The sequence below is a fragment of the Bacillus sp. MMSF_3353 genome, from assembly GCF_030733445.1.
Taxonomy (GTDB): domain Bacteria; phylum Bacillota; class Bacilli; order Bacillales; family Bacillaceae_G; genus Bacillus_A; species Bacillus_A wiedmannii.
In genome coordinates this window covers 173,015-403,700 of record NZ_JASHJA010000001.1, presented here as the reverse complement: position 1 = coordinate 403,700, position 230,686 = coordinate 173,015, and the positions used below count along the sequence as shown (strand labels likewise).

General features: G+C 36.5%; 235 protein-coding genes, 3 tRNA genes, 1 pseudogene and 6 other annotated features (1 of these 245 only partly in view). Of the genes and pseudogenes, 44 read left to right on the top strand and 195 right to left on the bottom strand.

Annotated features, from left to right (window positions below; all coding sequences use genetic code 11):
- The 3 genes from metC to RBB48_RS02105 form a co-directional block, all read left to right on the top strand.
- On the top strand, positions 1 to 1,076 hold the 3' portion of the coding sequence (gene metC / locus RBB48_RS02115; protein WP_088064412.1) for a cystathionine beta-lyase. 88 nt of this gene lie to the left of the window's left edge; the window shows 1,076 of its 1,164 coding nt (coding positions 89-1,164); its start codon lies off the left edge, out of view; the stop codon is at positions 1,074 to 1,076.
- 161 nt (positions 1,077 to 1,237) lie between these two features.
- The gene (locus RBB48_RS02110) at positions 1,238 to 1,750 is read left to right on the top strand and encodes a cysteine hydrolase family protein (RefSeq protein WP_088064413.1); all 513 of its coding nucleotides are present in this window, start codon (positions 1,238 to 1,240) and stop codon (positions 1,748 to 1,750) included.
- Between the two features lie 433 nt (positions 1,751 to 2,183).
- A complete protein-coding gene (locus RBB48_RS02105) occupies positions 2,184 to 2,474 on the top strand; it encodes an ArsR/SmtB family transcription factor (protein ID WP_000894375.1) in 291 nt (96 codons plus the stop codon).
- Positions 2,475 to 2,625: 151 nt separating this feature from the next.
- Here RBB48_RS02105 and RBB48_RS02100 read toward each other — a convergent pair whose 3' ends face one another.
- Positions 2,626 to 3,738 carry a class I SAM-dependent methyltransferase gene (locus RBB48_RS02100; protein ID WP_088064414.1) on the bottom strand — a complete coding sequence of 371 codons (1,113 nt, stop codon included), beginning with the start codon at positions 3,736 to 3,738 and terminating at the stop codon, positions 2,626 to 2,628.
- A gap of 9 nt (positions 3,739 to 3,747) precedes the next feature.
- Positions 3,748 to 4,377: an MBL fold metallo-hydrolase gene (locus RBB48_RS02095; RefSeq protein WP_000871244.1), complete on the bottom strand. Its 630-nt coding sequence runs from the start codon at positions 4,375 to 4,377 to the stop codon at positions 3,748 to 3,750.
- A gap of 170 nt (positions 4,378 to 4,547) precedes the next feature.
- Between RBB48_RS02095 and RBB48_RS02090 the strand changes: the two genes are divergently transcribed.
- The gene (locus RBB48_RS02090) at positions 4,548 to 4,721 is read left to right on the top strand and encodes a DUF2759 domain-containing protein (RefSeq protein WP_000524847.1); all 174 of its coding nucleotides are present in this window, start codon (positions 4,548 to 4,550) and stop codon (positions 4,719 to 4,721) included.
- A gap of 80 nt (positions 4,722 to 4,801) precedes the next feature.
- On the opposite strand, the gene glcK is transcribed toward RBB48_RS02090, so the two are convergent.
- The 14 genes from glcK to RBB48_RS02020 form a co-directional block, all read right to left on the bottom strand.
- Complete coding sequence (glcK, locus tag RBB48_RS02085) at positions 4,802 to 5,785, bottom strand: glucokinase (RefSeq protein ID WP_306007349.1); 984 nt, start codon at positions 5,783 to 5,785, stop codon at positions 4,802 to 4,804.
- 19 nt (positions 5,786 to 5,804) lie between these two features.
- Entirely contained in the window at positions 5,805 to 6,005 is a 201-nt protein-coding gene (locus RBB48_RS02080; protein WP_000253699.1) for a YqgQ family protein, read from the bottom strand.
- Between the two features lie 103 nt (positions 6,006 to 6,108).
- A complete protein-coding gene (locus tag RBB48_RS02075; protein WP_088064416.1) occupies positions 6,109 to 6,687 on the bottom strand; it encodes a 5-formyltetrahydrofolate cyclo-ligase in 579 nt (192 codons plus the stop codon).
- A gap of 104 nt (positions 6,688 to 6,791) precedes the next feature.
- Positions 6,792 to 6,941, bottom strand: a complete 150-nt coding sequence (gene rpmG, locus RBB48_RS02070; RefSeq protein WP_001265616.1) for a 50S ribosomal protein L33 — start codon at positions 6,939 to 6,941, stop codon at positions 6,792 to 6,794.
- A gap of 68 nt (positions 6,942 to 7,009) precedes the next feature.
- Complete coding sequence (locus RBB48_RS02065) at positions 7,010 to 9,364, bottom strand: sugar phosphate nucleotidyltransferase (protein ID WP_087985250.1); 2,355 nt, start codon at positions 9,362 to 9,364, stop codon at positions 7,010 to 7,012.
- Positions 9,365 to 9,748: 384 nt separating this feature from the next.
- Positions 9,749 to 10,405: a phosphate signaling complex protein PhoU gene (gene phoU, locus RBB48_RS02060; RefSeq protein WP_033657724.1), complete on the bottom strand. Its 657-nt coding sequence runs from the start codon at positions 10,403 to 10,405 to the stop codon at positions 9,749 to 9,751.
- A 165-nt stretch (positions 10,406 to 10,570) separates the two neighbouring features.
- A complete protein-coding gene (gene pstB, locus RBB48_RS02055; protein ID WP_000226689.1) occupies positions 10,571 to 11,386 on the bottom strand; it encodes a phosphate ABC transporter ATP-binding protein in 816 nt (271 codons plus the stop codon).
- 28 nt (positions 11,387 to 11,414) lie between these two features.
- Positions 11,415 to 12,281: a phosphate ABC transporter permease PstA gene (gene pstA / locus RBB48_RS02050; RefSeq protein ID WP_088064417.1), complete on the bottom strand. Its 867-nt coding sequence runs from the start codon at positions 12,279 to 12,281 to the stop codon at positions 11,415 to 11,417.
- Position 12,282: 1 nt separating this feature from the next.
- Positions 12,283 to 13,233 (bottom strand): phosphate ABC transporter permease subunit PstC, encoded by a 951-nt coding sequence (pstC, locus tag RBB48_RS02045; RefSeq protein ID WP_088064418.1) that lies wholly within the window; start codon positions 13,231 to 13,233, stop codon positions 12,283 to 12,285.
- A 27-nt stretch (positions 13,234 to 13,260) separates the two neighbouring features.
- On the bottom strand, positions 13,261 to 14,178 hold the full coding sequence (phoX, locus tag RBB48_RS02040) for a phosphate ABC transporter substrate-binding protein PhoX (RefSeq protein ID WP_088064419.1): 918 nt from the start codon (positions 14,176 to 14,178) through the stop codon (positions 13,261 to 13,263).
- Between the two features lie 331 nt (positions 14,179 to 14,509).
- Positions 14,510 to 16,642, bottom strand: coding sequence for a peptidoglycan D,D-transpeptidase FtsI family protein (locus RBB48_RS02035; protein WP_088064420.1), 2,133 nt, complete (start codon positions 16,640 to 16,642; stop codon positions 14,510 to 14,512).
- Positions 16,643 to 16,751: 109 nt separating this feature from the next.
- Positions 16,752 to 18,029 (bottom strand): MFS transporter, encoded by a 1,278-nt coding sequence (locus tag RBB48_RS02030; RefSeq protein ID WP_088064421.1) that lies wholly within the window; start codon positions 18,027 to 18,029, stop codon positions 16,752 to 16,754.
- 115 nt (positions 18,030 to 18,144) lie between these two features.
- The gene (gene sodA, locus RBB48_RS02025) at positions 18,145 to 18,756 is read right to left on the bottom strand and encodes a superoxide dismutase [Mn] (RefSeq protein WP_001052034.1); all 612 of its coding nucleotides are present in this window, start codon (positions 18,754 to 18,756) and stop codon (positions 18,145 to 18,147) included.
- Positions 18,757 to 18,977: 221 nt separating this feature from the next.
- Positions 18,978 to 19,051, bottom strand: a tRNA-Ile gene (locus RBB48_RS02020).
- Between the two features lie 242 nt (positions 19,052 to 19,293).
- On the opposite strand from RBB48_RS02020, the gene RBB48_RS02015 reads away from it, so the two are divergent.
- The 3 genes from RBB48_RS02015 (at position 19,294) to ispG (ending at position 21,757) form a co-directional block, all read left to right on the top strand.
- Positions 19,294 to 20,052: a DUF1189 domain-containing protein gene (locus RBB48_RS02015; RefSeq protein ID WP_000021902.1), complete on the top strand. Its 759-nt coding sequence runs from the start codon at positions 19,294 to 19,296 to the stop codon at positions 20,050 to 20,052.
- Positions 20,053 to 20,123: 71 nt separating this feature from the next.
- On the top strand, positions 20,124 to 20,489 hold the full coding sequence (locus RBB48_RS02010) for a hypothetical protein (protein ID WP_306007348.1): 366 nt from the start codon (positions 20,124 to 20,126) through the stop codon (positions 20,487 to 20,489).
- Positions 20,490 to 20,653: 164 nt separating this feature from the next.
- Complete coding sequence (ispG, locus tag RBB48_RS02005; RefSeq protein WP_075308387.1) at positions 20,654 to 21,757, top strand: flavodoxin-dependent (E)-4-hydroxy-3-methylbut-2-enyl-diphosphate synthase; 1,104 nt, start codon at positions 20,654 to 20,656, stop codon at positions 21,755 to 21,757.
- Positions 21,758 to 21,836: 79 nt separating this feature from the next.
- Here ispG and RBB48_RS02000 read toward each other — a convergent pair whose 3' ends face one another.
- From RBB48_RS02000 to RBB48_RS01985, 4 genes are all read right to left on the bottom strand, one after another.
- The gene (locus RBB48_RS02000; RefSeq protein ID WP_001054512.1) at positions 21,837 to 22,250 is read right to left on the bottom strand and encodes a Fur family transcriptional regulator; all 414 of its coding nucleotides are present in this window, start codon (positions 22,248 to 22,250) and stop codon (positions 21,837 to 21,839) included.
- Between the two features lie 13 nt (positions 22,251 to 22,263).
- Positions 22,264 to 23,097, bottom strand: coding sequence for a metal ABC transporter permease (locus tag RBB48_RS01995; RefSeq protein ID WP_000613823.1), 834 nt, complete (start codon positions 23,095 to 23,097; stop codon positions 22,264 to 22,266).
- Positions 23,097 to 23,867, bottom strand: coding sequence for a metal ABC transporter ATP-binding protein (locus RBB48_RS01990; protein WP_001059648.1), 771 nt, complete (start codon positions 23,865 to 23,867; stop codon positions 23,097 to 23,099). The genes RBB48_RS01995 and RBB48_RS01990 overlap by 1 nt, the downstream gene beginning before the upstream one ends.
- 241 nt (positions 23,868 to 24,108) lie before the next feature.
- The gene (locus RBB48_RS01985) at positions 24,109 to 24,987 is read right to left on the bottom strand and encodes a YitT family protein (RefSeq protein WP_000435955.1); all 879 of its coding nucleotides are present in this window, start codon (positions 24,985 to 24,987) and stop codon (positions 24,109 to 24,111) included.
- 149 nt (positions 24,988 to 25,136) lie between these two features.
- Between RBB48_RS01985 and RBB48_RS01980 the strand changes: the two genes are divergently transcribed.
- A complete protein-coding gene (locus tag RBB48_RS01980) occupies positions 25,137 to 25,391 on the top strand; it encodes a DUF2624 domain-containing protein (RefSeq protein ID WP_001048965.1) in 255 nt (84 codons plus the stop codon).
- Between the two features lie 26 nt (positions 25,392 to 25,417).
- Here the strand turns inward: RBB48_RS01980 and RBB48_RS01975 are convergent, their stop codons facing one another.
- Both RBB48_RS01975 and RBB48_RS01970 read right to left on the bottom strand, forming a co-directional pair.
- Positions 25,418 to 26,314, bottom strand: a complete 897-nt coding sequence (locus tag RBB48_RS01975) for a deoxyribonuclease IV (protein ID WP_088064422.1) — start codon at positions 26,312 to 26,314, stop codon at positions 25,418 to 25,420.
- Between the two features lie 190 nt (positions 26,315 to 26,504).
- Positions 26,505 to 27,815 carry a DEAD/DEAH box helicase gene (locus RBB48_RS01970; RefSeq protein WP_000194012.1) on the bottom strand — a complete coding sequence of 437 codons (1,311 nt, stop codon included), beginning with the start codon at positions 27,813 to 27,815 and terminating at the stop codon, positions 26,505 to 26,507.
- Positions 27,816 to 27,995: 180 nt separating this feature from the next.
- Here RBB48_RS01970 and vrrA point away from each other — a divergent pair, with 180 nt between their 5' ends.
- Both vrrA and RBB48_RS01960 read left to right on the top strand, forming a co-directional pair.
- Entirely contained in the window at positions 27,996 to 28,730 is a 735-nt protein-coding gene (gene vrrA, locus RBB48_RS01965) for a VrrA/YqfQ family protein (RefSeq protein WP_097907663.1), read from the top strand.
- Positions 28,731 to 28,819: 89 nt separating this feature from the next.
- Positions 28,820 to 29,770: a 4-hydroxy-3-methylbut-2-enyl diphosphate reductase gene (locus tag RBB48_RS01960; protein WP_087985254.1), complete on the top strand. Its 951-nt coding sequence runs from the start codon at positions 28,820 to 28,822 to the stop codon at positions 29,768 to 29,770.
- A gap of 38 nt (positions 29,771 to 29,808) precedes the next feature.
- On the opposite strand, the gene RBB48_RS01955 is transcribed toward RBB48_RS01960, so the two are convergent.
- The 32 genes from RBB48_RS01955 to gpr all read right to left on the bottom strand — a co-directional run bounded on the left by RBB48_RS01955 (position 29,809) and on the right by gpr (position 60,900).
- Positions 29,809 to 30,930, bottom strand: coding sequence for a Nif3-like dinuclear metal center hexameric protein (locus RBB48_RS01955; RefSeq protein WP_088608155.1), 1,122 nt, complete (start codon positions 30,928 to 30,930; stop codon positions 29,809 to 29,811).
- On the bottom strand, positions 30,927 to 31,634 hold the full coding sequence (locus RBB48_RS01950) for a tRNA (adenine(22)-N(1))-methyltransferase (RefSeq protein ID WP_088608156.1): 708 nt from the start codon (positions 31,632 to 31,634) through the stop codon (positions 30,927 to 30,929). The genes RBB48_RS01955 and RBB48_RS01950 overlap by 4 nt, the downstream gene beginning before the upstream one ends.
- A 165-nt stretch (positions 31,635 to 31,799) precedes the next feature.
- Positions 31,800 to 32,156 carry a cytochrome c550 gene (cccA, locus tag RBB48_RS01945; protein WP_000828141.1) on the bottom strand — a complete coding sequence of 119 codons (357 nt, stop codon included), beginning with the start codon at positions 32,154 to 32,156 and terminating at the stop codon, positions 31,800 to 31,802.
- Positions 32,157 to 32,541: 385 nt separating this feature from the next.
- Positions 32,542 to 33,669, bottom strand: coding sequence for an RNA polymerase sigma factor RpoD (gene rpoD, locus RBB48_RS01940; RefSeq protein WP_000764061.1), 1,128 nt, complete (start codon positions 33,667 to 33,669; stop codon positions 32,542 to 32,544).
- Between the two features lie 59 nt (positions 33,670 to 33,728).
- On the bottom strand, positions 33,729 to 35,525 hold the full coding sequence (dnaG, locus tag RBB48_RS01935; protein WP_000528234.1) for a DNA primase: 1,797 nt from the start codon (positions 35,523 to 35,525) through the stop codon (positions 33,729 to 33,731).
- Positions 35,526 to 35,607: 82 nt separating this feature from the next.
- Positions 35,608 to 35,778, bottom strand: coding sequence for a DUF188 domain-containing protein (locus RBB48_RS01930; protein ID WP_179862445.1), 171 nt, complete (start codon positions 35,776 to 35,778; stop codon positions 35,608 to 35,610).
- Positions 35,779 to 36,376: 598 nt separating this feature from the next.
- Positions 36,377 to 37,189: a pyruvate, water dikinase regulatory protein gene (locus RBB48_RS01925; protein ID WP_000368941.1), complete on the bottom strand. Its 813-nt coding sequence runs from the start codon at positions 37,187 to 37,189 to the stop codon at positions 36,377 to 36,379.
- Between the two features lie 29 nt (positions 37,190 to 37,218).
- Complete coding sequence (gene ccpN, locus RBB48_RS01920; protein ID WP_002077328.1) at positions 37,219 to 37,851, bottom strand: transcriptional regulator CcpN; 633 nt, start codon at positions 37,849 to 37,851, stop codon at positions 37,219 to 37,221.
- Between the two features lie 107 nt (positions 37,852 to 37,958).
- The gene (recO, locus tag RBB48_RS01915) at positions 37,959 to 38,705 is read right to left on the bottom strand and encodes a DNA repair protein RecO (protein ID WP_000487012.1); all 747 of its coding nucleotides are present in this window, start codon (positions 38,703 to 38,705) and stop codon (positions 37,959 to 37,961) included.
- 33 nt (positions 38,706 to 38,738) lie between these two features.
- A complete protein-coding gene (locus RBB48_RS01910; RefSeq protein WP_000883924.1) occupies positions 38,739 to 38,882 on the bottom strand; it encodes a YqzL family protein in 144 nt (47 codons plus the stop codon).
- A 176-nt stretch (positions 38,883 to 39,058) separates the two neighbouring features.
- Positions 39,059 to 39,964, bottom strand: coding sequence for a GTPase Era (gene era, locus RBB48_RS01905; protein WP_001080239.1), 906 nt, complete (start codon positions 39,962 to 39,964; stop codon positions 39,059 to 39,061).
- Positions 39,957 to 40,355, bottom strand: coding sequence for a cytidine deaminase (locus tag RBB48_RS01900; protein ID WP_001086294.1), 399 nt, complete (start codon positions 40,353 to 40,355; stop codon positions 39,957 to 39,959). Before RBB48_RS01900 ends, era begins: the two co-directional genes overlap by 8 nt.
- A 99-nt stretch (positions 40,356 to 40,454) precedes the next feature.
- Positions 40,455 to 40,808: a diacylglycerol kinase family protein gene (locus RBB48_RS01895; RefSeq protein ID WP_000715485.1), complete on the bottom strand. Its 354-nt coding sequence runs from the start codon at positions 40,806 to 40,808 to the stop codon at positions 40,455 to 40,457.
- The gene (gene ybeY / locus RBB48_RS01890) at positions 40,805 to 41,275 is read right to left on the bottom strand and encodes an rRNA maturation RNase YbeY (RefSeq protein WP_000054689.1); all 471 of its coding nucleotides are present in this window, start codon (positions 41,273 to 41,275) and stop codon (positions 40,805 to 40,807) included. The genes RBB48_RS01895 and ybeY overlap by 4 nt, the downstream gene beginning before the upstream one ends.
- On the bottom strand, positions 41,272 to 43,416 hold the full coding sequence (locus tag RBB48_RS01885; protein ID WP_048541521.1) for an HD family phosphohydrolase: 2,145 nt from the start codon (positions 43,414 to 43,416) through the stop codon (positions 41,272 to 41,274). The genes ybeY and RBB48_RS01885 overlap by 4 nt, the downstream gene beginning before the upstream one ends.
- Before the next feature lie 193 nt (positions 43,417 to 43,609).
- Positions 43,610 to 44,569 carry a PhoH family protein gene (locus RBB48_RS01880; protein WP_000840500.1) on the bottom strand — a complete coding sequence of 320 codons (960 nt, stop codon included), beginning with the start codon at positions 44,567 to 44,569 and terminating at the stop codon, positions 43,610 to 43,612.
- Positions 44,570 to 44,572: 3 nt separating this feature from the next.
- Complete coding sequence (gene yqfD, locus RBB48_RS01875) at positions 44,573 to 45,772, bottom strand: sporulation protein YqfD (protein WP_000792473.1); 1,200 nt, start codon at positions 45,770 to 45,772, stop codon at positions 44,573 to 44,575.
- Positions 45,773 to 45,950: 178 nt separating this feature from the next.
- Positions 45,951 to 46,244, bottom strand: a complete 294-nt coding sequence (gene yqfC / locus RBB48_RS01870) for a sporulation protein YqfC (RefSeq protein WP_000732264.1) — start codon at positions 46,242 to 46,244, stop codon at positions 45,951 to 45,953.
- A gap of 108 nt (positions 46,245 to 46,352) precedes the next feature.
- Positions 46,353 to 46,796: a GatB/YqeY domain-containing protein gene (locus tag RBB48_RS01865; RefSeq protein WP_000054579.1), complete on the bottom strand. Its 444-nt coding sequence runs from the start codon at positions 46,794 to 46,796 to the stop codon at positions 46,353 to 46,355.
- Between the two features lie 15 nt (positions 46,797 to 46,811).
- The gene (gene rpsU / locus RBB48_RS01860) at positions 46,812 to 46,985 is read right to left on the bottom strand and encodes a 30S ribosomal protein S21 (protein WP_000048061.1); all 174 of its coding nucleotides are present in this window, start codon (positions 46,983 to 46,985) and stop codon (positions 46,812 to 46,814) included.
- 466 nt (positions 46,986 to 47,451) lie between these two features.
- Positions 47,452 to 48,804 (bottom strand): tRNA (N(6)-L-threonylcarbamoyladenosine(37)-C(2))-methylthiotransferase MtaB, encoded by a 1,353-nt coding sequence (mtaB, locus tag RBB48_RS01855; RefSeq protein ID WP_000108688.1) that lies wholly within the window; start codon positions 48,802 to 48,804, stop codon positions 47,452 to 47,454.
- A gap of 6 nt (positions 48,805 to 48,810) precedes the next feature.
- Entirely contained in the window at positions 48,811 to 49,560 is a 750-nt protein-coding gene (locus RBB48_RS01850; RefSeq protein ID WP_306007347.1) for a 16S rRNA (uracil(1498)-N(3))-methyltransferase, read from the bottom strand.
- 145 nt (positions 49,561 to 49,705) lie between these two features.
- Positions 49,706 to 50,644 (bottom strand): 50S ribosomal protein L11 methyltransferase, encoded by a 939-nt coding sequence (gene prmA, locus RBB48_RS01845; protein ID WP_000872122.1) that lies wholly within the window; start codon positions 50,642 to 50,644, stop codon positions 49,706 to 49,708.
- Positions 50,645 to 50,672: 28 nt separating this feature from the next.
- The gene (dnaJ, locus tag RBB48_RS01840) at positions 50,673 to 51,788 is read right to left on the bottom strand and encodes a chaperone protein DnaJ (protein WP_000043954.1); all 1,116 of its coding nucleotides are present in this window, start codon (positions 51,786 to 51,788) and stop codon (positions 50,673 to 50,675) included.
- Between the two features lie 193 nt (positions 51,789 to 51,981).
- Entirely contained in the window at positions 51,982 to 53,817 is a 1,836-nt protein-coding gene (dnaK, locus tag RBB48_RS01835; RefSeq protein WP_306007346.1) for a chaperone protein DnaK, read from the bottom strand.
- 26 nt (positions 53,818 to 53,843) lie between these two features.
- Complete coding sequence (gene grpE, locus RBB48_RS01830) at positions 53,844 to 54,410, bottom strand: nucleotide exchange factor GrpE (RefSeq protein ID WP_000392716.1); 567 nt, start codon at positions 54,408 to 54,410, stop codon at positions 53,844 to 53,846.
- Between the two features lie 114 nt (positions 54,411 to 54,524).
- Positions 54,525 to 55,541 carry a heat-inducible transcriptional repressor HrcA gene (gene hrcA, locus RBB48_RS01825; protein WP_306007345.1) on the bottom strand — a complete coding sequence of 339 codons (1,017 nt, stop codon included), beginning with the start codon at positions 55,539 to 55,541 and terminating at the stop codon, positions 54,525 to 54,527.
- A 133-nt stretch (positions 55,542 to 55,674) separates the two neighbouring features.
- On the bottom strand, positions 55,675 to 56,814 hold the full coding sequence (hemW, locus tag RBB48_RS01820; RefSeq protein WP_000249446.1) for a radical SAM family heme chaperone HemW: 1,140 nt from the start codon (positions 56,812 to 56,814) through the stop codon (positions 55,675 to 55,677).
- 51 nt (positions 56,815 to 56,865) lie between these two features.
- A complete protein-coding gene (locus RBB48_RS01815) occupies positions 56,866 to 57,240 on the bottom strand; it encodes a winged helix-turn-helix transcriptional regulator (protein WP_001293536.1) in 375 nt (124 codons plus the stop codon).
- A gap of 160 nt (positions 57,241 to 57,400) precedes the next feature.
- Positions 57,401 to 59,224, bottom strand: coding sequence for an elongation factor 4 (gene lepA, locus RBB48_RS01810; RefSeq protein ID WP_001030960.1), 1,824 nt, complete (start codon positions 59,222 to 59,224; stop codon positions 57,401 to 57,403).
- 210 nt (positions 59,225 to 59,434) lie between these two features.
- Entirely contained in the window at positions 59,435 to 59,800 is a 366-nt protein-coding gene (locus RBB48_RS01805; protein ID WP_002107663.1) for a YqxA family protein, read from the bottom strand.
- Positions 59,797 to 60,900 (bottom strand): GPR endopeptidase, encoded by a 1,104-nt coding sequence (gene gpr / locus RBB48_RS01800; RefSeq protein WP_306007344.1) that lies wholly within the window; start codon positions 60,898 to 60,900, stop codon positions 59,797 to 59,799. The genes RBB48_RS01805 and gpr overlap by 4 nt, the downstream gene beginning before the upstream one ends.
- A 181-nt stretch (positions 60,901 to 61,081) precedes the next feature.
- Here gpr and rpsT point away from each other — a divergent pair, with 181 nt between their 5' ends.
- Positions 61,082 to 61,339 carry a 30S ribosomal protein S20 gene (gene rpsT / locus RBB48_RS01795; protein WP_001274014.1) on the top strand — a complete coding sequence of 86 codons (258 nt, stop codon included), beginning with the start codon at positions 61,082 to 61,084 and terminating at the stop codon, positions 61,337 to 61,339.
- Positions 61,340 to 61,420: 81 nt separating this feature from the next.
- Here rpsT and holA read toward each other — a convergent pair whose 3' ends face one another.
- Positions 61,421 to 62,431, bottom strand: a complete 1,011-nt coding sequence (gene holA / locus RBB48_RS01790; RefSeq protein WP_001279932.1) for a DNA polymerase III subunit delta — start codon at positions 62,429 to 62,431, stop codon at positions 61,421 to 61,423.
- Positions 62,432 to 62,776: 345 nt separating this feature from the next.
- Here holA and RBB48_RS01785 point away from each other — a divergent pair, with 345 nt between their 5' ends.
- Positions 62,777 to 62,911: a YqzM family protein gene (locus RBB48_RS01785; RefSeq protein WP_000997609.1), complete on the top strand. Its 135-nt coding sequence runs from the start codon at positions 62,777 to 62,779 to the stop codon at positions 62,909 to 62,911.
- Positions 62,912 to 62,940: 29 nt separating this feature from the next.
- Here the strand turns inward: RBB48_RS01785 and RBB48_RS01780 are convergent, their stop codons facing one another.
- From RBB48_RS01780 to RBB48_RS01770, 3 genes are all read right to left on the bottom strand, one after another.
- Positions 62,941 to 65,262: a DNA internalization-related competence protein ComEC/Rec2 gene (locus tag RBB48_RS01780; RefSeq protein WP_306007343.1), complete on the bottom strand. Its 2,322-nt coding sequence runs from the start codon at positions 65,260 to 65,262 to the stop codon at positions 62,941 to 62,943.
- Between the two features lie 13 nt (positions 65,263 to 65,275).
- Positions 65,276 to 65,833, bottom strand: coding sequence for a ComE operon protein 2 (locus RBB48_RS01775; RefSeq protein ID WP_000439786.1), 558 nt, complete (start codon positions 65,831 to 65,833; stop codon positions 65,276 to 65,278).
- A gap of 63 nt (positions 65,834 to 65,896) precedes the next feature.
- Positions 65,897 to 66,496 carry a helix-hairpin-helix domain-containing protein gene (locus RBB48_RS01770; RefSeq protein ID WP_088064432.1) on the bottom strand — a complete coding sequence of 200 codons (600 nt, stop codon included), beginning with the start codon at positions 66,494 to 66,496 and terminating at the stop codon, positions 65,897 to 65,899.
- Between the two features lie 77 nt (positions 66,497 to 66,573).
- On the opposite strand from RBB48_RS01770, the gene comER reads away from it, so the two are divergent.
- Entirely contained in the window at positions 66,574 to 67,401 is an 828-nt protein-coding gene (gene comER, locus RBB48_RS01765) for a late competence protein ComER (RefSeq protein ID WP_088064433.1), read from the top strand.
- A 171-nt stretch (positions 67,402 to 67,572) separates the two neighbouring features.
- Here comER and RBB48_RS01760 read toward each other — a convergent pair whose 3' ends face one another.
- The 8 genes from RBB48_RS01760 to RBB48_RS01725 form a co-directional block, all read right to left on the bottom strand.
- Positions 67,573 to 68,322, bottom strand: coding sequence for a class I SAM-dependent methyltransferase (locus RBB48_RS01760; RefSeq protein WP_306007342.1), 750 nt, complete (start codon positions 68,320 to 68,322; stop codon positions 67,573 to 67,575).
- Positions 68,319 to 68,675 carry a ribosome silencing factor gene (gene rsfS / locus RBB48_RS01755; protein WP_000653210.1) on the bottom strand — a complete coding sequence of 119 codons (357 nt, stop codon included), beginning with the start codon at positions 68,673 to 68,675 and terminating at the stop codon, positions 68,319 to 68,321. The genes RBB48_RS01760 and rsfS overlap by 4 nt, the downstream gene beginning before the upstream one ends.
- Positions 68,672 to 69,241, bottom strand: a complete 570-nt coding sequence (gene yqeK / locus RBB48_RS01750; protein ID WP_001078363.1) for a bis(5'-nucleosyl)-tetraphosphatase (symmetrical) YqeK — start codon at positions 69,239 to 69,241, stop codon at positions 68,672 to 68,674. Before yqeK ends, rsfS begins: the two co-directional genes overlap by 4 nt.
- A complete protein-coding gene (gene nadD, locus RBB48_RS01745) occupies positions 69,231 to 69,800 on the bottom strand; it encodes a nicotinate-nucleotide adenylyltransferase (protein ID WP_060488253.1) in 570 nt (189 codons plus the stop codon). The genes yqeK and nadD overlap by 11 nt, the downstream gene beginning before the upstream one ends.
- Positions 69,801 to 69,930: 130 nt before the next feature.
- Positions 69,931 to 70,233: a ribosome assembly RNA-binding protein YhbY gene (gene yhbY / locus RBB48_RS01740; protein WP_000955225.1), complete on the bottom strand. Its 303-nt coding sequence runs from the start codon at positions 70,231 to 70,233 to the stop codon at positions 69,931 to 69,933.
- A gap of 5 nt (positions 70,234 to 70,238) precedes the next feature.
- Complete coding sequence (aroE, locus tag RBB48_RS01735; RefSeq protein ID WP_000812092.1) at positions 70,239 to 71,072, bottom strand: shikimate dehydrogenase; 834 nt, start codon at positions 71,070 to 71,072, stop codon at positions 70,239 to 70,241.
- 15 nt (positions 71,073 to 71,087) lie between these two features.
- Positions 71,088 to 72,194, bottom strand: a complete 1,107-nt coding sequence (gene yqeH / locus RBB48_RS01730; protein WP_048541493.1) for a ribosome biogenesis GTPase YqeH — start codon at positions 72,192 to 72,194, stop codon at positions 71,088 to 71,090.
- Positions 72,195 to 72,197: 3 nt separating this feature from the next.
- Positions 72,198 to 72,710 carry a YqeG family HAD IIIA-type phosphatase gene (locus tag RBB48_RS01725; protein ID WP_000765310.1) on the bottom strand — a complete coding sequence of 171 codons (513 nt, stop codon included), beginning with the start codon at positions 72,708 to 72,710 and terminating at the stop codon, positions 72,198 to 72,200.
- A gap of 247 nt (positions 72,711 to 72,957) precedes the next feature.
- Between RBB48_RS01725 and sda the strand changes: the two genes are divergently transcribed.
- Positions 72,958 to 73,113 carry a sporulation histidine kinase inhibitor Sda gene (gene sda / locus RBB48_RS01720; RefSeq protein WP_000853283.1) on the top strand — a complete coding sequence of 52 codons (156 nt, stop codon included), beginning with the start codon at positions 72,958 to 72,960 and terminating at the stop codon, positions 73,111 to 73,113.
- 148 nt (positions 73,114 to 73,261) lie between these two features.
- Here the strand turns inward: sda and RBB48_RS01715 are convergent, their stop codons facing one another.
- Complete coding sequence (locus RBB48_RS01715) at positions 73,262 to 74,050, bottom strand: phosphatidylserine decarboxylase (RefSeq protein WP_001255007.1); 789 nt, start codon at positions 74,048 to 74,050, stop codon at positions 73,262 to 73,264.
- A gap of 290 nt (positions 74,051 to 74,340) precedes the next feature.
- On the bottom strand, positions 74,341 to 75,054 hold the full coding sequence (gene sigK / locus RBB48_RS01710) for an RNA polymerase sporulation sigma factor SigK (protein WP_000051382.1): 714 nt from the start codon (positions 75,052 to 75,054) through the stop codon (positions 74,341 to 74,343).
- 185 nt (positions 75,055 to 75,239) lie between these two features.
- Here sigK and RBB48_RS01705 point away from each other — a divergent pair, with 185 nt between their 5' ends.
- Positions 75,240 to 76,106 carry a hypothetical protein gene (locus RBB48_RS01705; protein ID WP_306007341.1) on the top strand — a complete coding sequence of 289 codons (867 nt, stop codon included), beginning with the start codon at positions 75,240 to 75,242 and terminating at the stop codon, positions 76,104 to 76,106.
- Between the two features lie 58 nt (positions 76,107 to 76,164).
- On the opposite strand, the gene RBB48_RS01700 is transcribed toward RBB48_RS01705, so the two are convergent.
- Positions 76,165 to 77,664: a YcdB/YcdC domain-containing protein gene (locus RBB48_RS01700; RefSeq protein ID WP_088064438.1), complete on the bottom strand. Its 1,500-nt coding sequence runs from the start codon at positions 77,662 to 77,664 to the stop codon at positions 76,165 to 76,167.
- A 90-nt stretch (positions 77,665 to 77,754) separates the two neighbouring features.
- Positions 77,755 to 77,904 carry a 50S ribosomal protein L33 gene (rpmG, locus tag RBB48_RS01695; protein ID WP_001265617.1) on the bottom strand — a complete coding sequence of 50 codons (150 nt, stop codon included), beginning with the start codon at positions 77,902 to 77,904 and terminating at the stop codon, positions 77,755 to 77,757.
- Between the two features lie 338 nt (positions 77,905 to 78,242).
- On the opposite strand from rpmG (RBB48_RS01695), the gene RBB48_RS01690 reads away from it, so the two are divergent.
- Complete coding sequence (locus tag RBB48_RS01690) at positions 78,243 to 78,893, top strand: GTP pyrophosphokinase (RefSeq protein ID WP_000456212.1); 651 nt, start codon at positions 78,243 to 78,245, stop codon at positions 78,891 to 78,893.
- Positions 78,894 to 78,968: 75 nt separating this feature from the next.
- Here the strand turns inward: RBB48_RS01690 and RBB48_RS01685 are convergent, their stop codons facing one another.
- Complete coding sequence (locus tag RBB48_RS01685) at positions 78,969 to 79,436, bottom strand: hypothetical protein (RefSeq protein ID WP_088123422.1); 468 nt, start codon at positions 79,434 to 79,436, stop codon at positions 78,969 to 78,971.
- A gap of 55 nt (positions 79,437 to 79,491) precedes the next feature.
- A complete protein-coding gene (locus tag RBB48_RS01680; protein WP_306007340.1) occupies positions 79,492 to 80,877 on the bottom strand; it encodes an alkaline phosphatase in 1,386 nt (461 codons plus the stop codon).
- A 261-nt stretch (positions 80,878 to 81,138) separates the two neighbouring features.
- Between RBB48_RS01680 and RBB48_RS01675 the strand changes: the two genes are divergently transcribed.
- Complete coding sequence (locus RBB48_RS01675; protein ID WP_306007339.1) at positions 81,139 to 81,972, top strand: GNAT family N-acetyltransferase; 834 nt, start codon at positions 81,139 to 81,141, stop codon at positions 81,970 to 81,972.
- A gap of 15 nt (positions 81,973 to 81,987) precedes the next feature.
- Positions 81,988 to 82,866, top strand: a complete 879-nt coding sequence (locus tag RBB48_RS01670; RefSeq protein ID WP_088064441.1) for an alpha/beta fold hydrolase — start codon at positions 81,988 to 81,990, stop codon at positions 82,864 to 82,866.
- 41 nt (positions 82,867 to 82,907) lie between these two features.
- Here RBB48_RS01670 and RBB48_RS01665 read toward each other — a convergent pair whose 3' ends face one another.
- The 3 genes from RBB48_RS01665 to RBB48_RS01655 form a co-directional block, all read right to left on the bottom strand.
- Complete coding sequence (locus RBB48_RS01665) at positions 82,908 to 83,408, bottom strand: DoxX family protein (RefSeq protein WP_000236605.1); 501 nt, start codon at positions 83,406 to 83,408, stop codon at positions 82,908 to 82,910.
- 259 nt (positions 83,409 to 83,667) lie between these two features.
- The gene (locus RBB48_RS01660; protein WP_088064443.1) at positions 83,668 to 84,204 is read right to left on the bottom strand and encodes a delta-aminolevulinic acid dehydratase; all 537 of its coding nucleotides are present in this window, start codon (positions 84,202 to 84,204) and stop codon (positions 83,668 to 83,670) included.
- A gap of 18 nt (positions 84,205 to 84,222) precedes the next feature.
- Complete coding sequence (locus tag RBB48_RS01655) at positions 84,223 to 84,825, bottom strand: histidine phosphatase family protein (RefSeq protein WP_097906801.1); 603 nt, start codon at positions 84,823 to 84,825, stop codon at positions 84,223 to 84,225.
- Positions 84,826 to 84,996: 171 nt separating this feature from the next.
- Between RBB48_RS01655 and RBB48_RS01650 the strand changes: the two genes are divergently transcribed.
- Positions 84,997 to 85,335, top strand: coding sequence for a hypothetical protein (locus RBB48_RS01650; RefSeq protein WP_000871130.1), 339 nt, complete (start codon positions 84,997 to 84,999; stop codon positions 85,333 to 85,335).
- 69 nt (positions 85,336 to 85,404) lie between these two features.
- A complete protein-coding gene (locus RBB48_RS01645) occupies positions 85,405 to 85,527 on the top strand; it encodes a DUF4023 domain-containing protein (RefSeq protein WP_000071861.1) in 123 nt (40 codons plus the stop codon).
- A gap of 42 nt (positions 85,528 to 85,569) precedes the next feature.
- Here RBB48_RS01645 and RBB48_RS01640 read toward each other — a convergent pair whose 3' ends face one another.
- Complete coding sequence (locus tag RBB48_RS01640) at positions 85,570 to 86,808, bottom strand: TolB family protein (protein WP_097906799.1); 1,239 nt, start codon at positions 86,806 to 86,808, stop codon at positions 85,570 to 85,572.
- A 298-nt stretch (positions 86,809 to 87,106) separates the two neighbouring features.
- Between RBB48_RS01640 and RBB48_RS01635 the strand changes: the two genes are divergently transcribed.
- The 3 genes from RBB48_RS01635 (at position 87,107) to RBB48_RS01625 (ending at position 92,763) form a co-directional block, all read left to right on the top strand.
- Positions 87,107 to 89,854 (top strand): S8 family serine peptidase, encoded by a 2,748-nt coding sequence (locus RBB48_RS01635; protein WP_306007338.1) that lies wholly within the window; start codon positions 87,107 to 87,109, stop codon positions 89,852 to 89,854.
- A 188-nt stretch (positions 89,855 to 90,042) separates the two neighbouring features.
- Positions 90,043 to 90,272, top strand: a binding site (T-box leader).
- A 51-nt stretch (positions 90,273 to 90,323) separates the two neighbouring features.
- Positions 90,324 to 90,551, top strand: a binding site (T-box leader).
- A gap of 162 nt (positions 90,552 to 90,713) precedes the next feature.
- A complete protein-coding gene (locus RBB48_RS01630) occupies positions 90,714 to 92,468 on the top strand; it encodes an aromatic amino acid hydroxylase (RefSeq protein WP_088064447.1) in 1,755 nt (584 codons plus the stop codon).
- The gene (locus tag RBB48_RS01625) at positions 92,449 to 92,763 is read left to right on the top strand and encodes a 4a-hydroxytetrahydrobiopterin dehydratase (protein WP_087985280.1); all 315 of its coding nucleotides are present in this window, start codon (positions 92,449 to 92,451) and stop codon (positions 92,761 to 92,763) included. Before RBB48_RS01630 ends, RBB48_RS01625 begins: the two co-directional genes overlap by 20 nt.
- 17 nt (positions 92,764 to 92,780) lie before the next feature.
- On the opposite strand, the gene RBB48_RS01620 is transcribed toward RBB48_RS01625, so the two are convergent.
- Both RBB48_RS01620 and RBB48_RS01615 read right to left on the bottom strand, forming a co-directional pair.
- Positions 92,781 to 93,638, bottom strand: coding sequence for a VOC family protein (locus tag RBB48_RS01620; protein ID WP_306007337.1), 858 nt, complete (start codon positions 93,636 to 93,638; stop codon positions 92,781 to 92,783).
- A gap of 22 nt (positions 93,639 to 93,660) precedes the next feature.
- Positions 93,661 to 94,065 carry a DoxX family protein gene (locus tag RBB48_RS01615; RefSeq protein WP_001071550.1) on the bottom strand — a complete coding sequence of 135 codons (405 nt, stop codon included), beginning with the start codon at positions 94,063 to 94,065 and terminating at the stop codon, positions 93,661 to 93,663.
- Positions 94,066 to 94,221: 156 nt separating this feature from the next.
- Between RBB48_RS01615 and RBB48_RS01610 the strand changes: the two genes are divergently transcribed.
- Complete coding sequence (locus RBB48_RS01610; RefSeq protein ID WP_001020697.1) at positions 94,222 to 94,767, top strand: helix-turn-helix domain-containing protein; 546 nt, start codon at positions 94,222 to 94,224, stop codon at positions 94,765 to 94,767.
- 33 nt (positions 94,768 to 94,800) lie between these two features.
- Here RBB48_RS01610 and RBB48_RS01605 read toward each other — a convergent pair whose 3' ends face one another.
- From RBB48_RS01605 to RBB48_RS01545, 13 genes are all read right to left on the bottom strand, one after another.
- Complete coding sequence (locus tag RBB48_RS01605) at positions 94,801 to 95,178, bottom strand: hotdog family protein (protein WP_001101451.1); 378 nt, start codon at positions 95,176 to 95,178, stop codon at positions 94,801 to 94,803.
- A gap of 107 nt (positions 95,179 to 95,285) precedes the next feature.
- The gene (locus RBB48_RS01600; RefSeq protein ID WP_087985282.1) at positions 95,286 to 95,744 is read right to left on the bottom strand and encodes a GNAT family N-acetyltransferase; all 459 of its coding nucleotides are present in this window, start codon (positions 95,742 to 95,744) and stop codon (positions 95,286 to 95,288) included.
- A 56-nt stretch (positions 95,745 to 95,800) separates the two neighbouring features.
- Positions 95,801 to 96,379 (bottom strand): GNAT family N-acetyltransferase, encoded by a 579-nt coding sequence (locus tag RBB48_RS01595; RefSeq protein WP_223270625.1) that lies wholly within the window; start codon positions 96,377 to 96,379, stop codon positions 95,801 to 95,803.
- A gap of 255 nt (positions 96,380 to 96,634) precedes the next feature.
- A complete protein-coding gene (locus RBB48_RS01590) occupies positions 96,635 to 97,012 on the bottom strand; it encodes an ankyrin repeat domain-containing protein (RefSeq protein WP_306007336.1) in 378 nt (125 codons plus the stop codon).
- On the bottom strand, positions 96,979 to 97,797 hold the full coding sequence (locus RBB48_RS01585) for an ABC transporter ATP-binding protein (protein ID WP_088064451.1): 819 nt from the start codon (positions 97,795 to 97,797) through the stop codon (positions 96,979 to 96,981). Before RBB48_RS01585 ends, RBB48_RS01590 begins: the two co-directional genes overlap by 34 nt.
- Positions 97,784 to 98,812: a FecCD family ABC transporter permease gene (locus tag RBB48_RS01580; RefSeq protein WP_142310805.1), complete on the bottom strand. Its 1,029-nt coding sequence runs from the start codon at positions 98,810 to 98,812 to the stop codon at positions 97,784 to 97,786. Before RBB48_RS01580 ends, RBB48_RS01585 begins: the two co-directional genes overlap by 14 nt.
- A gap of 5 nt (positions 98,813 to 98,817) precedes the next feature.
- Complete coding sequence (locus RBB48_RS01575) at positions 98,818 to 99,765, bottom strand: ABC transporter substrate-binding protein (protein WP_098133947.1); 948 nt, start codon at positions 99,763 to 99,765, stop codon at positions 98,818 to 98,820.
- 155 nt (positions 99,766 to 99,920) lie between these two features.
- On the bottom strand, positions 99,921 to 100,148 hold the full coding sequence (locus RBB48_RS01570) for a YrhC family protein (protein WP_098133948.1): 228 nt from the start codon (positions 100,146 to 100,148) through the stop codon (positions 99,921 to 99,923).
- 126 nt (positions 100,149 to 100,274) lie between these two features.
- Positions 100,275 to 102,878: a bifunctional acetaldehyde-CoA/alcohol dehydrogenase gene (gene adhE / locus RBB48_RS01565; protein ID WP_098133949.1), complete on the bottom strand. Its 2,604-nt coding sequence runs from the start codon at positions 102,876 to 102,878 to the stop codon at positions 100,275 to 100,277.
- A 259-nt stretch (positions 102,879 to 103,137) separates the two neighbouring features.
- The gene (locus RBB48_RS01560) at positions 103,138 to 104,271 is read right to left on the bottom strand and encodes a bifunctional cystathionine gamma-lyase/homocysteine desulfhydrase (RefSeq protein WP_098133950.1); all 1,134 of its coding nucleotides are present in this window, start codon (positions 104,269 to 104,271) and stop codon (positions 103,138 to 103,140) included.
- Between the two features lie 3 nt (positions 104,272 to 104,274).
- On the bottom strand, positions 104,275 to 105,198 hold the full coding sequence (locus RBB48_RS01555; protein WP_097906792.1) for an O-acetylserine dependent cystathionine beta-synthase: 924 nt from the start codon (positions 105,196 to 105,198) through the stop codon (positions 104,275 to 104,277).
- An 82-nt stretch (positions 105,199 to 105,280) separates the two neighbouring features.
- Positions 105,281 to 105,976 carry a 5'-methylthioadenosine/S-adenosylhomocysteine nucleosidase gene (gene mtnN, locus RBB48_RS01550; RefSeq protein WP_048531328.1) on the bottom strand — a complete coding sequence of 232 codons (696 nt, stop codon included), beginning with the start codon at positions 105,974 to 105,976 and terminating at the stop codon, positions 105,281 to 105,283.
- Positions 105,977 to 105,990: 14 nt separating this feature from the next.
- Positions 105,991 to 106,629 (bottom strand): class I SAM-dependent DNA methyltransferase, encoded by a 639-nt coding sequence (locus tag RBB48_RS01545; RefSeq protein ID WP_098133951.1) that lies wholly within the window; start codon positions 106,627 to 106,629, stop codon positions 105,991 to 105,993.
- A 136-nt stretch (positions 106,630 to 106,765) separates the two neighbouring features.
- Between RBB48_RS01545 and RBB48_RS01540 the strand changes: the two genes are divergently transcribed.
- Positions 106,766 to 106,981 carry a YrzA family protein gene (locus RBB48_RS01540; protein WP_000010984.1) on the top strand — a complete coding sequence of 72 codons (216 nt, stop codon included), beginning with the start codon at positions 106,766 to 106,768 and terminating at the stop codon, positions 106,979 to 106,981.
- Positions 106,982 to 107,015: 34 nt separating this feature from the next.
- Here RBB48_RS01540 and RBB48_RS01535 read toward each other — a convergent pair whose 3' ends face one another.
- The 12 genes from RBB48_RS01535 to alaS all read right to left on the bottom strand — a co-directional run bounded on the left by RBB48_RS01535 (position 107,016) and on the right by alaS (position 119,104).
- Positions 107,016 to 107,663: a YrrS family protein gene (locus tag RBB48_RS01535; RefSeq protein WP_060488236.1), complete on the bottom strand. Its 648-nt coding sequence runs from the start codon at positions 107,661 to 107,663 to the stop codon at positions 107,016 to 107,018.
- A gap of 116 nt (positions 107,664 to 107,779) precedes the next feature.
- Positions 107,780 to 109,534: a peptidoglycan D,D-transpeptidase FtsI family protein gene (locus RBB48_RS01530; protein WP_088064456.1), complete on the bottom strand. Its 1,755-nt coding sequence runs from the start codon at positions 109,532 to 109,534 to the stop codon at positions 107,780 to 107,782.
- Between the two features lie 92 nt (positions 109,535 to 109,626).
- Positions 109,627 to 110,103, bottom strand: a complete 477-nt coding sequence (greA, locus tag RBB48_RS01525; protein WP_000179964.1) for a transcription elongation factor GreA — start codon at positions 110,101 to 110,103, stop codon at positions 109,627 to 109,629.
- A gap of 279 nt (positions 110,104 to 110,382) precedes the next feature.
- A complete protein-coding gene (udk, locus tag RBB48_RS01520) occupies positions 110,383 to 111,021 on the bottom strand; it encodes a uridine kinase (RefSeq protein WP_000537082.1) in 639 nt (212 codons plus the stop codon).
- Positions 111,022 to 111,039: 18 nt separating this feature from the next.
- On the bottom strand, positions 111,040 to 112,320 hold the full coding sequence (locus RBB48_RS01515; RefSeq protein WP_306007335.1) for a peptidase U32 family protein: 1,281 nt from the start codon (positions 112,318 to 112,320) through the stop codon (positions 111,040 to 111,042).
- A gap of 18 nt (positions 112,321 to 112,338) precedes the next feature.
- Positions 112,339 to 113,268, bottom strand: coding sequence for a peptidase U32 family protein (locus tag RBB48_RS01510; protein WP_000742789.1), 930 nt, complete (start codon positions 113,266 to 113,268; stop codon positions 112,339 to 112,341).
- Positions 113,269 to 113,275: 7 nt separating this feature from the next.
- Entirely contained in the window at positions 113,276 to 113,917 is a 642-nt protein-coding gene (locus tag RBB48_RS01505; RefSeq protein WP_046956307.1) for an O-methyltransferase, read from the bottom strand.
- Positions 113,918 to 114,119: 202 nt separating this feature from the next.
- Complete coding sequence (gene mltG / locus RBB48_RS01500) at positions 114,120 to 115,190, bottom strand: endolytic transglycosylase MltG (RefSeq protein WP_097860387.1); 1,071 nt, start codon at positions 115,188 to 115,190, stop codon at positions 114,120 to 114,122.
- A gap of 220 nt (positions 115,191 to 115,410) precedes the next feature.
- On the bottom strand, positions 115,411 to 115,689 hold the full coding sequence (locus tag RBB48_RS01495; RefSeq protein ID WP_000392245.1) for a DUF1292 domain-containing protein: 279 nt from the start codon (positions 115,687 to 115,689) through the stop codon (positions 115,411 to 115,413).
- A gap of 12 nt (positions 115,690 to 115,701) precedes the next feature.
- On the bottom strand, positions 115,702 to 116,115 hold the full coding sequence (ruvX, locus tag RBB48_RS01490; protein WP_001221204.1) for a Holliday junction resolvase RuvX: 414 nt from the start codon (positions 116,113 to 116,115) through the stop codon (positions 115,702 to 115,704).
- Positions 116,116 to 116,118: 3 nt separating this feature from the next.
- Entirely contained in the window at positions 116,119 to 116,385 is a 267-nt protein-coding gene (locus tag RBB48_RS01485; RefSeq protein WP_000348590.1) for an IreB family regulatory phosphoprotein, read from the bottom strand.
- Between the two features lie 76 nt (positions 116,386 to 116,461).
- Entirely contained in the window at positions 116,462 to 119,104 is a 2,643-nt protein-coding gene (gene alaS, locus RBB48_RS01480) for an alanine--tRNA ligase (protein WP_048541432.1), read from the bottom strand.
- 40 nt (positions 119,105 to 119,144) lie between these two features.
- Positions 119,145 to 119,364 (bottom strand) — a binding site (T-box leader).
- A gap of 211 nt (positions 119,365 to 119,575) precedes the next feature.
- Between alaS and RBB48_RS01475 the strand changes: the two genes are divergently transcribed.
- Entirely contained in the window at positions 119,576 to 119,920 is a 345-nt protein-coding gene (locus tag RBB48_RS01475) for a PH domain-containing protein (RefSeq protein WP_060488234.1), read from the top strand.
- Positions 119,921 to 119,958: 38 nt separating this feature from the next.
- Here RBB48_RS01475 and RBB48_RS01470 read toward each other — a convergent pair whose 3' ends face one another.
- On the bottom strand, positions 119,959 to 121,026 hold the full coding sequence (locus RBB48_RS01470) for an AI-2E family transporter (RefSeq protein ID WP_048541428.1): 1,068 nt from the start codon (positions 121,024 to 121,026) through the stop codon (positions 119,959 to 119,961).
- 176 nt (positions 121,027 to 121,202) lie between these two features.
- Here RBB48_RS01470 and RBB48_RS01465 point away from each other — a divergent pair, with 176 nt between their 5' ends.
- The gene (locus RBB48_RS01465; RefSeq protein WP_088093514.1) at positions 121,203 to 121,415 is read left to right on the top strand and encodes a hypothetical protein; all 213 of its coding nucleotides are present in this window, start codon (positions 121,203 to 121,205) and stop codon (positions 121,413 to 121,415) included.
- A 35-nt stretch (positions 121,416 to 121,450) separates the two neighbouring features.
- On the opposite strand, the gene RBB48_RS01460 is transcribed toward RBB48_RS01465, so the two are convergent.
- The 7 genes from RBB48_RS01460 to cymR form a co-directional block, all read right to left on the bottom strand.
- A complete protein-coding gene (locus RBB48_RS01460; RefSeq protein WP_001053553.1) occupies positions 121,451 to 121,579 on the bottom strand; it encodes a YrzQ family protein in 129 nt (42 codons plus the stop codon).
- 18 nt (positions 121,580 to 121,597) lie between these two features.
- On the bottom strand, positions 121,598 to 121,786 hold the full coding sequence (locus RBB48_RS01455) for a hypothetical protein (RefSeq protein ID WP_000469281.1): 189 nt from the start codon (positions 121,784 to 121,786) through the stop codon (positions 121,598 to 121,600).
- Positions 121,787 to 121,913: 127 nt separating this feature from the next.
- Positions 121,914 to 124,250, bottom strand: a complete 2,337-nt coding sequence (gene recD2, locus RBB48_RS01450) for an SF1B family DNA helicase RecD2 (protein WP_046958828.1) — start codon at positions 124,248 to 124,250, stop codon at positions 121,914 to 121,916.
- A gap of 96 nt (positions 124,251 to 124,346) precedes the next feature.
- Positions 124,347 to 125,006, bottom strand: coding sequence for a tetratricopeptide repeat protein (locus RBB48_RS01445; RefSeq protein ID WP_000066396.1), 660 nt, complete (start codon positions 125,004 to 125,006; stop codon positions 124,347 to 124,349).
- A 110-nt stretch (positions 125,007 to 125,116) separates the two neighbouring features.
- Positions 125,117 to 126,232 (bottom strand): tRNA 2-thiouridine(34) synthase MnmA, encoded by a 1,116-nt coding sequence (mnmA, locus tag RBB48_RS01440; RefSeq protein WP_001038022.1) that lies wholly within the window; start codon positions 126,230 to 126,232, stop codon positions 125,117 to 125,119.
- A 16-nt stretch (positions 126,233 to 126,248) separates the two neighbouring features.
- On the bottom strand, positions 126,249 to 127,394 hold the full coding sequence (locus tag RBB48_RS01435) for a cysteine desulfurase family protein (protein ID WP_000439914.1): 1,146 nt from the start codon (positions 127,392 to 127,394) through the stop codon (positions 126,249 to 126,251).
- Between the two features lie 35 nt (positions 127,395 to 127,429).
- Positions 127,430 to 127,846 (bottom strand): cysteine metabolism transcriptional regulator CymR, encoded by a 417-nt coding sequence (cymR, locus tag RBB48_RS01430; protein ID WP_000704116.1) that lies wholly within the window; start codon positions 127,844 to 127,846, stop codon positions 127,430 to 127,432.
- A 292-nt stretch (positions 127,847 to 128,138) separates the two neighbouring features.
- Here cymR and RBB48_RS01425 point away from each other — a divergent pair, with 292 nt between their 5' ends.
- Together RBB48_RS01425 and RBB48_RS01420 are read left to right on the top strand one after the other, a co-directional pair.
- On the top strand, positions 128,139 to 129,425 hold the full coding sequence (locus tag RBB48_RS01425) for a replication-associated recombination protein A (protein ID WP_098133953.1): 1,287 nt from the start codon (positions 128,139 to 128,141) through the stop codon (positions 129,423 to 129,425).
- Positions 129,426 to 129,462: 37 nt separating this feature from the next.
- Positions 129,463 to 130,104 carry an RsfA family transcriptional regulator gene (locus RBB48_RS01420; protein ID WP_048541421.1) on the top strand — a complete coding sequence of 214 codons (642 nt, stop codon included), beginning with the start codon at positions 129,463 to 129,465 and terminating at the stop codon, positions 130,102 to 130,104.
- 429 nt (positions 130,105 to 130,533) lie between these two features.
- Here RBB48_RS01420 and RBB48_RS01415 read toward each other — a convergent pair whose 3' ends face one another.
- From RBB48_RS01415 to RBB48_RS01365, 11 genes are all read right to left on the bottom strand, one after another.
- Entirely contained in the window at positions 130,534 to 131,301 is a 768-nt protein-coding gene (locus RBB48_RS01415; protein ID WP_000903181.1) for a tRNA threonylcarbamoyladenosine dehydratase, read from the bottom strand.
- A gap of 346 nt (positions 131,302 to 131,647) precedes the next feature.
- A complete protein-coding gene (gene aspS, locus RBB48_RS01410) occupies positions 131,648 to 133,423 on the bottom strand; it encodes an aspartate--tRNA ligase (protein ID WP_046958824.1) in 1,776 nt (591 codons plus the stop codon).
- A 12-nt stretch (positions 133,424 to 133,435) separates the two neighbouring features.
- Complete coding sequence (gene hisS, locus RBB48_RS01405; RefSeq protein ID WP_033656406.1) at positions 133,436 to 134,707, bottom strand: histidine--tRNA ligase; 1,272 nt, start codon at positions 134,705 to 134,707, stop codon at positions 133,436 to 133,438.
- Between the two features lie 69 nt (positions 134,708 to 134,776).
- Positions 134,777 to 135,007, bottom strand: a binding site (T-box leader).
- A gap of 54 nt (positions 135,008 to 135,061) precedes the next feature.
- Positions 135,062 to 135,238 (bottom strand): hypothetical protein, encoded by a 177-nt coding sequence (locus tag RBB48_RS01400; RefSeq protein WP_001242605.1) that lies wholly within the window; start codon positions 135,236 to 135,238, stop codon positions 135,062 to 135,064.
- 269 nt (positions 135,239 to 135,507) lie between these two features.
- Positions 135,508 to 135,948 carry a D-tyrosyl-tRNA(Tyr) deacylase gene (locus RBB48_RS01395; protein WP_001266955.1) on the bottom strand — a complete coding sequence of 147 codons (441 nt, stop codon included), beginning with the start codon at positions 135,946 to 135,948 and terminating at the stop codon, positions 135,508 to 135,510.
- A gap of 17 nt (positions 135,949 to 135,965) precedes the next feature.
- Positions 135,966 to 138,149, bottom strand: coding sequence for a GTP diphosphokinase (gene relA / locus RBB48_RS01390; RefSeq protein ID WP_306007334.1), 2,184 nt, complete (start codon positions 138,147 to 138,149; stop codon positions 135,966 to 135,968).
- A 210-nt stretch (positions 138,150 to 138,359) separates the two neighbouring features.
- The gene (locus RBB48_RS01385) at positions 138,360 to 138,872 is read right to left on the bottom strand and encodes an adenine phosphoribosyltransferase (RefSeq protein ID WP_000346221.1); all 513 of its coding nucleotides are present in this window, start codon (positions 138,870 to 138,872) and stop codon (positions 138,360 to 138,362) included.
- Positions 138,873 to 138,919: 47 nt separating this feature from the next.
- Positions 138,920 to 141,259: a single-stranded-DNA-specific exonuclease RecJ gene (gene recJ, locus RBB48_RS01380; protein WP_098117638.1), complete on the bottom strand. Its 2,340-nt coding sequence runs from the start codon at positions 141,257 to 141,259 to the stop codon at positions 138,920 to 138,922.
- A gap of 101 nt (positions 141,260 to 141,360) precedes the next feature.
- Complete coding sequence (locus RBB48_RS01375; RefSeq protein ID WP_306007333.1) at positions 141,361 to 142,254, bottom strand: cation diffusion facilitator family transporter; 894 nt, start codon at positions 142,252 to 142,254, stop codon at positions 141,361 to 141,363.
- Between the two features lie 156 nt (positions 142,255 to 142,410).
- On the bottom strand, positions 142,411 to 144,675 hold the full coding sequence (gene secDF, locus RBB48_RS01370) for a protein translocase subunit SecDF (RefSeq protein ID WP_088064462.1): 2,265 nt from the start codon (positions 144,673 to 144,675) through the stop codon (positions 142,411 to 142,413).
- A gap of 270 nt (positions 144,676 to 144,945) precedes the next feature.
- On the bottom strand, positions 144,946 to 145,230 hold the full coding sequence (locus tag RBB48_RS01365; RefSeq protein WP_000890214.1) for a post-transcriptional regulator: 285 nt from the start codon (positions 145,228 to 145,230) through the stop codon (positions 144,946 to 144,948).
- Positions 145,231 to 145,416: 186 nt separating this feature from the next.
- Here RBB48_RS01365 and spoVB point away from each other — a divergent pair, with 186 nt between their 5' ends.
- Complete coding sequence (spoVB, locus tag RBB48_RS01360; RefSeq protein WP_306007332.1) at positions 145,417 to 146,976, top strand: stage V sporulation protein B; 1,560 nt, start codon at positions 145,417 to 145,419, stop codon at positions 146,974 to 146,976.
- Between the two features lie 29 nt (positions 146,977 to 147,005).
- Here the strand turns inward: spoVB and RBB48_RS01355 are convergent, their stop codons facing one another.
- Complete coding sequence (locus RBB48_RS01355; RefSeq protein ID WP_097889249.1) at positions 147,006 to 147,653, bottom strand: DUF421 domain-containing protein; 648 nt, start codon at positions 147,651 to 147,653, stop codon at positions 147,006 to 147,008.
- Between the two features lie 103 nt (positions 147,654 to 147,756).
- On the opposite strand from RBB48_RS01355, the gene RBB48_RS01350 reads away from it, so the two are divergent.
- Positions 147,757 to 148,140 (top strand): TIGR04086 family membrane protein, encoded by a 384-nt coding sequence (locus RBB48_RS01350; protein ID WP_097889248.1) that lies wholly within the window; start codon positions 147,757 to 147,759, stop codon positions 148,138 to 148,140.
- A 36-nt stretch (positions 148,141 to 148,176) separates the two neighbouring features.
- Here RBB48_RS01350 and yajC read toward each other — a convergent pair whose 3' ends face one another.
- Genes yajC through ruvA form a run of 6 tightly spaced genes read right to left on the bottom strand, consistent with a single transcriptional unit; the run spans position 148,177 to position 152,510 of the window.
- On the bottom strand, positions 148,177 to 148,437 hold the full coding sequence (gene yajC / locus RBB48_RS01345; protein WP_001068064.1) for a preprotein translocase subunit YajC: 261 nt from the start codon (positions 148,435 to 148,437) through the stop codon (positions 148,177 to 148,179).
- 27 nt (positions 148,438 to 148,464) lie between these two features.
- Positions 148,465 to 149,604, bottom strand: a complete 1,140-nt coding sequence (tgt, locus tag RBB48_RS01340; protein WP_000125362.1) for a tRNA guanosine(34) transglycosylase Tgt — start codon at positions 149,602 to 149,604, stop codon at positions 148,465 to 148,467.
- A gap of 12 nt (positions 149,605 to 149,616) precedes the next feature.
- Positions 149,617 to 150,669, bottom strand: a complete 1,053-nt coding sequence (queA, locus tag RBB48_RS01335; RefSeq protein ID WP_048541404.1) for a tRNA preQ1(34) S-adenosylmethionine ribosyltransferase-isomerase QueA — start codon at positions 150,667 to 150,669, stop codon at positions 149,617 to 149,619.
- A 19-nt stretch (positions 150,670 to 150,688) separates the two neighbouring features.
- Positions 150,689 to 150,889: a DUF2905 domain-containing protein gene (locus RBB48_RS01330; protein WP_000138162.1), complete on the bottom strand. Its 201-nt coding sequence runs from the start codon at positions 150,887 to 150,889 to the stop codon at positions 150,689 to 150,691.
- A complete protein-coding gene (gene ruvB / locus RBB48_RS01325; RefSeq protein WP_088064463.1) occupies positions 150,886 to 151,887 on the bottom strand; it encodes a Holliday junction branch migration DNA helicase RuvB in 1,002 nt (333 codons plus the stop codon). Before ruvB ends, RBB48_RS01330 begins: the two co-directional genes overlap by 4 nt.
- A gap of 5 nt (positions 151,888 to 151,892) precedes the next feature.
- Positions 151,893 to 152,510 (bottom strand): Holliday junction DNA helicase RuvA, encoded by a 618-nt coding sequence (ruvA, locus tag RBB48_RS01320; protein WP_088064464.1) that lies wholly within the window; start codon positions 152,508 to 152,510, stop codon positions 151,893 to 151,895.
- A 188-nt stretch (positions 152,511 to 152,698) separates the two neighbouring features.
- On the opposite strand from ruvA, the gene RBB48_RS01315 reads away from it, so the two are divergent.
- Positions 152,699 to 153,643, top strand: coding sequence for an iron-hydroxamate ABC transporter substrate-binding protein (locus tag RBB48_RS01315; protein WP_306007331.1), 945 nt, complete (start codon positions 152,699 to 152,701; stop codon positions 153,641 to 153,643).
- A 10-nt stretch (positions 153,644 to 153,653) separates the two neighbouring features.
- Here RBB48_RS01315 and RBB48_RS01310 read toward each other — a convergent pair whose 3' ends face one another.
- Entirely contained in the window at positions 153,654 to 154,184 is a 531-nt protein-coding gene (locus RBB48_RS01310) for a BofC C-terminal domain-containing protein (protein WP_087985316.1), read from the bottom strand.
- Positions 154,185 to 154,617: 433 nt separating this feature from the next.
- Between RBB48_RS01310 and RBB48_RS01305 the strand changes: the two genes are divergently transcribed.
- Positions 154,618 to 155,061 (top strand): branched-chain amino acid ABC transporter substrate-binding protein, encoded by a 444-nt coding sequence (locus RBB48_RS01305; protein WP_149213001.1) that lies wholly within the window; start codon positions 154,618 to 154,620, stop codon positions 155,059 to 155,061.
- Positions 155,062 to 155,094: 33 nt separating this feature from the next.
- On the opposite strand, the gene RBB48_RS01300 is transcribed toward RBB48_RS01305, so the two are convergent.
- From RBB48_RS01300 to nadB, 5 genes and pseudogenes are all read right to left on the bottom strand, one after another.
- Positions 155,095 to 155,742 (bottom strand): YhcN/YlaJ family sporulation lipoprotein, encoded by a 648-nt coding sequence (locus RBB48_RS01300; protein WP_001093539.1) that lies wholly within the window; start codon positions 155,740 to 155,742, stop codon positions 155,095 to 155,097.
- A gap of 1,639 nt (positions 155,743 to 157,381) precedes the next feature.
- Positions 157,382 to 157,538, bottom strand: a pseudogene (gene safA / locus RBB48_RS31605) (SafA/ExsA family spore coat assembly protein); the annotation flags it as partial.
- Between the two features lie 226 nt (positions 157,539 to 157,764).
- A complete protein-coding gene (gene nadA, locus RBB48_RS01290) occupies positions 157,765 to 158,871 on the bottom strand; it encodes a quinolinate synthase NadA (protein WP_149213786.1) in 1,107 nt (368 codons plus the stop codon).
- Between the two features lie 30 nt (positions 158,872 to 158,901).
- Positions 158,902 to 159,735 (bottom strand): carboxylating nicotinate-nucleotide diphosphorylase, encoded by an 834-nt coding sequence (gene nadC, locus RBB48_RS01285; protein ID WP_088064469.1) that lies wholly within the window; start codon positions 159,733 to 159,735, stop codon positions 158,902 to 158,904.
- 19 nt (positions 159,736 to 159,754) lie between these two features.
- A complete protein-coding gene (gene nadB, locus RBB48_RS01280) occupies positions 159,755 to 161,284 on the bottom strand; it encodes an L-aspartate oxidase (RefSeq protein WP_149213785.1) in 1,530 nt (509 codons plus the stop codon).
- Between the two features lie 152 nt (positions 161,285 to 161,436).
- Here nadB and RBB48_RS01275 point away from each other — a divergent pair, with 152 nt between their 5' ends.
- The 3 genes from RBB48_RS01275 (at position 161,437) to RBB48_RS01265 (ending at position 163,852) form a co-directional block, all read left to right on the top strand.
- Positions 161,437 to 162,579: an IscS subfamily cysteine desulfurase gene (locus tag RBB48_RS01275; RefSeq protein WP_088064471.1), complete on the top strand. Its 1,143-nt coding sequence runs from the start codon at positions 161,437 to 161,439 to the stop codon at positions 162,577 to 162,579.
- The gene (locus RBB48_RS01270; RefSeq protein WP_000812272.1) at positions 162,579 to 163,121 is read left to right on the top strand and encodes a transcription repressor NadR; all 543 of its coding nucleotides are present in this window, start codon (positions 162,579 to 162,581) and stop codon (positions 163,119 to 163,121) included. Before RBB48_RS01275 ends, RBB48_RS01270 begins: the two co-directional genes overlap by 1 nt.
- An 83-nt stretch (positions 163,122 to 163,204) precedes the next feature.
- Entirely contained in the window at positions 163,205 to 163,852 is a 648-nt protein-coding gene (locus tag RBB48_RS01265; protein ID WP_149213784.1) for an MOSC domain-containing protein, read from the top strand.
- Between the two features lie 112 nt (positions 163,853 to 163,964).
- On the opposite strand, the gene pheA is transcribed toward RBB48_RS01265, so the two are convergent.
- The 32 genes from pheA to hemA form a co-directional block, all read right to left on the bottom strand.
- Complete coding sequence (pheA, locus tag RBB48_RS01260) at positions 163,965 to 164,816, bottom strand: prephenate dehydratase (RefSeq protein ID WP_098089336.1); 852 nt, start codon at positions 164,814 to 164,816, stop codon at positions 163,965 to 163,967.
- A 96-nt stretch (positions 164,817 to 164,912) separates the two neighbouring features.
- On the bottom strand, positions 164,913 to 166,817 hold the full coding sequence (locus tag RBB48_RS01255) for an ABC transporter permease (RefSeq protein ID WP_306007328.1): 1,905 nt from the start codon (positions 166,815 to 166,817) through the stop codon (positions 164,913 to 164,915).
- Between the two features lie 49 nt (positions 166,818 to 166,866).
- Positions 166,867 to 168,789 (bottom strand): ABC transporter permease, encoded by a 1,923-nt coding sequence (locus RBB48_RS01250; RefSeq protein WP_097889241.1) that lies wholly within the window; start codon positions 168,787 to 168,789, stop codon positions 166,867 to 166,869.
- A complete protein-coding gene (locus RBB48_RS01245; protein WP_097889240.1) occupies positions 168,764 to 169,540 on the bottom strand; it encodes an ABC transporter ATP-binding protein in 777 nt (258 codons plus the stop codon). Before RBB48_RS01245 ends, RBB48_RS01250 begins: the two co-directional genes overlap by 26 nt.
- 93 nt (positions 169,541 to 169,633) lie before the next feature.
- A complete protein-coding gene (locus RBB48_RS01240) occupies positions 169,634 to 170,716 on the bottom strand; it encodes a HAMP domain-containing histidine kinase (protein ID WP_046956287.1) in 1,083 nt (360 codons plus the stop codon).
- Positions 170,706 to 171,413, bottom strand: coding sequence for a response regulator transcription factor (locus RBB48_RS01235; RefSeq protein WP_000276710.1), 708 nt, complete (start codon positions 171,411 to 171,413; stop codon positions 170,706 to 170,708). The genes RBB48_RS01240 and RBB48_RS01235 overlap by 11 nt, the downstream gene beginning before the upstream one ends.
- Before the next feature lie 137 nt (positions 171,414 to 171,550).
- Complete coding sequence (obgE, locus tag RBB48_RS01230) at positions 171,551 to 172,834, bottom strand: GTPase ObgE (RefSeq protein WP_000497119.1); 1,284 nt, start codon at positions 172,832 to 172,834, stop codon at positions 171,551 to 171,553.
- Positions 172,834 to 173,382, bottom strand: coding sequence for a sporulation initiation phosphotransferase B (locus RBB48_RS01225; protein WP_149213782.1), 549 nt, complete (start codon positions 173,380 to 173,382; stop codon positions 172,834 to 172,836). Before RBB48_RS01225 ends, obgE begins: the two co-directional genes overlap by 1 nt.
- 63 nt (positions 173,383 to 173,445) lie before the next feature.
- Positions 173,446 to 173,736, bottom strand: a complete 291-nt coding sequence (gene rpmA, locus RBB48_RS01220; protein WP_000944957.1) for a 50S ribosomal protein L27 — start codon at positions 173,734 to 173,736, stop codon at positions 173,446 to 173,448.
- Positions 173,737 to 173,739: 3 nt separating this feature from the next.
- The gene (locus RBB48_RS01215) at positions 173,740 to 174,084 is read right to left on the bottom strand and encodes a ribosomal-processing cysteine protease Prp (RefSeq protein WP_001973720.1); all 345 of its coding nucleotides are present in this window, start codon (positions 174,082 to 174,084) and stop codon (positions 173,740 to 173,742) included.
- Positions 174,085 to 174,095: 11 nt separating this feature from the next.
- Positions 174,096 to 174,404, bottom strand: coding sequence for a 50S ribosomal protein L21 (rplU, locus tag RBB48_RS01210; RefSeq protein WP_000270907.1), 309 nt, complete (start codon positions 174,402 to 174,404; stop codon positions 174,096 to 174,098).
- A gap of 14 nt (positions 174,405 to 174,418) precedes the next feature.
- Positions 174,419 to 174,496 (bottom strand) — a sequence feature (ribosomal protein L21 leader region).
- 77 nt (positions 174,497 to 174,573) lie between these two features.
- Positions 174,574 to 175,962 carry an Rne/Rng family ribonuclease gene (locus tag RBB48_RS01205; protein WP_098230317.1) on the bottom strand — a complete coding sequence of 463 codons (1,389 nt, stop codon included), beginning with the start codon at positions 175,960 to 175,962 and terminating at the stop codon, positions 174,574 to 174,576.
- Between the two features lie 67 nt (positions 175,963 to 176,029).
- Positions 176,030 to 176,890 (bottom strand): stage IV sporulation intramembrane metalloprotease SpoIVFB, encoded by an 861-nt coding sequence (gene spoIVFB / locus RBB48_RS01200; RefSeq protein WP_000599080.1) that lies wholly within the window; start codon positions 176,888 to 176,890, stop codon positions 176,030 to 176,032.
- A complete protein-coding gene (gene spoIVFA, locus RBB48_RS01195) occupies positions 176,883 to 177,629 on the bottom strand; it encodes a stage IV sporulation protein SpoIVFA (protein WP_097889237.1) in 747 nt (248 codons plus the stop codon). Before spoIVFA ends, spoIVFB begins: the two co-directional genes overlap by 8 nt.
- 133 nt (positions 177,630 to 177,762) lie before the next feature.
- A complete protein-coding gene (minD, locus tag RBB48_RS01190; RefSeq protein ID WP_000503312.1) occupies positions 177,763 to 178,560 on the bottom strand; it encodes a septum site-determining protein MinD in 798 nt (265 codons plus the stop codon).
- A 2-nt stretch (positions 178,561 to 178,562) separates the two neighbouring features.
- Positions 178,563 to 179,249 carry a septum site-determining protein MinC gene (gene minC / locus RBB48_RS01185; protein ID WP_000391511.1) on the bottom strand — a complete coding sequence of 229 codons (687 nt, stop codon included), beginning with the start codon at positions 179,247 to 179,249 and terminating at the stop codon, positions 178,563 to 178,565.
- Positions 179,250 to 179,284: 35 nt separating this feature from the next.
- The gene (gene mreD / locus RBB48_RS01180; protein ID WP_000975757.1) at positions 179,285 to 179,830 is read right to left on the bottom strand and encodes a rod shape-determining protein MreD; all 546 of its coding nucleotides are present in this window, start codon (positions 179,828 to 179,830) and stop codon (positions 179,285 to 179,287) included.
- 14 nt (positions 179,831 to 179,844) lie between these two features.
- Positions 179,845 to 180,696: a rod shape-determining protein MreC gene (gene mreC / locus RBB48_RS01175; RefSeq protein ID WP_088064479.1), complete on the bottom strand. Its 852-nt coding sequence runs from the start codon at positions 180,694 to 180,696 to the stop codon at positions 179,845 to 179,847.
- Between the two features lie 41 nt (positions 180,697 to 180,737).
- The gene (gene mreB, locus RBB48_RS01170; RefSeq protein ID WP_000466737.1) at positions 180,738 to 181,757 is read right to left on the bottom strand and encodes a cell shape-determining protein MreB; all 1,020 of its coding nucleotides are present in this window, start codon (positions 181,755 to 181,757) and stop codon (positions 180,738 to 180,740) included.
- A 157-nt stretch (positions 181,758 to 181,914) separates the two neighbouring features.
- Positions 181,915 to 182,592 carry a DNA repair protein RadC gene (gene radC, locus RBB48_RS01165; protein ID WP_087957065.1) on the bottom strand — a complete coding sequence of 226 codons (678 nt, stop codon included), beginning with the start codon at positions 182,590 to 182,592 and terminating at the stop codon, positions 181,915 to 181,917.
- 47 nt (positions 182,593 to 182,639) lie between these two features.
- Complete coding sequence (locus RBB48_RS01160) at positions 182,640 to 183,215, bottom strand: Maf family protein (RefSeq protein WP_097889236.1); 576 nt, start codon at positions 183,213 to 183,215, stop codon at positions 182,640 to 182,642.
- Positions 183,216 to 183,436: 221 nt separating this feature from the next.
- On the bottom strand, positions 183,437 to 184,399 hold the full coding sequence (locus tag RBB48_RS01155; protein WP_306007324.1) for a stage II sporulation protein B: 963 nt from the start codon (positions 184,397 to 184,399) through the stop codon (positions 183,437 to 183,439).
- Between the two features lie 165 nt (positions 184,400 to 184,564).
- A complete protein-coding gene (locus RBB48_RS01150; RefSeq protein WP_088609688.1) occupies positions 184,565 to 185,866 on the bottom strand; it encodes a bifunctional folylpolyglutamate synthase/dihydrofolate synthase in 1,302 nt (433 codons plus the stop codon).
- A 92-nt stretch (positions 185,867 to 185,958) separates the two neighbouring features.
- Positions 185,959 to 188,604, bottom strand: coding sequence for a valine--tRNA ligase (locus RBB48_RS01145; protein ID WP_000072220.1), 2,646 nt, complete (start codon positions 188,602 to 188,604; stop codon positions 185,959 to 185,961).
- Between the two features lie 38 nt (positions 188,605 to 188,642).
- Positions 188,643 to 188,875: a binding site (T-box leader), on the bottom strand.
- A 158-nt stretch (positions 188,876 to 189,033) separates the two neighbouring features.
- Complete coding sequence (ysxE, locus tag RBB48_RS01140; protein WP_088064510.1) at positions 189,034 to 190,059, bottom strand: spore coat protein YsxE; 1,026 nt, start codon at positions 190,057 to 190,059, stop codon at positions 189,034 to 189,036.
- A 62-nt stretch (positions 190,060 to 190,121) separates the two neighbouring features.
- On the bottom strand, positions 190,122 to 191,099 hold the full coding sequence (gene spoVID / locus RBB48_RS01135) for a stage VI sporulation protein D (protein ID WP_098135092.1): 978 nt from the start codon (positions 191,097 to 191,099) through the stop codon (positions 190,122 to 190,124).
- A 109-nt stretch (positions 191,100 to 191,208) separates the two neighbouring features.
- The gene (gene hemL / locus RBB48_RS01130; protein ID WP_088609690.1) at positions 191,209 to 192,498 is read right to left on the bottom strand and encodes a glutamate-1-semialdehyde 2,1-aminomutase; all 1,290 of its coding nucleotides are present in this window, start codon (positions 192,496 to 192,498) and stop codon (positions 191,209 to 191,211) included.
- Positions 192,498 to 193,487, bottom strand: a complete 990-nt coding sequence (gene hemB / locus RBB48_RS01125) for a porphobilinogen synthase (protein WP_088064512.1) — start codon at positions 193,485 to 193,487, stop codon at positions 192,498 to 192,500. Before hemB ends, hemL begins: the two co-directional genes overlap by 1 nt.
- A gap of 20 nt (positions 193,488 to 193,507) precedes the next feature.
- On the bottom strand, positions 193,508 to 194,260 hold the full coding sequence (gene hemD / locus RBB48_RS01120) for a uroporphyrinogen-III synthase (protein WP_088064513.1): 753 nt from the start codon (positions 194,258 to 194,260) through the stop codon (positions 193,508 to 193,510).
- Positions 194,261 to 194,262: 2 nt separating this feature from the next.
- A complete protein-coding gene (gene hemC, locus RBB48_RS01115) occupies positions 194,263 to 195,192 on the bottom strand; it encodes a hydroxymethylbilane synthase (protein WP_088609691.1) in 930 nt (309 codons plus the stop codon).
- A gap of 15 nt (positions 195,193 to 195,207) precedes the next feature.
- Positions 195,208 to 196,041 carry a cytochrome c biogenesis protein gene (locus tag RBB48_RS01110; RefSeq protein WP_097889234.1) on the bottom strand — a complete coding sequence of 278 codons (834 nt, stop codon included), beginning with the start codon at positions 196,039 to 196,041 and terminating at the stop codon, positions 195,208 to 195,210.
- A gap of 17 nt (positions 196,042 to 196,058) precedes the next feature.
- Complete coding sequence (hemA, locus tag RBB48_RS01105; RefSeq protein WP_098135089.1) at positions 196,059 to 197,393, bottom strand: glutamyl-tRNA reductase; 1,335 nt, start codon at positions 197,391 to 197,393, stop codon at positions 196,059 to 196,061.
- A gap of 415 nt (positions 197,394 to 197,808) precedes the next feature.
- On the opposite strand from hemA, the gene RBB48_RS01100 reads away from it, so the two are divergent.
- Entirely contained in the window at positions 197,809 to 198,261 is a 453-nt protein-coding gene (locus RBB48_RS01100) for a MarR family winged helix-turn-helix transcriptional regulator (RefSeq protein WP_098135087.1), read from the top strand.
- A 2-nt stretch (positions 198,262 to 198,263) separates the two neighbouring features.
- Positions 198,264 to 198,680 (top strand): organic hydroperoxide resistance protein, encoded by a 417-nt coding sequence (locus RBB48_RS01095; RefSeq protein ID WP_048541345.1) that lies wholly within the window; start codon positions 198,264 to 198,266, stop codon positions 198,678 to 198,680.
- Between the two features lie 36 nt (positions 198,681 to 198,716).
- Here the strand turns inward: RBB48_RS01095 and ysxC are convergent, their stop codons facing one another.
- The 7 genes from ysxC to RBB48_RS01060 form a co-directional block, all read right to left on the bottom strand.
- Positions 198,717 to 199,313, bottom strand: coding sequence for a ribosome biogenesis GTP-binding protein YsxC (ysxC, locus tag RBB48_RS01090; RefSeq protein WP_000869124.1), 597 nt, complete (start codon positions 199,311 to 199,313; stop codon positions 198,717 to 198,719).
- Entirely contained in the window at positions 199,310 to 201,640 is a 2,331-nt protein-coding gene (lon, locus tag RBB48_RS01085) for an endopeptidase La (RefSeq protein ID WP_306007323.1), read from the bottom strand. Before lon ends, ysxC begins: the two co-directional genes overlap by 4 nt.
- A gap of 184 nt (positions 201,641 to 201,824) precedes the next feature.
- A complete protein-coding gene (gene lonB / locus RBB48_RS01080) occupies positions 201,825 to 203,495 on the bottom strand; it encodes an ATP-dependent protease LonB (protein ID WP_000119166.1) in 1,671 nt (556 codons plus the stop codon).
- A 106-nt stretch (positions 203,496 to 203,601) separates the two neighbouring features.
- Positions 203,602 to 204,861, bottom strand: a complete 1,260-nt coding sequence (clpX, locus tag RBB48_RS01075) for an ATP-dependent protease ATP-binding subunit ClpX (RefSeq protein WP_000472285.1) — start codon at positions 204,859 to 204,861, stop codon at positions 203,602 to 203,604.
- Between the two features lie 264 nt (positions 204,862 to 205,125).
- On the bottom strand, positions 205,126 to 206,403 hold the full coding sequence (gene tig, locus RBB48_RS01070) for a trigger factor (protein ID WP_000729261.1): 1,278 nt from the start codon (positions 206,401 to 206,403) through the stop codon (positions 205,126 to 205,128).
- 309 nt (positions 206,404 to 206,712) lie between these two features.
- The gene (locus tag RBB48_RS01065; protein WP_046956273.1) at positions 206,713 to 207,711 is read right to left on the bottom strand and encodes a hypothetical protein; all 999 of its coding nucleotides are present in this window, start codon (positions 207,709 to 207,711) and stop codon (positions 206,713 to 206,715) included.
- 197 nt (positions 207,712 to 207,908) lie between these two features.
- A complete protein-coding gene (locus RBB48_RS01060; RefSeq protein ID WP_001983650.1) occupies positions 207,909 to 208,157 on the bottom strand; it encodes a hypothetical protein in 249 nt (82 codons plus the stop codon).
- A 518-nt stretch (positions 208,158 to 208,675) separates the two neighbouring features.
- Between RBB48_RS01060 and RBB48_RS01055 the strand changes: the two genes are divergently transcribed.
- Positions 208,676 to 209,290, top strand: a complete 615-nt coding sequence (locus tag RBB48_RS01055) for a PH domain-containing protein (RefSeq protein ID WP_306007322.1) — start codon at positions 208,676 to 208,678, stop codon at positions 209,288 to 209,290.
- 85 nt (positions 209,291 to 209,375) lie between these two features.
- Here the strand turns inward: RBB48_RS01055 and RBB48_RS01050 are convergent, their stop codons facing one another.
- The 9 genes from RBB48_RS01050 to RBB48_RS01010 all read right to left on the bottom strand — a co-directional run bounded on the left by RBB48_RS01050 (position 209,376) and on the right by RBB48_RS01010 (position 215,775).
- Positions 209,376 to 209,576: a hypothetical protein gene (locus RBB48_RS01050; RefSeq protein WP_000124458.1), complete on the bottom strand. Its 201-nt coding sequence runs from the start codon at positions 209,574 to 209,576 to the stop codon at positions 209,376 to 209,378.
- Positions 209,577 to 209,988: 412 nt separating this feature from the next.
- Positions 209,989 to 210,062, bottom strand: a tRNA-Arg gene (locus RBB48_RS01045).
- A 1-nt stretch (position 210,063) separates the two neighbouring features.
- Positions 210,064 to 210,137, bottom strand: a tRNA-Gly gene (locus RBB48_RS01040).
- A gap of 109 nt (positions 210,138 to 210,246) precedes the next feature.
- Complete coding sequence (locus RBB48_RS01035; protein WP_097908276.1) at positions 210,247 to 210,750, bottom strand: metallophosphoesterase; 504 nt, start codon at positions 210,748 to 210,750, stop codon at positions 210,247 to 210,249.
- A 13-nt stretch (positions 210,751 to 210,763) separates the two neighbouring features.
- On the bottom strand, positions 210,764 to 211,372 hold the full coding sequence (locus RBB48_RS01030; protein ID WP_142310503.1) for an XTP/dITP diphosphatase: 609 nt from the start codon (positions 211,370 to 211,372) through the stop codon (positions 210,764 to 210,766).
- 11 nt (positions 211,373 to 211,383) lie between these two features.
- Positions 211,384 to 212,121: a ribonuclease PH gene (gene rph / locus RBB48_RS01025; RefSeq protein WP_098344616.1), complete on the bottom strand. Its 738-nt coding sequence runs from the start codon at positions 212,119 to 212,121 to the stop codon at positions 211,384 to 211,386.
- A gap of 128 nt (positions 212,122 to 212,249) precedes the next feature.
- Positions 212,250 to 213,299 carry a spore germination protein GerM gene (gene gerM, locus RBB48_RS01020; protein WP_097908278.1) on the bottom strand — a complete coding sequence of 350 codons (1,050 nt, stop codon included), beginning with the start codon at positions 213,297 to 213,299 and terminating at the stop codon, positions 212,250 to 212,252.
- Positions 213,300 to 213,430: 131 nt separating this feature from the next.
- Positions 213,431 to 214,240, bottom strand: coding sequence for a glutamate racemase (racE, locus tag RBB48_RS01015; RefSeq protein ID WP_000774000.1), 810 nt, complete (start codon positions 214,238 to 214,240; stop codon positions 213,431 to 213,433).
- A gap of 209 nt (positions 214,241 to 214,449) precedes the next feature.
- Positions 214,450 to 215,775: an MFS transporter gene (locus RBB48_RS01010; protein ID WP_306007321.1), complete on the bottom strand. Its 1,326-nt coding sequence runs from the start codon at positions 215,773 to 215,775 to the stop codon at positions 214,450 to 214,452.
- A gap of 369 nt (positions 215,776 to 216,144) precedes the next feature.
- Here RBB48_RS01010 and RBB48_RS01005 point away from each other — a divergent pair, with 369 nt between their 5' ends.
- On the top strand, positions 216,145 to 216,828 hold the full coding sequence (locus RBB48_RS01005) for a type 1 glutamine amidotransferase domain-containing protein (RefSeq protein ID WP_088610030.1): 684 nt from the start codon (positions 216,145 to 216,147) through the stop codon (positions 216,826 to 216,828).
- Between the two features lie 49 nt (positions 216,829 to 216,877).
- On the opposite strand, the gene RBB48_RS01000 is transcribed toward RBB48_RS01005, so the two are convergent.
- The 6 genes from RBB48_RS01000 to RBB48_RS00975 all read right to left on the bottom strand — a co-directional run bounded on the left by RBB48_RS01000 (position 216,878) and on the right by RBB48_RS00975 (position 221,995).
- Entirely contained in the window at positions 216,878 to 217,516 is a 639-nt protein-coding gene (locus RBB48_RS01000) for a TetR/AcrR family transcriptional regulator (protein WP_097908280.1), read from the bottom strand.
- Positions 217,517 to 217,675: 159 nt separating this feature from the next.
- Positions 217,676 to 218,338, bottom strand: a complete 663-nt coding sequence (locus RBB48_RS00995; RefSeq protein WP_097908281.1) for a type 1 glutamine amidotransferase domain-containing protein — start codon at positions 218,336 to 218,338, stop codon at positions 217,676 to 217,678.
- Positions 218,339 to 218,495: 157 nt separating this feature from the next.
- Entirely contained in the window at positions 218,496 to 218,783 is a 288-nt protein-coding gene (locus tag RBB48_RS00990) for a hypothetical protein (protein WP_048541328.1), read from the bottom strand.
- Positions 218,784 to 218,969: 186 nt separating this feature from the next.
- A complete protein-coding gene (gene gerE / locus RBB48_RS00985; protein WP_000659484.1) occupies positions 218,970 to 219,194 on the bottom strand; it encodes a spore germination transcription factor GerE in 225 nt (74 codons plus the stop codon).
- 165 nt (positions 219,195 to 219,359) lie between these two features.
- Complete coding sequence (locus tag RBB48_RS00980; RefSeq protein WP_306007320.1) at positions 219,360 to 220,655, bottom strand: purine/pyrimidine permease; 1,296 nt, start codon at positions 220,653 to 220,655, stop codon at positions 219,360 to 219,362.
- A gap of 98 nt (positions 220,656 to 220,753) precedes the next feature.
- Entirely contained in the window at positions 220,754 to 221,995 is a 1,242-nt protein-coding gene (locus RBB48_RS00975) for an amidohydrolase family protein (protein ID WP_075312488.1), read from the bottom strand.
- Positions 221,996 to 222,328: 333 nt separating this feature from the next.
- Between RBB48_RS00975 and RBB48_RS00970 the strand changes: the two genes are divergently transcribed.
- Positions 222,329 to 222,514 (top strand): PspC domain-containing protein, encoded by a 186-nt coding sequence (locus RBB48_RS00970; RefSeq protein WP_000044335.1) that lies wholly within the window; start codon positions 222,329 to 222,331, stop codon positions 222,512 to 222,514.
- A 65-nt stretch (positions 222,515 to 222,579) separates the two neighbouring features.
- Here RBB48_RS00970 and RBB48_RS00965 read toward each other — a convergent pair whose 3' ends face one another.
- Positions 222,580 to 223,152: a helix-turn-helix domain-containing protein gene (locus RBB48_RS00965; protein ID WP_097908282.1), complete on the bottom strand. Its 573-nt coding sequence runs from the start codon at positions 223,150 to 223,152 to the stop codon at positions 222,580 to 222,582.
- A 100-nt stretch (positions 223,153 to 223,252) separates the two neighbouring features.
- Here RBB48_RS00965 and RBB48_RS00960 point away from each other — a divergent pair, with 100 nt between their 5' ends.
- Both RBB48_RS00960 and RBB48_RS00955 read left to right on the top strand, forming a co-directional pair.
- Positions 223,253 to 224,218 (top strand): DMT family transporter, encoded by a 966-nt coding sequence (locus RBB48_RS00960; RefSeq protein WP_087985341.1) that lies wholly within the window; start codon positions 223,253 to 223,255, stop codon positions 224,216 to 224,218.
- Between the two features lie 143 nt (positions 224,219 to 224,361).
- Positions 224,362 to 225,027 carry an MIP/aquaporin family protein gene (locus RBB48_RS00955; RefSeq protein WP_000913204.1) on the top strand — a complete coding sequence of 222 codons (666 nt, stop codon included), beginning with the start codon at positions 224,362 to 224,364 and terminating at the stop codon, positions 225,025 to 225,027.
- Between the two features lie 59 nt (positions 225,028 to 225,086).
- Here the strand turns inward: RBB48_RS00955 and RBB48_RS00950 are convergent, their stop codons facing one another.
- From RBB48_RS00950 to RBB48_RS00940, 3 genes are all read right to left on the bottom strand, one after another.
- Positions 225,087 to 225,518, bottom strand: a complete 432-nt coding sequence (locus RBB48_RS00950; protein ID WP_000512998.1) for an Rrf2 family transcriptional regulator — start codon at positions 225,516 to 225,518, stop codon at positions 225,087 to 225,089.
- Between the two features lie 118 nt (positions 225,519 to 225,636).
- On the bottom strand, positions 225,637 to 226,860 hold the full coding sequence (locus RBB48_RS00945) for an ABC transporter permease (RefSeq protein ID WP_097908284.1): 1,224 nt from the start codon (positions 226,858 to 226,860) through the stop codon (positions 225,637 to 225,639).
- 2 nt (positions 226,861 to 226,862) lie between these two features.
- Positions 226,863 to 227,747 carry an ABC transporter ATP-binding protein gene (locus tag RBB48_RS00940; protein WP_142310504.1) on the bottom strand — a complete coding sequence of 295 codons (885 nt, stop codon included), beginning with the start codon at positions 227,745 to 227,747 and terminating at the stop codon, positions 226,863 to 226,865.
- Positions 227,748 to 228,090: 343 nt separating this feature from the next.
- Between RBB48_RS00940 and RBB48_RS00935 the strand changes: the two genes are divergently transcribed.
- Positions 228,091 to 228,918: a 5'-nucleotidase, lipoprotein e(P4) family gene (locus RBB48_RS00935; RefSeq protein WP_306007319.1), complete on the top strand. Its 828-nt coding sequence runs from the start codon at positions 228,091 to 228,093 to the stop codon at positions 228,916 to 228,918.
- 24 nt (positions 228,919 to 228,942) lie between these two features.
- Here RBB48_RS00935 and motB read toward each other — a convergent pair whose 3' ends face one another.
- Together motB and motA are read right to left on the bottom strand one after the other, a co-directional pair.
- Positions 228,943 to 229,731 (bottom strand): flagellar motor protein MotB, encoded by a 789-nt coding sequence (gene motB, locus RBB48_RS00930; protein ID WP_001256743.1) that lies wholly within the window; start codon positions 229,729 to 229,731, stop codon positions 228,943 to 228,945.
- Positions 229,721 to 230,515, bottom strand: coding sequence for a flagellar motor stator protein MotA (gene motA, locus RBB48_RS00925; RefSeq protein WP_060488187.1), 795 nt, complete (start codon positions 230,513 to 230,515; stop codon positions 229,721 to 229,723). Before motA ends, motB begins: the two co-directional genes overlap by 11 nt.
- Positions 230,516 to 230,686 lie beyond the last annotated feature (171 nt).

Genomic DNA, 230,686 nt, shown 5'->3' with positions numbered 1-230,686 from the left:
CATCAACATTCCACCAGTTTGATGTAGATACGTTCGGAAAATATGACTATAGTCGCTCTGGTAATCCAACTCGTGAAGCTCTTGAAGATATCATTGCTTTATTAGAAGGAGGAACAAAGGGATTTGCCTTCGCATCAGGAATTGCAGCGATTTCTACTGCATTCCTCCTTCTTTCACAAGGCGATCACGTACTCATTTCAGAAGACGTATATGGAGGAACTTACCGAATTATAACTGAAGTGCTCTCCCGTTACGGTGTGTCACATACATTTGTTGATATGACAAATGTAGAAGAAATAAAGCAAAACATTAAGCCAAACACAAAACTCTTTTATGTGGAAACACCCTCTAATCCACTTTTAAAAGTGACAGATATTTGTGCTGTTTCTAAACTTGCAAAATCTATTGACGCCCTTACTTTTGTTGATAATACATTTTTGACACCACTATTCCAGAAACCACTTGATCTTGGTGCCGATGTCGTTCTTCATAGTGCCACAAAATTCATTGCCGGTCATAGTGATGTTACTGCCGGATTAGCGGTTGTAAAAGATGCCGAACTCGCTCAAAAACTTGGATTTTTACAAAATGCATTCGGCGCTATTTTAGGTCCTCAAGATTGTTCTCTAGTACTTCGCGGTCTAAAAACATTGCATGTACGTCTTGAGCATTCAGCTGCAAACGCCAATAAAATTGCACATTATTTACAAGAGCACACTAAAGTTAAAAATGTCTATTATCCTGGCTTACAAACACATCTTGGATTTGATATTCAACAATCTCAAGCTACATCAGCCGGAGCTGTCCTATCTTTCACTTTACAATCAGAAGACGCACTCCGCCAATTTTTATCAAAAGTAAAATTACCTGTCTTTGCAGTGAGTTTAGGAGCTGTCGAATCGATTCTTTCCTACCCAGCTAAAATGTCACATGCAGCACTGTCGCAAGAAGCTCGTGATGAAAGAGGGATTTCTAATTCATTACTTCGGTTATCTGTCGGCCTTGAAAATGTTGACGATTTAATATCCGATTTTGAAAATGCCCTTTCTTATGTAGAAGAACCTGTCAATGCATAGAACGAACAGAAGATATGAAATTAATTTTTCATATCTTCTGTTTTATGCCATTAAGTATATTTTTTACTTTTCGTATAGTTCATAAAAAAACGAAAGAGCACCATCTATTTCTAAATAATGAATTAATTGATATATTAAGAAGTAAAAAAGGGGCAAAAATAATGGATACTTGTGCAGATGTTTTAATCGTTATCGATTTACAAAATGGAGTATGTTATAGCGAAGAGCATTTATTCGATTTACAAAATTTACTTACAAAAGTAAATAAAAGAATTTCTTCATACAGAAAATCAAATAAACCAATCATTTTTATTCAACATTGTGATGATGATTTAGTACCCGAAAAAGAACTTTGGGCTATTCATGCTGATCTAGATGTTCAGGAACAAGATTTTTTTGTAAGAAAAACACATGCCAATTCATTTTATAAAACAAACTTGAAAGAGATTTTAGAACAATTATCTGTACACCGTATTGAATTTTGTGGTGCCCAAACAGAGTACTGTATGGATGCTACGATTAAATTTTCCCATGGACTAGAATACGAAAACTTCATGGTACAGAAAGCAACCTCTACGTTAAATAATCCATTTATGTCCGCAAAAGAGACAATTGATTTTTATGAAAATATATGGAACTGCAGATTTTTAAAGCTGATAAAAGATGAAATCTAGAATATATAACTAATGTCTTGGTAATTCTAAAATTTATCAGCTATACTCAAATATTTTGTTATCACCATAAAGAAGCTGACTACATTCAGCTTCTTTTCTTTTAACCTGTTTTATATTCTATATATAACATTATAATTCCTTTTTCTTATTATTTTAAAAATTTTGTATATTCATTTGAAAGAATAAGAAAATCATGATAAAATTGTGTTACAAATATATCTATATCTTTCAATTTTTAAAACGCATTAAAATTTTCACCCAAAAATGTCATTTTACAAAACCATGCAAATTTATCTACTTTATTTACATCAGGGTCTCTTTTCTTACAATTTCTTTACTTTAGGACTTTTTTTCTGCAACAACTGTTTTCTTTTCTTTAATTTTTTGGTATGTATAGTATGGTATAACAGCTCACACGGAGGTGGAAAAGAACATGTTAGAAACCTTTCAAAAAGAAATAGAACTATATGAAAGCAATGCAGAATTATTGAAAGTACTTGCTCATCCTGTTCGCTTATGTATTGTAAAAGGATTAATTGAACGTGGTCCAAGCAACGTTTCTACAATGTACACTGGCTTAAATATGCCACAATCTACAATTTCACAGCATTTAGCAAAATTAAAAAGTGCTAAAATCGTTTCCAGTGAAAGAAAAGGATTAGAAATTTATTACAAAGTAGAAAACGAGACAATCATTCAACTCGTTCGCGTATTATTAGGTTAAGAGCTCATAAACAGAGAAAAAGGGCGTATTTTATATTTTTCATCTCATATCTTTAATATAAATATATATCATGAGAGAAAATATATGATGCTACATAATTAAAAAGTCGTATTAAAAAACAAGACACAGAAATATGCTGTGTCTTGTTTTTTTATATTTTTAAATACTGATCCAAGTGTAACTGTTGCATATGTTTCGTATGTATCACAACATCAAATGCACTCCCTAATCCTCCGCTCAAAATCATAGAACGAACTGCACGATTTTGTTTTTGAGTTTCAGAAAAAGGATTTCGATCTTGGTGACCCGTAAGCTGATCTAATATTCCTGCTGCTAACAAAAACTCAGATTGCTTCTTATGCCATACTATATTCATGCCTTGCAGGCTAAACATCTCTTTCAGCTCGTCCCAATGAATATGAGTAGTAAGATCCATTTCACCTGGATGCGCTAAAGGATTACGGATTAACTTATGCTCGTAATATCCTCGTAAACTTCCTTCTTGATGTGCAGGATGCATCCATTCTTCTTTTGTGTATCCATAATCAACGGTAATACATACACCTCGTTGAAACCATTTCGCAATTTCTTCTATATATTCTTCCATCGCAAGTGGCACTTCAAAACGCTGACCTTCAGCAAGATGAATATTATATTTCAATAAGTATCGACCAATACTTTTCTGTAGCGGTCTACATACTTCTGCGAGTTTCCCTTCCTCTGTGTACGTAACACGTACTTCATACAATATTCCATTTCTCTTCTCAATTACTTCAACAGGAAATGCATCAAATAACTCATTCGAAAAAAGAATCCCTTCGAACGATTCTCCCATTTCACTATGCGACGTATAATACGACACATTAGAAAACGAACAAAGATTTTTCTGCTGTAAGTTTCTATGAAAAGGGCTCATTTCAATCATTGAATAGTTTAAATCAATAAAGGTTTCTGGAGATACTTGCTTCCACTCTTGTAAAACATCATAGGCAAACCTTCCTGTTCCCCCACCAATCTCACAAATATTCGGAGCAACTTCACCATTTTCAACAAGACGAATAAAAAATTTAACAAATGTTTTTGCAAAAACAGAGGATACGTTGCTACTTGTAAAAAAATCCCCTTGTCTTCCAATTTTTTCACGTTCCTTCATATAATAGCCATGTCCCTCTGTGTACAATACGAGGTTCATATACGTACTATATGAAATTGAATAATCCTTCTCTTTCTCCATCCATTCTTTTAAAATGAGCTCCATCTCCATACTAGCTCCTTACTGTAAAAATGGATTATTTTCTTTTTCAAAACCAATGCTTGTTTCTGGACCATGTCCACATAGCACCGCTGTTTCATCTGGTAATACAAATAATTTTTCTTCAATACTTCCAATCAATTCAGCAAAACTTCCACCGGGTAAATCTGTTCTTCCGATGCTCATTTGGAACAATACATCACCAGAAAATACAGCATTCGCCTCTTTACAATAATAAGAAATACTGCCTGGAGAATGTCCTGGCGTCTCAAAAATCTCAAAATTAAATGAACCAATTGCTAATGCACCTTCTGCATCAATAATATGATCTGCTGGTTTTGCTGTAATACTGCGATTCATCATAAAAATTTGAGAGCCATTTACAGTTGCATCGCCTAACCAATCTGCTTCTTCTTTATGTACGTACACAGGAATATGAAAAGCGTCTCTTACCGCGTCAACAGCACCAATATGATCAAAGTGAGCATGTGTTAATAAAACAGCAAGTGGCTTTAATTGTTCTTCTTGTAAATATGTAACGAGCTTCTCTCCTTCGTGACCAGGATCAAAGATAATACACTCATTTTGATCATTCGTTAAAATATAAGCATTCGTTTGTAATGGGCCTAACGGCATTTGTATCCATTTCATATGAAAATCTCCTCCAATTATTAAACTTACTTTCAATGATACAACATTTTTTTCTCTTAGGAAAAGAAAGGATGCTATCTCGACAATCATTTTTAAAACATGTACAATATAAAAGAGTTAATATTCTAAAAACTCATATTGAGGAATGGGTAGACAGAGGAGGATATTGTATGGGCCTTGTTATTATTTTTGCGCTAGTCACTCTGTTAGCTGTATTCGCTACGCTTAGAACTCTTCGCGAAAAAAACTTATTCGCGGGCGGCTTTGCAATTGCAACTGTACTCGTTTTCGGATGGTTTACGATCATGACTGTTCTATATAACGGGTACCCACCAGCAGCTTAATTCATTTACATGTTATTCTTCATCAAGATTTCACACAAAAAGAGGAAGGGTTTCCCCTTCCTCTTTTCATATTTCACAACTTATACCATCTTCGCTTCGTATTTGTGCTTTTTTACAAGCCAAGCTCCTCCGATAACACCTGCATCATTACCAAGTATTGCAATCGCTAACTTTGTGCTCTTTACAGCACGTGAGAAAGCATATTGCTCGAAATAACGTTGAGTTGGCTCTAATAGTGCATCTCCAGCTTTAGACACGCCCCCGCCAATAACAATTTTCTCTGGGTTCAACGTACTAGCAAGGTTCGCTACAGCTAACCCTAAATAAGAAGCTACTTTTTCTACTACTTCGCCTGCTAGCTCGTCACCTTGTCCAAGTGCTTCAAACACATCTTTTGATGTAATACGCCCTTCTTCTGCTAACATAGAACGTAGAACACTCTCTTTATTAGTCTCTTGTATTTTTTGCATAGCAACACGCACAATACCCGTTGCAGATGCTACAGTTTCTAAGCAACCAGACTTCCCGCAATTACATGGGAAAGCATTCTCTGTAACTACTGTAATATGTCCAATCTCACCAGCAGCTCCGCTTACGCCGTGTACAATCTCACCATTGGCGATTACACCACCACCAACACCAGTGCCAAGTGTCATACAGATTAAATCTTTTGCTCCTTCACCAGCACCTTTCCACATTTCACCAAGTGCTGCTAAGTTTGCATCATTATCAATAACAACAGGTAATCCTGTTTCTACTTCTAATAAATCTTTTAACGGATAGTTTTTCCATCCTAAATTGACCGCTTCATAAATCATTCCAGACGCCACGTGTACAGGACCAGGAGCTCCCATACCAATACCGATTAACTTGCTTTTCAATTCACCTAACTCTTCTAACTTTTTATCAATAGCTTTCGCTACATCAAGCGTAATATGTTTTCCTTGCTCATTTGTATTCGTAGGGATTTCCCACTTATGTAAAATTTCACCGTACACATTAATAAATGCTAATTTAATTGTTGTACCACCAAGGTCAACCCCAACTAACCATTTCTCTTCCATGTTGCTTACCTACCTTTATCTAATTCTTATTTAGCTCTTTTTGAATTTCTTGCTTCAATAAAAATAAAGCTGTTTGATAGTCTTGTGGATCGATTAACTGTGATTGATTTAATTCACGCAATTCATCTTGCATTAATTGTAAATCTGCAATTCGATCACCCGTATAAATAATCGTACCAAATTTCTTTAGCAATTGCTGAATATCATAAATAGATACCATTTTATCACCCTCTATGCTCACTTACTATAAAAAATTATAATAAGAAAACGTTCACATATTTTATTATAATCAAGAAGAAAAAGTCTCGTCAATTTTTATTTGTCTATACAAGCCCATTTTTAACCACTGTTCCTTTTTCTGTAATAATTTTTTCTACGTTTTTATCAAACGGCTCTACTGGAATATGTTCTACTATTTGAAAACTATAAGCTAATGATAGCGTTTTCCCTTTATAATGCACGAGATAACGATCATAATACCCACCGCCATATCCAATCCGTTCTCCTCGCTCTGTATAAGCTACGCCTGGCACGATTTGAAGATCAATGTCATCTGCATTCACTTCTTCCGTACGCGCTGGAATTGGTTCACGTAAATTCATATACACTATTTCTAATTGATCAAAATTACTAATTTGCCGGAAAGACATTGTTCGTGTTCCTTTGTTACACTTTGGAACAACAACTTTCTTTCCTTCTTCCCAAGCTTTTTCGATAATAGCATATGTATTCACTTCATTTTCCATTGAGAGAGTGATTCCAATTGTTTTAGCTTCAGCCCACTCTTTTTGCGCATACAACGAAAATGCAATTTGCTCTGATAAAGTTGTATACCGTTCTTCTGATAAAGAATTCATGTGCTCTATTATTTGTTTACGTAAACGTACTTTCTCTTCTCTCACACACTTTCCCCCTCACAGTGATACTTTGCTCTACGATGATAGTGTATCACTTTTAACAGAGGAATCGAATAAAAAAAGAAACAGTAGGAAAATATTCCTACTGCTTACTTTGTTTCACGGTGTAACGTAGACTTCTTGTCACGCTTGCAATACTTTTTAAGCTCGATACGCTCAGCGTTGTTACGTTTGTTTTTCTTTGAGATATAGTTACGATCTCCGCATTCTGTACATGCTAGAGTAATATTCACACGCATTCTTATTCCCTCCAGTACTAATAACTTAAATCAGACTATACTATAATACCACTTTTAAAATAAAAATTCTACACCTTTTGATATTGTCTAATTTTTTCTATAAGATTTTTCATGTTTTCCCTTGCTATTACTGGGTTTCTGGCATGCGAATACACTAAAAATTTCGGTTGTTTTGTGTCAGAAACGATATAAGACCACTCTTTTTCGGTATATTTGAACTGTACTCCTTCAAATATACCTTCTTCCTTTCTTTCCATATCAGCCAATAATTTCCTCATTACTTTTCCTTTTTCATTCCATGAACATACAACTTCATCACAAAGTAGATAGAGCGGCGGTGATTGCTCTACTATGCTGAGAAATGTTTTCCCCTGCAATGCTATTAACTCGAATAATTTTCCAATTCGATATAAAATATCTCGCTTCCATCTCGCTTGAAACGACTTTTTTTCATCCTGCGTATAAAATAGAAGGTAACATTCTCCTAATTTCAAAGACATCGGGTAAATATTTCCTGCCGATTCAAGTAATAAATCTGGAATATCCACCTCTTCAAAATCTGTTCCTTGGTAAATATTACTATGATTATCATATAACTCGAAATAATTTCCTTGCTCTGAAAACATAAGTGCCATATTTGCTTTACTTGATTTCATCAAAGCTTTCACATGATCCTTTTGTTCGCCCGCATAAATCCATGTAACTGTGCATCCGAGCCTTTGTAAAAAGAGCATCAATAAATGTTGTAACATATCATTCCTCTTATTAATAAGAAGATGAAACTTTTGTTTTTGTATTTTCTCAATATCAACGCGCTCTAATACAGCCTCTATATAATCATGTAAAGAAACGTGGACTAGCTTATTCCGTCCCATTTCTTTCTCACATACGTAATAAAACGACTCAGACATATATACTTGTTCTATCGCTTTTTGCTGCTTATACGTTAATTGTACCCCATCCTTACCATATAACTTTATAACAACCTCTTTTTCATTTTCTACTTGAATGAAAACCCCACCAGCACATTGTAAATCCTGAATGCTATACTGAAAAAGCGATTCGTTCATTTCTTTGCATTCCATCGTATGAACCCCGATACCATGAATCGCATGAAGAAAGAGATTTTTATAAGAAGTCGTTTCTATATGTTCTTGACTCCCAATTAATATACTTTCTCCTTTGGCAAAAAGAGATCCATACGCCATCGCAACCTTCACAATAAATTGAGGAGTGATTTCAACATTACCTCTTCCTACAATGCGGCTTTTTTGCAACCATCCTGCACTCTTTTCACTTTCTTGAACACCAGCCGATCCTACTACTGAATAGCTGTCAATTGCCTTATATGGCCATAGTTTTCCCTTTTGCTTAATTACCGTACTTTTCCCTATATGACAATGATCCGCTACAATGCTTTTTTGAAACAGTGTAACGTCATCTTCCACCATTGTATGCTCTCCTATGGTCGTTTCTAATAGCTCGCAATACTGACCAATGTGCGCATTTGCAAAAACAATACTTTTTTGAAGATGAGAATAACTTGAAACAACACTATTTTTCCCGATAATAGAGTATGGCTCAATTACAGCTCCAACACCAATCTTTGCTCCTTCTCCAATAAAAGAAGGACCGTGAATTTTCGTTCCTTTTCCAATCGTCACACCTTCCCCCATCCATACCATCGGCAATACTTCCGTGTAAGGAATAGGTACTTGCAATTTTTTCGTTAACAAATCAAATTGTGCTTGTCGATATTGATCAAATGTACCGATATCTAACCAATAACCTTCTGACAAATATGCAAATAACGCGTTCTTATTTGCCAAGAGCGGAAACACATCTTGACTGAAATCAAAAAACTCTCGGGGCGGTATGTAAGAAAAAATTTCTGGCTCCATAATATATATACCTGTATTCACAATATTAGAGACTACTTCATTCCAGCTCGGTTTTTCTATATATCGTGTAACCTCTTGTTCTTTGTTCATTACAACTAAACCGAATGAGAGTGGGTTTTCTACTTCCTTTACAAACATAGTTACCATTCTTTTCTTTTGTTCATGAAACGTAATTCCTTCTGATAATTGAAAATCAGTTAACGCATCCCCGCTTATCACAACAAACGTTTCATCTAAAAATGTTTCCGCTTGTTTAATACTCCCTGCGGTTCCAAGCGGGGGAGAATCTTCAAAGTAGTACAAGTTAACTCCCCATTTGCTACCGTCTCCAAAATATTGCTTAATGGCCGTACTCATATACTGAACAGTAATTGCAATTTCACGAATCCCATGCTGACGTAATAATTCAATATTGTATTCCAAAACTGGCTTTTCTAATAACGGTAACATCGGCTTTGGAGTATTACATGTTAATGGTCTAAGGCGTCGTCCTTTTCCTCCAGCTAAAATAACCCCCTTCATATACTTCAGCCTCCACTTATATAATGATCAGTAACTTCATATACGATATGTATATTATCTCCCCCGCATTAACTAGCAGTATAAAATGAAACTTTAATTAGTAGGGATTTTGTGCATCTCCCACTGATTATTAGCCTTGACCACTCGACTCGGGCTTTTACAGGCAGTAAAACTCCCTATATACATGTACCTTTTCAACACCACAAAAGAAAGCGCTTACCATTAACTTAGTAAAATATCCCTTAATAAGTGAACAACATATATGTCCTATTTTTTCCATTATATTATGATACATCTTATCATCATAAACTAAAGGAAACAACGAGCTTTTTTTGTCATGTTTTGACTAAAAAAAGCAGGTGATGTTTCACCTGCCTTTTTTCTTTATTCATTTAATAAGTAATGCTTTCCTTTTACTAAATAAAAAACATTTTCAGCAATATTTGTAATATGATCTGCTACACGCTCGATATATCTCGCCACAAAGGATAATTGTGTAATTTGTGTAATTGCTTCTGGTTGTTCTGGAACTGAAGATATAAATTCACGAATCGCTTTCCCATATATTTCATCAACTGAATCATCCATTTCGGCAATTTGTTTCGCAAAAGTTAAATTTTCTTGCTCATATGCTTCTAGCGCTAACTGTAGCATCTTATTTGCAATTGCAAACATTTCATCAAGATTGTGCAAACTAACAACCACCTCTTTTTCCCCAAGACGAATTGTTGATTTCGCAATATTAACAGCATGATCTGCAATACGCTCTAAATCTGTCGCTGTTTTAATTGAAATGAAAATCCTTCTTAAATCACTTGCTACAGGTTGCTGCTTCGTAATAAGCATAAGCGCAAGATCATTTATTTCCTCTTCTAAATTATCCATACGATAATCACCATCTATTACCTCTAACGCTTTCTCTACATCCCTTTTATGAAGACCTTCCATAGCAAGCAATAAAGCTTCCCTCGCTAGCTCTCCAAGCTCAATCACCTTTTGCTGTAACATTTTTAAATCACATTGAAACTGTTCTCTTACCATTGTTTCTTCCCCCTCAATATTATGTGCCATTATATATAGATCTCCTACCTAGCCTACTTGTAATAAGCCTTAAGATAGGAGAAGTATTACTTCTCTAATTAAATGAGGTAAAAATAAGAAATACCCTCTGTTAAGAGGGTATTTGCTCTTAGCCTTGCAACGATATCAACCGAATCGGCCTGTAATATAATCTTCTGTACGCTTATCTGAAGGTGTCGTAAATAATTTATTTGTATCTGTATACTCCACAACTTCTCCACTTAAGAAGAAAGCAGTTTTATCTGAAATACGTGCCGCTTGTTGCATGTTATGCGTTACGATCACAATACTAAAGTCTTTCTTTAACTCTTGAATTAATTCTTCTACTTTTAATGTTGAAATTGGATCTAGTGCCGATGTTGGCTCATCCATTAAAATAACGTCTGGTTCAATTGCTAAACAACGTGCGATACATAGACGCTGTTGCTGTCCACCAGATAAACCGTATGCATTATCATGCAAACGATCTTTTAACTCATCCCAAATCGCTGCTCCACGTAAACTTTTTTCAACAATTTCATCCAATGTTTTTTTATCACGAATACCATGGATTTTCGGGCCATATGCTACATTTTCATAAATAGATTTCGGAAATGGGTTTGGCTTTTGGAACACCATTCCCACATGAGTTCTTAATTCTTCAACTGGGTATGATTTTTCAAATATATTGCGCTCTCTATATTCAATTACACCTGTAGTTCGCACGATTGGTACTAACTCTACCATACGATTTAATGTTTTTAAGTACGTTGATTTACCACAACCACTTGGCCCGATAATTGCTGTAACTTCATTCTCATGAATGCTTAAGTTAATATCTTTTAAAGCATGGTCTTCTCCGTACCATAAATTTAAGTTTTTCGTATCAAATACTACTTTCTTTGGTGCAGTCTCGATTTTCTCCTCGTTTTTCACCTGTACATTTACTACTGTTGCTACCATTTGAATTCCCCTTTCATCCATTTCCAACTTATTTTCGATTTCGTAACCATAAGACAAATATATTGATAAAGAGTAATAAACCTAACAAAACAATCATCCCAGCAGCTGCTACATACTGAAATTCTTCTTGCGGTCTACTCATCCAATTAAAAATTTGAATTGGTAAAACTGTAAATCTATCAAACATACTAAATGGAACATAATTTGCAAATGCAAGTGCCCCGATAACTAATAGCGGTGCCGCTTCTCCAATCGCCCTTGATATCGCTAACGTACAACCCGTTATAATTCCTGGGAAAGCAGATGGCAATACAATTTGATACATCGTTTGCCACTTCGTAGCACCTAATCCGTAAGAGGCTTCTAATAATGAACTTGGTACAGATCGTATCGCTTCTTGACTCGCTACAACAACTGTCGGTAAAACGAGTAAACTCATCGTCAGTGCCGCCGCAATAATACTCTCTCCTAAATGAAGAGCATATACAAAAATAGTTAAGCCGAGTAATCCAAATACAACGGAAGGTACTCCTGCTAACGTTTGATTATTAATTTCTATTACCTTTTTAAATATAGATTCCTTCGCATATTGCTCCAAATAAAGAGCAGTTCCAACTCCAAATATAAAGGAGACTGGTATAACAATACTCATAAATAATATTGTTCCTGACAAAGCTGCAGCAATCCCAGCTTCTTTCGGATTACGCGAAGCGAAGTTTGTAAAGAAATCTAACGAAAGGTAACTTATACCTTTTTCAAAAATTTGAAAAAGCAAAATAAGCAGTATTACTATTGAAAACAAAATTGCTATATAAAATAACAACTTGTAAACTCGGTCTTTAAAAAAACGTGATGCCATATTTTCTTGTATTTTTTTATGATTCAACATTCGCATATTATGTCACCCTCCTAAAGCGGCGCATAATAGAGTGTGAAATGATGTTCATTATAAGAGTAAACAAGAATAACGTTGCGCCTACAGCATACATGCTGTAATACGTAATTGTTCCATGCGGAGCATCACCTAAGCTCACTTGCACAATATAGGCTGTTAGCGTTTGAATAGAGTGTGTCGGATCGAGCGATACATTCGGCGTGGATCCCGCTGCAATTACAACTATCATCGTTTCGCCAATTGCTCTGGAAGCAGCTAATAGGATTGCTGCCATAATCCCTGTAAAAGCCGAAGGAAACACGACTTGTTTTACCATCTCAAACCGAGTTGCTCCAAGTGCTAACGAAGCTTCTTTCGTTCCTTTCGCTACAGCTCTCATCGCGTCTTCAGATAGAGATGCAATTGTAGGTATCATCATAAAGCCAATAACAATACCTGGACTAATCGCATTAAAAAACTGTAAATCTGGTATAATCCGTTGTAAAAGTGGTGTGACAACTGTTAATGCAAAAAAACCATATACAATTGTCGGGATACCTGCTAATAGTTCTAACATCGGTTTTAATACTTTCCTTGCACTGCTTGAAGCATATTCGCTTAAAAATACGGCACACGCTAAACCGATAGGAATTGCTACGAACATGGCAATTGCTGTTACAAGGAACGTTCCACATATAAGTGGTAATATACCGAATTTAGGATTTTCAAAAAAAGGTAACCATTCTTTTCCCGTCAAAAAGGAGTGTAATGGTATTTTTTGAAAAAACATCATTGTTTCATTTGCCAATGTAAAAATAATTCCAAGTGTCGTTACAATAGACACGCTAGCAATTATTTTTAGTAATAACGGAACTATTCGATTGATTCGCTGCGTTTTTTTTCTTTGTTTTGTATTTCTTTCAATCAAATTTTGTACAGAAAATGTAATTTGACTTTTGTCATTATGAGCCAAAGATGAAAACCCCTTTCCACCCTGACATTACCTTTTTATTTCTGTTAACATCCGCAGCTGTTCATTATATTTTTCTTTTGGTAATTTTACATATCCAACCTCTTCAGCGAGATTACCAACATGCTGAATCATAAACTCAATATAATTTGCTACATTCATTTTATTTCGGATAGATGCATCATTCACATAAGCAAATAGTGGCCTAGATAATGGCTTATACTTACCTGATTGAATGGTATCTTTCGTCGGAAGTACACCATTCACTTTTATTGCTCTCACCTTATCTCGATTGGCCATATAATAAGCATATCCTACAAAAGCAATGGCATTTTTATCATTCATTACCCCTTGCATAATAACTTGATCATCTTCAGACAAAGAGACTTTTTTTACAATGCGACTATTTTGTAAGATGACATTTTGAAAATAATCATACGTACCAGAGTCTACACCTGGCGCATAAAACTTCACCTGTTCACGTGGCCATGAAGAATGAATTTGTGACCATCGCTTTTCGTTTCCATCTTCACTCCATAATAGACGTAACTCGTCTACCTTCATATTGTTTACCCAAGTATTTTGGCGACTCACAACGATCGTAAGACCATCGTAAGCGACTTCAAACGGTGTAAACTGAATAGAGTTTTTCTTCATTTCATTTTCTTCCACTTGTTTCATTGCTCTCGAAGCATTATTTATATCTACTTCTCCTTTACTGAAACGATTAAATCCTCCTCCTGTTCCAGAAACACTGATAGAAATTTTCACGTTTGGATGCGCCTTTGTATATTCCTCCGCTACTGCTTCTATAATAGGGAAAACTGTTGAGGATCCATCAACTCTCACTTCTCCCATTTCATTCACAGCAAATACAGTAGACGTGCCAACATAAAGAAAACATGTCGACAGCATGAAAACTTTAATCGATGCACTTATCCATTTCACGTGTTCTTCCTCCTAGAAGTAACCGGAAATAACAGGATTACAGATATAAGAATACTGCTAAACTATTAATTCGGTTTTAATTGTTTGTAAAAGTTTTGTAAAGTTCCACAAGAATCAACATAAGGGGAAACTTGAATCCGTAGCCACCGTTCATCTTCACTGATGATTGGTCTATAAAACCGTTCTCCTTCAGAGGAGATACATACATATCATTTGTGAGATTCCTCAATTTTCCGATATGATATGCTTGTCCATTTTATTAAAACGTATGCATGAACCATAAAAAAAAGCACACTATCTTTTCAGATAGTGTGCTTTTTTTACAACTTTTTTATTCGTCATCTTGATCTTGATTTTTCTTTTTCTTTTTATTATCTATTTCCTCTTTTGAAGCTTCGCCATTTTCTATTTTTTTCAAATCAAAGTACGCGTCCATAATATCACGACTAATATATCCGTTAATACCTGATTTATCATCCACCCAAGGTACAACAACAGAAAATGCTACTTCAGGGTCTTCAAGTGGCGCATAACCTACTAACGTTAAGTTATATGTTTCTTTACGCTCACCGTTTGCCTTTCTACCTATCTCTTTATCTCCGCCATACACAGTTTGAGCTGTACCTGTTTTACCAGCAGCTTTATATGGTGCACCTGTAAAGTATTTCGTAGCTGTACCACCAGAATCGTTAAATACTTGTCTAAATCCTTCTTGAACACGTTTAATTTGTGATTCAGGCATATCAATACGATTTAGTACTTTCGGTTCCATTGAATGAACCACTTTTCCAACTTCGTCTGGTTTCACTGCCGGTTGACGAATTTCTTTCACAACTTGCGGCTGCATACGGTAACCACCATTTGCAATTGTTGAAACATATTGCGCTAATTGAAGTGGTGTATACGTATCATACTGTCCAATTGATAAATCTAATAAGAAACCTGGCTGAATTCCTTTACCTGTTTGGCCCGCTGATTCATTCGGTAAATCAATACCTGTTTTCACACCAAGTCCAAACTGTCCGAAATAATAACGCATCGTATCAAATGCTTTTTGTGGTATATCTAACGTACCACCTCTCACATATTGAACACCTGCGAGATTCATCGCCGTTTTAAACATATAAACGTTAGAAGACATTTTTAATGCTGTCAAATCATTAATAGATCCCATCGTCTTCCAAGAAGATTTTTTCGGCGTTCCTTTCAATACGATTGGTTCATCAAGTTGGTAGGAACCTGGTTGAATGGCATTTGTTTGATATCCTGTAAGTACCGTCGCACCTTTTACAGTTGATCCCATCGGATAAGAGCTTGTCATCGTTCCTAATGCGAAATCTTGCACTTTCGTTTCGCCATTTTCTTCCACTAACTGTTTCCCTGCCATAGATAAAACTTCACCATTTTTCGGATTCATCATTACAACAAATGCACGATCTAAAAGAGGTTGTCCCCCTTTATATCTCAATAAATTTTTAGTGATAATTTCTTCTACACGCTTTTGTAATTCCATATCAATTGTTAAATTCAGATTGTTACCACTTTGCCCTTTTGATACATTAATCGTTTCTAAAATATTACCGTTTTTATCTGTAATATTTCTCACTTCCGCTTTATTACCGTGCAAACTATCTTCATATTGCTGCTCAAGATAACTTTTCCCTACGCGGTCATTTCGATTATAATCACGAACAAGATAGTAATCTAGTCTTTCTCTCGGTAAACCTTCATCAGACGTTGACACCCCGCCAAGTACACTTCGGAATAAATCATCATAAATATACTTTCGATCCCAATCAACATTTGTATCTACACCCGGTAATGTTGCTAGATTTTCACTAATAATCGCGTATTCTTTTTCTGTAGCATCCTTTTTAATGACTTGTGGCGTCATCGCATATCCGCCGTCCATTTTGCTTTTAATCGCTAGCACTTCTAAATCTTTTGCGGATAATTGATTCACTTCTTCTTCTGTCACGCGATTTCGTTGACGCTCATCTACTTCTTTATCGTCAATTTTTTTATCTTTTAACTCTTGACGATCTTTATTCGTAATTTTTTCTTTAGCTTCCTCTTTGTGCGTAGCAAGCCAATAGTCTTTTTTATCGCGATCTGTTAATTTATCTGTCGGGACTTCAATCAAATCTGCTAACTTTTCCGCTGTTTCTAAGCGAGCCTCTGCAGTTGACCCTTTCATTTTTGTAAATGTAATCGTACGTACAGCTGCATTATCTACTACAGCTCGCCCATAACGGTCAAATATTTTCCCACGTGGTACAGGATTACTTATCGTCGAGTTCTCTTTCCTCTCCACTTCATTCTTATATTCCTCACCGCGAACAATTTGTACATATCCAAGCCTTACAATAACCGCGGAGAACATTAAAAACACGCAGAAAAACAGCACGTTTAACCGAAAAGGAACGTGAGTCTTTTTCTTTTGTTGTTTCTGCTTCTTGCTCATACAAACCCCCTCTACCAACAGCTATGTAATGTGAAAGGGACACCTTCATACAGGTGTCCTCACTGCTGTCTTACATCTTTTTCTATTCTAGCATAAAACAACCGAGAAGTTAACCTTCTGGTTCTGTTTGATTCTGCGCAGTCCCTTGCCTTACAACACTTGTTTTACTTGCATTTCCCTCATCATATTTGACATTTTTAACTGCAAAATAAATAAGGAAATGTCCTGCACCTAAAATACATAATAAGTAAGGTAAACTTTTTTCAGGCGGAAAGAATAATACAGCACATAAAAAACTTAAAATCGAACAAATTCTTCCTGCATTTAACCATAATTCCCGGACAACTACATACTCTACACGCCACTCTCTCGCATTTTTCGCTCTGCCAATTACATCATATGTCATGGACCCGTACGGAACGAGCAAAATAGGGTATGCAACCGCAATACACGCTGCATAAATAAGTAATTTTGCGTATGTAACGTCGAATATAACTAAAAATACGACAGCATATAAAATAATGCCTCCAAGCAAAATTGCTTTTTTCCGCCACTCTTTCTTTAACATACGAGTGACTAAGTAGTAACATACAAATGATACAGCAGAATTTACTAAGCTATATTTTCCTAAGGCGAGTTCGCTATCCGTCGCTAAATACACGTACACGGAAATCACAAAAATAAACGTTCCCTCTCTCAACCCTTGGAAAAAATGAGCACGTGTAATTCTTCCCCAATTTTTATCAATCTGCCGCTCTTTCAATACTTGTACAATTTCATACCGTCCTTCACATTCTCTCTTAGATACAAAAAAGCTTAAAATAACAGCAATTGCAAATAACACTAACGAAAGAAAGAATATGACCGTATAGCCGCTCCATTTTTCCATACGTGAAATTGTGTATCCAGCTGCTATCGGTCCAATCATGCCAGAGAAGGATGTAAGAAGTCCAAGAAACCCATTAAAGAAATCTCTTGTTTCTGGTTCTGTAATCTCAAATGTTAATAAGTTAAACGCGAGCCAGTAAAAACCATATCCGACTCCTAAAAGAGCCCCCATTAATAAAATATAGTGAGAAGCGCTTTTTCCCGCTACTAAAACAACGATAAAAAAAATAGCTAACGTGCCTACGCCTATTCGTAACAAGATTGAGCGATCAATACGCTTCGCTAATTTCCCACCTATAAGAAATGTGAGAGGCTGTAATACAACGCTGGCCAAATTATACAAGCCAAGATTCACATAATTTTGTGTTTGTTTCCATAAATAAATGTTAACAAACGTATTCGATAAAGAAATTGCGAGCGTGTATAAACCTCCAATAAGGAGCAACAACACTAAATCCCGATTCACTTCAACGTCACCAATTATATGTTTCCACTTCATACACAACTCTCCTTTACTTCATGTTCTAGTCTTCCAAAGACAAGCCCAATTATGTAAAAGGAAGCATAGAAAAAAGCTAGGAGCATTCTCCTAGCTTTTTCTATCGTTATTACAATTATTTTGCTTCTTGGTAACGTTTTTCAGCAGCGTTCCAATCTACAACGTTCCAGAATGCACCGATGTAGTCAGGACGACGGTTTTGGTAATTTAGGTAGTAAGCATGTTCCCAAACATCTAAACCTACAACTGGAGTTTTACCTTCAGTTAGAGGAGAATCTTGGTTTGGCGTGCTTGTTACTTCTAGCTCACCATTGTTTACTACTAACCAAGCCCAACCAGAACCGAAACGAGTTGCGCCAGCTTTTGCGAATTCTTCTTTGAATGCATCGAAGCTACCGAATTTCGCTTCAATTGCAGTTGCAAGTTCGCCTACTGGTTGTCCGCCGCCGTTTGGAGATAAGATTGTCCAGAAGAATGTATGGTTAGCATGTCCGCCACCATTGTTACGTACTGCTGTACGGATTGCTTCTGGTACTTCGTTTAAGTTTGCAACTAATTCTTCTACGCTTTTGTCAGCTAATTCTGCATGACCTTCTAAAGCAGCGTTTAAGTTTGTAATGTAAGTGTTATGATGTTTTGTATGATGGATGTTCATTGTTTCTTTGTCAAAGTGAGGCTCTAAAGCATCATACGCATAAGGTAAATTTGGTAATTCGTGTTTTGCCATTGTTATATTCCTCCCAGTTTATGTATTGCCACTTAAGTGACATACAACTTCATTCTACCCTAATTGCCATAGGGTGCAAACAAATAAATCACATTGTCTTGCTATCATTAACGTAGCAAAAATCCCACTTCTTTTCAATTAAAATGCTCATATATTCCGTAAAAAAAGCTCCCTTCTACAAGGAAGCTTCCCACTGACATAATAAACATGCGAAATGGATATGGACCCTGTAGGACTCGAACCTACGACCGGACGGTTATGAGCCGTCTGCTCTAACCAGCTGAGCTAAGGGTCCACAATTATGTATGTAACAACATATCAAATAAAGGAATTCCTATCGGATATATCCTTTAAGAAATGTAAGATAAATTTACCATATGGCAAAGAAAAGTGTCAATTGTATTTTTCTCATATAAAAGAAGAAAATTAATAAAAAGAAATTTAGTTATCTCCACTATATGTAAATATAATATATCTTGAGATTCTCTAGATTCCTACGTTACAATGATTTTATACATACATAAAGGAAGTGAATCTATGTCCATATTTACCCAATTAGCAAAAAGCGTATATTCGCCTAAAGATATGGCGTTATTCCGTTTTCAAAAAATCGGAAAAACCATTTTGTATATTATGCTACTTTGTCTAATCACTACTATTCCAAGAACATTCTTTTACGGCAGCTTTATTCAAGATAGTGTTACCATGGTAAATCAAGCAATTGAAAAAGATTTACCTGATTTTAAAATCGAAAACGGTGAACTAAAAGCAGATATTGAACAACCTATTCTAAAGGAAGAAGGAGATGCTCTTTTCGTATTTGATCCCAATACAACAGATATAGAAACATATCAAAACAAAACTGGTTTATTTATTTTAAAAGATAAAGTAGTTTCTATAGGAAATGGTCAAACACAAACATACTCCTATAATGATTTATTAGGGACATCTCTTGAGAAGAAAGACTTGCAAGATTTCATTTCTGTATTCGATAGTATTTATCCAATTTTACTAGCTGTTATCGGCGTGTTAGTATATCTATTCCAATTGTTTATTACTTTCTTAGGAATTACTTTACTTGCGTTTATAGGTTCTGCTATGAGCGGTCAACGTAAATTATCTTATAAGCAAGTATGGACGTTAACTGCATACAGCTACACAATTCCAACAATCTTCTTTATGATTATGGATCTATTCAAAATTGTTGTACCTGGTTCAACATTCATTTATATCGCAGTTGTTTTAATTGTTCTTTACTTAACGATTAAAGAAGTTCCAAAACCGAAAGAAAAATAAAAACGAAAAAATGCCTAAATAGGCATTTTTTTTTTGGACAAGCATATATTCCTAGCAAAGGAGTGAAGAATATGAAAAGATTAGGTATATTCTTATTCGTGCTTGTTCTTGGTTATATATTTTATTACGATATAAAAATCGGCACTTTACCGATGTTAAGTTCATATAAAAAAACAACCGCTGCCCAAATGATAAAGCAAGAAAATACAGATACAAAACAAAAGAAAGAGAACAAAGCAGAAAAAGAAACAGATGTAACTTATAAAACAATCGAAGTCAAAACAGGTGAGACAGTTCTTTCTATTACCGAACAAATCAATAAGAAAAAAATCCCTTCCATTGAAAAGGTAATTGATGACTTTAAACAACTAAACAAAAGTACATCTGCTACAAAAATACAAATTGGAAAGTCTTATAAATTCCCGTTATATCAATGAGCAATCACTTAATCCTTGTCAATTACATAAAGGCGCTGATACAATAGTAAAAGTGAAACCGAGCACTTCGGTTTCTATAGCCCTGTATCACGTATACTTTCATTGATATGAGGGACTAAATAAGAAACTTCTTTTATAAGGAGAGCGATCTATTCGTGAATGAAATGACTCATCGTACAAAAACACGTCCAGTTAAAGTCGGTAATTTAACAATTGGCGGTAATAATGAATTAATTATACAAAGTATGACAACAACAAAAACACATGATGTTGAAGCAACAGTTGCTGAAATTAAACGTTTAGAAGAAGCTGGCTGTCAAGTCGTCCGTGTTGCTGTTCCAGACGAACGCGCAGCAAATGCTATTGCTGATATTAAAAAACAAATCAACATTCCACTTGTTGCTGATATTCATTTTGATTATCGTCTTGCTTTAAAAGCAATTGAAGGTGGCATTGATAAAGTACGTATCAATCCAGGTAACATTGGTCGTCGCCATAAAGTAGAAGCTGTTGTAAATGCAGCAAAAGAACGCGGTATTCCAATCCGTATCGGTGTAAACGCAGGTTCATTAGAACGTCACATTTTAGAAAAGTACGGATACCCAACTGCAGATGGTATGGTCGAGAGCGCCCTACATCACATTAAAATTTTAGAGGATTTAGATTTCCACGATATTATCGTATCTATGAAAGCCTCTGATGTTAACTTAGCAATTGAAGCATATGAAAAAGCTGCTCGTGCTTTTGATTACCCATTACATTTAGGTATTACAGAATCCGGAACATTATTTGCCGGAACTGTAAAAAGTGCCGCTGGTCTTGGCGCAATCTTAAATAAAGGCATCGGAAATACACTACGCATTTCATTAAGTGCTGACCCAGTTGAAGAAGTAAAAGTTGCGCGTGAACTATTAAAGTCATTCGGTCTTGCATCTAATGCAGCAACACTTATTTCTTGTCCAACTTGTGGTCGTATTGAAATTGATTTAATTAGCATCGCTAACGAGGTGGAAGAATACATCTCTACACTAAAAGTACCAATTAAAGTTGCAGTACTTGGTTGCGCTGTAAACGGTCCTGGTGAAGCTCGTGAAGCTGATATCGGTATTGCCGGTGCACGTGGAGAAGGATTATTATTCCGTAAAGGGCAAGTTGTTCGTAAAGTACCAGAAGAAATAATGGTAGAAGAACTGAAAAAAGAAATTGATGTAATTGCTGCTGAAATGGCTGCTGAACGAGAAAAAGAAAAAGAAACACAAGAACAATAAAAAGAAGGTTGCCACAATATTTGTGGGCAACCTTCTTTTTTACGTAAAAAAGCTCGTCAGTTATGTAACCGACGAGTTCTTATTTTGCACATTTTGGACAACGGCCATATATTTCAAACTTATGACCGGTTACTTCATAACCGTTAAAATCTTTATTCATAAAATCCATCGGGCAGGAAGTAATCTCTTTCGTTCCCCCGCAATCTAAACAAATAAAATGATGATGATGTTCCATAATAGAACATGTAAAACGAAAATGTTTTTCACCATTTAATTCCGTTTGTTCTAAAACACCGATTTCAGCAAACACCGTTAAGTTACGATAAATCGTATCAAAGCTAAGACCTGGATAATCATCCTTCATATGCTCTAAAACGTCTTTCGCCGTTAAATAACGATTGTGAGCTGCAAATAACCTGAGCATTTCTTCCCTTTTCCCCGTATGTTTGTATCCTTTATCTTTCATTAGGCGTAAAGCTTCTGTTAGATTCATATCTATCCCTACTTTATGCAGTTTTTTTCTTTTTCCATAAAATCGCACCAATTAAAATAAGAACTGCTATCATAACAATTGTACCACCTGGTGCTAGATCAAGTTGATATGAAGCAAACATTCCACCAATTACTGCAATTTCACCAAATAAAATGGAAAAGAAAATTGTTTGTTTAAATCCATTCGCAATACGAATACTTGCTGCAACTGGTAACGTCATTAATGATGATACGAGAAGAACCCCTACTACACGCATTGATACTGCAATAACAAGAGCAACCAATATAATGAAAATAAAGTGAATCCACTTTGCACTCAAACCGGTTGATACAGCATATTCCTCATCAAACGATAGTAAAAATAACTCTTTGTATAATAAAGTGATCGTTACAATAACAACAATTGCTACAATGCCGATGATTATTAAATCCGTACTTGTTACAGCACTTACACTCCCAAATAAATAACTAAATAAATCAGTGTTAAATCCATTTGCAAGTGATATAAAAATAACCCCAATCCCCATTCCTGCTGAAAGAATAATCGGAATTGCTAATTCTTGATAATGTTTATATACAGTACGTAATTTTTCAATTAGTAACGCCCCACCAATAGAAAAAATCATTCCCATATATAACGGATTTAAAAATCCTCCTGTGAAAATTGTTTTTTCTAGTAGTAAACTTGCAGCAATACCCGATAATGTCACGTGACTTAAAGCATCCGCAATAAGCGACATTCGGCGAATGACAACAAATACACCGATAAGCGGCGCAACAAGTCCTATTAAAATCCCTGCATATAAAGAGTTCCGTAAAAAGTCATATTGTAAAAAATCTTGTATCATTATATCCTCCCGTGATGCTCATGCTCGTGTTCTAAACGATGAACATGATGTCCATATAAGACGGACATTTCTGCATCTTCTAACTCTCGGAACTTCTCTACATTTCCATGGAAATGTAGATGTTGGTTTAAGCATGCAACATGTGTTACCTTCTCTGTAACAGCTCCCATATCATGAGTAACGAGAATTAATGTGATTCCTAACCTTTTGTTTAAATCCTCTAATATCTCATAAAAACTTTCTACATTCTTCACATCGATTCCAACAGTGGGCTCGTCCAAAATAAGTAATTCAGGATCACTAACGAGCGCACGAGCAATAAATACACGCTGTTGTTGTCCACCAGAAAGTTCTCCGATATTGCGCCCTTGAAACGCACTCATCCCTACATCAGCAATCGCTTTTTCTACCTTTTCCTTATCGTTTTTCGTGAAAAAGCGAAACAGCCCTTTTTTCGAAACGAGTCCCATTGATACAACTTCAAAAACAGTGGCCGGAAAACCAGAATTAAAGCTATTTGCCTTTTGCGACACATAACCAACTTTGTTCCATTCTTTAAACTTCTTACTGTCAACACCAAACAAACGAATACTTCCCTGTTTTGGCTTTAAAACGCCTAATAAACATTTTAGCAAAGTAGATTTCCCAGAACCATTTGGCCCAACTAAACCTAAAAAAGCTCCCTTCGGAACTTGCAAATTAATATCTTCTAACACATTTCGATCTTCATATCGAAATGACAATCCTTCTATTTCTAATATATTATTCATAGCATCTCACCTATTTTAATTCAGAATGATTCCGATTTATATCTATTTGAATTATAGTACAGCTTATTATAGTTGTAAACCAATCTGCCTAAAATATATCAATTTTTTCAAGAAACCTTACTATTATAACAAAAAGCAGAGAAAAATTCTCTGCTTCCGAAAAATATTCCTATAAAATGAAACCTTAATCAGATGAGACCATCCCCTAACGATTGGCGAGGGTTTTTACTGGATAAATTTTCTAGTGGATAGCCGATTTAAACTTACCACCATTTGTCTCTTGTGTATTCATAATCGTAACAAACGCATTCGCATCAATTTCATACACAATTGATTTTAACTTCGTCACTTCCAGACGCGTTACAACTGCATAAATAACTTCTTTTTCTTTATCCGTGTAACCGCCTTTCGCTACAAGCTTTGTAGTTCCACGACCAAGACGATGCAAAATCGCATTTGATACTTCCTCATATTGATCTGATACAATTAAAACTGCTTTCGTTTCATCTAAACCTTGAATGACTGTATCAATTGTTTTGAATGCGATATAGTACGTCATAACAGAATACATAGCTTGTTCAACACCAAATACAAATGCTGCCCATGCAAAAATGAATAAGTTCACAAACATTACAAATTCGCCAACAGAGAAAGGTAATTTCTTCGTTAATAAAATACCCATAATTTCTGTTCCGTCCATTGATCCACCATGGCGAATAACGAGCCCTACACCAATACCTAAAATAAGACCACCAAACACTGTTGCTAAAATCGGCTCTGTTGTAAATGGCGGAACAGCATGTAACGTTGATTCAATAAACGCTAAAGCTACAATACCGAACGCCGAAGATAACATGAACGTTTTCCCGATTTGCTTATAACCTGAATACATAAATGGGATATTGAGAATAACGACTAAAGTAGAGAAACTTAACCACCAAATATTAGGAGTAAGATAATCTAATATAAGAGAAATACCAATAATTCCACCATCAATAATTTTATTTGGCATTAAAAATAGTTCAATCGCTACCGCTGCGCATGCTGCCCCAAAAATAATCATAACTAAACGATAAATAAGATGGATAACACTTTCTTTTCGATGTTGCTTTTGTTCCATAGGTCCTCCTTATACTCTTTTTCTATAGTTTTGTCCTTATATTATAACATACGCTTCTTTTTCTCATGGAAAAAGAAACTCTATACGAATATGTACAAGCTACGTACTCATATATTTCGATAGAAGAACGTGTGAAGGAGGATAACTCGATGAACCTCATTAAACAACTTGTAAATAAAAAATTAAATCATATTTCTACAAAAGAGTTATTGAAATATAGTAAAGAATATGAAGTTTCTATTACGACTGCACAAGCGGATCAAATTGTTTTACTTATGAAAGGAAAGAATATTAACATTTACGATAATGACGAACGGCTAGAGCTCTTAAAACAAATAGCAAAAGTAACCTCCCCTGCTACTGCCCAACAAGTAAATACTTTATTTCAGCAACTACTAAAATAAGGAGGGGAAAATCCCCTCCTTATTGCTTATTGCGCTTTAATTTTCTCAAGAATTCCTTCATCAAAAGTACCATTTTTCAGCATTTCGATTTCTAATTTATATGGTGGCTTCTTATCTTTTTTATCTTCACCTACATATGGCGTTTCAAGAATTTTTGGTACGTGCATTAACTGCGGATGATGCACAATATGATGTAACGCTTTATAACCGATATGACCGAAGCCGATATTTTCATGACGGTCCTTTCCTGCGCCGCATACATTTTTACTATCATTAATATGAAGTACTTGCAAACGATCCATACCAACAATCTTATCAAATTTATTTAATACGCCGTCAAAATCATTTACAATATCATATCCTGCATCGTGCGTATGACACGTATCAAAGCATACTGATAATTTTTCATTATATTTTACACCATCAATAATCTTTGCAATTTCTTCAAAGCTACGACCGCATTCTGTTCCTTTTCCTGCCATCGTTTCTAACGCAATGTTAACCGTCTGCTCTGGCATTAATACTTCATTAAGCCCTTTAATAATTTGTTGAATACCAGCATCCGCTCCTGCACCAACGTGCGCACCTGGGTGAAGAACGATTTGTTTCGCTACACCTAATGCCGATGTTCTTTCAATTTCCATGCGAAGGAAGTCTACACCTAATTGGAATGTTTCTGGCTTCGTCGTATTCCCAAGATTAATAATATATGGCGCATGTACGATAATTTCCTCAATACCGTTTAGTTCCATATGTTTTCTTCCTGCTTCTATGTTCAATTCTTCAATTGGTTTTCTTCGTGTATTTTGCGGTGCACCTGTATAAATCATAAACGTCGTTGCACCGTATGAAACAGCCTCTTCACTTGCTGCTAATAACATTTTCTTACCACTCATAGAAACATGAGATCCAATCTTTAACATACAATCACCTCTTCAATATACAATAGATATAATGATAGCATAATTTGTAGAAATATGTAGCGAATTGTTTGTTCCTAAAACACTACGCAAATTGTAACTAGCTACACCGAAACTTTAATCAGTGTTTTTTCATTCCCCACCGATTATTATCCCGCAAATATCCGGATAAAAAAAGATAAGGGGGCTCCCCTTATCTTTTTTTATTGCTATATTTTTTCTTCACTTTATCACGTTCTGTTGCAAGTTTACGTTTATAGTTTGGTTTTACTTTTTTCGGCTTTTTAATAACTTTCGTTGCCATAACATCAAGTTCATCATTTGGTTTTTTACGGCTCTTACGACGACGACGTTCACCTAAATCCGCCCACTCATCTCCGCGTAACTCTACATGCTTGAACTCAATATGACGTTGTTTTTCTAAACTATCTAACGCTTCTTCGTTTGCTGGATCATAAATCGTCACTGCAATACCTGAATGCCCCGCACGTGCTGTTCTTCCAACGCGGTGAACGAAGAAATCTAAATCTGATGGAAGTTCGTAGTTAATAACATGACTAATTCCTTCAATATCAATACCACGTGCTGCTAAATCAGTTGCAACAATATATTGGAATTCAAGATCACGAATTTGTTTCATCATTTTTTTACGATCACGCGGTGATAAATCTCCGTGAATTCGTCCAACTTTTAAGCCACGTTCCATTAATCCGTCAGCAACCTGATCCGCCATCTTCTTCGTATTCGTGAAAACAACTGCTAAATACGGTTTAAATTGTAGCAACATTTTGTTCACTAAATCGATTTTGTTACGATGTTTAGAAGGTACTAAATAATGCTCAATATTCCCAGCCGCAACTTGTTTTGGATTGATATGAATATGCTCTGGATTCTCCATATATTTCTTCAGAAACGGTTTTAGTTTTTGAGGAATTGTTGCAGAGAAAACTAGCATTTGCAGGTTTCTAGGCATGCGTGATGCAATTTTGTCTACATCATGAATGAATCCCATATCAAGCATTAAGTCTGCTTCATCGACAATAATAGTATTTGCTTTATGAACAAATAATGCTTGTGCTTCCACTAAATCTTTAATACGTCCTGGTGTTCCAACTACAATATGAGGTTGTTTTTTCAACTTTTCAATTGATCGTTGTTTATCAGTTCCACCAATTAAACAACGTGCTGTAATCATTTGATCTTCCGCACAAAACTTTGTTAATTTCACGATTTCTTCGTAAATTTGTTGTGCTAACTCACGAGTAGGCGCTGTAATAACAAGTTGTACTTCTTCACGACTTGCATTAATTCTGTTCAATGTAGGAAGTAAGTATGCATGTGTTTTCCCAGAACCTGTTTGGGATTGTCCAATTACACTTACACCTTTTTTCACGACCGGGAAAATTTTCTTTTGAATTCCTGTCGGCTCTGTAAAGCGTAGTTCACGAACTGCATCTATTAAAAATGGTTTAAAATCATACTGTGTAAAAGTTTGTTGTGTCATAAGTTACACCTTCTTTCTAAATTTCTACTGCGCGCACAAATCAGCCAAGTCTACATTATATCGAAATCTACAAGTAAAATCCATCTTTAGTTTAGGTTTTTACTTCAAAAACTAACCTTCTTCCCTCTTATTGCATATTGTATGTGTATATACCTAACTGAAGAAAGGAGGATTTCTCACATGTTTCCAAAATCCCACACAAGGCAAATGTATCCGAATCAAGGACAGCAACCTTATACACCATATCCAATTCCACAACTACCACCGATGGCACAAAAAAAGAAAGGGTTCCTTGCTAAACTCTTTAAAAAACACGATCCAACCGAGCCTTTCATGCAAATGGTTCCACCTTATCGACAAATGGATGGACCGCCGCCAATGATGCACCAGCAACCGCCGCCCCAATACCAACAACAATACCAATACCAACAACAATACCCGCAGCAATACTCACAACAATATCAACCATACATGCAGCAACATCCAGAGCAAATGATTCCCCCTCAAATGTATGAATCAAATGAAACGCGCGGCGGTGCAGCAACTACAGCAGCATCAAGTAGCGGCATCGGCAGTTTTTTTGCAAATTTAATTTCGAATCCAACTAATATGATAAACAATATTGAAAAAGTATCCCAAGTCGTTCAATCTGTAAGCCCTGTCGTCGAACAGTACGGTCCTATTATGCGTAACCTACCAAGCATTGTTAAAATCCTCACCTCTGGAAAAAGTACGGAAGAAGATCCAACTAAAAATCCAACTGAAGACATAACAGAAAAGGTTGAGGTAGCAACTCCGCCTCCTCCACAAAAAAAAAGAAAAAGAAAAAAAATAGTGATTGAGCCTGTCATAGAAAAAGAATTACGAGAGGAGCCTGTTCAAAAAATAGCAACAAAACCAAAACTATATGTGTAACAATCCTTTGTTTTCTATCCATTCCTCCTTTATAATGTAAAAGACTATGCACAAAAGTATCCCTTGTTTAGAAGGAGAGGATTACTCATATGAAAATTGTTAAAATTTCCCCTCGTGGTTATTGCTACGGTGTTGTGGACGCGATGGTTATTGCACGTAACGCCGCATTAGATACATCATTACCAAGACCTATTTATATTTTAGGTATGATTGTTCACAACAAACATGTAACAGATGCATTCGAAGAAGATGGCATCATTACATTAGACGGTCCAAGTCGATTAGAAATTTTAGATAAAATCGATTCTGGTACTGTTATTTTCACTGCACACGGTGTTTCTCCAGAAGTTAAACAACGTGCAAAAGAAAAAGGTTTAACGACAATCGATGCCACTTGTCCAGATGTTACAAAAACACATGACCTTATTGAAGCAAAGAAAGCTGAAGGTTACCATGTCATTTATATCGGCAAAAAAAATCATCCAGAACCAGAAGGTGCAGTTGGTATTGCACCTGACATCGTTCACCTTATCGAAAGAGCTGATGATTTAAAAACATTAGAAATTCCAACAGATAAAATTTTAGTTACAAATCAAACAACGATGAGCCAATGGGATGTTCAACATTTAATGGAGGACATTCAGAAGAAATTCCCAACAGCAGAATTCCATAAGGAAATTTGTTTAGCAACTCAAGTTCGCCAAGAAGCTGTCGCTAAACAAGCTGATGTTGCAGACTTAACAATTGTTGTCGGTGATCCGAAAAGTAACAACTCAAACCGTTTAGCACAAGTATCACAAGAAATCGCTGGTACGAAAGCATACCGCGTTGCAGACGTAAGTGAGATTAAATTAGAATGGCTACAAGGTGTAGAAAACGTAGCTGTTACAGCAGGTGCTTCTACTCCAACTCCAATTACAAAAGAAGTTATCGCTTTCTTAGATCAATATGATCCAATGAATCCCGCTACATGGGAGAGAGTTCGAAAAGTACCATTACAAAAAATATTGCCTCGTGTAAAAGTGAAAAAAGAACAATAATAAAAACCGTTGCCTATAAGCAACGGTTTTTATTTTTCTTATACAAATGTAAATGGATCTGTATGTAATTGCGAAGCATGAATGTGTACATTGAGTTTCTTGTCATCCAATTTTTCTTGTAATTGCTTTTGTACACCTTGCTTCATTACTTTTTCAACGTTATGTCCTGGGTCAACTATATTTAAACCGAGCATCATCGCATCATGAGCAACATGATAATACATGTCACCTGTTACATATACATCCGCTCCTTTAAATTTAGCTTGATTGATGTATTTGTTACCATCGCCACCAAGTACAGCTACTTTGCGCACTTTATCATTTAAATCCCCAACAACTCGTGCACCCTTTACATCTAATGATTTCTTTACATGTTCCGCAAACTGTCCAAGTGTCATTTCTTCTTGTAAATATCCTATTTTTCCAAGCCCTAATGTTTCACCTTTGTTATCAAGTGGATACACATCATATGCTACTTCTTCATATGGATGTGCCGTTACCATTGCTTTAATCACTTTTCGCTGTAGTGAAGCTGGAATTATCGTTTCGATTCGCACTTCTTCTACGCGTTCTAACTGCCCAGTTTCCCCGATATAAGGATTTGTTCCCTCTTGAGGTACAAACGTACCTGTACCCTCGCTATTAAACGTACAGTGGCTATAATTGCCGATATGACCAGCACCTGCGTCTCCTAATGCTTTTCGTACTTCTTCTGCATGAGTTACTGGCACAAACACAACAACTTTTTTCATTTCTTCTGCATATGTCGGTGCCAAAACTTCTGTATTTTGCAATCCTAACGCCTCAGCAAGTAAATCATTTACCCCACCCTTAGCAACATCCACATTTGTATGTGCTGCATAAATGGCAATATCATTTTTAATACACGTTTCAATAATTCTTCCGTACGCTTTATCTGTATGAATCGCTTTTAACGGATTAAAAATTAAAGGGTGATGCGCAATAATGACATTCGCCCCTAATTGAATTGCTTCATCCACAACTTCCTCCGTTACATCTAACGCAATCAATACGTGTTGTACGGGTTTATTAAGCGCTCCAATTTGCAGGCCAATCTTATCTCCTTCCATCGCCAAATGCTTCGGATACATACTTTCAAATAAAGAAATAATTTCATGGCCATTTGGAATTTTACTCATGATAAAACCTCCCGTATCATTTTCATTTTCGCTTCTACTTCCGCACGCTTCGCTTTTGTTTCTTCAGAATCAGCCGCACGTTCTAACTGCTTTAAAATATTTTGGAAGTTTTTCAATTCCCCTTCCCATTTTTCAACGAAAGCTTCACCTTTTTCTTTTATTAAAAATGGTCCCATAAATAATTCCGCTTGTTTATTTTCAGAATAAGGCACCGCAACGTCTCCTCGCTCGCCTACTAAAATCTCGTAAATTTTCCCATCTTCTTTTACGATTTTTTCATGGATAAGCTCCCATCCATTCTCAATAAACCATTCACGAATGTGATGCGCTGCAATATTCGGCTGTAAAATTAAACGAGTTACCCCTTCTAATTTTTCTTTACCACTTTCTAAAATGTCACGAATTAACGCTCCGCCCATTCCAGCAACCGTAATTACATCTACTTCTCCTGGCGCGATAACAGCTAATCCATTCCCTTTACGCACATCTACTTTATCTTGTAAGCCACTTTCAGCTACAGTTGCTTGTGCAGAGCGAAATGGTCCATCTACAACCTCTCCAGCAACTGCTTTTGTAGCAATATTATTTATAATTGTATAACACGGTAAATACGCATGATCCGATCCAATATCAGCTACTGTAGATCCTACCGGTATTTCACGCACTACTTCTTCTAATCGTTTTGAAAGCTTTACTTCATTCATGTATTTCCATTACTCCTTCTCTTGTCAGTCTGTCTCCATGATAATGAATTTATAGTCGTTGTTGCAAGCCTATAAAAACAATTCACTTCTCTATCACTCATCGTATTTTAGAAAATATAGAAAAACAAGCCCTTTGCATAAGCAAAAGGCTTGTCATACGGAACTTTATTTTTTCTTCGATAACCAATCAGCTACTTTAGCGGCTTGATCAGCTGGAACTATATTGGCAGGCATATTTCCTTTTCCTTTCGAAAGAATTTCTTTAATTTCATCTTTTGAAAGTTTTCCACCAATTTTTTGTAAATTAGGTCCTACTGCCCCTTGTAACTGATCACCGTGGCAGCTCGTACAGCTTTGCTTCACAATATCCTCTGGTTTTGATGCTGTTTGTGCTGGCTTCCCGCCATTTTTTGCATCAGCTAACTCTTTAGATTTATTTAGCCCCTGAAATGAAAATACAAACATAACGATAATACCTAATGCTGCAATAAGAGCGAACGGAATCAGCGGATTACGTTTCATATCTCTTCTCCCCCCTCTATACCCCTAAATAGTTAGATGATTCAGTCATTTCCATTGTACTTGAAAACGCTCTATCAGAAAAGAGTAAACTACTAATCGTTAAAAATATTCCATAAATTCAGTTTATTGTTTTTTATTGTTATATCGCTTATTATTTCGATAATTATTAACGTTTCTCATCATATTTTTCACTTTTCTACATATATTTTTGTATAGAATACACAAAATTAATCGAAAAATCGAAAAATGAGCATTTGCAAATCAAAAGACAATTCTGTAAAATAAATTACAAGAAATTGTAATCGTTGCTGATAGCTAAAGTTTAACAAAAGTTAACAAAATAAAAAAGTTTACTTCACAAAGGTGAAGTAAACTTAAAGGTAGCCTATTCTAAGAAATCCTTAAGACGCTTACTACGGCTTGGATGTCTTAATTTACGAAGTGCTTTTGCTTCAATTTGACGGATACGTTCTCTCGTTACGCCGAATACTTTCCCAACTTCTTCAAGCGTACGAGTTCGTCCATCATCTAAACCAAAACGAAGACGTAGAACATTTTCTTCACGATCTGTTAGTGTATCTAACACATCTTCTAATTGTTCTTTTAGCAATTCATACGCTGCATGGTCCGCAGGCGATGTTGCTTCTTGGTCTTCAATAAAATCACCTAAATGGGAGTCATCTTCTTCACCGATCGGTGTTTCAAGAGAAACTGGCTCCTGTGCAATTTTTAAGATTTCGCGTACTTTTTCTGGAGCAAGATCCATTTCTTCACCAATCTCTTCAGGAGATGGTTCGCGTCCTAAATCTTGTAGTAATTGACGTTGTACACGAATTAACTTATTAATCGTTTCAACCATATGAACTGGGATACGAATTGTTCGTGCTTGGTCTGCAATCGCACGTGTAATCGCTTGGCGAATCCACCAAGTTGCATACGTACTAAATTTGAAACCTTTACGATAATCGAACTTTTCAACCGCTTTAATTAGACCCATATTCCCTTCTTGGATTAAGTCTAAGAAAAGCATACCACGGCCCACGTAGCGCTTTGCAATACTTACTACAAGACGTAAGTTTGCTTCTGCAAGACGACGTTTCGCTTCTTCATCGCCTTCTTCAATACGCGTTGCAAGTCGAATTTCTTCTTCTGCAGATAGTAAATCTACACGACCAATTTCTTTTAAATACATACGAACGGGATCATTGATTTTAACCCCAGGTGGTACACTTAAATCATTAAGGTCAAATTCTTCTTCCGCTTTTGTAATTTGGCGATTATTAGGACCTTCGTCGTTATCATTGTCACCAACTAAGTCAATCCCTTGTTCACCTAAATATTCATAGTATTCATCCATTTGATCGGATTCAATTTCAAATCCATTCATGCGTTCTGCAATCTCTTCATATGTAAGAACGCCACGTTTTTTTCCGAGCTCAGTGAGTTGTTCTTTCACTTGCTCAAGGGTCATTTCAGTTTCAATTTGTTTAGAACGAGCTGGTTTGTCAGCCATCTGTTCCCCTCCTTACGCGAGATACAAACATTCATTATACTAAAAATTTATCAAAAAAGCTATTTTCTCGCTTTTTGATTTTGTAAATATGCTACATAATATTTAGCAGCCTCTACAGGATCTGTTTTTTCCATTTGTTTTACCTTAAAGATGATTTCCATCTTTTCAAGTTTTTCTTGATGACGGCTGAGCGTCTCCAAATGGCCTTGTAACACTTCTTCTGTGTATTCTGGATTAATAAATTCATCCGTCGAAATATCAGTGATAATATTTTTCAACTTCTCATCAGAGAGCCAACTTAAAAATGTTCCGACTGAAGGTTCATTTCCCTTTTCATAATATGCGTATAGTTCATATAAAATCCCTTTATGTTCTTCTGTATGAAAATCTTCTATGTGGGATTCCATACGAACAGCCACTTCTGGACTTTGCAACATATGATAAATAATTTCTCTTTCTGCCCTTTCAAAACCTGTTAACTTCGGTTTTGTTTGAACAATTTGAGACGGCTTAGAAACCTGCTTTACTTGTTTTTGCTGTACCTTTTGTTCTTTGCGATATTGGTGCAATTGATTCAAAAGAGTTTCCATTGAATACGAAAATTCTTGCGATAATGACTTCAAATATGATTCTGCCTGCATCGCATCCTGTAGCAACGATAACTCTTTTAAAACACTTTTCACATATTCTTCTTTGCCAGACTCATCTTGCAAATTTTTCCCTAAACGCAAATAATTTATTTTAAAACCAACAAAACTTATACTTGATTTCACAAGATTTTCAAAAGCAGTTGTCCCATATTGTTGCACATATTCATCAGGATCAAGCTTATCTGGCAAGGATGTAACTTTCACTTGGCAACCAACTTTTAGCAATAATTGCCCTGCTTTCATCGTTGCTTCTCGCCCTGCTTTATCACCATCATAGCAAAGAACAACAGTTTCAACGTTACGTCGCAGAAGTTTTGCTTGTTCTTCAGTTAAAGCTGTTCCCATTGTCGCGACAGCTTCTTCCACACCACTTTTTACCGCAGCCATTACGTCGGCATACCCTTCAAAAAGGACCACTTGCCCACGCTTTCTAATAAACGGCCTCGCTTGGTGGAAGTTATACAACAATTTACTTTTATGAAAAATCGGTGTTTCAGGGCTATTTAAATATTTTGGAGTGTCATCTCCTAATGCTCTTCCACTAAACGCTATCACTTTACCTTGTAACGTATAGATTGGAAACATAACTCTTCCACGGAAGCGATCATAATGACTACCATCCTTCTCGCTTCTTATGAGAAGACCAGCTTGTTCCATACTAGACAGCGATAAACCTCTTTTTTGTAAAATTTTCGTTGCTGCATCCCAAGCAGGTGACGCATAACCAATTTCAAACTTCTCAATCATCTCTTTCGTAATACCACGTTTTAACAAATACGAAAGTGCTTCATTTCCTTCTTCTGTATTTACTAATAAATGATGATAGTACTTTTTCAAAAGTTCATGAGCCTGTTGCATGATGACAGTGTCATCAGATATGTCTTCTTGTTGTCCTTGCCCTGATGTATACTCTGCAACCGCCATTCCATTTCTTTCACCTAGCTTTTGAACAGCCTCGGTAAAAGCCAATCCTTCCATTTTCATTAGAAAGGAAAATACATTTCCACCTTCTCCACATCCGAAGCAATGAAAAATTTGCTTATCAGATGAAACAGAGAATGAAGGAGAATTCTCACCATGAAATGGACAAAGGCCAAAATAGTTACGCCCCTGTTTTCTAAGTTGAACGTATTCACCAATCACTTCTACAATATCCGATGACGTCCGAATCTGTTCAACAACTTCTTCGGGAATTCTGTTCCCCATAAATCCATCTCCGTGTCGTATTTTGTATTCGATAAAAATTAAAAAATTCCTTTATAATTCGACAATATTTTTTCTAAACTTATTAGAAAGTGTTGTCGATCACGTTATCAAACGATTTTGTAGGCCCTTTTCTGCGTAATTTCGCAGATACGTACCTACTATATAAAATTGTATCCATTTGCTCACCTGTTACAAATGTACCTCCTGGAGACAATACATATACACTTTTTACAAGAAGACTAGCAAGCACCATATCCTATGTGATCACGAGATCTGTTTTTTTTGCATGTTGATACATATAAAAAATCAACTGTAGCTTATTCAGTATCTACGTAGATCCAATTTCCCTTGCTACTTCCTTAAACGATGAGCATACGATGTGACAAACAAAATTTCGACATGAACTTTCGTTCCAACTTGCACAATTTTCAGCATTCACAGGCTATGCATCTGCATCAACTAATACGATATTGATGTTTTGCATATTTCTGTATTCTACATCCCTTCTGCGAATCCTTCCATAATGTGCGTTTTCTTGTATAGATTTTGTCGATTTAACGTAATTACATGTCTTTTCGTAAATCCTATCCCTAGTTTATTCTGAAAAATTAAAGTCTAAACGTAAAATATAGGTTTTTATCACAATTTTTTATTATAATATATTTTCTTCAACTACGCTACATATCCCTTTATTTTTTCATCTTCTATTTCAGGATAACGAAACCCTGCCTTTAGCATAATAAAAAGACAGAAGAATATAAGTATAACCACTCCGCTATAATCTATTACGAAATTAACAGGTATTGTGTTTCTCACGAGCGAAAAAAGCACATTCACCTTTGGTAAATGTGCTAAAACAATTTTTGGTTTTGCACTGCATTCACAATAATGTTGGCTGTTTCTTCAATCGCTTTATTCGATACATCAATTACTTGACAATTTATTTTACCAACTACATTCTCAAAGTGATCAATTTCTTCTTTAATACGATTAATATTGGCATATGTTGCACCATCACTTAGTCCAAGTGATTTCAATCGCTCTTTTCGAATATGATTCAACTTCTCTGGCGTAATTTTCAAACCGAAGCATTTTTCTTTAGCCACTTGATATAACTCTTCAGGCGGATCTACTTCTGGTACGAGCGGTACATTAGCAACTTTCAAACGTTTGTTATGAGCTAAATATTGAGAAAGTGGTGTTTTTGATGTGCGCGAAATCCCAATCAACACGATATCTGCTTTTAAAATACCACGCGCGTCTCTACCATCATCATACTTTACAGCAAACTCAATCGCTTCAATCTTTTTAAAGTATTCTTCATCTAATCTACGAACAACACCCGGCTCATATCTTGGTACTTGCCCTGTAATTTCTTCAATTTGATCGATAAGAGGCCCGATAATATCATATGCCTCTACGCCTTCTTTCGCAGCCTCTGTCACTAAATACTGACGCATGTCAGGCTTTACTAACGTAAAACAAATAAGCGCTTGATTGCTCTTAGCAATCGAAATCACTTCTTTTAATGTCCCTGTATCTTCTACATACGGTACACGTCTAATATCAGGAGCAAATGGGAATTGCCCCATCGCTGCTCGAACAACCAAATCAGCCGTTTCTCCAACAGAGTCAGATACGACATATACGATTTTATTATCCATTATATTACCTCACTTTAAACAAATTACACTTATTCGTTATTTACTAAGTTTACAAACGCACGTGTAATATTTGTTTTTGTAATTCGTCCAATCACTTCTAAACCTTGCTTCGTATCTTTCACAACCGGCATCGCATCAATCTGTCTTTCTATTAATTCCATCGCAATATCATACAAAGAATCCTCTCTACGACACATCGCAATGTTTGGCATCCTTGTCATGATAATATTAACCGGAAGAGAGGTTAAATCCTGCTTTCCAAGGCTAGCTCTTAATAAATCTTTACGAGACACAACACCAACTAATAGAATCGCCTGATCTACAACAAATAAGGTACCTACGTCCTCTAAAAACATTGTACAAATCGCATCGTATACTGATACATTTTTATCAATTACAGCTGGTCTAGATTGATAATCTTGTACTTTAATTTTCTTAACAGCCTCAGATAATAGCTGCCCCCCGGTTTTACCCGTATAAAAATAACCTACGCGTGGACGCGCTTCTAAATAACCAGCCATCGTTAAAATTGCTAAGTCTGGTCTTAGTGTTGCACGTGTTAATCCTAATTGCGCAGCAATTGACTCCCCTGTAATAGGACCGTGATCTTTTACAATCTGAATGATATGTTCTTGCCGTTTATTCAGCTCTATGATAATCACCACCTTTAATGCACAACGAAAAAAGTTATACTATCTCTTAAATATTATATACTAAATATGCTATTTGAAAAAGATAGGATGTAAAAAGGACCGTATACGGCCCCAAATTATATTTGAAACTTATCAAGTTGTTCTAAGAAACGTCTTGACTTCAAATAAATCCCGCAATATTCATCATAATATGTATTCAATACTAAACGCATTTGTTTTTTTGTGCTATCCTTCACCGATACATTACCAAGTCTATGTAAATCGAAGTGGTAGAAAAGACGTAATAATTTATGAACAGCTTCCCCCACTGGTATACGATACTGGTCTTGCTCAGCATGACGCGAGCACAGAAAACCGCCTTCCCGGACAGAGAAGGCGACAAAATCTGTTTCTTGATGACAAATCGCACATGTATCAAAGTACGGGCGCATCCCTAATACCGGAAGCATTTTCGTTTGATAAATTAATGATAATACTTCTGAATCAACACCCTCACACATATAATGCAACGTTTGATATAACATTTCAAATAAATATGGATTATGTTTTTTATCTTCTGTTGCTTTATCAGTTAACTCAACAATAAATGATGCATAAGCAGTTAAAAATATATCCTCGCGAATTTCTTTCATAGTTGAAATAATCTCGCCTTGTTGCAAAGTTCCAAGTCCAGATCCCATTTGAATAAGAAAATTACCATGGGTCATAAGTTGCGAAACAGATGCTAACCGGCTTTTCGGTTTTTTCGCTCCTCTTGCCATTGCACTTACCTTACCCAATTCTCTTGAGAATATTGTAACAATCTTGTTCGTTTCTCCGTAATCTGTCGTACGGATAACGATGCCCTCAACTTTTTGAAACATGTTCGTCACCATCCAAGGTTTGAACAAAACGGGTCAAGAAATTGGAGAGTCTAGATGCGCTAGCTCCTCTTCATGTTGATCCATCTCATCGTTTACGTCTTTTTCCATTTCTTTCAAAAGCAAGTACGTTTCAATGCTTCCTGTTTTGGAGAAAAACTTCCAGGTAAAATCTAGCATAAGAATCCACCTTTCTCAATAAGCGTAGCCTATAAACCAATTTCCTTTGTTGTTATTAAATTGACCCATTTTGTCCATTTTCATGTGAGAAAAATTTTTCCTAATTTATCAAAACTCATAAAAACCAATAATCAGCGGATGAACAAAACATCCGCTGATTACAGATTTACTCTATTTTAGTACTCGTCTTCGCGGAAACCAAGGTCACGAAGCTGAGACATTTTATTACGCCAATCTTTTTGCACTTTTACCCATACTTCTAAAAATACTTTAGAACCAAGTAATGCTTCAATGTCAAAACGAGCTCGCTTACCGACTTCTTTTAACATCTTTCCTTGCTTACCTATAATAATTCCTTTTTGTGATGCACGTTCAACAACAATCGTTGCGTTTATATAAACCGCTCCGCCCTCACGTTTTTGAATTGCATCAATAACAACCGCTACAGAGTGCGGCACTTCTTCACGTGTTAAATGTAATACTTTTTCACGAATAAGCTCTGAAATAATAAATCGCTCTGGATGATCCGTTACTTGATTATCTGGGTAGTATTGCGGTCCTTCTGGTAAATACTTTTTAATTGTTCCAATTAAAGCATCCACATTATTACCGTCTAATGCAGAAATTGGTACAATCTCTGCAAACTCATATAGTTTACGGTATTGATCAATTAACTCTAATAATTGCTCTGGATGAAGTTGGTCAATTTTATTAATTACTAAAAATACTGGTTGTTTCGTTTCTTTTAATTTCTCAATAATGAATTCCTCACCGCGACCAAATCCTTCAACTGCATTGACCATAAACAGAACAATATCAACTTCTTTTAATGTCGTTTGAGCCATCTTCACCATGAAGTCGCCTAATTTATGTTTAGGTTTATGTATTCCTGGTGTATCAATAAAAATTACTTGTGAATCATTTTCTGTATATACGCCTTGAATTTTATTACGAGTTGTTTGTGGCTTATCACTCATAATGGCAATTTTCTGGCCGATAATACGATTTAAAAATGTAGATTTCCCAACATTCGGTCTGCCAATAATAGAGACAAAACCTGATTTATAACCTTTTCTATTCATGTAAATCCTCCGCTAAAAATGCTCCTGGTAACAATTCTCCGACTGTCGTCTCTTGAACGTCACCATGTAAATTTGATAGGTATACTTTCGTATCCTGTTTACATAATTCTACCATAACTTGTCGACATGCTCCACAAGGAGGTACTGGACGCTTTGTATCCGCCACAATCGCGATAGCTACAAACTCTTTATCTCCTTCAGAAACCGCCTTAAATAAAGCTGTTCTTTCTGCACAGTTACATAAGCCATATGATGCATTCTCAACATTACATCCACGATATACTTTTCCATCCTGTGTTAATAATGCTGCACCTACTTGAAATTTAGAATATGGTACGTACGCTTGTTTACGCGCTTCGATTGCTTCTTGAATTAATTGTTTACTATTCATATTCCCGCATCCTTCCTGTCCACAGCTGTGAATAGATACACTCTCTCATTAAAGGCCTTTACGGCACTTTCAAAGCTTCATAAAAGCTTTGGAATGCAACTATACCACATACGGCAAAAAGATAATAGCACCAATTATAACGGCTATTATCGCAAACAATAAAACCGATCCGGCTGCGACATCCTTTGCAATTTTCGCAAACGGATGTATATCGGTAGTCGCTAAATCTACTGTTTTTTCCACAGCCGTATTTACCATCTCTAAACTCATTACAATTCCTATTACAATAAGTAATACCATCCACTCTACTTTCGTAATATGGAAATAAAAGCCGCAGCATATAACAATGACTGCGGCTACATAATGAATTTTCATATTGCGTTCATGACGAAGACAAAAGAATATACCTGCTATAGCATATCCAAAACTATTTATAAGTTTTCCTTTTTTCATCGACCTAATCCAAATGCCTCTAAAATTTCTTTTTGTCTTCCAAACATTTCTTTTTCATCCTCTTCTGTCATGTGGTCATAACCAAGTAAATGTAAAAAGCCATGTAACGCTAAAAAGCCAAGTTCACGATCAAAAGAATGTCCATACTCTTCAGCTTGTTCTTTCGCTCTCGGAATAGAAATAATAAGGTCACCTAACATACGAGGCATCTCTGCACCTACAATTTCCATTTCTCCTTCTCCCATTTCTTCCATAGCAAAGGAAATGACATCAGTAGGCTGATCCTTATCTCGGTAATCACGATTAATCTCGCGAATGCGTTCGTTATCTACAAATGTCACTGATAACTCCGCACCATCCTCTATTTTTTCCATTTGAGCTGCTTTTTCTAATATCTCACGAATTAAATTCACATATTCTTCTTTCACTTCTTCTGTTTCATCAATGAAATCAATTAATAAACTCATTCTTTCTCCTTCTCTTCCGGTGGTTCCGGATATGTAATACGCGAATGGAAAATACCATTTAACGTTTCACATAACGTTTTTCCAACGATTTGTAGTTCCTTAAACGTCAAATCACATTCACTAAATTGCCCATCTTGCAGGCGATCTTTAATAATACTTTGTACTAAATTATTAATTTGATCTGGCGTTGGGTGATTCATAGAACGTACTGCCGCCTCAACACTATCAGCAATACCAACAATTGCCGACTCTTTAGAAGTTGCTTTTGATCCTGGATAGCGAAACATCTCTTCTGTATATTTTTCTTTATCTTCTTTAATCGCCTTATAATAAAAATATTTAAGTAATGTTGTACCATGGTGTTGTCCAGCAATATCGATAATTTCTTGCGGAATATGGTATTCTTCGAGCATTCTGACTCCATCTGTTACATGAGCAATGATAATATCTTTACTCGTCACAGGATCTAATTTATCATGTGGATTTTCAATTCCCATCTGGTTTTCAATAAAGAATTGCGGTTGTACTGTTTTTCCTACATCATGATAATACGCCCCTACACGTGCTAATACACCATTTGCTCCAACCGCTTCACACGCTGCCTCAGAAAGATTCGCTACCATTACACTGTGGTGATACGTTCCTGGCGCTTCTAACAAAATTCTACGTAAAAGCGGATGATTCGGACTTGATAGTTCCATAAGCTTCATGCTTGATACAATTCCAAGTCCACTCTCTAAATATGGTAATATCCCCATAGCCAAAACGGATGAGATAATTCCTGAAACGGAAGCCATCAATAATTGCGTTCCAATTTCAAGAGGTGAAAAATTCCCATTACGTAATAATAATAACGCCGCTAAGACGACCACATTTAAGATAGAAACGAGTATACCAGCTTGCAAAATCATCGTACGACGATTTTTTTCTCTTAAGAAAATGCTTACTGATAATGAACTTAACAACACATAAATACCTACACTATAATTCAGTGTACTTGTTACCCCTTCATTAAACATAATACTTCCGCACACAGAAAAAATCATACTTGTTAAAAATACAAATCGGTCGCCAATCATTAGTTTTACAAGTATTGTTCCCATCGCAACCGGGACAACATACGCAATTCCTGCATATTCAAGCTTTTGAAACAAACTAATCGTTTTCATTAAAACAATCGTGATAGATAAAATTGTAATATACGCTAAAATATACGGTCTATCTTCTCTTTTACGCTGTAAAAATACTTCAAACTGCTTATGCATAAAGTACAGTAACACACCAATGAGCACTGCTAATCCAACATAAGGCTGAAAACTATTACCTTTCTCTAATAAACCGACTAATTTCAACTGATTATACATATCACTTGAAATTGTTTCACCTTCTCTAACAATAACTTGTCCTTGAAGAATATAAACAGGTGGAATTAAATCTTCTTCCGCTTTCTTCTTCTCTTTCGTTACAGCCGGATCATAAAAATAATTTGCTGTAATCGCATATGATCCTAGCGCGTTCACAGCTTCCTTCAATCCACTATTCACATTGAGGCTTTTCATTTCATTAACAAATCGCTCTTTTGCTGCTATTTCTTCGGACATTTTAATATTTCCACCCATAATAACACTAATAGACGTTAGAGCCGCGTTCTTTGCTAATTCTAATTGATCCGGTTCTGCATTAATAAAATATAATAAATTCTCATCAGATAATTCCTTTGTTAAATTAGATGGCAACTTCTTCTTCAATTTTTCTAATTTATTTGCATCGGTCATCTTTTTTTGCTCTTCAGGTCCAGCAGCTTTCATCTCTTGAATTGCTTCATTTACCTTAGCAAAAACATCATTTACAATATCTACTCTATTTTGTTTATATTCACTTCTATATGTATATTGATCTCCAACTTTTTGAGCGGCCTCTTGTTTTTTTCTGTCCGTTATAACCTTATCTTCAATTTTAATAGGAGAATGAATTGTTTTTTTTGCAATAGAATACATATCAACATCTAATTGCTCTGGTTTTACATTATTCATAAGTGCAAAAAACAGCACTGCTCCTAATAAAACGTAAGAAATCCAACTTAGTTTTTTCGAATGTTGTAAATTACGAAACCACTTAGAAATTTCTTCAGATCTTAACATGATTTCAATACCTTCTCCTCTCCAGAAATAAAGTGAAACTATTTATAGCTTTCATTTCTTCTAGCCAACAATACTTTTAAGTAACATTTTGATACACCAGCACCTATAGTTTATTTCTCTTATCTTTTATGATAGTAAAAAATATGCCGTTCGCCAACCTTAATACAAAAAGAAATGATCCTGACAAATAGGATCATTCCATTTTATCATATGCCTCAATAATACGTTGCACCAGCGGATGCCTCACAACGTCCGTTTGTTCTAATGTAATGAATGAAAGACCTGATACACCAGATAAAATGTTAGAAGCTAGCGAAAGCCCTGATTTTACCCCTTTTGGTAAGTCTACTTGTGAAGGGTCCCCCGTAATAACCATTTTAGAACTAAAACCTAATCTAGTTAAAAACATTTTTATTTGTGCACCCGTTGTATTTTGCGCTTCATCTAAAATAACAAATGAATCATCGAGCGTACGCCCTCTCATATAAGCAAGAGGTGCAATTTCAATTACCCCTCGCTCCATCATACGTTGCGTATATTCTTGTCCAAGAATATCGTGCAAAGCATCATACAATGGACGTAAATACGGATCTACCTTCTCTTTCAAATCTCCTGGTAAAAAACCTAAACTTTCTCCAGCTTCTACAGCCGGTCTCGTTAAAATAATTTTCTTTACATACCCTTGCTTTAAAGCTCTCACAGCCATTACTACAGCTAAGTATGTTTTCCCAGTCCCAGCAGGTCCCATTCCAAATACAATATCATTCTTCTTCATTGCATGAATATATCTTCTTTGCCCCATTGTTTTTACACGAATGGATTTACCTTTTGCCGTTTTAAAGATTTCTTCTTCATATAATTCTTCAAATTGAGCAATTTTCCCTTGTTGTGCGAGCTGAATTGCATACGCAACATCTCTTTCAGTAATTGATATACCTTTTCGAATAACAACAAGTAATTGCTGTAAGATTTTTTCTACGAGTGTCACAGTTTCAACTGCTCCAGATGCATGAACAGTTTCACCTCTAGTTACAATCGATACATTCAATTCCCGTTCAATTACTTTCAAATGAGCATCATTGACTCCAAAAAGAGCGATTGCTTCGTTAGCATTTTCCAATTGTTGGTTCATTTCTACTAATTGTTCTGCCATTACTCAGTCTCCTTGAATATCGGATTCGGATATTGGTTGTGGCTCTGCAATATTTTCGATCACAGTATAATGCAATGTGACTTTTAGTTGATCCGCCTCAACCTCTTTACTCAAAATCTTATCACTTACAATCATAGCATGTTCATCCAATTTTTTCTTTAGTTCTTTTTCAGCCATCTCTTTCGCTACTTTCATTGCCTGTTTTTCTGTATATTCCCGATTCGCTTCTTCCTCTTCTCGTACAATATCTTTTTCATACGCGATCGGCAGTGTAAAACCAAATAGTTTCACATCGTGTTTTACACTTTCAGTACGAGAGCGTTTATACTTATCATGTTGAAATCCCCATATTTTTATTTTCGCACTCCCAAATGTAAGGTAATGCTCATTATACGCATTGCCAGTATATACTTGAAATTGCGTCTTTAGTGGTACACTCACCTCAGATGTGTACCACGTTTCTCCATATACAATACCTTTCGCCGAAACAATCGTCGGACTCTCCTCATTACCGTATATCCCTGATACGAGAAGCTGTCCTTTTTCGACATGGTCATTTTTCAAGACAACTGGTTTTCCTACTTCAACAAATGTTTTTGTCACAATCGCTTCTTTTTTTGCAACTAAATTTTGCGGTCTTTGTTCCTTTTCTTTTTTCGGCTCGTTTTTTTCAACAATTTTAAAATGGTACGTCGTTCCTCTTATTTCTAATCCCGCCCAAGTAATCGCATTAATATTGTCTGTCAAATGACGTTGTACATCTTCTACATTAGGCATTTGGAATTGTAATTTTCCTTTTTTAATACCCATTTTGTCCAATTCTTTCATCAATATATATTCTGTTTCAGGTTTCGCTCCTGTAATTTCAATTTTCCAAACCATATTGGATAATGCAATCATGCCAAAAAAGAAAATTAAAAAACCAATTAAGAATCCACTATTTTTAATTAAACGCTTATTCAAAAAAGGAAAACCGTAACGCCCAATAAAATATAATTTACATTCATTTTTTCTATAAATTGGTTTTATTTTCTTCACATCTCGTAATAACATACAAAAAACTAACGTTTCATCAGCAATTTTCTTAACATCCCAAACTAATAATTTTCTACGTACACATTCGTTAACGAACCGTTCTGCACCTCTACCTTCAATTCGTACTTTTACATATCCAAGCCACTTTATAAACCATTTATTTTTCATCTACTATCTCCACTACCTTTCCAAAAGTATACACACTACTTTTTTCACTTTAATTAGCAAAATAGCTCGTACGAAAATGAAATAAAGAGTTCTACCACCCATAAATAGCGAGATAAACTGAATAGTAAGGTCGAATCACGAAAATAACGAAGAAAAACTTCACATATGGAAGTTTCCCTCACTCCTCTTTTTTTTCGTTTTCTAAAAATGTCACTTGCTCAATTATTCCTTCAAGCAAAAGTTCTTCTGGAAGGATTGTTTTAATAATAAAGGATTGCCCTTTAATTAATAATTGACCGTGCTTTAATAACAATCTTACTTCTTTATCTGAAAACACTAATAAACCCCGATGATTTTCTATATAGATATGCACTTGCCCAACAAGCGTGATCCGAGGTAGATCCATTAGCACATCCACTGGCAGGTCTATTTGCTTTGTTAACCAATTCTTCATTTGTTCTAATTTTTTCATCTCAAAAGACCCCCTCTCATCCCATATGTATGAAAAAAGAGCTTGTAATATCACGTCCAAACTGAAAAAAAGCATAAAAAAACGTCTCATACGAAATGAGACGTTTTTTTATGCTAATAGCTGGATAACCAACTTATTCACAAGTGATCCGTCTGTTTTACCTTTTACTTTCGGCATAACAGCAGTCATCACCTTACCCATATCTGCTTTAGAAGTTGCACCAACTTCAGAAATAACTTGCTTAATTACATTCGCTAGTTCTTCTTCTGTTAATTGCTCCGGCAAATATGCGCTTAAAATCTGAATTTCACTTTGCAGTTTATTAACAAGGTCTTCACGACCAGCTTTTTTAAATTCAAGGAGGGAGTCCTTATACTGTTTTACTTCACGAGCTAAAACTGTTAATTCCTCTTCTTCAGTAAGAGTATGTTGCAGTTTAATACCTTCATTTTGTAAAGCAGCCTTAACCATACGAATAACGGTTAATTTTTCTTTTTGTTTATTCTTCATCGCTTGTTTCATATCATCGTTTAAACGACCGAGAAGACTCATCACTTACACCCTCTCTTAGAATTTACGCTTTCTTGCCGCTTCAGATTTCTTCTTACGTTTTACACTTGGTTTTTCATAAAACTCGCGCTTTCTTGCTTCAGCAAGTGTACCAGTTTTAGAAACCGATCTTTTAAAACGGCGAAGTGCATCCTCCAAAGACTCGTTTTTACGAACGACTGTTTTTGACATTCTCTTTCCCTCCCTCCGAAACATCACACTTACATACTAATTTCAGCATGCAAAAAGAAACCCTTCTTCAGCATGTCTTTTACGATTATAATACATTTTATCACTTCAGGTCAACTATTTGGCAGAATAAAAGAAGAATAGATGCCCTTTCCTGTTCAAAAGCTACGTAGATAGCTATTATCCATTTCCCCTGAAGACAACTATATTTTTATCATTACATCTTTTTTAATGCAGGAATGTACGAAACAACTACTCATTCGACGTACCTGCCTTTTTCAGTACTTAACTTCTCCACGAAAAAAAGAAAGCATGCAAATCGTTTCCGTTTGCATGCTTTTTTTATTCCGCTATTTGCCGGGCAGTAAGCCCCCCCACCTCAAAATTCAGCACAAGCAAAGAACTTAGGTAGGAATCCGGCTGATAATTAGTGGGGAGGAACAAAAACCCCACTGATTAAAGTTTCATTTTATGCGCTTGCTGATTCTTTTTTTACATCATCTTCAAGAACACGAACAAATTGCGCTTCGTTATATGGATAACCAGCTTTCGTAATTTTCACTTTCACTAGCTTACCAATTAACTCTTCTGATCCTTCAAATACAATTTTTAAGTAGTTATCCGTATAGCCTACATATAACCCTTTACGGTCGCCCTCTTTAAATTGCTCTTCCGGAATGATCTCAAGCACTTCCCCTTCAAACTGTGACGCATACTCTTTCGCTAATTGGTTAGATAATTCAATTAAACGATGAACACGATCATTCTTCACATCTTCAGGAACTTGATCTTCCATACGCGCTGCAGGTGTTCCTGTACGCTTCGAGTAAGGGAATACGTGTAACTCAGAGAAGCGATTCTCTTTAATGAAATTGTATGTTTCCATGAATTCTTCTTCTGTTTCACCTGGGAAACCAACAATTACATCCGATGTAATCGCAAGGCCTGGTAACGCTTCTTTCAATCGATCTAAACGCTCTTGGAAAAATTCCATCGTATACTTACGACGCATACGCTTTAATACAGTATTAGATCCAGATTGCAATGGAATGTGCAAGTGGCGTACAACTACTTCAGACTTATCTAACACTTCAATTACTTCATCTGAAATCTGACTCGCTTCAATAGAAGAAATACGAAGACGTTTTAATCCGCCTACTTCCGCTTCCATATCACGAAGTAATCCAGCTAAGTTATAATCTTTAATATCTTCACCGTACCCACCTGTATGAATACCTGTTAATACGATTTCTTTATAACCTGCATCTACTAATTGCTGCGCTTGTTTAATAACTTCTTTTCCATCACGAGAACGCATTAAACCACGTGCCCAAGGAATAATACAGAATGTACAGAAATTATTACAACCTTCTTGTATTTTTAAAGATGCACGTGTACGATCCGTGAAATAAGGTACATCCAGTTCTTCGTATACACGTGTTTTCATAATGTTGCGGACCGCATTAATTGGTTGACGCTCTTTGCGGAATTCTTCAATGTATCCTAACATCTTTTCACGATCCTGTGTACCAACTACAATATCTACACCTGGAATCGCCATAATTTCCGCTGGAGATGTTTGTGCATAACATCCCGTTACACAAATAACCGCATCCGGATTTTGACGAACAGCACGTCTAATAACTTGACGGCTTTTCTTATCCCCCGTATTCGTTACTGTACACGTATTAATAACATATACATCAGCTTTCTTTTCATATTCAGTTCTTTCATATCCACCTTGTTTAAACAATTGCCAAATGGCCTCTGTTTCATAGTGGTTTACTTTACAACCTAACGTATGGAACGCAACAGTTGACATTGATCATCACCCCATCAATTCAAAATGATACGAAGCAGCACTTAACGCATATAACGGCGCCGTTTCTGTTCTTAAAATTCTTGGTCCTAAACTACATGGTACAAATTTATGTTCACTAAGCGTAGTAATCTCTTCCTCCGCTAAACCACCTTCTGGTCCAAATACAATCAATAGTTTTTGGCCTGGTTTCATCGTCGTTAAAGCTTTAGCAAAATTGGATTTCTCACCTTGTTTTGCTTCCTCTTCGTACGCAACAAGACATACATCATACTCATTGCTCATTGAAAGCAATTGCTTAAATGATGCCGGAGCATGCACTTCTGGAATTTCGCTTCTATGCGATTGTTCCGCAGCTTCTTTCACAATTTTTCTTAAACGCTCAACTTTTTTATCAGCTTTTTTCGCATCCCATTTTACAATAGAGCGAGATGCTTGAAATGGTAAAAATGCGGCCGCCCCAAGCTCAGTTCCTTTTTGGAAAATTAACTCTAGCTTGTCTCCTTTTGGCAGTCCACTTGCAATCGTCACGAAAACAGGAAGTTCACTTGACGCCTCTACCCATTCTACAATAGCCGTATTAATAAATTCACTGGTAATTTCATCAATTGAACATACTGCTGTTTTTCCGTTTACACAGCAATAAATGTGATCACCAGCTGACATACGCATCACTCTTGCGATATGATGTACGTCATGACCTACAATGCGAATACTTGTCTCATTTACATATTTCTCTTCTACAAAATAACGTTGCATATAATCACCTTAGTAGAGTTTCGTTCCTTTCGTAAGTCAACACTTACGAAAAGAACGAAACGTTATCATTTTTTCATATAACAAACGGCAAGTCCCTCACCTTATAGTGAGAGACTCCCCTTTTCATTATAAACTAAAATCTATATTACGCATTTCGTGCAATAATTGCTACCCAATCTTCCATTCGTAATACTTCTTCAATTGTAAATCCAGCTTTTTCTAGCGCTTCAGAAATTATCTTTTCCTTCGCTGCAATAATGCCCGATGTAATAAATAATCCGCCCGACTTCACAACTCTTGCTGCATCCTCAGGGAATAAAAGAATAATTTCTGCTAATAAGTTAGCTACGATTAGATCAACAGGACCTTCAATACCTTCTAAAAGACTATTTTGCCCAACAGACACGATATCATCTGTTTTATTTAAACGTACATTCATTTCTGCACTTTCCACTGCAACCGGATCTAAATCATACGCTTGAACAGAAGACGCACCTAATTTTGCCGCTGCAATACTAAGTACACCAGAACCTGTTCCTACATCAATGACAGTATCACCTGGCTGAACTGTTTTTTCTAAAGCACGAATACACATCGTTGTTGTCGGATGAGTTCCTGTCCCAAACGCCATACCTGGATCTAATTCAATAATTTTTTCTTCCGGAGAAGCTGGTGTATATTCTTCCCACGTCGGCACAATTGTGAATGTATCAGAAATTTGTACTGGATGGTAATATTTTTTCCAAGCAGTAGCCCAATCTTCTTCATTGACTTCGTTAACGGTAATATTTCCAGTACCAATTTCGATGTCGTAAGATGGAAGCATATCAATAGATGATTTTACACCCGCAATCGTTTCCTGTAAAGAATCCGTTTGTGGGAAATATGCTTTTATTAATACACCTTCCGCCGGATATTCATCTGGGTTCAATGCATAAATTTCACCATATTGTTGCTCGCGCTCTTTCGTCAACTCCGCTGGATCCTCAATCGCAACTCCACTAGCACCAGCTTCATGTAAAATATGAGAGACAGCTTCTACTGCTTCTTCTGTTGTATGAATACTAACTTCTGACCATTTCACAATTTACCAACTCCATTTTTTATTTCCATTATTCCCCTTTGAAAGCACGTTTAAGCTTTCCAAATAAACTATCATCCTGCTCTTCTTGTCCCGCAAATTCACGTAATAACTCTTTTTGATGTGAAGTTAATTTCGTCGGTACAACAACACGAACGACTACATATTGATCTCCTTGACCGTATCCACGTACGTTCGGAGCACCTTTTCCTTTTAAGCGGAATTCTGTTCCGGTTTGTGTTCCTGCTGGAATTTTTAGCTTCACTTTCCCATGAACAGTAGGAACTTCCACTTCAGCACCAAGTGCCATTTGCGCAAATGTTAATGGCATTTCACAAATAATGTGATCTCCTTCACGCTCAAAGAATTCATGATTTCTCACATGAACAACAACATATAAATCTCCTGCCGGTCCGCCATTTACGCCCGCTTCACCTTTTCCAGATACACGAATTTGTTGACCATTATCAATACCTGCTGGAATTTTAACATTGATTTTTTTACGTTTACGTACTTTACCAGAACCGTGACACGTCGTACATTTTTCTTTAATCATTTGACCAGTTCCTGAACAATGACCACAAGCTTGACGGTTTACGATACGACCAAATGGTGTATTTTGTTCTACACTTACTTGCCCTGATCCTGAACAATGTTTACATGTTTCTTTTGAAGTTCCTGGTTTCGCTCCGCTACCTTTACAAGTATCACATGGATCTTCTACCGGAATCTCAACATTTAATTCTTTACCAAAAATAGCTTCCTCAAACTCTAAAGTAACTTGATATTGTAAGTCAGCACCTTGACGCGGAGCATTTGGATCACGACGTCTACCGCCACCGCCGCCAAAGAACGAACTAAAGATATCTTCGAAACCGAAGCCACCGCCGAAGTCTCCTCCGCCGCCAAAGCCACCGAAACCTTGATTTGCACCAGCATGACCAAATTGATCATATTGCGCGCGCTTTTGATCGTCGCTTAATACTTCGTATGCTTCTTGTACTTCTTTAAACTTTTCAATTGCATTTTCTTCTTTACTTACGTCTGGATGGTATTTTTTAGCCAAACGACGATACGCTTTTTTTATTTCATCTTTTGAAGCACCCTGGCTAAGTCCAAGGACCTCATAATAGTCTCGTTTACTCATAAATTTACAACCCCCGAATCTTTCACATAAACGTAATTTTAACACCGAAAGAAAGTGCTTTGCAACAAAGTTTCCTCACTTACAGTATGCAAAGTAAAAAACTTAAGAACCTCACACTTTTCTTTTCATTCGTGAAAAAAGCCAAAGTCAAGGCACGCTTGACTTTGACTTTTTGTCATCTTACTTATTTATATTACTTATCTTCTTTTACTTCTTCGAACTCAGCGTCTACTACATTGTCTTTCTTCGCGCCAGCATCTTGTGCTCCTTGTGCACCTTCTGCTTGCCCTGCAGCTGCTTGAGCTTGCTCGTATAATTTAACAGTTAATTGTTGTACGATTTCTTGTAAAGCGTCTTTTTTCGCACGGATTTCCTCAAGCTCGTTCTTCTCGATCGCAGCTTGTAATGCTTCTTTCGCTTCTGTTGCTTTTGCAACATCAGCCGCATCCACTTTACCTTCTAAATCTTTTACAACTTTATCCGTTTGGAATACAAGTTGGTCAGCTTCGTTACGAAGTTCAACTTCTTCCTTACGTTTTTGGTCAGCGTCAGCATTTGCTTCCGCTTCTTGTACCATACGATCTACTTCTTCATCAGAAAGACCTGAAGAAGATTGGATTGTAATAGTTTGCTCTTTGCTTGTTCCTAAGTCTTTTGCACGTACGTTAACGATACCGTTCGCATCAATATCGAATGTTACTTCGATTTGTGGAATACCACGTGGTGCTGGTGGAAGGTCTGTTAATTGGAAACGACCTAATGTTTTGTTGTCAGCTGACATTGGACGCTCACCTTGTAATACGTGAATGTCTACTGCCGGTTGGTTATCAGCAGCTGTTGAGAATACTTGTGACTTACTTGTTGGAATTGTAGTGTTACGCTCGATTAATTTCGTGAACACACCACCCATAGTTTCAATACCTAAAGAAAGTGGAGTTACGTCTAATAATAGTACGCCTTCTACATCACCAGTAAGTACGCCACCTTGAACTGCAGCACCTAATGCTACAACTTCATCAGGGTTTACACCTTTATATGGTTCTTTACCAGTTTCACGTTTAATAGCTTCTTGTACAGCTGGGATACGAGTAGATCCACCAACAAGGATAACTTTATCTAATTCGCTTGGAGCAAAACCAGCGTCTTTTAATGCACGACGAGTTGGCTCTAACGTTCTTTCAACAAGACCTGCTGAAATCTCTTCGAATTTCGCTCTTGTTAACGTTAATTCTAAGTGTAATGGACCAGCAGCTCCAGCACTAATGAATGGTAATGAAATTTGTGTTTGTGTTACGCCAGAAAGATCTTTTTTCGCTTTTTCAGCTGCATCTTTCAAACGTTGAAGTGCCATTTTATCTTGGCTTAAGTCAATGTTATTTTCTTTTTTGAACTCAGCTACTAAGTGGTCAATAATAACTTGGTCAAAGTCATCTCCACCAAGACGGTTGTCACCAGCAGTTGAAATAACTTCGAATGTTCCATCTGCTAACTCAAGGATAGATACGTCAAATGTACCGCCACCTAAGTCATATACTAAGATTTTTTGCTCTTCATCTTGTTTTTCTAAACCGTAAGCAAGCGCTGCTGCTGTTGGTTCGTTAATGATACGCTCAACTTCTAAACCAGCGATACGACCAGCATCTTTTGTTGCTTGACGTTCTGCATCGTTGAAGTATGCAGGTACTGTAATAACAGCTTTCGTTACTGTTTCACCTAAGTATGCTTCAGCAGAAGCTTTTAAGTTTTGTAAAATGATTGCAGAAATTTCTTGAGGTGTATAATCTTTACCTTCAACTTCTACTTTGTAGTCTGTACCCATATGACGTTTAACAGACATGATTGTATTTGGGTTTGTAATTGCTTGACGCTTTGCAACTTCCCCAACTTGACGCTCTTCATTTTTGAAAGCTACAACAGAAGGTGTTGTACGGTTTCCTTCTGGATTTGGGATAACCTTTGGTTCTCCACCTTCCATAACAGCTACACAAGAGTTTGTTGTACCTAAGTCAATACCGATAATTTTACTCATGGCGAATCCTCCTACTTTTATGTAAATTATTGATTTACTTTTACCATTGATGGGCGAATCACACGGTCTTTTAGTTTATAACCTTTTTGGAATTCTTCAACTACCGCGTTTGATTCAAATTCACTATCTTCCACTTGCATAATAGCTTGGTGTTCATTAGGATCAAACTGTTTACCAACAGCTTCAATCGCTTCAACGCCTTCTTTAGTCAACGCTTCTAGCAATTGACGATGCACCATTTCCATACCTTGTAACAAGGATTTCGTTTGCTCATCAGTTGCTTCCACTTGCATCGCTCTCTCAAAATTATCAAGAGCTGGCAAAATATCTGAAACTAGACTTTGTGCTCTATATTTTTCAGCAGCCTGTTTATCCATTTGGACACGACGCTTATAATTTTCAAAATCAGCTTGTAGACGTAATGTGCGACCTTCCGTTTCCGTTAGCTTCGCTTGTAACTCATCTACTTTTTCTTGTAAAAGAGCAGCCTCACTTTTTTCTTCTACAGTTTTTTCACTGTTTTCTGTCGTGACAGCTTCTTCAACTTGCGCTTCTTTTACTTCTTCTACCACTTGTTCGTTACGCTCTTCCACAATATTCACCTCCTTAAAAGGTATTAGGTATTATGCTGAACACAATTCCTTAAGCATTATATATTACACACAGCAATGAAAATTTCATTACTTGAGCGAATGTATTACTCTCATTTACTTTTTAAGTCCATCAGTAAATTGTCTCGTAAATAACTGTAACAAACTAATTACCCGAGAGTATTGCATTCTTGTCGGACCTAAAATAGCAATTGTTCCAAGCTGTTCTTCTCCAATCGAATATGTTGCAGAAATTAAACTGCAATCTTCCATGGCCGTCGCAGAGTTTTCCCTACCAATGTTCACTTGAATACCTACTTGTTTATGACGCAAAATGTCATAAAACTCGGCTTCATTATCAATCATCGTCAGCAAGGATCTTACTTTGTGAATGTCATGGAACTCTGGTTGCGAAAGCATATTTGCTTTGCCTCCAAAGTATATCTTTTCCGATAAAGGAACTTGAAATGTACCATCTAACATTTTTATTGCACTATCGTAATTATGAACATATCCACGTAAAACTGTAACAATCTCTTTAAAGATTTTGTTATGCAGTTCTGCCATTGGTACACCCGACAGCTTTTCATTTAAAATATTAACCATTTTTTCTAAATCTGATAAATCAACAGATTCCGGAACGGTAATCGTTTTGCTTTGTACATGCCCTGTATCAGTTACAATAATAGCGACTGCAGTTTGACGATCAAGCGGTACAATTTGTACGTTTTTAAGTTTATTTGTGCTTAACTTCGGTCCAAGAACAATGGCCGTATAATTCGTAAGCTCTGATAAAATTTGAGCAGATTGCTGTGCAATCTTTTCCGCTTCAAAAATTCTTTCAGCAAATAAATCTTTAATTTGTACAATTTCATCGTTCGGTAAGTTTTGCGGCGCTAAAAGATGGTCTACATAAAAACGATATCCTTTTTCAGAAGGAACACGTCCTGAAGAACTATGCATTTTCTCAATAAATCCTAGTTCCTCTAAATCAGCCATTTCATTTCGAATAGTAGCTGAACTAAACGTAATTTCATCTTTCTTAGCCAACGTCCTCGACCCAACAGGTTGCGCTGATCCAATAAAGTCATCAATAATTGTTTGTAAAATTAAGAGCTGACGTTCCGTAAGCATCTCATCATCACCTCTGTTAGCACTCTTTGTCTTCGAGTGCTAAATCTATTAATAACTTACCAAAATTGACATTCAATTGTCAACGGAAACGTCACGAAATAATGAAACTTTTTCACGTTTATGGAACATTTAATTAGTCAATCAAAAATGATTGGAATACTTCATTCCCTAATAATTTTCCTTTTCGCGTTAAACGAACATATCCATCTTTCTCTTCAAGCAATCCTTGTTCTTGATTTTTTTGCAACTGCTTCGCGAAAACTTGATTCATCTCCATATTAAATTTCTTTTGAAACAATATTTTAGATACACCTTGTGTTTTTCGAAGTCCTAAGAACAACTCTTCTTCCATTCTTTCTTTCTCCGTCACCGCGTGAACATCTAAATACGGAAATCCAGTTTCATCGATTTTATTGAAATATTGCTTGAGCGGCCCTACATTTTGGATACGTTCTCCATTTACATAACTATGCGCTCCAGCTCCAAATCCATAATACTCCTCATTATTCCAGTATGTGAGATTGTGTCTACTTTCATTATCACCTTTTGAGAAATTGCTAATTTCATACTGGCTATAGCCGTGTTTCTCCATTTCATCCATTACCATTTCATACATTTTTGCTTCATGATCTTCACCTGGAAGTCTTAATTTCCCTTTATTCATTAAGTTATAAAACACAGTTTTCGGTTCCACAATTAATGAATATGCTGAGAAATGTTGTACACCAAGCGTAAAAGCAATGTCTAATGTTTCTTTTACATCTTCTATCGTCTGCCCTGGCAGAGCATAAATAATATCTACATTTATATTTTTAAAGCCCACTTCCTGCGCTTCTCTAATTGCTACAAATGCATCTTCCCTCGTATGCTTACGCCCAATTTTCTCAAGCAACTCATCCCGAAATGTTTGCACACCAAAACTAATTCGGTTCACTCCACCTTCTAGCAATACATTTAACTTCTCTTTTGGTAAATCACCTGGATTCGCTTCAAATGTTAATTCACAATTTGGAGCAAACGGACGTAAGCGACGGTTTATAATATCTAGTAACTTTTTTGTCTGTTCCATATTTAACGCTGTCGGAGTTCCTCCACCAACAAAAATCGTTTTCATACTATCAAACGGTACTTTTTGAACTGTATTTATTATTTCTTTCTCTAAATACTCTAAATATTGATCGACCGGTTGGCGTTCAATAAACACTTTATTAAAATCACAATAGTGACAAATATGCTGACAAAATGGAATATGAATATATGCAGCTTGAACCAAATATAACTCCTACCTTTCTAAAAAGAAAACCTCCGCACTCCGGAGGAATCTTCACTTCTCTAACGTATTACGAATTTGTTCCATTCGCATTTTTCCCCAATCATACATCATTTCAACGATCGGTAAAAGCGACATGCCTAATTCCGTCATATAATACTCTACTCGCGGAGGAATTTCTGGGTATACCGTTCGGTCAACAATCCCATCTTCCATTAACTCTTTTAATTGGTTCGACAAAACTTTATGAGAAATGCTTGGAAATAATCGTTGTAATTCACTAAAACGATGAGGCCCTTCCACACCAAGATGCCACAGTATCACAACTTTCCACTTCCCGCTAATAATAGAAAGCGTCAATTCCTTTTCACAATTAAAATTGCCATTTTGTATTTTTTCGTGAATATCTTTTCGAATATTTTCGGACATTAATAGTCTCCTAACTCTATATCAATCATTCATAAATATAGCCACCTCACTATTGTAAATGAGAGAAGCTACGTTGTCTAAAAAGTAATTATACATAAAAAAGAAGCCGTATAAACGACTTCTTTTTTTATCTCAATCCGCATGAAATAACAATCAATTATTAGTTGTCATCCATTTTCAGTACAGCCATGAATGCTTCTTGCGGTACTTCTACAGAACCAACAGACTTCATACGTTTTTTACCTTCTTTTTGCTTATCAAGAAGTTTACGCTTACGAGAAATGTCACCACCGTAACATTTCGCAAGTACGTTTTTACGCATCGCCTTAATTGTAGAACGTGCTACAACCTTGTTTCCGATAGTCGCCTGAATTGGTACTTCGAACTGTTGTCTTGGAATTAATTCTTTTAATTTCTCTACGATTACTTTACCACGATCATACGCTGAATCACGGTGTACGATAAATGATAGAGCATCGACTTGTTCGTTATTTAAAAGAATATCCATTTTCACAAGTTTCGATGGTTTGTAGCCAATTAACTCGTAGTCAAACGATGCATATCCTTTCGTATTTGATTTCAACTGATCGAAGAAGTCATATACGATTTCTGATAACGGGATTTCGTATGTTAGTGTAACACGTGTTTCATCTAAATATTGCATATCAATAAACGTTCCACGTTTACCTTGGCAAATTTCCATTACAGCTCCAACATAGTCATTCGGAACCATAATTGAAGCCTTCACAAACGGCTCTTCTACACGATCAATAGACTGTGGATCTGGCATATTAGATGGATTATCAACAATAACATCTTCACCGTTCGTTAAATAAACTTTATAAATAACGCTTGGTGCTGTTGTAATTAAATCGATTTTAAATTCACGTTCAATACGTTCTTGAATGATTTCCATGTGAAGAAGTCCTAAGAAACCACAACGGAAACCAAATCCTAGCGCTTGAGATGTTTCTGGTTCAAACTCAAGAGCAGAATCGTTTAACTCTAATTTTTCTAACGCATCACGTAAGTCGTTGTAACGTGCAGAATCGATTGGATATAAACCACAGAATACCATTGGGTTTAATTTACGATAACCTGCTAACGCCTCTGCAGCCGGACGTTTTGCATGTGTGATTGTATCACCTACGCGTGTATCACCTACGTTTTTAATAGATGCTGCTAAGAAACCTACATCACCTACTGTTAACTCGTCACGTTGCGTTGTTTTCGGTGTAAACACACCTACTTCTGTTACTTCAAATTCTTTTCCAGTTGCCATCATACGTACTTTATCGCCAACTTTTACCGTTCCATTTACAACACGGATATATGCAATTACACCGCGGTACGGGTCATATAAAGAATCGAAAATCATACATTGTAAAGGCTCTTCTGAATCCCCTGTTGGAGCTGGTACCTTTTCAACGATTTGTTCTAAAATATCTTCAATACCAATACCAGCTTTCGCTGAAGCAAGTACAGCTTCCGATGCATCTAAACCAATTACATCTTCTACCTCTTGACGTACACGTTCTGGGTCCGCACTTGGTAAGTCGATCTTATTAATAACTGGTAATATTTCTAAATTATTATCAAGCGCTAAATATACGTTCGCTAATGTTTGCGCCTCAATCCCTTGTGCTGCATCCACAACAAGAATCGCACCTTCACAAGCCGCTAAACTACGAGATACTTCGTACGTAAAGTCGACGTGTCCTGGAGTATCGATTAAGTGAAGAATATACTCTTCACCGTCTTTCGCTTTATACGTTAGTTGTACTGCATTTAATTTAATTGTAATACCGCGCTCACGCTCTAAATCCATAGAGTCAAGCAATTGAGCTTTCATTTCACGTTGTGTTAACGCGTTTGTTTTCTCTAAAATACGGTCTGCTAACGTTGATTTTCCGTGGTCAATATGAGCAATGATAGAGAAATTACGGATTTTGGACTGTCTTTTTGCTCTTTCTTCTTTGTTCATCTATGTTCTCAACTCCTAATAGTCTCGCCAATATACACTAGCACTGATTATATCAATAGAGCAGCAAAGATTCAATGAAAACTCGTGCTGCTTACAATACAAATCATTCTATCTATATCTTATGCGAACAAACCATAAGAGACAAACTTTTTTCAAATTTAAAAACGGCTGTCGTACAAAATGGTAAGACAACCGTTCTTCCTGCTACCCTTAACTAAAAATCTCTCTCACTTTCCCAACAACTATATCCGTTCCAAACTTTGTTACTTCATAAGTAGCACTTGCTATTGCCATACCAATTCCTTCTACAACATTAAAGCTTTTTAAGCTTTCTAATTGTTTTTGTTTTTCAGCAACGGAAAACGAACTTCCCAAAATTTCTGATTCAGCACCCGCACCCTCTGTTCCTGTCATATGAGCGATTTGTTCATACGACATTTGCTGATAACCTTTCATACTTTTCAAACCATGATTAGCAAGTGCCACCCCTGCTATTATCATAAGTAAACATAAGGCCGCACTACATATACATAAAAGCGAAAAACGGCTTAAACGATTATCGTCTCTTCCCATCAATGTGTATATGCTCCTGTATTATCTTGGTCAATTTGATGATGCAAGGCTGCATTTAAACCACTCGCTATTACATTCGCCATATCCTCTATGAAAGCATCCACTTCTTTCGGAGTCACCATTAAATTATGACCAAGAGGAGATAACACTTCATAAATTAATTTTCTCTTCTCTTCATCTTCCAGTGTACCTACAGCACCTAAAAACATATTCCGACTCTTTTCATCCGGCATATCTTCTTCTGTTAATTTTTTCTTTTCTCCAAATGTAAAACCGGCTGGCAACAAAGAACGGGAAGGTTTGTTTCCTTCTTTCATCTCCCGTCCAAAATGTTTCAAAATAAAATCAATTGTATCGCTTGTAATCGAAACTGCATCAACCACAGTCGGAACACCAATCGCGATAACAGGAATACCCAATGTTTCTTTACTAAGTTCCTTACGCTTATTCCCAACACCCGATCCAGGATGAATTCCCGTATCAGAAATTTGTATCGTACTATTTACTCGTTCAATAGAGCGGGCAGCTAATGCATCAATTGCAATGACAAAGTCTGGCTTCGTCTTCTCAATGATTCCATAAATGACATCGCTCGTTTCGATTCCTGTAATTCCCATTACCCCCGGCCGAATTGCACTAACAGGCCTAAACCCTTCTTCTACACTTTCAGGCTGCAATTGAAACAAATGTCTCGTTACCAATACATTTTCTACAACGATTGGTCCAAGCGCATCTGGCGTTACATTCCAATTCCCAAGACCAACAATTAAACAACTCGCTTCTTTCGTAACGCCAACCTCTTCTAAGAAATAAGAAAATTCTTTTGCAAAAATGCGCTCTACTTTTTGTTGCAGTTCCGTATCTTGTTGACGTATGCCTTGTACTTCAAGCGTTAAATAACTCCCAGGTTTTTTACCCATCGATTCAGAGGCAATTTCATCAATCGTTACTTTTGTAATGATAATACCTTCTTCTTCCCTCTCTTTGACAATAACTCCTTGTATCCCTTTTTGCTCTTCTTGACTCTCTTGCAGCATTTCATGTGCCTCTACAGCAAGGTCCGTTCTAACACTATATTTACTTAAATCTAATGGTTCTTTCATCGTATCTCCTCCGTAATTCATAGTAAATATCGTTAGATTTCCCAAAGTTATATAAGGTCATTCTTTCCTTTACGTGAAATTTCATTGATATACTATTGCAATTCTCTTCACCGTTTGATAGAATATCACTTGTTCTATGTTAAGAATCGAGTCATTCGATTGCACCAGGGAGGTGAAAAGTATGGCAAACATCAAATCTGCTATCAAACGCGCTAAACTTAGCGAAGAGCGTCGTTCACATAACGCTTCTATCAAGTCTGACATGCGTTCTGCTGTTAAAACTGTAGAAGCTTTAGTTACTAATAACGATCTTGAAAATGCTAAAGAAGCTTTCAAAACTGCTTCTAAAAAACTTGACAAAGCAGCTCGTAAAGGTCTTATCCACCAAAACGCTGCAGCTCGTCAAAAATCTCGCTTAGCGAAACAAGTAAACGCGTAAGGCGTTTAAAAAACGATCCATTTGGATCGTTTTTTTATATACAAAAAGTTCACGTGCTAAGCACGTGAACTTTTTGTTTCATCACATATGATTTAACCGCATTAAGAAAAACTCAAGTACAAGTTTCTTATCCATTTTTCCAGTCTTCATACTATAATCAGCTTCCGCTAATTCTATAATCACTTTTTTTAATTCTTCAAAAGAGAAAAACTTCGTTTGATTCATCGCTAACTTTACACGATATGGATGCACACCAATATGAGACGCAATTTGATTTTGTCCATAACCACGTTGCTGTAACTCTTTCACTTGATAGAGCAAGCGGAATTGACTTACTAATAACGCAAGCAGTTTAATTGGTTCCTCTTGCTGCGTAAATAATCCATCCAAAATTTGCATCGCACCCGCGATATCTTTTTTTACCACTTTTTCTGTCAAAGCAAACACATTTTGTTCAACCGATTTTGGCACAAGCTCCCCAACGAGTTTCGGTGTAATCTCTCCGCCCATACCGACGTATAGCGTTAACTTGTCCATTTCCTTCGCCAACATCGTTACATTACTTCCCACAAGCTCTAACAACAAACTAACAGCTGCATTATCTATATGCACATGCACCTCATCTGCACGAGCAACAATCCACTTCTGAACATCCTGCACTTGCATCGCATTCGCTTCTACTACATCCGCTGTTTTCTTTAATAGTTTTGTAATTTTTTTTCGTTCATCAAGTTTTTCGTAAGGCGCAACAAAAACAAGAATAGAAAATGGAGAAGGCTCCCCAATATATTCTTCTAAAATTTTTATATTTTGCTCTAATTTTTCTTTTTGTGAAGTTAAAAATAGTGGTGATTTTATTAATATCACTTTACGTTCCCCGAAAAAAGGAAGTGTACGTGCATCCTCAACCACATCTTCTAAATACGCTTCTTCTAAATCATATGTCACAACATTAAACTCGCGATCTTCCTCTTCAAGCGCTTCTGTTGTAATAAGCTTTATCGTTTCATTTATAAAAAACGCTTCCGTTCCATACAGTAAATACACTGGAGCAAACTGCTTCTTTTTAATCTTTTTATGTATATCACTCATACTTTTTCCTACTCCCTAACTTGGCAATATATATTTATACTAATGCCCTAGCTTTCGTTTTACAAGTACAAAGGAACAGGCTTTATGACCCGTTCCTTTATTTATATTAAACGCCACGCAATAAGCCCCGGGTTTCTTATTGGTGTGCGGTAATCACCTTCCCTTTATTATTCACAATAAAAATTCGAGTATAAGTGCCAACTGTTAACATGCTTGGAAACAAAAAACTCGCGTTCCTTAATGATCTAAAGTAGTAAAAACGCTCGATTTCTCTTCATATGGAAATTGTAGATTTTTTTCTGACAATATTTTATACTAAAGTGGAATGTTGGGGAGGGATTCTAAATGAATGATTTTGAACAGAACGTTCAAAGTAAACGCAATGACGCTATTGATTCAGGGGTAGGATTTATCGTCTCATTTGGTTTTTTCGCAACACTTTTCATCATTGCAACTGTTATTAAATTTATCGGTTCTTAAAGACTGCTGCTTACTGGCAGTCTTCTTTTTTATCTATCATGTGTTTCATCATATGTGATTTTGCTACGAAAGGTTCCGTGTTCCACTTTAAAAACATAGGAAATAGCGCCTTGCTTATCCGTACGCCATATTTCAATCCCCATCTTCTCCAAACGCCCTATCACTTCCTTATGAGGATGCCCATACCTATTACGCTCACCGACAGAAATAATCGCTACATCAGGCTGTACAGCGCTCAAAAAAGGCACTATAGATGACGTATTACTCCCATGATGAGCAACCTTTAAAACATCCGCCCGTAAATCTGGATACATAGCTATTAAAAATTTCTCTCCTTCTTCTTCTAAATCACCTGTAAACAGCCACGTTGCCCCTCCTAATTTTGCCCATATTACAATTGAAGCATTATTTTCACTTCTCGCTTTTCCTGTTGGAGCTAACACAAAAAATTCCGCTTCATTTACGCTCCAACTCTCTCCTTCCCCCACTTCACTTATTTTCACTTCCTTTTCTAATGCCTGTTTCTTTAATACTTTTTCTAATACCGCATCTTGTTCTTTTCGGCCAAATACAACTTCTTTTACGGTTATATTTGATAATAACTCTTGCGCAGCACCTATATGATCCGCATCTCCATGCGTTACAATTAATTTATCAATTGTTTTAATCCCTTCCTTTTGTAAATAAGGGATTAAAATATCATTTCCAACAGAAAATTCATGCTTTTTCCGTTGCCATTCTTCCTTATTTGCACGCATTGTGCCACCGGTATCAATGAGGTAAATCTCTTTATCGTACGGGAGGCGAATTAAAATTGCGTCTCCCTGTCCAACATCAAGAAATGTAACACTCCCACTTTCTCGAAAATACGGATATACATAATGACATGTACAAACGAAAAGAAATATACCCGAAGCTACGAACATAATTTTCTTCGACACCCGCCTTTCCCAAACCATCAATATACTAACAATACTCGCGTAATATAGAGCTACAAGAAGTATAGATGTTTGCCCGAAAACAAGGCGGATAAACGGTAAATTTTCACAATAACTTAGAAAATCATTAGAAAGATTCAAACCTATTGATAGTACATTCGCAAGTCCTTTCGCAAGAAACGGGACGATCGGTATAAATACCAAAACGATAATACTACACGGCAATACAATAAGAGATAAAAACGGAACGTATAGGATATTAAGAAAAATACTATATGGAGAAAAATAACCGAAGTGATATAACAAAATCGGAGTACTAACGAGTTGTGAAATAAAAGAAATATAAATGGAATTTCCGATTACTCCATTACTACTATCTAGTAAAAGCGGGGCTGACAAAAGCAAGGCGAAACTACCAACGAACGAAAACTGAAAGCCAATATTAAAGACAAGATACGGATCAAATATAAGCATACATATAGCTGTAACGCTTAAAGCATCTAAGCTAGATAAACGAATAGAACATATGAAAGCAATCAACATCAACACTCCTGTTATAGAAGCTCTTATAACAGACGGTGATGCTCCTGCTAAAATCATATATAGAGGAATGCAAAAGATAAGACATACTGTCGCTATCTCCCTCGTCACACCACTTCTTAGCAAAATAAAATACACAATCACCATTAACAATACGATATGCGATCCTGAAATCGCCAACAAATGTACAAGACCAAATTGCTGATATTGCTCTTCAACTTCAAATGTCATTTGTTGTCTATCACCAAATACTAATGCATTCATAAAAGCACCTGATTGCTCCGGAAACATTTCTGTAACGCCCGAGATTGCTTGCTGTCTCAAAAGAAGAATCCATTGCACGAGTGACAACGATGTTTTTTGGCATTCAGAAATATATGTAGCCTCCAATATGAAATGAATATTTTGCTTATACAAATAATCACGATAATTAAAACCATGAAAGTTCCGAGCTATTGGTGGCTCTTTCCTCTCACCTTCGAATACACATGATACTCCTGCGTGTAATTGTCGCAGTTGTTTCTTTTCCAAGGCCGATTTAATTTTGTAACTTAACTGCACTATATTTTTATTCTGATCTTCAACTTGAAATGTTAGGCGATCCCCGTTAATAAGAGGTGTATTTTGTATTAGCCCCCTTGTAACTTCGTAAGACTCTCCTAGAGGCTTGTTTTGCCCTTGAATATACGTAGTGTACATAGCGCCACTAAAACACGCTAACATACAAAAAAAGAAGGTTTTACGCGAAGTACGGTATAAACAATAGAAAACATACAAAACGAGAAAACAAGTCAGCAGTAAAACTGAAGTGGAAAAGGCAATTGCAATCCCTATGATAAATGAGATTGCAACATAACCCCATTGTCCATACAACTATACTCACTCCTTATAGCATCATTTTTGCTTTCGTGAATACATGCTGTAATTCTTCCATTGATAAGTTTTCTTTTTCTAAAGATGCAAATAGTTCTTTTAACTCCATATGACGCTTTTGATCCTCTAATGCTGCAATATTATATTCTAGCGGAACGTGTTTCACTGTTACATTCGCTTTTTCAAATAACTCTACGGCATATGGATGATTTTTATAATCCTGCGCATAATAAACTGCTGTAATACCACTTTGAATAATCGCCTTACAGCATTGTAAACAAGGGAAATGCGTAACATAAATTTCCGCTTCCTCCGTTTTCACACCGAATTTTGCACACTGTAATAAAGCATTCATTTCTGCGTGAATTGTACGAACACAATGATTATCAATAACGTAGCATCCATCATCTATACAATGTACGCCACCTTTAATTGAACCATTATATCCACCAGCAATAATTCGTTTATCACGAACGATTGTCGCTCCTACTGCAAGCCTTGTACATGTACTACGTAAAGATAGCAGATGGCTTTGCGTCATAAAATATTGATCCCATGAAATTCGTTCCATATTTTTCACCTACTTTTTTGTCTACTTGTAGTGTAGCGAATGAAGAAAAACTTCGTCAATCTTTTACGGAATAATAATTTGATCTTTTATTTTTTCCAATGACTTCACACCGATCCCATCAATCTCTAACAAATCTTCTATTTTCTGAAAAGGACCATGTTCTTCTCGATATTTCAAAATACTTTCTGCTTTCCGAGAACCAATGCCTGTAATTTTTTCAAGTTGTTCTTTAGAAGCCGCATTTATTTGAACTTTCCCCTCCCCCTTTGAAATAGCAGCTACCTCTTGCACTTTTTCGTTTTCATTCGGTACATAAAGGATCATTTGGTCTTGTACCATTTGTGCTAAATTCACCTTCTTCCTATCTGCCTCGGGTAAAAAACCACCTGCCTTTTCAATAGCATCCTTGACCCGGTCCCCTTCTTTCATTTCATACACCCCCTCTTTAACAACAGCCCCTTTCATATCAATTACAATTATTTTTTTCTGCTGCTTTGTATCCGATATTTTTGGTTTACTTTTCTTCTCTAGCTCTTTCGCTTGAACATCCGTTGCAATGACCGTTCGCTCTGTATGCTGGTTCGTTTTCCAAAAAAGAAGAAAAAGTACAGTTCCAATAATAGCTACTAATCCTAACCATTTCTTTGGAAAATCCCACATCATTTTACACCTCTAATCATAAATTTATAACATCATTCATATTGTTTAGGAGAAAGCTGTTACGAAGGAGGGATGAAACATTGAACATAGGAATTATAGGGACAGGGAACATGGGGAATATACTAATCGACGCATTTTTAGAAACCCGTGCTGTCAAACCTTCGTGCCTTACAATGATTAATCGAACGCCCGCCAAAGCATATCATATAAAGGAAAAACACCCTTCTGTTCATATAGCCAAAACTATCGATGAGGTAATCAAACGATCACATCTTATTTTTATTTGCGTAAAGCCGATAGATATATACCCGATCCTACAAAAATACGCTGAACATTTTTCTGATGAAAAGTGCTTAGTTTCTATCACAAGTCCAATATCTCCGTCACAATTAGAGACGCTTGTACCTTGCCACATTGCACGTATCATTCCGAGCATTACAAACCGCGCCCTGTCTGGCGCATCACTATTTACATTTGGAAGTAAATGCTCTGAAGAGTGGCAACAAAAGCTATTTCGCCTATTCAAAAACATTTCTACTCCTCTTATGATAGAAGAAGATATAACGCGCGTTTCATCTGATATAGCAAGCTGCGGCCCTGCATTCTTTAGTTATTTATTACAATGTTTCATTAACGCTGCTGTAGATAAAACAAATATTACACATGAAGAAGCCACTACTTTAGTAAGTGAAATGGTCGTTGGAATGGGGAAACTACTTGAAAAAGAGATTTTCACATTGCCTACTTTACAAGAAAAAGTATGTGTTAAAGGCGGCGTTACAGGAGAAGGCATTCGTGTTTTAGAAGAACATGTTGGGGATATGTTTCATAAATTAATTGAGCGGACACACGAGAAATTTGATGAAGATTTAAAATGCGTCGATCAGCAATTCAATAAACACACATAATAAATACGTCATCGTCATTCCAAATCCTTTTTATAAATACTTACTTTTTTACATTACATTTTCACTTAAACTAGTATTTTCACACTTCACGTATATCATCTTCTTATTATGCTAGAACTAAAATTACAACTTCTTTACAAAACAAAAGCAACCTTCTCGGTTGCTTTTGTTTTACCCGTTTTTCTTCGCCATGAAGAAAATACGCTCTGTTTGTTCTGTAACTTCAAGTCGCTCAAAGTCACCAGTGACGCGAAGCACGGTAAAACCAGCTTCTTCAAGCCATTTCGTTAACTCTTCGACCTGATATGCACGTTGCACGTGACATTCGTCAAAACGATGGTACACATCTTCTTCTGGGTCTTGAACAAAGAATGTTAAATCATGTTCTACACTATTTGATTCTTCACCAGGGAAGCAATTCCAAATAAGAGATATTTCTTCTCCATTCACTGTGTATGTTTCATTTTGAAATACATGATGTATTTTATATAAAGAATGTACATCAAATAAAAATAAACCATCTTGATGTAAATGGTGAAACACTCTTCGAAATGTTTCTTGCACTCCATCTTCTTGCAATACATAGTTTAATGAATCACAAAAGATCGTTACACAGTCAAACTCACCTGGAACGTCAAGCTCTCGCATGTCTTGTTGGTAAAAAGGAATAAAGTATCCTTCTCCGCCTAGTTTTTGCTGAGCGACCGTTAACATCTCTTCTGAAAGATCGACACCGATTAAATCGTAACCCTTTTGTACAAGCGGAAGTGTTACATTACCAGTACCGCATGCTACATCAAGAATCTTCGCCTCTTTCATATCCGCTTGCTGTAAACTCTCCTCTGTAAATTCCACCCATTTATCATAAGGAACATCATTCATTAGTTTGTCGTACAACAATGCAAATTGTTCGTATTTCATTGGTCTAGCTCGTCTGTAATATCCTCACGTGGCACATCGCCCCAAAGACGCTCTAAATTATAGTGATTACGCTCATCTTTATGGAATACATGAGCAACTACATCTCCAAGGTCAACTAGTACCCAGCGTGCTTCGTCAAAACCTTCCATACGTTGTACGTCGATTTGGAACTCATGTGCTTTTGATTTAATTTCACGCGCAATTGCTTGCACTTGCTTATCTGAGTTACCGTGACAAATAATGAAATAATCTGCAATTGGTGAAATACCTTGCATATTTAGGACAACCATATCTTCTGCTCTCTTATCATCAGCTGCTTTTGCTGCTAATACTAATAACTCTTTATCTTTCATTTACTAATTTCCTCCTTGATAACTGCGTTGTATGTTTGGAATGTTAATGGATAAATCGTTTGATTTTTTTCCATTAAAAATTGAATTGTTCGCTTTAACGCAAATAATAAAGCTTGATTTATATCCGTATATGCGAGTTTACGAGCTTCCTCCACCCCTGGAAACTTTCGCCCAGGCTCAATGTAATCAGCTACATAAATTACTTTATCTAACATCGTCATTTTCTCATGACCACTTGTATGATATGTAATAGCTTGCAGGATTTCAGGATCCGTAATGCCTACTTCTTTTTCTACTAAGTATGCCCCAACAGGTGCATGCCATAACTCTTTGTTATAACAAAGTAAATCTTTCGGCAAATCTTCACTTTTAATAATCTCTTCCATCTCAGAAATCGCTCTACACTTCGCATAATCATGGAATATAGCTGCAACTTCAGCCTTTTTTTCATCCACACCGTATAACTTAGCAAGTTCAATTGCTGTCTCCATTACACCTATTGTGTGTATATAACGTTTTTCATGCATTTGTTGTTTGACAATATGAAGTGCTTTCTCACGATTCATACAACCCATTCCTCTCGATATACACCTGTACTTTTTCAGGAAGTAAATATTTACATGTTCGCTTCTCTTTATATCTCTCACGCAATAAAGATGAAGAAACTGCAAACTCCGGAATTTCCACAGTGGTGATAGGATAAGGCGTACGCAATGTATAACCAGGTCTTGCAACCCCAACAAACGTCACAAGATCGAGTAACGCTTCAATGTTATACCACTTCGGTAAATACTCAACCATATCTCCACCAATAATAAAGTGAAACTGCACATCCGGATACTTCTTCGTCAATTGTAACATAGTGTCATACGTATACGATGGGCCCTTCCTGCTTAGCTCTTCTAAACAAATAGAAAAATGTTCCTCTGCCTCAGTCGCAAACTCTAACATTTGTAAGCGATTTTCTACACTTGTAATATTCCGCCCTTGTTTATGCGGTGGAATTTGGTTCGGTAAGAACCATACTTCTTCTAAATTCAAAGCATGATATACTTCATTTGCAATTAGCAAATGCCCATAATGTGGCGGATCAAATGTACCGCCAATGATGCCAATTTTTCTCAAAAGAAACGCCCCTTCCTTTTACCTACAGTAACTCTCTTCATTCCTATCCGAAGAGAGTTCACTGTTAATAAAAGTTCAATTGGTTTCGCTCTCTACATCATTACGCACTAACGTTAAAAAATAGCATATGCTATTCTTTTGATCGCGGAAGTTTAATTTGTTTATTTTCTCTAGATTCTTTGTATAAAACGATTGTACTTCCAATTACTTGAACGATTTCAGCACGTGCGCCTTTTGCAAGTTCTTCTGCAACTTCACGACGATCGAATTCACAGTTTTGTAGCACACTTACTTTAAATAGTTCACGAACTTCTAAAGTATCTGCGATTTGTTTAATCATATTTTCATTTACTCCGCCTTTTCCTACTTGAAAAATAGGTGTTAAATGATGTGCTTGTGCACGTAAAAATCTTTTTTGTTTTCCTGTTAACATATATGTTAGCCTCCAAGCTTTCTTATAACTAATTGTTTCATTCTATCGATATTCGGTACACGCCCTGTCCACATTTCAAATGCAAGCGCACCTTGATAAACAAACATATCAATACCATTTTGAATCATTGCACCTTGCTCTTTTGCCTCACATAAAATTTTCGTTTCAAATGGATTATAAATTATATCTGATACAATCGTCCCTTTTTTTAACGAAGAAATTTGTAATGGCGTATATTCGACGCGTGGATGCATACCTATTGTTGTCGTCTGAATGATAATATCATAATTTCCTTGTTCTTCTGTTGCTTTTTCTAACGATAAAGCAACAGAATTAACAGTAGCCGTACATGCAGCAATAAGTTCTTTCGCCTTATCTGCTGTACGATTAGCTACATCAATCTCTTTCACACCTACATCAGCAAGAGAAAAATAAATAGCTCGACTAGCACCACCTGCGCCAAGCAATAAAATACGTTTCTCCTGAAGTGGTTCACTACTAATTGACTGCAGCGCTCGGACAAAACCAATTCCATCTGTATTGTAGCCAATCAATTTTCCATCCTTATGAACCACTGTATTTACTGCACCAATTTGTTTTGCTAGCGGGTCAATCTCATCCAAATAATCCATAATAGCAACTTTGTGCGGCGTTGTTACATTAAATCCTGAAATACCTAATGCTTTTAAACCTCTTACTGCTTCCCCTAGCACTTCCTCTTTAACAAGAAATGCATGATAATGGGCATCCATATTCAAGTGTTCAAATGCATCGTTATGCATAACAGGCGATAATGAATGTCCAATTGGATTTCCGATTACACCATATAATTGTTTCATAAATCCCTCTCCATATTAAATTAAAGATTTACGTAGCGAAACACTTACTCCTTTTGGTACGTGTGCAACAATTTTTGCTCCCGGTTCGTTTACCGTAACCCATCCTAATCCAGAGAATACAACATCCGTTTTTGGTTCACGAATATTAAATTCGTATTTCACTAACTCTGGCATATTTTCTAATTCTTCTGGTGTTGGCGGGCTTAGTAAATCCCCAGCATGATTTTTATACAATTCATCTGCTTTCTCAAGCTTTGTACGATGGATTGTTAAACGATTCGAGAAGTGACAAGTAAATGCACGACGACCACCACTTACATAATCAAAACGTGCCAATCCACTGAAGAATAATGTTTGTTCTTCATTTAATTGGAACACCATTGGCTTAATTTCTTTTGTTGGTGTAATAAGCTTTAAGCTTTCTTTTCCAACATAATGAGCCATTTGATGGTGGTTAATAATACCTGGCGTATCATATAAAGAAGATTCTTCGTCTAACGGAATATCAATTAAATCAAGTGTTGTTCCTGGGAAATGAGATGTTGTAATTACATTTTCAGTCTCATCACTAAATTCTTTAATCATACGATTAATAAATGTTGATTTTCCTACATTCGTACATCCAACAACGTAAACATCTTTTCCGCCGCGGTAATACTCAATAGCATCTGCCAGCTCAGCAATCCCTTGCCCTTTCGCTGCACTAATTAAAAAGACATCTTCTGGCTTTAATCCTAGCTGCTTTGCACTATAGCGCATCCAATGCTTTACTTTATCATGTTTTACTGACTTAGGAATTAAATCAGCTTTATTTCCAACAAGTAATACTTTATTATTTCCCACGAAACGATGTAGGCCAGGTAACCAGCTACCATTAAAATCAAAAATATCTACAATTTTAACTACTAGCGCATCCGATTTTCCAATTCCATTTAGAATACGTAGGAAGTCATCATCTGTTAATGATACATCTTGAATTTCGTTATAATGTTTCAAGCGAAAACAGCGTTGACAAATTACTTGTTCTTTCTCTAAAGATGAGGTAGGAGCATATCCCACTTCGTTTTTATCTTCTGTTTGAATTTCTACACCGCAACCAATACATTTAATTGTTTCAGTCAAACTTTATTCCTCCCAGTTAATTAAACCTTTTTTCTTCATATTTCTCATAATTCTTCGTTCAATTTTTCGATTAAAGCGCGTTACTAATCCGTCCGTTTGTGCTACCGGTACAACTAAAATTGTATGAAGTCCCACTCGGTTTCCACCTAAAACATCCGTTAGTAACTGATCTCCAATTACTACAACTTCATCTGGTTGTAAACGCATCTCTTGTATCGCACGCTTAAACGCGCGAACAAATGGTTTACGCGCACTATGAATAAATGGAATACCTAATGGATCAGCAAAGTCTTTCACACGTTGCTCATTATTATTTGAAACGACCGTTACTTGAATACCTTGCTCTTTCATTTTCAAAAACCATTCTTCAAGTTGTGGCGTTGCATTTGGACGATCCCATTCAATTAACGTGTTATCTAAATCAGTAATGACACCTTTAATTCCACGTTTTTTCAAATCTTCTGGTTGAACATGATATACATTTTTCACATATTCATTTGGTAAAAATAGCTTCAATTTCTTTCACCTCTTTGAGGAGTTTTCATAAAAATTTTTCGACAACATATTTCGATATATGACCTGTGGATAAAATTGTACACATTTTCCACATTAATTTTTCAGCTAATTTGGAATTTACTAACAATCTATACACATTTTATCCACCTAGGTATGTGGATAACCACTCGTTTGTGACTGTCATATTTTTTTGGTACATTAAATGCAACAACGAATCAATCCTTAAATTATTAGGAGGTGACTCACCTTGAAAACAAAATATATGGAACAGTTGTCTACTGAGTTACTCACTGAGTCTTATTATAAAGCAAAAGAACTAAAATTAAATCCCGACTTCATTTTACTTATAAAACAAGAAATGATTAGACGCTCATTAGAGGACAAGCTTGTCAAATCGTCTTGATTACATATAAAGTGAAATTTTAATGAGCTAACTTGTAAAAAGAGCCATCCTGCGATGGCTCTCGAATAAACAAGTACTCCCATCTAGGGAATTTCATCATTAAGCATCTTTGTCCATAACTCTTGCTTACAGTTATAAAATGTTTTCTTTACTTATGAGCCGAACGAGTAGCAATTTTTTCACCAAGACGAAGCTCTTGTCCACTCTTCAATTCCTGCACTACTTCTATCATATCTTTTTCAAACAATAACACAACTGTTGAGCCAAATGTAAAGTATGCCATTTCTTCACCTTTTTGAACAGTGTCTCTTTCATGCAACAGCTCAATACTATTAACAAACATAGCTCCTACTTTTACAAGTGCCATATGCTCACCGTCACTATTTACTTCTGTAACAGAGCGATAATTTTTTGACAATGGCTCTTTCCCATATTCCATACCAGCTGCATTTACCGGATATGACTTTCTACCAAGTACAAACCTTTCAGTCACAGAACCAGAAAGCGGACTATGAATACGATGATAATGACTTGGGCTTAAATAAATAACCATGTATGTACCACCTGCATATCGCTTTGCACGTTCTTCATTACCTAGCATATCCACGATTGAATAACGCTTACCTTTAATATCAAATGTTTTTGTGTCCTCAATAGGACCGTGATCAGCAAAAACACCATCAACAGGACTAACGATACTCGATGCATCTGTATCAACACTACGCTTTCCTTCTTTTAGCTTACGCGTAAATAATTCATGCAATGTTCTATATTCCTTCAAACCCTTTTCCATCTCATCTTGGTTAATTTGAAAAACTTTCGCATACGATGGAATAATGATAGAGCTCAAACGAGATTGTGCAAATTTACGTAATATATAAGAAGTAAAACGACCATTTGTAAGTTCGATCATAAGTCGATATAATGTACGTCGCAAATTGCGAAACCTCCTAATCAGTCTATAACTTTAGCTTCCCCTTCTTTTCCTTCTATATCATATGTAAAATTGGTTCTTATTCCCACATATCATATAGAACTGTCTCATTATACATGCGGAAAACTAAGTATGGTATTATTCTTAAATTGTTTAGCACCCTCTAATATTACAGATAGAATCCGTCATTTTCAACAGTGAACATAGATTTCTTCTGAACACAACTCTTTTTCTTTCCTTATTTACAAAAAGAAAAGCAGCCCATTTTAAAATATGGCTGCTTGCAATGTACATTATTCTTTCGCTTTTTTCTCTTTCTCAGCTCTTACAAATTCATGGAACATTTTCATTAAAGCGCGCTTTTCAATTCTTGATACGTAGCTTCTGGAAATACCAAGTGCCTTCGCAATCTCTCGTTGCGTTTTCTCCTTATCAAGCCCCAGTCCAAAACGCTTCACGATTACTTCTTTCTCTCGTTCGTCTAAAATATCGATATACTCTTTAATCTTTTCTAACTCCATACTAAGCTGAATCATATCAATTACATCTTCAGACTCTGATTTTAATATATCGATAAGCGATATTTCATTCCCCTCTTTATCTTGCCCGATTGGATCATGAAGTGAAACGTCTTTTTTCGTTTTTTTCAGTACACGTAAATGCATTAAAATTTCATTTTCAATACAGCGTGCTGCATACGTCGCAAGTTTTGTGCCTTTTCCTGCCGAATAGCTCTCGATCGCTTTAATGAGCCCAATTGTACCAATTGAAATTAAATCTTCTGCATCTTCCCCTGTGTTTTCAAATTTTTTAACGATATGAGCTACAAGCCGTAAATTATGTTCAATTAACAGATTTCTCGCTTGAGCATCACCTTGCTCCATTAACTCTAAGTACTTTCTCTCATCGTCTGATGATAACGGCTGCGGAAACGCATTATTCTTCACATAAGAAACAAAGACAAACACTTCTCGAACCATATATCCAATTGCGGCGAATAGACTCAAACCTTTCACCTCCGCCAAAATAGTGGTCTTTACTATGTGTATGTGGGCGTGAGGTTGTTTGTGTCTGTACTAAGCAAATATGGAACCCTTAACTTATTGGAGAACTAAATGAACCCTATCGTTTGAATTGTATTTTCGTTATATTATAATTTACAAAGTGCGAAAAATTAGAAAGAGGTGTTTTCATGCCATACTCAACTGTAAAAATCAGAAACTCTATCGTACTCATTTTATCACTCTTCCTACTTTCAGCCTGTGAACAACAAAATACAAATACACAAACTGATAACAACAAAAAGGAAACTGTGACAACAAAAGATAATACAAACACCGAAAACAAGAACAAACCCGAAGAACAGGAAAAAGCTAAAAATCAAACAAAAACTAAAAACCAAGCAATGCCTGAAGATCCAGTAAAACCTGAAGAACAGACAAAAATTAAAGAAAAACAAGACAACGCTGCAAATATAAACATAACAGCAAGCAAGGCTAAAGAAATCCTCATCCGAAAATTCGGAACATTAGATAAAAATGAAGTTACATACAATCTTCTACCTAGTGAAAGCTCGGCAAAAAATAAAATTAATAATAAACTGGGTACTGATTACTATACTTTCACGCCTCAATTTGATAATTATCGTGCTGATTTCACCTTTTCTGTTCATAAACAAACAGGAGAAATTATTGTTAATGGGAGTGACGGTAGCACATTAACTGAATCAGAATTTAAAAATACACAAGAAAATCAACAAGTTAATAAACAAACTGGGAAACAATCGAATGAACCAATAGACAAACCCGCCGATATTACTACATTCACAAGTGAGGATGCCATAAAAATCTTAGAAAAAACGATGGGACCTCAAACAGCTCAACTACACTATGGCGCCACAACTGAACCTATCGGAATAATCAACGGAATTAAACTATACGATGTTTTCTATGCACGTGGAGAGGGCGAGCGCCAACGCGTTTACAACTTTGCAGTAGGTTCGGATGGAAATATATATGATTGGTATGAAGCTCAAAAAGGCGTACTTAAAATCCACTAATATCTCTTATTCATATAACTAAAAGCCAATCGAGATTCTCGATTGGCTTTTCATAAAACTATTCACTCCAAATCTTTTCCCCCGTATGCGCATCAATATAACGAATTTCTCGACTACAATCAAAGGATTCTTTATAATTTTCATCCGTCGTTTGTTTATACAGTAGTTCGTAGTTCGTTTCCTCTACGTCATTTTCTAAAAACCATTCTAAATTAACTCGCATGGCCCCTCTGTATATTGCTAACGCTTTTTCCTTTTTTACTTTTGGTGTTGTTTCGTATGTAAGCAATTCTTTTATAAGGTTGCTAGACTCTCCGGAATAATGCACCACAGCCCCATTTCCCGCATTGATATTAACCATAAATTGCTTATACTCTGCCGGAATGCCATTCACATATACGGAAAAGGTAAATCTTTCAATCCCATCTTCTGCTTCTTCACGTTCTTCCCAAAGACGTAGATATTGTGTGACATCTGGAATAACTTGTTCCAAAAATTGAAGTGCTTTTTGTAAACATTCCTCTCTAGGAAATATTTGCTTTACTTCTTTATCGTCTGTCAGTTTTATAAAACCAGTTAATTCATTGGTAGATTTATCAACCGTAATGCCAATTAAATTATTATATTTTAACATCGGTAAATGCTTTTTAAAGAATTCATTCATTAAATATGGATTCTTTTCTTCTTTCTGTTTTTGTAATTCCTCTTTCGGAACAAATTTCATTCTTATTTCATCATCATTTTCCGTCTCAGCTACTTTTGTAAAATTTTCTTTATTCCATTCAAACAAATCGAATATATCGTCTGGCCGGCTACCTTTTTTCGGTTTTTCAACAGCTACAGTTGAAGGCAATTTATAATGATCGGGCCCAAATAAATCTTTACCTGTACTTGCATTAATAAACGTATGACTAGGTTCTGGTTCATATACAAGATGATTCCCTGTTACTTCTTCTCCATTTTCATACTCACATGAAGAATGTGTTAAATCTACAAATACAAGTCTCATATCTTGTCTAGCTTTTAAATTCTCTAAAACGACGTTCTCCTCAACAAATTCACTTGGCCATAACGGTTTTTTCTCGATAGCTTTTTGTCCATTATAACGAAAATGCACAACATTCCCTGAAGGATGAACTCGCACAACACACCCTGTATTCGGCAATGGATAGCCATTTACTTCTTGCATATAATTTACTTCTTTCCGACCACGCCTGTCGTCCTTAACCGTTACATATGTATAAAATTCATATCCTTCTTTTGTATATTTTTTTAAGAATGCATTTGCAATCTCTCTTGCTTTATTCTCTCCTATCGCTTCCTTACCACTCGAACTCGAAAAATATTTTTTATCATCTATACTAAATTCGATTAAATTACCAGTATGTCTATTCAGCGTAATTTGTATCGTTCTCTCCTCATCCTCTTTATGTTCCCACCATAATAGATGATATGGGTCATCCACACCTTCTTGATCATCTACGACAAGCCTATAATCATCTGAAATGTCAATAATATGAGCCACTTGCCCTTTTCCTTCTTTATCTTTTTGATTCATCATACCTCTCCTTCATTACAATTTAAGGTAATTATAACAAATAAAACTAAATGGCTATAAACAAAAAAGACTAGAGATATCTCTAGTCTTCTACTTCGTCTCACGATGTAGCGTTACTCGCTTTAATCGTGGACAATATTTTTTTAGTTCGATGCGCTCTGGATTGTTTCGTTTATTTTTTTTAGAAATATAATTACGATCACCGCACTCTGTACAAGCCAATGTAATATTTACACGCATATGTAATTCTCCTTTCTTTCAAAGATCGCAAACTAAAACGTAATGATTACGATTTATATGTTATATAAGTTTATTCTATTTGTCAATTACAAAAAAAAGACAAAAATCTGAAACAATTAGTTCATACGAAATTCACACGAATCTATTACTATAAGAATTGTACATAGTGAATTTATTAACAATCACGTTTATTCATATAGAATCTTACTCGAAAGGAGTTGAAAGTATGAAAACTAAATATCGTTTTATGATCTCCTCATTTGCTGCTTGCGCTTATATGCTTTGGTATTTAGTATAATAACAACCTCACTTGTAAATAGGAAAAGGTGTGTATATAAATGGAATATAATCAATCAACAGTTAACTACTGGAAAGCTTTTGTACTACCATATACATTTGCTTTAGAAGAGTTAAAAACTAAATTTGAAATTATGAACCGGGAAGCTCAATTTTTAGAGGATTACAACCCGTTTGAACATATAAAAACAAGATTAAAACAACCTGAAAGTATTATTAAAAAACTTGAACGTAAAAATTTATTACCGACAGTTGAGAATGCGCAAACACATTTACAAGATATCATCGGCATTCGTATTACATGTTGCTTCGTAGAAGATATTTATCATTTAAAAGAAGTCATTCAAAAGCGTGAGGATATGGAAATCATAGAAGTAAAAGATTATATCGCTAATCCAAAGGGCAACGGATATAAAAGTTTACACATGATCATTAAGTATCCTTTATCACTGAATTCTGGTACAAAAGATGTATTTGCAGAAATCCAGTTACGTACACTTGCTATGGACTTTTGGGCAAGTTTAGAACATAAACTTTATTATAAATATGAGGGGAAAATACCTGAGTATTTAAAAGATGAACTACATGATGCAGCAATGAAAGCTGAAGATCTTGATAATAAAATGGCAACAATTCGCCAAGATATTGATGATATCGAAGCATGTTCAAATCAAATTCTATTACCACTATAAAAAGGTTCTCTCCAATGAGAACCTTTTTTATTTCGCTATTTACGGGCAGTAAGACTCCCTGATTAAAGTTTCACTTTATTTCTTCCCTATCGTGCGAACCTCTTCAATTTTCCAGCCATCTTCTTCTTTTCCAAGCGCATACTGTACATTTTTCTGAAGAGTGACCTCCCCATCTATTTCCTTTTCCTTTGTTTCAACTACAACATACCCTGCTTTACTAGCTTTCATGTCTATATGTTCCAATTCAATTTTCTTATTTCCCTTTTGAAAAGCGGCTTCTTTTTGTGTTTTTAAATCTTCAGCACTAGGCATCTTCTTTGAGAATAACTCCATATGTTCAGCAAGATTTTTTTCATTTGTCGTCCGTACAAATTTCTCCATAACATCTTGAATCGATTTCTCTTCTTCTTTCGTTATTTGTACCTTTTCCTCAGTTTTTATAATAGTAGATTTTTGTTCTATATGATTCTCCTTGGATTGACACCCGACTAGCAATACTACAACTATTAGAAGGGATCCTATTCCCATGAAAAAAGCCTTCATCTTTCCCATCTCCTAAAAAGAAAAGTGAGGCATTTCGCCTCACTTTCATTTATAATTAGCGTCTTCCTTTATTCGGATCGCCACCACCAACAATATCAAAGACACGTTTAGCGATATTTGTATTCTCTTGAACGCCAGAGAACAAGTATTTACCTGGGCCAAATGCATATACGTTTACATCTTCCCCTGTATGTCCACCTGTCGTCCATCCTGTAACCGAACACTTATTGAAAATATCCTCAATCGCATTATCAATCTTTGTGACATCTTTTGAAGGAGCTATATCATTTACCGCTTTAATTTCTTCTGGTGTTAACTGTAAATCAATATATTTTTTCAATGTTTCTTCTACATTTGCACCTTTTGCAATCTCATTTGCCATGAAGTCTGGTGTGCGTTTTGCAGCTTTAATTGGATCTACTTTAAAGTTATACTCACCATTCGCACCTAAAGATAATCCGCCAGTAGCGTGGTCTGCCGTTGCAACGACTAACGTATTTTTATCTTTTTTCGCAAACTCAATCGCTGCTTTAAATGCTTTTTCAAAGTCTTCCATTTCACTCATTGCACCTACGATATCATTATCGTGTCCAGCCCAGTCGATTTGACTTCCTTCAACCATTAAGAAGAAACCATTTTTATTTTTGTTCAAACGCTCAATTGCTGCATTTGTCATTTCTTCTAATGAAGGTGTTTTATCGGTACGGTCAATCATTTTATCTAAACCGCCTGATGCAAATAAACCTAGAATTTGATCGTTTTTATCATTTAACAATTGATTTCGATCTGTTACGTAGCTATAACCAGATTTCTTGAATTCTTCTGTAAGATTGCGATCTTTTCTAACAAAGTTATTTACACCGCCGCCAAGCATAACGTCTACTTTATGCTTCCCTTTAATTTTCTCATCAAAATAATCATTTGCAATTGCGTCCATATTTTTACGACTAATGTCATGCGCACCGAAAGCCGCTGGTGTTGCATGTGTAATTTCAGAAGTAGCAACGAGTCCCGTTGATTTCCCTTTTTCTTTCGCTTGTTCAAGAACAGTTTTCACTTCTGCTTTATCATTATCAACTGCAATTGCTGCATTATATGTTTTAACTCCTGCTGACATAGCTGTTGCTGCAGATGCAGAGTCTGTAATATTTTCATGTTCATCTTCCGGATATGTCTTTTGCGTTCCTACAAGATGCTTATCAAATTCTGTAGATTCCATCTCAAAAGTTTTTGGATTATCTTTCATATAACGGTGAGCCGTCATATATGAAGGTCCCATACCATCCCCAATTAACACAATAACATTTTTAATCTTTGCATTGCTTCCGCTCTCATCTGCATTCACTTCACTAGAACGTGTAAAATTCCATGTTGCCACCGAAGTAACTGCTAACGACGCCACAACTGCAAATGGCCATGCTTTTTTCACAAACTTTTTCACTGTCTTGTCCCCCTAATTAGGTTATTCATTTCCCACTATCAAATTTAATAGAAGACTATTAAGAGAAAATTAGTTATATGTAAATTTTTTGTTAACTTATGTAAATATCAGTTATAATTTGTATAAGTTTGTCTGTTCGTATCAACCTTCTTCCCCTTTACAATTAAAATATAAACAAGTTGGATTTCATGTAACGTAAATCTCTTATTTAACATTTTCAATCTACTTTTATGAAAATTAATAGAAATGTGGGGCCTATTTATGAAAACAATAAAGCTAGATGAATCTTTTATTTTTGATTTACTCGACCTTTGTAAAGCTATTGGATGGTTACAAGATAAAGAATTTATGAAAAAACAATTCGAAATGTATCTTTCTCTCGGCACACTTATCGGTTATATGCATGAAAATAAACTGATTGCAGCTGGAGGAGTATTTCCTTTTAAAGATAGTTTTTCTACTATTGGCATGTTAATCGTCCATCCTAATTTTCAAGGCCAAGGCATCGGACGTATTTTGCTAAATTGTTGCTTAGAACACACTCATCCAAAACAACCAATTGTACTTATTGCAACAAAAGCTGGCGAGCCTCTTTATACATCATGCGAATTTCAAACAGTAACGACGATTCATCGTTTTGAAAAACAAACTACTAAGACACATATTGCTCATACACAACAAGTAAAAGAACAAGATCTTGTCTCACTTATTTTTCTCGATCAAATTACAACTGGAGCTAATCGTTCCTTACTTTACTCATCGCTATTACCAAGAGCCATACACTCTTTTAAAATTGAGAGAAATAACTGTATAGAAGCTTTTTCCTTATGTATACAAAAAGGTAATATATTATGCGTCACTCCACTTATCGCAAAACAAGAGAAGGATGCTATTCAATTATTCAAGAGAATCTGTGAATGTTGGAATGGCACAGTAAGAATTGATGTCCCACATTCACAATTTTCATTTCGTAAATTTCTTCAAACAGAAAATTTCCAAGAAACGCTCCTTTCACCTCTTATGATGAAAAATGGTAGCCAACTTCCTGGAAATCGTAATATGCTATTTGCTATGATAGACACAGCGTTATGTTAGAAAGGGGACACCTAATTGAAGCGATTTAGCTATTTTATGGTAGGTTGTCTTACTCTTACACTATTAGTAGGATGTAGTGCAGCAGAAAAGCCAGTAGAGCAAGTAAAACAAGTGAAAAATACACTTACAGCGAAACTAGCTACCGAGGAAAAAATGGTAGAAATAGATGGTCAAACCATTTACTTTAAAAAGATTGGTAATGAAAAACCACCTTTACTTATGATCCATGGATTTGGAGGATCGTCAGATGGTTTTCAAAAGATTTACTCAGACTTAGCAAAAGATCATACAATTATTTCTGTAGATGCTTTAGGATTCGGGCGCTCATCTAAGCCAATGGATTTTTACTATTCTTTCCCAACCCATGCAAATTTGTATTATAAATTAATGAAAAAACTAGGTTATGATTCGTTTGCAATACTAGGACACTCAATGGGCGGAGAAATTTCTCTTAATTTAACCTATTTATATCCTGAAGCCGTTACCCACCTTATTTTAACTGATGCTACAGGCGGTCCTCATACATTCGTTAATAAACAAGGTTCACCAAAACCACAGTTGTCGACTGATTTAAATACTGTTTCTACTATTGCAGATTATGATGAAAACAAAGTTAAATCCAAGCGTAATGATGAAGAGCATTACAATAAAATGAAATTATGGCCTAGACGTCTTCAAATCAATGCAAATGAAATTAAACAACCAACCTTAATTATATGGGGAAGAAATGATAGTAGCGTTTCTTGGAAAGAAGGAGAAACGTATCATCAATTCTTAAAAAATAGTACTTTCCATATTATCGAAAAAGGTTATCATGCACCATTTCGTCAAGAGCCACAAGAATTTGTAGGTTATGTAAAAGAATTCTTTAAGAACAATAAAGTTGAAAAATAACATAAGCGGGTATCTCATTTTGAGATACCCGCTTTCATATATTAAGCAGCTTGCTTTTGGCGCTTTTGAGTTTTTGATCCTAATACTTTCGGAATAACGAAACCATCTATTCCAAATTTACCAGCATTCATACCAGAGACTAGAACGAACATTGATAGGATAACCATTTCAGGATTTACACCAATTGACCCACTAAGCATATAGGAAAAGTTCATTACAAGACCGAAAAAGACCGCTGTTTTTGTTAAACAGCCTACAATTAAACCAATTCCGACTAAAATTTCTCCCCACGTTACAAGTGTATTAAATAGATCAACGTTTGGAATTGCGAAATCTTGTAAAAATGATGCCCACCAAGATTGAACAGCCGGTTGTGCTCCTTTAGATTTTTCAATTGCACCTTGTAAATAACCAGTTGCATCAAACCCTTTTCCTTGTAGTTTACCGATTCCAGCCATTAACCATGTATAACCAAGATACACTCGAATTACTGCCAACACAAAAGAAACTGCTTTGTTTTCTCTTAAAAATTGAATAACCATATCTTCCTCCTAAAGTTGTAATTAAGTTAGTTACAGATAATATAATATCATTAGTTACTTATTTTTAAAATGTTAATCATGAATAATTTGTGACATACATAAAAAACATTAAATACTAATATATAGTAACTTCTATTACCTGTAAAAACTTGAACATATCATACCATAGGTGATAATCATTTTCATTGAAGAAAATGTAAAAAAAATGTGAGTTAAGTGTGAAACGCATTTATTCAAATATAGAATAAATGCGTTTTCACTATTTATAGAATTGAAATGTACGTGTCTCCTCATCGATTAATTTCGCCTCTTGAAAAGCATCTTCTAACGTTTTTTCATGGCTAATAAGCCCATAAAATAAGCGTATTGTAAACATAAGTGCTGCATTCCCATCTACATAATCTATCGATCCAATATACGATTTCGCCCCACTATGTAAGAAAGATTCTGCTAGTTTTCGCTCCCCTAACGTACACCCGCTATTTACAATATGTGTATTATGCAATTTTGCATATTTATAAATTTCTGCTGCACCAAAGTATCCCCTCGGTTCATCTTGTTCATATATATCTTCACCTAACTCTTCCATGACAAACTTTCCTTCCTCACCATGAAAGCAAAAAATAACATAATTGATATCATTATATAAACCCTTTCCAGAAAGAATATTAATGAACTCTCTCGGTCTACCAATCCAGTATGTTACAACTTTTGCCCCAAAATATTCAAGCGATGCTCGGATTGATTGCGCCTCTAAATCCGAATTAAAACCAACTACTAATGCAACATTCAACATACACCCTCCATCCTATAATTAGATCTCATCAATCAGACTTTTAAAAGATACATCCATTTCATATATACCTGTTTCTTGCAAAAAATCAGATCTAGTTAAAACGACTTTCTGTACATATTGCCTATACGCTGTAATTGTCCCGTCGTGAGATACAATGCAAATTCTTTCAGCGCCTAGCTCATAGCACCAAAGAAGAAATTCATCTACTATTTGCTGAAAACGATTCTCTGAAATAGTATTTATACCTTCCGTCCATAACTGCTTATTTGTACTTTTCTCTATCGAAAAATGTGGAAATAAATCTGTTATCATTCCCTGATCTACTATGTAATCACATGGTAATGTTTTCGCTCCTTCTCGATAAGGAAAAATACGTGGGGATACATATGGATGGACGATTTTTTGACAAGCTACTTTCGCACTCCATATTGCCGCTGTTTGTAAAGTTCTACGTGTAGGACTAACAATTAATATATCCGTTTCTTGTAATGGCACATTGCATTGAAGTAATTTAGCCTGATTCTTTCCCTCATCCGTTAATGGCGGATGAAGCACTTGTAAACTTGACGGCAAATCCTTTGTATGTTCACCTTCTCCGTGCCGAACAAAGACAAGCTTCATATCCAGCCTCCTCTCTCTATGAAATCCTCTTACATATTTCTTCCCTATCTCATTCTTTATTCCTGCTATATGAAAAACTGGTATGTAAAAAACATTTGACACAATTAATTGAAAAACATTACAATTATAATATGTAAAATACTTTTTACAAGAGAGAGGTGAATCACAAATATGAAATGGATTATCGCCTTTATCGGAATGATCATATGGGGATACATAAATGGATTTTTTAATAGTGATAAAACTGCTAATCCTTGGATTACAGATGATGAACGTGAAACAAAAATTAAACAGAAAGCAATTATTGCAAGCTGGTCTGGTGTTTTCATGTTTTGTATCATTAACCTCTTAAACAAATGGTTAGGTTTAGGAACGAGTAATACATCACCTTACTTACCATCTTCTGTCGCAACTATTTTAAAAGAAAATGTAGAGTTACAAGTTTTACTTATGCTATTTATTACGTATGGCATATTTTACGTATACTATCGAAGAAAATTAAGCGCTTAACTTTTATCTCATGATTATCCTCCTAAATGGTTATAGTAATTAGGACGAAATGAAAGGAGCGATATAAAAATGAGTAACTCGAATGACTTTTTAGATACACTACATGAAAAACAAGCAAAAGATGAACAAAATAGAAAGCGTCAGGGAAACGGAAACCCCGCGAAAAAAAAGCCAAATAAAACACATAAATAACAATAAAAAACCTGCCTAAAATTATCTTTTAGGCAGGTTTTTTTATTCTTCTTTCACCGAGATAACATTTTCCCAGTTCCATTTCTCATAATACCATTCTGGTACATCTATATTTTCAATCCACTTCTTTTCCTGTTTTCCATCACTACTGGAAAGCCATACATTGGCTTTCTTACGGTCTGAACGTATCCATATTAATTGATTGTTCTTCTTCATAAAGATGGGATGATAGTCACCTTGCTTATGGGGTGGCTTTGTGATTTGATGTTGTTCGTCGCTTGTACTATCGATCTCATATAAGGATGGCAGTGGCCTTTTTTCTGGCGGAGTTTCTATCCCTGCCTCTTTTGCTCGTGAAACGATCATTACTTTATCGTTCTTCCATACAAAATCCCAATCGACATATCCTTTCGGCGTAAAGGTGTTCTGCTGAAGTGCTGGCAGCTCTTTTACTTTTAAATGTTTATTCTCTAACGCAACTCTTCCGCTTCCTTCAATATAAGCTAAAATATTCTTGGATGGCGCCCATTTGAACCATTGCGTGTTTAATAACATTTGATCTACCTTTTCAAAGCGACTGCCATCTGCTCGAACTAAGCAAAGCGTATTACTATCAGCTGACCACGAAGCTGTCGGTACCGCTAAAAATGAAATCCACCTTTGATCCGGTGACCACTCAAACCCACTTGCAACTAGCGCTAGAAAATCATCATGTTCATTTGGTAATGCATACAAATGCTTCATTTTGTGAGGATTCATATGTGCATCTTTTTGCACTTCATATAGCTGAGCTCCTGTCCATCCTGTTGGAAGTAAGTGTGCTTCAGAAGATACAAGAAACTTCTTTCCATCAGGGTACCATGCATAATCACCTACACCAGCTGACACATTTTCAAAATCTGTATTCTTATTTTTGACATCAAACGTATTTAATGTATTTGCAAATACAAATGCAATTATATTCTCTTTCGGTGACCATTGATAATTCGATACTTCAGATTGCAATGGCCTAACTTTCTTTCCATCTTCCAGTTGGTACAACTCCAAGGTGTTTTGCTTCTTTCCTTTAGCATAGGCAAGCCATTCTCCATCATGGGACCATTTTGGCCCTGTTATGTACTCACCTTTTGTTATTTGTTTTTCTTTCCCATCAATTTTAATCCAAAGGTCATGATGACGAATAAAAGCAACCTTCACCCCATTATGTTCCGCACTAGTACTAAAAATTGAAGATAAAAAAATAAACAAAACCACACTACTACTCACGATAATTTTTTTCATACGTCCCTCCATTTTTCTTATAGCATTCCTCATATTCCGCTTACTATATGCTAATTTCGCTCCATATTAATTGCACAATTGTTGTGGATTTATACACAGTAAGGATGTGCTTCCCCCCACTGTGTATGAGCCATTCGACATAATTCCAAAAATTTCCCAAGAAATTTTTAATTCAAAGAGGATTGGTATGAATTATGTCGAAAGTATAGTTTAGCCAACATTCGATTTTATATTTCAGAACAAAAATGTAAGATAACTTTTCTCAATATTGGCACTTTTTTTATTAGGGGGAGTTTCAATGAACAAAACTACATCTGCACTATTAAGTATGGCGCTTGTCTTTTCTAGTTTTGGAGCTTTAAGCGCGCATGCTGAATCGCTGCAAAAGGAGAAGCAATTTAGTCCACAGTTAAAAGCGAATATTGAGCAATGGGGAGAAAACAAAATCGCGCAAAATGTTGAAACAAAAACATCAAAAGAAATTTCAGTCATTGTAGAATTGCAACATGCTCCGCTCGCTTCACAAAGTAACATTCAGCATGCTCCAGATTTAAAAAATGGAAATGTGCAATCATACCATGCACAACTAAAAAAGGCGCAAGAGGATACAACAAAGAAAATTAAAGAAAAAGCACCAAAAGCAAAGATAAAAGAAACGTATAGTACGTTATTTTCTGGATTCTCTATTTCTATCCCAGGAGATCAAGTTGCAGCTTTAGCTTCTTTACCCGAAGTAAAAGCTGTTTATCCGAACTTAACATATAAATTGCATGAAACAGCAAAAAGCGCTACTAAAGAAGAAGCGCCAAATATTGGCGGACCGACAATCGGTGCACCTGAAGCATGGAATTTAAAAGATCCATCTGGCAAACCGCTTGATGGAAAAGGTATGAAAGTCGCTATTATTGATTCTGGCGTAGACTATACACACCCCGACTTACAAGCAAACTATATCGGTGGATACGATACAGTCGATGAAGATATCGATCCGATGGATGGTAACGTACACGGTACTCATGTAGCTGGTATTATTGCTGGTAACGGAAAAATTAAAGGCGTTGCTCCAAATGCGTCTATTCTAGCCTATCGTGTAATGAATGATAGCGGTACTGGTACGACCGAAGATATTCTTCAAGGTATTGAGCGCGCTATTCAAGATGGTGCAGATGTTTTAAATCTATCTCTCGGTCAAGATTTGAATGTCCCTGATCAACCTGTAACAATGACGTTAGAACGCGCAGCAAAACTTGGTGTTACTGCAGTCGTTTCAAATGGAAATGATGGACCAAAACCTTGGTCTGTTGATGCTCCTGGTAACGCAAGTAGTGTCATCTCTGTTGGCGCATCGACTGTTTCTATTCCATTCCCAACATTCCAAGTAGCTGGTTCTAATAAATCTTACCAAGGATTACCGTTATCAAAAGCAGATTTCCAAGTAGGAAACGATGCTCAGCTTGTCTATGTTGGCTACGGTAATTCAAGCGATTACGCTAAACAAGATGTGAAAGGTAAGTTCGCCCTTGTTTTACAAGGAACTTCGAGCACGTTAGTAAAGGCAGAACAAGCGAAACAAGCTGGAGCTATCGGGGTGCTACTAATTTCTAATGAAAAAGAAATTAATATTATGCCTGAATATTTTGGCCGTGAAGAGATAGCTCTTCCAGTTATGCAACTATCAAGTACAAATGGCGAAGAATTGAAAAATTTAATTACAAAAAGAAAGAAAAATATAAAGATTGGACAACCGAACAAAACAGAACTTATTGGTAACTTCAGCTCAAGAGGACCATCACAAGGAAGTTGGCTCATAAAACCTGATGTTGTTGCACCTGGCGTACAAATTACTAGTACGGTACCAAGGGGTGGCTATGAATCTCACAACGGAACAAGTATGGCTGCGCCACAAGTAGCAGGAGCTGTTGCCTTACTACGTCAAATGCATCCTGATTGGACGACAGAACAATTGAAATCTGCTCTTGCCAACACTGCAAAAACATTAAAAGATGTCAATGAAAATACATATCCTGTTATGGCACAAGGATCAGGTTTAATTAACATTCCGAAAGCAGCTCAAACGGATGCGTTAGTAAAACCGAACAATGTAAGTTTCGGTCTTATTAAACCGAATAGCGGCAAAGTGAAACTAACACAAAATATTACGTTACAAAATCTTTCTAGCAAAAAGAAAAACTTTTCAACTCGTATTGAATTACTAGATACAAAAACAAAAATCCAAACTTCTTTCCCTTCTTCTATTAGTATGAAACCGAATAGTAATATTGAAAAACCTTTTACTATTACTGTAGATAGCTCCTTACCGCAAGGCGTATATACAGGGAATCTGTATGTAAAAGAGCAAGGGAAAACTGAAGAAATGCGTATTCCATTTACATTTAGTATCGATCCGAAAGAATACAAGCGTATTGATGGCCTTGAAATCGTTAATTCTACTTTCAGTCCAAATAATGACAAAATATTAGATGACAACCTAATCAATTACTATTTAGTTACACCAGTTGAAGATATAGCGTTTCATGCCAATTTAATCACGAAAGACCGTGTGACATATCAAGGCACGGTATATCAAGGTAAAAATGAAACACCAGGTTATAAATCTTTCAAATGGAATGGTACAAAAACTGATGGATCTCCTCTACCTGATGGCTTATACCAAATCGAAGCTGTCGCTTCTACCTCGGGTGGAGAAACAAAGCAAACAGGAGCTGTATTTATCGACCGAACAGCCCCTAAGTTAACACACGAAATTGATCAAGAAAATCTTGTTATTAGAGGGAAAGTTGACGATATCCTACTAGATTGGATGACAGAATCTGGTTGGGTTGCACCTGGTATTCCAGTGAGAATGCAATATGAAATTAACGGCAATGGTGTGTGGGAAAGTGCGTTCCTGAATCCTTGGGAGAAAAGTTACGACATTTATTTCGATCGTAACCAATTACAAGAAGGAAAAAATACTATTCATATTGTAGCAACTGATGCAGCTGGAAATACATCTAATTTAAATGTTGATTTAGAAGTGAAATAAAGTGAAACTTTAATCAGCCCTCACCAATCGGACGTTTACGGACAGTAAAGCTTCCATCTAACTTCTTTGCTCCGGCCGAATTTTGAGGTAGGAGTTTTACCGCCCACAAATAGCGAGATAAAATTATTGTTGACAATCTTTTAAAAATAGTTTTATAATACGAAACATAGTTTAGTTGAACGAATTATATATCGGCTTTGAAGGAATACTAGTAGCGACTTATATCCCTGTCTCAGAGAACTGATGGTTGGTGCGAATCAGTACATATACAAGCGTGAATTACAATTCTGGAGCTTCTTTCCCGTAGTGCACATAATGCATGAAGAGAAAGACGGATCTTTCCGTTATCTTAAAGTGAGTGGTAAACAATTTTTCTGTTTACAATTAGGGTGGTACCGCGATTTTTATCGTCCCTATCGGATTTTCCGATAGGGGCTTTTTTGCGTCCGTCCCTTTTGCACAATTTCATATATACGCGTTGAAAGAATCGCAGTAATATCTTATATCCCTGTTACAGAGAGCTAATGGTCGGTGGAAATTAGCACATATATAAATATGAATTACAATTCTGGAGCTTCTTTTTCGTAGTGCTTGTACGCATGAAGGAAAAGACGGAGTTTTTCCGTTATCATTAATTGAGATGTAAGTATTTTTTCACTTACAAATAGGGTGGTACCGCGATTCTTTCGCCCCTATCGGATTTTCTGATAGGGGCTTTTTCTATTTCTCACAGAAACAAATGTTAAATAATTCCGAATCTTATGATAAAATTTTATAAGCGCTTACAATTTTGAAAGGTGGTGGTTCCAGCTATACCCAACCAATATTCAATTTTATAGAAAACAAGGAGGATGTCTAAATGACAAAGAAAACAGAAATTCCATCGCATTTAAAACCATTCGTATCCACGCAGCATTATGATCAATATACACCGGTGAATCACGCTGTTTGGCGTTACATTATGAGACAAAATCATAGTTTCTTAAAAGACGTTGCTCATCCAGCCTATGTGAACGGACTACAATCATCTGGTATAAATATAGATGCAATTCCAAAGGTAGAAGAAATGAATGACTGTTTAGCACCAAGCGGATGGGGAGCTGTAACAATTGATGGACTTATTCCCGGCGTAGCATTCTTTGATTTCCAAGGACACGGATTACTACCAATCGCAACAGATATTCGCAAAGTAGAAAATATCGAGTATACACCAGCTCCAGATATCGTACACGAAGCAGCAGGACACGCACCTATTTTACTGGATCCTACATATGCGAAGTATGTGAAACGCTTTGGACAAATTGGTGCGAAAGCTTTCTCCACAAAAGAAGAACATGATGCTTTTGAAGCTGTTCGTACATTAACAATCGTAAAAGAAAGCCCTACTTCTACTCCTGACGAAGTTGCCGCTGCTGAAAATACTGTAATTGAAAAACAAAAATTAGTTTCTGGTTTATCAGAAGCTGAACAAATTTCACGTCTTTTCTGGTGGACAGTAGAATATGGGTTAATCGGAAATATAGATGCTCCAAAAATATATGGTGCTGGTCTCCTTTCTTCTGTTGGCGAAAGCAAACATTGCTTAACGGACGCTGTAGAAAAGGTTCCATTCTCTATCGAGGCATGTACAGGTACAACTTATGACGTAACAAAAATGCAACCACAACTATTTGTTTGTGAATCATTTGAAGAGCTGACTGAAGCACTAGAGACATTTGCTGAAACGATGGCCTTTAAAACAGGTGGAAAGGAAGGTTTAGAAAAAGCGATTCGCTCTGAAAACTATGCAACTGCTGAACTAACTAGTGGATTACAGATTACAGGTACATTCAGCGAGACAATTGAAAACGATGCAGGTAAAGTGATTTACATGCGAACAAATTCACCAACTGCATTAGCAATTCATAATAAACAACTAGCGAATCATTCTACATCTATACACAGTGACGGCTTTGGAACACCAATTGGATTACTCACTGAAAATATTGCATTAGAAAATTGTACAGATGAACAACTACAATCATTAGGAATTACAATTGGAAATATTGCTGAGTTTACTTTTGCAAGTGGTATTCATGTAAAAGGAAAAGTAACAGATATTATAAAAAACGATAAGAAAATTGCTCTTATTTCCTTTATCGATTGCACAGTTACTTATAACGCCCGCGTATTATTTGATGCTTCATGGGGCGCATTTGATATGGCTGTTGGCTCACAAATCATTTCAGTATTCCCAGGAGCAGCAGATGCAGCATCATTTTTCCCAATTGATGAAGAAACAGAGGAAACTCCAGCACCTCTTGCATTAACTGAGCTGGATCGTATGTATCAAACAGTTCGTGATATTCGAGGTGGAGGTATTTTACACGACGCACATGTCGATCAATTAGTAGCAATTCAAGAGGTATTAAATAAATTTTATCTGAAAGAATGGCTGCTTCGCCTTGAAATATTAGAATTACTTTTAGAGCATAACAAAGGACACGAAACATCAGCAGCATTATTACAACAACTTTCTACTTTCACAACTGACGAAGCTGTAACACGCCTTATTAACAATGGTCTTGCACTACTGCATGTAAAGGATGTGAAAAATGATGCTACGATTAACTGAAGAAGAAGTTCAAGGGGAATTATTAAAGGTGGATAAATGGATGATAAAAGATGAAAAATGGATTGAACGAAAATATATGTTTTCCGACTACTTAAAAGGAGTCGAATTTGTCTCTGAAGCCGCCAAACTATCAGAAGAGCGTAATCACCATCCATTTATCCTTATCCAGTATAAAGCAGTCATTATTACTTTGTCATCTTGGAATGCAAAAGGTTTAACGAAACTAGATTTTGAGCTTGCAAAGCAGTTTAATGAACTATTTTTACAAAACGAAAAAGCAATTATAAGAAAGTAAAAAAAGAGAAGCCTTTTTTAGGCTTCTCCTTTAATTTTGAAATGGATACAATGTCCAAATGGATCTTGGGCTTGTAATATTCCATCTTTGTACGTAGCAATCTTGCCAATATTTTTTAAGCTTTCACATACTTGCTCTTTTTGTTTTTCATCTGCTAGTACAATTGTGAAATATTTCAAGCCAACAGAATTTGGCATTTGCGGCGGTATTCCTTCACCTTGCCACGTATTTAAACCGATATGGTGATGATAGCCACCTGCCGATACGAACAACGCGCCATTACGAGCTGGGATTGTTACTTCAAAACCAAGACCATCCACATAGAAACGTTTCGCTTCTTCCAAATCAGCTACATGGAAATGAATATGCCCCATCACAGTACCAGCTGGAAAACCATTCCACGCAATTCCTTGCTGCAATAATTCTTCACCAGCTAACGGGTTACTAACAAATGGTAGTTCTCCATTCTCATCACGCCAAACTTCTTTTTGGCGATCATGATAAACTTCAATCCCGTTTCCATCTGGATCAGCTAAATAGAGGGCCTCACTAAAGTAATGGTCGGCTCCGCCGTGCAGTGGATATACCATTTCTACAAGATGACGAAGAATATTCGCTAAATCCTGTCTACGTGGTAGTAAAATTGCGTAATGATATAACCCCGTTCTCCCTCTTTGCTTTGGTAAAGCTTCTTTCTTTTCTTCAATGATAAGGAGTGGTTCGTTATTTTCATTCCCAAATGTAACGACCATTTCATCTTCTTTTAGTACTTTCATACTTAGTACTTCTGTATAAAACTCTAGTGATTTCTTTATATTTGATACATATAAATGAACAACATCAAGTGTTGTATCGGGATGAAGTTGAAAACTCATCTTGTTAGCCCCCCCATTTAATTTAGTTCTTCTTTGACATTTTCTCTTTTAAGAAATTATCTACAAAACCGTCTGCTTTCGCAACAAATAAGTACGCACCCATTGCTAACAATGCAAGTTCTAATTCGAAGCCAGGATTTTTTCCATCCCCTAATAAACCAGCTGACCATTTTACTTTTACAATTGCTCCAACCATTACAAGTGCAAATAATAATCCAATATATCTTACACCTAAACCTAGAATTAACAATATACCACCAACTACTTCCGCTGTTGCTACACCGTATGCAAGACCTCCTGGTAAACCAATGCTTGTAAACCACCCTGCAATATTGTCAATCCCCGATTGGAATTTTGTTAAACCGTGCATAAAGAATGTTACCCCTAACACGATACGAATAATTAAGTTACCGATATGTTGATTCATTTCATTCTCTCCTTTATAATTTTCTTATACAAAACTTTTATTTACATTACAAAACATACACTAATTTTTTTTATTCGTCAATTCATTTTCACTGGGAAAAAATATATTTTTTTTGCTATGATACAAATAGTTGTTTACAAAAAGGAGCTTGATTTTATGAATATTGGTTCTGCAATACGTGAAATTCGTCAACGTAGAGGCATAACAATCGCACAAATTTGTGAGGGAACAGGTCTTTCTAAAGGATTTATGAGTCAGGTTGAAAATAATAAAACATCACCATCTATCTCAACTTTAGAAACAATCTCCAATTTTTTAAACGTTCCCCTTCCCTATTTATTATTAGAACAAAAAGATCGGTTGAAAGTTGTCAAAAAGGTAGAGCGTAAATACAGTGTATACGGAAAAGATGAACAAAGAATTGAACATGTTGCAGAGCAAGGTGGCCTCCGCCTAAACCTCGTGGAAATTCCTGCTGGGTTTCCGAAAGAAAATATACCAAATGCCCATGAAGGGGAAGAATGTCACCTTGTATTACGCGGAAAACTAGAAGTTCAACATGGAGAAGATATTGCAATAGTAGAAGAAGGTGATTCTTTCTCCTGGAATGCATGTGTTCCTCATATCGTTCGTAATATAGGGGAAGAAACTGCATTATTACTCATCTCTAGTCATGCAGAAAATCGAAAACGTGTTTATTAAATAAAAAAGAAGCCTGTAAATCAGGCTTCTTTTTTATCCCCTTATAACGCCATAACTTGTTCCAACTAGTACAGTCTTTTCATGTTGATTGCGATAAACTGACTCGATTGAAACCTTTTTATATCCTTCCATCTGTTCAATATTTGTTAAAGTTAATTCACAAGTGATCGTATCTCCTGTAAAAACCGGTCTAATAAACTCACTTACTAATTCTCTTGCTATGTAATGTAATTCTTCTCCTACTTTCGTTCCAATACTAGCAGTTAATAAACCATGAACCATTAAACGTCCTTTTTCATCATATTCCATATGATGCCTACCTTTATCTCCTGTAATATTTGCAAATTCAAAAACCTCTTCCTCAGTAAATCTTCTTTCGTATTTAAATACATCCCCAACTTTTACATTCATTTTTATCCCCCGTTTAATAAACAGAATTTTCTTTTATTTTATCATAAAATGAGTCTCAGTTCAGTTTATATTATTAAATAGCATCCTTTTTCTACACTATCTTACTTTTATCGGTGCCCATCTTTTTTTGCTACTTGATACCCGTAGTACGCACATGTTCCATTTCTCGATAATTCTCTCACCTCAAAACCACAACTTCTATAAAAATCAAAATTACTCGCAGATGTATGTGCAAACCAGTCTCCATGTGGCAACTTTTGCAAACAAAGAGCGACAAGTTTCTTACCTAATCCCTTCCCTCTATATTCACATTTCACAACTAAATTTACTATGTTCGCGATCATGATTCCATCAGAAATGACTCTAACCATCGCAATCATCTCTTCTTCATCCCAAATTGTGAATGCCCATGTTGAATTTTCAAATGCTATCGTGAATTTTTCAATTTGCCAAGAAGGGATATCATCATTACTCCAACCAGCATCTTCGAATAAAGTTTTAATTGCATATGCTGGCACACCATTCGTTCCCTCACGAATAATAAGGCCATTATGATAAATATACATGTAATCCCCCCTTTATTTTTATATACCATTCTTCAAAAGATGCAATTTACCTTTTTTCATCCAACGCGTTTAATGGAATAAACAAGAACGTCCATCCCATGAAATGAAGTTGTTTTCTCATAACTAAGCCCTGTTTTTCTAGCAACAAAGATTGAGGCGGGGTGATCCGGATTAATAAGAGAAATTAATTTATTCATTCGTAACGCTTGGAAACCATAGTCTCGAAATGCTGCCGCTGCTTCTTTCGCATACCCTTTTTCCCAATACTGAGGTAATAACCAATAACCAATTTCAATTTCTTCTTTTCCATCTATCTGCTGCTTTACTAACCCTGCATGACCAATTCGTATTCCCGTTTCCTTTTCAATCAATACAAATAAACCAAGACCGTTTTTATAGCTAGGAATCACCCACTCCTCCAAACTTTTTTTACATTGCATATATGTTTTTAACGTCCCATTTCCAATATAGCGCATCACCTTCTCATTTCCCCATAGCGAAGCATAGAACTGCAAATCATCCATTGTATATTTGCGAATTTGTAAACGATCTGTATGAAACATCTCTGCACTCCTTCCCACGAATTTGTACTTAACTACACGATCATGTTTTGTATGTATACTAAATGTTACTATCTATTATAAATGAACCAAGAATAAAATACAGAATATTCAATCCCTCAAGAATCTAAAAAAGACAGTAGACAAATGTTGTCTACTGCATCCATATCATAACTAGCATAAAGAAAACTACAATTGAGGGGGGTGTAGGATTTTCAAATATACTAGATACTTATCCCGTTCTAACGGGCGGTAAACTTTTCAATTATATGAAAGTGAAAAGTTTACCGCACATAAGAACCTTTGCGGTCATTAAGAGATCACCGTTAATTACTCAAATACACGCTGTGCCTGTTCTCCACCCATTCGTGCATGTTGAAGAAGGGAAATACCATGTGGACCCGATGCACGCAATGCCTCTGGTTGTGCTACTAAAATAGCTTGTACAACTTCTAATTCTCCAAGCATCGCGGCCGCGAAAATGTCCATTCGAGCACCCTTTTCTAGTAAATAGAGAGCAATATCTTTACGACCTACATGTGCCGCCGCTCCTAACGCACTTTCCCAATCTGATCCGCCCCAATTGTAAGAGGCATGAAGTAAGCTTGGCGATTCAGCCAACAGTTCTTGTACTTTTTCTAAATCTCCGTGAGCTGCCATAACAAATTCTCTTACTAACTCAGTGGTAATACATTCTTCTGTTCGCATCTTGCTCCTCCTTTTTTAGAAATTCGTTTTGGTGTAAAAAATGGCTTGTCACTTCCTTGAAAAATATCTACCTCTATACCGAACACACGTTGAAACATTTCATGACATAACACTTCTTCTGGTATACCGTCATACTGAAGCTGCCCTCGCTTTAATACGAGTAAACGATCACTATATTGAGCCGCTTGGTTAATATCATGTAAAACCATTACAATTGTCATGCCAAACTCCTCGTTTAACCGTTTCACAAGTTCCATTACTTCCAACTGATGAACGATATCTAAAAAGGTTGTTGGCTCATCTAATAATAAGACATTTGTACGTTGTGCTAGCGTCATTGCAATCCAGGCACGTTGTCTTTCTCCTCCTGATAAAGATTGCAAAAGGCGATATTCGTACCCTTCAAGATTTGTAACAGACAATGCCCAATCAACAATTTTTTCATCGTCTTTATTTAAGCGACCTCTCCATGATTTATGAGGTCCTCTTCCAAATTCGATTAATTCTTTCACTGTTAAATCTAATTGATGATCATGCATTTGTGGTAACATCGCTAATTGCTTCGCTACATCGGCACTTTTCATCGTATGAATACTTTTTCCATCTAAAATGATATCCCCTTCGCTTTGTTTAAGTAGTCTTGCCATTAAACGAAGCAAAGTAGATTTCCCCGATCCATTTGGCCCAATTAAACTAACGACCTCTCCAGCTTTAATATGTACATTCATATTTTGCATTTGAAACCTTTCAGAATGTGCATAAAACACTTTGTTAACGGAAATCACTCTGTTTCCCTCCTCTATGAATTAAATATAAGAAGAATGGACCGCCTAAGAAGGATAATAGAATACCAACAGGCAATTCAATTGGATCGAACCAACTTCGAGCTATCGCATCCGCGAAAACAAGTAATATACCTCCGCCAAGGCATGATAATGGCAGTAAATATTTATAGTCATTTCCAACTAATAAACGTAACATATGTGGTACAACAAGACCGACAAATCCAATAAGACCAGAAACACTAACTGCAATTCCAGCTAATAGTGTACTTACTACTATTAAATAAAACCGGCTTTTCTCCACGTTATGACCTAATAATTTCGCCATTTCATCTCCAAGCATTAATACTCGAATATGTTTTATACCAAAGAAGGCTAATATAATAGCGAATATTGCATAATAAATAATCATGTTTAAATGTGCCCAACTTACACCACCAATACCACCTGCTAACCAGGGTAACACGGATTGTACTTTGTCACTATGTAATAACATTAACGCTGACGTCGCTGCACCAATTAATGCATTGATTGATACACCTACTAAGACAATCCTTGAAGGCGGCGCCCCTTTTTGCCATGATAAAGCATAAATGACCATCGCCGTTATGAAAGCTCCTATAAACGCCCCGAGCGGTAAAAATGCCATATGCTGAGGGAATAAAATCATAATTACAATTGCTACAAGGCCTGCTCCAGATGAAACCCCGATAATACCAGGGTCTGCAAGAGGATTTCTCATAACCCCTTGCAGCAGTGCACCAGATGCTGCTAAACATGTTCCTACTATAAATCCAACGAGCACTCTCGGTATACGAAGGTCCCATACAATTCGATGAACCGTCGAACCTTCATCTTGTATCCCTGTTAGAATTTCTCGTAAAGAAAAGGATAGGCTTCCTGCGAAAAGACCGTAAAAAAGACCTAGAATCGTTAATACAACTAAAGTAACTGCTATTATCCATCTTTTTTTCGCAAAAGGATGTTCCTTTTCCCTTACTACTTCACTACTTTCCATACTTATCATTTCCTTACATCTTGTATACTTTTATACATAAAGTCCATTGCTTCTGTAACTTTTGTTCCAGGATTTGATCCAAATAAGTCTGGTGGCAAAATAACTACACGATTTTGTTTTACTGCATCTAAATTTTTCCACGCTTCATTTTTCATCATTTCGCCTTCAAATGCTTTTTTAACGCTATTTGGATCTCCATGTGTAATTAAATAAATCACATCTGGATTTGCCTCAATAATACGTTCTACACTTAGCTGCGCATATTGCGGATATTCCTTCATTTCCGGAAAATCAGCTGCAATATTTTTTCCGCCTGTTTTTTCTAAAATACTACCTGATAAAGATGTTGGTAATGCTGCTAAATAAGTACCTGGTGCTCCGTATACTAACAGTGCTTTCACATCACTCTTTTTCTCATATGTCTTCATTTGATCATTAATTTTTTGATTAAGTTCTTTTGCTTTATCTTCTTTCTTCATTATCGTTCCATATAGTTCAATATTCTTTTGAATATCTTGTACAGAATTCGCAGAAGAAATCATTACTTTCGTTCCTTGTCCTTCAACCGTTGGAACATTCTTTTGAAACCCATTGTTAGCAATAAGTACATCCGGTTTTAAACTAGCGATTTGCTCAAAATTCGGTTGATGTGCATTCCCGATTACTTGTACTTTCTTTACATCCTCTGGAAGAGTTATTTTTGCATCCGGACGACCTACTATTTTTCCGCCTAAAGCATGAATAATATTCATGTCCCCCATACTTAATGTTGCAAAACTCTCTGGCACTTTATCGAATGTTACCTTTCTTCCTGATAGGTCGGTAACTTCGATTTTCTCTTTTCCTTTTTCTGTTTTTGTTGCAGATGCTTTTTCGTCTCCCTTTGCATTGCAACCTATTAACAAGAAAAAAATAGATAAAATCGCTGTGAATAGCGTAATAGATTTTTTCATTCTTTCACCTCTAAATGATAATGATAATCATTAACTACTATTCTACTTTAATTGATAAGGATTATCATTGTCAATATAAACCGCATACATTTTTTACAAAAACAAAAAGCACTACAAAAAGATTCATTCTTTTCGTAGTGCTCTATTTCATAATATTACTCACATTCGTTTCCCTCTAACTGTTCTCGCATCACTTTCACACGCTGAAAGAAAAAGAATGATAAACTTAAAAATATAATGGTACTCCCCATCATAACAAAAGATTGTATTGCTTCTTTTGCTCCATTCGGAATCAATAAGCCAACCATTAACAATGTACTTACAGCGAGAAGGATTTGTCCGAACCGAGTATAATCTTCTATTTTCCCTTGTAATTCTTTCATTATATTCTCACTCCTCTATTTCACTGTATCATATTCTATTAAACTTAAAGACCAGTAAATACAGCCATTCTGGGAGATGTTTTCCAAATGAAAAAGAGCCGCTTTATTGCGACTCTTTCATACCCATTACTCCCCTTTATATGCTTCCATATAAATTTCTTTCAACTCTGAAATAAGAGGTAATTTCGGATTAGCTGTTGTACATTGATCTTCAAAAGCTCTTTCTGCTAATAATCCAACAACCTCTTCAAATTGGTCTTTAGCAACTCCTTGTCCTGCAATACTCATATTTATATTTAAGCTTTTTCCAAGCTCAATAATTGCTTGGACGAGGGATTCCACACCTTCTGCTGTCGAGCCTGCTGGAAGCCCGAGCATTCTCGCAATATGTGCATAGCGTTCATCAGCCACAAAGTGCTCATATTTTGGGAACAATGCGTGTTTTCTTGGCTTAATAGCATTATAGCGAACTACGTGCGGCATAAGAATTGCATTCGCACGCCCATGCGGAATATGAAATTCCGGTCCAATTTTATGTGCTAAGCTGTGATTAATACCTAAGAAAGCATTTGCAAATGCCATCCCTGCGATTGCAGAAGCATTATGCATTTTTTCTCGTGCTTCTTCGTCATTTCCATCTTTAAATGCTCTTGGTAAATATTTAAATACGAGATCAATGGCCTTTAATGCTAATCCATCTGTATAGTCATTTGCTAGAACAGACACATACGCCTCGATTGCATGCGTTAATACGTCCATACCAGTGTCTGCTGTTACATGTGGTGGTACTGTCATTACAAACTGTGGATCAACAATTGCTACATCTGGTGTTAATTCATAATCCGCGAGCGGATACTTTATATTATTTTTCTTATCTGTAATAACGGCAAATGGTGTTACTTCTGATCCTGTTCCTGATGTTGTTGGAATGGCAACAAACTGCGCCTTACTTCCTAATTCCGGATATTTACATGTACGTTTTCTTATATCTAAAAACTTCTGTTTAATTCCATAGAATGTTGTTTCTGGTTGCTCATAGAAAAGCCACATCCCTTTCGCTGCATCCATAGCTGAACCACCACCAAGTGCGATAATTACATCTGGCTTAAAACTTCTCATCATTTCCGCACCTTTAAACACAGTTTCATCTGATGGATCTGGCTCGACCTCAAAGAAAACTTCGACTTTTACATCATTTGCATGTTTACGTAAATAATGCGTAACCGTATCTACATATCCGTGCTCAACCATTCCTGGATCCGTTACAATAAATGCACGTGAAATGTTAGGCATATTTGCTAAATATGCTGTCGCATGTTTTTCAAAATAAATTTTTGGTGGTAATTTGAACCACTGCATATTCTTTTTTCTATTTGCCAACCTTTTTATATTTAATAAATGCGTCGCTGTTACGTTTTGAGAAACTGAGTTTTTCCCATACGAGCCGCAACCGAGCGTAAGTGATGGAATAAATCCATTATATATATCACCGATTCCACCTTGTGATGAAGGAGCGTTTACAATAAGACGGCAAGCTTTCATACGTAATCCAAATTGTTTTTGTACTTCTTTATTTGTAGAATGAATGACTGCTGAATGTCCTAAACCACCAAGGTCTAACATGTCTTCGCAATATGTAAGTCCCTCTTCTAGTGAATTTGCTTTTACACAAGCTAATACTGGACTCAGTTTCTCACGAGATAGTGGATATGCTCCTCCGATACCTTGTATTTCAGCTACAAGCATTTTTGTATTTTCAGGCACAGTAATTCCAACTAATGCGGCAATGTACTGTGCTGATTTCCCTACAATATCACTATTTACTGCACATGTATTTTCATTAATAACAAGCTTTTCTAATTTTCTTCTCTCTTCTTCTGTTACAAAGTAACAATTGTTTGCAATCATTTCTTTTTTCACATCATCATAAATTTCCTTGTCTACAATGATTGCTTGTTCTGATGCACAAATCATACCGTTATCAAATGTTTTTGATAAAATTAAATCATTAACAGCTCGTTTTATATGCGCTGATTTCTCTATATAGCATGGTACATTACCAGGACCTACACCTAGCGCTGGTTTTCCAGTAGAATAAGCTGATTTCACCATACCTGCTCCTCCAGTTGCCAAAACAAGCGCAACACCTTCATGGTTCATTAATTGTTTCGTTGCTTCGACAGAAGGTCTTTCAATCCACTGAATACAATATTTTGGTGCCCCGGCCTTCACCGCTGCATCATATACTGTTTTCGCCGCTGCAATGGAACAGTTTTGTGCTGAGGGATGAAATGCGAAAATAATTGGATTTCTCGTTTTCATCGCGATTAATGCTTTAAACATTGTTGTCGACGTTGGATTCGTTACTGGCGTTACCCCAGCTACTACACCGACAGGTTCCGCAATTTCTATTATTTCTTCATGAGGATCTTCGTGAATAATCCCTACTGTTTTATCTTTTTTTATGCTATGCCAAATATATTCAGTAGCAAAAATATTTTTAATACATTTATCTTCATATACACCACGACCTGTTTCTTCAACAGCCAACTTCGCAAGCGGCATATGTTGATCAACACCTGCTAATGCCATTTCATGAACAATGTTGTCAATTTGCTCTTGTGTAAAACTTTCTAATGCTTGTAAAGCCTTTCGACCGTTATTCACTAACGTATCAATCATCTCTTTTACTTCCTGCATTTCATTTACAACTTTCTCTTTGACTACCATGTAAATTCCTCCTATTCTGCTATCACGGACTAAATAAGACCCTATAGGTCATAATGAGTCCCGATTAGCGCAAAAAAAATAGAGTTGCTTTCCTACATGAACCTCATTGTTTGTGAAATATTTCACAAGTTTGTTCGTGAGTAACACTTCATGAACTTAATATACATGAAATGATTTCATTTGTGTATGTCTATTTTGTGAAGTTTTTCACAAAAAGATGTAATAAAAATGCACTGCCTATATGAGCAGTGCATTTTTACTATGCTAACGCTTGTGCTAGATCTTCAATTAAATCTTCACCGTCTTCAATACCGACAGAAATACGAATTAATGTATCTGTAATTCCTAGCTCTTTACGACGATCTGCTGGGATTGATGCATGTGTCATTTGAGATGGGATAGAAATTAAACTTTCTACTGCCCCTAAACTTTCAGCAAGTGTAAAGTATTGTAAGTTCTCTAGTACTTTATTTAATGTTTCTTCACTATCTACATCAAATGAGATAATAGCACCAAATCCATTTGCTTGTTCTGTCGCTAGTTCATGGTTTTGATGTGATGCAAGACCTGGGTAATATACTTTATTTACTTTTGGATGGTTATTTAAAAACTCAGCAATTGCACGTGAATTCGTTTCATGCTCTTCCATTCGAATTCCTAATGTTTTTAAACCACGAAGTAGTAAGAAGCTATCTTGTGGGCCAAGAATGCCTCCTGTTGAGTTTTGTACAAAGTGAAGGTCTTCTGCTAATTGCGGGCTATTTACAACTACTAGGCCTGCAACTACGTCACTATGACCTCCTAAATATTTCGTTGCACTATGAAGTACAATGTCTGCTCCTAAAGTAATCGGCGACTGCCAATATGGCGTCATGAATGTGTTATCGATAATTGTTAATAAATCTTTCTCTTTAGCAAGAGTAGCTATTTTCTTAATATCAGTAATTTTCAGTAATGGGTTCGTTGGTGTTTCCACATAAATCGCTTTCGTATTTGGACGAATCGCTTCTACAACTTCCTCTAGGTTTGTTGTATCTACAAATGTATGCTCAATGCCGAAGCGATTTAATACTTTCGTGATAACGCGGTACGTTCCACCATACACATCATCTGTTAAAATAACGTGGTCACCTTTTGAGAACAACATAATTGTAGCTGTAATAGCAGCCATTCCTGAACCAAATGCAAAACCAGCATGACCGTTTTCTAATACTGCAATCATTTCTTCTAAAGCTGCACGTGTTGGGTTGCCTGTACGTGAATATTCATATCCTTGATGCTTACCAACTGCTTCTTGTTTGTACGTACTTGTTTGATAAATCGGTACATTTACAGATCCAGTTGAAGGTTCTCCTATGCGAATACCATGAATTAACTTTGTCTTTGCTCTCATTTTTTATTCCCATCCTTTGTATATGTCTTTACTTAAATAACGCTCACTACTATCAGGAAAAATCGTTACAATATTTGTACCTGGCGCCGCTTTCTCTGCTTCAAGTAAACTTGCATGAAATGCTGCTCCGGAAGAGCTCCCAACGAGCAGTCCTTCTTTTTGCGCTAATTCCTTCACTCGTAAAAATGCATTTCGATCAGAAATTGTATGAATTTCATCAAAATAAGATGTTTTCAAAAATGGCGGGATAAATTCAAGGCCAATCCCTTCTGTTTCATGCGAACCAGCTTTACCACCATTTAAAATAGATCCTTCTGGTTCGACAATAACCGTTTTTATATCTATATTTTTTTCTTTCAAATAAGATGCAGTCCCCATGAATGTACCACCAGTTCCTGCTCCTGCAACAAATATGTTAATCTCTCCGTTCAGTGCATCCCACAGTTCAGGACCTAGTGTTTTGAAATAAGCACGCGGGTTTGCTTCATTCGCAAACTGACTTGGAGAGTATGAATTCGGTATTTCATTTACTAATTCTTTTGCTTTTGCAATTGCGCCGGTCATTCCTTGCTCAGTCGGTGTATGCACGACCGTTGCGCCTAGTGCTTTCATTAATTCTTGTTTTTCAATACTAAATTTCTCTGGTACACAAACAATAACGCGTAAATCATGTTGTAACGCTGCAAGTGCCAGTCCAATACCAGTATTTCCAGCAGTTGGTTCAATAATTGTTCCACCCTGGGTAACAAGCCCTTTTTCTAGCGCATCTTCGATTAATTCTCTTCCTAAACGGTCCTTAACGCTTCCACCTGGGTTATAAAATTCAAGCTTTGCAAATAAACGGACCCCTTCTGGAAGTGAAAAACGAGTAATTTCTACAATTGGTGTATGACCAATCAACTCATGAACTCCACGATATACATTCATCGTGTTCTCCCCCTTATTTGCCAATAAAGAAAAGGCAACTGTATGTATTTTCTTTATATGAGACAGTTGCCTTTTTGTTACATTACTTTAACTCTTCTAGTACTTTTACGATAAAGTTTGTAGAATGAAGAGCTGCTTGATCTAAAAATTGATCAAATGAAACATTTGATTCTTTACCTGCAATATCAGAAAGCGCACGAATAATAACAAACGGAACTTCATATTGGTGGCATACTTGTGCAACAGCTGCTGCTTCCATTTCTACTGCATAAAGGTCTTCAAATTTATCACGAATTGCTGCAACGCGGTTCGGATCACTCATAAATGAATCACCTGTTGCAATCATACCTTTTACAACTTGAATATTTTCTTCTGCCTGCATACATTTCTCAGCTAATGTAACTAATGCTTCATCAGCCTTGAATCCAGGAGGCATTCCTGGTACTTGACCATACTCATAGTTAAATGCTGTTACATCTACGTCATGATGACGAACTTCTGTTGAAATAACTACATCTCCAACGTTTAGAGAATGATGGAAGCCACCAGCTGAACCAGTATTAATTACTTTTTCAGGCTTATATCTTTCTAATAAAATTGTCGTTGACATCGCTGCATTTACTTTACCAATACCAGACTTTAACAAGATTACTTCGTGTCCTGCTAATTGTCCTTTCGTAAATTCACAACCCGCAACCGTTTCTGTTTCTGCTTGTTCTAATTTGTCACGTAAAATACGTACTTCTTCTTCCATTGCTCCAATTACAGCAATTCTCAATCTAATCCCTCTTTCTATTGCTTAGTTGCCTCCATTACCCAAACGAAATGATTTAATCTCGTAAACGTTACATGGAAGCCATTGTTTTCAAAAATAGACTGCATGACTGGAATACGTGTATAGTATTCCGTTTGCAAATCGTTTGCTAACTGATGGAAACCTCTTTGTTTTGCTGTTTCAACAGTTTTATCATATGCATCTTGATCTGCAAATATCGTATCAGCAAACACTATTTTACCACCTTTGTTTAGCAATTGACTATACTTCGCAATCGCTACATTTTTTTCATCATCTGTTAAATGATGAAATGCGTAGGTGCTTACTATGGTATCAATTGAATTTGGGACTTCAAACGAAAGAAAATCACCTTCTGTAATGGACAATTCTTTTGGCAATTTCTCTTTTGCAATCATGCGCATTTCACGTGACGGTTCTATACCGTAAACTGTGCGTCCAGCAAACAATAATTTATTTGTTAAATTGCCAGTACCAACACCAAATTCTAATACATTACCAAATGACTTGTTAACTACATCCTCTAGAATGTCCTCATAATGGGCGAAAACTTCTTTATATTGTATATCTTCGCCTTGTACAAATGAGTCGTACGTATGAGCCCACTCATCAAATAAACCATTAAATTCTGTACCCATAAAAATTCCCCTTTTTCTTATCGGTTTTATCAGTATAATATGCCCTCTTTCTAAAAATGTCAATTGAAATGTACATGGTATTTCCTTCTTTTCTTTGTTACACTATAGTTGATTACATAGGAGAGGGGTCGTCTTCGTGTCATTTACCTTTGAAATGTTAGAAGATAAAGTAGAGTTTTTCGAAGCAGGAGACTTAGCTTCTTTGGAACGAAAAATTAGTGAACAAATCGATAATAATAAAGCACTTATGCTTGAAGTTCATCACATCTCGCATCAAATGGTTATGGATCCCGAAAGCAAAAGGCCATATTATAGCGCGGTTGTTCATTTTAAATTAAAGAAATTGCGTTAACAAAAAAGAGAAGCTCCTAAGGAGCCTCTCTTTTTTAGTTTAGAGTTTGAACAAGTACTGGTTTCCAGCCCTCATTCTCTACCCAATCAATATTTACATAATATTTTTTACCTGATTGTTTATCTTGTACGTTACCGTAAGCTTTATTTTTACCGTTATTTCCGATTCGATGAATAACTAATTGCTCTACTGGAACGTCAATTGCAGCTGAAATTGCTTGGTTCATCTCATTCCAATCTGCTGTACCTTTTTTAAACGTCATCGCAGGTGTTGCACCTTGCTCTGTACCTACTGGCTTCCAAGAAGACTTCGTATAAGCGTCAGTTGCCTTTGGCTGTGTTTTTTCAGCTGGTACTTTCTCGTTAGCTTTCGCTTCTTCTTCAGCTTTTTTCTGTTCTTCTTCAGCCTTTTGCTTCTCTTCTTCCTTATTCTTAGCCTCTGCCTTATCTTGCTCGTTCTTCTTCGTCTCTTCTTTGCCTTTAGCTTTCTCAGACTTATTCTCTTTTGTTGTTTGCTGAGCTACTTTTTTATCACTAGAAGACGCTTGTTCTTTTCTTTCAGGAACAAACAATTGATATGATACAATAGCTACTAATATTAATACAATTGCAATTGCAATATTTAAAACACCGTTTTGACGACGTTTTTGTTGTTTCTGTTGGAATCTAGATCCTCCTGCCATTCTTCAAACCTCCATGCAGTTTTTCATACTTGCTATTGTAACATTAAATCTAGAAAGGTTGAACATTTACAATAATATTTTCACGAAATGAAAACATTTCACTATGAATTGCAAGATTACTTTTCATTCTCTAATCGATAGATTGATTCTACGATAGCTTTGAAAATAGGTGTAACTTTATTTACATTGCTATTCGTTTCTATATCCACGACAACTAAAGCATATCTTGGATTTTCATATGGAAAATAACCTGCAAACCAACGATTCACTTTCATCCCTTTTCCTGTTTGCGCTGTCCCAGATTTTCCGGCAACACTTAGTGGTAACGACCTGAATGCTGCTCCTGTTCCTTTCTCCGTTGTTACAACGCCCCTTAATAACTCTTGTAATGTTTTCACCGTTTCATAGGAAAGCTGTTTTCCACCTAATGTATGGTCTTCAAATGTATAGAAGTCCGTTCCATTTTTATACATTATTTTTTCCACAGCTTTCACTTCCATCTTTTCTCCACCTCTAGCAATCGTCGCCATCATATTTGCAATCGCTAGAGGTGACATACGTACATCTTTTTGTCCAATTGCTGTTTGCGCTACCGCCTTTTTACTATTCTTATTTCCTTCACTACCCCAAATCGTAACCCTCTTCTCCTCTGGCATTTGCTCAAAATGAGTTGTATGAAATACAGAACCTTTCCATCCAACCTTACTAGCGGCTCCTAACGCTGCTACGTAAGTTTCTAACACCATCTTATCCTTTTGTATTAGCTCATTACCTAACTCTGAAAATGTCCTGTTACAGCTTCTAGCAAAGCTCTCTTTAAAACTAAGTGTACCCATCATAACTTGTGGGTGGTCTTCACCATATAAATCTTGATTACAATTAAATGTACGATTAAACACATTTTCATTTTGATCAATCACTGCCGCTGCAACTATTGTTTTAAAAACAGAACCGGGAAAATGTGGTGTCAACATTTGATTTTCAAGTGTAGTTGTATATAAACGCTCATCCTTCACCTGCACAGATGGTTTACTGACCATCGCTAAAATTTCATTTGTCTTTACATCAAGTAATACTAATCCCCCCTTCTTTATTTCGCTTGCTTCAACCACTTCTTCTGCTTTTTGCTGTAACCTGTTATGTAAAGTTGTTTGAATCGTCACTGGATAAAACGGATTTCCAGGCGCAGTATATTTCGCTTGTTTTCCAAAAATCGGTTCCCCTTGTCGGTCCACTTGATACAATACTTTTGCCTCTCCATCGGTCAAAAGAAATTCATCAAATGATTGCTGCAATCCTGAAATACCAATTGGCGTTTGCCTTGAAATTTTTCTTACTTCTCCGTATCGTTTTTGAAATTCTCGTTCATTCTCCCCCACATCGCCAATTAAATGATTCACCCTGCCAGTTTGCCGTAAACGAACTTCAGCTGCTACAATACCTAATACATTTAATTGATTTACCTTCTCCATCTGCTCTCGTGCCAAGCGAAATGGACCATTTCCCCTTTGCATGATAAATGCACTTTTCTTGTCTTTCATTTGACTTTCAATCTCTTGTCTCGACACACCAATGATATGCGCAATTTTCTCTAACATGTCATTTTTTATTTGTAGAAATGGAAAAACAATTAAAACAGGATACTTTTTCTCACCTATTCCCTTACCGTTCCGATCTATAAAATGGCCTCGTCCATCATCTACCGTAATGGACTGCGTCCGTTGTGTAACACTTTTTTCAATTAAATTTATCTTACGATCTGTAAATGATTCTGTATCTATAATTTGTATTTGAATTAAACGACAAAGTAAAATAAACATGATACATATAAAAAAAATTAAAACAATTGTAATTCTCCGTTTTATTTTCATAAAAAAACACCTCGTCTATTATAGTTTGGACGGAGTGTTTCATCTTTTATACAAATAAAAAAATCACTCGCTTTTACACGAGTGATTTTTTATTATTTTACAGAGATAATCTCTACTTGCATTTCTCCACCTGGAGTTTGGATTGCTACCTTCTCACCAATTTGCTTACCTAATAAGCTTTTTGCAATTGGAGAATCGTTAGAAATTCTTCCTTCAAATGGATCTGCTTCTGCGCTACCTACGATTGTGTAAGATTCTTCATCTCCACCTGGTAACTCTTTAAATGTTACTGTTTTACCTAATGTAACAACTGTAGACTCTTCGCCGTTATCTGTGATGATAACTGCGTTACGAATCATGTTTTCTAATTGTGTAATACGTCCTTCTACGAACGCTTGCTCATCTTTCGCTGCATCATACTCAGAGTTCTCAGAAAGATCTCCGAAGCTACGTGCAATCTTAATTCGCTCTACAACCTCTTTACGTTTTACCGTTTTTAAATCTTCAAGTTCGTTCTCTAGCTTTTGCTTACCCTCTTGCGTCATAGGGTATGTTTTTTCTGTTGCCATATTTTCCACTCCTTTTATATACCAATCCCCCGAAAAAAAAGAGGAGTTCCATATGAAAACTCCCCCACTTATATGTATAGCGGAGGTTTCTAGCACGCCTGTACTAGCGGAGTTGTCACATACAACCCCGTATTCCCAATTCCTCTTTATATAAAGAAGATATGTATGGAAAGTTGATATAAATATGCCCTCACCTATATATAGATGAGGTTGCATGTTTCATTGTATTCGATAGGAAGGGAAAAAATCCCTTCCTATCGTATATCTTTTACTATGCTATTACAAATTTACTTTTTGTTCAAGAATTGTTGCAATTTTTGTCACCATAATATCAATTGCAACATGGTTTTGTCCACCTTCAGGGATAATAATATCCGCAAATTTCTTAGAAGGCTCAATAAATTGATTGTGCATTGGACGTACAACACTTACGTATTGATCAATAACTGAATCCATCGTACGGCCGCGTTCCTTAATATCACGCTGCATGCGGCGTAAAATACGAAGATCTGCATCTGTATCAACGAATAGCTTAATGTCCATTAACTCACAAAGACGTGGGTCTTCTAAAATAAGAATTCCTTCTAAAATGATTACATCTTTCGGCTCAACTGGAATAACTTCTTCTGAACGCGTATGCAATGTATAGTCATATACAGGCTTATCAATTTGCTCATATGCAAGTAACTGCTGCAAATGTTCAATTAACAGATCATTATCAAACGCAAGCGGATGATCATAATTTGTTTTTAAACGCTCTTCCATTGGTAAATGGCTTTGATCTTTGTAATAATAATCTTGCTCTAAGATTAAAATAGAATGACCTTTAAAATGGTCAAAAATCGCTTTCGTTACACTCGTTTTACCTGATCCCGAACCACCAGCAATTCCAATTACAACAGGCTTATTCGTCCCCATTCGACTATCAACTCTTTCTTATTGAAGTATGCTTTTGCGCATCATATTATTCACATACACTGGTTGATCCACTTTGAATTTCACGATTTGCAGCGGATGTCTCGCTGCATCTAATTCGTTTCCATCCTCATCCCAAATTTTCTCCACCGTCTGCGTAAAGTTTTCTATTTCTGGCCCAAAGAACTCCACTTCATGTCCTGGTTTGAAATGATTACGTTGCTCAATCGTTACGATGCCTGTTTCTTCATTATAATCTAACACTAAACCAGCGAAATCATACGTTGTTTTCTTACTATGATTTCCAAACATTTGCTCTTGATGTCCTGGAACCCCTTCAAAGAATGCGGGAGCTGTATCACGATTTGCACATTTATCAAGCTCATCTAACCATTCTTGTTTAAACTCAAAATTATCCGGATCCGCACAATACGCATCAATTACTTTACGGTATACCGTTGCTACAGTTGCTACGTAATGGATTGATTTCATACGTCCTTCAACTTTTAAGCTATCAATTCCAATTTCAATCATTTTGGGAATTGATAAAATTAAATTTAAGTCTTTTGGACTCATTGCAAAGTGAGCATCTTCTTCTTGGAATAGAGGAAGCTCTTTTGCATCTTTATGTTGTGATACTGTTTGAACTAAATCATAGTCCCAACGGCAAGATTGACAACAACCACCACGGTTAGAGTCACGTGCTGTCATATGGTTACTTAACGTACATCTGCCTGAATATGCGATACACATTGCACCATGGACGAACGCTTCAATTTCAATATCCACTTTTTCTTTAATTTCTTTCATTTCTTCATAGCTTGCTTCACGAGCTAATACAAGACGATGTAAACCTTCTTCTTTCCAATACTGTGCTGCTTTCCAGTTGGATAGTGATTGTTGTGTACTTAAATGCACTTCAACAGAAGGCGCTACACGTTTACAAGTCTCAATAATAAGCGGATCAGCAACGATAATTCCCGTTACGCCAGCTTTTTCAATCCCTTTTAAATATTCCTCTAGCCCGTCCATATTTTCATTATGTGCAAAGATATTTGTTGTTACATATATTTTTGCTCCATATTTCTTTGCAAATTCAACACCTTCTGCCATTTCTTCCAGTGTAAAGTTACCTGCATTCGAACGAAGACCAAATTCTTGTCCACCTAAATATACAGCATCTGCCCCATAATGGATAGCTACTTTTAATTTTTCTAAGTTACCCGCAGGGATTAACAGTTCAGGTTTCTTCACAATAACGCGTTTGCCATCGATTACTCGTGAAATTTCTTGTACAATCATTTCCTACACCCTCCTCGTTTAGTAAACCGTCTCTTTAAAGAAGAATCCTGTATCTAACGGACGATTTACTGGTTGCATTTCTTCTATCTCTTTATATAAATCGTCTTTCACGTCATAATACGCATCACGATCTTCTACACATAAATCAATTGCTTTACGATATTTCTTCGTTACCTCAATAATGTATGCAGAGCTTTTTAGTACACCATCAACTTTTAAGCTAGCGACTTCAGCGTCAATTAGTTCTTCTAACTCATCGATGAAACAAATATCGTTTGGACTCATAATGTGAGTACCATTTTCATCTTCATAAATTGGATATTTATTGTTACGCTCTGGGTCATATAAGAACATATTCTCTTCATATTTTTTCTTTTCAATGTCAAGATTACGTCCTTGATACTCAAAGTAGTTTCCTACTAAGGAACGCTTCGATTGGAACATACAAGTCATACCGTGAATTTGTACTTCAAGTTCCACTTCAGCATTTTCTTTTAATTCAACAATTTCATCTAAGCTAAGCTCACGAGCTAATACAGCGCGTTTTGCTCCTCTTTGTCCCCAGTAGTTACAAGTAAACCAGTTTGTTGCTGTTGTTTCTGTATTCCAGTGCAATTGCATATTTGGCGCTACTTCTCGGACCGCCATTAATACTGCTGGGTCTCCGAAAACAATTGCATCTACACTTACTTCGTTTAAAAATGCAACATAATCTGTTAATTCGTCTACTTTATCATTGTGGAACATAGCGTTCATTGCTACGTATACTTTCACACCATTTTCATGCGCAATCTTCACAGCTTGTTTCACATCTTCACGTGAAAATTCCCCTGCTAAACGTAAACCGAACTTTTGCTCACCGATCATTACCGCATCTGCTCCTGCTTTCGCAAGAGGTTCGATATCCACTACTGCTTTTGGCGTTACTAACAATTCAGGTTTCTTCATACCTTGGTCACCCTCTCTTTTTACTAACAGCTACTCCATCACCAATTGGGAAAATCGTTGTATCATATCCTTCATGGTTCATAAGCCATTCATTGTACGTCTTAATACGACGGATTAAACCACGTGTACGTCTGTTTTCAATTTTCTCTTTTGTCGTTACAAGGCCATGGTACATAACATTATCTGAAATAATTACCCCACCAGGGTTTAATAACGGTTCATATAAGTCAAAAAAGCGACGATATTGTCCTTTTGCTGCATCAATAAAAATAACGTCAAACGTTCCATGTTCTTCTACTTGCTCACCTGTTTCTAACGCATCACCGTAAATAACAGAAATACGCTCTTTAACTGATGAACGTTCTATATATTCAAGTGCTTTTTCATATCGCTCACGATTGCGTTCAACTGTCACAATGCGAGAATTTGGAATAGCTTGCATCATACGAATACTAGAATAACCAATTGCTGTACCAAGCTCTAAAATGCTTTTTGGTCCAATTAAACGTAAAAATTGCAACATAAATTCCATTCCAAGTCGATCCATAATCGGCACATGATTTTCTTTCGCATAATCTTCCATTTCAAGAATTAATTTATCTTTCGGATCAATAAATGATAATAGGTACTCGTTAACTGCATCCTCCATAATGGTCCTCCTTATTTACATGGAGAAGTGCCTCTATGACGTCTTTTCACACATAGAATGCAATAAAAATACAAGCCAGCTTCATCCTTAGCTTGTACGTCCCGTTTTGATATTAAAAACGATTCTTCTGCCAGTTTTTAACCCGATATATTTTACCACAAAAAAGAGGGATGTGCGACATTTTTCGCTATCCCTCCCCATTTCACTGTTTTTTCGTAATATATTTTTGCTTTAATGCATTATGCTCTTCCAATGTTTTCGCATAGTACACTTCACCAGTTGGTGCAGCTAAGAAATAATAATAATCTGTTTGTGCAGGCTCTAACGCCGCTTCCACTGAATGTTTACCAGAGTTTGCAATCGGACCAACCGGCAATCCTTTCACAACATACGTATTGTACGGTGAGTTTATCTTTAAATCTTCGTATAATACACGTTGTTTATGCTTTCCAAGTGCATATAATACCGTTGGATCAGTTTGCAGGGGCATACCTTTTTCCAAACGATTATAAAAGACACTAGAGATTTTTTGACGATCTGTAAAGCCTGTTGCCTCTTCTTCAATAAGTGAAGACAATGTTAAAAGCTGATGAACATCCCAGTTTTTCGCTTTCATTTTTGCCTCGTTTTGAACAATGATTGCATTCGTTTTCTCAAGCATTGGAATTACAATTTCTTCTAACGTCGTATCTTTTTTATAGAAAGAGTACGTCGCAGGATATAAATAACCTTCTAATGGATATTTAATATTGCTATCAAAGATTTTATCCGTTAACAACTTCGGATACTTTTGCTGCATTTTTTGAATAAATGCTTTATCGTTTAATTGACGTACGACATCATCTTTATTCCACTTTAATTCGTTTGCAACCGTTTCTGCAATTTCAGTTACTTGTGCACCTTCTTTTATCGTCACTTTATAAAGAGCTGGACGATGTACATTACCAGATGACATTTGTTCAATAACATCTGAGGCACTCATTGAAGGATTTAATAAATATGTACCCGCTTGTAAATTTTTAGATTTAGCCTTTGTATAAAAACTAAAAACTGTACCGTTTTTCACAGCACCTTTTTCTTCTAAAATCTCACCAATTTTACTAGTAGATGATCCTTTTGGAATTTCTACTTCAATCTCTTTTTTATTCCCGCTATCAACTGGTCCTAATGCGGATGAAATATACGCATAGACTGAACCACAAACTAAAAGCAGTGCAATAATCGAAAATAAAAAAAGACGTCTACGCTTTTTTTTCACTTGATTCTCTATCAACACTCTTCCTCCTTAATTAAATTGTAGACCGTATGTATATCTTTCTATACAACACGATATAAAAACACAATAAATTTATTTATCTTTTTTTAGATAGACATTTTATTTTTCTACAATCCGTCTCATTATACTACAAAGGATTACACGGTTTCGACAAAAAATCTTTCATTTTACATATAAAAAAAGGTGGACTATATGTCGTCCACCTTTTCAGTACTTATTATTCAGCTTCTTGCTCATCAGCTAGAGTGTTGAACATTTCTTGTACCATTTCCCACTCTTCTTCAGATTCGATTGGAAGTAAACTTCCGCCCTCTTCTTCATTTTGCTCATAAGCCATTGCATCATAAATTGGGTCTCCATCTTCGTCTACTTCACCGATTGGAGAGAAGACTACGTATGATTTTTTGCCAAATTTTTCAGCATCAAAAGTGAAAATAATTTCACATAAATGTTCGTTACCTTTTTCGTCTACAATTGTAATTTGATTTTCTTCCATTTTGGTCACCTCTTATTTACTATCTAAAAATCCTTGTAAGATTACGACTGCAGCCATCTTATCAATTACCTGTTTTCGCTTCTTACGACTCACATCAGCTGAAATGAGCAGACGTTCCGCTGCCATCGTTGACAAACGCTCGTCCCACATTACAACTTCTAATTGTAACAGATTTCGCAGGTTTTCTGCAAATTGCTGGCACGCTTCACCACGTGGGCCAATTGTACCATTCATATTTTTAGGTAAACCTACTACTATTTTGTCCACATTGTACTGCTTTACTAACTCAGAAATACGATCAAAACCAAAGTGGCCCCGTTCTTCGTTAATCCTGATTGTTTCCAGCCCTTGCGCTGTCCAGCCCATTTCGTCGCTCATTGCAACTCCGACTGTTTTTGTACCTACATCTAAACCTAATATCCGCATAAACTACTCCTCACGATGATGTTTCAAGTACGACTTCACAAGCTCTTCAATTAACTCATCACGTTCAAGCTTGCGAATGATGCTTCGTGCATCTTTATGGCGAGGTATGTATGCTGGGTCTCCACTTAATAAATAACCGACGATTTGGTTAATCGGATTATAGCCTTTTTCTTGAAGTGCATCATACACAGTTAAAAGTACATCATTTACATGGACACTCTGTTTTTCATCTTGAATGCTAAACTTCATTGTTTTATCAAAACCGTCCATTTCAAGCACCTCACTTATATAGTAAGTATAGGGAGAAGAACTTCTCCTCTCCCTACCATTGTACACTACTATCTCTTTATTTTGAAACAGATTTAACGTACTCTTGTACAAATGCTAAAGCTTCCTCAACTTGCGCTGGGTTTTTACCGCCTGCTTGAGCCATGTCAGGACGGCCACCACCACCGCCGCCACAACGAGAAGCTACTTCTTTCACAAGTTTACCAGCATGGTAACCTTGGCTAATTAAATCTTTCGTTACGCCAGCTAAGATGTTTACTTTATCATCATTTACAGACGCTAATACGACAACTGCAGACTCTAATTTATTTTTCAGGTCATCCATCATCGTACGTAAGTTGTTCATATCTGCAACGTTTACTTTCGCTGCTAATACGTTTACGCCATCAACTGTCATTACTGAATCAGTTAAGTTTCCAGCTTCAATATTGCTTAATTTTGCAGCAAGAGATTCGTTTTCTTTTTGAAGTTGTTTTACTTCAGCAAATAAACCATCCACTCTTGTTAAAATATCTTTCGGGTTTGTTTTCATTTTTCCTGCTGCTTCTTTTAATAAACCTACTTGATCGTTCATTAATTCGTATGCAGATTTACCAGTTACTGCTTCAATACGACGCGTTCCTGCACCGATACCAGACTCAGCAACGATTTTGAAAATACCAATTGAAGCTGTGTTATCAACGTGACAACCACCGCAAAGCTCTAAGCTATAATCGCCTACTTGTACAACGCGTACAACATCACCGTATTTTTCACCGAATAATGCCATTGCGCCCATTTCTTTCGCTTCTTCAATTGCTTTTTGAGAAATCTCAACATCAATACTTTCCCAAATTTTCTCGTTTACGATACGCTCAATTTTTTCTAATTCGTCAGCTTGTACTTGACCGAAGTGAGAGAAATCAAAGCGTAAACGTTCAGAAGTTACAAGAGAACCTGCTTGGTTAACATGCGTTCCAAGTACGTCTTTTAATGCTTGGTGTAGTAAGTGAGTTGCTGTATGGTTTTTCACAACGCTACTACGGTTTTTCGTGTCGATAATAGCTTTCACAGCCGCATCTTTCGTTAATGTACCTTCTTCAACAACAACTTTGTGTAAGTTTTGACCATTTGGTGCTTTTTGTACGTCTTTTACAAGTACTTTCACGCCGTCAGCAAGAAGGTAACCACGGTCTGCAATTTGTCCACCGCTCTCAGCATAGAATGGTGTTACATCAAGCATTAATTGCCCTTCTTCACCAGCTTGTAAGCTATCTGTGTATTCGCCGTTTTTCACAAGTGCAACAACGTTACTTTCTGTTGCAACTGTACCGTAACCAACGAACTCGCTCGCTACTTTCACTTCTCCAAGGACACCGCCTTGAACTTGCATAGAATCAACGTCTTGACGAGCAGCACGTGCGCGCTCACGTTGTTTTTCCATTTCACTTTCAAAGCCTTCCTGATCAACTGTCATACCAGCTTCTTCTGCATATTCTTCTGTTAATTCAATCGGGAAACCATATGTGTCATATAGACGGAACGCATCTACTCCAGAAATAACAGTTGTTTTTTCTTCTTTTGCTTTTGTGATAACTTCAGCTAAAATTGCTTCCCCATCATGAAGTGTTTCATGGAAACGCTCTTCTTCATTTTTCACAACTTTTGCTATGAAATCTTTCTTTTCAAGTACTTCTGGGTAGAAGTCTTTCATTACCTCTCCAACAACCGGCACTAATTCAAACATGAATGGACGGTTGATGTTTAATTTCTTCGAATAACGAACCGCGCGGCGTAATAAACGACGTAATACATAACCACGGCCTTCGTTAGATGGAAGAGCACCGTCACCTACAGCAAATGTTACTGTACGGATATGGTCAGCAATTACTTTAAACGCCATATCTTTTTCTAAGTCACCATTACGATACTTCTCACCAGAGATTGATTCTGTTGCACCAATCATCGGCATGAATAAGTCTGTATCAAAGTTTGTAGGTACATCTTGAACGATAGATGTCATACGCTCTAGACCCATCCCTGTATCGATGTTTTTCTTAGGAAGCGGTGTATATGAACCGTCTGGATTATGGTTAAATTGAGAGAATACAAGGTTCCATACTTCTAAGTAACGCTCGTTTTCTCCGCCCGGATATAATTCTGGGTCACTAAAGTCATTACCATAAGCTTCTCCGCGGTCATAGAAAATCTCTGTATTCGGTCCGCTTGGGCCTTCACCGATATCCCAGAAGTTTTCTTCTAAACGGATGATGCGCTCTTTTGGAACACCCATTTTTTCATTCCAAATTGTGAATGCTTCTTCATCTTCTGGATGGATTGTAACTGATAGTAATTCTTTATCGAATCCGATCCATTTGTCGCTCGTTAAGAATTCCCAAGCCCAAGTAATTGCTTCTTCTTTAAAGTAATCACCGATTGAGAAGTTTCCTAACATTTCAAAGAATGTATGGTGACGAGCTGTTTTCCCTACGTTTTCAATATCGTTTGTACGAATTGATTTTTGGGCATTTGTAATACGTGGATTTTGCGGGATTACACGTCCATCAAAATATTTTTTTAATGTCGCTACACCACTGTTAATCCATAACAGAGATGGATCTTCATGCGGAACTAGTGATGCACTAGGTTCTACTGCATGTCCTTTTTCTTGGAAAAAGTCTAAAAACATTTGACGAATTTGTGCGCCTGTTAGTTGTTTCATTGTATTTTCCTCCTTAAATATAAAAAACTCCCGCCCCTATAAAAGGGACGAGAGTTAACTCGCGATACCACCCTAATTATGAATTGATTATTATAACAATCAATTCATCACCTCATGGTGCCGTAACGTGGCAAGACGGCAGTGATTAGCTGCTCTCAGGATTAGCTTTCTGTTACCCTTCATTTAAAGCTTCTTTCAGCCATATGGAAGCTTCTCTCTATAAATGGACTGTAACGTACTTTTTCCGTCATTGATTTAATGTATTATATGACTAAATATAATAGAATTCTCTTAAGTTTGTCAATGTAGATAATCATTTATATTGCATTAACCATAGTTATTCTACTATTCATTCTTAACAGCCTTTCAATATATTATGCATTTATTAATAAATTGTACTACCTCTATATTTTTTTCAGAATATTATTTTTTTGTTATAATTAAATTATCAATAATAAAGGAGTGAGCAAAATGACAACTTTATTGAACAAGGCTAAAAACATATTAACGACTGACGAAACGATATTATTTTACACTGCATGTTCATTAGATATATTTATTTATCGTTCCGTTGCAAGACCAGGACTGTTAATTTTAACGAACAAACGGCTCTTCTTTTATGGACCAGATGTAAGTAAGAACCCAATATTTGAAGAGTACTCTTTTGCAAACATTTCTAATCTAAAAGAGCAAAAGCGGCTTTTCAGCAATCAAATTATATTTATGTACGATAATGAATGGAAAAAAATAAAGCATATTCAAACAAATGATGTAAGCTCTCTCGTTCAACAAATACACGAGCAACTCTCTAAATAATGAAAGCCCTCTACTTTTATAAGTAGAGGGCTTTCATATTACACATCTTCTTTTTTCCAAAGAGGTCTTACATGAACAATCACTGTACGAATAACCGCTAAAATTGGAACTGATATTAGTAATCCTACAATCCCAGCTATCTCTCCTCCAACTAGTAATGCAAGCATAATAATAACAGGATGCATACGAAGTGACTTACCAACGATGTAAGGTGATAAAATGTTACTTTCCAAAAACTGCAAAATAGCAATCGTAATTCCCGCCTTAATGAGTAAACTCGTTGATACCGTTGCCGCAATCATCAATGTCGGAATCGCCCCTAAAATAGGACCGAAGTACGGGATTATATCCGTTACCCCAATAATAATGCCGAGTAATAGTGGATATTTCATACCGATAAACCAAAAGGAAAGAACAGATACTCCCCCTAATACTAAGCAAACAAATAACTGTCCTCGAATATAACTTCCGAGTGACTTATCAATTTCTTTCGCCAGCATTTGCCCTGTACTACGCCACTTACTTGGGACTAGTTTCCAAAAGATGTGATAAAATTCACCGTAATCTTTTAATATGTAAAATACAATGAACGGTATTAAGAAAATAATAAGCAACGAATCCAGTACGCCACGAGCCGTACTCATCACTTTATTTAAAAGTGATTGTATCTTCGTTTCTACACCAACAAAAATTTGTTTCACCTTTTCATGAATAAATGATGGGAAATTTGCTGTTTGTTCTGTGACGCCATCCATCCAAGAATCATACATTTTTGTAAACTGCGGAAATTGTTCATTAATCTCTTGTAACTGTTTAATAACAACTGGCGTTCCTTTATAAATCCCATAACCAATTCCGCCAAAGAAAAGGATGTAAATAAGCAAGATAGCAAGTGTACGTGGCATCCCTTCTTTATGAATTTTTTCAATTAAAGGATGCAATAAATACGCAATAAAGCATGCAATAAGAAACGGTGTAATTGCCACTTTAAATACAAAAATAATCGGTGCCCATAGCGGCTTAATTTTTAAAAAGACAAGCAAACAAAGAAATACTAGTAACAATAACCCTAAACGATATATCCAAATGATTTTAAGATTCTTCACACGAAAAACCTCCTCCACCTTTATTTTGAAAATAAACAGGGTAGGTTATGTGCAAAAGTTTTAAAATCTTTTCGTGCAGACCATACTGTTTTGTAAAGACATACATATACATAACATAACAAGGACAACCACCCCTGAGAATGCAGCATGAAACAATATAATCAGGAGGGCTAATAATGGTTTTATTTATGCTCGTATTATCAGCACTTTTTATGATTCTTGAATGGGTTTGTATCGGGTTTGGGATTTGGAAAGGTTTCTTTATTCGTTCCTCGCGAAAAGAAAGGGCGACGCAGTTATTTCATTACGGAATGCTTGGCGTTGGATGTTACGGCCTATCGTATCTCTTCTCTGAAATTGGACTTTTATATTTACATACAAGTGCATAAAAAAACTCCCTTATCATGAAGGGAGTTTTTTGCGCTTATAAATAAGATTTAATCATCTTACGTGCTTTTTTCATATTGCGTTTTGAAAATACATCTTGCTTGCGAGCATATTGATATGCTGCCGCTCCAACACCTAATGCGATTAATGAATTGCGTAGATTCAAAGTAAATCCCCCTTTTCGTTATCCGATCGTTCTTTCGTTCTCATCAAATAAATCATCAAGAGAGCTTAATGAACCATCTTCCTCTACTTGATGCGTATGGATTTTCCCTTTTGAAACCGATAATTCGATATAACAATTCCAGCAATAAAATTGGTTGACACCTATTTTTCCAATGTCTTTCCCTTTGCAATTTGGACAAATGAACATATGGCTTTCATCTCCTTACAGTCTCCCAGATTCTATTCGCCATTATGTCCAAACCGCATTCATTTATACATTGCTGGAGCCTTTCAACGTTATACGTTTGAAAGTTTCACTATATAATTTCACCTTGTTACATGAAATCATACGGTGAAATGTTTTCCACGTCCATTTCTTCGCCATTAACTGTTACCATCTGTACTTCTCCTTGTGATTCTTGCAAACGATTCGCTAAAGTCGTTTGACGCATTGCATCATCAAGGCGATTTACACCAGATTGGAAAGCTGCTTCCTCCCCGCAAATAATGAGGAACTTTTTACTTCTTGTAATACCAGTGTAAATTAAATTACGACGTAACATACGATTGTAACTTTTCACTATCGGCATAATCACAATCGGAAACTCACTACCTTGCGATTTATGAATCGAACAGCAATAGGCATGTGTAATTTGATTTAAGTCTGGCTTTGTATACGTTACCTCAATTCCATCAAATGAAACGATAATCATATCTTGTTGTTCAACGTTCTCTTTCGCATAAAACACCGAAACAATTTCTCCGATATCACCATTAAACACTTGGCTCTCCGGTTGATTAACGAGTTGCAGTACTTTATCGCCTCTTCGGTATACAACATCACCGTAAGCAATTTCTTTACTCTTTTCCCTTTTCGGATTAAACACTTCTTGCAACGCTTCGTTTAGTACATTAATACCGGCAGGGCCACGATACATCGGGGCCAGTACTTGTACATCTCTTGCGCTAAACCCTTTTGTCTTAGCATTTTCACAAACCTTCTTAACAACCTCAACAATTTGAGCTCCTGTACAGCCGATAAATGAACGATCTTTTTGATTTTGCGCTAAATCTGGTGGAAGCGTTCCATTTTTTATCGCATGGGCGAGTTGAATAACAGATGAGCCTTCCGCTTGACGATAAATTTCAGTAAGCTTCACTGTTGGAACTGCACCTGCATTCAATAAATCTTTCAACACTTGTCCAGGTCCTACAGATGGTAATTGATCTTCATCACCTACAACGATAACTTGAATGTTAGTCGGCAATGATTTAAACAGCTGATTTGCAAGCCAAATATCAACCATTGAAAATTCATCAATAATAAGCAATTTCCCTTGTACCGGATCCGTTTCATTACGCTGGAAAGACCCTTCTGGGGTCCAGCCAAGTAAACGGTGAATTGTACAAGCTGGAAGCCCCGTTGATTCACTCATTCGCTTCGCTGCTCTTCCTGTTGGGGCCGTTAATAATATCGGAAATGGATTATCGTCACTGTATTCATTCGGATTTAACGATAGCCCGTGAAGTGACGCATACATTTCAACAATTCCTTTAATAACTGTTGTTTTCCCTGTTCCTGGTCCACCTGTCAATAACATCATCGGTTTATGAAGTGCCGTTTGAATCGCTTCTTGTTGAAACGGTGCATACTGTACATTCAGTTGTTCTTCAATTTGACCTAACGTCTTTAACACTTCTGCTTCAGGAAATGAAGGTGTTTCCTCCTGATTCATAAGCCTGCGAATAGACTTTACAACACCTTTTTCTGAGTAGAATAACGACGCTAAATACACTCGTTCTTCTTCTATGATAACTTTCCCTTCACTTTGCATCATTTCAACGCAAGCTACAATGTCTTCCTCGGTCACTCTTCCTTCTTGATTATTTAAAAGTGACATCGTTTCTCTTACAAGTTGATTTTTTCCCATATAAACATGACCAAGTTGCAATGAAACATTCTCTAACGTATAAAAACAACCCGCACGTACACGGTCATCATGATTACCCGATATACCTAACGCACGTCCTATATCATCCGCTCTTCCAAATCCAATCCCGTCCACTTCTTCAATAAGCTTATACGGATTATTACGAATCACTTCTAATGTCATCTCTTTATATTGCTGGTAAATCTTAATAGAAAGCTTCGTTCCAAAACCGTAACCATTTAAAAAACTCATTACTTTCTCTAGTCCTTGATGTTCAACAATTGTCTCATATATTTCTTGAGCTTTTTGCTTATTGACAACACCATTTAACGCATCCGGATCATCCATAATTTTAGAGATGGCATGTTCCCCAAGATGATCCACAATTTTTTCAGCTGTACGCTTTCCTATCCCTTTAAATAAATCACTCGCTAAATATTGCACCATACCAGCTTTTGTTTGCGGCAATTCTTTCTTAAATGTTTCAACTAAATATTGTTTCCCATACTTCGGATGGTCTTTAAAATGCCCTGTCAATGTAAACACTTCATCTTCATGCATGCGGGGAAAATGACCGTTTATCATCACTTTTTTTTCGTCGTACGTTTCATTCGTCTCAATGACTTTCATACTGACAACGGAATAGAGGTTTTCTTCGTTGTGGAAAATGGTGTGAAGAACTTGCGCTTTTATAAACTTTTTATCTTCCTCAAACAAATCCATTGCATGTTGATTTCCCATCTTTCCTCTCCTTTCCGGTTCGTTTCACTTTAATGAGCAGTACATCCCCCACCTATTTAGATGAGGGATAACTACCCATTAAACTATATTTTCATCTTATTCAGCTTCTTGCTCCAATAAACGAACACCATTACCAGCTAAAAAGTGATCTGGCTGAATTTCAGTTGCTTTCTTAAATAAAGTAAGAGCCTTCTCGTTATTTTCTTCAAATACGTACGCAACACCTAAATTATAATACGCATCTGCATGCTCTTCATCCATTTCTAATACCTTTTCAAAATAAGGTTTCGCCTCTTGAATATGTTCTAAACGTGCAAAGCAAAGTCCGCACTGGAACACAGCCTCTACATCGTTTTCATCTAATTCTGTTGCTCTTTGTAAAAATGGAAGTGCAAGACGATCATTTCCAAGCTGCACATGTGTAATACCTAACATAAATGTTACATCAGCTGATTGTAATCCCGCTTGCATCGCTTGTTCAAATACAGCCTTTGCCTCTGCAAATTGCTCTTGACCGTAATATACATTTCCTAATCCATAATAAGCAGCCGCAGATTTATCATCTAATTCTAATGCACGTTTATAAAATAAAATTGCTCTTTCACTATCACCTAGTACATCTAATAAGTTCGCAAAATTAATGTATCCAAGCGCATCTTTCGGATTTTCTTCGATTGCTTCTGTGAAATTTTTAGCAGCTTCTTCCCAGTTTCCTTCTTGCATATATTGAATACCTGTTTCAAGTTTGTTTGACATGTCCTTCACCTCTACAACAAATTATAACAAAGAATGTATTTTCCAAGCGAACGAAAATTCGCTTTATGTAAAAGAAACCTCTAACCGCTAATCGGCAGAGGCTTCTCATTTTATCCTAAATAATCCAATTTCTTACCACTACGATATACTTCATCAATTGTAGCACCGCCTAAGCACTCATCTCCATCATAGAAAACAACTGCTTGTCCTGGTGTAATTGCACGAATTGGCTCATCACAAAGAATACGAACTGTATTTTCATCAACGATTTGAACCGTTACTTTATTGTCTTCTTGACGATAACGGAATTTCGCTGTGCACTTAAATTCTTTTTCTTTCGCTTCATTACTTACCCAGCCGATATTCGTAGCAATAACTTCATCACCATATAGAAGCTCGTTATGGAATCCTTGATCAACATATAAAATGTTTTCTTTCAAGTTTTTCCCAACAGCAAACCACGGATCACCGTTACCACCAATACCAAGGCCATGACGTTGTCCAATTGTATAGTACATTAAACCGTCATGCTTCCCTTTCACTTCACCAGATAATGTTTGCATCACACCTGGTTGCGCTGGTAAATAGTTGCTTAAGAAATCTTTAAAGTTACGCTCACCGATAAAGCAAATACCAGTACTATCTTTCTTCGCCGCTGTCGCTAAACCAGCTTCTGTCGCCATTTCACGAATTTGCGGTTTCTTTAATTCACCTAATGGGAACATTGTTTTTGATAATTGCTCTTGGCTTAATTGATTCAAGAAATACGTTTGGTCTTTATTATCATCAACGCCGCGAAGCATTTTATATTCGCCGTCCATATAAGCAACGCGTGCATAATGACCTGTCGCTACATAATCAGCACCAAGCGCAATCGCATGCTCTAAAAATGCTTTAAATTTAATTTCTTTGTTACACATTACATCTGGGTTTGGTGTACGACCAGCTCGGTACTCATCTAAGAAGTACGTAAATACTTTATCCCAGTATTGTTTTTCAAAGTTTACTGCATAATACGGAATGCCAATTTGGTTACACACTTCAATTACATCATTGTAATCTTCTGTTGCTGTGCAGACACCATTCTCATCTGTATCATCCCAGTTTTTCATAAAAATTCCGATTACATCATAACCTTGCTCTTTTAATAAAAGAGCTGCTACAGATGAATCGACGCCACCGGACATCCCAATGACAACGCGTGTTTCTTGAGGTAGTTTGTTCATCATGTCACCTCCCATGCTAATTTTGTGTTAATCGCTTCACGATTTTCACTGTTTCGTACGCCGCTTTCTCAATTTGCTCTTTCGTATTTCCAAGTCCGAAACTAAAGCGTACGGATGAACGTATTTGATCGGAGTCTTTTCCGAACATCGCTACTAATACATGTGATGGATCAATCGAACCAGCTGTACACGCCGAGCCACTTGACACTGCAATGCCAGCTATATCTAAGTTCACAAGGAACGGTTCAATGTTCATTCCTGTAAAACTGATATTAAGCACATGTGGTAAGCGATATTCTAAGTTTCCGTTTACCTCGAAAGTAATGTCTTCATTTTTGAAGACAGATACCATTATATCTTTAAACTCTTCATATTGGGCATTTTTTTGCTCACGAGTTTTTTCAGCTAACAAAATTGCATGTTGCAAACCAACGATACTCGGTACATTTTCAGTACCAGCACGGCGTTTTCTTTCTTGCTCCCCGCCTATTAATAACGGTTCAAATTTCACATTTGCACCAGCGTATAGGAACCCTACACCTTTTGGTCCATTAATTTTATGAGCTGAAATCGATAATAAATCAATGCCGAACTCTTTCACATCTATTTCTACTAATCCGTAAGCTTGTACCGCATCTGTATGAAAATAAGCTTGATGCTCTTTTAGCAACTTCCCTATTTCCGCGATTGGTTGCATCGTCCCGACTTCATTATTCCCAAACATAACGGATACGAGAATCGTCTCTTCTGTTAATGCATTTTGTATGTCAGAAACTTGAACGCGTCCTGTTTCATCAACAGGTAAATATGTCACTTCAAAGCCTTCGCGCTCTAACAATTCACACGTATGCAAAATTGCATGATGTTCAATTCGCGTCGTTATAATATGGTTACCTTTATGACGATTCGCACGTGCTACACCTATAAGCGCTAAATTATCAGCTTCTGTACCACCGCTCGTAAATATAATTTCATTCGGATTCGCATGAATGCTACGTGCTCCCGCGCGTCTCGCCTCATCTACTGCATGGCGCGTTTGACGTCCATAAAAGTGAATACTAGACGGGTTCCCGAATGTTTCTGTCATATATGGAATCATCTTTTCGACCACTTCTGGGTGAGTCGGAGATGTCGCAGCATGATCTAAGTAAATGCGTTCCATTAAATCTCCTTCTTTCCAAATCGTTTCACAAGGAATTAAATGTAAAACATATAGCCCCCGTGATTTTCTTCCTCATAACGTACTAAATCTTCTAACGTTGTACTATCTAACACTTCTTGCACCGCATCACGAACACGCATCCATAATTGGCGTTGTGCCGGTTCCTCTTCTTCTATCATTTCTACAACACTAATCGGACCCTCTAATACACGGATTACATCCCCAGCTGTAATGTTAGCTGGCTGATCAGACAATACATATCCGCCATATGCCCCGCGCGTACTCTTTACTAGACGAGCGTTACGAAGTGGTGAAATTAATTGCTCTAAGTAATGTTCCGATAAATCATGTGCCTGCGCAATTGATTTTAAGGAAATTGGACCTTCACCAAACTTTTTTGCAAGATCGATCATAATTGTTAAGCCGTAGCGGCCTTTCGTTGAAATCTTCATCTATTTTGCACCTCTTTTCAAATTTTCACTTCTATTGGTTATATCTTATTTATAAAAGAACACAATTTAAAATCCTATGAAATTATAGCATAATATAGTATTATAAGAAATTTCAACTTGTGTATCAAAATGATAACATAAAATCACATTGAAAAACTCGGAAATTATTACAATTGAAAGAAAAATGAAAATATTTATATTCATTTTTCCCACAAAACAGCATCCTATTTCAAATTCCACTAAAAAAAATGATACGATAGAAAGAGATTATACATTAAGGGAGACGGTAAAAATGAAACAGCCACTCGCACATCGAATGCGCCCTACAAATATTCAAGAAATTATCGGACAACAACATTTAGTTGGTGAAGGAAAAATTTTATGGCGAATGGTCCAAGCAAATCATTTTCAATCTATGATTTTATACGGCCCTCCAGGCACAGGAAAAACATCCATTGCGAGCGCAATTGCAGGAAGTACTGGAACCCCTTTTCGCCTATTAAACGCTGTTACTCATAATAAAAAAGATATGGAAGTTGTTGTACAAGAAGCAAAGATGCATCGACACCTCGTTTTAATTTTAGATGAAGTACACCGTCTAGATAAAGCAAAACAGGATTTTCTATTACCTCATTTAGAAAGCGGACTCCTTACCTTAATCGGTGCAACAACGAGTAATCCGTTCCATGCTATTAATTCTGCTATTCGAAGTCGTTGTCAAATCTTCGAATTACACGCATTAACAGAAGATGATCTTTTAATTGGCTTAAAACGAGCACTTGAAGATAAAGAAAAAGGTCTTGGGGAATATGATGTAACGGTTACGTCGGAAGCATTACATCACTTTGCAAATGCATCTGGTGGAGATATGCGTTCTGCTTATAATGCACTTGAACTAGCTGTTTTATCTAGCTTTACAACGGACGAAAAAGCTGCGGTAATTACGCTAGAAATTGCAGAAGAATGCTTGCAAAAAAAGAGCTTCGTTCACGACAAAGGTGGAGATGCTCATTATGACGTATTATCGGCATTTCAAAAATCGGTGCGCGGAAGTGATGTAAATGCAGCACTTCATTATTTAGCACGTCTTATTGAAGCTGGTGATTTACAAAGCATTGGTAGACGTCTTCTTATTATGGCATATGAAGATATCGGACTTGCTAGCCCACAAGCCGGACCGCGTACACTAGCAGCTATAGAATCAGCGGAACGAGTTGGATTCCCGGAGGCACGCATACCACTTGCAAATGCTGTTATCGAGCTTTGCTTATCACCAAAATCAAACTCAGCTTACAAAGCACTTGATACTGCATTACACGATTTACGTAACGGTCAAACAGGCGACATTCCAAGTCATTTAAAAGATAGTCATTACAAAGGCGCAGAATCACTTGGAAGAGGCATTGGATACTTGTATCCACACGACCATCCAAATGGATGGGTACAACAACAATACTTACCTGATAAAATAAAAAACAAACAATATTATAAACCGAAAACGACAGGGAAATTTGAGCAAGCACTTTCTACTGTATATGAAAGATTACAAAGTTCGAATAAAACGAAAAATAAAGGGTAACCTAAGCGAAAACGTCACCATTATGGAGGCTTCGCTTATGAAAACACGTCAAGATGCATGGACAAAAGAAGACGATCTCCTTTTAGCAGAAACTGTTTTACGACATATTCGCAGCGGTAGCACACAAATAAAAGCATTCGATGAAGTCGGCGATACATTGAACCGCACTTCCGCAGCTTGCGGATTTAGATGGAATGCTGAAGTAAGACCGAATTACGAAGATGCGGTGCAACTTGCAAAAAAACAACGTAAAGAATTAAAACGCTCTGAAGCTAAAATAGAAAAAGAGCATTTCACGCAAACGAAACAACTCGTAATTGATGCCGAGTTTTCAGAAGATATTATGCCAAACAAACAGGATCTTACAATGCAACATGTCATCTCGTTTTTGCAAAACTTAGAGCATACCAACCCTTCACTCGCAAAGTTACAAACTGAAAATGAAGTATTACAAGCTCAGCTCACGACTTTGAAAAAAACGAATCATGAACTGGAAGCAAAATTAGCGGTACTCTCAAAAAAACAACAAGCAATCGAAGAAGATTATGCAATGCTTGTTAGAATTATGGACCGTGCTCGAAAACTCGTTTCGGTTGAAGAACAAGAGGAACAGATCGCTCCAATTTTCAAAACAGATCAAAATGGAAATTTAGATATTATTTATTCTGCAGAAAATTAAAAAGGATGTCACCTAGTCGGGGGTTCTGACTGTGTGGCATCTTTTTTTCTTCGGTAAAAATAATATTTATGAATATAATTATATAGATTTATAGAAAAAATTGACAACAATAGACCTCAAGTTCACACAAGGAAATACCAGGGAATAATTGGATATTACTTACTTAAATGTTACTATAAAGATATATGTTTGAAAGGAGATGGTTGCTATTTCATTAATAGTCTTCAAAATAACACTCGGTATTCTCGTTCTAATATTAGGTCTTTTTACCATTAAGAGTTTAAAAAAGACTTCCGCCTATAAGTCGGATAAATACGATTATTCTTTATTAGGATTACTTACATTCGAATTATTAGTATTGCAAATATATGCAATTCTTTAAAACATAATAGAAAAAGCATATACCCTAGACGGATATATGCTTTCTTTTTATTCTTGCCCTACACGCTTCACTTCAACGTTTTTAATACGTTCACGTACAACGTGACTTGCCATAATTAGGCCTGCCACAGATGGTACGAATGCATTTGATGAAGGTGGTAATTTCGCTTTACGAATTTTTGCATTTTCGTCTGGTACGATTTCTTTACGTACTTCTTCACGAATTACGATTGGGTTTTCGTCAGAGAAGACAACTTTTACACCTTTTTTAATACCATCTTTACGAAGCTTCGTACGAATTACTTTCGCAATTGGATCTGTATGTGTTTTAGAGATGTCCGCAATACGGAAACGAGTTGGGTCCATTTTATTTGCTGCACCCATGCATGAGATAATTTTAATTTTTCGACGTAAGCATTGTTTAATTAAATGAATTTTGAACGTAATCGTATCAGATGCATCTACTACGAAATCCAATCCATGTTTGAAGAACTCTTCATATGTTTCATCAGTATAAAACATTTCTAGTCCAATTACTTCACACTCTGGATTAATGTCTGCGATACGCTCTTTCATTAATTCTACTTTTGAACGTCCTACAGTAGATACTAACGCGTGAATTTGACGGTTTACGTTTGTAATATCTACAACGTCTTTATCGACTAATACGAGACGTCCTACGCCAGAACGTGCTAACGCCTCTGCCGAAAATGACCCTACGCCGCCAATTCCTAAAATACCGACTGTACTATTTTTTAATATTTCAAGTCCTTCTTTACCGAAGGCTAATTCATTACGTGAAAATTGATGTAACATTCAGCTCTACACTCCTATTACAAAAATGGTCTATCATGTATTCTAGCGTTTTTCCGACTATTTGTATAGAAAAAGTTATAGAATTCCTAAAAATACATATTTCGAGAATAAAAACATAGTGTAAACCGAATTTTATTTTTTCCTAAATATCCGTTTAAAAAGGAGGATTTAGAGAACCGAGCAAATCGAGGCACGTATGCTAGGAGGAGCGCAGTGTAGGAGTACTACTCAAGCACCGGACTAGCATACGTAACGATGAGATGCGACAGTTATCTAAACCGGACTTTTTAAACAACCTCTCAAAAAAAGTCTAGACGGCTATAGTATAACCATCTAGACTTTTTTCTTACTTCTCTTCTTTTAAGCTTAATTTTAAGTTTAACTCTTCAAGCTGTGCTTCTGCTACTGGGCTTGGAGCTTCTGTTAATAAGCAGCTTGCGCTTGCTGTTTTCGGGAATGCAATTGTATCACGAAGGTTCGTACGGCCTGCAAGTAACATAACAAGACGGTCTAAACCTAATGCGATACCACCGTGTGGTGGAGTACCGTATTCGAATGCTTCTAATAAGAATCCGAATTGCTCTTGTGCTTCTTCTTGTGAGAATCCAAGTGCTTTGAACATTTTTTCTTGTACGTCACGCTCGTAAATACGAAGTGATCCACCGCCAAGCTCATAACCATTTAATACAAGGTCATATGCTTGTGCACGTGCTTTTTCTGGTGCCGTTTCTAATAACTCAACATCTTCACGGAATGGCATTGTGAATGGGTGGTGAGCTGCGAAGTAACGATCTGCATCTTCATCGTACTCAAGAAGTGGCCAATCCGTTACCCATAGGAAGTTAAATTTACTTTCGTCAATTAACTCAAGCTCTTTACCTAGACGTAAACGAAGTGCACCTAAGCTATCTGCAACAACGCTCTTCTTATCTGCTACGAATAGTAATAAGTCGCCAGCAGTAGCTTCTAATGTAGCCATTAACGCGTTTGCTTCTTCTTCACCGAAGAATTTCGCGATTGGTCCTTTTAAGCCGTCCTCTTCCACTTTAAGCCAAGCTAGACCTTTTGCACCGTATACTTTTACGAATTCAGTTAATGCATCGATATCTTTACGAGAGTATTTGCTCGCAGCACCTTTTGCATTAATTGCTTTTACTTGTCCGCCGCTTTCTACAGCACTTGTAAATACTTTAAAACCACAACCTACTGCAAATTCAGATAGGTCTGTTAATTCCATTTCAAAGCGTGTATCTGGCTTATCAGAACCGTAACGAGCCATTGCATCAGCATATTTCATACGAGGGAATGGTGCACTCACTTCTACACCTTTTGCATCCTTCATAACTTTCGTCATCATGCGCTCCATCATATCTAAAATTTCATCTTGTGTTAAGAATGAAGCTTCGATATCGATTTGCGTGAATTCTGGTTGACGGTCTGCACGTAAATCTTCGTCACGGAAACAACGTGCTACTTGATAGTAACGCTCAAATCCGCCGACCATAAGAAGCTGTTTAAATAATTGTGGAGACTGTGGTAACGCATAGAATTCACCATCATGTACACGACTTGGTACTAAATAGTCACGAGCTCCTTCTGGTGTACTCTTCGTTAAAATTGGTGTTTCCACTTCTAAGAACTCTTCTGTGTCTAAGAAGTTACGAATTGTTTTCGTTACGTCGTGACGCATTTTGAATGTGTTAAACATTGCAGGACGACGTAAGTCTAAATAACGATATTTTAAACGCACATCTTCTGATGCATCTGTATCATCAGCAATAATGATTGGCGTTGTTTTTGCTGCATTTAATACGTTTACTTTCGTTGCTTGTACTTCAATACGACCCGTTGCCATATTGTCATTAATTGCGCCTTCACCACGCTCAACAACTGTACCTTCTACGTGCAATACGTATTCACTACGAATAGTTTCTGCTATTTCTAACGCTTCTTTTGATGTTTCTGGGTTAAATACAACTTGCACGATACCTGTACGGTCACGTAAGTCGATAAAGATTAATCCACCTAAATCACGGCGTTTTTGTACCCAACCTTTTAATTGAACTGTTTGTCCAACTGCTTCTACTGTTACTTTTCCACATGCATGTGTTCTTTCAGCCACTGTAAGTTCCCCCTATATTAATTTCTCTGCTACGTATGAAGCAAATACATCTAATGCTACTTCTTCTTGTTCCCCTGTTGCCATATCTTTTAAGTTAATGATGCCTTTATCTAGCTCATCTTCCCCTAATACAGCTACAAATTTCGCCTTTAGACGATCTGCTGATTTAAATTGTGCTTTCATTTTACGGTCTAAATAATCTTTTTCAACTGATAATCCAGCTTTACGAAGATCAAACGCAACTTTCGCAGCATGGTCTTTCGCTTTTTCACCAAGCGCTACAACGTAGCAATCAATACTATGTTCAATTGGTAATTCGATGTTTTCAGCTTTTAGCGCCATAATTAAACGTTCGATACTCATCGCAAAACCGATACCTGGCATTTCTGGTCCACCGATTTCTTGTACAAGCCCGTTATAACGTCCACCACCGCTTAATGTAGTGATAGCACCGAAACCTTCTGCCTCACTCATAATTTCAAAAACAGTGTGTTGGTAGTAGTCTAAACCACGTACTAAGTTCGGATCTTTTTCAAATGGAACATCCATCATCGTTAATAGTTCTTGAACTTTGTCGTAGTATACTGCTGAATCTTCGTTTAAGTATTCTGTAATAGATGGTGCTGTTCCCATTAATTCATGGTTACGGTCCTTCTTACAATCTAAAATACGAAGAGGATTCTTTTCTAAACGAGATTGGCAGTCAGAACAGAACTCACCGATACGTGGCTCGAAGTGTGCGATTAACGCATCACGGTGCGCTTGACGGCTCGCCGCATCACCTAAGCTGTTTAATACAACTTTAATATTTTTTAAGCCCATGCCGCGGTAAAATTCAACAGCAAGTGCAATTACTTCTGCATCAATCGCAGGATCGTTACTACCGATTGCTTCAATACCGAATTGTACGAATTGACGATAGCGACCTGCTTGTGGTCTTTCGTAACGGAACATTTGACCAATATAGTATAATTTCGTTGGTTGTGTTGCATCACCGAACATTTTGTTTTCAACGTAAGAACGTACAACAGGTGCAGTACCTTCTGGACGTAATGTTAAACTGCGCTCTCCACGATCTTGGAATGAGTACATTTCTTTTTGTACGATATCTGTCGTATCACCAACACCACGTAAAAATAGCTCAGTGTGTTCAAAAATTGGTGTACGAATTTCTTTATAGTTGTAACGACGGCAAATTTCGCGTGCTTGCCCTTCGATATACTGCCATAACTCAACAGTGCCTGGAAGAATATCTTGCGTTCCGCGTGGGATTTGAATAGACATATTCAGTTCCTCCTCAAATTGTTTTAATCTTAATAAAAATAAAAAAACTCCCGCCTCTACTGTTTGAACAGTAGGGACGAGAGTATTATACCCGTGGTGCCACCCTAATTGAAGCACGTATGCTTCCACTTTTTTAATAACGCTTAAATGTGCGTTCATCCCTACTAAGCATATATGCCGTTCAAGTTGAAACCTCTAGAGTGTCATTCAATCAGTCATCATGCAGAAATGTTTTCAGCCTAAGACATTTCTTCTCTTTCCATGTGTGTCTCATTTACTCTTCTCTATCAACGGTTATATTCATATGTAAATATAAAATTACTATACGTTTGTTGAGTAGGATTGTCAAGTACTCTAAGAGCGTTCAATCTGCTTCTTTAGACGCTTTACATCTTGAAGAGAAATCCCAAACTCAGAAGCAAGTTCCATTGAAGTATTGTTTTGCTCTTTTGAAATAAAATCATGAAAATTTACGTTAAACAGTTGATTTGCACCATTTGTAACAGAATGCCCTTTTTCGTTCATACGCATACGTATATCCCTCACATTCAATATAGATGTTTTACTTTTTATTGTTCCATATTGATGAAAGAGTTATACATAACTGAAACAGCTATTAATTCCAAATAAAGTAAAACTTTAATGAATAAGGGTTTTGTCCATCGCCACTCATTATTAGCCCTCACTAATCAGGCTTCGACGGGCAGTGGATCTCCCACAAATAGCGAGATAAATGAACAAAACATACAACAATGTATAAAAAAGAAGGGATTATATAATCCCCTCTTTTTTAAGCAACACTATTTACTATCCACAATTAAGGTCACCGGACCATCATTGATTAAAGAAACATCCATCATTGCTCCGAACTTCCCTGTTTCTACATGCAATCCTTGCTTACGAACTTCCTCATTAAAGAAATCATATAAACGCTCTGCATAATCAGGTTTGGCAGCATCCATAAAGTTGGGACGTCTTCCCTTGCGACAATCTCCGTATAATGTGAATTGCGAAATTGATAGAACTTGTCCTTCTACATCAAGTACAGAATGGTTCATCTTTCCACTCTCATCTTCAAAAATACGTAAGTTCGCAATTTTTTCTGCAATGTAAGTTGCATCTTTTTCTGTATCTTCATGCGTAATGCCAACTAGTAATGTTAAACCGAACGGAATTTGTCCTACGATCTCACCGTCTACTGTGACAGACGCTTCTTTTGATCGTTGTAAAACAACTCTCATCTTTTCTACACTCCCTATTAATGCATCATGCGTCGTACTGCATAAATTTCTGGAACACGTTTAATGCGTTCTACTACTTTTTTCAAGTGCTGTAAGTTACGAATAGAGATTGACATATTAATTGTCGCCATCTTATTACGGTCACTTCTACCAGAAACTGCCGAAATATACGTTTTCGTCTCTGTAACAGCTTGTAATACTTCATTTAATAAGCCACGGCGATCGTAACCTGAAATTTCAATATCAACGTTATACTCAATTTCTTTTTCAGGACTACCTTCCCACTCTACTTCCAATAAACGTTCTATAGCTTCTTCTGTATGAACATTTACACAATCACGGCGGTGAATCGATACACCTCGGCCTTTCGTAATATACCCAACGATATCATCACCTGGTACTGGGTTACAGCATTTTGATAAACGAATTAATAAATTATCCGCACCACTTACTTTAACGCCAGAATCCCATTTTCGAATTTTCATCGGTTTACGAACTTCTTTAACTTCAACGATTTCTTCTTCTTCACGTTGCTTACGGAATTTGTCCGTTAGTCGCGTAACAATTTGCGACGCTGTAATCCCGCTATATCCAACTGCTGCAAACATATCTTCTTCATTTGCAAAATTGAACTTCTCGGCAACACGTTTTAAATTGTCAGGAGCTAACACTTCTTTCATCTCATACTCTAGGCTACGCACTTCTTTTTCAACAAGTTCACGGCCTTTTTCAATATTTTCATCTCTACGTTGCTTCTTAAAGAATTGACGTATTTTGTTTTTCGCATGAGATGTTTGAGCAAGTTTCACCCAGTCTTGACTTGGCCCATACGAATGTTTCGATGTTAAAATTTCAATGATGTCACCAGTTTTTAATTTATAATCAAGCGTCACCATTTTGCCGTTTACTTTTGCACCAATTGTTTTATTTCCAATCTCCGAATGGACACGATACGAAAAGTCAATCGGAACAGATCCAAGTGGCAATTCCATTACGTCGCCTTTCGGTGTAAAGACGAATACCATGTCAGAGAATAAATCAATTTTTAATGACTCCATAAACTCTTCTGCATTAGAAGCTTCACTTTGCCATTCTAATATTTGACGGAACCATGTAAGTTTCTTCTCTAATGTACCTGTTGTTTCTGCTGTTTTTCCTTCTTTATACGCCCAGTGCGCCGCGATCCCGAATTCTGCAATCTCATGCATTTCTTTCGTACGAATTTGCACTTCAAGCGGATCACCTTTCGGCCCAATTACAGTCGTATGAAGAGATTGATATAGATTTGCTTTCGGCATCGCAATATAATCTTTAAAACGACCTGGCATCGGCTTCCAGCACGTATGAATAATTCCAAGTACCGCATAACAATCTTTAATACTATTTACAACGACACGTACAGCTAATAAATCGTAAATTTCATTGAACTGTTTATTTTGCAGTGCCATTTTACGATAAATACTGTAAATATGCTTTGGTCTTCCAGAAATCTCAGGTTGAATTGCAACTTCTTTTAATTTCTCACGAATACCAGTCATTACTTCGTCTAAATATTCTTCACGCTCTGCACGTTTACGCTTCATTAAATTTACAATACGATAGTATTGCTGTGGATTTAAATAGCGAAGTGACGTATCCTCTAGCTCCCATTTAATAGTACTAATTCCGAGTCTATGTGCTAAAGGTGCAAAGATTTCTAACGTTTCATTTGCAATGCGACGCTGCTTCTCTTGAGGCAAATGTTTCAATGTACGCATGTTATGAAGACGATCAGCTAGTTTAATTAAAATAACTCGAATATCTTGAGCCATTGCAATAAACATTTTGCGATGGTTTTCTGCTTGTTGTTGCTCATGAGATTTATATTTAATCTTTCCGAGCTTTGTTACACCATCGACAAGCATAGCAATTTCTTTATTAAATTCCCGTTCAATATCTTCTAATGTAATTTCTGTATCTTCCACTACATCATGTAAGAAACCTGCTGATACTGTAGCTGGATCCATGTGTAAATCAACTAAAATACCTGCAACTTGAATTGGATGAATAATGTACGGTTCACCCGATTTTCTGTATTGTTCGCTATGCGCATCACGTGCATATTCATAGGCACGTGCCACTAGCTCAATATCTTCATCTGCTAAATATTGACTTGCTTTCTCGAGTACCTGTTCAGCTGTTAGTACCTGCTCATTTGCCATCGAATCACCTTTTATTGAAAATTGACTTTATCTTAATTAAGTAGAATAAATTATATTCTATCATTATAACCTAATGATTGTGAATTGTGAAAAGGAAAAGATTTTACTGACATTTCACCTTATTTTTTTGTGCAATTATACAAAAGTACCCGCTCCTCTCCAAGAGATTCACGGGTACTTTTTATCACCGTAGTTTTACCTATATAGTGATTAGTATTTTTCTAATACTAATACATCGTAACCATCTAACATTTTACGACCATCTAAGTAAGTAAGCTCTACTAAGAATGCAATTCCTGCTACAACTCCGCCAAGTTCTTCAACTAGCTTAATTGTCGCTTCAATTGTTCCACCTGTAGCTAATAGATCATCTGTAATTAATACGCGTTGACCTGGCTTAATTGCATCTTTATGGATTGTTAAAACATCTTTACCATATTCTTTACCGTAGTCAACTGTAATTACTTCACGTGGTAATTTCCCTAATTTACGAACTGGTGCAAAACCTACTTCTAACGCATAAGAAACTGGGCAACCGATAATAAAGCCACGTGCTTCTGGCCCTACTACAACGTCAATATCTCTTTTCTTTGCATACTCAACGATTGCATCTGTTGCTGCTTTGTATGCTTTACCATCGTTCATTAACGGTGTAATGTCTTTAAATACAATACCTTCTTTTGGATAATCCGGTACAATTGCGATATGTTGCTTGAAATCCATATTTCTGAATCCTCCTCAGATCTAAAAGGTTTGTAAATACAAATCCTTTACCCTAACTGTTCTACTTCTTTATGATTACGAATCGTTTCAAACCATGTATATAGTTGCTGATATGTGCTATAAACCAATTCTTTTTCTAATTGTAAGTGGTTCATTTTCTCACGATATGTGTTCGATTCAATTAAATCACGCTTTTGTTTTTTGTCTGCCATAAAAATGACGCCATCTTTTATTGTAACAAATTCTAACTCAAAAAACACCTGTGTCATGAAATTTACTGTATCTTTTGACCAACCTTTATGTCGACATAGTTGTTCTCCATATTGTCTTAAAGAAAATGGTGCTTTTTGGCTCAAGAACGAATAATACCATTTAAAATGTTCCCTCGTTGGAACAGTACTAAATAAATGATTATTCTCTTGATAAAATAGCGTATAAATTCGCGACGGGAACCCCACTTTAAATAAATCTCGTAATTCATCTGTTCCTTTTGGCAAATCAAGTAACACGATGTATTGATCGTCTAAATGAGTTACTTCTGATGCATGCATTATATGCTCTTTAAAGTCTTCTAAAGAAAATTTATTCAATACCTCTTCAGAAAAATACACCATCGTTATTTTTTCTTTCGGAAGTTCTGATACATTCGCTTCTACGTTACGCATACTACGCCAATCAAATAATTGCCACGCCTCTACAGCAATATCTTGTACCATTAATTGCGGCTTCTTAAAATTATTCCATTCATTGATAGATGCTTCCCCTATTACAGATACCTTTGCAACTGGAGAAATTTCTTTCGCATACGCACCAAATCCAAATCCGATTGTATCCAGTGTCGCTTGTCCATCGCGAAGAGCCATTTTCAAATGAGAGCCATCTGATCCGATTGCACGAATACTTTCTAACTCTGCATCCTTCACTGCAATACGCGGTTTTGGATTTCCAACACCAAATGGCGCTAATTTTTGCATGTCTTCAATTGCTGCCAGTGTTACATCCTCCACTTTACAAAAGACATCAACAGCTGTAATTGGAATAAAATCTTCTTCTGTTAAAATTACCTCTGCTTGTTCATTTAAGCGGCGGCGCAATTCATCTACATCATTCATATGTAGCGTCATTCCCGCTGCCATCGGATGCCCTCCGAAGTGTGGCAATAACTCTCTACAATCTGACAAGTTTGCAAACAAATCAAATCCTGCAATACTACGTGCTGAACCTTTTGCTGTTTCTTTTACAGGATCAATGCATAATACAATCGTTGGACGATAAAAACGTTCCACTAATTTAGATGCGACAATTCCAATTACACCTGGATTCCAGCCTTCTTTTGCCAGTACTAGTACTTTATTGTCTTCTGGCGGGAAATTATTTTCCACTTCAGCGATAGCTTCTTCTGTAATTTGCTTTACAATATCTTTTCGCAGTTTGTTCAGCTCATCAATTTCTTCAGCTAGCTCTTTTGCTTCTTCTGGATCATCTGATAATAAAAGATGTACAGCCGGCGTAGCATCTTCTAAACGGCCAACTGCATTAATACGTGGTGCGAGTGAGAATCCAATGCTCTCTTCTGTAATTTCACTTTGCGAAACGTTAGCAACTTTAAATAGCGCCTTTAGTCCGATATTTTTCGTCATGCGCATATGTTTTAAACCGCGCTTCACTAGCAATCTATTCTCACCATGAAGTGACACTAAATCGGCTACTGTACCAATTACTGCAATTTCTAATAAATGTTCTGGTACACGACCCAGTAGTGCATGCGCAACTTTAAATGCAACACCTACACCAGCTAAATAGTGAAACGGATATACACCGCCATCTAATTTCGGATGAATAATCGCAAGTGCTTCTGGCAATTCTGGTGGTGGCTCATGGTGATCTGTAATAATAAGATCTATTCCAAGCTCCTTCGCTACCTTCGCTTCATGTACTGCTGCGATACCAGTATCGACAGTAATAATTAGTGAGAATCCTGCGCTATGCGCCCAACGAAATGCTTCTTCGTTTGGTCCATAACCTTCTGTGAAACGGTTTGGGATATAAAATTCTACATTTGCACCTAATTCTTGCAAAGCAAGATATAACACAGTCGTACTACTTACTCCGTCCGCATCGTAGTCACCAAATATTAATATTTGCTCTCCATTTTGAATCGCCTTATTGACACGTTCTACCGTTCTATCCATTCCTTCTAATAAAAATGGATCATGAAATTCTTGATTTTCTGTATTTAAAAAATCTAAAATCTTATCTTCTGTATCTAGTCCTCTACCGAGGAATAACGAAACGACAAGTGGTGATAATTTTAATTTACTTGCTAATTCACTCACTCGCTCGTCATTATATTCTTTTTCTTTCCAACGCGTCTTCGGTTGTAACACGAAATCACCCCTTAACCTGTTCATTATACAAGACAGATTAAGGGGTGACAATATAATGCAAACTACGCTGCAATATCTATATACTAAAATGTTAATAATGTTTAATTTGGAGAATACGGATTTATATGTACAAACACATTTTGTACGTTATCTTGTTCCATAAGCGTTTCTTTCACATGCTTTCCAATGCGGTGCCCTTCTTCTACAGTAATGTATGGATCTACAGAAACTTTAATATCGACAATAACGTAATGACCATGCTCCCTTGCATATAAAGAACCGATTTTTTTCACACCGTCTATTTGAAGTACTGCTTCTCTAAGCGAAACAACATCTTCCTCATGAAGAACATGATCAAGCGTTGCATGAATTGCTTCTGCCCCAATACTCCATGCCATTTTTGCAACAAGAAGTGAAACAAATAATCCTGCAATTGGATCGGCATATACAAGCCAATCTAACCCGAGCTTACCACCAATAATCGCTGCACAAATACCGATTAAAGCTGCAATTGAAGAAAATACATCCGAACGATGTTCATATGCATTTGCAATAATTGCATCACTATTTACCCTCTTCCCTAATCGGAATTTATATTGAAACATTCCTTCTTTCACGATAATTGAAAGAACAACAGCAAAAATCGTAATTCCCTTCGGTGGTTCTAGTTCCTGCGAAAAAGCTTTTATAGACGAAATCGCTATCTCGATTCCCACAATAAATAATAATACTGCAACAATAATCGCTGAAATCGATTCCGCTTTACCATGACCGTACGGGTGATCTTCATCGGGCGGTTGCTTCGCTGCTCGCAATCCAAACAATACAGCTAGTGAACCAATTACATCTGATGCAGAATGCACGGCATCCGCTAATAGCGCTTTACTGTTCCCAATATAACCAATTACCGCCTTTACAATCGCTAATATAATATTACCAACGATCCCGACAATAGCACCAAACTCGGCCTGTTTAAAACGTTCATCTTTTTCCATAATTAAAATCCCTTCTTTTCTTAACCTATCTTTTTATTGTAACAAAAACAGCGATAACAACACCAGTTTTTCCCATATCCCTTCTGTTAAAAAGTTGCTATCTTATTGTATCCACAAACGAAAAAAGAGATGCCTCATAAAGAGACATCATCTTTTTTATACTTGCGGTTCAGATTCTACTTTCTCAACCTTTTTCTTATTTTTCCCCTTTTTCAAACGACGGTTTTCAAGCATTAACCAAATTTGAGAAGCAACGAAAACAGAAGAGTACGTACCTACAACTAATCCAACAAGTAACGCAAACGAGAAGTTACGTAGTGACTCACTACCGAAGATAAGTAACGCAATTACTGGGAATAACACTGTTAATACGGTGTTAATTGAACGACCAAGCGTTTGGCGAATACTTGCATTTACGATTTCTTCTAAGTCTTTTATATCGCGAACTCGTTTTTTCTGTTTGTATAATTCACGGTTTCTATCAAATGTAACAATCGAGTCATTAATAGAATAACCGATAATTGTTAATACCGCAGCGATAAACGTTAAGTCTACCTCTAATTGGAAAATACTAAATATAACAATCATAACGAACGCATCATGTAATAATGCAAGCACTGCAGATAATGCGTACGTAAATCGGAATCGAATACTTACGTATAAAATGATAACCGCAGAAGCAATTAATACTGCGATAAATGCATTTCGTGCAATCTCTTTACCGATTGTCGGTGAAACTGTACTTACGTTTGGATCTGTACCGTATTTATCATGGAAGAATGTTTTTGTTTTCGCAATTTCATCTTTTGATAGAACACCTAAAGTACGAACGGCGAAACCTTTATTGTCATCTCCAGTAGGTACAATATTTTCTTCCTTCACATCAATGTTCAATTCTTTAAAATCTTTATGAACATCTGATACAGTAACTGATTGTTTTGATTGCAAGTCGATACGTGTACCACTCGCAAAATCAATACCAAGATTCAATTTGAAAATTGGTAAAATAATTGCACCTGCAATTACAACTACAATCGAGAAAACAAGGAATTTATGACCGATATTTACGAAGTTAATACGATCAAATCTTGTCGGTGGATGTACTACACCTTTTGTTAATGGAATAATATCCTTTTGTTTCACACCAAAGTATGCTGGTTTTTTATCGAAGTAACGGCTCTTTACAAGTAATCCTAGTAAGAAACGAGTACCGAATACGTTCGTAACGAAACCAACTAAAATACTTACGATTAAACTTGTTGCGAATCCTTTTACAGAGCTATTACCATAAACAAATAACACACCAGCTGCTGCAAGTGTCGTAATGTTCGCATCTAGAATTGTTGCTAATGAACGATGGTTACCCGCACGAAATGCTGACATCATTGACTTACCAATTTTCAGCTCTTCTTTCAGTCTCTCGTACGTAATAATATTCGCATCAACTGCGATACCTACCCCGAGCACTAACGCCGCAATACCTGGCAACGTAAGAACTGCATGCATCCAGTTAAAGACAAGTAATGTAACGAAAATGTATAAACCTAACATAATAACCGCTACAATTCCTGGTAAACGGTAGAATACAAGCATAAATAAGAAAATAAGAGCGATACCAATCGCACTAGCGAAAATTGTTTGCTCTAACGCTTGTTGACCAAACTTCGCTCCAACAGATGTTGAATACATTTCTTTTAAATCAACAGGAAGTGCACCTGCATTTAATAAAGATGAAAGTTGTTTCGCACTTTCAACTGTGAAGTTTCCACCTACGATAGATACTTCAGCTTGGTTAAATACTTGGTCTACTGTTGCTGCTGATAAGAACTTTGGATTCGGTTTTGCAGATTCTGCTTTGTACGAATCTTTTCCTTCTTCAAAATCAAGCCAAATTACCATTAAATTCGTTGGTGGTGGCATTTTTGAAATTTTTTCAGTTACTTCACGGAATTTTTCAGCGCTCTTTAGTGTAAGACCTACGCTCGCACGGCCTTGGTCATCAAATGTTTGCTTCGCTCCGCCGCCTTTTAAATCCGTTCCGTCCATAAGAAGGTTGTCATCTACATCACGGAATGTTAATTTCGCTTGTGTTGATAACATTTCACGTGCTTTTTGCTGATCTTGTACACCAGCAAGCTGTACGCGAATTCGATCTTGCCCTTCGATTTGAATGTTCGGCTCACTTACACCGAGAACATTGACACGATTTTCAAGAGCGCCTACTGTACTTACAAGTACGTCTCGATCGATTTTATCACCTTTTTTGGCTGGTTTTACTTCATATAGAATTTCAAAACCACCGCGAAGGTCTAGTCCTAGACTAATTCCTTTTGCTATGTCTTTTCCTGCCGCACCAATTACTCCACCGATTAATAAAACGATGAGGAAAAAGGCGGCAATTCTCGTACCACGCTTTGCCATATGTACCCTCTTTCTGCTACTAACACTTTAAATAAATCTCTTACGATTTACTTTTACACGTGTGCATACGCCTAGTTAGTAGACTTCCTTTCTATAATTTTGCTAGTTCATCACTAGCTGTGTCGGTAAGTTTTTCACAATACCTACACTTTCATTATTTATTTTTTCTCTTCACTACCCCCTTTATATATAATCTTAGACATAATTATTTCCTCATTATCAATACCTATCATTATACTGCAAAAGGAAGAACAAACCAATTGCAGTCGGTTATTTATTTTCATATTCATCAAATGACCAAAGTGGCGCTTGATATGCTTCAACAGTTAAATAATTCATATATTCATTAGTACTTACTCTTAATACATCATTTACTAATTCATATAATCTAACATCACCGTTTATTTTTTTCCACTTCTTCACTTTAAGAAACTTCCAAATATCATCATCTGTTACTCGGTCATAACCGAACATGTGAAACTCTTCTACTTTGCTTTCTAAAACGACTTGTAACTGTCCGCGGTATGATTCTACCAAAGCCTCTTTTTCTAACATACATAAACATCTCCTTCTTATTTCAGCACGAAAAGTCGCTTTTAATCCCGCTCTAATGGACAGCAATAACTACTTTCAAGAGCACTCTCATACTTCACTCTCTTAAATGCTTGTCATTCTTGTCTCATACGTGCATATAAATTATTGTAAATCATTCCACTGATTTTGAGAAGGTAGGAGAAGACCATGACGAGACAAAGCTTTTTAAAAGGCGCATTTATTTTAATGATAGCCGGATTTATTACCAAAATCCTTGGATTTATTAACCGGATTGTAATGGCACGTATTTTAGGGGAAGAAGGTGTTGGCCTTTATATGATGGCCGTTCCTACATTCATTCTAGCAATTACATTAACACAAATCGGCCTTCCTGTCGCAATCGCAAAATTTGTAGCAGAAGCGGAAGCTGTGAACGATAAACAAAGAGTTAAAAAAATATTAACAGTATCATTAGCTGTTACATCCGTTATTAGTATCATTTTAACAATTGGAATTATGCTCCTCACACCTATTTTAGCAAAAACATTATTAACTGATGAACGAACGTACTATCCATTAATGGCTATTTTACCTGTCGTTCCTGTTATTGCTGTTTCTTCTGTTTTACGCGGTTATTTCCAAGGGAAACAAAATATGAAACCTAGCGCTTATGCTCAAGTTATAGAACAAGTTGTCCGCATTACAATTATCGCTATATGCATTCAGTTATTTTTACCTTACGGTGTAGAATATGCTGCAGCTGGCGCTATGTTATCAGCCGTTCTCGGTGAAGTTGCATCGTTATTATTTTTACTCACTTTATTCCAGCGCGAAAAACATTTATCTATACGCTCTGGATTTTTCACTACTGTAAAGGAGAGCAAGGGTACATTTTATTCTCTTATGGATATTGCCCTTCCAACTACAGGAAGTCGTTTAATCGGTTCCGTTTCATATTTTTTTGAACCTATCGTTGTTATGCAAAGCTTAGCGATTGCGGGAGTTGCTGCCTCTGTCGCAACCCAGCAATACGGTATATTAAACGGTTATGCATTCCCACTTCTATCACTGCCAGCCTTTATTACATACGCTCTTTCTACAGCACTCGTTCCATCTATTAGTGAAGCGATGGCTAAAAGACAGCATAAATTAGTGGAACACCGCCTCCAACAAGCTCTTCGGATCTCATTAATTACTGGTGGGTGGTCAGTCGTTATATTATACGTATTCGCTTCTCCTATTTTAACTCTTATGTATGGATCGGATAGTGCAACAGCATTTATCCAGCTTCTTGCACCTTGCTTTTTATTTCATTACTTTCAAAGTCCACTTACCTCTGTTTTACAAGCTTTAAACTTAGCAAGAGCTGCAATGATGAATACATTTATTGGCGCCATCGTGAAATTAATCGTTATTTTTGTACTAGCTTCAAGGCCAGATTTTCAAATGATGGGGGTTGCCCTTGCAATTGCAGCAAATATAGTGACGGTAACATTCCTTCATTACGCTACTGTTTTAAAGAAAATTACATTTACCATTTACGCAAAAGACTACATTTTCGGCGGACTTGATATCGGTATTGCAGGCGCTTTCGGTTTTTACCTTCATAAATATATAATTTTCTCTCATTCACTCGGCGTACAAACATTATGGGAAATCACTTTAACAACAATCGTTTATATTATCCTCCTCTTCACTTTCAAACTCATTCGAAAAGAAGAGTTGAGTCGACTTCCAATCATTCGAAAACTTTCATTTTTGAAGTAAACGGGCTTACTATTTCATATAGTAAGCCTCTAGTTTTCTTTCAAATCAACAAAAAATTGTCCGTTTTGAAAGCTGCAGTATAAAATTTGTGTGATATCGTTATAACCTAAGTTTTTTAATTTTCCAATGAGCCATTCGTCTGTATGTTCAATCATTTGTAAATGATTCAATTGAATTTCTCCATCAATAATAAGAGGAAGAGTAAACTGCAATGTATCCTGTTTACCTTTTTGTTTTTGAAAGACAGATAACTTCCCAGATGGTTCTAAAATAGCGTATTCTACATCTCGGATATCTCCAACTCCTTGCTCCCTTAATTGCATCAATAAATCATCTATATTATAACGCTGCTTTCTCATCTTCTTTTCATCAATTTTCCCCGCATTTACAAGAATAGCCGGCTCACCTTCTATTAAATGCCGAATTCGTTGAAACTTTAATGAAATGACTGACAAAATAATCTGTATACACATAAGAAAAGTCATCGGAACTAATTGGTGCCAAAGTGATTTATCGGTATTTTCAATTGCGACTACAGCCATTTCCCCAAGCATAATGAATACGACTAAATCTAATACACTTAACTCTCCAATTTCACGTTTACCCATAAGACGAAAAATAATTAATATGATGATATACAAAAGCATCGTCCGGCCAATGATTGATACCCATTCCATTTCTACATCTCCTTTTTTACGTATAGACTCCCCTATAAAAAATAAACTAGTCTAACTTGGGCAAAAAGAAAATATGCTTGTATTAAAAAGGGGGAATGTATAAATGGATGGAACGAAAAGATTATCAACCGCAATCGGCTTTGGTATCATTACCTTATTAATTTTTGCATCAATTATTAGCATGGTTATGGCTCTTTTATTAAAGTTTACAGATATGACTGAAGAGACATTAGCCGTTACTATTTTTATACTAGCTCTTTTATCTATGCTTATATCCGGATTTACTGCCGGCAAAAAAGCACAAGGGAAAGGTTGGCTAGTAGGTTTCACAACAGGTCTTACATTCGCTATACTTGTTTTTCTAGTTAACTATTTAGGCTTCTCTCAAACTTTATCGAACTCCCAGTTACTTTATCAATTAGCATTAATGGGCGCGAGTACACTCGGTGGTATTTTCGGGGTAAATATGTCAAAACAAAACAACTAAAAAAGGCCCTGCACATTTCATGCAGGGCCTTTCTCATTAGTTTTTCACAACTTCACGAATCGCATTACGATCGAAAGTTAAGTGTGAACCACCAGATTTAATAACGATTTTCGTCTCATCTACTGATTCGATTGTACCGTGTAAACCACCGATTGTTACGATAGCATCACCTTTTGCTAACTCATTTTGCATTTGAGCAACTGCTTTTTGACGCTTTTGTTGCGGGCGAATTAATAAGAAATAGAAAATCGCAAACATCGCAACGATCATAACGATATTCATCATACCTGGATTCATCTTTTGTTCCTCCTTTTAAATTATGTATTAGAAGTTTTTAGCATTCGGTTTATTAAAGCCATACTGTTCAAAGAATTCTTCGCGGAAATCGCCAAGACGGTCTTCACGAATAGCTTGTCTCACCTGCTCCATTAAGTTTAACAGAAAATGAAGGTTGTGATAAGACGTTAAACGAATTCCAAACGTTTCATCACATTTCATTAAGTGACGAATGTACGCACGAGAGTAATTTTTACATGTATAGCAATCACAATTTGGATCAAGCGGACCGAAGTCTCTTGCAAATTTCGCATTTTTTACAACTAGACGGCCTTCACTTGTCATACATGTACCATTTCGAGCGATACGAGTTGGAAGTACGCAGTCAAACATATCAATACCACGAATTGCACCATCGATTAACGAGTCAGGAGAACCTACTCCCATTAAGTAACGTGGCTTATTATCTGGAAGAAGTGGTGTTGTAAACTCAAGTACACGGTTCATAATATCTTTCGGTTCACCTACAGATAAACCACCTACAGCGTAACCAGGGAAGTCCATTGAAACAAGGTCTTTTGCACTTTGACGACGAAGCTCTTCGAACTCTCCGCCTTGTACAATACCGAATAAACCTTGATCTTGTGGACGTTCATGCGCTTTTAAACAACGTTCTGCCCAGCGGCTTGTACGTTCTACAGATTTCTTCATATATTCAAAAGTAGCCGGGAAAGGTGGACACTCATCAAATGCCATCATAATATCCGATCCTAATGCATTTTGAATTTCCATCGCTTTTTCTGGTGATAAGAATAATTTATCTCCATTTAAGTGGTTACGGAAGTGAACGCCTTCCTCTTCAATACGACGGAAGTCACTTAAACTGAATACTTGGAAACCACCAGAGTCCGTTAAGATCGCACGATCCCAGTTCATAAATTTATGCAAACCACCTGCTTCACGAATAATTTCGTGACCTGGGCGTAGCCATAAATGATACGTATTACTTAAAATAATGCCAGAATCCATTGCTTTTAATTCTTCTGGTGACATTGTCTTAACTGTTGCAAGTGTACCAACTGGCATAAATGTTGGTGTATCAAATGAACCGTGCGGCGTATGTACACGTCCTAAACGGGCACCTGTTTGTTTACAAGTTTTAATAAATTCATAACGAATTGCTGTCATAATTTACTCCTTTTATTTGTTTCCCATTTTAGCGTGAGATGCAACGAACATTGCATCACCGAAGCTAAAGAAACGATATTTTTCTTTTACTGCTTCATTATAAGCATGAAGTACATTATCTCTATTTGCAAATGCACTTACAAGCATAATTAATGTTGATTTCGGTAAATGGAAGTTTGTAATTAAACCATCAATTGCTTTAAATTCATAACCTGGGTACATAAAAATGTCTGTCCATCCAGAAGCAGCACAAAGCTTACCGTTATGATCTGTCGCAATTGTTTCTAACGTACGAGTTGAAGTCGTACCTACCGTAATAATACGTCCACCATTCTCTTTCACGCGATTTAATAACGCAGCTGTCTCTTCAGACATATGGTAATATTCTGCGTGCATATGGTGTTCTTCAATCGTATCTGCAGAAACTGGTCTAAATGTTCCAAGTCCTACGTGAAGTGTAATGAAAGCTAACCCGACGCCTTTTTGTTTTAACTTCTCCAGTAACTCTTCTGTAAAGTGAAGTCCCGCAGTCGGCGCTGCTGCTGAACCGATTTCTTTCGCATATACTGTTTGATAGCGATCGCGATCTTCTAGCGTCTCTTTAATATATGGAGGAAGTGGCATTTCCCCAAGTTCATCTAAAATTTCATAGAAGATGCCGTCATATGAAAATTCAAGATGACGTCCACCTTGATCTGCAGTTCCTATGCAAGTTGCTTTTAATTTCCCTTCGCCAAAAGAGATAACAGTTCCTTCTTTTACACGTTTCGCTGGCTTAACAAGCGTTTCCCACTTATCGCCTTCTTCTTGTTTTAGAAGAAGTACTTCAATGTGCGCGCCTGTATCTTCTTTCACACCGTGCAAACGAGCAGGCATAACTTTCGTTTCATTTAAAACTAAGCAATCCCCCTCATGTAAGTAAGAAAGAATGTCTGTAAAATGTTTATGCTCAATATCGCCTGTTTCACGATCTAACACCATTAATCTTGATGTTTCACGATCTTCTAATGGGATTTGTGCAATAAGTTCTTCTGGTAAATGAAAATCAAACAGATTAATATCCATAACTATATCCACCTATTTCTTATTTAAATCGATTTATTATATACATAATAAAAGATAATACAATACTTAACACAATACATGTAATGATAGGAAAATAAAAGGTAACGTTACCTTTTTTCACAAAAATATCGCCTGGAAGCCTTCCTATGAACTTCCAAGCTAATCCAACAACAATGAGCAAAATACCAGCTGTAATAAGCAGCTTTGGCATCTCCGTCATACTTTTGGCATCTCCATTCCGAAATGCTCATATGCAAGCGGCGTTACGATTCGGCCTCTTGGCGTTCGTTGTAAAAAGCCAATTTGTAATAAATATGGCTCATATACATCTTCAATCGTATGAGATTCTTCTCCAATGGTTGCCGAAACCGTTTCTAACCCGACTGGGCCACCACGGAATTTCTCAATAATACCAAGCAGTAATTTATGATCGATATGATCTAGACCTAATTTATCTACTTGCAGTAGTTCTAACGCCATTTGTGTAATTTCCATCGTAACCGTTCCGTTACCACGAACTTGTGCGAAATCTCGTACACGTCGTAATAAACGATTCGCAATACGAGGTGTACCACGAGCACGTCTTGCAATTTCTAGTGCGGCTAACGAATCAATTTCAACTTCGAATACTTCTGCTGTACGTTCAACAATCTCAGAAAGCTGATCTACTGTGTAATACTCTAATCTTGAAAGTACACCGAAACGGTCACGAAGCGGCGCTGATAATGCCCCCGCACGGGTCGTTGCTCCAACTAATGTAAATGGCGGTAAATCTAAACGTACAGACCGTGCTGATGGCCCTTTTCCAATTACGATATCAAGGCAAAAATCTTCCATCGCAGGATATAACACTTCTTCAATTGACCTATGCAAACGATGAATTTCATCAATAAATAATACATCACCCGGCTGAAGTGCTGTTAATACAGCTGCTAAATCTCCCGGCCTTTCAATTGCTGGACCTGAAGTTGTTCTAACATTTACGCACATTTCATTGGCAATAATATTGGCAAGCGTCGTTTTACCAAGTCCTGGTGGTCCATATAGAAGCACATGATCTAACGTTTCTTCACGCATTTTCGCTGCTTCAATAAACACTTCTAAATTATGTTTCGCTTTATCTTGGCCAATATACTGACGGAGCGTCTGTGGCCGTAATGAATATTCTAAATCCGAATCTTCATATGCAGATTCCCCTGAAAGGAGACGTTCGTCCATTATACTCACCTCTTACCATTTAGTAAAAGACTAAGTGCCTTTTTAATATACTGATCCGTCGTTAATGATTCTTTTAATAACTCTGGTACAACGCGAGAAACTTCTCGTTCTGCGTATCCAAGTGCGCGCAGAGCTTCCAGCGCCTCATCAAGCTCAACTGATGAACCTTTCTTCTCATCAAAACGTTCTGTGTCTGAGAATAAATCAACAAATGCATCTGGCACGACATCAGCTAGTTTTCCTTTTAAATCTAAAATCATTTGGCGTGCTGTTTTCTTTCCGACGCCCGGGAACTTCACTAAAAACTTCTCGTCTTCGTGTTCAATCGCTTGAACGACCTGTCCTGTTTGACCAGACGCTAAAATTGCAAGAGCGCCTTTTGGTCCAATACCAGACACACCTAACAACTTTGTAAATAATAAACGCTCTTCACGTGTTTTAAACCCGTAAAGTGCCATAATATCTTCTCTCACATAATGATATGTATAGACACGGATTTCTTGCTTATTTCTTTGAAATACATACGGATTTGGTGTGAAAATTTGATAACCAATTCCATTATGGTCAATTACGACATATTCCGGTCCTACATACTCCACGTAACCTGTAACATATTCAAACAAAATACGATCTCTCCCTCTTAAATCATGTATTCCATTTTAACATATTTAATGATAGAAAAGCGAGACTACCCCAACAAATGTTCCCTATTTGAAACTTCTGTTATTTTCCATTGACAGAAAGTATGAAGCACCTTAATATACAGAAGTCGATAATGATTATCAATATTAATTAAAGGGGTTACATCAGGATGAAACAAAAGCTATTTATTTTATTTACTATTATGCTAGTTGTTCTTTCTATCGTTGGCTGTTCTTCTCAAAAAGAAGAATCGAAAGCGAAAGAACAACTGAAAACAAAAGTTGTAAAACACGCTAAAGGGGAAGCTACAATTCCAGTAAATCCAAAGAGAATTGTTGACCTGTCTGGATCAACAGAAGAATTATTACTTCTTGAACACAAACCTGTTGGTACAGCAAACACATATAAAGATAAAATCCAAAATCATTTAACAGAAAAATTAGACGGAGTAAAAGCAGTAGGGTGGTACTGGGCACCTAAAGTTGATCTAGAAGCTGTTACTGCATTAAAACCAGACTTAATTATTTTAAATAATCGTCAATTGAAGATCTATGATCAATTAGAAAAGGTTGCACCAACAGTTGTTTTAGAAACAAACTTAGAAGACTGGCGCGGTAAGTTTAAAGAAGTAGGTAAACTATTTGACGAAGAAAAGAAAGCAGACAAATGGATTGCAGACTACGATAAAAAAGCAGACTCTTTATCTAAAAAAATTAAAGAAAAAACAAAAGATGAGAACTTTATGTTCGTCGCAGTTACACCACAAAACTTCCGTGTATACGGTAGCTTCGGATACGGTGACATCATCTTTAATGACTTAAAACTTCCAGCAACAAAAGGTACAGATTTAAAACAAACGATGGCACAAGTATCGTTAGAAGGTCTTGTTGCATTCCAACCTGATCAAATGTTTATTGTAAACTTTGGCGGCGAAGCTGATAAAGTTTACGAAGACTACAAAAACAGTGCCGTTTGGAAAGACAATAAAGCAGTTAAAAACAATCACGTATATGAAGTATCAAATGAAATCTTCAATACGAAAGCTTTCAATCCAATCGGAAAAGATATGCTAATTGATGAAATCGCAAAACAAATTTTAGATAAAAACAAGTAAAAAAAGCAGCTCACCATGAGCTGCTTTTTTTCTTATTTTGCACTGCGTATTGCTTCATTTTTTCAATCGTCTTCACAAAACCTTCTTTTGATTTAATACGAATACCACGCTTCAACTTCGCACGCTCATAGCTCTCAAGCTTTTTCATATCAATTTGAAAGAAGGAATGAATCGCATTATCACTTTTCGGTACACCTTTGAAAATTTGTAATATCCCTTCCTCTGACACACCAAAATAACCGCTCGTCTTTAATAACGGAGAAATATCATCAACTTTCTTTTGTAATACAATTTGTACATCATCACGATCAACGAGCTGCCATTCTTTATACTGCTGTAAAAACTTTTCTAAGTCCGCTACTTTTTCTGTAAAGATTTCCTCACTTACTTCTCCATCAACATACATTCGCTCTAATAAAATTGTAACTTCAGGCTCTTTTTCTGTTACTTCTGGTACTGGCCCTTCCGCCTTCACATTCGTTTCATAAACGAAACAAAACATCATAACGAAAGCTTGCATCGTAATCAGTATCCATTTCATTTCCGTTCACCTCTTTTAGGCAAGATCAAACTTTCATTAGTAGTTTTTCCGGAAATGGAGGTTTTATCCATATAAATGACCATATTACATTTCTCTCGAAAATAAAAAAATGCAGATAAAGTTTTATCTTTATCTGCATTAGCATTTGTTTTTATATAAAATGAAAGACGCCTGCAAAGCAGGCGTCTTGATGCGTTTACGGCGAGAGACCAGGCGACCACATTCGCGTGTTTAGCACTTAAGCATATCTCTCGTCTTACGTAAATTAGCTCATCGCTTTGCTAATATAACATTAATAAAGTATAAGTGCAACATGTTTATAAAAATATTTTATTTCCTCTTTTACTCAAACGAAATTCGTGTAAATTATAAATTGATAAATGCAATATATATGTTACAATTAATATAATAGCGAAATCATAATAAACAGGAGATGGATATTGTGAAAAAAATAAAGGATGAACGTCTCATTCTGAAAACATTAAAAAACATACGTATTGCCTTTCTTTTTCAATCGCTTGGTATAATTGGCATTTTAGGATATATCGGATTCACTGAAGGAATGGATCAAGCTACGAAATCTCCATTATGGTTATTATTTATCCTTACAAGTATCGTACTTAGTTATTTACAGTTAAGCGTTTCTATCGATGTAGAAGAAGGCGAAAAGGATATAAAGTTAACTCCTTATTACAAAATTATTTTACGCTCTCTTATTGCAGGAACTATTATAGCCATTATTTATATCATTTTCAGTCCAAAAAGACCTCTCTTTGAGGCTATTCTAACAGGTAGTATTTTCTTTATATGCTTTTTAATTTCTTATTCCATTAGTTATTTCATTAAAAAACGTCGTTTACACGACAACGATGAATAAAGAGGAAGGGCTACCCCTTCCTCTTTTGTTTTGCTATCGCATAGTACCAGTTAAACCGTAACGAATGTCTCGGAACATATTCCCTATATCACGATTAAAATCGTTTGTAACTGTACCATTACGTAGGCGTGTACTCATTGCATCGACACGAGTAAACATATCATTTCTTACAGAAACATATACGTTTCTGTTTCCAACTTCATTTGAAACCGCTTGACGAATTTCGTTCGCCATCGCCGTTTCATTTGTCACTGTATTACGTGGTTTTACTGCAATCGCTACATCGTTTCCATATACAACTGTAGACACGCGGTCTACGTTATTCATACGTTTCACACGATTCGTTATTCTTTCAGCTGTTTTACCATCATTGTTAATGTATGAATTGTTCATTGTAATATTACGAGTTGGATGCGGATTAGCAATTTGTCCGTTGTAATTTACATCGCGGTAATAATTGTTATATCCTGTATCGTTACGACCATTTCTATATGTTACATAATCTGTATAGCGATCATTACGCGCTACATTATCACGATACTGGTGTGTATCATTATAAGATGTATGCTTATAGTTGTAGTTACGTCCATCCATTGCATTGTTATCTTTTGGTGTACCACATGCAGCTAATGCACTGGTAACTAACAAAGAAGCAGCAATCACTTTTACTTTCGTATTCAATACAAAAACCCCCTCTGTTAGAATGAACTTCTCTTCTGAAAAGCTCCCTCTTATGATGAGTAACAGAGAAGGTTTTTACACTGTTAATATTTCACTGGGGATTTTCTAACATTTGATGTAAATCTTCCATTTTCAGAACGACTCTACATACAAAAAAGGCGGGAATAATCCCGCCTTTTTTAAACTTCCTCTTCGTCCTCTTCTTCTGAAACCGGCTCCCCAAATACATTTGGTGGATCTGGTTGATAATACATCGTTCCTGGCTGTGGCGCATATGCCGATTGAGTTGGTTGATAATATAAAGGATTCGCGTATTGTGGTCCTCCAGGTTGCGGACTATATAGCCTACTCTCTCCTCCGCATCCACAATCTTCCTCTCCTTGCACGAGCGGTGGCATATTATTATCCATTGGCATCATATTTAGATTTGGCATAGACGTATATTGCGGTCCAAACGGTGCCCCTTGCTGATATGGCATTTGATATGGATTTTGTTGTTGATAATACGGATTTGGCGGCATCATAGGCTGTTGGTATGGTATTTGATATGGCATCATATTCGGTGGTTGATTATTATCCATTATCGGCATCATATTCGGCATTTGATTGTTATCCATGATCGGCATCATATTCGGCATTTGATTGTTATCCATGATCGGCATGATGTTTGGTATTGGGTTATTATCCATGATTGGCATTATATTTGGTGGTTGATTATTATCCAACATTGGCATGATGTTTGGCATTTGAATATTTGGCGGTATTACTTGTGGAATAACTACATTCTCTTTCGTTACATTTGGTGACACGATATTCCCTACATTTTCTTTCTTCACTTGCGGTGACACGATATTTCCTACATTTTCTTTCTTTACTTGCGGTGACACGATATTTCCTACATTTTCTTTCTTTACTTGCGGTGACACGATATTTCCTATATTTTCTTTCTTTACTTGCGGTGACACGATATTTCCTATGTTTTCTTTCTTTACTTGTGGTGACACGATATTTCCTACATTTTCTTTCTTTACTTGCGGTGACACGATATTATCTTTTTTCGTTTGCGGAGAAATGATGTTATTAGGTTTCATTTTAGTAATTTGAGGAGCAATTAACTCACTTCCTTTTTTAATTACATCTGAAATTTTATATTCTTTTTTTGCTTTTATTGGTGGTTGCGGCGGCTGTGGTAATACATTTACCGAAAACTTTGTGTTTTCTTTTTCTGCTGGTTTTTGTTTTTCTATAACAGTTGGTTTTTGAATAACAGACGGTTTTTCAACTGGTTTTTCTATTTGAATTGGCTTTTCTTTTTGCACCTCTTTTTGTGGCTTTACCTGCACTTCTTTTTGCGGTTTCACTTGCATTTCCTTCTGTGGTTTTACCTGTACCTCTTTTTGTGGTTTCACTTGCATTTCCTTCTGTGGTTTTACTTGCACTTCCTTCTGTGGTTTTACTTGCACTTCTTTTTGTGTTTGTTGCATAGCAGGTTGCTGTGTAATCGGCGCTGATTGATACGTAACTTCTTCCTCATCCTCTATTCCAAGCGGAGTTGGCGTTGCTGCAAATTCTTTTTGTTGTACTTCTTTTACGTATTGTTTTGGAGGTGATGAACCTGCTCCAGCATGTTGTTTCACGTGAACGCTGTTTGATGGTACTTTAATTTTCATACCTGGCATGATTAAATCTGGATTACTAAGTTGTGTATTTGTATTTTTCAACGTATCAAAATCTACTCCGTACTTTTTCGCAATTTTCCAAAGGGTATCCCCTTTTTGCACGATATGAATTTTCAAATTTTCCCCCTCCTGTATAACTTATCTATAAGTAACAAATCTCATGAAGTAACCCTTTCTAAATAACGCTAACTTCTTTTCACTTGTATCACTTCTTCGATTTTCAATATCATTAGAAGTGGAATAAGCATAAGAAAATCACAATGATTTCTTCAAAACAATGTATGCCCATTTTGTTCTTGTTATGATTATATGCATGAAAAAAAGCAACAGAAATACCGTTGCTTTACACACGCTCTAACATACGATTTAATGCAAGAACCGCTTCTTCAGTCACTTGTTTATCTACGCTAATAACGTTAATTTCTTCTCCTCTTTCTACCGTTTCAAGCACCCATAATAAGTGCGGCAGATCAATTCGATTCATCGTTAAACACGGACACATAAATGGATTAAGTGAAACAATCTCTTTATCTGGATGTTGCTGAATAATTCGGTTCACTAAATTCATCTCTGTACCAATTGCCCATTTACTTCCAGGTGGCGCTGCTTCAATCATATCAATAATATATTTCGTTGATCCTGCGTAATCCGAAGCATCAACGACCTCATAGCAACATTCTGGATGTACAATAATATTCATATCCGGATGATTTTTCCGTACGTTCTCAATGTTTTTCACTGTAAAGTTTTGATGAACCGAACAATGCCCTTTCCATAAAATCACTTGAATTTCTTCTATATCTCCATCGTACTCTAATGAATCTGTATGTGGGTCCCATACTGCCATTTTATCTAATGGGATACCTAAATCGTAAGCTGTATTTCTTCCTAAATGTTGATCCGGTAAAAAGACAAGACGCTCTTTTTGTGTAAACGCCCAAGACACCATTTGTTTTGCATTAGAAGAAGTTACTGTTGCTCCGCCATTACGACCACAAAACGCTTTAATTGCAGCTGTAGAGTTAACATATGTTAACGGAATCATCGTATCTCCAAATAATTTTGCGAGCTCTTTCCATGCCCTTTCTGTTTGTTCAATATCTGCCATATCTGCCATCGAACAACCTGCACGCATATCTGGCAAAATAACGATTTGATCATCTGTCGTTAACATATCTGCTGTTTCTACCATAAAGTGTACACCGCAAAATACAATATATTTCGCTTCTTTATTGCTCGCTGCAACTTGTGCAAGCTGAAGTGAATCTCCTGCTGCATCAGAAAATTGTACCACTTCATCTTTTTGGTAATGATGTCCTGGAATAAATAGTGTTTTTCCCATTTTTTCTTTAATTTCACGAACACGCTTTTCCATTTCTTCTGTTGTCATCGTGTAATAACGCTCTGGTAACATCGTTTCAATCGGTTGCACTTTTTCTAAAATACTCATATTCCTTTCTCCCCCTCTAAGCCACTTTCCTTACGCCTCAATATTGAAACTAATATCAAGTGCTTTCACTGAATGTGTTAACGCTCCAAGTGAAATATAATCGACCCCTGTTTTTCCATATTTCGATAAATCTTCAATTGTAATGCCTCCTGATGCTTCCGTAACGATGGCACTTGGTACAATCTTTGAAAACTCCCGGATCTCATCTGGCGTACGGTTATCAAACATAATAATATCTGCACCAGCAGCTACAGCCTCTCTCACTTGCTCCTCCGTTTCTGTTTCCACTTCTACTTTCACCATATGTCCTAATTTTTCTTTCACCGATGTAACAGCTTTCGTAATAGAACCAGCAAAAGTAATATGATTGTCTTTAATCATGACACCGTCATATAAACCGAAACGGTGATTAAATCCGCCTCCGCACACGACTGCATACTTATCAAACATGCGTAGCCCTGGCATCGTTTTTCGCGTATCGCAAATACGTGTATGGCCGCTATCTAAAGCAAGAACAGCTTTATGTGTCATCGTAGCTATCCCGCTCATACGCTGGATAACGTTTAATATAACGCGCTCTGCCGTCAATAACGAAGCAATTGGTCCTTGCGCAGTTGCTATTATTTCGCCCTTTTCTACAAGATCTCCATCTTTTTTATGAAGCTCCACTTCAATTTTTTCATCAATTAATTTAAATCCTTCTTCAATTACTAGACGCCCCGCAAAGACACCTGTATCCTTCGCAAGAAACGTTCCTTTTGAAAGTAAATTGTCTGGAAAAATAAGCTGAGATGTTACATCTCTTTCTCCTATATCTTCTAGAAAAAATCGATTTAATGCTTCTTTCACTTTTATCGTGTTCATAGAGCCCCTCTTCCCTTCATCACACAAGTTGTAGTTTTCTTTTCACTCGAACGATCTCTTTTTTTACGCTATTTCTATGTGGATAATCGCTTCGATAATGGCCACCAATACTTTCTTCTCTTTGCAAAGCTGACACGACTATAAGCTCACAGGCTGTTAACATATTAATAAGCGTTATCTCTTCATTTGTAAGAGCATCATGTTGTAATATCATATTTCGAACACCGTACTTACTAAGCCATCTCTTTGCATAAGATAAACTTTTCTCTGTTCGCACAATCCCAACATATTTCATCATGCATTCTTGTATTTCTTCTTTCGCCGGCAAATGATTCAGAACGATAAACTTCTTTTCCTTCCCAGCCACGTTGTTCCAGCTTTCTTTTGTCGCTTTCGTTAAAATATGTTGTCCTATTCTTTTTCCAAACACAAGACTTTCTAATAATGAATTACTTGCTAATCTATTTGCTCCATGAACACCATTACAAGCTACTTCACCGACCGCATATAAATTTGGAATGGACGTCTCCCCATCACAGTTCGTTTTCACGCCGCCCATATGAAAATGAGCACCGGGTACGACTGGAATGCGTTTTTCATTTATATCGACACCATTCTTTTCACACAATGATGATACAGTCGGAAAACGTCCTTCGAAATTTTGAATAGACTCGATATTTACATACACTTGTTCACCCGCCAAAAGCTGCTCATGAATCGCTCTTGCTACTACATCACGTGGTGCGAGATCGTGATCAGGGTGTATATTCATCATAAAACGCTGCCTTTTTCCATTCATAAGGACAGCTCCTTCACCACGGACAGCTTCAGAGACGAGGCCGCAGCATCGCCCGTTCGCGTATAACATTGTTGGATGAAACTGTACAAACTCTAAATCTACGAGCTCCCCGCCTGCGCGGTACACCATCGCAAGTCCATCACCCGTAATTGTCTTATCGTTAGAAGTAAAGGCGTATAAACCGCCAATCCCACCTGTTGCTAACACCGTATAATCTGCAACGTAACGCTTCAACTTCCCTTCACTAGTTCTTGTTAAAACTCCAACACATTTATCATTTTCTATAATAAAATCGAGCACCATTTCCTGTTCCACTACCGTAACGTGCGGAGCTACTTCTTGAATGAAATGCTCTAATAAATTCTTTCCTGTTGCATCGCCACCTGCATGTAAAATACGACGCTTTCGATGTGCGCCTTCTTTTCCAAGATGAGGACCCGTTTCATCTCCATCAAATTTCATTCCATTTTCAATGAGATTATTCATTTCTTTCGGTCCTTCCTCGACTAAATAACGGACCACATCTTCATTGTTATAATGACATCCTGCTACTAACGTATCTTCAAAATGATCATTTGGATTGTCATATGTTGCAACTGCTGCGGCAATTCCACCTTGCGCTAAATATGTATTATTATTACGATTTGTTTCCTTTGTGATAATAATCACATTCTTTTCGTGACAAATCTCTTTCGCAACACGAAGTGCCGCAACGCCACTTCCAATAATTAAGACATCTGCACTTGGCATAATTGTTGCCTCCTACTTTACACTTTTCAACTGTCTTGACACCTATATTTACATAGTTTTAAAATAATGACAAGAGTTTTTTTATAATTCTTATTTTCACTACCATTTAAAAAATACAAGAAATGTAACTCTTACTAGGGAGAGGAACTTACATGATGATATATCTTGACTATGCAGCTACTACACCTATGAGTGAAGAAGCATTACACACATATATGAAAGCAGCATCGCAATACTTCGGAAATGAACAAAGTTTACATGATATTGGAGGAACAGCCTCTTCTTTATTACAAGTTTGCCGAAAAACATTTGCTGAAATGATTGGCGGAAAGGAACAAGGGGTATTCTTCACAAGCGGTGGCTCGGAATCCAACTACCTTGCGATTCAATCCCTTCTCAATGCTCGAAATAAAAAGCACATTATTACAACACCTATGGAACATGCATCCATTCGAAGTTATTTTCAATCCTTACAATCAGAAGGGTATACAATTACTGAAATTCCTGTTGATGAAGGCGGGCTAATTCATTTAGATGATTTAGAAACAGCCATTACAGAAAATACTGTTCTAGCAAGCATACAGCATGGAAACTCTGAAATCGGAACCGTTCAAAACATCACAGAGATCGGGGCACTTTTAAAAAAATATAACGTTTTATTTCATTCAGATTGTGTACAAACATTTGGTAAACTTCCTATCAATGTTTTTGAGATGGGAATTGATAGTCTCTCTGTTTCAGCACATAAAATATACGGACCAAAGGGTGTTGGCGCTTGCTATATAAATCCCCAAGTTCGCTGGGCACAAATATTTCCGGGAACTTCTCATGAAAAAGGATTTCGCCCAGGTACAGTAAACGTTCCTGGCATCGCATCTTTTTTAACAGCTGCTGAGAATATATTAAAAAATCAACAAGAAGAGAGCTTACGTTTTAAAGAGTTACGATCCTACTTTTTAAGACATTTACAAGCGCTTCCTCTAGAAATTCAAGTAGAAGGTCATTCTACTTCTTGTTTACCACATATTGTTGGGGTTACAATAAAAGGAATAGAAGGTCAATATACAATGCTAGAATGTAATCGCCATGGTATTGCCATCTCCACTGGAAGTGCTTGCCAAGTCGGTAAACAAGAACCTTCGAAAACAATGCTTGCAATTGGAAAAACGTATGAAGAGGCAAAACAATATGTTCGCTTCTCTTTCGGACAACAAACAACGAAAGATCAAATTGATACTACTATTCATGCACTACACACAATTGGAAATCAATTTTATAGAGGTGTTAAATCATAATGAAACAAAATGAACAAAAAAAGATTTTAGGTGAAGAAAGACGACAACTTATCCTTCAGTGGCTTCTCGCTGCAAACGAACCGTTATCTGGGAATGAACTATCGAAAAAGACAAATGTAAGTAGACAAGTTATCGTGCAAGATATTTCCTTGCTTAAAGCACGAAACGAACCAATTATTGCGACTGCTCAAGGGTATTTATATTTAAAACCACAAGAGAAACAACAAGCTTTCGAACGCGTAATTGTATGCCAACATAAACCAGCGGAAGTACGTCAAGAACTTACAATGCTTGTTGACCACGGCGTTACGATTAAAGATGTAAAAGTTGAGCATCCTGTATACGGTGACTTAACAGCGTCCATCATGGTAAGTAATCGCTTTGATGTAGAGCAATATTTACAAAAAATTGAAAACACGAATGCTTCCTATCTTTCGCAACTAACAGATGGTATTCACTTACATACAATTGAGGCAGATTCGAAAGAGAAATTAGACGCTGCTTGCGAGGCACTAGATAAAGCAGGATTTCTCGTTTATTAATTCATGTAAAGCACAGAGTTTTTATCATTCTCTGTGCTTTTTTAGTGATATAATATTGTAATCAATTGTAAAGGAGCTCAAACATGGGAATTGAACTCGTTCACTTTAGCATTGGCAAACCAAAACAAATGAAATATAGCGAAGATAAAGAAATAATTACTGGTATATGTAAAGAACTTGCAGAAGAAGCTTTTCTCTCAAAAGATGGATTTCGTGGTGATGATGTAGCGGATTTAAAACACCACGGGGGACCTGACCGCGCAGTTTGTGTGTACCCACACGAACATTACGCACTATGGGAAGAAGAATTTCAAACTACGCTTCCAGCTTCCACATTTGGCGAAAACATTACCGTAACAAATATGTTAGAGCGTGATGTTTGCATCGGAGATACATATCAACTAGGTGAAGCAATCATTCAAGTGACACAAGCGAGAGTACCTTGTAGCACAATTTCAAAACGCCTTGGTATTCCTGGCATACTGCCGCGCATTGTAGCAACTGGATTTACTGGTTACCTATGCCGTGTTCTTCAAGAAGGGAACGTACGTAAAGATTCAAAAATTACATTACTAGAACGTCAACCGAGCAATGTTTCTGTCTTGTTCTCTAACGAAATTTATTTTCATAATAGAAAAGATAAAGATGGCATCGAAAAGATTCTTGCTGTTCCAGAACTAGCCGATATTTGGCGTGGTCAGTTAGAGGATCGTCTTGCGAAGTTAAAATAAATAGAATCCCACCATTTATAGGTGGGACTCTATTTATCTATCACAAAATGTATTATCCGATGAAATTATATCAGCAATTAGAAGGGAAATATCGACAGTTCATCCACCTCTCTTACAACCAATAAGAACAATAACTCCCGAGCACAGTAACAGAAAAACCAAGTGCTTCAAGCTCCATCGTTACGCCTGGCAATAATACATCATCGTATGCTTTATCGACATCAATTAAGAAAAAGTAATTTCCTAGTCCTGTTTTCATCGGACGCGATTCGATTTTTGATAGATTTAATTTTCTCCATGCGAAAGCTGATAACACTTGATATAGTGCCCCTGCATAATCAGCAGGTAACGTTATCATAAGCGTCGTTTTCTCTCCGCGGTTTTCTCCGTTATTTGGGAGTATTGCTTTCTTTTTCTTATGGAGCACTAGGAAGCGTGTATGATTGTTTTTGTGCGTATGAATATCACGCCTTACAATTGTTAAACCGTATTTTTCTGCAGCCGCTTCATTTGCAATGGCAGCGATTTTTTCTTCAGGATGTTCTTTCACATATTGCGCAGCTGCACTTGTTGATGTCATATCTCGGACGGTTACCCCTTTTAATTCTTCATTTAAAAACTTATGACATTGTGCAATAGCGTGTGGATGAGAGTGCACTGCATATACTTCTTCCCAAACTTCTGCATACTGCGGATGTACAAGTAAATGTTGCTGAATTGGTACTGTAATTTCTCCTACAATAGAAAGTGGTTGCTCATGTACGAGGTAATCAACTGTTATATTCACTGAACCTTCTATCGCATTTTCTAGTGGTACCACTGCATAATCTACATTTCCATTTGCAGCTGCATCCATACAATCTGGAATCGTTCGATACGGTACATGCTCTGCTTCCGGAAAAAAACGACTCACCGCCATATTTGTAAATGTTGCTTCTGGTCCTAAATATCCTACTCGAATCATCGTCTTTTCCCCTCTTTTTCGTTTCCTTACTGTTATACCATACTTTTTTATATTCTTCTATGTAAATTTCGAATATTAAAAAAAGACTAGCATTCGCTAGTCTAAATGTTTCCTATATTCTCTTTGAGCGAAAAAGAAATAAACGATGCATGCAGCGATATAAAACAGAATAAACAAGCCTACTTTTCGTAATGAACCATCCATAAAGATCGTATTATGGAACGTATATAACGCAACTGCACTATGCATACTTCCTACTATAATTGGCGCAAAAAATAGCATACACAATTGCCAACGAGAAATTTTCCACACTTCTTCCTTCGTCATTCCAAGCTTAGCAAGTGCCCCGTACTGCTTTCGATCAGATGCAATATTATGAAACCATTTAAAATATACGATACTACATGAAGTAAGAAAGAATAATATACTAATGAATGATCCTATAAATAGAGTAATATCACCGAACGATTTCATATTCACATATAACTCCATATTACTTCGAAATGCATTATCTTTATCTTGTTTCATATGTTTCCGTAAATCTTCATTTAATTCTTTCGTATTTTCGATATTTGGTAATGTATAGCCTCTATATATCATTTTTTCAGAATCAGGAACCTTATTTGCTATACTGTCAAAGTCTTCATCATGCATGACGAAGAACAGACCATTAATGTGCGAAGGATGATGGTTAAATTGAACCCCTTCTTTCTGACCGTTAAATACGAATTGATATGGTTGATTCGTTACTTGCAATTGAATCTCTTTTTGATTATATACATTCGAATTATTGTAATAAACGAGTGTAACTGTTCCTTTTTTAGGATGATACGTTTTCTGTTTTTGTTTTCTTGCCTCTTGATTGTATTCACTTTCTTTAATGAGCGGCGCTACTTCTATTTCTCCCTTATTGGACTGAAAAGATGCATACACTCCAATAAAACTCATAGATTGAAAGTCATTATATCCATATTGGTGCAATAATTGTTCAACCGTGCCTTCCGCAAAGACTTCATGAGAAGAAGTACCCTTTTCTATGTAAGAAAATGAGTGTACGCCCCCGCTCCGCCACATATCTTGCATACCAGAAAAATATAAGAACACCGTACCTGTTGCCGTAACTACAAACGTCGTTGCCATTGACATTAGAAAGAAAAAACGACCATTTTCCTTCATTCGATGTGACAATTGATTCACTATAAATAAATACGGATATGTATACATAATCTTTTTATTTCGTTTTATTATTTCTAATATTTGAGCAGTGCCGTGTGTAAAAGAAAAATACGTTCCGAAAAAGACAAGTATAGACACAGGAAAAAAATAGAATGCTATCGTTCGTATAGTCGCTTGTAACGCTAACGCATATCCTATACCTAAGCAAATAAATCCGAATATACAAAGCCGCATTGATGTTTTCTTCTCTTTTCTATCCTTGCGAAATTCTTTTAATAACCGAATGATTTTTATATTCCATATACGCAAAGCACTTATAAAAGATAAGACAACAAATACGACCATATATACAATAAACGTTCCCCCGATTGCTCTCACGTCAAATATGACAGGGAGTTCTTTCGGAAGCCCCAGTAACATACTAAACACCATGAAGAAGAGCTTTAAAAAGATCATACCAAGCCCAATACCGAAAATATTAGCAAATACCCCGATCAATATTTGCTCGGTCATAATTACTCCTATTACGTTAGATTTCGTTGCTCCCATTAACATGTATAATCCTAATTCTTTCTTACGTGCCTCTATGAAAATAGAAGTAGAGTACAAAATAAATATGACAAAAAAAGAAATAATTATAACATTACATATGATAAGTCCCCAGCGTACGTTTTGATACCACATCGTCTCTTGCATATACGGATGTACAATGACAGACATGTATGCAAAAGACGCGAATATTGCAAAGCAACTACTTAAGAAAAACACTTTATAATTACGCCAATTTCCTTTTATATTTTGTAGCGCTAGTTGCCGAATGTTCATCTATCGTCCCCCTATAACTTACTACATAGGCAAAAAGCTAGAGGTTTCTCTAGCTTTGCACGTGTTTCAAATATCCTCTTTGTGCAATCATAAAGTAAATCGCAGAAGCTACAACGTACGTCCCAATTACAATCGCTCCTGATTTCCACAAATCGATATAAAGCATTTTCCCTAACGTATGAAGAGCAAATCCACTATGAATTGCACCGATTAAAATTGGGATAAAGAAGATAACGCCCATTTGTCGAATTGCAATTTTGCGAATTTCTTTATCTGTCATACCGATTCTCTTTAACGATTTAAATTGAATACGATCTTGTTCTTTATCGTTAAACCATTTAAAGTATGTCATACTACAAGCGAAGAAAAAGAACAGCACAGCTACGAAGAAACCGATAAACATCGTAATTGCTCCTGATTCCCTTATATCTTTATAAGCAAGCACTGAGTTGTTTAGTTCCATTTGCTTATCTGGCGCAATTTCATTTTTCAAATCTAACACAAGGTCTTCCGTACTTTTCCAGTCTTCTATATAATAACCGTAATATTTCGTCTTTTCTTCATTTGGTACAAGCTTTGCGTATTTCTCAAAATCTTGATCATTCACAATGAGATATTCACTATCATTAAAAACAGAAAATGGAGTTGGCTCATTTAATTGAACAGACTGCGTTTGGCCGTTCATTTTAAATTCATACGGTTTTGAACGATCTATCTTCATCATGTCGTTCGCTATATCCATTATGACCATCGTTGCACTACCTGGTGCATTATGAACTTCTCTAACTTGCTCTCTCTTTTGTTTACGTACTTCAGCGTTATATTCTTTTTCTGAAACAATCGCCATTGGCACTTCATGTTCACCGTTAAACATCGTGATTTTTTGACTTCCAGGAAGTTTTACGTACGTTACTTCTCGCGCATCTTCAAATCCGTGTTTTTTTATTAATTCTTTTGCTTTTCCTTCTTTTATGACATTATGCGTATTTATTCCCTTTTCCTCGTACGAAATAGCATGCGGGGTACTAGTTGCTGCCTTATAACTCATATCCTCAAAAAATACGTACAGTGTACCAACTGCCGAAGATACAACCGCCGTAATGATAGAAATTACAAATAGAAAACGAGCATTATCTTTCATTTTATAAATAAGATTGCTAAGTACGAACATATTTGGGTATGTATAAAAAGATTTTTTTCTTTTTTGCAATGCTTTTAATACGACTGTACTACCTTGTGTAAACAGTAAATAAGTTCCGCCTATCGTCAGCCCTACAATCGGTAAAAACAGAATGATAAAATTCATAAATGTTACTTGGAAGCTAAGTACATATGCAACAATAATACATCCTATACCAACTACACATAACGATGTAAATGCAAAAGGTTCTACTTTTTGTTTTCTTGCTTCTCTTAATAAATCAATAATTTGCAAGCGCCCTACTGTCCAAACACTAAACAATGATAGGATTAAAAATAGAATAAAGTATACACCTGCTGTAATAAGAATTGCTTTACTATTCCATACGAGTGGAAGTGTTTTATCAATTTTTAGTAATACACTCAGTGCTTGGAAAAATAACTTTGAACAAAGCATGCCAAGCCCAATACCTACTACAATTGCAATACTACCTAACATAAGCTGTTCTAATATAATCATTCGGCCAAGTTGAGATTTTGTTCCACCTATTAATGTTAATAGACCAAACTCTTTTTTTCTTGCTCGTAAAAATGTTGAATTTGCATATAAAATAAAGAGTGCTGAGAAGATGACTACAATATAATTCATCGATTCTAGCCCTTTTGAAATCATCTCTCTCATACTAATATTACCACTTACGACATCTGGATGATAAATAAAGGAAGCATACATGAAAAATACGACAATCGATAAACAGCTACTAATAAGGAAAGCTTTATAATTACGCCAATTTCCTTTTACGTTATTAAGCGCGAGCTGGCGAAAGTTCATGATATTCTCCTCCTAGCATCGCAAGTACGTCCAGAATTTCTTGGAAAAAGGCTTGTTTCGTTCTTCCTTTATGTATTTCTGAGAAAATTTCTCCGTCGCGAATGAAAAGAATACGTTCGCAATAACTCGCTGCTACTGGATCATGCGTTACCATTGCAATTGTCACTTTCTTTTGTTCATGTAAATCTTGCAATGCACTCATTAATGATTTTGCTGACTTCGAATCTAAGTTTCCAGTTGGCTCATCCGCTAAAATTAGCGTAGGTTCATGAATGATCGCTCTCGCTGCTGCTGCACGTTGTTGTTGTCCGCCTGACACTTCATATACTTTTTTATTTAAAATTTCTTCGATGCTTAAAAACTTTGCAATCTCAAGCACTTTCGCATCGATTTCATTTACAGATTTCTTCGCCATTACAAGTGGTAAAATGATATTTTCTTTAATCGATAACGTATCAAGTAAGTTAAAATCCTGGAAGATGAATCCTAAATGTGTACGACGAAACTCCGCTAATTTTGCAGCACGCATTTGATTAATTTCTTCACCATTTACAAGCACATGACCTGAAGTTTGCTTATCAATTGTTGCTAATAAGTTTAAAAGCGTTGTTTTCCCGCTCCCTGAAGGCCCCATAATTCCTACAAATTCGCCTTCTTCTATTTTAAAATTTATATCGTTTAAAGCAGTCGTCGCTACTGAACCTTTTGATTGGTACACTTTTGTTAATCCTTTTACTTCAAGAACACTCATTTCTAGTCCCCCTATGTGTTTTCTTCTTACACTTACTATAAGAAAAATAAGAAAAAGAAACGAGTGATTTCCCTTACAAAACGTTTTGTTATCTTACAGTTTTGTCATTTTTCTCATTAATGTATGATATTCTTCATCTTTTGCAAATTGGAACGTGAATGTTGTCCCTTCCCCTTCAGCCGATTGCACATACATTCCATGATGTAAATTATCGCAAATTTCCTTCGTAATATATAAACCCATTCCAGTCGCTTCTCTCGTTTTACGGCCATTTATTCCCGTAAAGAATGGATCAAATATACGTTTTACATCTTGCTCTGGAATACCAATTCCATTGTCCTTAATATGTAGTAACACCTTTTGATCTTTCTCTTCAATTTGAAATTGAATTTCCTTTTTCTCTGCTTCTGAAATTTTCGTATACTTAATTGCATTTACAACAATTTGCCCTATAGCAATACTTAGCCATTTTCTATCAGATGCAACCATACAAGTATCTTCATCAAACATTACTTTCGGAAATACCGACGATTGAATGAAAGATTTTCGATTTTCATTAATAATACCCCTGATGATATCTATCACATTTACTACTTCTACTTTATAATCTTTCGCAAATTGCTCTAACCTTGCCATATGTAACGCTAAATCTAAACCATTTAGTATACGATTATTTTCTTCACGAATACTTTCAACTGTTGCTCTTGCTTCACGATGCTCTTTACCAAACTTTTGCAATAGCAATTCTATAACCGATACTGGTGTTTTCATTTGATGAATCCATTGGTTCATAAATATCATTTGCTGTTGTTCTTTCGCATGTTGTTTATGAACTTCATTCATATATTGCTGTCTTAATAGCGTAAACGATTCAACAACCATCTCTTGCTCTGACGTATAAGAAGTATCAATAAGTAAAGAGTCGTGTAATGTATTTCCGCTAGCAACATATTTTTCGATTCTTTTTAAAAATACACTTCGTTTTCGATAATCGTAAATGAGGTATACAGTAAATACAACTGTCCCTAATAAAAGCCCATATAACCACGTACTCCAATCAATGGATCTTTTTTCTAAAAGACTTTGCAACTGCAAAACGAGCCCAAATAAACAAAGGCTAATAATATAAGAAAGAAGTAAAGAAAAACGGTCCATGAGGTAATTTTTAACCTTCATGCCCTTCGCCCCACTCTGTAAGAAGCGCATAACCATATCCGCGTTTCGTTACAATCGCATTTTGAATGCCTAGCTCCTCTAGTTTCTTCCTTACGCGTTTTACATTTACGGTTAATGTATTATCATCAACAAAAGCTACCTCGTCCCACAGGGCTTCTAACAGTTCTTCACGCGTTACATATTGATTTGCTTGTTTCATTAAACATTCTAATAAGTAAAATTCATTTTTTGTCAGCTCCGTTTGTTGCCCCTGCCACTCAACAATGTGCTGGGACGGAAATAACAACAGTCCATTTACACCTAAACAATCACTCTCAGCAACAGAGGCATACTCACCATAGCCACGGCGAAGTGCACTTTTCACCTTAGCCATTACAATATCTAAATGGAATGGCTTCGTAATGTAATCATCTCCGCCATTCTCGATCGCCATTACTTGATCCATTTCCCCTGTTCTTGCAGAAACAAAAATAATCGGCGCATTCGATACAGTACGAATTTGACGACACCAATAAAAACCATCAAAATATGGTAAATTAATATCCAGTAATACGAGATGAGGATTTATTTTCACGAACTCATCTTTTATATGACGTAAATCACTTGCTCTAAATGATTGATAGCCATACCTTTCTAAATGCTCCTCTAATATTCCCGCTATTTTTTCATCGTCTTCTACAATTAATATTTTATACATGTTCGTTTTCTCCCCATAAAAAATTCTTCCAAAGCCACTCCTTGTTCTATTATAAATTGAAAATTTAATTAGTGGGTATTTTTTCCTATATGAATCAGACATTTACAATAAAAAAAAACTGCCATATTTCGGCAGTCTTAATCGATAAATTCAAATTGATATTCAAGAATTTTTACAATATCTCCGTCTACTGCACCACGTGCACGAAGGGCTTCATCAATACCCATTCCACGCATTTGACGAGCAAATCGGCGTACAGATTCATCACGTGAGAAGTCTGTCATTTTGAATGTTTTCTCAATATCATAACCAGAAATAACAAATGTGCCATCACTTTCGCGTGTAATTTCAAAATTAGATTCAGATTCAAATTTGTACATTACACTTGCTTCAGATTCTTCTACATCATCGTACATTGGGAATTCTGGTGTTGTTTCTAATAAGTTCGCTACTTCAAATAGTAAGTCACGTACACCTTGTTTCGTTACAGCTGAGATTGGGAAAATTTTCACTTCGTCTCCCAATTTTTCTTTAAATGCTTGTAAGTTTTCTTCTGCACCTGGCATATCCATTTTGTTTGCAACAACAACTTGTGGACGCTCAGTTAAACGCATATTGTATTCTTTTAGTTCACTATTGATTGTTACATAATCTTCATATGGCTCACGGCCTTCTAAACCAGACATATCGATAACGTGCACGATTACACGTGTACGCTCAATATGACGTAAGAATTGGTGTCCAAGTCCGACGCCGGCATGTGCACCTTCAATTAGTCCAGGAAGGTCAGCCATAACGAAGCTGCGGTTATCACCAGTTTCAACAACACCAAGATTCGGAACGATTGTTGTAAAGTGATACTCTGCAATTTTCGGACGCGCTGATGATACAACAGATAATAATGTAGATTTACCTACACTTGGGAATCCAACAAGTCCAACATCTGCTAGCACTTTAAGTTCTAGCGTGACATCACGTTCTTGACCTGGTTCACCGTTCTCAGCGATTTCTGGCGCTGGGTTCGTCGGTGTTGCGAAACGTGAGTTACCACGACCACCGCGGCCACCCTTTGCGATTACAGCTGTTTGTCCATGCGTTACTAAATCGGCAAGAATTTCACCTGTTTTTTCATCTTTTACTATTGTTCCCGGTGGAACCTTTACGATTAAATCTTCAGATTTACGACCATGCTGACCTTTACTCATTCCATGCTGACCACGATCAGCTTTGAAATGACGTTGGTAGCGGAAGTCCATTAATGTACGTAAGCCTTCCTCAACAACAAAAACAACATCTGCACCTTTACCACCGTCGCCACCTGCTGGGCCACCTTTAGGTACATACTTCTCACGACGATACGCAACCATTCCGTTACCACCGTCGCCGCCTTTTACATATATCTTGACCTGATCTACAAACATTATTTCACCACACTTTTTTCGATTGGTTGTAATATAACTGAGACTTCTTCGTCTCGTACTGTATAAGAAATGGAATACCATTTATTGTTTTGGTTCGCAAGCCAATTCTGTAGTTCTTCTACACTCGTTAGCTTACCACGAAAATCAAAAAAGAAACGAGCATTCTCCGCGTCACATTCAATTGTGATACAAACATAATTTTCAACATATACGTCTAAACTATGCTGAAGTATTGAGAAAAATTGATTCGTCCATATACATACAGTCTCATCTAAGTGAGATAAGTTATGTAATTTCCCTAATACTTCGTACTCCAATAAGCACGGCTGCTGTTTCCAATTATATGTTAAAATCCACTCTGAAAATAAAGGCATTGATAGCCCTATCAGATTGGATTCTTGTCTCGCTTCTTGGACAAAACGATCGATGAGCCTATGAATCTCTTCCACTTTTCCAAGGGAAAGGTTTCCTTTCACCATCTGCATACGATTGAGCCAATCATGTCTTGAATGACGCAATGCATCTATAATTGTCCATTTTTCATTCATTTAGATACCCCTTAATATAGAAAAACTCTAACCTGCACTCAGGTTAGAGTTTTCCGTGAGTTCTTATGCTTCTTGAGCAACAGGATATACGCTCACTTGTTTGCGGTCACGGCCAAGACGCTCAAAGCGTACTACGCCGTCAACTTTCGCGTATAAAGTGTCATCGCCACCACGACCAACGTTAACACCTGGATAAATTTTTGTACCGCGTTGACGGTAAAGAATTGAACCACCTGAAACCGTTTGACCATCTGCGCGTTTAGCACCAAGACGTTTTGACTGAGAGTCACGACCGTTCTTTGTACTACCTACACCTTTCTTAGATGCGAAAAACTGAAGATCTAATCTTAACATACGTTACACCTCCTGCACTTTTTCTATTAAACGGATATACTTTCCGTAATCAAGTTCGATCGTCTTAAGCGAAACAACCAATCCTTCTAAAAGCGTTTGTGCTTTTTCTGCTGCATGAACGTCTAAATCATTAGGCAATTCATACGTTAAGAATCCGCCATCACTTCCGAGTTCAATAGTTGCCTGCACATTACAAAGTTCTTCCACTGCATTTATAGAACCAAACACAACCGCTGTAGTTCCAGCACAGACAAGATCTTGTCCATGTGGCGCATAATCGGCATGTCCAGTCATTTTAAATGATTGGATACTTCCTAATTTCGTGCGACTTATCGTAATTTTAATCATGTTAACCTGGATTAAGCGTTGATAGCTTCAACAACTAGCTTAGTGTAAGGTTGACGATGACCTTGTTTCTTACGATTGTTCTTTTTCGCTTTGTATTTGAAAACGATGATTTTCTTAGCGCGACCTTGTTTTTCAACTTTCGCAGTAACTGTTGCACCTTCTACAACTGGGCTACCAACTTTAACGTTTTCGCCACCAACGAAAAGAACTTTGTCAAAAGTAACAGTTTCACCAGCTTCAACATCTAATTTTTCAATGTAGATTGCTTGACCAGCTTCAACTTTAATTTGTTTTCCACCTGTTTCGATAATTGCGTACATACTTGCACCTCCTCTTAATTACTAAGACTCGCCAAAAACGAGGTAGACATAAATGTCTTTAGGGAACCTGTCTTGTGCGGTTGTAGCATATAGCCGTTTAGGTGCTATAAACTATAACATAAAGATGTTATCATGAATCATAGACGGTTGTCAATAAATGTTCTGCTAACTATTTTTTCCGTTCTACAATTTCTGTTTTACTTCCAAAACGAATAATTGCGTACTTTTCGATCATATCATCTTTGAAATAAATTTCAAATGGAATATTTTTTTGTAATTCTTTTTGCAAAAATTGTTTTTGCAAATTTTTAGGCGCAGCGATTAATACTGCCTCATCCTCTATATTTCCATATGTGATTAGCTCTCTCTCTAACTCATACGCAATTGTTTCATATGACATTACATACCCCGTCGCTTTGCAAGGTACACACTCTTCTAGTAATACGTCGCGTAAAGAATGTTTCTTACGTTTACGTGTCATCTCCAAAATCCCTAACTCTGTAAAACCGAGCACTCTTGTATATGTGCGATCATTTTGCATAGCAGCCATCAGACATTCTCTTACCTTTTCTTTATCTTCTCTTCTTTTCATATTAATAAAATCAATTAATATCATACCACCGATATCACGCAGTCTTAATTGACGTGCAATCTCTTCAGCTGCCACTTCATTTGTACGAAGGACTGTATCTTGTAAATTCTGTTTTCCAGTAAACTTGCCCGTATTCACATCAATTACAGTCATCGTCTCCATTTGTTCCACAATTAAATAAGCACCATTCGGGAGCCACACAATTTTTTGAAGTGCTTTCTCGATCTCACGCTCTATTCCAAAATGGTTAAACATTGAAGATTTTTCATTATAAAAAGATACTTTTTCTTTTCCGACCTTTTCTTCTAATTCTTTTACTATACCTCTTGTATCTACAACTACTTTTTCAATCGTTTCAATCGGATTCTCTTGGAATACACGATCTAAAAAGGTCGCCGGTCGATGAAGTAGTAACGGTGCCTTTCCTTGCCCCTCTTTTCTTTTTAGCTCTTCATATAACTGCTGTAACCTTTGCATTTCAGCTTGTATTTCTTCAATTTCTCCTTTTTCAGAAGCAGAGCGGAAAATATAACCTCCTGTCCCTTCTACCTCAATTTGGAGTAGCTGTTGCCTTCTTTTATTATTTTTTATTTTTCGAGAAACCGCACGCATTTCATCATATGGCATATAAACGACATATTTCCCGGTAAATTCTATGTTTGCCGTCAATTTCGGCCCTTTCGTATCAATTGCCTCTTTCACAACTTGCACGAGTACCGCTTGCCCTTCATGTATACGATAAGAAGATGGTACATCATCGTATGAAAGGTACGCATGTTTTTCTAAACCGATGTTTACAAAAGCTGCGTTCATTCCAGCAATCGTTCTTACGATACGTCCAACATAAATATGCCCAACAATCTCTTGTTCTTCATTTCGTTTCCATAAAAACTCAACAATTTTTTTCTTCTCTTCAATTGCAACGCGTTTTTCCGATCCTGCATAGTTCATATATAACGTTTTCAAAATTCTTTCCTCACTTTATAATCTTCTTTGCTTTTACAATAATAAAAGGTTAGTGCTATCGTCAACACTAACCGATTAATTCTTCAACAGATGAAGTTGTTCGTTTTTCAGTAAAATACGCATAGAGTAATTCATTTTCATCCAATGTGTAATGTTCTTTATATTTTCCATGGACGATAATAGAGTGCTTATACCCTCTACGAAATTTTGTGAATATCTTATATAAATGATCTTCTGATTGCACTTCAATAGGTGCAATCTTTTCAATTCCTCTTTTGTTCCCATAATAACGTTCCAATAAAAAACGCATAAAGGCATACTGTCTTTGTTTCCACTCTTGATATAACGACACCGCTAAAAATATGAGTAGTACCCACATCATAATATTGTTACTATTCCAAAGTAACTGCCACACTAGTATTACACTAAAAAAAACACATGATAATTTCATCATCTTTTCATGTGCTTGTAAATAAGGAAAACGATATGATAATACGTTAAACAATACTTTTCCACCGTCAAGCGGCCAAATAGGTAGTAAATTAAATGCTAAAATAATTATATTATTCCATATAAAGAAATAATATAAATCCGCACCCAGCCAACCAGCTTCAAACACTATATAACCTACCACCATCATCCAAATATGTTGTATAGGCCCTGCAATTACAACAACAAGTTCCTCTTTCAATGACTTATTCCCGTGTTCCTCAAGCTCAGCCACACCACCAAACGGTAAAAGTTGAATCTTTTTAATACGCCAATTGTAGTGTGCCGCCGCAAAGGCATGCCCAAGTTCATGGATAAGAACGATACAAAATAACAGTAGTAACTCTTTAAAACGTGCCGTAAAAATACCAATGACAATAATAACCCAAAACAACGGATGCACTGAAATCTTCGTTAAAACTTCTCTATATTTAATCAAATGAAATCACCTGAATCGGGTCAATAAATTTTTCATTCTTTTTTATCGCGAAATAAAACTTACCATTTTTATTATTTGCATCATTATTCACCGTTCCAATTTTTTGTTTCTTTGAAACGTAATCATATAATTTCACTGTCATGTCATTTAAATTCGCATACCACGATTCTGTTCCATCTGCATGCTGAATTTGAACCGTATTACCAAGTTCCTCTTTCTTACCTGCAAAAACAACTAGCCCTTCATTCACTGACTCAACAGTTGCATTTGTAGCTGTTTGAACAAATACACCTTGGCCATTTTTTTGAAACCCTTGCATTACCTTTCCAGAAGCAGGGATGGCATAATCTTTTTGCTGAATCGTTCCTTCTTTTTTCTCAGTAGGTGAATAAAATACGAGTGGTTTTCCAAACTGCTTTTCGTACCATTTCGCTACAGTAGCAAACTGAAATTCTTCTTTCATCACTTTTTCTGTAACAGCTTTCGCACCGTCAAAAGAAGAGGGTGCATTCTTATATAAAATAGCGACAGAAAGAACTAATATTGCTGATAACAAAACTTTGAAGAAAAATACTTCTTTTCGAAATAAAGGATGAATTTCCTTTTCTCCATCTTCAATAAATACTGTTTCACTATCAAAATTCCCTCCAGCAAAATACTGCTCTTCCTCCATCCTTTCTTGCTCTGCCTTCCTTTTCGCAATCCGTTTTTTAATTTCTTCTACACGTCTATTCTTCATACTGTCTCCTTTCTTTCGTTAAGCTAATTTACATAGAAACAGTTGTATACAGTTTGTACATATGTATGAGCTAGGAAAGGAAGATATTCGTGTGAAGAAAAAAGAAAGCACTTCGCATATGCGCGAAGTGCCTTTAACGGATTCCAAAGAAGTTTTTCATCTTTGTAAATACCGATACCTTTTCTTGTCCAAATGCTTGCAATGGTACATTCTCACCCAACAAGCGTCTTGCAATATTACGATAAGCTAACGCTGCTTTTCCGCTCGGTTGCAACGCTACAGGTTCACCTGTATTTGTAGCACGAATAACTTCATCATCATCTTCGACAACACCAAGAAGCTCGATTGACAATGTACGTACGATTTCATCAACATCTAACATATCCTGTTCATGAAGCATATGACTACGCACACGGTTAATAACAAGTTTCGGTGGTTCAATATCCTCTTTTTCTAAAAGCCCGATAATACGATCCGCATCGCGCATTGAGGATACTTCTGGCGTCGTAACAACGATTGCTTTATCCGCACCAGCTACCGCGTTTTTAAATCCCTGCTCAATCCCCGCAGGACAATCAATTAATATGTAATCATAATCTTGACGTAATACTTGTATTAATTCATCCATTTGTTCAGGTGTTACCGCTGATTTATCACTCGTTTGTGCTGCAGGTAATAAATAAAGATCATCAAAACGTTTATCTTTAATAAGAGCCTGAGGTAAACGGCAACGCCCTTCAACGACATCAACAAGATCAAATACAATACGATTTTCCAGCCCCATTACTACGTCTAAGTTTCGAAGACCGATATCTGTGTCAATTAAGCACACTTTCTTTCCAGATAACGCCAGGGCTGTACCAATGTTCGCAGACGTTGTAGTTTTACCTACTCCGCCTTTTCCAGATGTAATTACTATTGCCTCTCCCACAGCTATACAATTCCCCTTTCTAACTTTGTTAAATTAGGTCTAAGATGAGTGAGAAGTTGCAGTCGATCGACAACAATGTGATTGTTCTCATTAATATACGCACATTCTGCCGCCTCCGCTCCGTCTTCTTTCTCTTCCGGAGCCCGCATTGCCACATCACTAATTCGAAGTTGCATCGGGTTCATATCAGATGCAGCGATTACAGCATCCGAATCCCCATAATACCCAGCATGCGCAATTCCTCTTAATGATCCTACGACAAAAATATTCCCCCCAGCGATAACCGTTCCGCCTGGATTAACATCTCCAATTAACAATAAATTTCCTTTTACATGTAAAACTTGTCCAGAGCGAACAATTTTGGAAATAGGGACAATTTCTGTTTCTTCTTTCCAAGCTATTGCTTCTGCTTTCGTTATAACATCACTTTCAATTGAATCCACAACAAGATTCTTTTTATTACGAATTAACGTACGAATCTCTTCTTGTTGGACTTCTGTTAAATAACGATTTCCCACTTTCACATGCACTTCAATTAAAGAGCGCCCATCACCATCATAGTAATGTGTAGAAAGCTTTTCATCCAGTTCCTCCAGTAATTCAGAGAATGAACAACAATCATCTAAATGAAGCGTTATTCCGTCTTTTGTCCCTTTTATTGTTACATTTTGTTGCTTTTTTTCTTCCACTAAAGTTCACCCCACCGATTCAATTCGACATAAAATTAGAAAATCCTTTTTTCTTTTTCTTCCATCGCTTTTGAAAGACGCACTAAATATCGTCTCAGTGGGAAACAAACTATCAATAAGAAAATTGCATTTAGCAATAAAGTAGACAGGAGACGATCTGTGAAAAAGACATACGCTGACATATGAGTACGTCCTAACAAAGTTAAAAATCCATACACATAATACTCTAGTGCTACAATACTAGCTAGTACAATAGAAGCAACAATAAATAAATTCAATTGTAGTATCTTCATCACACTATAAACTAAATAAGCTAAAATCGGATACGCAAATATATATATACCGACAAGTTCTGTGTATACGGTATCAAATAAGAAACCAAATAAGAGTCCGTAATAAATCCCTTGGACCGGACTATAGTACACAGTAATAAAACATAACACAATTATAAAGAAATGAGGTGCTGCTATACTGTCTTTCCAAAAAACCTCTGTTGGAACAATAGTAGCAAACATATTTTCAAATAGAAAAACAAAAAGGAGCAAAAGAGGAAGAGCTGCTCTTTTTAGAATCTTCATCATCTCTTCTCCCCCTCCTATTCTAATGGCGCTGAAGGCGTTGCACGTTTAGCAACCATAATATGCTCTACGTCATTCAAGTCAGCGGCCGGTTTTACATAAGCTGTTTTTGTTAAGCCGTATGGATCTGGCTGAACATCAACGATTGTTCCAATTACAAGACCTTTCGGGAAAATATCACCAAGTCCAGATGTTACTACTAGTTGATCTTTTTTCACGTCTGCATCAGAGCCGATCTTTGTGAAAAGAAGTAAGTGCTTTTCTTTGTCGTAACCTTCAATCAATCCGAAGATTTTCTCATCACCTTGTACGATAGCAGAAACACGATTTGTTCGGCTCATAGAACTTAGCAACTCTACTGATGATGTAAACTGAGATACACTTTTCACTCGTCCAACTAAACCTTGTGAAGTTACTACAGCCATATCTTTTTTAATTCCTTGCTGTGCTCCTTTATCAATTCCGATTAAATCGTACCATTTATCTGGATTACGAGAAACAACAGTAGATGGAATTTCAGTATATTGGCTATTCAACTCTTTTTTACCCGTTAACTCTTGTAACTTCTTGTTATCATCTTCTAATTGTTTTACTTTCCCTGATAGACCTGCATAATTATCTAATTTTGCTTTTAATTCTTTATTCTCTTCATACGTGCGCTTTACATCCTCTACATTTTCGAAGAATCCAGCTACGTATTTCGCTGGCTTTTGGAATACACGTTCTACAACACCGACAGTGTCTTTAACAAACTGCTCTGGCCATGTTAAACTGTTCCGTTCTTTCAATGAGATTCCAATCAATGCCACGAGAAGAATAATACTAACTAACAAAACAATTAATCTTTTGTTTAAGAAAAACTGTGGCACGTTCACACCCTCTTAATTTCATTGATTTTTATTTTGCAATATTATCGAGCAGCAGTTTTGAAAAGATCGATATTGTCTAATGCTTTACCTGTTCCAATTGCTACGCAATCTAATGGATCTTCTGCAACAAGGACTGGCATATTTGTTTCTTCACTAATCACTTTATCTAAGTTACGTAGTAATGCTCCGCCACCTGTTAATACGATACCACGGTCCATGATGTCTGCCGCTAATTCAGGTGGAGTTTTCTCTAACGTATTTTTAACAGATTCTACAATTGCATCTACTGTATCTTTTAATGCATCTGCAATTTCTTCTGGTTGAATTAGTACTGTTTTTGGTAAACCACTTACTAAATCACGACCACGAATTTCCATAGGCTCAATACCTTCTGGCTCGCCTGCAGAACCGATTTCTAATTTCAATGCTTCAGCTGTTCTTTCACCAATCATTAAGTTGTAGCTTTTCTTAATGTACTGAATGATTGAATCGTCCATATCATCACCAGCAACACGAACTGATTGACTTGTTACAATACCACCTAAAGAAATAATTGCAACTTCTGTTGTACCGCCACCGATATCAACAACCATGCTACCAGTTGGTTCCCAAACAGGTAAGTTTGCACCAATTGCTGCTGCAAATGGTTCTTCAATTGGATAAGCGTCACGAGCACCAGCTTGACGAGTCGCGTCAATTACTGCACGTCTTTCGACAGCTGTAATACCAGATGGTACACATACCATTACGTATGGTTTACGTGAGAAAAATCCATTTGATTTTTGAGCTTGTTGAATGTAATATTTCATCATTGTTGCTGTCGTTTCGTAATCAGCAATTACACCGTCTTTCATCGGGCGAAGTGCCACAACGTTTCCTGGTGTACGACCAATCATTTGTTTTGCATCGCTACCTACAGCAACGATTTGTTTCGTATCAGTTTGTAACGCTACTACTGAAGGTTCACGTAAAACTACACCTTTTCCTTTTACATATACAAGCGTGTTCGCAGTTCCTAAATCTATTCCAAGATCGCGAGTAAATCCACCAAATCCAAACATATTATTTATCTTCCTTTCTTGTTTTCACGGACTCATTTTTTCTTAATTTATATTATAAAAACAGTACGTTTTTTATATCTTTATCCTTTTTGTAGATAAATTTCTACAAAAAACTCATAAATCACATTATAAAACAAAATAAGTAAAAAGCATAGTCTTAAATATGACCTTTTTCCTTTAAACTCACGAATTTATGGTCGCCTATTATAATATGGTCAAGCACTTCAATTCCGATAATTCGGCCGCATTCTACTAAGCGTTTTGTTACTTCAATATCTTCTCGGCTCGGCGTGGGGTCTCCTGAGGGATGGTTATGAAGACATATGATAGAGGCTGCTGCACGGCGGAACGCTTCTTTAAATACTTCCCTTGGATGTACAATTGATGTGTTTAAGCTTCCAATGAAAATTGTTTGCCTATGTATAACTTGATTTTTTGTATTTAAATATAAACATACAAAATGCTCCTGCTGCAGGAAACGCATTTCTTCCATCATATATCTCGCGCAATCTTCTGGGCTTCGAATGCTATATCTATTTTGATATTCTAAACGCACCATTCTTCTACCGAGTTCAAAAGCAGCTATAAGCTGGGTTGCCTTCGCAACCCCAACACCATGTATACTGACAAGCTCTTCTAACGTTGCATCCTTCAACATACGTAAACCGTCAAAGTGATGTAAAATTTTATCTGATAACTTTAAAACTGTTTCTTCTTTAGAACCTGTTCTGAGTAACACTGCAAGAAGCTCCCGATTCGATAAACTTCCAGCTCCTTCTAACAATAAACGCTCCCGTGGCTGTTCTTCTTTGACAACATCACGAATACCGTTCATTTCTCCACCCCTTTTATTTGTTCTCTCAAAGAAAATCCCATGCAATTTTACGCATGGGTTACATCAATATTGAATTGTTTTAATTCCCGAACAAGACGGGAAATTGGTAACCCGACTACACTATAGTAGTCCCCTTGAATATGTTGAACAAAAATAGACCCTTTACCTTGAATCCCATAACTTCCTGCTTTATCAAGAGGCTCTTTCGATGCAACATATGCGTCAATTTCTTCTTCTGTTAATTCCCAAAACGTAACTTCTGTACGCTCGTAAAAAGTGACTGTTTTGTCTTTCGCTATAATTGCAACACCCGTATACACCTCATGTGTTTTCCCTGATAATAATTGCAACATTTCTTTCGCCTCAGCCTCATTAGAAGGCTTTCCAAGTATACGCGACTCATATGTAACAATTGTGTCTGCACCTAACACAATGTGATCACTATTCGTTTCTGCTACCGCAGATGCTTTTTGCAAAGCAAGTGACATAACAATATCAGAAGGTGAGGAATACGCACCAATCTTTTCTTCTACTTCACTTACAATAATTTCAAATGGCACACCAGCTAACTCAAGTAATTCCTTCCTGCGAGGTGACCCTGAAGCTAAAATAATTTTTTTCATATTTTCTCCTTCCTTTCTCACATGAAGCAGACTCATTTACAACAATCGTATCAAAGGAATAGTTTGTCCACAAATGAAAGAAATATTATCTTCTCTATATAAAATAATACCTCTTTACTAACATACAATTATATTTCTGCCATAGAGAAAGCACTTTACTATAAATTCAAAAGAAAAGAAAGAAGTACCTACACTTCTTCCCTCATCATTTCATTATCCTATTATTTCGCCTTTTGTGAAACAATTTTTTCATACGAAAGCATACCATCAATAATAACTTGATTTAGTTTCGCCAAAGATTCCTTATCATCTTTTCCGTCCTTCACTGTTTGCACAGCTACTGACGTATACATATACAATTTCTTCGCTTCTTCTTGCTTCATACTTTTCCCTTCTTTTTCAATCGCTTTCCACTCTTTTTCAATCGCCCCTATATCTTTCGCATTACTTTTTCCACTAGCTTGTACGCTGGAAGCATATTTTGCTAAATGAGTATATAATGGCTGTACTTTTGTTAAAAATGCCCCAACTTCTTTATCATCTTTAAGTAACGCTTTATCTGTTATATCCCAGTCCTTTTTCAATACGGAGACATTATCATTTTTATACTGCGTCATTAATTGATTTATGCCTTGTTCATCGCTAGCAATACCAACAACTAATGCATACTTATCACCGCTCGATTTTAAAGCTGCAACGCCTCCATTACCTTTCCACTCTTCAAGAGCGGCCTGTCCCTTTTCTTCGGAAGAATAAATCCCTCCTTGCACAAAAAATAATTTCATTGGATCTAATGACGTTCCTGTCTGTGCTTTTTGTTTTTCCTCTTTTGGTGCCGGTGTTTGTTCTGCCGTTCCGCCCACCTTTGATTCTTCATTTCGCATCTGCTTCGAAGCCGTTACTTCGCTTCCCCCTGTCGCACCTTGTCCTTTAAGTAACTGTAGCATTCCCATCCCAAAAGCCGTACCAATAACAATCGCAGTGGCAACGATTGCAATTAACGTATTGCTCCACTTCTTTCGTTTTTTTTCCTTAGACACCAATTTCGCTTTTTGAAACGGAACAACGTTTTTCGGTCTTTCACTTTCTACTACCATCCATTCAAATTCATCTTTCTTCTTCTCCTCATACTTCGCTTCTGTTCCATTCACTTTCACTGAGATCGTTCGTGATTGCTTGTCCATACACTCACACCTCACCTCTTATCGTTGTCCGCATCATATCATATTCATTTCACAAAAAAACGAGATATTTGTCAGAGGAATTCGCCAAATAACCCTATATATTTATCTTATATGTATGCATTTGACTTCATTTGTAGAACAAAAAAACTAGATAGCAAAGACTATCTAGTTTTTCTCGCGAATATATTTTCGAACTTCCGAAATGAAATAAAGAGAACCTGTTATGATAAAAACATCATTTTCTCCAATCATTTCAACCTTCGTATCAATTGCCTCTTTCCAATTTTCAAAAACTAGTTTTGACTCTTTCTTTGAATACGATGCAAGCTTGTCAGCAGAAATAGCACGATCAAAGGCGAATGTTGTAAAAATAATTTCATCGGCAATGGTTTCTAATTGATCTACCATATTATGCAATTGTTTATCACCTAGGGCAGTAAATAAAACTATTACATTTTTATCTTTGTAATGTGATTCTACTGTTTTCACAAGACTTTCGATACCTTCTGGGTTATGGGCACCATCTATAATAATATCTGGATTGCTTTGCAGTTTTTCAAATCGACCAATCCAATACGCTTCCTGTAATCCAGTTCTTATTTCTACTTCCTCAATTAAAAATGATAAGTATGTTTTGACATACATGACTGCCATAAGTGCAAGTGCTGCGTTTCCTACTTGGTGAACACCTTTCATTGAGATTCGCACATCTTCAAAAGTGGCGAAAGGACAAGTGAAATCGAACCGTTCTCCATCTTCGCCAGACTGTTTATGTAACGCTGTAAAATGCTTGCCCATCTCGTATAAGTTTGCATGATTTTCCTTTGCAACTTTTTGAATGACTTGCAATGCTTCCTCATCTTGTACACCAGTAATAACCGGAACACCAGACTTAATAATCCCCGCCTTTTCATATGCAATTTCTCCTAGTGTATTCCCTAAAATATGCATATGATCGTGGCCGATATTTGTAATAATCGTGAGAACAGGATGAATAACATTCGTAGAATCAAAGCGCCCTCCAAGCCCTGTTTCAAATAAAACAACATCACAGAAATTAACTTTACCGAAATAACAAATTGCCATAACAGTAATAATTTCAAACTCAGTCGCTTCCCCTAAATCCGTCCCATCTAGTTTTTCAACGACTGGCTTTACCATCTTTACAAGTTCAGTAATCTCTTCATCTGCAATTGGTGTCCCGTTCACACTAATACGTTCGTTAAATGTTTCAATATATGGAGAGGTAAATGTTCCTACCTTATATTTTGCATCTTCTAACATGTAGCGCATATATGTTAACGTTGAACCTTTTCCATTTGTACCAGCAAGATGAACACATTTTATGTGACGCTCTGGATTTCCGAGCTCTTCTAGCATCCATTTCATTCTTTCTAATCCCGGTTTAATACCAAACTTCAATCGGCTATGAATCCACCCTATCGCTTCTTCGTATGTATGTATCACGTATGCTTTCCCCTTTCAAAAGACAACCTTCATACCCCTATTATACGCAAAGAAAAGAGACTCACCAATATAGTGAGCCTCTAAAAAATATTTTACTTTTCAAGATCTGCTAGACGTTGGCGAACTGCTTCACGTTTTTCTAGGTAGTCTTGCTCTTTCGCACGCTCTCCATCAATAACTGCTGCAGGAGCTTTCGCTACGAAACCTTGGTTTGAAAGTTTCTTCTGTACACGTTCTACTTCTTTGTCGAACTTCTCAAATTCTTTCTCAAGACGTGCTCTCTCTTCATCAAGATTGATAAGATCAGCTAACGGTAAGAATAACTCTGCACCTGATACGATTGCAGTCATTGCTTTTTCTGGTGCTTGTAAATCCGTTTGAATTATTAATTCGCTTGGGTTACAGAAACGCTCAATGTAAGAGCTGTTTTTCGTAAGTTGAGCAAGTACAGCCTCATCTTTTGCTTTAATTTGCATTTGAACTTTTTTGCTCATTGGCGTATTAACTTCTGCACGGATGTTACGAACAGAGCGAATGATATCAACTAGAAGGTGCATTTCTGCCGCAGCTTCTGTATCTTGTAAATCTTCACGAACTGTTGGCCATGCTGCTACTGTAATAGATTCGCCTTCATGCGGTAAATGTTGCCAAATCTTCTCTGTTACGAATGGCATGAATGGGTGTAATAGACGCATTGTTTGGTCTAATACGTAAGCTAAAATAGAACGAGTTGTTTTCTTAGCTGCTTCATCTTCACCGTATAGTGGAAGTTTCGCCATTTCAATGTACCAGTCACAGAAATCGTCCCAAATGAAGTTGTATAATGAACGACCAGCTTCACCGAACTCATATTTATCCATGTTACGCGTTACGCTTTCGATTGTTTCGTTTAAGCGAGTTAAAATCCACTTATCCGCAACTGATTTTTCACCAGTTAAATCGATTTCTTCATACTTCATATCATCCATGTTCATTAATACGAAACGTGATGCGTTCCAAATTTTATTAATGAAGTTCCAAGTAGACTCTACTTTTTCCATACTGAAACGTAAATCTTGACCTGGTGCGCTTCCTGTTGATAAGAAATAGCGCATTGCATCTGCACCGTACTTCTCGATAACATCCATTGGATCAATACCGTTACCAAGAGATTTACTCATTTTACGTCCTTGCTCATCACGAACTAAACCGTGAATTAATACATCTTTAAATGGACGCTCGCCTGTAAACTCTAAACCTTGGAAAATCATACGAGATACCCAGAAGAAGATGATGTCATACCCCGTTACTAATGCATCTGTTGAATAATAACGTTTAAAGTCTGCTGAATCTTCATCCGGCCAGCCAAGTGTTGAGAACGGCCATAACGCTGAACTGAACCATGTATCAAGTACGTCGTTATCTTGATTCCAGTTTTCAATATCTGCTGGTGCATCTGTACCTACGTATACTTCACCAGTTTCTTTATGATACCAAGCTGGAATACGGTGTCCCCACCATAATTGACGAGAAATACACCAGTCGTGAATGTTTTCCATCCAGCGTAAGTATGTGTTTTCAAAACGTTCTGGTACGAACGTTACTTTCTCTTCTTCTTTTTGTTGAAGCTCTACTGCCTTCTCAGCAAGTGGAGCCATTTTTACGAACCATTGTGTTGATAAGTAAGGCTCAACAACTGCACCACTACGCTCACTATGACCTACTGAATGCATATGAGGCTCGATTTCTACTAATACGCCCGCTTCTTGTAAGTCCTTCACTAACGCTTTACGGCATTCGAAACGATCCATACCGTTATACTTACCAGCTTTTTCGTTCATTGATCCATCTTCGTTCATTACTAAGATACGTGGTAAGTCATGACGGTTACCTACTTCAAAGTCATTCGGGTCATGAGCTGGTGTAATTTTTACAACGCCTGTTCCGAAATCTTTTTCTACGTACTCATCAGCAATAATCGGAATCTCACGGCCTACGATTGGAAGTGTAACTGTTTTCCCGATTAAATGTTTGTAACGATCGTCTTCTGGATGAACTGCTACTGCTGTATCACCAAGCATCGTTTCTGGACGAGTAGTAGCAAGACGAATATGACCAGAACCATCTGTTAACGGATAGTTCATATGGTAGAATGCACCTTGAACTTCTTTATGAATTACTTCAATATCAGAAAGAGCTGTGCGTGTTGCTGGGTCCCAGTTGATAATATATTCACCGCGGTAAATTAAGCCTTTTTCGTATAATTGAACGAATACTTTATTAACCGCATCAGATAAACCTTCGTCTAATGTGAAACGTTCACGAGAATAGTCTAATCCTAAACCAACTTTCCCCCATTGTTGACGAATGTGAGACGCGTATTCCTCTTTCCATTCCCAAGCTTTTTCAAGGAATTTCTCACGGCCAAGATCGTAACGTGAAATACCTTCTTCACGAAGTTTCCCTTCTACTTTTGCTTGTGTTGCGATACCCGCATGGTCCATTCCTGGAAGCCATAATACATCGTAACCTTGCATACGCTTCGTACGAGTTAAAATATCTTGAAGAGTTGTATCCCAAGCATGACCTAAGTGTAACTTACCAGTTACGTTCGGAGGTGGAATTACAATTGTGTATGGTTGTTTCTTCTCATCTCCTGTTGCTTCGAAATATTTGCCTTCAAGCCACCATTGATAAAGGCCTTCTTCAACGGACATATGATCATATTTAGTTGGTAAATTCTTTTCCGTGTTTGACATTATTTTCCCTCCTTAAAATAAAAAATGCCCCTCATCCAAAAAAGGACGAGGGACATCGCGGTACCACCTTTATTTACAAACAAATTCAGGAATTTGCTTATACTCTTAATTTGATAACGGACAAATCCGTCTTTTCCTAATGAGAACTATTCCGTTCAGAAAAGATGCTCCAGGGCTACCTTCTAACATAACTATCTAGAGAATCTCCCAGCTAATGATTCTCCTCTCTGAAGACGTTTCTTGTTATACTCTTCCCCTTCAAGGCATTTATATGATTGTTAATTATTATATACAATAGTGTAAAAAACGAAACCCTATTCGTCAAGATAAATTTAATACTACGGCTTTTTGGGCAAAAAAAGAAGATAAGTAGCATCCTCTACTTATCTTCTTTCTCCCGCTATTTGCGGGCAGTAAGACCCCATCACTTTATCCGCTCCCTTGCTGAGCAGCTTGTAATTGCGAAAGGAAATATTCTATATTGCTAACGAGCCAATGCGATTGTTGTAAGCTCTTTACTCCGAGCAGTTCATTTTCCTCATTGCGACTCTCTCTTCTTTTCTTATAAGACTGGATTTGCCGAATAAATTGCGATGGATACGTCATATATGCAAACATGAGTAGTTGCTCTTCTTTCGTAAAAGGGAAATTTTTTTGGTACATTTGATACCATTCAAACCGATCACTTCGCGCAATTGGATACGTATTTAAAGACCGAGAATAAAACCCTACTATATCTTGCACCGGTGTGGCAAACTTAGATTTTTCTAAACTAATAAAATAGCCATTCCGTTCATAATCAAATAAGAAATGATTAAGCGATACGTTACCATGTACAAAAGTAATACGTGTTTTTTCTTTTTCTTTCATCGCATCGTTCCACTCAGTTAATTGCTTCATTGCAAACTCACGCGCCCTCATTACATGATGATAGTACGTACAATATTGCAATTCAAACGGAGACATATACCACTTCGCTTCAGATTCTACGAGAAACTCTTCTAACATCTCACCATCATTCTCCCAGCGATCGGATATATTTGTATAATGTTTTTCTAAATCTTCTTCTGTATACGTTTCTTCTTTCACCGTTTTTTGATGTAACGTCCCGAGAGTTTGAAACATTTTATGGTATTGATCATTATCCTCGCCATTGCCTTCCGCACGTTCTAACCAAGGCATTAAATAATAATTATACGTCCCGTCACTTAAAATATAATTTCCATCCGTCGCATGGTATATAGGTACATAATTTGAAAAACCGTTCTCCTTCAAATATTGAATATGGTGCAAAAAGTTATTCCTCTCTAATTTCCCGTCTTCTATTTTCTTGAGCGCATACGGACCTTGATTCGTGTAAATTTTCGTTACACTTCCGTGCTCTTCCATATGCTGTGTATCCAATCTATATTGCCTTACAATGGGTTCATAGCGATTTCGTAATTCAATATCCATACGAATAACCCTTTCTATTCAAAACATTGCCTTTAGGAAAATAAGTGAGTGAAAACACTCACTTATTTCGCTTTTGCCCTTGAAACAGGAATATAAATAATTTGTCCCGCAGTTAAATATATATCTTCTGTTTGATTGACACGATATAAGTTTTGTACAGACGTTTCATAACGGTCTGCAACAGATTCGATTGTATCCCCTTCTTGCACGAAATACATTCTTAACTTTGTAAATTCTTCTTCCGGTTCTTTCGTAAATATTTTCGTTAAATAAAGTGCATTTTCATCTCGCTGTGAATACGCTTCTTCTTCTTGCTCTTCTTGTTTTTTCGCTTTTTCTTTCTTGAAATCTTTTCTTCCGAACAATTCAAATTGTGGCGTTGATTCTTTCTCCTCTTCACGCTCCACAAATTCATGTTCTTCTATTTCCTCTTCCTCTACTTCCTGCTCTTTTCTTTCCTCTAGTTGAAACGGTTCAAATGCGTAATCTTCCCACTCATCTGATTCCTTATAGACTGGTTCTTCTACGTGCATGGCGGGTCTATTTTCATCTTCTTGTGCGGAATCAGCCTCTAACTCAGCATACGCTGTTTCTTCCTCTTCATCCTCGATTCTTTCTTCATCACATAAACCAGTGATAGATATATCCGCTAATAATTGTAAGCAACCATTTTCCTTTAATTCATAATCAAATTCCTCAATAGATACATATAGTTCTTCAATTACTTTCACACGGTTTCTCGGAATTGATATTTCAAGCGGAAAGGAATGAACAAGTTCATTAACCCCATCTTCCCTTGTTTCTACATAATCAATCGACTTCGCTGGCGATAAATCTCTTAATGAATAAGCCGAATCATCTTGCCGCGCAACATACTCTCCCGTTAAATCTAATTGCCCTCTCACGATAACTTCATGATCAAGCTCTTCTATCTCAACGTCTGGATCTAACGAAATTGACAAAAGTTCTTCGACTTCCTGTCCTTTTTGGAACCAAACAGATTCTTTTAATGAAAAACGTAATGAATGATCTGTTGCCACTTTTTTTCCCCCTCCCAAACTATATGTCATTACAGATTTATGTATGGAAAGCTGACTTTATGAATAAAAAAAATCGCTCCCCTTATGGAGAGCGATTTTCTTTCAACAATTAGGCTTTTAATTTTGACATTGCAATTTCAGCTGCTGCAATCGTCGCTTCAATATCTGCATCACTATGTGCTGTCGATAAGAATAGACCTTCGAATTGAGATGGTGGCAAGAATACACCTTGTTCTACCATTTCACGATAGTAAGCCGCAAAGAATTCTAAGTTTGAAGATTTTGCTGCATCGTAATTAATAACTTGTTCATCTGTAAAGAAGATACCAATCATAGAACCCGCACGATTAATATGATGCGGAATGCCATGTTTTTCAGCCGCTTTACGTAAGCCAGCTTCTAACATTTCAGCTTTACGCTCAAATTCTACATATGATTCTGGCGTTAACTGTACTAACGTTTCATAACCTGCTGCCATTGCAAGTGGGTTACCTGATAAAGTACCTGCTTGGTAAATCGGTCCGCTCGGTGCAACTTGGCGCATAATTTCTGCTTTACCACCGTATGCTCCTACTGGTAAGCCACCACCGATTACTTTACCTAAACAAGTTAAATCAGGTGTTACACCGTAATAACCTTGTCCGCAATTATAAGCAACTCGGAATCCTGTCATGACTTCATCAAAAATAAGCAATGCACCATTTTGCTCTGTTACTTCACGAAGACCTTCTAAAAATCCTGGTTGCGGAGGAACAACACCCATATTTCCTGCTACTGGTTCTACAATTATACAAGCAATATCATCACCAAATTGTTCGAAAGCGTATTTCACACTTTCTAAATCGTTATACGCTACGGTAATCGTATTTTTCGCTACACCTTCTGGTACACCTGGGCTATCTGGTAAACCTAGCGTCGCCACACCAGAACCGGCTTTAATTAATAACGAATCACCATGACCGTGGTAACAACCGATGAATTTCAAAATTTTATTACGTCCTGTATAACCACGAGCTAAACGTAGCGCACTCATTGTCGCTTCTGTTCCAGAGTTAACCATACGTACAATCTCAATTGATGGTACGCGCTCAATAACAAGTTTCGCTAATTTATTCTCAATTTCCGTTGGGGCACCGAAGCTTGTTCCTCTTTCAGCAACAGATTTTAAAGCTTCAACAACACGATCATTCGCATGACCATGAATTAAAGGACCCCATGATAATACGTAATCGATGTATTCATTTCCATCGATATCATATACTTTAGAGCCTTTTCCGCTCTCCATAAACAACGGATTCATACCAACAGACTTAAAAGCACGAACGGGGCTATTTACGCCACCAGGCATTAAATCTTGCGCCTCTTCAAACGCCGCAATCGACTTATCAAACTTTTTCATTATTTAGCGCCTCCTTCTTGTAACCATCTTGCTGCATCTTTAGCATGATACGTAATAATTAAATCTGCTCCTGCACGTTTCATGCTAATTAATTTTTCAAGTACAACTTCTTTTTCATTAATCCAACCATTTTGCGCTGCTGCTTTAATCATCGAATATTCACCACTTACGTTATAAGCAACGACTGGTAAATTAAAGTTATTTTTCACATCACGAACGATATCTAAGTAAGAAAGAGCTGGCTTTACAATTAAGAAATCTGCCCCTTCCATTACATCTGATTCTGCTTCACGGAATGCTTCCATACGGTTCGCTGGATCCATTTGATATGTTTTACGATCACCAAATTGCGGAGCACCGTGCGCCGCATCACGGAATGGTCCGTAAAATGCTGATGAATATTTCACAGCGTACGACATTACTGGTACGTGTCCAAAACCATTTTCATCTAATGCATGGCGAATTGCTGTTACGAATCCGTCCATCATGTTTGATGGCGCAATAATGTCCGCTCCTGCTTTCGCTTGGCTTACAGCTGTTTTCGCAAGAACTGCAAGAGACTCGTCATTTAAAATAATACCATCTTCAATTACACCGCAATGACCATGGCTTGTGAATTGACATAAACATGTATCTGCAACTACTACTAGCTCAGGGAATTCACCTTTAATTTGCTTAATTGCACGTTGCACAATTCCATGATCACAATATGCTGATGATCCAACTTCATCTTTTTCAGCAGGTAAACCAAATACAATAACAGAACGAATACCTAAATCAACAACCTCTTGCATTTCAGCTTGCAATAAATCTAAAGATATTTGATATACGCCTGGCATAGAAGGCACTTCATTACGAACATTTTCTCCTTCTAATACAAAAATAGGGTAAATAAAATCTTCCGTATGTAAAAACGTTTCACGCACAAGCGCACGCATATTACCGCTTTGTCTTAAGCGACGATGACGATTAAATTGTAAAGAGTTCATAGATTTCTATCCCCATTCTTTTATTTTATAGATTCACAAATGCATTGTAGTAATGCTTCTACAGTGTACTCTTTCGGCATAATAACATGTGGAAAATAAAGGATCGCCTCTTTTTCCGTAATAGGCCCTATACAAGCAATTGTACAGTTTTTTGTCCATTCTCTCCAGTTTGTACCCTCAAGTAAACGAACAAAACTAGTAACAGTTGAAGGGCTTGTAAATGTAATAATGTCTACTTTCCCTACTTCTAACGCTACTATAAGCTCTTGCCTTTTCCCTACATTCTCTTTCGTACCATATACGATTAGCTCATCTAGAGAAACACCAATTTCGCGAAGTGCAACTGGAATTACATCTCTTGCTAAATTCCCTTTCGGAAATAAAATGCACTCGTTTCCACTTAGTCTTTTTACAAACTCTTCTGCAAATACTTCTGCAACAAATGCAGTTGGAACGAAGTCCACTTGATAGCCCCGCTTTTCTAACTCTAACCTTGTTTTCACGCCTACTGCAGCAATTTTAGTCTTTGCGGGTAGCTTCTTTCTCAAACTATCTAGAAAAAAAGCTACTCCATTTTTACTCGTAAAAATAACCCAGTCATACGAATGCAGGTGCCCTGCTATATGTTGAATTTGCCTATGAGACATACCTTCCATACGCAAAAGCGGAATTTCCAATGGAATTCCGCTCTTTTCTTTCACCGCTACACTCATTTGTTTCGCTTGATGCTGGGCACGTGTAATTAATACCGTTTTGCCAGCGAGAGCGTTCATATTTATTGTTGCCCCTTATTTGCAGCAAGAATGAGTTCTTTGGCGCCTTGTTTAATTAAACGGTCCGCAGCCTCTAATCCTACTTCCTCTGGATTAGTTCCTACTACTATCTCTTTCAATAAAATAGAACCGTCCATAGAACCGACAAGAGCTGTTAATTCGATTGCATCATTTTCTGTAAGAGTTGCATATCCAGCGATCGGAACTTGGCAGCCACCTTCAAGTTTATGAAGAAATACTCGTTCTGCCGCCACTGTTCTTTCTGTTACTGCATCATTCATATGCGCTAACAACTGTAGTAAATCCTTATCATCCTCACGGCATTCAATCGCTAATGCACCTTGTCCTACAGCAGGTACACATAACGTCTCATCTAAATGTTCTGTAATAACTTCATTATCCCAGCCCATTCTTTGTAATCCAGCTGTTGCTAAAATGATTGCATCGTAATCCTCTTCTTGTAATTTACGTAAACGTGTATCGATATTTCCTCGAATCCACTTCACTTGTAAATCTGGTCTCGCAGCTAATAATTGTGCACTGCGTCTTAAACTACTCGTACCTAAAATAGCGCCTTCTGCTAACTCTTTAAACGCTGCTCCGCTTTTTGAGATAAAAGCATCACGAGGGTCAACACGCTTCGGTGTACAACCAATCATTAATCCTTCTGGAAGTACGGCCGGCATATCTTTCATACTATGTACAGCCATATCAATTTCTTTCGTAAGTAACGCATGTTCAATCTCTTTAACAAACAAGCCTTTTCCGCCTACTTTTGAAAGAGTAACATCTAAAATAACATCACCTTTTGTGACGATTTCTTTCACTTCAAATTCATATGGTAAACCTAGTGCTTTTAACTGATCAATAAACCAGTTTGTTTGCGTTAATGCTAATTTACTCTTTCGTGACCCTACAATAATTTTGCGCATAATTCTCTCTCCTCATTATAAATACCAAAAGTGGAAGTTGGATAAACTGCTTAATAGAAAAATATTGATTAGCATTACGAGAAATGCTCCGATGTTCCACTGCACGATTTTCTTCCCTTGCAACACATCTGCCACTCGTAAATATAGGCCAGCACAATATACAAATAGAACGACAAAAGACCCAATCACTTTCGTATCATACCAATGGAAATTGTCCAATTTCGTATATCCCCATATGCATCCTAATAAAATAGCTAATAAGAAAAATGGAACAGAAAATAAATTTAATCCGTAAGACATCGATTCTAGCTTCGGTAAATTCCCTAACCTTCTTAATCTCGCATTCCATTTTTTCTTTTTTAATAGGCGATATTGCAATAAATACATAATAGAAAAAATGAACGATACAGTAAAAGTTGCATAAGAAATAATAGCCATACCGACATGTACATATACAAGTTCTGAAACTAATTGCTCTGCCAGTACCGGCGACATCTTTCCGAGCGGTGTAAAAATAGAAAAAGCGCTTACGCCAAATGCGACAACATTTGTAAAAAAGACTAGAAAGTCAATTCTCATAAATCGATTAATGACTAACGACATCGTAATCAATAGCCAAACATAAAAATAAATCCCTGATAATAAAGTTAATATAGGGTTCGTTTCTGAATCTGTAGCCCTAAGTAACATAAAGATAGACTGCAGAACCCATACAATCGAAAGTAACCAAAAAGCTAATCGGTTCGCCTTTCGGTTACTTTGGAAATAATCTATAAAATATAAACTAATGCTACAAGCATATAAAATAATTGCAATATGATAAATAATACTGTTATTTAAAAAACTCATCCGATCATCCTTCCAAATTATAAAGATGGAACGGATGGTGTCCACGCTCTTTTATGTTCTACTTCTTCCGCACAACTCTCTACATCTTCCATTTCTAAGTCGAAAATCTTTGCAAATAACGCTAATTTTTCGTCTGCTCCCTCTTCAGCAGCAATTTCTTTCGCTACTAAAATTGGGTCTTTTAATAATTGATTAATAATACTTTTCGTATGCTTACTAATTACTTTTCTCTCACGATCACTAAGATTCGGTATTTTTCGTTCCAAGCTTTCCATCGTTTCACTTTGGATAGCAAGTGCCTTATCACGAAGAGCTGCTATTAACGGAACAACACCAAGTGTACTTAACCACGTTTTAAATAAAACAATTTCCTCTTCAATCATAAATTGAATTTTCTCTGCTTCTTTCAAACGCTCAGCACGATTTGCTTCCACTACTCCTTGCAAATCATCAATGTCATATAAAAAAGAACCTTCTAGTTCATCAATCGCTGGATCAATATCACGTGGCACTGCAATATCCACCATAAATAACGGACGACCAGAGCGCATTTTCTCTACCTTTGTTATCATCTCTTTCGTAATGACATATTCAGATGCACCAGTTGAACTAATTAAAATATCTGCTTCTAATAATGCACATTGCAATTCACTTAAAGGCTTTGCATGTCCCATATATTTCTCAGCCATTACTTCCGCTTTCGTAAACGTCCTATTCATGACGGTTACTTTTCGAGCACCGCTTCCATATAAGTTTTGCAGTGCCAGCTCACCCATCTTACCAGCACCAAGAATAAGCACATGACAATCTGTTAACTCACCAAATATTTTCTTTCCGAGCTCAACAGCAGCATAGCTAACAGACATCGCACTTTCACCAATCGTCGTTTCTGAGTGCGCACGTTTCGCTAACGTAACCACCTGCTTAAACAACTCATTAAAAATTGTGCCTGTCGCTTTTACTTGTTGCGCTTCTAAAAAGCTATCTTTTATTTGGCCTAAAATCTGTGTTTCTCCAACTACCATAGAATCTAAACCGCACGTCACGCGGAATAAATGATCTATTGCACCGTCTTGTTCAAAAATGGTTAAATATGGTGCGACTTCTTCTATTTCAAGCTGAAACCAATCAGCTAAAAACTTCTTAATATAATACCGTCCCGTGTGTAATTGATCGACAACAGCGTAAATCTCAGTGCGATTACAAGTTGATACAATGACATTCTCTAACACGCTCTTTTGATTTTGTAATGTAGTCATTGCTTGCTCTAGCTCTGCTGCCTGAAATGTGAGTTTCTCACGAAATTCTACAGGGGCTGTTCGATAATTTACACTAACAACAAGAATATGCACGCAGCATGTCCCCCTTCACCCGTTTTATCACTTTATCTACTATCATAATACAACTTTCCTCTTATGAATCTGACAATCGTGTGAACAACCGATTATTTTTTATTTATTCTCCGTATGTAATAAAGGAGATTCAGTAAAACTAATAAAGACTTTCTACTTTATAATGATTATAAATTAATAACTCTATTTGTACGTTACCAAAAAAAGCCCTCATAATCAAGTGATGGAAACTATTCCATATGAATTATAACATCATCTTTCCTATCTTCTTTCATCATGAAGAAAAATATGTATGATTGTTCCAAATTGTAGCACAAACTTTCTCAATACAATGTATTTGACATTGTATTTCTTTTTCGTTATATTGATTTTATAAAATTAAATTGTGCACAACTTAATTAGAAAGGAGTTATGTATGACAGAGAATTCTTTACATCTAGATAACCAACTTTGTTTTTCTATTTACGCCTGTTCTAAAGAAGTTACCCGCTTTTATCGACCATATTTAGAAGATATGGGTATTACGTATCCCCAGTACATTACTTTACTCGTACTATGGGAGCAAGATGGACTAACAGTAAAAGAAATTGGAGAACGTCTATTTTTAGATTCCGGTACGTTAACACCTATGTTAAAACGAATGGAATCATTAAAACTTGTAAAACGCGTTCGTTCCAAAGAAGATGAGCGCAAAGTTTGTATTAAATTAACAGAACAAGGTAAAGACTTAAAAGAAAAGGCTTGTTCATTGCCGAAAACAATGGCAACAAATTTAGGAATTACAGAACAAGAATATCGTTCTTTATTAATTCAATTAAATAAACTAATTGAAACAATGAAAACAATTAATGATAGAAAAGGGGAATAAACATGGATAAATTATATACTGCTTCAGTAACTGCTACAGGTGGAAGAAACGGAAAAGTAATTTCAGATGATGGCATATTAAATCTTGATGTAAAAATGCCGAAAGCACTAGGTGGTGCAGGCGGAGAGGCAACGAATCCAGAACAACTATTTGCTGCTGGTTATGCCGCTTGTTTTGATAGTGCATTACAACTTGTCATTCGTACAAAACGTGTGAAAGTAGAAAGTACAGAAGTAACTGCTCACGTTTCTATCGGAAAAGATACAGATGGTGGTTTCGGCCTATCTGCTGTACTTGATGTACATGTTGCTGGCGTCTCTCATGACGAAGCACAAGAACTTGTAGAAGCCGCTCACGGTGTATGTCCTTATTCGAAAGCAACAAGAGGTAATATTGAGGTTACATTAAACGTACGATAAAAAAATTTAGTAAATAAAAAAAACGCGCGACATTCGTCACGCGTTTTTTGTTTTTGTCATTCTATGAATTGCCTTCCACGCTTCTTCTTTTCCAAGTCCTGTTTCAGAAGAGAATAGAACGATTTCATCGCCAATTTCAACAGCAAGCGTTTCTTTTACAACTTTTAAATGCTTTTGCCATTTCCCTTTCGGAATTTTATCGGCTTTCGTCGCAATAATAATTGTTGGGATTTCATAATGCTTTAAGAAATCATACATCATCACGTCATCATTTGTCGGTTGGTGACGTAAATCAACTACTAATACAGCTGCGTCTAATTGCTCACGTGTTGTAAAGTAAGTCTCAATCATCTTGCCCCATGCTGCGCGCTCTGTTTTAGATACTTTCGCATATCCATAACCTGGAACGTCAACAAAATGCATCATCTCATTGATCAAGAAAAAGTTCAACGTTTGCGTTTTCCCTGGTTTAGAAGAAATACGTACTAACTTTTTACGATTTAAAATTTTATTAATAAAGGAAGACTTCCCGACATTTGAACGACCTGCTAATGCAATTTCTGGTAAATCACTGTCTGGATATTGTTCTGGTTTAACAGCACTAATTACAATATCTGCTTTTGTTACTTTCATTGTTTCACTCCTACTAATGCGTGCTCCAATACTTCATCTAAATGAGATGCAAGCACAAACGTAAGGTTTTCTTTTACGCTTTCTGGAATATCATCTAAATCTTTCTCGTTTTCTGCTGGCAAAATAATTTTTGTTAAGCCTGCGCGGTGAGCACTTAATGTTTTTTCTTTTAAACCACCAATTGGTAATACACGACCACGAAGTGTAATTTCACCTGTCATCCCCACTTCTTTACTTACAGGAATACCTGTTAGTGCAGAAATAAGTGCCGTTGCCATCGTAATACCTGCTGACGGTCCATCTTTTGGAACTGCTCCTTCTGGAACATGAATATGAATATCATTTTTCTCATGGAAATTCGGATCAATCTGAAGTTCTTCTGCACGAGAACGAATATAGCTAAACGCTGCTTGTGCGGATTCTTTCATAACATCCCCAAGTTTCCCTGTTAAAATTAATTTCCCTTTACCTGGCGCTACAGACACTTCAATCGCAAGTGTATCACCGCCTGCTGCTGTATACGCTAACCCTGTTGCCATACCAACTTGGTCTGTTTTTTCAGCTTGCCCATAACGGAATATGTGCTTACCAAGTAAATCAACAATGTTTTTCTCTGTTACTACAATACGCTTGCGTTCTGCTGTAACGATAATTTTTGCTGCTTTACGACAAACTTTTGCAATTTGACGCTCTAGCGTACGAACACCGGCCTCACGTGTATAATAACGAATAATTTCAAGAAGTGCTTCATCACGTACTTGTAAATTACCCTTTCGTAAGCCATGCTCTTTTAATTGTTTCGGCAATAAATGTTCACGGGCAATGTGAACTTTTTCAAGTTCTGTATAGCCAGCAATCGAAATAATTTCCATACGGTCAAGCAGCGGACCTGGAACACTTGAAAGTGTATTCGCAGTTGCTACAAACATAACTTTCGATAGATCATACGGTTCTTCAATGTAATGATCACTGAAGTTATGGTTTTGTTCTGGGTCTAACACTTCAAGTAATGCCGCTGATGGATCTCCACGGAAGTCGTTAGACATTTTATCAATCTCATCTAATAAAAAGACTGGATTAACTGTTTTCGCCTTTTTCATACCTTGAATAATGCGTCCTGGCATCGCTCCAACATACGTACGACGGTGACCACGGATTTCAGATTCATCACGTACACCACCAAGGGATACACGGACAAAATTACGATTTAATGATGTTGCAATCGAACGCGCTAACGATGTTTTCCCGACCCCAGGAGGTCCTACTAAGCAAAGGATAGGTCCTTTTAATGAATTCGTTAACTTCTGCACAGCTAAATATTCAAGTACGCGCTCTTTTACCTTCTCAAGCCCGTAATGATCTTTGTTCAAAATCTCTTCAGAATGAGCAAGATCAATCATATCTTCTGTCGCTTCTTTCCACGGAAGTGCTAATAACCAATCCATATAATTACGAATAACACCGCTCTCCGCAGAACTTGCTGGTAACTTTTCATAACGGTCTAATTCTTTCAGTGCAGCCTTCATTGTTTCTTCAGGCATTCCTGATTGTTCAATTTTCTCACGAAGTTCTTCAACTTCCCCGCCCTTACCTTCTTTATCACCAAGTTCAGTTTGAATCGCCTTCATTTGCTCACGTAAGAAATATTCTTTTTGCGTGCGCTCCATTGAACGTTTCACTTTTTGTCCAATTTTCTTTTCTAAACTAAGTAACTCTTGTTCATCTTGAATAATTGAAATAAGTGTATGTAATCGTTCCTTCACAGATACAATCTCTAAGATTTCTTGTTTCTGCTTCGTTTTAATCGGCAAGTGAGAAGCAATTAAATCAGCTAATCTTCCTGGCTCTTCCACATCAGCTACCGTTGCAAATGTTTCATTTGAAACTTTTTTCGAAACTTTAATATATTGTTCGAAATGCTCCAGTAATGTACGCATAAGAGCTTTCTCTTCTAGATCATCTTCCACTTCTTCAGTTACCGTTTTGATAGAAACCTGCACTACATTCTCTTCTTCGATAAACTCTACTACTTCAGCTCTATGTAAACCCTCTACAAGGACACGAAGCGTACCGTTCGGCAATTTTAACATTTGCTTCACTTTCGCCACTGTACCTACACTATATATGTCATCTTCTTTCGGATCATCGATATTCATTTCTTTTTGCATCGCTAAAAAGATGATATTTTCATCCATTGCCGCCTGCTCTAGTGCTTGTATCGATTTATCACGTCCTACATCAAGATGCAGAACCATCGTTGGATATACGAGAACGCCTCTTAATGGTAGGAGGGGTACGATTCTTTCATTCGTATTCATACTAGACATAGCACCTCCATAATAAATTAAACTCCTGTTCAACTATTTTATATTACAATACATCTAGATGCAATTGCAGAGATTTTCCGCAATTGTAAATCCCTCGTTTTTTCTCCCTTTTAAAAAGGAAAAAAGACTCCGCTTAAGCATACAAACTTAAACGAAGTCTGGCAAATTTTATTATCGTTCATTCTCACATTGATTGTGCATCTGTTTCGTCTACAGTAGTATGTATATCAAGGTCTCGATGCATATTTTCCTGCATAAATGTTAGCTCAAATACTTCTTTTAACTTACGAACAGGAATGATTTCAATTCCTTTTATTGTATACAAAAACGGTTGCATGTTTTCAGCAGGAATGATGACTTTCTTAGCACCTGCTTTTTTCGCAGCTTTTATTTTTGCGTACACACCACCAATAGGTTTCACTTCCCCGTGTATACTTATCTCACCGGTCATCGCTACTTCATTACTCACATACGTACGATGCACTGCTGAATATACACCTGTTGCCATAGCAATACCTGCCGAAGGCCCATCAATTGGGATACCACCTGGAAAATTAATATGTATATCGTACCCTTCTGGCAACACATCTAGAGAACGAAGTACTGTTAATACATTATCTACAGAACCTTTCGCCATACTTTTACGGCGGATGGATTTCGTTTGACTACCAATACTTTCCTCTTCCACAATCCCGGTAACATTTACCGACCCTTTATCTTTCGCCTTGATTGCTGTTACTTCAATTTCTAATAACGCGCCTGTATTTGGTCCGTATACAGCAAGTCCATTTACAAGACCGATTCTCGGAATAGGATAAATACGTTTTTCATATTTCGGTGTAAGTTGACTAGAGTGAACAACCCACTCTATATCTTCATCTTTAATGAAAGAACGTTCTTCATTTATTGCCATACCAGCAGAAATTTGTACAAGGTTAATTGCTTCTCGTCCATTTCTTGCATACATCCCGATCATTTCAACACCATTTTTACCTATTTGCATTTCCACTTTATCAGCTGCATTCTTCGCTACTTTTTGAATCTCTTCTGTATCTAACTCACGGAAAAACACTTCTAAACAGCGTGACCGAATAGCAGGAGGAATCTCCTCTGGCGAACGTGTCGTCGCCCCAACTAAGCGAAAATCGGCTGGCAAACCTTTTTGAAAAATATCATGTATATACGTTGGAATCATCGAATTTTCTTCACTATAGTACGCACTTTCCAAAAATACTTTCCGATCTTCTAACACCTTTAACATTTTGTTCATTTGAATTGGATGTAATTCACCAATCTCATCAATGAACAAAATACCACCATGCGCATCTGTTACAGCCCCTTTTTTCGGCTGTGGGATACCCGCTTGCCCCATTGCACCTGCCCCTTGATAAATCGGATCATGGACTGAACCAATTAATGGGTCTGCAATACCACGTTCATCAAATCTTGCTGTCGTCGCATCAAGTTCGATAAATGTTGCATTCGTACGAAATGGAGATTTCGGATTGCGTTTCGCTTCTTCCAATACAAGGCGTGCTGCCGCTGTCTTCCCGACACCTGGCGGACCATATATAATTACATGTTGCGGATTCGGACCACAAAGAGCCGCTTTCAACGACTTAATCCCGTCCTCTTGCCCTACAATATCTAAAAAGGATGTAGGACGTACCTTCTCCGCAAGCGGCTCTGTTAAAGAAATCTCACGCATTTTACGAAGCTGTTCTAATTCTTTTTTCGATTCTCGATCAATTGAAACTTTTTGTGTTCGCTGATTTCGAAGTAAATGCCAAAAATACAATCCGACAATTACACCAAAAACAAGTTGAACAAGTAAAAATATATTTGTCCAGCTCATAATTTATTTCCTCCCGCAATGTTTTATCATTTAGTATTTCCGCGGAGGAACATAGCTAAACATAAAGAAAAACAGCAATTATAAAAATTGCTGTTTCTTCTTCGCACTATGCAGATGTTTTTGTATCAAGTACAGTACCGTCTTGTAACACCAATTTCGGCGGTTCATTATCAGCTACTGTTTCTTTCGTCAGAATACACTTCTCGATATCTTTGCGAGATGGAAGTTCGAACATTACATCAAGCATTAAGCCTTCAATAATAGAACGAAGTCCACGAGCACCTGTTTTACGTTCAATTGCTTTTTTCGCAATCTCAACTAGTGCACCTTCTTCAAACTCTAACTCAACATCGTCAAGCTCCAATAATTTTTGGAATTGCTTAACAAGTGCATTTTTCGGTTTCGTTAAAATATCTACAAGAGCATCTTCATCAAGCGGCTCTAGGTTCGCAATAACTGGAAGACGACCGATAAACTCCGGAATTAAACCGAATCTTAAAAGATCCTCTGGTAAAACGTGAGATAAAACATGCTTCTCATTTACATCAGCATTTTTCTTCTCGGCACCAAATCCAATTACTTTCTCACCAAGGCGACGTTTAATAATTGGCTCAATGCCATCAAACGCTCCACCACAAATGAATAGGATGTTCGTTGTATCAATTTGAATGAACTCTTGATGCGGATGCTTACGACCACCTTGAGGTGGAACGCTCGCTACAGTACCTTCTAAAATTTTCAGAAGTGCCTGCTGTACACCTTCACCAGATACATCACGTGTAATTGATGGATTTTCGGACTTACGTGCCACTTTATCAATCTCATCAATATAAATGATTCCTTTTTCCGCTTTCTCTACATCATAATCAGCTGCTTGGATTAATTTTAGTAAGATGTTTTCTACATCTTCCCCTACATAACCAGCTTCTGTTAAAGATGTTGCGTCCGCGATTGCAAATGGAACATTTAAAATACGCGCTAATGTTTGTGCCAATAATGTTTTACCACTACCAGTTGGCCCAATAAGTGAAATATTACTCTTCGCTAATTCTACATCATCAATTTTACTGTTAGAATTAATGCGTTTGTAATGGTTATATACCGCTACCGCTAGTGCTTTTTTCGCGTTATCTTGTCCGATGACATACTCATCTAAGATTTCACGAATTTCTACCGGTTTCGGTACATCTTTGAATTCTACTTCTTCGTCCTTCGCAAGCTCCTCTTGTACAATTTCAGTACAAAGTTCGATACACTCGTCACAAATGTAAACACCTGGACCTGCAACTAACTTTCGAACTTGCGTTTGTGTTTTACCACAGAAAGAACATTTTAATTGACCTTTTTCATCATTAAATTTAAACATATTTTCACACCCCTTACAAAGTGCTAACCTCTTGCCTTCGTATGTACACGATAAATGTATCGTATGTAAATACATATTATGTCACTACGTGGCGAGAAATACAAATAATATGACTAGTTATGTACAAATAAAAAAATTTTAAAACTTTTGAAATATGTATATTCGACTTGTAAAGGAAGTTTTCCTTCTTCATCGAAAAGTTTTATAAATATATTTCTATATTTATAAAACAAGGCACGATTAAAATCGCGCCTTGTTATTTTATTATGCAGCGTTGTCTACTAAGAAGTCTACAGCTTTACGCACTTTAAGGTCTTCAGATAAAGCGTCTACGCTTCCAAGAGCTTGCTTGATAGCGTCTACTGGCATACCGTACATTTCAGCCATTTTTTCAACTTCTGCAGTTACTTCTTCTTCAGTAACTTCGATGTTTTCAGCTTCAATGATAGCTTCAAGAACAAGATTGATTCTTACGCGTTTTTGAGCGTCTTCTTTCATTTGCTCTTTTAACTTGTCAGCGTCAGTACCTGTGAATTGGTAGTAAAGCTCAAGGTTCATGCCTTGTTGGCTTAAACGTTGCTCGAATTCACGAACCATACGATCTAACTCAGTGTCGATCATAGCTTCTGGAATCTCGATTTCAGCGTTAGCAGCAGCTAATTCTACTACTTCGTCACGTACTTTGTGCTCAGCTTCGTGCTTTTTGCCTTCTTCTAAGTTTGTGCGAAGTTTTGTTTTTAATTCATCAAGAGTTGCAACTTCTTCGTCAGCTTCTTTAGCGAACTCGTCGTTTAACTCAGGAAGTTCTTTTGTTTTGATTTCGTGAATTGTTACTTTGAATGTAGCTGGTTTACCAGCTAATTCAGCAGCGTGGTACTCTTCTGGGAATGATACTTCAACTTCTTTAGAATCACCAGATTTAAGACCAATTACTTGCTCTTCGAAACCAGGGATGAAAGTACCAGAACCGATTGCAAGAGAATAGTTTTCGCCTTTTCCGCCTTCAAATGCTTCGCCATCAACGAAACCTTCGAAGTCGATTACAGCTGTATCACCGTTTTCAACAGTTCCTTCTTCTTTAACAACTAGTTCAGCTTGACGCTCTTGTAAAGATTTTAATTCGTTCTCTACATCTTCGTCAGTTACAGTTGTTTCAACTTTTTCTACTGCTAAACCTTTGTACTCACCTAATTTAACTTCAGGTTTCACTGTAACTTTTGCAGTGAAGATAAGGTTAGCATTTTTTTCGAACTTCTCGATGTTGATTTCAGGATGATCAACTGGGAAGATACCAGCTTCATCGATCGCTTCACCGTATGCTTTTGGTAAGATGATATCTAAAGCATCTTGGTATAAAGATTCGATACCAAAGCGTTGTTCGAATAACGGACGAGGCATTTTCCCTTTACGGAAACCTGGTACGTTAATTGTTTGTACTACTTTTTTGAACGCAGCGTCGATAGAGTTGTTTACTTCTTTAGCATCAACTTCGATTGTTAAAACGCCTACGTTACCTTCTAATTTTTCCCATTTTGCAGCCATTTATTCTTTCCCTCCAACTATAATAATGTATGCACATACCTCTATAGATTAAAATCTTCATTATCTCTTTTTTGAAATAACAAAAGTACAAATAATCCTCTAGCAAAAGCTTTCAGATATAATGTTCCAATCTACTAATTGCCTAAAAGACAACTACGGTATATTTTGTTCGAGAATAATATGAAACATATTAAGTAAGAGAATTACACTTCTCTTCTCTTACAAACAGGCAGATTTCTGCCTTTTGCAACCCTTACATTATAACATAGAATATGCTCGTTTCAAGAACCGAACGATTCTTTTTCATAATTATACGGGCAAATATCCTTCTCTTTCAACACGTAATAACCATTGATAGGCAATATGAAACTCTTCTAATTCAATATTATACGCTGTCATAAGCTCTTCTTCATCAATAGTCAATCCGAAACGCTTTCTTCCAATTCTCTCTAAAACAGCAGCCCAAATCTCCACTTTATCCATTAATAGAGCGAATGGGAAAACGCTAATTCGCAATTCTTTCCAATATGTAACCATCGCATCAAATATATCGGGATAATTTTGCTCTAATCGGCTTGATAATGTATGTATAATGTTATTGGATTGCTCCTCATTATGACCTGTAAATGCTGGAATCACCTTGATCGTATTTCCAAACTTTTCTACCTCTATCTCTTCTTCTATTTGATTTTCTATCATTTTATATAAAATAGAAGTTTTCAAATAAGGGTGCTGTTTTTCGTCTATTAAAAATTTCTTTAAAATAGGTAATGCAAGATCCAAGTCTTTTAACGAAAGTTGCTGAATCGCTCTTAGCTTTTGCCCAAAGTTTTCTCCAAACATTTCATTAGTAAACTCATCCAATTCAAAATTCGAATCGACTAGTGACGTATCTACTTCACTTAACATACCTTCTGCAAATAAAGCGAGCTGTGCTAATTTTTCCTTTTGCTCAGGCATTACATCTTTCGTTTGCAAAACCTTTTCAACGATTTCAATGACACCTTCATAATCATTTGTTTGAACTAAAATCGTCACATATGTTTCAAGAATATCACCAAATAATACAGCTCCTGTTTCAAGTAACTGTTCACATTTGTCTTTCGCTTCTTCCATATGTTTTAATTCTAACAAACAAATAACAGAAGCGAGTTCCGTTTGTTCCGTTTCTGCATTATACTGACGTAATATTTCAAAGCAGCGCAATGCATCTTCGAATTTCCGCTCTTTCAGTGCTAAAAAACCTTCATCAATATATCGCTCTGATAGTTGTGGAAACAATACGACCGTATTTTCTTTTTTATCCATACGTCCGCCTCTTTTTCTAGATTTTAATTATCTTTAAAGTAAATATATCAAATGAGTAATAAGAACACAACATCCCAAAACCCTTTGTTTGAAATATGGGAATATTTAATTTTTACATTTCGATATAAACAAATCCTTACTAAAAATTAAAAATGTACAAATAAAAATCCTCAGCAATTAAAGCAGAGGATTCATCATTAATGGAAAGCTTTTATAATAGTGGGGTATATAACAAGGGTAATAATTTGGAGAACAATAATTGCCATAACAATCATGCTAAAATAGAAGATTGGTTTACTTCGCTTCATTAAAAACATAATAATAAGCATCGTACAAGCAAACAAACTTAAGAAGAACAAACTCGTTGTCGAACTAAGTATACCACTCGGGACAAAGAACAATAACACTACACTACAAGTACCTATAATTCCAAATAACCATTCCATTCATTCACTCATTCCCTTTCCCTCTCATGGCAGTTTTTTTACTAAGCGATTAAATGTTTTACAACATCAACTACATACGTTAATTTCTCATACGCTACAAATCCAAAAGCAACTGTTAAACCCGTTACAATTAATCCTTTCATCATTTCTTCCTCCTCGTTTTATCGTTGTTACCTTTATTATAGAGGATTAGCAATTTGTTACCATCGAACTTCCTTACAGTTACCTTACAGAATTGTAAGATTTCAAAATGGATAGAAAAAAACCTCATATTACTTGAGAGGTTTTCACGGAATTTCTCTATAATTACTTGCAAAATTAACTTTTTCTCCTGGTTATTTTTCGGAGAATCCACTCTTAAACTGATAGATTTACTAAATAACTTAGGGTTGAAATAATTATTTGTTACTTTTCTTAACTTACCTTCAAATGTTTTTAATTATAAGAAAACACTTTATTGAAATCGTGTTAATATATTTTTATACAATTAAGAATTTAATTTAAAAGGGGGATTATGTATGTTTAAAATAATGGCTGCAGATGTATTAGGGCTAAGCGATGTAGGTTCTGTCATTACACCGAAAGATTACGATAAAGTTGATGCTGATGATTACGTGATGCATGAAGATGGGGAGAAAATTTATTTTTTAATCAAATCAAAATCAGATGAATATTGTTTCACAAACAAAGGATTAATCCACCTAGATGGTACAAGTGCAACAAGTAAAAAACGTACACTACGCCGCTTTAGTTATAGTAAGTATCAAATTAAAAACGTAGCACTTGAAACTGCAGGAACGATTGATTTAGACGTAGAAATTAAGTTCCAGATGGGGGATGAGCATTATTCAATTGATGTTCATAAAAAACATATTGAAGAATTAAAAGATTTATATAAGGCTTTACTTAAAATAGAAGAAATTTCATACGACAACGATATTACATTACAGTATGCACATAAAAGTCTAGATATGGCATCTAACGCTTTCAGCCGTATTTCAAACGCACAAGTAAATTTAGCAGAACAATTTAAAGAAATGAACGAGATCGCCTTTAACTGGCTCGTTGATACGAAGAAACAATATAACGTGAAAGATTATGGTTTTGTATTTGAGAAGTTTATTAATAACTAAACAAGAAACCCTTGTTATCAAAAGATAACAAGGGTTTCTTAGCGTCCCAGGAGAGATTTGAACTCCCACTCCGCCCATTTCCGTACTATTTTATATATTTTGATCGCAGTCTTAATATATCTTCTCCTTCACGAATGCCTGCCGATCCCTTCCTCACATTTTTTACAACAGTCCAATCTGGGTTAGTTTCATCACCGATGTTCTGTACTGTAAAGTTGCCATCACCATATTTCCGGTGACCTTCTGCCAATTTCTCTGTTAAATCATTCTCATTTGATCTAGCCATCTTTGCGCCATCTCCCTTTTTTATACAACCTTCTTAAACTGTCCAACCAATCACACGTCCAGTCAATTGGAGATTCTCGTTTTCCGCTTCTATTAATTGTAACACACTGTCGGGGATAAGTTCCGATAACGGCTGCTTAATCGTACTAGAATGGTAAAAAGTTTTATAATATTCTAAGTGAACAATTGGGATAATATAGATATGGATTTAAGTTTCATCATAAGCCTATTGATTCTTTAAATTAAACAAGAGAAATAGGGCGCATAAATAGCGCTCTTTTCTTAATGCACTTTAATCTGTTGTATATAATAATTATCATATGTTACTTTATATTTTTTACACCTCTTGCACATACATCAATTTTTAAACAAACAAAAAACCTTGTTATCAAAAGATAACAAGGTTTTTTTAGCGTCCCAGGAGAGATTCGAACTCCCGACCGTACGCTTAGAAGGCGTATGCTCTATCCGGCTGAGCTACTGGGACATGGAGCGGGTGAAGAGAATCGAACTCTCGACCAGAGCTTGGAAGGCTCTTGTTTTACCACTAAACTACACCCGCATATGTTATTTTATTTTTCTTCGTTAGCGCTGTTGCCCTATCGACAATATTTATTATATGTATAACCATACATAAAGTCAACACCTTTTTTAAAAGAGGATAATTTTTCTTATCCTCTTTTAAAAACTGCTTGTTCAACTAGTTGTCCGTCTAATGTTTCAAAACGAACTTCCATTTGATTTTCATCCATTTCTAATAAAGCAAATGTCTTTTCTACACGCTGACGTGGCAATAAAATACTGCCTGGATTAATAAATAAAACGTCATCGATTAATTCTGCACCTAATACGTGAGAGTGTCCGAAGCATGCAACTTGCGCCCCTACCTCTTCCGCATGGTACGCTAATGTTTGTAATGTCATTTTCACGTTATGACGATGTCCGTGCACAACTACGAAACGAATGCCATCTACATCAGTTACAATTTCATCTTGAAAGTTAGCGTAATCACAGTTCCCTTTTACAACATGGAAACCTTGCAGCTCTTCATGAGCAGGCGTTAGCTCTGAATCACCGCAATGAATCATGACATCTACTTTTCCTTCATAGTTCTCTTTCAACTGCTGTAATTCCTTCACGGAGCTATGACTATCGCTTACGATTAAAGCTTTCATCAATCTCTCTCCCTTATTCTCCTAAAAACCATTCAGGGATTTTTTCTTCTAGCTTACGAAGAGCACGTCCACGGTGGCTAATGGCATTTTTCTCATCTGAACTTAGTTCCGCCATCGCTCTTTTATATTCTTCCACATAAAAAATCGGATCATATCCAAAGCCGTTTTCCCCGCGGCGCTGCTCTAAAATATACCCTTCGCACGTCCCGTTTACAATGACAGGCTTTTTATCCCCTTCAGGGAAAGCCACTGCTAATGCACAGTAGAAACGAGCTTTACGCTTTTCAAACGCTATTTCATTTAATTCTTGTAACACTTTATCAATATTCGCTTGATCATCTTTCGGCTCTCCAGCAAAACGAGCTGAATACACGCCTGGTTTTCCATTTAAAGCATCTACAATAAGACCTGAATCATCCGCGATTACGATCGCATTCAGCTGTCTACTCAGACTATCCGCTTTTAAGATCGCATTTTCTTCAAATGTTTCACCAGTTTCTTCGACTTCTTCAATATGAGGAAAATCGTGCAATGATTTTACTTCTAAATCAAATCGCTCAAATAACTCAGCAAATTCACGTACTTTCCCTATATTTTTTGTCGCTACAACAACTTGTTTCATACTTTCCACCTCTACTCTATATGAGATACGATGTCACCTAACGCTTCTTTTTGCATGTCGATTAGTTGGAAGATACCTTGTTCCGCAGCATCAAGTAATTCATTTAACTGCGCTCTGTTAAACGTCGCCTCTTCTCCAGTTCCTTGCACTTCAACAAACTGACCTTTTCCAGTCATAATTACGTTCATATCAACGTCTGCTTTAGAATCTTCTGCGTAGTTTAAATCTAAAACAACACCTTGCTCTTCAACAATTCCTACTGACGTTGCTGCTAAATAATCTTTTACTGGAATTTTAGATACTTTTTCTGCTTGTAATAACTTCTCAAACGCTAATACCATTGCTACATATGCACCTGTAATAGAAGCAGTTCTCGTTCCACCATCCGCTTGAATAACATCACAATCAATCCAAACCGTTCTCTCACCAAGTGCTTCTAAGTCAACTACCGCACGTAATGCTCGTCCAATTAAGCGCTGGATTTCCATTGTACGTCCTGTTACTTTCCCTTTACTTGATTCCCTAATTGTACGTTGTTCTGTTGCACGTGGAATCATCGCATATTCAGCTGTTACCCAGCCCTTTCCTTCTCCACGCATAAACGGTGGGACACGCTCTTCAATTGTCGCTGAGCAAATTACCTTTGTATCCCCAACCTCAATTAATACTGATCCCTCTGGATGTTTTAAATAATTCGTATGAATATGTATATGGCGTAATTCTGTTTTCTCTCTACCATCTACTCGCATAAAAATAACCTCCTCATAACTACTTGTTAGTATAGCCAAATTTAAATGTATGATATGTATACAATAAAAGAAGAGGAACCCAAAAAGCAATTCCCCTTTCTTACTTAAGTATATCAAATTATTGAAGATTAAAAACTACCTGTATTCACGTTTTCTGGACGATCGACAGGTTTTATTAACTTTCCGCCCTTTTCATCTATAAGATTCGCTTTACCATTTACTTCAATAGAAACACTTTTCACGCCTTTCTTTTCTGTTAAAGATAAAACTAACGACTTCAATACGTAATTTGAAACCATATTTTTATCTGGGTTTATAAATATATTTTCATTAAAGTTTAATGTAAGATTTCCATCTTGTAACTTCGGATTCGTAATCAACTTAACTCCTGGATTAAAATCATTCAGAAGCGATTGATGAATCGGTCCTTTTACAAGTTCATCTACAATTGCTGCATAATCATTTTCTTTTCCTTCTACAACGCGGCGTGTTACTGGTACGTAGTATTGCTGCTTATTATTATTTTGTGCCATAAAATAAAGTGTAACCGGTTTTGTATTTGTTACATCCGCTACTTGTTCATCATCGAAGTTGATACCATTAGCACGGCTCACCCCTTCACCAATCGGTGTACCACCAACAGGCATCTTTGCCAATTTCTCACCATTTATTTGGAACTGCACTTGTTTTATTTCTTTAAATTGCGTCAACGTCCAGGCTATTGACTCAACCATCTGACGCTCTTCCTCTTTTGCATAGTTTTTCATTTCTTTAGAGAAATCAATGACTGCCGTCCCATCTTTTTTCAAATCTAGTGTCATCGATGTATTCGCTGGAATGACTGCACGGAACCCATTCGGTAATAAATTCGTTACCGGTCCATCTTTCACAAGGTACTCTAACGTTTGCTGAATGACCTCATTCGCTTTCGGAGTAGGTATAGCTAACGTTTGCGGTACAACATAGCCATTTTTATCAACAAGGTATAGTTCTCTATTCACCGTTTGTCCTTGCTTATCTTTCTTAGCTACTTCTTTCTTTCCACCCTCTGTATACGTAACTTGTTTTGGCGGATCAATTTGTTCCGTTGCTTTCTCCTGATTTATAAAGCCACACCCTGTTAGTAAAACAGCGCTCACAGTAGCACCAACAACCCATTTAAAAGTGGATTTAGGCATGCCATTCCCCCCTAAAATCTAAGTTTGTACTATTATGTATACGAGCTGTTTCACTTTTTAGAACAAGCTGTGCTTCCTATAAACAAAAAAACTCCTGATTTCTCAGGAGCTCACTTATATGGATTCTACTATTATTCTTTTTCTAAATGAATATGTTTCACATTTTCAATCGGTTGACCGAACCATTTTGATGCAATTTCTTTAAATAGGCCTATTTTTCCTGTCGTTAAGAAGAGATGATCACTTTGTTCCTCTCCCTCATTCAACATTTTACTATGGTATAAAATTGTACTTACTTCGCGCGCTGTTTCATCACCTGAACTAATGAGTTGTACTTTATCCCCCATTACTTTTTTAATAACAGGACCTAAAATTGGATAATGTGTACAACCTAAAATAAGTGTATCAATATCAGTATTTTTCAGCGGTTGCAACGTTTCTCGTACAACTTCATACGCCATTTCACTTTCAAAATTCCCACTCTCTACAAGCTCAACGAAAGGCGGACACGCTAAACTTTCTACCATAACACGGTTATTAATAGACTTTAGCGCTTCTTCGTATGCACCACTTTTCACCGTTCCAATCGTTCCAATAATCCCAACATGATACGTGTTTGTCACTTTTAAAGCTGTACGTGATCCTGGGTGAATAACTCCTACCACTGGAATTGGTAATTGTTTCTGCATCTCTTCTAATACAACCGCGGTTGCTGTATTACACGCAATAACTAACATTTTGATATTTAAATCTAGTAAATGCTCCGTCATTTCCCACGTAAATTGACGCACTTCTTCTCGAGAACGTGGACCATAAGGGCAACGTGCCGTATCCCCTAAATATATAATACGCTCTTTCGGCAACTGACGAATTAATTCCTTCGCTACTGTTAAACCGCCAACTCCTGAATCGATAACACCGATTGCTCTATTCAACTTCATCACCCGTTTTCTCATTCATCATCTTATTTTATCATTATATTTTACACACTTTAAGTTCGCTAACTTAAACTGCTTCTGTATGAAAATTTTCATTTGTACCTGTATAGACTAGGACTTTTTTATTTTGCTCCTTTTTTTCATAATTTGCAAGACAGAAAAATAACCGACCTTCTATATGAAAGTCGGTTTCTTCTATATAAAGCGCGTATTTATTGCTCCATCTTTTTTTGGAAAGAAGACATTCCTATTAATAAGAAGAAATGAGAAGAAATTAAAATGACAATTAAAATAAAATTCAAACGATAACTATTTGTAGATTCCATAATTTTGCTCGCTACAGCTGGTCCAAATGCCATACCGAAAAAGTTAATTAAATTATATAAACCAAGACCGACTCCAACTTTAGTTGGATGTAATGTTTTCGGTATAAATGTGTTTAATGATACTTGAATAGCTGAATAACTCATAAATATTAAAATAATCGCCACTACAATAACGACTATGTTCCCATTCGGAATAAACCCTAAAATTAAAAAGCCAACGATCATAATGACAGACGCTACATAAATCATATTCACATTTCCAAAGGAAGGGACAATTTTTCCAGTAATAAAACTAGATACAATACCAAAGAGTGATGCAATAAACAATGCAATTCCGATAACGAATGGAGACAATCCGTGCTCTCTTCCTAACAGCAATGGTAATAATAATAAACTAGCACATAACGCCACATTCATTATAAATCCGACCGCTATTAAACGAAGAAATGGTTTATTTGCAAACAACTCAATATCAATAAATGGATGCTCCGCGTTCTTCATACGAACCGTGAATAAAAATAAGAAAACTACCGATAACACAAATAGCCAACTATTAATATTTACACCTAATAAAACAGTCGTAATGAACGCAAATAATAACACCGCTCCAATGTAATCAAAATGAAACGCTTCATCCGTATGCTGTGCTTCTTCTGGCATAAATTTTATAAGTAAGAAAATCCCAACTACTGAAATAACCATAAATAAAAATAAATATGGCCAACCCAATGTATTTGTAATAGCCCCGCCAACTAAAGGACCAATACCTATTGCTAATGCAATAGAAGAACTGATCATCGCTAATGCATCAGGCTTCTTATCAGGAACAACTAATTTTGCCACTGCAATCATACTAAGCGCAATAAACGCCGCTCCTCCACTCGCCTGCACTAATCTTGCAAGAATGGTAATCGTATAAGATTGATTCATAAATCCAATAATAGAACCCGCTACAAATATGATGATTGAAATAATTAATAGTTTTTTTACACTGTAACGATCAGCCAGCTTCCCATAGATCATCGAACCAATACCGACAACCAAGGAATAACCTACTACAACCCAGCTTACTTTCGATTGGCTAATGGATAAATCATTAGCAATATCTTCTAACGCTACATTAAATAAAACCGCATTCATCGGTCCTAATAAAACGATAAAACATAATGTGAAAACAAACCATTTTGAATGGTTACTTATATCTTTCCCCATGTGTAACACCTCTCCTGATTGTAGTAGCTGCAAATGAAAATAAAGTTGTTTAGCGCTTCTCTCAACACTAAACAACTTCATCAAATGTATAAATTTATCGCGCGACAAACTGAATTCGAAACGAAACATGTACGTTGTTCGATATTCATGGAACTATCATAGTTTCAGCATTACAGTTTGTCAACGAAAAATATACAAAGTAAACTAAATTAGTGTTTTTAGTTTACTTTGTTCAAAAATTGTTATACACTAATTTCGAATCCGATATAAGGAGGACTGACGTGGTTATTCAAGTTTGCAATTTCTAACTTAATAAAATTAAGTAAATAAAGAGCTTTTATATAGAAGAAACATTATAGGGGGATTATGATGAAGAAAAAAATGTTAGTCGTATTAACGAGCGTAGAAAAATATCCAAATTTAAATAGAGCTACTGGGCTTTGGCTTGGTGAAGCTGTCCATTTCGTTAAAAAAGTAGAAGAAGCTGGTTACGAAGTAGATTATGTCAGCCCACAAGGCGGTTATACACCAATTGATCCGCATAGTTTAGCAATGGCAGAGAGCGTCGATTGGGAATGGTATCAAAAGAAAGAATTTATGAATCGTCTCGGTTCTACAATGAAACCGAGTGAAGTGAACCCAGAAGACTACGCCGTCATTTATTACGCAGGCGGTCACGGTGTGATTTGGGACTTCCCAGAAAATAAAGAACTTCAAATGATTAGCCGCAACATTTATGAAAATGGCGGAATCGTTTCCTCTGTTTGTCACGGAGCTGCTGGTTTATTTCATATCACATTAAGTAATGGGGAACGTTTAATTAGTGGTAAAAAAGTAACAGGTTTTTCAAACGAAGAAGAAAAACTAGCTGAATTAGATCAATTTGTTCCATTTTTAACAGAAGATGAACTCATTAAAAATGGAGGACTTTACAAAAAAGCTGCGCAACCTTGGGAAGCTTATGCTATAGAAGATAATCGTGTTATCACTGGTCAAAACCCAGCTTCAGGTGGTCCAGTAGCTGAATTAGTATTACAACACGTAAACAAATAACAGGTAATAAAAAAGCAAGTTTTCCATTACTATAGGAAAACCTGCTTTTTTACGAAATCATTTGCAAAATAGCAATAACTTCTTTTTCAATTTCCGAATCATCAATTGCATCTATATACTCTGGTTTAAAAAGTTGATACTTCTTCAATTGATAAAAATCAAGTATCGCTTTCTTTAACGTAATATCGTACTGAATACAAAAAGAATGATTTATAATACGTCTTAACATCACATCATCTTGCACCATAAATAATTGTGCGTTCATTTTATTAAAGTAGCCTTGTTCCATACCAGCTTCAAAAAACATTTGCAAATTTTGATTACGATTTTGTTGTGCAGCAACTAACTGATCAAATAAGTGCGGATATGCCTCTTTCAAATCTTGTAAAAAGACATCAGAAATATATGTCACACATTTTAAAGAGTGGATAAACGTCTTTTGGAAACGTTCTGCAAAAGACATACTTTCATCTTGATTATCCGCATCTCCCTCAAGAAGGTAATTCATAAAATCTTCTACCACAGCTTCAATAATCTCATCTTTTGAAGAAAAACGTTTATATAAAGTAGCTTTACTAATATCCATATATTTCGCAATTTCATCTATTTTCAATTGACTAAAACTCGTTTTTCTAATAACGGGCTTTATTTTATTAATATAAGTATTTGCACACGCAACTTTTCTCATTAAAAGAGCCTCCCCTTTTGTCCATACAAAATAGTATAGCAAATTCACGATTAATTATAAATGAAGTCACTATACTCAATACATCTTTTTAGTTTAAATCTTTTTCATTTACACTACTGAAAAAATGCCCGCTACCTTTATGAGTAGCGAGCACCTTTTCTATAATTTATTTACAGCTCTTCTTATAGCTTTCCCTATTTCCATACTAGACTGCGGGTTTTGCCCTGTAATTAAACGCCCATCTACTACTACATGCGGTGTGAAATTTGGAGCAACATAAAACAAAGCTCCTTCTTCTTTCAATTTACTTTCTAATAAAAACGGCACTCGCTTTTCTAAATGCACAGCTTTTTCCTCATCGTTTGTATAACCTGTTATACGCTTACCGGCAACAAAAAACGAGCCATCTTTATTTTTCACACCGACTAAAGAACTTACTCCGTGACAAACAGCCGCTACAATCCGGTTATTGTTGTACATATTCTCAATCAAATTTGCAACATATGGATTACCTGGAAAATCTACAATTGCCCCGTGCCCACCACCAAATAAAACCGCATCATAATCCGAAAAATGAACATTTGAGATCGGCTTCGTATTTTGCAATAAAGAAGTGACATACTTAAATTCACGAGGTATCCCGTTCGGAATAGACACTCTATCAATAGGTACTTTACCGCCCTTTATCGACACAATATCAACATCGAACTTAGCTTTTTTAAATACATTATAAGGAGCTGCGAGCTCTTCCAACCACAAACCAGTCGGGTGTCCATTCATATCATGAGCGCTTGTTGAAACTAACAATATCCTTTTCAACATATCCCCCTCCTTACTACCTATTTATGTATGGAATGTTCTTATCATTCATATAGCAAGCGGAAAAAACGATAACAACAAGCTGACCTTTTGTATAAAAGTCAACTTGTTGTTATCGTTTGAATTCTTTCGTACGAAGCTTTTCACAACCTTATAACTTTTATCTCCAACGCCACGCAATCGTGTTATCCTCCATATGAATAGCGGGTATATCAATCCCTAAATACCGCTGATTATCCTCATCAAAAACAGACCAATTTCCTTCATATAAAAATTCAGGATCTATGCTTTCAAAATCAAATCCACTATCTTCGTCTACCATCTCACGAAAATATTTTTGGAACGGTTTACTATTTTCATATAGACGAATTGTTCCATACATCCATGGCATGTCTCCAAAAACATCTTTAATTTCACCTATCTCCATATCCTTAAAATACAACTTCATATTTGCACCTTCTTATTTGTAAATGACAAAGATACCTACCCTGAATGCCTCATCATGTTCTAAAGTAGTTATTTTTAACGTTTCTTTCTTAAACATATCTTCCTTCTCAAAGTCTGAAATACCTTTTTAAGTTCAAAATATAAACAGAAAAATAGCCGACTCTTCATATAAAAGTCGGCTTTCTTTTTATAGTTCGAGCTCTCCCATGCGAAGAAGCTCAACAACTGCTTGTGAACGTCCTTTAACTCCTAGCTTTTGCATTGCGTTTGAGATGTGGTTGCGTACTGTTTTTTCACTGATAAAAAGTTCACCTGCAATTTCCTTCGTTGTTTTATCTTGAACCAGTAATTCAAATACTTCTCTCTCTCTCTTTGTGAGTAACGGTTTAGATTGATACGCTTTTTCCTTCAACTGGTATAAACCTCCTTGCTTAAGCCAGAGCCGTGTATGTGTAAGTTGGGTGTTTATTTAGTCAAGATATTGTATGAACGAAATGTGCGGGTGGTGAATGAAAATAGGCTTTATTTCACATGTTATTTTAGACTTTTATACAGTGCAGACACTCTTTGTATCCACTCACTTTTCATTACGCCATATTTGTTCTAGTAATATGCTGACAACTGTACCTACGAACAAACCATTTCCGAATATATATTGCATAACAGACGGCAGTGATTGGAGTGCTCCAGACGGTAAAAACATAACACCGCTTCCAAATAATACAGAAACTCCTAAAACCGTTACATTCCTTTCGCTCATTGGCACTTGTTTTATATTATGAAACCCAATTCCAATTAACTGTACGAACGAAGCCATTAAAACCGCAGATGCGACAGCGGGTGGTAACGATGCTAAGTAACGAATAATATTTGGAAACAACGACATTACGACTAGTAACAAACATGCTAGTAAGAACGATCGTATATATTTTTGTTTCGTTAAACGTATAAATCCTGCCGTTGCTGGTAACGGCACGACACCTACAGTTGAAAATACAGAAGAAATGATATGCGAAATCCCTCCAACCCACGTACCACCCTTCAACTGTTTTTGTTCAATAGTCCCCTTTTGAATGGTAGCTTGATTAATTGCTATAATAGCTGCCACTGTATTTGAAACTAAAATACATACCATAACGAAACTGGATACAGCCATACCTGTATTCCACTTTGGAAGTCCCCAAGCAAATACATGTGGAAGTTGCACAAAATGAGTTACTTGAGATGGAATCGTCATTTTTCCTGCAATGAGAAAAAGAATCCACCCACTAATTAATCCTATTAAAACCGCATAACTTTTGACAAAACCTTTTCCGAAGTTAGATAGTATAATAACGAAAAGAAATATGCTAAACGCAATTATCGCTGTAAATCCATCGATTTGAGAAACAGTAGCAGTAATTCCTAGCATTCCTTTTAGAAATACACCGCTTAATTGTAAACATAGTAAAAGTAAAAACGTCCCTGTCACAAGCGGCGTGAATAAAAATAAAATACGTCCGATAAAACCAGTGACTCCTAATCCTATTAAAATAACACCGGAAATTATCATTCCTAATTCTAAAATTTGCAACGTACTATGTAATTGATCTTGCCCGGCCGTTGCATAAGCAAGTACGGTAAATACTCCAACCCACGATCCAGCTGCTCCATCCGCAATTGGTAGTCTATGTCCAAGCCACCCTTGTAAAAAAGAAGATATACCAACTACCAAAAACGTACGCTGCATTAAATAAAATATTTCTTCCGTTGTAAGATGAAATAATCCGCCAACGACAATTGGTAGTGCGATTGAATTCGCTAATAAAAATATAAACCATTGCAAAGTTCCCATAATATGATTTTGGTTATGTTGATTGTCCAAATTTTTCATCCTTTCTAGCTTCCCTATAAGAAATATATTGCAAGCATAACAAAGAAGGGTTCTACACTCACAATTAGAACCCTCCTCAAAACATTTACACGATTCTTTTACACAAGATTATTTAATTCCACCTCATTTAAACTTCCAACAACAATATTCCCTTTATGCACGACTAAACGTTTCTCTGTTTGACGCGCTACCGCTTCAGCAGTACATGTTGCATTCGTCAAAACAAAACTCGCTTCATCTCCTACATTCGGCCATGCTCGCTTCCCTTCATTGTTTAACGTTTCTTTTCCTCCCGTAATAAAGTGAAGGGCTTTTCCTAAAGACCTTTCGTCACTCCACCCAAAACGTTCCGCTAATCGATTTGCCTTTTGCAGCATATCACCTGTGCCAAACGGTGACCAATGATCAGTAATACTATCATTTCCTAATGAAACTTTCACACCTTTTTTATCTAATAACGGAATTGGGATTACTTGTTTCCCAATTGGCACCGTTGAAGTAATATCAATATTTAAAGCAGCTAGTCTTTCCGCCACTTCTTCAACTTCTTTATCCGTAACACCACCAAGTCCAAGTGCATGACTAATTGTTACGCGACCTTGCCATCCCGCTTCTTCTGTTAAACTTGCCAATCGCTTCATCGTAAACGTCCCAAGATTATTCGCATCATGCAGATGAATATCAACATCCGCATTAAATTCTACTGCGATATCCATAATGGTATGTAATGATTTTTCAATATCATTATCCACTGTAGCTGGATCCACTCCACCGACTAGATGCGCACCCATACGCATCGCATCTTTCACAAGTTGTACAGAATTACTGCGCAATAATCCATGTTGCGGAAAAGCAACAATTCTACCAGAAACCTGATTTTTATATGTTTCCAACGCCGCTAACGTCGCCTCCAAATTACCAAGTCCAATAATCGGATCAACATTACAATGCGTTCTTATATTCGTTGCACCATTTCGAAGCAATAACGCTAACATATTTTCCGCCCTATCTTGAGCAGTTGCTAATTGCTTCGGCAGAATTTTTTCTTCTTCATTAAAACGCGTAAAAATATTCTCTGCTGGCATACAAGCTTTCCAAGGGCCACTATAATATGTCTTATCAATATGAATATGCATCTCTTCGAAAGCTGGCAAAATCAATAAACGATTAGCATCAAGAATTAATACTCCTTCCTCTTGAACAGCCCCTGCTATCATTTTTTTAATTCGTCCATCTTCAATGAGTAAACTACATAACTCTGTTTCTGTTTGGGAAATTCTCCCCTCTTCATATGTATACCCCGATTCAAGCATTACATTAGTCAGCCAATATACTGTCATCTCTATTTCCCCCACCCTTTATTAAAAGTTACCTCTTACTATAATTTTAATATCAACTGAAAATTAAGACAATTAATACGACTGTTCCCAAAAAAAAATGTAATACAACCGCATAGTCTTCTCATAAATTTCCATATAGAATAGAAGTATATAGCTTGCTATAAAGTGAAACTTTGATCAGTGGGGGGTTGTTCATCCCCCCACTGATCATTAGTTAAACCAATCGGGCTTTTACAGGCAGTTAATCCCCACCTAACTTCTTTGCTTTCGCTGAATTTTTAGGTGGAGTTCTTACTACCCGTTAAAGCGGGATAAAAAGGAGTGGATTGGAAGATGTCAAAAAGGTTATGTAAATCCGAAACTGATAAAATGCTATTTGGTATATGTGGTGGTTTAGGGGAATATTTTGATATTAGCTCTACTCTCATTCGCATACTTTGGGTCATTGCTATTTTATGTTTTGGGACGGGGTTTTTAGTTTATTTTATTTGTTTATTACTTATGCCACGTTCGTACTAGTGGCATCCTGCATATACTTAATCGAAATATAAAAAATCACCTATAGAATTCTATAGGTGATTTTTTTATGAAGAATATTTCATCGTTAAATGTAATACTGCTACTTGATCTTCTTCATTTCTATAACTATGTTTTTTATTCGCTTCAAATTGAATAGAGTCAAACTCATTTAATTCGTATACATCGCTTTCTACTTGAATCGATACTTTCCCTTTCATTACTGTTACAAGCTCAATAGCACCTTCATGATGAGCTTCTGGTTCATATATACTATTCGATCTTAAACAAGCACGGTGCATTTCCATCCCCGTTTCTTTCGTATAGCGGAACATCGTTTCTAAATGCCATGCTTGTCCTACATCTACTGCAAATCCTTCTCCGCAGCGCGCCACAGCTACAGGTTCTCCAACAACCATCAATCTCGATAAAGGAATCGATAACCCTTTCGTTATTTTCCAAATGACAGCTAACGTCGGATTCGTTTCGCCTCTTTCAATCTTTCCTAATGTTAATTTACTAACCCCTGTTTTTTGGGCTAATTCTTCTAAACTTAATTTTTGTTCATTTCGAATTTGTCTTAACAGCTGACCTACTTGCTGAATGACTTCTTTCGTTTGCATATCTTCATGTTCTTTCATCTATAAAACCACCTTAAAGTATAAAATAGTTTACTTTTATCATTTTTAAGTATATTATACTATACATAATTATCAAATTCCGAAAGGAGTGCTATACTTCATGCGCGCAATTTTATTAGGCCTTTTATCATCAGCCTTTTTTTCCGCAACCTTTATTATTAATCGAGCGATGAATGTATCTGGAACGAGCTGGGCCTGGACAGCTTCCTTCCGTTTTTTATTTGCTCTCCCTATTTTATTCCTTATCGTTTTATTTCGCAAAAACTTAAGGGGTTTATGGGAAGAATTAAAGAAACATCCATTAGCGTGGATCGGATGGGGTTCCGTTGCTGGTATTGGTTTCTATTCTTTATTAAGTTTCGCAGCTGTCTTTTCTCCAGCTTGGCTCGTTGCTGGAACTTGGCAAGTTACTATATTAGCAGGTTTACTTTTATCACCATTATTCTTCGTTAAATTAGAAACGAAATCAGGCACAAAACTTGTACGCGGAAAAATTCCACTTCGTAGTTTATATGTCGCATTATTTATTTTACTTGGTGTAATTTGTATGCAAGCGACTGCAGCAGGTCATATTACAATGACTCAGTTCATTTCAGGTTTTTTACCTGTCGTAGTAGCAGCCTTCTTATATCCATTCGGCAACCGAAAAATGATGGAACTTGTTGGCGGACGTCTTGATACGTTCCAACGTGTATTAGGAATGGCAATAGGAAGTCTACCTATAACAATTTTACTTGGTATATATGGATTTTCTACTACCGGTATTCCAACATCCAGCCAAATGTTGCAAGGATTTTTGTTAGCCTTATGTTCTGGCGTGATTGCGACGATGACATTTTTCTTTGCTACTGACTTAGCCAAAGATAACCTCTCTCTACTTGGAGCTGTTGAAGCAACGCAAGCTGGAACGATGGTCTTTACCGTGCTTGGCGAAATTGTTTTCTTGAATGGTTCATTTCCTGGTGGTCTTTCCCTACTAGGAATGATTATTATTATGTTAGGAATGGTTGCAAATAGCGTTTTAAACCGTTCTGCTCCAGTCGTTAGGCAGAAAAAAACTGCATAAAAAAGAGTATAGTTCTCTAACAAAGAACTATACTCTTTTTTTATTGTCCCCCTATTTCGTCTTATCAGAATAGTATTTCATTAGCTATTTATACTAAAACCTATGTTATAATACGTTTCATGCGCAATATTAGGAGGTAAATTATGTTAAAAAAAGCAATCGCTGAATTTATTGGTACATTTGTACTTGTATTATTCGGAACTGGAGTAGCTGTCATTGGCGGCGGAATTGAAGGAATTGGAACATTAGGAATCGCTATGGCTTTCGGTCTATCTATTGTGGCTATGGCATATAGCATCGGAACAATTTCTGGATGTCACATTAACCCAGCAGTATCAGTAGCTATGTTCATCAACAAAAGAATGAACGCTATGGAACTTTGTTATTATGTATTAGCTCAAATTTTAGGTGGTTTATTAGGAACTGCAACGTTAGTAACGATTTTACGCTCTGCTAAAACACCTTTAGATAATTTAGGACAAAATGGTTTTGGAACTCTTGGTTTATCTGGAGCATTTCTAGTTGAATTTATTTTAACTTTCGTATTCATTTTAGTTATCGTTGCTGTAACAGGTAAAAAAGGAAGTTCTTCTCTAGCAGGATTAGTAATTGGTTTCACATTAGTTTTAGTTCACTTATTAGGAATTCCGTTAACTGGAACTTCTGTTAACCCAGCTCGTAGTATCGCACCAGCTCTATTCGCTGGCGGAGAAGCACTTTCTCAACTATGGGTATTCATCGTAGCACCAATTCTTGGTGGTATCGTAGCAGCTATTGTTGGTAAATTCATTTTAAATACTGAAAAATAGAATTTTCAATATTTCTGAATAAAAAAAGGCGAGCCCTCATTATGAGGTTGCTCGCTTTTTTACTCTTTCATTTTAGACTTTAAGTTTGTAACTAATTGATCTACCGTTACATTTGCAAGTACGTTTTCCATCGCTTCTTGCGCTTGCATTAAAATAATTTCTAATACTGATTGAATATTAGCTCCTACTGGACATTCAATGTTGGGATTTTCATGGAAGGAAAATAGTTGTCCTTCTTCTACAACTTCCACTGCTTTATATACATCAAGTAATGTAATTTCTTCTAAATCACGAGCAAGTGTCGTACCACCTTTACCAGCTTGTACATCAACAAGTCCTGCTCTCTTCAACATTCCTGTAATGCGACGAATCACAACTGGATTTGTATTCACACTACCAGCAATCCATTCAGAGGTACAGCGAGAGTTTCGATCTATCGCAAGTAACGTTAACATATGAACACCTACTGTAAAACGACTACTAATCCCCATCTGCACACCCTCCTTTGTATTCATTCTATTAAAAGACGACTCTTATTATTATATACTATTTTTAATTTATACATAAAGAAAAAGCATGATTCCAATAGGAAATCATACTTTTCTCTCATTATTGACGCTTTATAAACTTCGCTAAATCTTTAAATTTCACTTTATCTGAGTAATTCATTACGCCATTTACGTAAATGCGACTTGTAACAGCACTTAAAATACCGATTGTCGCTAAAAGCCCCGCCAATGTTATCATAATTTCTAACATACCAGTTTCACCAGCTACAAAGCGTGAGAATGTAACCATCGGGGTAAAGAACGGAACATAAGAGCTTATAACAACGATAGTACTATTTGGGTCACCTAACGATTTAAGACTTATAAAGAATGCTGCAATTATTAAAATTGAAATCGGTAGCATTACACCTTGCAAATCCTCCGTCTTAGAAACAACCGCACCAGCAGCTGCATACATCATCGCATACAGGAAATATCCTGTAACAAAATAAATTAGGAACATACCGATTATTTTTGCATCTAACTTTGTAACATCAATTATGCCAAATAATGAACCATTTTCTAAATCTACCCACCCTAGTAAATAAGGAACTAAATAACCACATGCCAATATGACAAGTTGTAATAACGCCGTTGAAACAACCGCTAAAATTTTTGCATACATCATCGTAAGAGGTTTTACTTTCGGAATCATAACTTCCATAACGCGAGAAGCTTTTTCAGAAGCAATATTCATCGCAATTGTGCTTCCGAACGCAACAATAAACATATATAAAGCGAATATGAAGAAATATGCAATTCCGGCAGAGGCAGAACGATCTTTTATTGCTTCTTGTTTCACAGAAATTTCGGTTTGCAATTGTTGTGCAATTTCTGGTGAAACATTATGTTTAGCAACTGTTACCGCCATATATTTTCCCTTTAAATAACTAGCTATAATTGTAGAATTTGTTTCACTAGCGAACCCATTAAACATATACGTGACTTCTGGAACTCCATTCTTTTCAGTTACACGAAACAAACCGTCTAACTCGCCTTCTTCTACTTGTTTATGCAGTTTATTGAAATCTTCTTTTGAACCAATTGTTAATTTAGCTGATGGTAATAACTTAGTTAACTCTTCTTTTTGTATTTTATATGTAGAACTCTCTGTCACAACTGCAATTTTATCTTTATCCTTATTTTTATCATTACTTGAAGTAAAATGATTGAACGCAAAAATCCCAAAAACAATTAAAAATAAAATCGCGCTCATGATTAATGATTTTTTAGATAAAAATGCTTCCCTGAAATAAAATGAAAATACGTGAGAAAATTTACGCATCGTTATTTCGCCCTCTCTACAAAGATTTCGTTTAACGTCGGCTCTAACATTTTAAATTGTCGTAAGGTAACACCTTGTTCTTGCAACTGTTGTAAAATCTTTAGAGCTTCTGCATCATCTTGTACTTGCACATAAAGAAGGCCTTGTTGTTTTTCATACGATACATGAATAGCTTCTAATCCCTTCGCATTCTCTTCTGTATCTTCAATCGTTAAATTACGGAAACCGTACTCTTTTTTAATATCACTTAACTGGCCTTTTACGACTGCTTCGCCTTTTTTCAAAATACATACATGTTGGCAAAAAGCCTCTACTTGTTCCATACGATGACTAGATAAAATAATTGTCTTTCCGCTCTGTACTTGTTCTTCAATAATGCTAGCTAACATTCCAGCATTAACTGGATCCAGTCCACTAAATGGTTCATCTAAAATGAGAAGTTCAGGATTATGAAGAAGAGCAGCAATTAATTGGATTTTTTGCTGATTTCCTTTTGAAAGCTCTCCTGCCGTTTTAAATTTATATTCCGGTATTGCTAATCGCTCTAACCAGTGATCAATAGCAAGATCTACTTCTTTTTTCGACATTCCTTCTAATCTACCAAAATATCGCAACTGGTCTATTACTCTACTTTTTGTATATAAACCTCTTTCTTCTGGTAAATACCCAATCATTACCCCACTAGTCCCAAATGATTTTCCATCCCATGTAATAGATCCTTCATTAGGCGTTAATAATCCGAGAAGCATTTTGATTGTCGTTGTTTTTCCTGCACCATTTCGTCCAAGTAATCCTAGCACTTCACCTTTTGGTAACGAAATTTGCAAACCGTTCACTGCTTTTGATTCCCCAAATAGTTTCGTTAAGTTCTGAATTTGTAAACTCAAAGTATAAAGCCTCCCCTTTAATATCATTCATACTCTCTCTCAAAGACTATGTTTATTCAGGATAAAATATAGCACTACACTTCATCCTCTTAGTATGTAACATCTCCTTAATCCATCATTTGTTCTATTTAGTTAAAATTGTAAATAATATCATGTCATTTGTCAATTATAATTGTCATTTAGACAATAAAAGTTGTCAAAATGATTTCCATTATTTTTCTCATCTTTCTAATATAGGACATACTACTATATATACAAAAGACAATATGCAAATGTTCATAAAAAAATTTTTATATTTTAATATATAATATAAGATGATTTTCTAACATCAAGGAGGATACATATGAAGATGAAGAGGGGTATTACCACTTTATTATCTGTAGCGGTTCTATCTACATCGCTTGTAGCATGTTCAGGAACACCAGAGAAAACAGTGGCAAAAGAAGAAAAAGTAAAATTAACAGAACAGCAATTAATGGCTGATTTATGGTATCAAACAGCCGGTGAAACGAAAGCACTTTACTACCAAGGATACAATATCGGTCAATTGAAGCTTGATGCAGCTCTTGCAAAAGGGACAGAGAAAAAACCTGCTATCGTACTTGATTTAGATGAAACGGTTTTAGACAACAGTCCTCATCAAGCAATGAGCGTAAAAACAGGAAAAGGCTATCCGTATAAATGGGATGACTGGATTAATAAGGCTGAAGCTGAAGCCCTTCCAGGCGCAATTGATTTCTTAAAATATACAGAATCTAAAGGTGTAGATATTTATTACATCTCAAATCGTAAAACGAACCAACTAGATGCAACAATTAAAAATCTTGAGCGTGTAGGTGCTCCTCAAGCAACGAAAGAACATATATTACTACAAGATCCGAAAGAAAAAGGAAAAGAAAAACGCCGTGAACTCGGTTCGCAAACACATGATATCGTCTTATTCTTCGGTGATAACTTATCTGATTTCACTGGTTTTGATGGGAAATCTGTAAAAGATCGCAATCAAACAGTTGCAGATTCAAAAGAACAATTTGGTGAGAAATTTATTATTTTCCCGAATCCGATGTATGGCGATTGGGAAGGCGCTTTATATGATTATGATTTCAAAAAATCAGATGCTGAAAAAGATAAAATCCGTCGCGACAACTTAAAATCATTTGATGCAAAATAAAGAGGATGGCATTCGCCATCCTCTTTATTTTCCCTTCTCTGTTAAAGGCAAGATAAACACTTCCACACGCCTATTCTTTGCCTTTCCTTCTTGTGTATCGTTTGGAGCAATTGAACGGTATTCTCCGTAACCAATCGCACTAAATTTTTCTGGTTGTAATTCTTTATTTTGGAGTAATACTTGCATAAAATTAACTGCACGCTGCGTACTTAATTCCCAGTTCGATGCAAACTGCGCATTGGCAATAGGGACATTATCCGTATGACCAGATACTGTAATCTCACGAGGTGACGCTGAAACAAGTAAGCTAGACATCTCTTTTGCAATCCCTAGTGATTCTAACTTCACATCTGCTTTCCCCGAATCAAACAGCACATTCTCTAATATTGTCACCATTAATCCCTTTTCAGTTAATTTAGTTTGAAAAGAAGAGGATAATTGTTTCTCATTAATATATTGATCAATCTTTTTTTGTAATGCTTTCAATTCATCCATTTCTTTTTTTTCTTTTTCTCTAGCTTCTTCTTGTTTTTTTGCTTGTTCTGCCTCAAGGCTACTTGCTGATAATTCCTTTTCATCATTTGGCTTCTGATCACTTAAAAACTCTTTATTTCCTGTTCCACCTGCTAATTCACTTCGAAATGCTACTGCCATCTGTTTGAACTTCGCAGCATCTATACTACTCATCGCAAATAAAACGATGAACAATGCAAATAACAACGTTAACATATCAGAATAAGGGATTAACCAAGTTTCATCGATATGTTCTTCGTGTTTTTTCTTTTTACCTCTTCTATTTTTTTTACTCCGCATTTTTTTCTGCTCCTTTTTCTAGCTTTTTACGTTCAGTTGCAGAAAGTGCACCTAAAATGCGGTTCTTCATAATAAACGGATATGTACCCTCTTGTAACATTAATAAACAATCAATAATTAAACGTTTTTTCTCTAATTCAGCTGCAGATTTTTGCTTTAGTTTATTTGCAAATGGATGCCATAATACATAGCCTGAAAAAATACCAAAAATCGTTGCAATAAAAGCACCCGAAATAGCGTGACCTAACTTTTCAATATCAGTTAAATTGCCAAGTGCAGCTACAAGACCAATAACAGCACCTAAAACCCCTAATGTCGGTGCATATGTACCAGCTTGAGAAAAAATTGCCGCTCCTTTTGCATGCCTTTCTTCAATTGCTTCTAATTCAGCTTCTAAAATCTGTTCTAGATCTTCTGCGGATACGCCATCAATCACAAATTTCATACCACGCAAAAGAAATTCATCTTGAATTTTGTCTAATTGTTGCTCTAAAGACAAAATACCGTATTTTCTACTTTCTGATGTCCAATGAACAAATAATTCTAGCAACTGTTCATAACTTAAATCCTTTTTATTTGAACCAAAAAGAACTTTAAATAATTTTGGAACCCTTTTTAGTTGATTCATCGGAAATGCTATACATACTGCAGCAAATGTACCGATAAAAATAATTAATGCTGCGGCAGGATTCAATAAGGCATTTATGTCAGCGCCCTTGACGACCATCCCTACTACTACCGCTACAAATCCTAAAATAAGTCCAATAATTGTTGCAAAATCCATTCCCATTCACTCCTAGTCTATACAAGAAGTTCTTTATTCTCGATAATCGCTACATCTTCTTATGTATATATATTACATAAAAAATTCATTTCATGAAAGATAAGAAATGAATTAAATGAAAAAATACTACAATTTCACACATTTTCTGACATTTTCTTTGCATTTCTATTA

Bases quoted from the DNA above. Each gene is read 5' to 3' on its own strand.
- RBB48_RS02110 (WP_088064413.1), top strand. From the start codon at position 1,238: ATGGATACTTGTGCAGATGTTTTAATCGTTATCGATTTACAAAATGGA.
- RBB48_RS02105 (WP_000894375.1), top strand. From the start codon at position 2,184: ATGTTAGAAACCTTTCAAAAAGAAATAGAACTATATGAAAGCAATGCA.
- RBB48_RS02100 (WP_088064414.1), bottom strand. From the start codon at position 3,738: ATGGAGATGGAGCTCATTTTAAAAGAATGGATGGAGAAAGAGAAGGAT.
- RBB48_RS02095 (WP_000871244.1), bottom strand. From the start codon at position 4,377: ATGAAATGGATACAAATGCCGTTAGGCCCATTACAAACGAATGCTTAT.
- RBB48_RS02090 (WP_000524847.1), top strand. From the start codon at position 4,548: ATGGGCCTTGTTATTATTTTTGCGCTAGTCACTCTGTTAGCTGTATTC.
- glcK (WP_306007349.1), bottom strand. From the start codon at position 5,785: ATGGAAGAGAAATGGTTAGTTGGGGTTGACCTTGGTGGTACAACAATT.
- RBB48_RS02080 (WP_000253699.1), bottom strand. From the start codon at position 6,005: ATGGTATCTATTTATGATATTCAGCAATTGCTAAAGAAATTTGGTACG.
- rpmG (WP_001265616.1), bottom strand. From the start codon at position 6,941: ATGCGTGTGAATATTACTCTAGCATGTACAGAATGCGGAGATCGTAAC.
- RBB48_RS02065 (WP_087985250.1), bottom strand. From the start codon at position 9,364: ATGAAGGGGGTTATTTTAGCTGGAGGAAAAGGACGACGCCTTAGACCA.
- phoU (WP_033657724.1), bottom strand. From the start codon at position 10,405: ATGGTAAGAGAACAGTTTCAATGTGATTTAAAAATGTTACAGCAAAAG.
- pstB (WP_000226689.1), bottom strand. From the start codon at position 11,386: ATGGTAGCAACAGTAGTAAATGTACAGGTGAAAAACGAGGAGAAAATC.
- pstA (WP_088064417.1), bottom strand. From the start codon at position 12,281: ATGCGAATGTTGAATCATAAAAAAATACAAGAAAATATGGCATCACGT.
- RBB48_RS02035 (WP_088064420.1), bottom strand. From the start codon at position 16,642: ATGAGCAAGAAGCAGAAACAACAAAAGAAAAAGACTCACGTTCCTTTT.
- RBB48_RS02030 (WP_088064421.1), bottom strand. From the start codon at position 18,029: ATGAAGTGGAAACATATAATTGGTGACGTTGAAGTGAATCGGGATTTA.
- sodA (WP_001052034.1), bottom strand. From the start codon at position 18,756: ATGGCAAAACACGAATTACCAAATTTACCTTATGCGTATGATGCTTTA.
- RBB48_RS02015 (WP_000021902.1), top strand. From the start codon at position 19,294: ATGTCCATATTTACCCAATTAGCAAAAAGCGTATATTCGCCTAAAGAT.
- RBB48_RS02010 (WP_306007348.1), top strand. From the start codon at position 20,124: ATGAAAAGATTAGGTATATTCTTATTCGTGCTTGTTCTTGGTTATATA.
- ispG (WP_075308387.1), top strand. From the start codon at position 20,654: ATGACTCATCGTACAAAAACACGTCCAGTTAAAGTCGGTAATTTAACA.
- RBB48_RS02000 (WP_001054512.1), bottom strand. From the start codon at position 22,250: ATGAATCTAACAGAAGCTTTACGCCTAATGAAAGATAAAGGATACAAA.
- RBB48_RS01995 (WP_000613823.1), bottom strand. From the start codon at position 23,097: ATGATACAAGATTTTTTACAATATGACTTTTTACGGAACTCTTTATAT.
- RBB48_RS01990 (WP_001059648.1), bottom strand. From the start codon at position 23,867: ATGAATAATATATTAGAAATAGAAGGATTGTCATTTCGATATGAAGAT.
- RBB48_RS01985 (WP_000435955.1), bottom strand. From the start codon at position 24,987: ATGGAACAAAAGCAACATCGAAAAGAAAGTGTTATCCATCTTATTTAT.
- RBB48_RS01980 (WP_001048965.1), top strand. From the start codon at position 25,137: ATGAACCTCATTAAACAACTTGTAAATAAAAAATTAAATCATATTTCT.
- RBB48_RS01975 (WP_088064422.1), bottom strand. From the start codon at position 26,314: ATGTTAAAGATTGGATCTCATGTTTCTATGAGTGGTAAGAAAATGTTA.
- RBB48_RS01970 (WP_000194012.1), bottom strand. From the start codon at position 27,815: ATGACACAACAAACTTTTACACAGTATGATTTTAAACCATTTTTAATA.
- vrrA (WP_097907663.1), top strand. From the start codon at position 27,996: ATGTTTCCAAAATCCCACACAAGGCAAATGTATCCGAATCAAGGACAG.
- RBB48_RS01960 (WP_087985254.1), top strand. From the start codon at position 28,820: ATGAAAATTGTTAAAATTTCCCCTCGTGGTTATTGCTACGGTGTTGTG.
- RBB48_RS01955 (WP_088608155.1), bottom strand. From the start codon at position 30,930: ATGAGTAAAATTCCAAATGGCCATGAAATTATTTCTTTATTTGAAAGT.
- RBB48_RS01950 (WP_088608156.1), bottom strand. From the start codon at position 31,634: ATGAATGAAGTAAAGCTTTCAAAACGATTAGAAGAAGTAGTGCGTGAA.
- cccA (WP_000828141.1), bottom strand. From the start codon at position 32,156: ATGAAACGTAATCCGCTGATTCCGTTCGCTCTTATTGCAGCATTAGGT.
- rpoD (WP_000764061.1), bottom strand. From the start codon at position 33,669: ATGGCTGACAAACCAGCTCGTTCTAAACAAATTGAAACTGAAATGACC.
- dnaG (WP_000528234.1), bottom strand. From the start codon at position 35,525: ATGGGGAACAGAATTCCCGAAGAAGTTGTTGAACAGATTCGGACGTCA.
- RBB48_RS01930 (WP_179862445.1), bottom strand. From the start codon at position 35,778: ATGGTGCTTGCTAGTCTTCTTGTAAAAAGTGTATATGTATTGTCTCCA.
- RBB48_RS01925 (WP_000368941.1), bottom strand. From the start codon at position 37,189: ATGGATAATAAAATCGTATATGTCGTATCTGACTCTGTTGGAGAAACG.
- recO (WP_000487012.1), bottom strand. From the start codon at position 38,705: ATGTTTCAAAAAGTTGAGGGCATCGTTATCCGTACGACAGATTACGGA.
- RBB48_RS01910 (WP_000883924.1), bottom strand. From the start codon at position 38,882: ATGCTAGATTTTACCTGGAAGTTTTTCTCCAAAACAGGAAGCATTGAA.
- era (WP_001080239.1), bottom strand. From the start codon at position 39,964: ATGAATAGAAAAGGTTATAAATCAGGTTTTGTCTCTATTATTGGCAGA.
- RBB48_RS01900 (WP_001086294.1), bottom strand. From the start codon at position 40,355: ATGAATAGTAAACAATTAATTCAAGAAGCAATCGAAGCGCGTAAACAA.
- RBB48_RS01895 (WP_000715485.1), bottom strand. From the start codon at position 40,808: ATGAAAAAAGGAAAACTTATAAATAGTTTTGGATATGCTATAGCAGGT.
- ybeY (WP_000054689.1), bottom strand. From the start codon at position 41,275: ATGAGTTTATTAATTGATTTCATTGATGAAACAGAAGAAGTGAAAGAA.
- RBB48_RS01885 (WP_048541521.1), bottom strand. From the start codon at position 43,416: ATGTTAAGATCTGAAGAAATTTCTAAGTGGTTTCGTAATTTACAACAT.
- RBB48_RS01880 (WP_000840500.1), bottom strand. From the start codon at position 44,569: ATGGCAGAACAATTAGTAGAAATGAACCAACAATTGGAAAATGCTAAC.
- yqfD (WP_000792473.1), bottom strand. From the start codon at position 45,772: ATGAAAAATAAATGGTTTATAAAGTGGCTTGGATATGTAAAAGTACGA.
- yqfC (WP_000732264.1), bottom strand. From the start codon at position 46,244: ATGAAAAAATTAGAACAAATGAAGAATTGGTTAACAAAGCAAATAGAC.
- RBB48_RS01865 (WP_000054579.1), bottom strand. From the start codon at position 46,796: ATGAGTCTTCTCGGTCGTTTAAACGATGATATGAAACAAGCGATGAAG.
- rpsU (WP_000048061.1), bottom strand. From the start codon at position 46,985: ATGTCAAAAACAGTCGTTCGTAAAAACGAGTCTTTGGAGGATGCACTT.
- mtaB (WP_000108688.1), bottom strand. From the start codon at position 48,804: ATGTCAACTGTTGCGTTCCATACGTTAGGTTGTAAAGTAAACCACTAT.
- RBB48_RS01850 (WP_306007347.1), bottom strand. From the start codon at position 49,560: ATGCAACGTTATTTTGTAGAAGAGAAATATGTAAATGAGACAAGTATT.
- dnaJ (WP_000043954.1), bottom strand. From the start codon at position 51,788: ATGAGTAAACGAGACTATTATGAGGTCCTTGGACTTAGCCAGGGTGCT.
- dnaK (WP_306007346.1), bottom strand. From the start codon at position 53,817: ATGAGTAAAATTATCGGTATTGACTTAGGTACAACAAACTCTTGTGTA.
- hrcA (WP_306007345.1), bottom strand. From the start codon at position 55,541: ATGCTTACGGAACGTCAGCTCTTAATTTTACAAACAATTATTGATGAC.
- RBB48_RS01815 (WP_001293536.1), bottom strand. From the start codon at position 57,240: ATGTCCGAAAATATTCGAAAAGATATTCACGAAAAAATACAAAATGGC.
- lepA (WP_001030960.1), bottom strand. From the start codon at position 59,224: ATGAACAAAGAAGAAAGAGCAAAAAGACAGTCCAAAATCCGTAATTTC.
- gpr (WP_306007344.1), bottom strand. From the start codon at position 60,900: ATGAAAGAACCATTAGATTTAAGTAAATATAGTGTTAGAACGGACCTT.
- rpsT (WP_001274014.1), top strand. From the start codon at position 61,082: ATGGCAAACATCAAATCTGCTATCAAACGCGCTAAACTTAGCGAAGAG.
- holA (WP_001279932.1), bottom strand. From the start codon at position 62,431: ATGAGTGATATACATAAAAAGATTAAAAAGAAGCAGTTTGCTCCAGTG.
- RBB48_RS01785 (WP_000997609.1), top strand. From the start codon at position 62,777: ATGAATGATTTTGAACAGAACGTTCAAAGTAAACGCAATGACGCTATT.
- RBB48_RS01775 (WP_000439786.1), bottom strand. From the start codon at position 65,833: ATGGAACGAATTTCATGGGATCAATATTTTATGACGCAAAGCCATCTG.
- RBB48_RS01770 (WP_088064432.1), bottom strand. From the start codon at position 66,496: ATGATGTGGGATTTTCCAAAGAAATGGTTAGGATTAGTAGCTATTATT.
- RBB48_RS01760 (WP_306007342.1), bottom strand. From the start codon at position 68,322: ATGAAATACGAACAATTTGCATTGTTGTACGACAAACTAATGAATGAT.
- rsfS (WP_000653210.1), bottom strand. From the start codon at position 68,675: ATGAAAGATAAAGAGTTATTAGTATTAGCAGCAAAAGCAGCTGATGAT.
- yqeK (WP_001078363.1), bottom strand. From the start codon at position 69,241: ATGAATCGTGAGAAAGCACTTCATATTGTCAAACAACAAATGCATGAA.
- yhbY (WP_000955225.1), bottom strand. From the start codon at position 70,233: ATGTTAACAGGAAAACAAAAAAGATTTTTACGTGCACAAGCACATCAT.
- aroE (WP_000812092.1), bottom strand. From the start codon at position 71,072: ATGAAACAATTATATGGTGTAATCGGAAATCCAATTGGACATTCATTA.
- RBB48_RS01705 (WP_306007341.1), top strand. From the start codon at position 75,240: ATGCCATACTCAACTGTAAAAATCAGAAACTCTATCGTACTCATTTTA.
- RBB48_RS01700 (WP_088064438.1), bottom strand. From the start codon at position 77,664: ATGAATCAAAAAGATAAAGAAGGAAAAGGGCAAGTGGCTCATATTATT.
- rpmG (WP_001265617.1), bottom strand. From the start codon at position 77,904: ATGCGTGTAAATATTACATTGGCTTGTACAGAGTGCGGTGATCGTAAT.
- RBB48_RS01690 (WP_000456212.1), top strand. From the start codon at position 78,243: ATGGAATATAATCAATCAACAGTTAACTACTGGAAAGCTTTTGTACTA.
- RBB48_RS01685 (WP_088123422.1), bottom strand. From the start codon at position 79,436: ATGAAGGCTTTTTTCATGGGAATAGGATCCCTTCTAATAGTTGTAGTA.
- RBB48_RS01675 (WP_306007339.1), top strand. From the start codon at position 81,139: ATGAAAACAATAAAGCTAGATGAATCTTTTATTTTTGATTTACTCGAC.
- RBB48_RS01665 (WP_000236605.1), bottom strand. From the start codon at position 83,408: ATGGTTATTCAATTTTTAAGAGAAAACAAAGCAGTTTCTTTTGTGTTG.
- RBB48_RS01660 (WP_088064443.1), bottom strand. From the start codon at position 84,204: ATGTTGAATGTTGCATTAGTAGTTGGTTTTAATTCGGATTTAGAGGCG.
- RBB48_RS01655 (WP_097906801.1), bottom strand. From the start codon at position 84,825: ATGAAGCTTGTCTTTGTTCGGCACGGAGAAGGTGAACATACAAAGGAT.
- RBB48_RS01650 (WP_000871130.1), top strand. From the start codon at position 84,997: ATGAAATGGATTATCGCCTTTATCGGAATGATCATATGGGGATACATA.
- RBB48_RS01645 (WP_000071861.1), top strand. From the start codon at position 85,405: ATGAGTAACTCGAATGACTTTTTAGATACACTACATGAAAAACAAGCA.
- RBB48_RS01640 (WP_097906799.1), bottom strand. From the start codon at position 86,808: ATGAAAAAAATTATCGTGAGTAGTAGTGTGGTTTTGTTTATTTTTTTA.
- RBB48_RS01635 (WP_306007338.1), top strand. From the start codon at position 87,107: ATGAACAAAACTACATCTGCACTATTAAGTATGGCGCTTGTCTTTTCT.
- RBB48_RS01630 (WP_088064447.1), top strand. From the start codon at position 90,714: ATGACAAAGAAAACAGAAATTCCATCGCATTTAAAACCATTCGTATCC.
- RBB48_RS01625 (WP_087985280.1), top strand. From the start codon at position 92,449: ATGATGCTACGATTAACTGAAGAAGAAGTTCAAGGGGAATTATTAAAG.
- RBB48_RS01620 (WP_306007337.1), bottom strand. From the start codon at position 93,638: ATGAGTTTTCAACTTCATCCCGATACAACACTTGATGTTGTTCATTTA.
- RBB48_RS01615 (WP_001071550.1), bottom strand. From the start codon at position 94,065: ATGAATCAACATATCGGTAACTTAATTATTCGTATCGTGTTAGGGGTA.
- RBB48_RS01610 (WP_001020697.1), top strand. From the start codon at position 94,222: ATGAATATTGGTTCTGCAATACGTGAAATTCGTCAACGTAGAGGCATA.
- RBB48_RS01605 (WP_001101451.1), bottom strand. From the start codon at position 95,178: ATGAATGTAAAAGTTGGGGATGTATTTAAATACGAAAGAAGATTTACT.
- RBB48_RS01600 (WP_087985282.1), bottom strand. From the start codon at position 95,744: ATGTATATTTATCATAATGGCCTTATTATTCGTGAGGGAACGAATGGT.
- RBB48_RS01590 (WP_306007336.1), bottom strand. From the start codon at position 97,012: ATGCGAACAGAAGAATGTATTACCACTGAGTTAGTAAGAGAATTTGTT.
- RBB48_RS01580 (WP_142310805.1), bottom strand. From the start codon at position 98,812: ATGGAAAGTAGTGAAGTAGTAAGGGAAAAGGAACATCCTTTTGCGAAA.
- RBB48_RS01575 (WP_098133947.1), bottom strand. From the start codon at position 99,765: ATGAAAAAATCTATTACGCTATTCACAGCGATTTTATCTATTTTTTTC.
- RBB48_RS01570 (WP_098133948.1), bottom strand. From the start codon at position 100,148: ATGAAAGAATTACAAGGGAAAATAGAAGATTATACTCGGTTCGGACAA.
- adhE (WP_098133949.1), bottom strand. From the start codon at position 102,878: ATGGTAGTCAAAGAGAAAGTTGTAAATGAAATGCAGGAAGTAAAAGAG.
- RBB48_RS01560 (WP_098133950.1), bottom strand. From the start codon at position 104,271: ATGAGAGCAAAGACAAAGTTAATTCATGGTATTCGCATAGGAGAACCT.
- RBB48_RS01555 (WP_097906792.1), bottom strand. From the start codon at position 105,198: ATGAATGTATATCGTGGAGTTCATGAGTTGATTGGTCATACACCAATT.
- RBB48_RS01545 (WP_098133951.1), bottom strand. From the start codon at position 106,629: ATGGGTACAGAATTTAATGGTTTATTTGATGAGTGGGCTCATACGTAC.
- RBB48_RS01535 (WP_060488236.1), bottom strand. From the start codon at position 107,663: ATGGCAGGAGGATCTAGATTCCAACAGAAACAACAAAAACGTCGTCAA.
- RBB48_RS01530 (WP_088064456.1), bottom strand. From the start codon at position 109,534: ATGAAAATAAAACGGAGAATTACAATTGTTTTAATTTTTTTTATATGT.
- greA (WP_000179964.1), bottom strand. From the start codon at position 110,103: ATGGCAACAGAAAAAACATACCCTATGACGCAAGAGGGTAAGCAAAAG.
- udk (WP_000537082.1), bottom strand. From the start codon at position 111,021: ATGGGGACGAATAAGCCTGTTGTAATTGGAATTGCTGGTGGTTCGGGA.
- RBB48_RS01515 (WP_306007335.1), bottom strand. From the start codon at position 112,320: ATGATTGTACAAGAAATTTCACGAGTAATCGATGGCAAACGCGTTATT.
- RBB48_RS01510 (WP_000742789.1), bottom strand. From the start codon at position 113,268: ATGAAGAAACCTGAATTGTTAGTAACGCCAAAAGCAGTAGTGGATATC.
- RBB48_RS01505 (WP_046956307.1), bottom strand. From the start codon at position 113,917: ATGGAGGATGCAGTTAACGAGTACCTATTATCATTTATTGATCCGAAA.
- RBB48_RS01495 (WP_000392245.1), bottom strand. From the start codon at position 115,689: ATGGAAGAAAATCAAATTACAATTGTAGACGAAAAAGGTAACGAACAT.
- ruvX (WP_001221204.1), bottom strand. From the start codon at position 116,115: ATGCGGATATTAGGTTTAGATGTAGGTACAAAAACAGTCGGAGTTGCA.
- RBB48_RS01485 (WP_000348590.1), bottom strand. From the start codon at position 116,385: ATGGACGGTTTTGATAAAACAATGAAGTTTAGCATTCAAGATGAAAAA.
- alaS (WP_048541432.1), bottom strand. From the start codon at position 119,104: ATGAAACAACTAACAGGCGCACAAATTCGTCAAATGTTTTTAGACTTT.
- RBB48_RS01475 (WP_060488234.1), top strand. From the start codon at position 119,576: ATGACAACTTTATTGAACAAGGCTAAAAACATATTAACGACTGACGAA.
- RBB48_RS01465 (WP_088093514.1), top strand. From the start codon at position 121,203: ATGGTTTTATTTATGCTCGTATTATCAGCACTTTTTATGATTCTTGAA.
- RBB48_RS01455 (WP_000469281.1), bottom strand. From the start codon at position 121,786: ATGTTCATTTGTCCAAATTGCAAAGGGAAAGACATTGGAAAAATAGGT.
- recD2 (WP_046958828.1), bottom strand. From the start codon at position 124,250: ATGGGAAATCAACATGCAATGGATTTGTTTGAGGAAGATAAAAAGTTT.
- RBB48_RS01445 (WP_000066396.1), bottom strand. From the start codon at position 125,006: ATGTCAAACAAACTTGAAACAGGTATTCAATATATGCAAGAAGGAAAC.
- mnmA (WP_001038022.1), bottom strand. From the start codon at position 126,232: ATGAACAAACTACCTCAAGAAACACGCGTTGTCATTGGGATGTCCGGT.
- RBB48_RS01435 (WP_000439914.1), bottom strand. From the start codon at position 127,394: ATGGAACGCATTTACTTAGATCATGCTGCGACATCTCCGACTCACCCA.
- cymR (WP_000704116.1), bottom strand. From the start codon at position 127,846: ATGAAGATTTCAACGAAAGGCCGCTACGGCTTAACAATTATGATCGAT.
- RBB48_RS01425 (WP_098133953.1), top strand. From the start codon at position 128,139: ATGAAACAGCCACTCGCACATCGAATGCGCCCTACAAATATTCAAGAA.
- RBB48_RS01420 (WP_048541421.1), top strand. From the start codon at position 129,463: ATGAAAACACGTCAAGATGCATGGACAAAAGAAGACGATCTCCTTTTA.
- RBB48_RS01415 (WP_000903181.1), bottom strand. From the start codon at position 131,301: ATGTTACATCAATTTTCACGTAATGAATTAGCCTTCGGTAAAGAAGGA.
- hisS (WP_033656406.1), bottom strand. From the start codon at position 134,707: ATGTCTATTCAAATCCCACGCGGAACGCAAGATATTCTTCCAGGCACT.
- RBB48_RS01400 (WP_001242605.1), bottom strand. From the start codon at position 135,238: ATGCGTATGAACGAAAAAGGGCATTCTGTTACAAATGGTGCAAATCAA.
- RBB48_RS01395 (WP_001266955.1), bottom strand. From the start codon at position 135,948: ATGAGAGTTGTTTTACAACGATCAAAAGAAGCGTCTGTCACAGTAGAC.
- relA (WP_306007334.1), bottom strand. From the start codon at position 138,149: ATGGCAAATGAGCAGGTACTAACAGCTGAACAGGTACTCGAGAAAGCA.
- RBB48_RS01385 (WP_000346221.1), bottom strand. From the start codon at position 138,872: ATGGATTTCAAGCAACATATCGCAATTGTACCGGATTATCCAAAAGAA.
- RBB48_RS01375 (WP_306007333.1), bottom strand. From the start codon at position 142,254: ATGGAAAAAGATGAACGTTTTAAACAGGCCGAGTTTGGTGCTATTGTC.
- secDF (WP_088064462.1), bottom strand. From the start codon at position 144,675: ATGGCAAAGCGTGGTACGAGAATTGCCGCCTTTTTCCTCATCGTTTTA.
- RBB48_RS01365 (WP_000890214.1), bottom strand. From the start codon at position 145,230: ATGTTAGAAAAAGAGGCTTTGGTAGAATCATACCGCGGACAGTTACAA.
- spoVB (WP_306007332.1), top strand. From the start codon at position 145,417: ATGACGAGACAAAGCTTTTTAAAAGGCGCATTTATTTTAATGATAGCC.
- RBB48_RS01355 (WP_097889249.1), bottom strand. From the start codon at position 147,653: ATGGAATGGGTATCAATCATTGGCCGGACGATGCTTTTGTATATCATC.
- RBB48_RS01350 (WP_097889248.1), top strand. From the start codon at position 147,757: ATGGATGGAACGAAAAGATTATCAACCGCAATCGGCTTTGGTATCATT.
- yajC (WP_001068064.1), bottom strand. From the start codon at position 148,437: ATGAATCCAGGTATGATGAATATCGTTATGATCGTTGCGATGTTTGCG.
- tgt (WP_000125362.1), bottom strand. From the start codon at position 149,604: ATGACAGCAATTCGTTATGAATTTATTAAAACTTGTAAACAAACAGGT.
- queA (WP_048541404.1), bottom strand. From the start codon at position 150,669: ATGGATATTAATCTGTTTGATTTTCATTTACCAGAAGAACTTATTGCA.
- RBB48_RS01330 (WP_000138162.1), bottom strand. From the start codon at position 150,889: ATGACGGAGATGCCAAAGCTGCTTATTACAGCTGGTATTTTGCTCATT.
- ruvB (WP_088064463.1), bottom strand. From the start codon at position 151,887: ATGGACGAACGTCTCCTTTCAGGGGAATCTGCATATGAAGATTCGGAT.
- RBB48_RS01315 (WP_306007331.1), top strand. From the start codon at position 152,699: ATGAAACAAAAGCTATTTATTTTATTTACTATTATGCTAGTTGTTCTT.
- RBB48_RS01310 (WP_087985316.1), bottom strand. From the start codon at position 154,184: ATGAAATGGATACTGATTACGATGCAAGCTTTCGTTATGATGTTTTGT.
- RBB48_RS01305 (WP_149213001.1), top strand. From the start codon at position 154,618: ATGGATATTGTGAAAAAAATAAAGGATGAACGTCTCATTCTGAAAACA.
- nadA (WP_149213786.1), bottom strand. From the start codon at position 158,871: ATGAGTATTTTAGAAAAAGTGCAACCGATTGAAACGATGTTACCAGAG.
- nadC (WP_088064469.1), bottom strand. From the start codon at position 159,735: ATGAACACGATAAAAGTGAAAGAAGCATTAAATCGATTTTTTCTAGAA.
- nadB (WP_149213785.1), bottom strand. From the start codon at position 161,284: ATGCCAAGTGCAGATGTCTTAATTATTGGAAGTGGCGTTGCGGCACTT.
- RBB48_RS01275 (WP_088064471.1), top strand. From the start codon at position 161,437: ATGATGATATATCTTGACTATGCAGCTACTACACCTATGAGTGAAGAA.
- RBB48_RS01270 (WP_000812272.1), top strand. From the start codon at position 162,579: ATGAAACAAAATGAACAAAAAAAGATTTTAGGTGAAGAAAGACGACAA.
- RBB48_RS01265 (WP_149213784.1), top strand. From the start codon at position 163,205: ATGGGAATTGAACTCGTTCACTTTAGCATTGGCAAACCAAAACAAATG.
- pheA (WP_098089336.1), bottom strand. From the start codon at position 164,816: ATGATTCGAGTAGGATATTTAGGACCAGAAGCAACATTTACAAATATG.
- RBB48_RS01255 (WP_306007328.1), bottom strand. From the start codon at position 166,817: ATGAACATTCGGCAACTAGCGCTACAAAATATAAAAGGAAATTGGCGT.
- RBB48_RS01250 (WP_097889241.1), bottom strand. From the start codon at position 168,789: ATGAACTTTCGCCAGCTCGCGCTTAATAACGTAAAAGGAAATTGGCGT.
- RBB48_RS01245 (WP_097889240.1), bottom strand. From the start codon at position 169,540: ATGAGTGTTCTTGAAGTAAAAGGATTAACAAAAGTGTACCAATCAAAA.
- RBB48_RS01240 (WP_046956287.1), bottom strand. From the start codon at position 170,716: ATGAAGGTTAAAAATTACCTCATGGACCGTTTTTCTTTACTTCTTTCT.
- RBB48_RS01235 (WP_000276710.1), bottom strand. From the start codon at position 171,413: ATGTATAAAATATTAATTGTAGAAGACGATGAAAAAATAGCGGGAATA.
- obgE (WP_000497119.1), bottom strand. From the start codon at position 172,834: ATGTTTGTAGATCAGGTCAAGATATATGTAAAAGGCGGCGACGGTGGT.
- RBB48_RS01225 (WP_149213782.1), bottom strand. From the start codon at position 173,382: ATGAATGAAAAATGGACAATTATAGATGCATTGCGTCATTCAAGACAT.
- rpmA (WP_000944957.1), bottom strand. From the start codon at position 173,736: ATGTTAAGATTAGATCTTCAGTTTTTCGCATCTAAGAAAGGTGTAGGT.
- RBB48_RS01215 (WP_001973720.1), bottom strand. From the start codon at position 174,084: ATGATTAAAATTACGATAAGTCGCACGAAATTAGGAAGTATCCAATCA.
- rplU (WP_000270907.1), bottom strand. From the start codon at position 174,404: ATGTACGCAATTATCGAAACAGGTGGAAAACAAATTAAAGTTGAAGCT.
- spoIVFA (WP_097889237.1), bottom strand. From the start codon at position 177,629: ATGAAGAATAGACGTGTAGAAGAAATTAAAAAACGGATTGCGAAAAGG.
- mreD (WP_000975757.1), bottom strand. From the start codon at position 179,830: ATGATGAAGATTCTAAAAAGAGCAGCTCTTCCTCTTTTGCTCCTTTTT.
- mreB (WP_000466737.1), bottom strand. From the start codon at position 181,757: ATGTTTGGATTTGGTGGATTTACTCGCGATCTTGGAATAGATTTAGGA.
- radC (WP_087957065.1), bottom strand. From the start codon at position 182,592: ATGAACGGTATTCGTGATGTTGTCAAAGAAGAACAGCCACGGGAGCGT.
- RBB48_RS01160 (WP_097889236.1), bottom strand. From the start codon at position 183,215: ATGAAAAAAATTATTTTAGCTTCAGGGTCACCTCGCAGGAAGGAATTA.
- RBB48_RS01155 (WP_306007324.1), bottom strand. From the start codon at position 184,399: ATGGACAAGCAATCACGAACGATCTCAGTGAAAGTGAATGGAACAGAA.
- RBB48_RS01145 (WP_000072220.1), bottom strand. From the start codon at position 188,604: ATGTCAAACACGGAAAAGAATTTACCAACTAAATATGATCATATGTCC.
- ysxE (WP_088064510.1), bottom strand. From the start codon at position 190,059: ATGGATATTGAATTACGAAATCGCTATGAACCCATTGTAAGGCAATAT.
- hemL (WP_088609690.1), bottom strand. From the start codon at position 192,498: ATGAAAAAGTTTGATAAGTCGATTGCGGCGTTTGAAGAGGCGCAAGAT.
- hemB (WP_088064512.1), bottom strand. From the start codon at position 193,487: ATGAACTCTTTACAATTTAATCGTCATCGTCGCTTAAGACAAAGCGGT.
- hemD (WP_088064513.1), bottom strand. From the start codon at position 194,260: ATGAACGCTCTCGCTGGCAAAACGGTATTAATTACACGTGCCCAGCAT.
- hemC (WP_088609691.1), bottom strand. From the start codon at position 195,192: ATGCGCAAAATTATTGTAGGGTCACGAAAGAGTAAATTAGCATTAACG.
- RBB48_RS01110 (WP_097889234.1), bottom strand. From the start codon at position 196,041: ATGAGTTTTTTAAATAACAGTATTATTTATCATATTGCAATTATTTTA.
- RBB48_RS01100 (WP_098135087.1), top strand. From the start codon at position 197,809: ATGACAGAGAATTCTTTACATCTAGATAACCAACTTTGTTTTTCTATT.
- RBB48_RS01095 (WP_048541345.1), top strand. From the start codon at position 198,264: ATGGATAAATTATATACTGCTTCAGTAACTGCTACAGGTGGAAGAAAC.
- ysxC (WP_000869124.1), bottom strand. From the start codon at position 199,313: ATGAAAGTAACAAAAGCAGATATTGTAATTAGTGCTGTTAAACCAGAA.
- lon (WP_306007323.1), bottom strand. From the start codon at position 201,640: ATGTCTAGTATGAATACGAATGAAAGAATCGTACCCCTCCTACCATTA.
- lonB (WP_000119166.1), bottom strand. From the start codon at position 203,495: ATGAGCTGGACAAATATATTTTTACTTGTTCAACTTGTTTTTGGTGTA.
- clpX (WP_000472285.1), bottom strand. From the start codon at position 204,861: ATGTTTAAATTTAATGATGAAAAAGGTCAATTAAAATGTTCTTTCTGT.
- tig (WP_000729261.1), bottom strand. From the start codon at position 206,403: ATGGCTGCAAAATGGGAAAAATTAGAAGGTAACGTAGGCGTTTTAACA.
- RBB48_RS01065 (WP_046956273.1), bottom strand. From the start codon at position 207,711: ATGGATAAAAAAGAAAATACGGTCGTATTGTTTCCACAACTATCAGAG.
- RBB48_RS01060 (WP_001983650.1), bottom strand. From the start codon at position 208,157: ATGGAATGGTTATTTGGAATTATAGGTACTTGTAGTGTAGTGTTATTG.
- RBB48_RS01055 (WP_306007322.1), top strand. From the start codon at position 208,676: ATGTTTAAAATAATGGCTGCAGATGTATTAGGGCTAAGCGATGTAGGT.
- RBB48_RS01050 (WP_000124458.1), bottom strand. From the start codon at position 209,576: ATGGCTAGATCAAATGAGAATGATTTAACAGAGAAATTGGCAGAAGGT.
- RBB48_RS01035 (WP_097908276.1), bottom strand. From the start codon at position 210,750: ATGAAAGCTTTAATCGTAAGCGATAGTCATAGCTCCGTGAAGGAATTA.
- RBB48_RS01030 (WP_142310503.1), bottom strand. From the start codon at position 211,372: ATGAAACAAGTTGTTGTAGCGACAAAAAATATAGGGAAAGTACGTGAA.
- rph (WP_098344616.1), bottom strand. From the start codon at position 212,121: ATGCGAGTAGATGGTAGAGAGAAAACAGAATTACGCCATATACATATT.
- gerM (WP_097908278.1), bottom strand. From the start codon at position 213,299: ATGCCTAAATCCACTTTTAAATGGGTTGTTGGTGCTACTGTGAGCGCT.
- racE (WP_000774000.1), bottom strand. From the start codon at position 214,240: ATGAAGTTGAATAGAGCAATCGGTGTTATCGATTCAGGAGTTGGCGGT.
- RBB48_RS01010 (WP_306007321.1), bottom strand. From the start codon at position 215,775: ATGGGGAAAGATATAAGTAACCATTCAAAATGGTTTGTTTTCACATTA.
- RBB48_RS01005 (WP_088610030.1), top strand. From the start codon at position 216,145: ATGAAGAAAAAAATGTTAGTCGTATTAACGAGCGTAGAAAAATATCCA.
- RBB48_RS01000 (WP_097908280.1), bottom strand. From the start codon at position 217,516: ATGAGAAAAGTTGCGTGTGCAAATACTTATATTAATAAAATAAAGCCC.
- RBB48_RS00995 (WP_097908281.1), bottom strand. From the start codon at position 218,338: ATGTTGAAAAGGATATTGTTAGTTTCAACAAGCGCTCATGATATGAAT.
- RBB48_RS00990 (WP_048541328.1), bottom strand. From the start codon at position 218,783: ATGAAGTTGTATTTTAAGGATATGGAGATAGGTGAAATTAAAGATGTT.
- RBB48_RS00980 (WP_306007320.1), bottom strand. From the start codon at position 220,655: ATGAAAAATTTGGACAATCAACATAACCAAAATCATATTATGGGAACT.
- RBB48_RS00975 (WP_075312488.1), bottom strand. From the start codon at position 221,995: ATGACAGTATATTGGCTGACTAATGTAATGCTTGAATCGGGGTATACA.
- RBB48_RS00970 (WP_000044335.1), top strand. From the start codon at position 222,329: ATGTCAAAAAGGTTATGTAAATCCGAAACTGATAAAATGCTATTTGGT.
- RBB48_RS00965 (WP_097908282.1), bottom strand. From the start codon at position 223,152: ATGAAAGAACATGAAGATATGCAAACGAAAGAAGTCATTCAGCAAGTA.
- RBB48_RS00960 (WP_087985341.1), top strand. From the start codon at position 223,253: ATGCGCGCAATTTTATTAGGCCTTTTATCATCAGCCTTTTTTTCCGCA.
- RBB48_RS00955 (WP_000913204.1), top strand. From the start codon at position 224,362: ATGTTAAAAAAAGCAATCGCTGAATTTATTGGTACATTTGTACTTGTA.
- RBB48_RS00950 (WP_000512998.1), bottom strand. From the start codon at position 225,518: ATGGGGATTAGTAGTCGTTTTACAGTAGGTGTTCATATGTTAACGTTA.
- RBB48_RS00945 (WP_097908284.1), bottom strand. From the start codon at position 226,860: ATGCGTAAATTTTCTCACGTATTTTCATTTTATTTCAGGGAAGCATTT.
- RBB48_RS00935 (WP_306007319.1), top strand. From the start codon at position 228,091: ATGAAGATGAAGAGGGGTATTACCACTTTATTATCTGTAGCGGTTCTA.
- motB (WP_001256743.1), bottom strand. From the start codon at position 229,731: ATGCGGAGTAAAAAAAATAGAAGAGGTAAAAAGAAAAAACACGAAGAA.
- motA (WP_060488187.1), bottom strand. From the start codon at position 230,515: ATGGATTTTGCAACAATTATTGGACTTATTTTAGGATTTGTAGCGGTA.